Below are 221,031 nucleotides of genomic sequence, written 5' to 3'. Positions count from 1 at the left end.
GACCGATATTCTTCGCCGCGTTATAATCCGCGTGAACCTCGTAGCCGTACCTCAAACACTCGAACTCATCCTGTCCATTGTTGTGTGGCCGATTGTCTTCGTGGGAGAATCCACATTTTGAGCACCGCTGACTCGTGTACGCCGGGTTAATCTGCTCCACCACAAGCCCTTCTGACTCGGCTTTGTACGTGACGTACTCGAACAAGCGGTGAAACGCCCATTTGTGAACCGCTTTCGCGTGCGGCAGGCGCTCTCGGATGCCTTTCAATTGCTCGAACACGATGTGCGTACACTCGTTCTCAAGGGCCTCCTCAACCAGTTTATTCGACACCATGTGTAAGAGGGTACTGTCTAGTTAAGCGATTCTGGTGTAGAGTGGCGTTTCAACGTCTCTCCCGTGAGTGGTTAACGAATCCCTCTCGTCTCATTATGACGAGGTTTTCGGCGAAGCAATTGAATTCAGTCTTCTCACGGTGCAGCCGATCTCACCCTCAAAAATCAGTTACTACGAACAGTGCATAAAATCCCCTCCATCTTACCGCTGTCGCTTGGTTTTCCCTATCTAGACAGTGCCTGTAAGAGTTGCTCGAAGCGGCCAGTTTGCTTTCGACCGACTCGCTGGACGTTCTCGTGTGCCCAGCGAGTTCCGACTTGTTGCAGGTCGCCACGACGCTTTTCGTATTCTCGATGCCAGTGGTTGAGGTCGCCGCCACTCCAGAACGTGCCGGTTGAGGATGTTGCGATGTTTGCAATGCCGAGGTCAACACCAAGGACGGAGACGTGCTTGGCATTGCCTTGTCCGGCATCATCGTTCTCCACGACGGGCTTTGTCCGCACGTGAAGGTAGAAGCAGTCCTCAATCGTCTCGTAATGCAGCGTCGCCCCTTTCACCTCGTAGTCATCGTTGAACAGGTACGCCGAGTGCGGTGTGTCACGAGACGCATCTGGCAAGATGAATTCAGCGGTCACTCGTCCATCGATCGTGGCGAGTGTCACGTGGTCGTCGTTGACCGTGACGGTTCTCGCGTCGTAGCTGGCGAACCGTGCGGTGAACTCGGGCTTGGACGCTTTCTTCCCTTGTTTCCAGCGTTGGACGACACCATCGACGGCTTCTGCGGCGCGATTGCGTGCCGTTTGCACGAGGTTGGCTGGAAGCGGCGAGTTTTCGCGCACGGCGTAGTAGGTGCGGTCGTGGAGTTTGGCTTTGCTGGTGAGTTTCCACTCTGGTTCCCACGCGACGTCGACGACGTAGTTGGCAGCGTCGAGGAAGTGGTCGGTGGTCTGGTGGAGGAGGGCAGCGGCACGCTCGGCCAACTCGAGTTTGATGGGCACGGTGCGAGTGGTTGAATCCTCCACCATCTGTGTTTCATATATGAAAGGATGTATTTATTATAATTCTGGCTGACGTGGGGGAGTCAGCCTGCCAGCGAGGAGTGATAGTGCCAATCGTGTCGGCTTCCTCCCGCGCCTGAAGACGCGGGTTTCCGCCTTGCAGTCAGTGAATAATTCGACACGATCGCCTTTGATTACAGTTCGTTCTCCCTCCTGTTCGGATTTTTGATACCCTCGGAGTGATTGGGGCTGAAAGCTTCTACGAACCAGTGGTCTCGTGTGGGTGACGCTATGGGTTTTGGAAGAGATTGTCAGTGGAGTGTGGGCTGCAACCGGGCCAGAAATCGTCCAGCAAGCCAGCGACGGGGTTGGAGGAAACCTCCTCCGGATTCTCGTCGCTGGAGTCCTTTTTTACTATCTGTGGACTGTTGGGGCGGCCTACGTCGACGACGAACGAACTCGTCATCGACCGTTACCCACTAGTAACTCGTTTGGTGTTAAGTTCCCACCACGAATCAAGCAGTTCTTCCGCCAAGATGCTTATTGAGGAGAGGGGATCTACATGTGTCCTCCCACAACAGAGGGATCGTGGAGGACATGAGCCGCTTTACTCGCCCGTCAGAGTAGGTCTTCTCTCCCCAACCATCCGTGCACGAGAACAAGACCGACGAAGAGGAGTCCGGATGTCTCTGCGATTGGGAGCCACCACGGAACTGCTACTTTCTCCAGGAGTTGAACGCCTTGACCAGACTCAACGGTTTTCCAACCGGTTTAGCGTGTTCATCAGGGGCCATCTGGAGCCCATGGCGGCAGCTCAAGTGCTCGTTCGTAGGCAGCCCGGTCGTGTACCGGCTCTCCGTGCGAGATGATTACGTACTGGAATGGAAGGTCGAGCAGCGACCGAAGCGCGGGAAGCGCGCGCTCATCATGCCAGGGTGTCCACCAGACTCGCAACTCACCGTCTCGTTCGGTCAGCGCATCGGCAACAACCAGCGTGCGCCGTTCCGGCACCCAGAGTGGTGTTTCTTTCCGCCACCGACCGTCATACTGAGCGAGAAGCCCACCAGGGAGCTCACTGTTGGGATAGACCGGCTCGAGGTCAGTCTCCGGAATATTGTCGCGCCAGAAGAGCTCTGGACCGAACGCTCGAACATCATAGCGGCGCTTGAAGAGGTCGACATCGCGGACGTGATCCGGTTTGAGGACAGCGAGAAGAGTCGGTGGGTGGGCGTCGAGCCTGTCCCAAAAGGTGGTTGTATCGTCGGGCGGGGCGATTGGGTCAAGCAACGCAACCTCTCCTTGTGACTCCACGCACGTCGAAGTCACCACCGGCTCCCAATCACACTCAGAATTCCAATCAGGATGCTGGACTCGCCATATCCAGAGACCCTCAGTGACGTCTCGTATCTCTACAAGCTTGCCACGCGCGGGGCTCATAGCTCCTCTTCGGACGGGATTTTATTCATCTGTTGAAGATTATCCTCCGGAATGCTAATAATGACTGCTTCACACGGCTGATACTGCCAGAAAGCGGTAGGCCCATGATGACCGAGGTAGGCGATCTCACTGCCAGGATATGGGCACTTGCCTACACCCCCGACTATAAATTCTCGCTGTGCTGGCTGACGGCCAGCAATCTTCTTCTGTGTGCTGGGTTTTGCCATTCCAAGCATCTGTACGTACGGTATCCATATAGTTTGGTGCTTGTACTATTACAAACTGAATGGATAGAGACTTACACCGACAAGATGAACTCCCTCGTCAAACTTTCCTCTGTGCCCTGACAGTACAGCCAACGAGCAAAAGAACAATTGATTCAATAATGATCGGGGGACGACTTGATAGTTTCAGTGACAGATTAGTCTTCATTGGACAGCCTGTCTGACAGGTCTGTCACAGCTTGATTGTCAGCGATTTGCTCGTCGGGGAGTGTAACGTCTTGAGCAACCACGACTGCCCACGCTTCGGCGCGTCGAAGCCGATAGCGAAGCGTCGTCAGGGGCATCTCAAGCTCGGCAGCGATGTCTTCAAGTGACGCCTCACGGGGATACTCGTAATAACCAAGCCGCATGGCAGTTTCGAGCGGTTTGCGCTGCTTGCAGGGAATGTCGGTCTTGCAGGACTGATGACCGTACCGCCATTTTTCAGGTGCCCCGACGCGACGGACTGTGAAGGAAACATCGGCTGGGAGGTCGCTCTGGATTGTGTCCTGGAACGCTCCGAGATCTCGATTAGCAGGGACGAGGACGCGCCACTTGTAGTGCGGCCCATGCTGCGTTGCATGGAACACGAGCCCGTCACCGAGGATTGATACTGCGAGTGCGGAGACTGAGTAACAAAAACTCTCTTCAGCCGTTGACCGGTAGATGGTGCAAGCGGTCGGTTCACGTTCGAGTACTTCGTACTCGTGCTGAGCGTCACATGCCGGGTGAGGATAAATGCACTCGTTGCAGATGTCTGGGTCAAGATAAACGGTTTCGAGTGCATTGAGCGCGTCTTCAGGACCCGTTACGCGCTCAACTCGCCAACTGGTGTCAGGAGATACCGAAATGGCAAGGGAGGTCGCCACCAGATCTGGGTAGTCGATGAAGATATCTCTCAACGGATAGATACCTCGTTTATGGGTGAAGCGGACGACGTATTCGCGCATGCCTGTAACAACCTACCTTGTTTTCTCGTACGTCGCCGGTTCACGAAGGAACTCTTTGATGATCGCGCCTTCAGCCCGGTGGAGAATCCCACTTGCTGTTGCTTTGTTGACTCCGAATGCGTTCGCAAGGTCTGTGAGCGAACATCGTCGTGGGTTGTCGTAGTAACCCCGTTCGAGCGCTTCGGTCATGAACTCACGTTGCCGCTCCGTGAGCAGCTCGGTAGGATCATGTGATTGGGTTACTGACAGGAGTTCATAGTTGACGTCGGTGGCATCTAACTGTGCTCTGAACTGTGACAGGCGGTCATGTGTCGTGGTGGACTCGGCGTGTATCCATCCGTTCCGAAGAATCAACGGATAGGGGGGTGGATTTCCTGACTCTCTGCCAGCCTGGCCTGCTTCCGGTTCCGAGTCCTGTAAAAACTGAACTACTGACGTACGGTCATCGGTGTGGAGCACTTCGTAGGTGAGCACCTCTGGGTCGTTTGCAAGAAATTCGTCGACGGTTTCCGGATCAAGCTTCTCAACCTCCACGAGCGTCATGTGTCCTGCGTCCGTTGAAAGAGATGTTAGTATCCGGAATGTGACGTCCGGATGTTCCTTCGATAAGTCGGCGAAACTTCCGTCCGCTTCGACCTTCATTCGTACCTTGGGCATATAGGAGAGGAGGTCGGCAAACTATTCAGTGATGACGCAAACATGTTTGCGTCTTCGACGGACTCTTCATTTCGATCAGTCCCTATGGATTCGCTCAGACTTCCTTCCAGCGGCTCACTTCACCTGCAACGATGAACCCAATACCCCAGAGGATAGCCAGCCCTCCCCATAACAGTCCGGCACTCGATGGGAGCGTAGGGTACACTGCTGATGAGAGCCCAAGGACGACGGCGAGTCCAGCAGCGCTCCAGAGCGGCACCCGCCACCCAGTCGGTTGCAAACCGGCGAGCAGTCCTAACAACAGGATGAGGCCAGTGTACGTGACCATATCAGCGTAATGTCCAAGTTGGGCGTGGACATTTCCCGACGCTTGGAGCAGGTACTGATTCGCCGCATAGACCGCGAGCGGAATCCCAGCAAGGGCAACCATACCGACGAGGAGTGGACTTACCGATCCAGCGGTTCGGACGCGGAGAACATCTCGCCCTGCTGGGTGTAGCAGGACTGCAGTGACCAGCAAGCCACCCAGGAGTAGCGCAGGTGGGAAAAAGAACCCCGTGAGGACGTTGGCTCCGGTGATCACGATGTTGACGAGGAGGGCTTGCTGCATCGCTGCAACTCTCTTCTCGGGTTTGTAGATTTGCATCACTAATCCGATGAGAACCGACCAGAGCATCGTTACGAAAATAAGTTCGTGGAGGTGGTGGACGCCTGGATTGGTGTCGAACCAGCCGGTGAAGAAAAACACGAGTGTATCACCGAGGAATGCAGCCATTAGGCCAATAACCATCACCACGATCGCATAGAACGCGACGGTTCGAAGACCGCCAACCTGGCGTAACAGAGTCTTTGGGTTCGTCGATTCCGTATCGATTGACATCGTAACTACTCGCCCCCCGACTGCGATTCTGACGTCTCTTCGACCACAACCACACCAGTCATCGCTGCCTGCTCGTGTGGAATGCAAAAGTACGCGTACGTCCCGGACATCTCCAACGTGTGTTCGTACTCATCACCACCGTCGAGTATGCCGGCACCAGTTGAAGCGCCGTTTCGTGCGGCGGACTCGCTCGTGAAGCCACCGCTTGCAAAGTACGTCGAACCGGTGGGAAGCTTGTCTTCATATGCGGTCACCGTGTGAGGAGCATATCCCGTGTTCCGCCAGACCACGGTGTCGCCGACATGCACCGTCACAGTTTCCGGCTTGAAGCGGTTGGCGTCGGTCATCTTGACGAGCTCTCCATCACCGTCCTCGGGGTCAGTACCCGTTGTACCCTGTCCGACGCATCCAGCGACCGTGAGCCCGATGGCGATGGCGCCTCCGGCGCTCAGTTCTCGGAGAAATAGTCGCCGATTCATGATTCACTCCCCGAGAACGTGATGAGTTGGTTCCGTCTGAGACACTGTCGTGCAGAGCGTCGGTACTGTCGGTCAGCTGGTCGCTTATCTCGGACCATATGAGGGAAGAAGAGTACTTACGCCGTGGCCGTTCGCGCAAACATGTTTGCATCTCCTCGGCTCCTTCAACATGGGCGCTAGGTGCCGACCGCTCGGGATTTTCCGGGATAATTCGTCGTAGCAAGAGTTGAGACTCAGTCACTGATCTGAGTTGATATCTCGCTGTCTGGATAATCATATAAAGTAGTACAGCTCTACGACCGATTCCCCACCGAGAACAACCCCGTCAAACAGAGCCCAGTTGACGGAACAATGAGACTATTGGAGGGCAACATGTATGTGAGAATCACCATGTGACATGGCGCCTATGGAAGAACTGTAGATCCATGCCCGACGAAAATTCAGCTGAAACGGTTTTTAACCCCGCTGCCCATGAGGGGTCGAACGTTAATTGGACCAGGATAGAAGGGGTAGTGGGCGTCGGTGCCCTCCTCACCTCGTTCCTTTGGTTCCTCGGTATGCCCACTGGTATGGCCATCGGAATCGGATTTGGAACCATCCTCTTACTGGATTTTATTCGCCAACTACTATTCGGGTCGTCACGAGCAGAACACACCCACCTCAGTACGCCTGAAAGACCACGCACCTAGCGTTCTACGACGTATCGCGGTTGGTTTGTAACCCGAGCGAGAGCAGGATCAGCCCAAGACCGAGTGCGCCGAGCACCTTCGGCAGGGGCGAATCGTAGAGATACGGCAGTACTGGAACGCTCAGCAGAACGACCGTGAACGCGACGAGAACGACACCAACGTGCAAGACACCTCTCGGTTCGACCATCGTGAACGATAGTTCACGCAGAATGGATAGTGGTTGTTTCGCTCGTAGTGAATAGCGGTTTATATCGAGGGAATCCTGACGCCCACTACTTGGATGGTTTCCGGCAGGGGGCGCGTATCACTCGTCGGCCGAGTTCGACTCGTCACCCGATTCCTCGTCTGGAACGTCGAACAGTCCTCGGTAGACGAACGCCCACGCTTCCGCCCGTTTCGATCTGGGGTGTGGTATTGGCATAGTGTCTCTGCTCGTGTGGTCACGAGCTTTAGGCTAGCCTAAATCGTCCAGCAGCAAAAAGATTTGGTCGGCCACGAGACTTATCGATGCATCAGTTGACGTTCTACTGCTCACGAACGTCTATCTGGTGGATAGTTCGATCGGAGACAGTTCGTGGGGAAAGGGGGAACCCCGTCTTTACCGACAGATGGTTACAGATGTGTTGTTCGTCTCGGCGTCGATCATCTTCCTCGGAGCCGTCTCACGGCTACTCGCAGACCGGTACGGCGTCCCGAACGTCGTGTTTCTCCTCGGTTTCGGTATCCTGTTCGGCCCGGAAGGAGTCGGGGTGATCGACCCGGCTCTGTTCGACGACGCACTCGATACCATCGTCTCACTCGCGGTGGCGGTCATCGTCTTCGAAGGGGCGTTTCGACTCACCCTCGGCGAGATACGCTACGCTCCGCGGTCGGCACACCGGCTGGTGACGATCGGCTCTGCGATCACGCTCGTCGGACTGGGTGTCACGGCACACTATCTGCTCGACCTCCAGTGGAGTCTCTCGTTTCTCATCGCCGCGCTGCTGGTGGCGACCGGGCCGACGGTCGTCGAGCCGATACTGGAGCAGATCGAGGTCCGAGACCGTATCGAGACGACGCTTCAAACCGAAGGCATCGTCAACGACGTGGTCGCGTCGGTGCTGGGCGCAGTCATCTTCAGCGCGGCGGCACTGGGCCGAGAACCGGTTACGCGCGGCGGGCCAGTCGGACAAGAAGTCATCATCGAGTTCGTCATCCAGCTCGGTGTTGGCGTCCTCATCGGGATCGTTACGGCAGTCGCGGCGAGCTACGTGCTTCGGTATCTGAGCCGGACACCACAGGATTCGCGCATCACCGTGATCGCCATCGCGTTGCTCTCGTTCGCCATCGCCGATCTCTTCGCCTCCGAAGCGGGCGTCGTGACGGTCGCTGTCGCAGGGCTACTGCTGGGGAATGCGGAGATACCGTACAAGCGAGAGATCGCGGGCTTCAGCGGCGATATCACGGCCATCGTCCTGAGTGTCGTGTACGTCATCCTCGCGTCACTGCTCAGGTTCGAAGAACTCGTCGCGCTCGGCGTGGCTGGCATCGCGTTCGTGTTGGTTGTGATGCTGGTCGTTCGTCCGCTCGGCGTGTTGGTCTCGACCGTGAACTCCGCGTTCACGCGAAACGAACGGCTGTTCATCGCGGCTGTCGGCCCACGGGGAATCATCCCGGCATCGACCGCGACGCTGTTCTCACTGCAACTGGCGGCCGCTGGCGTCGCCAATGCACGAAGCGTCGTGAGCGTCGTCTTCCTCGTCATCCTCGTAACGGTCGTCCTCGAAGCGGGCGGCGCACCATTCATCGCACGAACACTCGACATCGTACCCATGACCATACTCGTGATCGGCGGCGGTCGAATCGGACGCACCCTCGCGAAGCGACTCGACGAGCGAGGTGAGCACCCTATCATCATCGAACGAGATCCCGAGGTCGTGACAGACCTCCGTGCGGAGGGCTACTCGGTCGTTCACGGCAACGGAACGAACGCTACCGTCCTCGAAGAGGCGGGTGCGAACGATGCGAAGATGGTCGTCGCCACGACCAGCGACGACGACCAGAACATCCTCGCGTGTCAGACCGCCCGCATCAAATTCGGTATCGAGGATCTCATCGCACAGGCGAACAGCGTCGAAAACGTGGCGGCGTTCGAAGACCTCGGTGTCCGGACCATCACGCCGACGCTGGCGACCGTCGACACGATGGACGATATGATCCTCCGACCGAGTCTCTTCGAGTGGCTCTCGGCGGTCGGCGACGAAAACGACATCTCCGAAGTCGTCGTCGGGTCGAACGAGGTTGCAGGGAGTACACTCGACACCATCTCGTTTCCGGACGGCAGTACGCCGATACTGGTCCAGCGAGACGGCGAGTACATCGTTCCACAGCCTGATGTCGTGGTTCAGAAGGGAGATCGAATCACGCTTCTCGGCACGACGGACGCCGTCGAGGCGGCGGTCGAATCGCTCCGGTGACGGTTCGGAGACGACGAGTCAGTTACCGTCATCGAACGCCGAGCGAAGCGTCCACGTCCCGCCGACGAAGAATGGAGACGCCGGAAACCCCGCGCCGCGCCAGAGCGCGTCGATAGGGTTGGCCAGTTCGGTTCGAACGTCGACATCGAAGTTCTGGAGGGAGACGGGAAACGGTGCAAGCACGGCGTCGCGTATCTCGCGGGGGTCGCCCGCCTCCGTGCCTGGGTCGAGGAGACAGCCCTCGGTTCCGTAGACGCTGACTGCGACGTGGATGGGTGCGGTCTGCTGGTGGTACGAGAGAACGCGAAGGTAACGACGGACACACTCGACCAGGCCGAGTTCGACCAGTCTACCATCGAGATGGGTCGGTTCGGTGTCCGATGTCGGTGCCACGAACGGCAGTGCCGAGACGGATTCGACGACCCCGTTCGAGAAGAGATGCGTGTAGCCGGTCGTACCGTCGTCTCGGTCGTCGGCCTCGACGTAGGCTCCGAACCCATCTGCCGTCCAGGTTCCCCGCACCTCACCACGCTCGCCGAGCACCGGCAGCTCCCGAGGTCGTGTCGGAGTCGCCTCCGGCAACACACCGTGTTCCGAGAGGTCGATGGCGTATCCATCGTCGTAGACGCCGGTCGGGACGACGTGCAGGACGATTCCTCGCGGCTCGTCGAAGTCGAACTCCCCCCGACCAGCCGCGATGGTTTCGAGGCGTCGTTCGTGGAGGGCCGTCGCCTGCTCGTTCGACCCGCCAGCGTACTTGGCCGCCTTGACCGCGTCTCGATAGCTCATCCGGTATGGAAACCAGTCTGTGAAAGCGGTTAAATGAACTGGTACGAAGCTGCCTCGCGATTTCGCTCAGCCTGTCGTCGAGTGCCTAAGCACCGAGCGCAGAAGCCAATTCACGAACGACGACGGTCTGATTCTGTCGTACCTCCACTTCGTACCCGGTGTACTCGAACGAGATGTACGGGAGGTCGTCGTCCCCTTGAAGTCGGCGCTCGCTCCAGAGGGCGTCGAGTGCATCCGGGTCGATCGCATCGTAGAGTGGTTGGAGATCCAACGGGTCGCGGGACGCAGCTTCGGCGACCGCCTCTACGACCGCATCGCTCACACGTTCGCTCGCTTCGATGTCGGTCTCGACCAGTACTGAACACGTCTCGATTGCTGAGTCTTCGTCCGTGATCATCGGTTGGGTGAAGTAATGGGCCAACAGTGAAATACTATTCGGCGCTGCGAGTCCCGAGGATGAACAGATGTGACCAGAATACACCACAGCTGTCGCAAGGTTGGGTGACTGGTTGACTGGTCGATTGAATGGTTGGCTGGCGACGATAGTAATCTAGGGGCGACGGTTCACTCGTCGTCCTCGGTCCCGACCCTGCCGACGGGGAGTCGTAGTCGGTAGCCGTGCCAGTAGGCTTCCGTGGTTCCCCATGCCGTGGTCGTACTCAAGATCACGACGAGCGCGAACACGTCATCCACGCCGACCCAGCCGGGAAGGACGTACAGTATCGCGTTGAGAACCATCGCTGGCATCGCTTCCTCGATGGCGTCGAAGGTTCGATCTACGCTGCCGAAGAGACTGACGCCATCCTTCTCGTCTGCTTTGGTGTCCTGGTCTTTCGCGGGGTCATCTCCGTCCGAGATCGGCTCACGGCCAGCGAGGTCTGCACGCTGGGCGCTCTCGCCACCGGCACTCTCGTCACCGGTGCCAAGCCGCTCGGCGTCGTAGGGGAAGTGGAGTTCGACGCTCCAGACCGTCTCGCCGTCTTCGTTTACCTCGACGACGCGGTTGCCATGCGTGTCCGTGATGAGGGTGTTCCCGTTCGGTAATCGGTCGGCGTCACGAGGCCACTGGAGGCGCGTGTCCTTCCAGACCCAGCTCTTTTTCCACTGGCCGTTCACTCGTTGAAACTCGACGATCCGGTCGTTGTGCGAGTCGGCGACGATGACGGCAGGGCCACCACGTTCCGGCGGGATGTAATCGGGGTTGTGCTGCCCGAACAGCCACCGATGGTTGCCTTCCGACCCAAGCGTCCACTCCTCGACCACGCCGGTCGTCCGGTTCAGGAAGATGACCTCGTCCTGATTGCGGATGCTGGCCATGATACGGCCATCGTCCAGTACTTCCACGTCGTTGATGTGCGTGAAGTCGTACGGATACGGGCCGCCGCTCTTGTAGGAGTAGTGCGAGAGCGCGTTCCACTCCCACGTGACGATGCCACTCGACGTGTTGACGACGAACACGCGGTCGCGTTCGATATCCGCGACCACGAAGTGCGTTCGGTTGATCTGGTCGACGTCGTGCCACCGGTTCGTGTACGGGAGTCGGGATCCCTTGTAGGTCGGGACGACACGACTGTAGAGGCGTGTCACGTGGTCGGTCGAGAGATTGAGGCGCTCGATGACGATTCGACGGCAGGCTGTCGCTCCGTCACACTGCTTCTTGCTCATATCCTCGACGCCGACGTAGGTGACCGTGTACCGGCCAGCGGGACTCGGATCGACATCCGAGTAGTAGTCAAGCGTGTCGTTGTAGTAGCGAACGACCCCGTCGGAGTCGAACGCGACGATCTTCGCGCCGACCGTCGGCGTCTTGTGGTCGGTGACGACCGTGAGTTCGTTCGGTGGAACGCTCTGGATGTCGCGTGGCCCGTCTTCCATCCCTGCTCGAATCTGGTTCGGCTCCGTCGCTCGAACGACGAATCCGGAGACGATGACGCCGGAGGAGATGACGAGGAGAATGGCGAAGAGAACGCGAACGTGGGTTCGGGCGACCATGCCCTAAGGATATGTTATACACTGTCATAAATGCAAGCCGTGAAAAGCCATCATCAGGGCGTATCGAGTAGTTAAATAGCATCCACGTCGGACGGAATTTGACTTCCACTCGTCGTCTGTTACGGAAGTGCAAGGAGAAAGCCCCGTGCTTTAGCGCGGGGATGAATCCGACACAACTCATCACGAACCATCATCAATAGCACGGCCTGATATTCCAATAGTTTCTTAAGATAGCGCACTCAATTACAACTGTAATGGTCACGGTGACTGTCACCGCGAAGTTCCATAACCCATCCCTCTCACGGCGGAAAGAGTGGCAACACGCCTCTCACCTCTACCGTGACACCAAACAATTCTGTATCGACGGATGGGAAAACGGAGACTTCGACAAGTCCGTGACCACGGCCAGCATTGACAACGACCTCTACTCGGCTATTCAGAATCAAGCCATTCGAGAGGCTAAATCCGACCACAGCAAGGACGGAGAGGTTCGCTACCGAGAGAGTCACCCGTTCGCCGTCAACAACCAGAACTGGGAACTCGACACGACTGAGAACGGCACGGTCGTCGTCGGCTTCCCGTGTGTCTCCCAATGGTGTACACGCCCCTCGAAGTGTACGACGACATTTCCGACCCCGTAGATCGACTAGTCGAGGGTAACGCCGACAAGACCCGTCTACAGGTCTACCGTCGCGGAGACGACTGGTATTGTACGTTCAACATCGAGTATGACACCGATACGTCGGGTGAGACGCCCATCGGTGTCGATATTGGTGAACGACACATCCTCGCCGTTTCCGCCTACGGTGAGGACGAGTCGATGCTGGTGTCGGGTGGTGAGGCGAAGTACGTTCGACGCAAATATCGTTCCCTCCGCGAGTCGCTTTCAGAAGCGGGTGCGCTTCGCGCACGTAACCGTGTGGGTGACAAAGAACAGCGTCGAATCAAAGACCTGAATCACAAACTCTCCCGTCGTCTCATCACGTTCGTGGAACAGTTCGAGAACCCCGTCATTCGGATGGAAAACCTCGAAGGTATCCGTGAAAACAGTTCGTGGTCGGGTGTCCACTCGTGGCACTTCCACCAACTCCAACAGTTCATCACGTACAAAGCCGAACGTGCTGGTATTCGCGTCGAGAAAGTTGACGCCTACCATACCAGCCAGCGATGTTCGGCGTGTGGTTCGATGGGAACTCGTGATGGCGACCACTTTTCGTGTTCGGAGTGTGGTCGTGGACGCTATGCCGACCTGAACGCTTCGGAGAATATTGCGCAACGGGAGGGTGAACCATGCACGGGCTAACGCTTCGGGCGAGTCGAACCGTGCTACCTCGCGGGCTGAAGAACCCGCCGTCGTTGACGCCTGTAGCTGACAGGGAGGAAGGCCCCATTGACAGGGCTGTACGCGCTGAAAAGCACGTCCTTGGTCACAACTGGACGGCGACCGTTGACGGCCCACGCGAAAGCGTACTTGAGGCCCGAGGAAATGCGCAACCTGAATATCCCCTTGGGGGAATCCTCGCCCTTTAGGGCGGGGAGGATGTCAACTACCTATCGAGGACGGTTGCTCTCCAAACTCGTCGATACGTGAATGCACGTATGCACACCACTCGTCCAGTGTGTGGTGCATCAGCTCTTTCGCCTCGTCCAGCGAGGTCGGTTCGTGGCGGTAGACGTGACCGCCACCGTCGAGAAGGTGTCGTCGCCTGCTGGCCAACCCCTTCTCACGGAGGGTCGAGAGCGACCGCGAGACGTTGGATCGGTCACGTCCTGTCGCCGTTGCCAGCTCCTCCGTCGTGCTGTTCGGACGTTCCAACAGTGCGAGATACGTCTTGCTCTCGTGTGGCTGGATGGAGAACACACACGTCAGGACGTTTTCGAACCCTGGCTCGTTGGCGAGCATCAGGTCCCGAAATCGCTGTGGGTCGGGGTCAGTCATGTGCGAACATTGGACATAGTGGACGATAAAAACCCCAGTTACCTGCGACTCACCGACGGTCGTGCGCGCCCATCGCACGTGCGTACGGGCCGCACACGCGCCAAATCTCCTTATCTTCATTCGCTGTACCGGCACATGCAATGGCGACAGAGACTACCACTGATCAAGTAACGGACGCTGAAACGACGAACGAAGGTGCGTGGCAGGCCGGTGTCCTCTCGGGCCTCGTCGCGGGAGCCGTGATGGGCGTCATGCTGACGATGCAGATGACCCCCGTCATCGAACACGCGATTCCGGCCCTGTGGGGCCTCGATGGAGGGTTCGCTGGATGGACGATCCACATGGTCAACTCCGCCATCTTCGGAGTGGTATTCGCCGCGATCGTGACGCTTTCGGTGCCCCGAGCCGCGAAATCCGTCGGGAAATCGACGGCGATCGGTGTCAGCTACGGCGTTCTTCTCTGGATCGTCGCCGCTGTCGTCGTGATGCCGATCTGGCTCCAGACGGTCGGCTTCCCTGCGGCACCCAGTGTGCCGAACATCAGCATGCAGAGCCTCGTCGGTCACGTCGTCTTCGGTCTGGTGCTGGGTGCGATCTACCCGGTGGTTCGAAATCGCTGACGTGCCATCCCACCCTCCTGCACTCTACAGACGAGAGCCGAACCTACTGACCGTACGTTCGTCGCAAGTAATCGAGTAGTTCGTCGACGGCGACCGGGTCGTACGTCCAGAAGCCGTAGAACTCACCCGGTTCCTGTTCTTCGGCCAACAGCGCACATTTTTGGAAGTCGTCGCCCCCTCCGTCGTAGACCAGAAACCAGATCGTCCCGATCTCGGTCGTCCGTTCGGCGTGGAGCGTCGTGTTCCGAAGTGCAGGTGGGTTCCAATCTGTACGACCGTAGATGTGGATGTCGAGACGCGTCTGGGTGGCGAGTCGTCGGTAGACCGGAAGCTGTCTGCGAAACGCCGAGAACGACTGAAATCCGACGTGTAGCTCACCGTGGCCGACGCGCCATGCCCGGTCTTCGATCTCGCGGCTCGTCCCAAGCATCTGTCGCTTGTCGAAGGACGCGAACAACAGTCGGTCGAAGAGGTCGAGCAGGTCGCGGAAGTTGGACGGGTCGTACTCGGAACTCCACGGCACCGAGATGGGCGGCGTGAAGAACTCTCGGAGGGACGCGAGCCCGATCGCACCTCGGAAGCCGTTGGAGTCACGGACGACGATGAAATCGTTCTCGCCGACGCTCCGGATGCGTTTGTACTGCACCGAGACGTTCTTCGTCCCGAACTGGTCTGCGATGTCGGTGTCCGGATCGCTGGAATAGACGACGAGCGTCTTCCGCTGCCGTTCTATCTCAGCGATCTTCTCCCGGAGGAACATCTACTCGGACACCTCCTGTCCCGCTCTCGTCGCTACTGTCGTGGTCATAAATCGAAAGTCGTCACTGGTCGGAGTTCGTTCGTGTCTGGTCTTCGTACTCGTTCGATTGCGCCCATTCGAGGAGCTGTACGACTGAGAGCGACAGGTCACCGAGGCGAAGTTCTCCCTGCCGTTCGTCGTAGACGACGAGTCCAGCCGTTTCCAACAGTGGAATGTGGGTTCGGTGGAGGTCTGTGACCAGTTGGTCACGATCGACTGGTGTCGTCATCCGATATTCGGTCGCGTAGAGCCATCCCGTCAGGATGTCGGCTAACTCGTCTACCGAAACTCGGTCCCACTCCAACAGGAGATACATCGTGTACCGGCGTGGAGTCTGTGCCAGCGCTCGGTACGTCAGATTATCGAGCGATGGATCTAACAGGATATCGTACAGATCTCCCCACGAATCCTCTGTCACCTCGATCCCCCAATTAGCCAACTACTCTTCGCGCGTGAGTAAAGCTTCCGCCCACCTGTCCCGTTTTCACCCACTCGTCCCGACGCTCGTTCTACAACCTGACCCGGCTTTCAGTCCAGTTTGACGGCCAGAATGCGACTCGTCACGAAGAGCACGATGCTTCCTACGAACGCAGCCAGCGCGACGGTCGCCACGCTCAGTCCGGTTCCAGAGGGGTCGAACGGGCCTTGTCGCCCTGTTTGCGAAAACTGCTGGACAGTCTCGACGCCAGCGTAGCCGAGCAGGAAGAACGAAAGCGTCACTGAGAGAAGCAAGGCACCGCCGACGAACCCGTAGAATGAAGCCATCTCCTCGACACTGAGGAGTTGGCGCATCTGGTGTTCGCTTAGCGCGGATTCGCCCCGGAGTCTTGCGACCGTGACCGCGATGTGTCCCGTCGCTGCCCCGAGTTCGAGGACGAGCACGAGCGCGCCCGGCATCAGGATGGTCGGCGATGCTGCCAGCGGTTCGCCTCCCGGAAAGAGCGCGACGACCGAGGCGGGATAGCCGAGTGTGAGTGGTGCGACGAGCGCCAGCGCCAGCAGGAGAAGACCCTGCCACGCCAGTTTCGTCGGTATCGATTGGTCGAAGTGGCTGTGCTGGCGGACGCGGAGTCGCTCGTATGTCGAACCGTTCAAGATCGCGTCCGCGATGTCGTCGTCGATGTGGTCAGTTTGTCCGGTCACGGGTGGCACCCTGCGAGTCCGTTTCGCCTCGATATTCACTAGGTGGATATACCGGTGTCGATGCCGTAATCTGCCATTATATGGATATATCAGGCACTGCAAATCGGAATTTTGCTTGAAATAATTAGCGTCCAATGAGCGGATAGAAACAGGCGAATCGGACGTCTCTTGGCGACAGAGAGCACCCGTTTCGGTGAACGTGTATTTTCAACCCGCGTATATGACCTCGCACACAGTTGTTTGAATAACTTCATCTGATAAAAGTCCATAATTTGGTTCTTGATGATTGAATGGTGCCCGCATAAACATCGCCAATCTTGTAAAATATAGATTATCCGTCCATTCCTCGAATTCAGGTGTTAAGACAGCGGAATCGGCAACTATATAAACTGGTAATGGCACATTGAAAACCGCATGGCACGCGATTCGAACACAGACGAAAGTGTTAATGAGTCATTACTCAACCGCCGAAGATGCCTGAAACTGATGGGCATGGCGGCTACCGCCGCGTCCACTGGCGCTGCAACCAGTGTCGCTGGTGCAAAAAGTTACGAAACGATCACGGTTCCAGCTGGCGAACAGGAAGTCATCCAGATCGGCAGCGGAGAAACGTTCGAAAACGTCCTCATAGATATCACCGCGGATGGCGCGGGATTGAGGATCCTCGCCCAGGGAGATGACTGGGTCATCCGCAACGTTGGTATCAAGGGCCAGCACGATGGGGAAGGTTTCATCATCGTTCCAGGTGTCACCAGTCCCGACGCACATGGACTCATCGAAAACGTCTATATGGGTGACGGACAGCCGGAAAGAGAGGGTGGCGGCGGTATCTGGGTGAACGCCAACCTTCCACACCAGGGAACGATAACCATCCGTCGGATGCACATGGCGCACATGATCAACAACGGTGCGTACGCGAGTGGTCCTGGTGCCCAGGGTGCCAACGGCGTCACCAACTTCGAAGACTCGTATTTCTACAGCAACAACATCTCGAACATTCGAACGAACAGTAAGGGAAGAACTTCGTACGTTCGCAACTGCACCGTGGAAGTCGACGGAAGTACTCCTCCTTGCGGCGAGAACTGTTCGAGCCCCGGTGCGGTCAACGACCGCGGCGTCTGGTCGTGGTACGGTACGACGAAGGTTATCGACTCCGATATCCAGGGTGGCCTACAAACAGCACACGGCGGCCAGATCTCGGAAGAGAACACTCGGACTGGGGAGAACGCCGATACGACGCCGCCAAAGGGCGTCCCGATGACGGCTGAGGAAGCCGCCAGTGGCACTGGAACAGGTGGTTCCACGAAATCGGGAAGCGAATCGGATACGAGCGATAGCGATTCGAGTACGAGTGGAAGCGATTCCGGAAACCAAACCACAGACGGCAGTTCGTCGAACAGTTCTGGTTCCGACAGCACGAAGAACGATTCGCCTGCAGGTGATAACTCGGTAGACGAACAGAGAATCCCCGCATCTGCTCCCAGTTCCACCGACCGCTACTGCGTCACCTATAACGGACGCGAGTACTGCTTCGACATCAGCAGTCTCCAGGCGATGCTCGGTCGATTCCTCTGAACGCTGTTCACGGGAGACCGACCTGTAGCACCCGCTGACCGCGTCGATTTTTCCTGACGATACCGAATAACCTATCCACCTGTTCAAGCCTTGTATCCGAGGTTACGAAGCCGATCCTCGACCTTCGACGCAGAAAGCCGCTCGTGTTTCGTTGGCATCTCGGATTCGATCGTTCGGCGTTCCTCGGCCGGAACGACGTGCCACGGCACCTCCACGAGTTCGGGTGCCGTTATCCCACTGGGATGACCATAGCCGCGTGTCGGGATGGGCCATAGTCGTTCGCCCACGAGATTGCCGTGGTCAGACGTGATGATAGATCTTCCTGGAATATCTGGTAGCAACTCGGATACGGTCGAGAGCACGAGATCCAGATTTTCGCGATACGCCTGCCAGACCGTCTCTTTGTCGATAAATCCATACATCAGCTTCCCCCAGATCATCAGGTCATCCACCGACTCGTCGTCCCTGTGCATCACGATCCCCCCCTGGTCGATACGACGCCCCGTCTCACCAATAAAGGGGAAATGTGGCTGCATGAAGTGGATTAGTAGACGTTTATTGGGGTACCGCTCATGTGTCTCACGCGCCGCTTGCGCCACATCCTCGGGTAAGACCGTCTTCAATTCCGAGTCCCAGTCTTCTTCCAGAAGATTCACGATTCGGTAAAAAACGTCGTCGTCGAGTTTATACGCGTGTGGATTCGCGGTGACGTAGACGGTGTCGTGGAACGACCCATCGACGAAGTTTCCTTGCATGAACTCCCAACTTTCGCTTCCGCGAGAGGTCCGACGCTGGAGGTTCCCTTCGATGGAAGTTCGGTCTTCGTAGAGGTCGTATCGACAACCATCCAGTATCAGCAAGTTATCCCAGTCTTCTTCCATCACTGCGACCCCGCGACCTCCCTTCAGTCGCCGATGGACGGCCCGGTTGATTCGGTTTCCGAAGTGGTTCATCTCGCCGAGAGCGGTTCGGGGGTTGTTCAGGAACGTGACGAAATTTTCTTCGTTATAACGTGTTGGCACAAATTTCATGGTTTGTGTACTGTTTCTATCTTCGGTCTCGTTCAAGCGAGCTCGGTTACGTAGTACCGGATGATCTCTTTGTCTCGTTGCTCGATTCCGAACGCGTACAGGATGGCGGCGTACGTGACGACGCCGATGGCCCCGCCAGCGACCAGCAGCGACACTCCCGACAGCACGAACTGACAGAGGTACATCACCGGTGCCGCAAGGGCGATCGCGGAGATCGGCTTCCAGATTTTGTTCGAATACGTGAAGATATCTTCGAGAATCCAGACTTCGAGCACGCGAGTGATGTTGACCAGCGCGAGCACATTGGCAGTGGCGAGTGCAGCACCGATCAGCCCGAACATCTGGATGAAATAATAGTTTAGTACGACGTTCGCGATGCCGAAGAGCCAGTGATTCAGTAACACGACGTACTGGTGGTCGGTCATCGTCAGGATGTCGTTGCTCGGGCCAGCAGCGGCGTTCACGAGCGTGCCCAGTACGAACAGCGACAGGATCGTCGCACCGGCGCTAAACTCCTTTCCGAACAAGACCAATATCTCGTACCGATACAGGAAGATCGGCACGGCGAGGATAAGCGAGATCGTGATCGACCACCGCGTTATTATCTGTGAGATGGATTGTAGTGCCTCGTAGTTGTCGTCGGCATAGAGTCGGGACGCGACGGATGGGAACAACTGGTTGAATCCGACCAGTGGGATGGCAATGATTCCCGACAACAGTGTGGCGATGTTGTAATACCCGACATCGGCGGAGGTCAGGAAAAATCCAATCATGAAGATGTCGATCTGATTGTAGAGGAGTGACCCCGTCCTGGAGATGGTCAACGGGATCGAGAAGTTGTAGAATTCGATGCTCTCGTCCCTATCGGTTGGCCACGACGGTCGCAAGTGGGTGCGTGTCCAGAGGAGTCCGAGAGAGAAGAAAAACAGCAACACACCTGCGATCATAAATCCCACTGTCACACCGAATAGCGAGTAGCCAACCAGGATGGCAACCGCGATTACCGATAGCTGTAGTACCGACCCCAGGATCTGGTTCAATGCCTGCAGTCGTGGCAGCTCCAGCCCTTTGAACGAACACGTCGCTATTTTCGTCATCGCCTTGAAAGGAATGACCAGGGCGAACACCTGAAGAACCTGTGTGAACAGCGGTTCGTCCAGTGTGGCGTTGTTGACGGACGGCGCGAAAACGAAGAGCAAGAGACCGACGACGATACTGCCGACGAACGTCGTCACGAAGGAGAGACCGAGCATCCGGTTTTGATATTCGTGATCGTCTTTATTCGCGGAGAGATACTTGATCGACGACACATCGGATCCCAGGTTGACGAACATAAGAAGTGCCGAAACTATCCGTTTGCCGTAGACGAACATCCCGTAGAAAGCGGGGCCGAGCCCACGAGTGAGTACGATATTCAAAACGAATCCGAGCAACGTCGTGGCGCCGTAACTGACGATATAGAACAGTGCGCCGTTAGTAACCGACCGGACAGAACCGAACAGGTTGTCATGATCGCTACTACTCTCTGGCAGAGCGTTTACTGATTCCTCAGCCATCGAAGTAAGGGGGAACGTGGTTGAAAGTAGTAATATGCTCCTTACTGGAAAACAGGCTATGTATAACTTTGCTCGTTGGTGGATGGATTGTTCACATGAGAAACGTTATATTAGTATGCCTCGATTCGGTTCGCAAAGATTTCTTCGACAGGTTTTCACCCCGTACACGCGCCCTTGCAGACGTCTCGTTCGAACAGTGTCGTGCCGCAAGTTCCTGGAGTGTCCCGAGTCACGCGAGTATGATGACTGGACAGCTCCCTCACGAGCATGGAATTCACGCTCATAGATACGACTTCTCACACCTGCAGCGGGAGGACACGTTCTTGTCGAACCTTGAGTCGTACGAGACGATCGGTGTGAGCGCGAATACGTTCGCCAGCCCGGAATTCGGATTCGACGGTCCTTTCGATCGATTTTCTTACGTCTCTCCCACGCGTCCCTACCCCGATGGTCTCGACCCGGTCGAGTTTACCTCGACCCGAGACGAAACCGGTGTCTCCCGATACGTCTCCTTTCTACGAGCGGCGTTCGAGCATGAACACTCGCTCGAGAGTATCGCGAATGGAATCCTGGGATACGCGAGTACCGTATCCACTACGGCATCCGTCCCGAAACTGCTCGATGATGGGTCGCGTGGAATCGTCCGAAAGTGTCGATCGGAGATTGCACGAACCGACGAACCATTCTTCTTGTTTACAAACTTCATGGAAGCGCACACCCCACTCCAGCACTCCATCCGGTACGACAGGAATCTTCACTCGGTCGAAAACAACTTTTCTACGACAGATCTGAGTGTGTGGGATCTAATAGGGTCGATCGGCCAGCACGAGGAGTACTTGGAAAAGCGTCGTGAGCTATACGGGGCTGCTATCGACTATCTGGATCGAACCATCGCCGAGTTTATCGAGTGGGTTCGGAGAAACACAGACCGAGAAACGACGGTGATCATCACAGCGGATCACGGGGAGAACCTCGGATACAGGGCAGACGAGTACCTCGTCCGTCACAAGAGCAGTCTCTCCGAGGGGTTGTTACACGTCCCGTTCTATATCGTCAACCCGCCTGAGGGATATCCCGCGACCGAGATGGAGTACGTTTCGCATCTTGAACTCGGAAAGCTAATCGCGGGACTGGCCGAGGATACTACTCCAGATATCACGACCGACCAGATTCCAGCTGAGCTCGTCGGGATGAGCGCGGGACCAGAACCGCCGTCTGACAGAGCATACTGGGATCGGATGATGCGGGCCGTTTACGAGAACGATCGAAAGTTCGTCTGGGATTCGACAGGAAATGAGTTCTGCTACGAATTGAATCACGAAAGACCGAACTGGCAGCACGAAGTCGAGGGAAGTTCTGAGATACCGTCGAGTGCACGACGATCGTTTGCTGAAGAGCTAGAGGAGTATAAGCGCCGGGCAGCAACGAGTGAACGTCAGGACAGTACTCACAGTGCATCCGTCCAACGTCGACTTGAAAATCTCGGCTACGCATAGGACGAACGCGGTAGGAATCCAATTCCCCAACGGCAGCCGTAGAGATCATCTCACGTTCATCTGTTACTGATTATTCGATGAAGATGGAAATACGACGTCGCGGTGATCGGCGCGAACGGGAACAGAAGGACTGTTTGCACTCGGTGTGCTGAAGAGGACGTTCCGTGTGTGAGATCCGGAGATCAGATAAATCTCAGTAATCTCGGGACGACGAACCTCGAGAAGAGCCCTACGAACACCGAACGGCGGGACGAACGGAACCGTAAGTCTCGCATACTGCCCTGGTACACCATCCTTGACGTGATCGCGTGAAACTCACGGACGACGTTTCGATGGACAGTGATCGATTGTGGCCTTGGTAATCGCGCATAACAAAGTACAATTAAACAGTTGAATACGAAAATGAGCAACGAACAGAGACTGAGGCAACGTGTAAACAATACTTCAAGAAGTCAGGGCGAGTTCGAAGAGCAAAGTGACGAACGCGCGGCGCAACTGTCCATCGGAATGTACTACCGAAAAGCCGGGACGAGGGATGCCGGTGGAATCGTGATGTACACCCAAGAGATGATAGATGCGGTCGCTGACCACCACCGGGCGTATCTTTACACCGAGGCAGGAGAGTTAACGCCGAAGATGCAACGGACAGACGCAGAGATCATCTCTATAAGCCCCGCCGCAACCGACGGTCTCAGTGGCGCGGTGGCCAAGCGCATCCCGCTTCCCGACTCCAGTGTTCTCTCCATGTTCCAGGAGCGGCTTCCCACGTTAGTCGGTGGGATTCGTGACGGGATGATACAGCACATGAACGAACACGTCGACGTCCTCTTGACACATAATTTCTTCGACGATATCGTGCTCTCGAACCTGCTCGATATCCCCGTGATCCGCATCTATCACGGATTCCAGCACGTCGGCATCGGTTCGAAAGCTCACGAACTGCTGTCGACAAGTCATTCGATCGTCAACTCCGTACAGACGGAGATGGAGTTCGTCGAGCAACTGGGATACGAACCCGATGGAATCGTCTATCCCGGCGTCGATATCGAACGATTCAGTCCGGACGCTCCACCCGCGTTCGACCGCGATGAGTGGACAATCCTGTTCGTCGGGCGATTCACCGAGGCAAAAGGCCTGTACGACCTCATAGACGCTGTCTCCCGATTACGTGATGACGTCCATCTCTATCTCGTCGGGCGTGGTGACCGTGCCGCGCTCACGGAGCAGATTGAATCCAGCGGTCTCGAATCGTCGGTTACCATCGAAGGACCCGTCCAACACGACGAATTGCCACGGTACTATGCCGCCGCCGACGTATTCTGTCTCCCATCACACTACGAGAGTTTCGGCATGGTCAATCTGGAAGCGATGGCCTGTGGGACGCCGGTCGTCACGACGGATCTGGCTGGAATCACGGAGTACGCCGTCGATCGTGAGTCGGCGATGGTCGTGCCACCGAAACGACCTGATGCGCTCGCCGAGGCGATTGAGACGGCACTATCATCGACCGAGATTCGGACCCGTCTCGTGGAACAGGGTCGGGCGACGGCGAAACGCTACTCGTGGGAGATGTCCTCGAAGAATCTCTTGAACACGTGTCTGGAGATCGATGGGGAAAACGGCTGGAAGACGACATCAGCTCGTTCCGTCGCTACCGCGGAACAGCCCGCGTCGCGGTCGCCTTGAACGACGCGACGACCTCGACCCCCTGCTCTAGGCCTAGCCGCTCGACGCTCGTAGTCGTGACCAGCGCGAGAAACGGGATGTCCGCCCCCACGTCGACGGTGACGCGAGCGATCTTCTCTCCGCGTTCGACGCCCTGTACCTCCCCGACGAACTGGTTTCTGGCACTCGTCTCGTCACCCTGTGGGGCCGAAGCCAGGCTGTAGAGGGTTATCACGTCCGAGCGAACGGTCACTTCGACGGTCTCGATATCGGGTGGGACGAGCGCTCGGACGACCCCTGCGTCGGTCTGCACGAGACCGAACTCGCCGTCTCGTTCGGTGACGCTCCCGACGAGCACCGTCTCGTCCGCCTCTGCGAGACCGGACGACGCCGCCGAGATTCGACGGAATCGCTGGAGGAGGTTGCGCGCGTTTTCGGTCAGGGTGCTTCCACCGCCGCTCGCGCCACCGCGCTCGCGGCGCACGAGCGGCCCGAAGCCGTCTTCTAGCTCCACGATCCGCCGCTGTGCGTGGGCGTAGGACCGGCCGAGCGAGGTCGCCGCCGCGTTGAGCGACCCGGTTTCGTCGATCGCGCGGAGTAGGCGGCCGTCGCGTCCGTCGAAGCGCACCTCTCCGGCGACGAGTTGTGCGTCGAACGTCGGCTGTGGACGGTTCTCGCCCGTCGATCCAGCATCCTCCAACGACCGTCCGGCGTCCTCCGTCGGTGCCTCCGTCTCGTTCGACGTCTCGGGTTCGTCGGTCATCGTCGTATGGTGGTGGTCGCGTCCATCAGTACATCAATTCTCCGGCGACGAACTTCCGGGTTCGGTCGTCTTCGGGCGTCTCGAACACCTGTTCGGGTGGGCCGGTCTCGATGATCGTTCCATCGAGCAGGACTGCGACGCGATCCGAGATTCGCTCCGCCTGGTGCATGTCGTGGGTCGCGACGACGACGCCGAGTCCTCGTTCTTTAGCGTCGGCGATGGCCTCCTCGATGAGTGCCGTGTTTCGAGGGTCGAGGTTCGATGACGGCTCGTCCAACAAGAGCACGTCGGGGGTCGTTGCGAGCGCCCGCGCGAACGCGACGCGCTGGGCTTCGCCGCCGGAGAGCGAGAGGGCGTTCTGGTCGCGTTTATCGCGGAGCCCGACGGTTTCGAGCGCGTCCGACACGTTCGCGTGGTTTCGGCGACCGACCAGCTGCGCCATCGCTGCTCGAAGACGCTCCGACCACGGTTTCCGCACGCGAACCCCGTAGGTCACGTTCTGTTCGACGGGGGCGTTGAACAACGACGGTTCCTGGAACACCATACTGACCCGGCGTCGAACCGACAGTCGGCAGTCTTCCGTCAGTTCCCACACGTCATCGCCGCGCCACCGGACGATGCCGGACTCGGGTCGGTGAAAGAGCGCGAGGAGGCGCAAGAGGGTCGTCTTCCCGGTTCCCGAGGGGCCGACGACCGTGACGACTTCGCCGGGCGATACCGAGAGTGACACGTCGGTAAAGACGCCATCACCGTCGAATCCGTGCGAGACGTTCGTCGCGGTGAGTGTCACGGTCGCACCTCCCCGTGTCCGCGACTTCGGCTGCGAACCCACGATCCGAGGACGTTCACGACGAGGACGAGGACGAGCAACATCGCGCCTAGCACCAGTCCCGCCTCGTAGCGGCCCTGTCGCGCCTCGACCGTGATGGCGGTCGTGAGCGTTCGCGTGTACGAGGTCTTCGCGCCTGTCCCGTCGGTCAGGACGATGTTCCCGCCGACGATGAGGATGGAACCGACCTCGCTGATGGCTCGCCCGTATCCGGCGAGGATGGCGGTGACGATGCCGTATCGGGCTTCTTTGACGACGAGAAGCCCGACATCGGTGTCGGTTCCGCCCAGGGTGAACGCCGCGTCACGCACGTCGTTGCCGACCGATTCGATGGCCGAGAGACTGATGCTCGTGACGACGGGGGTCGCAAGCACGAACTGCGAGGCAATCATCGCTGTCGGAGTGAAGACCAGTCCGAGGTCGCCAAGCGGCCCCTGATTCGAGAGGAGAAGGAGGACGAGGAGGCCGACCACGACGCTCGGGAACCCCATCCCGGTGTTGATGACCGCCGTCACGAGTCGCTTGCCGGGGAACTCCGTGAAGCCGACCGCGAGGGCGACCGGGAGGCTGACCAGCGTGCTCAGGGCCACGGCGGTCGTGCTCACGTACAGCGAGACGAGGGCGATGCTCACGAAGTACTGCCAGTTCGCACCGGAGACGAATTGTGAGAGCATGGTGGTTCGAGTCGTTTCGGCTGGTGGGTTGGACGCTGGTCGGTGGGATTCGCTGACTGCTCGTCGTCAGTAGTCCGCAGGCACCTCCTGTTCGACCCAGTAGAGGAACTGCTGGTCGTCACGCGACAGCGATTTCGCCTGCTTCGCGGAGTAGCCCTGTGGGACGTACTGACCGAAGTTTGGCTTCTTCGAGAGCGCGTTCGGGAAGAACAGTTGCGACCCGTTCGCAGTGTAGTTGTCGATGAGCTTCTGTCCTCTCGGACTGGTCAGGAATCCCGCGTAGGCCATCGCTGCCTGATAGTTGACGTTCTTGTGCTTCTTGGGATTGACCGGGATGACGCCGTAGGGGTTCTTCAGGATGACCGGGCCACCCTTGAGCGGCCCCTGGACATGGATCGTGAGGTCGATCTCGTTCTTCATCGAGAGGAAGGTGCCACGGTCGGCGAGAGTGTAGGCACTCGACTGGTTCGACTGCGTGAGTGTATCGCCCATCCCTTTGCCGATCTCGCGGTACCACTTCCCGCTCGGTTTCACGCCTGCTTCCTCCCAGATGATGCGTTCTTTCTTGTTCGTCCCCGAGTCGTCGCCGCGCGAGAGGAAGGTCGCCTTCTTCTGGGCGATGGTGGAGAACGCCTTCGTCGCGCTCTTCATGCCATCGATACCGGCGGGGTCATTCTTCGGGCCGACGACGACGAAGTCGTTGAACATCACGTCCCGGCGATTGACGCCGTGGCCTGCTTTGAGGAACTCGTCTTCTGCCCCGCGCGCGTGAACGAGGATAACGTCGGCATCGCCGTCTTCTGCGGTTCGGATGCTCGCACCCGTTCCTTTCGAGATGGTCTTGACGGTGGCGCCGAACGCCTGTTCGAATTTCGGGTTGAGTTCGTCCAACAACCCCGTGTCGTAGGTGCTCGTCGTCGTGGCGAGGACGAGTTCGCCGTCCCCGACCTTCCCACCGCCGGAGTCATCCTTCTGGGTAGATTGGTTCTGCGCACCGAGCGAACCGGTACAGCCAGCGAGACCGGCGAAGGCACCGACGCCCATCGCCTGGACGAATCGCCGTCGTTGTATCGACATGGGAACAACGTTGCGCGAGAATGTGATAAGGTTTACGTAACCGACGTAATCGAAAGTGGTTACGAATACGGAGATAGGAGGAGGGCCTCTCCCACAGTCCTCCGCAGAATCTGGCTACGTTCGAACGACTGTCAGCACTCGTTGATTCGTCGGAATGTTGCAGATTCGGTTACATCGGTAGCGTAAGATTTCTCGACGAAGGACAGAGCGAGACGCTTCCAACTGACGAAATAGCTTCGTGGATACTGACGGTGTCAGTCGTTCGCGGTCGGTTGTTGGCTGATGGTGATGGTGCCGTCTGATGCAACACTGACGTGGTATTCGTCGTAGACGAACCTGACGTGCCCATTCGTGTCGCGGGGGGTACCATCCATCAGAGGTCGAAACAGGGCGTCGAGCGAGTCGGGATTCACGTAGTCGGCGAGGATGGCCAGTTCCTGGGGTTCAGTGCCGTCGAGCGTTGCAACTGCTTCGACGATCTCCTCACTTATCGGATCGGTCACAGGGTCGATCTCTAGCTGGTGACTCTTATCGGCCAGGTCGTCGCCGGGTCGGTCGGATGCGTCGGCTGGATTGTTGTCGGTCATGCTATTATCGTGCAATGAGTGGACAGGTTTGTGGGATCGCCACCGGAGATTCGATGAACAGAGCTTCATTAGCTATTCTCCCCGATAACCATCGCCTGTACATCTCATGGTCTTTAAGTCACCCCAGCTATCTCGACCGCGGTCCGTGATGAGCACGACCGTCCCCGGATTCGACGTCTGCTATCAAGGATCGATCATCGCTCGCGTTGTCGGATGCCTCGCCCGTACAGCATCTCCTCCATGATGATCCTCGTCCCACGGCGAAGTCGCTCGGAGAGTGCATTGTCACTGATTCCGATGAGGTCTGCCAGTTCGCCCTGCGTGATCTCCCGTGGCACGTCCCAGTACCCGTTCTCGAACGCCGCCGTGAGAGCGTCGGTCTGTTCGGTCGAAAGCGGTCCCGATTCAGCTGGCATCACCGGGTTATACAGCCGCAGGAGATCGACCGAGATATCCTCGTCCTGGCAGTTTCGTCGGAAACGGTTCAACTGCTCTCGGTTATCGAACTGAAGGCGAAATTCCCAGAAATTGGACGTTCCTTCGGCGGACAGCACTTTGATGCCGAGGTCGATGATCGTTTGAACCAGTCCGTTGACCTCCGGATTCCAGTTGACCGAGTAGAGGATGCGATCCGGCGTCCGGGTGAGCTTGGTGACCTTTTCGACGAGTGGGTCGTCTCGAAGTGTCTCCTCAACGGCCTCTTCGCTCTCACTTCCCACCCAGAACAGGGGAAGGATCCTGTTTTCCATCGGCACGATGCGTTCGAGTTCGATCTCGACCTCAGGATACTGTCGCAGGATTCGCCCCAACGGAAACGACCCGGCAGGAACGCGGATGTCGGTGATGATAGTAACCATGGTTAGTCACCCCTTGAGGGTACCACGTTCGAGTGTCTCGGTCAGACATGTTGGCTGGTGATACACTGTTGGACGTACTCTTCCCGTCAGCGGGATGGCGTCCGCAGTGGTTCACTCGCCGCCCGAATCCGCTTCCCGGTCACGAATTCGACAGCGCCAAACTACTTGCTCTCGGGTACCGTATGGTATCTCATGTCACGTTCAGCCCGCACGTCTATCAGACTGGCGCTCAGCGCGATGGCCGCGCTCGGACTCGCGTGGGTGGGATGGGGGGTCTACGTGAGACGCACGACCGACCGAATCCCGTACACCACGGCACTGACACTGGACGGCGTCGAGATCAGACGCTATCCGGACGCGGTAGTGGCACGGACGACCGCAGACAGTCCCAGCGAGGCGTTCCGCCGACTGTTCGGCTACATCGAGGGCGCGAATCGGTCACAGGAGGAGATTCCGATGACTGCGCCGGTCACCACCAGCCCGGAGCGGATCTCCATGACCGCGCCAGTCGCGACCGAGCAGTCGAGCGATGGGGTGGAGATGGCTTTCTTCCTGCCGGGCAAGTACACCGCCGAGGGTGCGCCGGTACCCACGAACGACGAGGTCACCATCGAGCACCTCGGTGCGCGCACCCTCGCAGTACGGCCCTTCTCGTGGTACGCCACAGAAGACCGAGTAAAGACCAACCAGCGACGACTGTTCGACGCGCTCTCCGCCCACGACCTGACGCCGACTGGTGACCCGTTTTTGCTCCGGTACGACGACCCGTGGACGCCGCCGTTCATGCGCCAGAACGAGGTCGCCGTCGAGTTAGCCTGACGACATCCGAACGGGCGATTCGACTCCTCTTCATCCAGTACATTTCAGTATATTTCAGTACTTCACAGTAGTCTCAGTACATATCAGTACATGTCAGTGTATTTCAGTACAAATCTCTCATGCCGACTGGCTCTGAACTCGGGATTCGGGACTCAGGAATCGTCCGCGTCTGGCTATGTGAGAGCTGGTTAGAATGCTCGCCGAGATGGAGACCGAGGAGGATCACTGACCGTCCGGTTCTCGCAGCTATCAGCGCGATATCGTCACCGAAACTCCCGATGTACCGCCAGTCCCTCTGCTTCGAGGATACCACCGAGAACCTCGATATCACGGCCCTTGCACTCGAAGATCTCATCGCAGGGAACACCCGGCATCCCGCCGAACTCCTCGACGGCGCGCTCGCCCGAGACGCTGTAGACGACCGCGCCGAGTCCGCCGATGGCGATACCGCCAGCACACATCGGACACGGTTCGGTGCTGGTGTACATCACCGTCTCGGCACGCTCCTCGGGCGAGAGCTCGCGTGCGGCGCGGCGGGCGAGCGTGAGCTCCGGATGGAGCGCGATGTCGTCGTCGGTGGTCCCGCGGTTCGTCTCCTCCATGATGATCGCTCCATCACGAACGAGTATCGACCCGTAGTGGGCGTCACCGCGTTCGCCCGCTTCACGCGCGAGGTCGATCGCGCGTCGGGTGTGTCGCTCGTGATCGAGTGAATCGAGGTCGAGCATCGTGGAGGATTGGCTGCGCGAACGGAGATAGATTGCGGTGAAACCGCCCGAACGCGATATCGAATTCCGGAGTCGAATTCGAACTATCGAAAGACCCGTGACGCGACACGACTCGCCGTCACACTAAGGCCATTTAAGGAATCAAATGACACACCACCTCGACGATGGCTTGCGATTTCCCTGAACCTGCAATCCGATCCGTCAGTTCTGCGTTCTGAGACGACCTGTCTGAGCACAACGCTTAAATAGAAGTTCGGCGCTGGAATCGAGTACAATGTCTGGAAAAGACACCACCTCCGAGAGGGGGGGTCGAGTTCTTCGAGGGCACGTTAGCCCACACCGACGAGATCGATAACGTTCGAATTTTCGACACGACGCTGCGCGACGGTGAGCAGACGCCACGCACTTCGTTCTCACCGCAGGAGAAGCGCGAGATAGCGGCGATGCTGGACGAGATGGGAACCCACGTCATCGAGGCCGGATTCCCCGCCAACGGTGACGCCGAGTTCGAAGCCGTCAGCGACATCGCTGACTCCACGCAGGCGACCACCTGCGCGCTGGCCCGTGTCGTGGATGGCGACGTAGAGACCGCACTCGATACGGGTGCGGAGATGGTTCACATCTTCGCTTCGACCAGCGACGTGCAGATCGAAGATTCGATGCACGCCACGCGGGAGGAAGTGAAAGAACGGGCCGTGAAGGCGGTCGAACGAGTCGCGGCGGCGGGCGCGAGTCCGATGTTCTCGCCGATGGACGCGACGCGAACCGACCCGGACTACATGGCCGAGATCGTCGAAGCCGTCACCGACGCTGGCGTCGAGTGGATCAACATCCCCGACACCTGCGGGGTCGCAACGCCCGGACGCTTCGCCGACCTGGTCGCTCAGGTTCGGGAGCACACCGACACCCGCATCGACGTGCACACGCACGACGACTTCGGGATGGCCACCGCGAACGCGATGGCCGGACTCGAAGCGGGTGCCGAGCAGGTGCAGGTGAGCATCAACGGCATCGGCGAGCGCGCCGGAAACGCCGCCTTCGAGGAGGTCGTCATGGCCGCAGAAAGCGTCTACGGCGTCGATACCGGTATCGACACGCCACAGATCGCCACCGTCTCCGAGATGGTCGAACGATGCAGCGACGTGACCGTCCCGGTGAACAAACCCGTCGTCGGCGCGAACGCCTTCGCTCACGAGAGCGGCATCCACGCCGCTGGCGTCATCGAGAACAGCGACACGTTCGAGACGGGCGTGATGACGCCCGAGATGGTCGGGGCCAACCGCGAGTTCGTCCTCGGCAAACACACCGGAACCCACGCCGTTCGTAAGCATCTGCGACAGGCCGGGTTCGATCCCACCGATAACGAGGTACGGCAGATCACGCGACGGGTCAAAGACCGCGGGGCCGAGAAAGAGCGAGTCACAGTCAGTGACGTTCGACGGTTCGCCCGCGAACTGGGCGTCGATTCTCAGGAGGAGGCGACAGCCTGACCATGACCTCCTGCGTTCGCTTCATACCGTGTGAGCTACTGCCACAGGGCAAGAATTGCCCGCCACGAAAGGGCTATTTCCGTCGCGGTCAAAAGGGTGCAAACACGGATGCGACAGTCACACGCGACTCCCGGCCCGCAGGGATCGAGAGTCGTCGCTGTCGAGCGCGTGATTATTGTAGGGGCATAAACGCCCCACTACACTTTTCGACCCACGACCCTACAGAATCGCAACCGAACAGCACGGAGCACGCGCACAGACCGATGTCAGAGACACGACCGACAGCCAGCCAGTATCGACCCATGAACACCACACGAACGGACGCCACGCGACTGGACACGACTCGTACTGAGACACCACGAACGAACCCGACTCGAACCGAGACGACACGACCAGCACCACGAACCGAGGTGACTGCATCGTGAGCGAACACGCCGTTCAGCCGGTTTCGACCGACGCAGAGGATTCGGACGAAACCGGCCCGAGCGACGGATCGCAGACCGCAGACGACCACGAGACAGCCGACGAAGCGACCGATCAGGAACCGTCCGACGACGGATCGACCGAGAAAACGACACAGACCGGTGCGAGTGCGGTCGTCGCCGCACTCGAATCCGTCGGCGTCGAGACCCTCTTCGGCGTCCAGGGTGGGGCCATCATGCCGGTGTACGACGCACTCGGCTACTCCGACCTCCACCACGTCACGATGGCGCACGAGCAGGGGGCCGCCCACGCCGCGGACGCCTACGGCATCGTCGCCGGAACGCCGGGCGTCTGCCTGGCGACATCCGGTCCCGGTGCGACGAACCTCGTGACAGGCATCGCGGACGCCGACATGGACTCCGACCCGGTCGTTGCCCTGACGGGGCAGGTTCCGACCGACTTCGTGGGAAGCGACGCCTTCCAGGAGACGGACACCACGGGCGTCACCGCTCCCATCACGAAGGAGAACTACTTCGCGGGCGACACCGACACCGTCGGCGACACGGTGGGCGAAGCGTTCGCCCTCGCCAGCGCAGGTCGCCCCGGACCGACGCTCGTCGACCTGCCGAAAGACGTCACGCTGGCGGAGACCGAGACCCGCGAACCGACCGCCGAGACGCCGGAACACTACTCGCCACAGGAACAGCCGGACGAGGAGGCGGTCGAGGCCGCCGCCAAGACGCTGGAAGACGCAGAACGACCACTCATCCTCGCTGGCGGGGGCGTCATCAAAGGTGACGCCAGCGCCGAACTCCGGGCGTTCGCCACCGAACACGGGATTCCAGTAGCGACCTCGATGCCGTCCGTCGGGTCGTTCCCGGAAGACCACGACCTCTCGGTCGGGATGGTCGGGATGCACGGGACAGGAACCGCGAACATGGCGGTCACACACTGTGACACCCTGTTCGCCATCGGCTGTCGGTTCGACGACCGCCTGACCGGTGGGGTCGAGACCTTCGCCCCGGAAGCCGACGTCGTCCACGTCGACATCGACCCGGCAGAGATGTCGAAGAACGTCCACGCCGACGTGCCGGTCGTCGGTGATGCCGGAACCGCCATCACCGCGATCACCGACGAGATGGAGACGTCGCCGGACGCGAACGAGTGGCGCGAGCAAGTCGCCGACTGGAAGGACGAATATCCATTGACCTACCACCAGTCCGACGACGGGCCGGTCAAACCCCAGTTCGTCGTCGAAGCGTTCGACGAGGCGACCGAGGACGACACCATCGTCACGACAGGGGTCGGCCAACACCAGATGTGGGCGGTGCAGTTCTGGACGTTCACCGAACCCCGAACGTGGGTCTCCTCACACGGCCTCGGCGCGATGGGCTACGGCCTGCCCGCCGCCATCGGCGCGCGATTGGCGGCCGACGACGACCAACAGGTCGTCTGCTTCGATGGCGATGGCTCGTTCCTCATGACCGTTCAGGAACTGTCGGTTGCGGTGCGCGAGAACTTAGACATCACCGTGGCCGTCCTGAACAACGAGTACATCGGCATGGTTCGCCAGTGGCAGGACGCCTTCTTCGAGCGCAATCGAGTCGCCTCGGAGTACGACTGGTGTCCCGACTTCGGCACGCTCGCCGAGGCGTTCGGTGCGAAGGGATTCACCGTCGAACGGCCAGACGAGGTGGCCGACGCGGTCGAGGCCGCGCTGGCCTACGACGGCCCGTCGGTCATCGACTTCCACGTTGACCCGCGCGAGAACGTCTATCCGATGGTGCCGAGTGGCGGCGCCAACGGGAAGTTCGCCCTGTCGGAGGAGCAACTATGAGCGGGGAGAACTCGGCGGACGGACAGCCGACCGATCCCGCACCGGGGATGCCCGGAAGCACACCCGACGAGCGACCGCATCCCGAGGGTCGCCGGAACAAACAGGGTATCCGCATCGACTCGGAGGCGGAAGCCGAACCGCAGCATCGAACGGCGGTCGTCTCCGCGCTCGTCGAACACGAACCCGGCGTCCTGTCGAGCGTCTCAGGGCTGTTCTCCCGGCGGCAGTTCAACATCGAGAGCCTGACGGTCGGCCCGACGACGGTCGAAGGGCACGCCCGCATCACGCTCGTCGTCGAGGAGACCGACCCCGGTATCGACCAGGTGAAAAAGCAGTTGGCGAAGCTCACGCCCGTCATCCAGGTGGGCGAGCTAGACGACGCCGCCGTCAGGGCGGAGCTAGTTCTCCTGAAGGTTCGTGGCGACGAGCCTGACAAGGTTCACGCCATCACCCAGATGTACGAGGGCCAGACGCTCGATGCGGGACCACGAACCATCACGGTGCAGATCACGGGGGACCAGCAAAAGATCGACGACGCGGTCGACGCCTTCCGGCAGTTCGGCATCATCGAGATCGCCCGAACCGGTCAGACAGCACTCGCCCGTGGTGACACGCCGACCACGCCCGGTGAAGAGCCGGGACACTCCACCGCACCGGCCAGCGAACAGACCGACGAATCGTGAACCGACCGACACAGCACCAGACCACAGACCATGACCAACGAATCCACCGCGACGATCTACTACGACAGTGACGCGGACGACGAACAGCTTTCGAACGAGACCGTAGCCGTACTGGGTTACGGAAGCCAGGGCCACGCCCACGCACAGAACCTCGCCGACAGCGGGGTGGACGTGGTCGTCGGCCTGCGAGAGGGGTCTTCCTCACGCGATGCGGCCGAAGCCGACGGCCTCCGCGTCGCGACGCCGAAGGAGGCGGCCAGCGAAGCCAGCGTCGTCTCGGTGCTCGTGCCGGACACCGTCCAACCCGCGGTGTACGACGACATCGAATCCGAACTCGAATCGGGAGACACCCTCCAGTTCGCCCACGGCTTCAACATCCACTACGGTCAGATCGAACCGCCGGAAGACGTGGACGTGACGATGGTCGCACCGAAATCGCCGGGCCACCTCGTACGCCGTAACTACGAGGCCGACGAGGGTACACCGGGCCTGCTCGCGGTCTATCAGGACGCTAGCGGTGAGGCGAAAGCCGAGGCGCTGGCCTACGCGAAGGCCATCGGCTGCACCCGAGCAGGCGTGGTGGAAACGTCGTTCCGCGAGGAGACGGAGACCGACCTGTTCGGCGAACAGGCCGTGCTCTGTGGCGGTATCACCGAACTCATCAAGGCTGGCTACGAGACGCTCGTAGACGCGGGCTACTCGCCGGAGATGGCTTACTTCGAGTGTCTGAACGAGATGAAACTCATCGTCGACCTGATGTACGAAGGTGGGCTCGGCGAGATGTGGGATTCGGTCTCCGACACCGCCGAGTACGGTGGTCTCACTCGCGGCGAGGTCGTCGTGGACGACCACGCCCGCGAGAACATGGAGGAGGTGCTCGAAGCAGTCCAGAACGGCGAGTTCGCCCGCGAGTGGATCCTGGAGAATCAGGCTGGACGCCCGGCCTATCGCCAGAAGCGCAAGGCTGAGAAGAACCACGACATCGAAGACGTGGGCGAGAAACTCCGCGACCTGTTCGCGTGGGCCGACGATCCGGAACCCGAGGACGCAGAGCGGGAGGAGGTGCCTGCCGATGACTAGCGAGAATCCGACGAGATCTCGAACGAACAGCGAGCCGCCACGCGACTCGAAAACGCGGAGCGGAGAGCCGATGGGCGACATCAGCCACACCCACCCGTACGCCGACGAAGGAGCGATGACCCGCGTGTTCGACCGCGGGCCGGTCATCGCGGACGGCGGAAAAGTGGCCGGTTCCGGTGATCCACGGGAGGCCGCCGAAGGCGACGAAGACGCTGAAGCAAACGAAAACGCTGAGGTCGACGAAGACACCGAGGCCGGGTCTGAGACGATGGCCGACATCGAACACACACCGCCGGAAGGTGCCGGTGACGTGGACGGCGTCTTCGACCGAGGCCCGGAGGAGCAGGAACCGGACGCATGAGCGAGGGAACGCTGTACGACACGGTGTGGGAGAACCACAAAGTAACCGAACTCCCGACCGGGCAGACCCAGTTGTTCGTCGGTCTGCACCTCGTCCACGAGGTGACGAGTCCACAGGCGTTCGGCATGCTCCGAGAGCGCGATATGGAGGTCGCGTACCCCGACCGCACCCACGCCACGGTCGACCACATCGTCCCGACTGCCGACCAGTCGCGCCCCTACGACGACGATTCGGCTGAGGAGATGATGGCCGAACTGGAGGAGAACGTCCACGAATCGGGCATCGACTTCTCGCATCCCGACACGGGCGACCAGGGCATCGTCCACGTCATCGGGCCGGAGCAGGGGCTAACACAGCCCGGCATGACCGTTGTCTGTGGCGATAGCCACACCGCCACCCACGGCGCGTTCGGCGCGCTGGCGTTCGGTATCGGCACGAGCCAGATCCGGGACGTGCTGGCGACCGGCACCGTGGCGATGGAGAAACAGGACGTTCGCCAGATTCGCGTAACCGGTGAACTCGGCTCGGGCGTGACGGCGAAAGACGTCATCCTCCAAATCATCCGGCGACTCGGAACCGATGGCGGCGTCGGCTACGTCTACGAGTACGCGGGCGAGGCCATCGAACAACTGGACATGGACGGCCGGATGAGTATCTGCAACATGTCCATCGAGGGCGGTGCGCGTGCAGGCTACGTCAATCCCGACGAGACGACGTTCGAGTATCTGCGCGAGACGGATGCCTTCCAGGACGACCCCGAGACGTTCGAACGGCTGAAACCCTACTGGGAGTCGGTTCGGTCGGACGAGGACGCCACCTACGACGACGTGGTTGAGATCGACGGGTCGGCCCTCGAACCGATGGTGACGTGGGGGACGACGCCCGGACAGGGGGTCGGCATCACGGAACCGATTCCGGAACCGGACGCCCTCCCCGAGGAGAAGCGCGACACCGCGCGCCGAGCACAGGAGCACATGCGCGTCGAACCCGGCGAGACGATGGACGGCTACGACATCGACGTGGCGTTCCTCGGTTCCTGTACGAACGCTCGCCTCCCAGACCTGCGCCGGGCCGCCAGTGTCGTCGAAGGCCGCGAGGTTCACGACGACGTGCGGGCGATGGTCGTTCCCGGAAGTCAACGCGTGAAAGCCGCGGCAGAGCAGGAAGGGCTGGACGAGGTCTTCCGCCAGGCTGGCTTCGACTGGCGCGATGCTGGCTGTTCGATGTGTCTCGGCATGAACGCAGATCAGTTGGAGGGCGACGAAGCCTGTGCCTCGTCCTCGAACCGGAACTTCGTCGGACGGCAGGGCAGTCCGGACGGGCGAACCGTCCTGATGAGTCCCGAGATGGTCGCCGCCGCCGCGATTCGCGGCGAGGTGACCGACGTGCGCGAACTGCAGGAGGTGGCGACGGCATGAGCGACGCCAGCGATGGTGTGAAGCAGGTCGAGCAGGCTTCAGGAACCGGCGTCGCGGTCCGGGGTAACGATATCGACACCGACCAGATCATCCCGGCGCGGTTCATGAAGGTGGTCACCTTCGACGGACTGGGCCAGTTCGCGTTCTTCGACCAGCGATTCGACAGCGTTGCTCCGGAGGAGCAACGAGGCGAAGACGGCGAAACCGTCGTAGCGCACGACGAACCAAAATCGCACCCCTTCAACGACGAGGCTCACCAGCAGGCGTCCGTGCTGGTCGTCAACGCCAACTTCGGCTGTGGCTCCTCGCGCGAGCACGCACCACAGGCACTCGCGCGCTGGGGCATCGACGCCATCGTCGGCGAGAGCTTCGCGGAGATCTTCGCGGGCAACTGTCTCGCGCTCGGAATTCCGACCGTCACCGCCGACAGCGAGTCGATAGCCGACCTGCAGGAGTACGTCGAAGCAAACCCCGACGCCGAGATCGAGGTGGACGTGGCGAACGAGGTCGTGCACTACGACGACCACGAGATCGAAGCGAACGTGGACGACGCTCAGCGGAAGGCGCTCGTCGACGGTATCTGGGACACGACGGCACTCATGAAATCGAACGAACAGGCCATCGAGGAGACGGCCCGAAGTCTCCCCTACGTCGATTCATGACGGAGGAGATCGCGGTCATCCCCGGCGATGGAATCGGGCAGGAGGTCGTCCCCGCGGCCCGGCACGTCCTCGAAGCCGCTGGCCCGGAGTTCGAGTTCGTGACGGCCTACGCAGGCGACGCGGTGAAAGCCGAAACGGGAACCGCACTCCCCGACGCTACCCGTGACCTGGTCGCTGCTGCAGATGCGACCCTGTTCGGTGCGGCGGGCGAGACAGCAGCGGACGTCATCCTCCCGCTCCGCCGGGCGGTGGACTCGTTCGTCAACGTCCGGCCCGCGCGGGCCTACCCCGGAACCGACGCACTTCGGCCAGACACCGACCTCGTCTTCCTCCGCGAGAACACGGAGGGCGTCTACGCAGGTCACGAATCACGCATCAGCGACGACGTTTCGACCTTGACGCGCGTGGTCACTGAATCTGCCTCCGAGCGACTCGGCGAATTCGCCTGCGAGTACGTCGACGACCGCGACGAGGACGGATTCACCATCGCGCACAAGGCGAACGTGATGCGCGAGACGGACGGCCTCTTTCGGGAGACGGTGGCTCGCGTGGCCGACGAGCGCGGTGTTCCCCACGACGACGCCCTGATGGACGCGCTGGCGACTCACCTCTGTCTGCACCCCGAGCAGTACGAGGTGGTCGTCTGTCCGAACCTCGCTGGCGACGTGCTCTCCGACCTCGCCGCCGGACTCGTCGGCGGTCTGGGGCTGCTCCCCTCCGCGAACATCGGCCCGGAGCGCGCCCTGTTCGAACCCGTCCATGGAACCGCCCCGGACATCGCGGGCGAGGGCGTGGCGAATCCCTGTGCGACTATGCTCTCCGCTGCGATGTTGTTGGAGTATCTGGGCTACGACGGAGAGGGGAAAGCGGTTCGTGAGGCCGTGGAATCGGTGCTCGAAGACGGGCCGCGAACGCCCGACCTCGGGGGTGACGCGGGAACCACCGAGGTCACCGAGGCAGTTCTCGGGCGGTTGTAATTCGATCAGTCGAGCGGTTCACTTTCTCGGCTACGGTGCGAGCGCGCCGAAAATCGCGAAGAACATCCCGAGCACTGCCAGAAGGAGAAAACTGATCCGTGTGAACAGTACCTTCCACTCCGCCGGTTCGACATCACTCGCTGGCGTCTTGCTCCCGATGGCGTCGAGTTGTTCGCTGAACCACGAGAAGTGGTAGGCGTAGCGGTAGCCGATGAGACCGATGCCGATTCCGACGAGACCGACAGCGACTTTCACAACATCTGTCATCGTTTCCTCTATGAGCTATCGCAGGATATGTTTTCTGCTCGACTTTTTCATCGATCACCAGCGAACGAGTGTACTTATCGTCGCCTATCTCGACTGGTCACTATCGATGCACATCCGCCGTCTTTACCTCGAAGCCGCGAACCCCCACGAACTGGCCGACTTCTACAGCGATAGGTTCGGACTTCACATCTCCCGCGACGAAGAGGAGATCACCATCTCGGTCGGCGCGACCGACCTCGTCTTCTCTGAATCGAACGCCGACCCCTTCTACCATTTCGCTATCAACGTCCCCGAAAACCGGTTCGAGGCGGCCCGCGACTGGTTGGCTGACCAGGTGGGCTTGCTCACGGACGAAACGACCGGCGACACGGAGTTCTTCTTCGAGTTCATGAACGCCCACGCGACGTACTTCGAAGACCCTGCGGGGAACGTCGGCGAACTCATCGCCCGGCACGACCTCGACAACGCGACGGACGAGGCGTTCGGCCCCGCGCACCTGTTAGCGGTGAGCGAGATCGGTCTTCCCGTGCCGGACGTGCCGAGCGTGGTCGAAGCCCTCGAAACCGATGCTGGCGTGGCTGCCTGGGAAGGCGACAGCGAGACGTTCCGCGTCCTCGGCGACGACCACGGACTGTTCATCGTCGTCAGAGCAGGGCGTGACTGGTTCGTTGCGGACCGTCCCGCCGAAATCCATCCCACAGAAGTCGTCGTCGCTGATACGGAAACCATGTCTACGGAGGCCGATATCACCGAAACAGAGACGGTCTACGACGTTCCGAATCTCCCGTACCGCGTCACGGGACTCCGGTGAAAAATCGCATCGCAACAGATCGATGAAGCGTGAGACCGCTCAGGAAGTCGTGAACCACTCGCCCTGCCTGGCTTCAGTGTAGCCGCGCAGGTCGCTCGCCTGCCAGAACATGACGAAATCCTGGGCGCTCGGCAGGGCGGTTGCGAACCAGCCGATGGTCGCCAGTTTCAGCGGTAGGTCGTCTTGCGTCATCGGATCGGGAGCCATACCGAGCGCCACGAACGCGAAGGGCGTCAGCATGAGTATGGGACTCAACGCGGCGAGTTTGAGGCCGCGAACCGACGTCGTCGTGGATATCTCGGAAAGCGTCACGCGCGCCCACGCCCCACCGAGCAGACCGACACCGACACCACCGGCCGTCCGACTCGGGAGGAATTCTATCCGGCAGGCAACCCCGATAGCCCGAAGGAACACGGCGTGCAACGTCTCGTGGACACAGATGCCGACCGCAAGACTCCCGAGCAGCCACCCGAGTGCCCCGACGCTCTCGATCACGCTCATCGAAGACGACACGGACAGTCTCGCGTTCTCGATTCGGGGTTCGGTCGGGCGACTCGGCCTGTCGATGTGCGCTTACTATCTCGCCCAGACGCGCTGGGACACGTACCGAGACTCCGGACAGTATCCGTGGTGGCAACACCAGTGATGGCAACTCCAGTCACGGGAGGGTGACATGTGCGAGGATTCATAAATCCGCTCTCTGGGAATGTATAATAAATTTTGTGTTAGTGGTGATAGTTCGAGAAGGAAGGCAGGCAGTTGCGAAACAGCTATTCGCTGTCACAGCGCCGGAGCGGTATGGATGTTCTCGCTGGAATCTACGAGACGCACGTCGAAGTGGCCGATATAGACCGGGCGATGGCGTTCTACGGCGACACGCTCGGTCTCGAACTCGGTCGCTACGAGGAAGAGCGACGGATCGCCTTCTACTTCACCGGCAGTCCACGGTCGATGCTCGGCGTGTGGGAGGAAGACGACCCGACGCCGAGTCACTTCGCGTTCCGGGTTCCAGAGACACTGGTGGACGAAATGCTCCCCTTCCTCGCGGAGCGCGACATCGAACCCCGGGTCGCGTTCGGCGTCGAACCGGACGAACCTATCGTCCACCCGTGGATGCCAAGCGCGACGGTCTACTTCGACGACCCGGACGGGAACTCGCTGGAACTGCTGGCCGACCTCTCGGACGACCCAGATCCGGACGGCGAGCCGATGTCCCTGAGCGAATGGCGAGCAGAACAAGACTGAAATGAGTGGGTCAGAGCGAAACGGCGGTCGATAGCTGTGTTTGACGTGGTTTGCCCGGTTGTACTGAAATGTACTGAAACGTACTGGAGAATTGCGCGGCTCGCGACTGCAATCGCCGGTTCGATAAAAATGGCACCGTTGAAATGCTCAATAACTGATAGGATTTGCGTGCTGAATATAGAGGATGTCTCTCTCGCGCAAGCACTTGCTCGTCGCTCTAAAACGTGGTGAAACCGACTCTCGGTCGTCTCTCACCGATTGCCCACCACCCGAGACACGACCGCCTCGCCATCAGTGCGAGGCGGCTGCCTCCGAGAGGAGATACCCTTCGATGACTGTGGCTAAGCTCCGACGCAAGCGCTGGGAGAACGCCGAATCGCTGATACCCTCCTCGGCGGCGAGTTGTTTAATCGTCGTCTTGCGCGGCACCTCGAAGTACCCCTGTTGATATGCACGTTCGACCGTCGCTCGCTGTTGCTCTGGAACCGGAGTGATCTCTACTGGTGGGCCAGGATTGTACAGGCGGTTGAGCGTTATCGGGATGAGGTTCGCTGTCAGTTGCTCGGAGAACTCGACGAGTTCGTCACGATCCACGAATCGAAGGCGGAAATCCCACGTTTCGTCGGTGAACTCGCCCTCCAGCAGGTAGACAGAGTGCTGCCTGAGCGCGTCGAGGAACCCATCCATCTCGACCGACCACCGCACTTCGAACAGAACCTCGCCATTCATGTGGGTTAGTCGTCGTATCGCCCGCGTGCTCGGATGGTCGCCGACGTGGGTTTCGAAGTCGTCAGGGTCGCCCTCACGGAGCCACACTAATGGAATCATTGCTTCCTCGCCCAGTGGCACGAGGCGTTCGAGTTCGAGTTCGAAGTCGTTCGACAACACGCGTCCGAACTCGAATTAGCTCGCGTCGATGCTGATATCTGCAATCGTGGATTCTTCCGGGGCTTCAATTGCCATATCGGCGATTCGGGGTGAACGCACTTACACCCGCGTCTCACCTCGTCTCGCTTCGAGGTCGAAACGAAGTCAAGTGAAGAACCAAACCTACCGTTCGCATCATTCTTCCTTACTGACGTTCGAGGGTGAACAACGACGAGGGTATCCGTCGGTTCGACTGTCACGGTGGCGCTGCGATGATGTCTGGTTCGAGTGTGAAGCGTGAATGTATCAAACGCAGATTCCTATAGCTCCCAATGACGAGTGAGGAACCAAATGAGGACGTTCCACTCGATACCTTGCTTGAGGTCTTGGCGAACAAGTATCGACGCCGACTGCTCACTGCTCTGCTGGAGCACAATCCGCAGGATGACGACGATGCGCAACTCCCTGCGGACGTCACTATCGAGGACGAGGATTTGGCGAATCTCAAAGAGCATATGACCCACGTCCATCTTCCGAAACTGGTGGATGCAGGACTCATCGAGTGGGATCAGGAGGCGAACGTGTTGCAAACGGGACCACGATTCAACGAGATTCGGCCATTGCTACAGTTGATGTACGATCACGCCGACGAACTCCCCGACGACTGGATTTGACCCCTCGGATGATGCCCACACTCTTTGCTGACCTCCTTGGTGCCAACTGATAATCCGAAGAGATACGCGCCCTGTATCTTGCAGTGACTCACCGAATTGCCGAGCGTTTGTCACAAGCGCCGTACTGAATATTGATGATGTATCTACCACTTTGGCGGCAACCTGTACAATCAGGCCCTACTGGTACAAGAAGACGACAACCTGTTTCTTCGCGCCGCAAGCGGAGGTCTATGTAGAGCCGTAAAATCACGTAGCTGCCATCTATCTTTTGTGTAGCAACTATCACTTAGTGTCGGATCCTCAGTGTGGGAAATTCGCACTCCAAGGAGATCCGTATCATACTTCTTTGGACAGTCTATCGTCAGTGGTGTGTTGGATGTCTGATTGCTTCCTTCGAGTTTTCCGGTCACATTGAGTCGGTCTCCCTTTGAAACTACAAGACCTTTGATAGTAGTAAAAACAGGGTCGTAATTTGGCCTATCTGCTGGGACGATTAATTCCTGTTCCACAAGAACCTCATCCTTCTTCTCGATAGTGAGGTGTAATCTGTGCTGGTTCTCTGAACTGGTATACGCAATGATTCCTATCGGTCGAGAAGAACTCTGAGCGGAGCAGCCAGCGAGTCCAACGGTTGCGACAGTCGCTAAGAAGGAACGTCTAGAGGGCTTCTTCATAGTCAGAATTATAAATAAAATCATATCAATATTGTGGGGAGATTCAACTTCTAACGTTGCACCACGAACTCCACCACTAACGGATGTGGGATGAAAGATATGCGCTATGTATTTAGCAGAGTCGCCGAAACCGATCACCGAATGAGGGTTTCAACTGAGTCGAATGTCTCCGAAAGCTACTGACCAAATCGATTGAGCTGACTATGAGGTGCGCATCGATCTGGAGAAGGTTGATTGGTTTCCGTGCTTAAAAATTCACATGGACACGAAAGCGACTGTATTGACGATCCTCGGAGCCTTCGTGGAGTTACTCGGGTTGTTGTGGTTAGGTCAAGGTCTCGGGATCGTCCGTATACGTCCCATTCTAACCATCGCAAACAGCGAACAGATCTCTGGACGGTCAGTGCGGTGGACGGTCATCGGCGCATTTACCGTGTCCGTGGGAACCGTTATTTTCTGGACGGGGATGGAACGCATAAATTGATGATCGACCAGCCTAACGTGGAACTTCTTTCCACGCAGTCCGAGGGCGATCTCGCCGATTCACGGGGTCAAGCGACTGAATTCTCGCGTTTAAACAAGGCAGCTTCTGTATTTTGCATTAGCGTTAGAGTAGAATATGTAGATTGAAAGGTCAGCGAACTTGCGATACCGAAGTGGCTCGCGTTATTAACGGTGTCACAGTACTCTGGCGTGCAAGATACGCGCCCAGTATTCAGCACGGTCACTGAAACCTATCTCCGCTGGAGAGTTTTAACGAAGCCGATGGAATCGATCTGTTAGTCCATCAGCCCGTACCCACGTCGGAACAGGAAGGCGTCGAGGAGCATGAACGCCAGCGTCAGCCCCGACAGCACCGCGAGCGAGACGTTCGGGTTCACCTCTGAGACGCCGAGGAACCCGTATCGGATGCCGTTCACCATGTACACCATCGGGTTGAGCAGGGTGAGGTCGCGGAAGATGCCCGGTGGGAGACTCTCCAGCGTATAGAAGACGCCGCCGAAGAAGACGAGCGGGCGGACGAGGAACTGGTTCATCATCGTGAGGTTGTCCCAGTCGTCGGCCCAGAGACCGCCGACCACGCCGACGCTCGAAAAGAGGAGCGTGATCACCAGCGCGAACGCGACGAGGTAGAACGGTTGTTCGACCCCGACCGGCGTGAAGAACGCACCGATGATTGCGATGAGGATGCCGACGAGCAGGCCGCGCGTCGCTCCGGCGACGATGTAGGCCGCGACCATCCGCGAGTACGACATCGGCGAGGTGAGCGTCTCTTCGATGTAGCGGTTCCAGCGCCCGTGGAAGATGGAAAACGAAGAGTTCTCGAAGGCGTTCGAGATAGCCCCGAGGACGACCAGACCGGGGAGGATGAAGACGATGTACTCGACGGGTTCGCCCCGGATCTCCATGCCGCCGACGCGATTTCCGAGGACGACCCCGAACACGGAGAAGTATAGGACGTTCGTCACGAGGGGCGGGACGAAGGTGTTCCGTGGTCGACGCAGAAAGCGCAGTATCTCGCGCCGGGTGAGTGTGAGAAAGCCAGTGAGACTCGTCACGCCTGTTCACCTCCATCCGCGACCGCGGCCGTCTTCGCTTCTTCTTCTTCCTCGCTCCGCGTCATCGCCACGAACACCTCTTCGAGCGAGGTGCGCGAGATGTCGAAGTGGACGATCTCGAACCCTTTCCGGTCGAGTTCGCGCACCAGTTCCGGCGCGAGCAGTCCGGCTTCTCGTGCGGTGATGACGAGGTCGTCGCCCGACAGCTCCACCGACTCGATCTTGTCGCGCCCGGCGGAGAGATGCGGTGCGGACTCGGGTGGGTTCCGCAGTGTGACGGTGATCTTGTCAGGCCCGCGGCCCATCAACTCCTCGGGACTCGCCACTTCGACGATCTGCCCCGAATCGAGGATAGCGACCTCGTCGCAGAGGCGCTCTGCCTCTTCGATGTAGTGGGTCGTGAGCAGGATGGTCGTCCCGCTCTCGTTCAGGTCGGTAATCAGTTCCCAGAGGTCGTGACGGAGTTGCACGTCCACGCCCGCCGTCGGTTCGTCGAGGATGAGCAGGTCGGGGTCGGTGATGAGCGCCCGTGCCAGCATGAACCGACGTTTCATCCCGCCGGAGAGCCAGTCGAAGCGCGTGTCGCGCTTGTCGTAGATGCCGACCCGTTTCAGCACCTCGTCAGCCCGTTCTCGGGCATCGGCCTTCGGAATGTCGTGGTAGCCCGCCTTGTGCTCCAGAACTTCACGGATCGGGAAGAACCGGTCGACGTTGAACTCCTGCGGTGCGAGACCGATCCGATTCCGGGCTTCCCGGTAGTCGTCTTCCACGTCTGCGCCGAACACTTCCGCCGTCCCGCCCGATTTCTTCACGAGACCGACGAGGATGTTGATGAACGTCGTCTTCCCTGCACCGTTCGGGCCGAGTAAGCCGAAAAACGACCCCTGCGGAACGTCGAGTGAGATACCATCGAGCGCCCGTACCCCCTCATACTCCTTCTCGAGATCCCGAATCTGTATCGCAGGTTCCATTGGAAAGCCGTAACAACCGGGCAGGATTAAGCTTGCTGAACCGGGTCAGAGGTTCGCAAGCACAGCGTCGGCGGCGTCGAGATACGCCGCTAGGTGCTCGTCGCCATGCGCGAACGAGAGATGATGGCGCTTGTAGGGATTGGGCGTGAAGAAATGCCCCTGCTCGCGCATCCCCGCCGCGAAGTCGCGGAATTTCTCTTCGTCCAGTCCAAGCACGTCCTCGTAGGTTCGTGGCTCGCCGGTCACGCCGAACTGCAAGCTGAAGATGCTGCGATGACCGACGACCCGCCCCTCGAGAGCGTGGTCGGCGAGCAGGTCACGCAGGCCTGCCCGATATGCATCACCCAGTTCGGTGACGTGGCCCTGCACGTCCTCTTCGACGATGGTGTCGATGGTCTCGCGCGCCGCCGCCAGGCCGGGGAGATTGCCGGAGTAGGTGCCGCTGATGACGACGCCCGACTTGTTGTCGCCGCCCGCTTGCCCCAGCAGGTCTTCCCGGCCGCCGACCGCCGCGACCGGATACCCGTTCCCGAGGGCTTTGGCCACGCAGGTCAGGTCGGGCTCGACGCCGAACTCGCCCTGTGCACCGTGCGGGGAGTGGCGAAAGCCGGTGATGACCTCGTCGAAGATGAGCGGCACGTCGTGCTCTCTCGTCTGTTCGCGTAACGTTCGCAGGAACTCTTGTTGTGGGAGGAGACACCCCACGGAATGGGGCACGGGTTCGAGGATGACACCCGCGAGGTCGTCGCCGTGTTCGTGCAGTGCTTCCTCGACTGCCTCGCTGTCGTTGAACGGGACGACGAGCGTGTTCTCGACGGCTGCCGAGAGCATCCCGGCAGATTCGGGGTACTGTCCACCGAGGTGGTCTTCCGGTGGGTAGACGCTCACGTCGACGTAGTCGTGCCACCCGTGATAACAGCCCTCGAACTTCAGGATCTTCTCGTTGCCCGTGTGGGCGCGTGCGAGCCGGATGGCGTGATACGTGGCTTCGCTCCCGCTGTTGCAGAAGTTGACCTGGTCGACGCTCGGCAACAGGTTGACCAGGCGCTCGGCGACCTCGACTTCCAGTTCGGTCGTCCCCGCGCCGTAGAGCACGCCGCCGTCGATGGCGCGGCGGGCGGCGTCATCCACCGACTCGTGGGCGTGGCCGAGGATGATGGGACCGAAGCCCAGGTGGTAGTCGGTGTACGCCTCGTCGTCGACCGTCGTGAGCGTCGCGCCCTTCGCGTGGTCGAACGCGACAGCACCTGTCTCGTACGCCTGGGCGCGCAAGCCCGTCTGGGCGCCGCCCGGGATCACGTCGCGGGCACGCGAGACGAGTTCGTGGCTCTGCGTCTTCTGATGCTCGGTCTTGTCGTTTTGCGTCTCGTGACTCCGCGCTTTGTCACTGCTTGGTTCGTATTGCATGCTGTTTGAAAGAATGGTGTGTTCAGTCGTCGGTCGTTACACCGGTCGCAACGTCGCCGGAACCGACGCCTTCGTCAGCCCACACTCCGGTGGTGAAGTCGATAGCGTCGTTCCACTTCGCTACGAGTGTCGTGACCGCGAGGTCACCCGTGACGTTGTTCATGGTGCGCATCCGGTCGAGCAGGGGGTCGACACCAGCGACCATCGCGATGGCCGAAAGCGGCAGGCCGACCTGCGTGAACACGACGGACATCATGATGAGGCTCGCGCCGGGCACACCTGCCGTCCCGATACTGGCGAGCAGGGCCGTGAGCAGGACGCTCAACTGCTCGGCGAGCGTGAGCGACTTGCCGACCACGTTGGCGGTGAAGATGGCGGCGATACCGAGATACATCGCGGTTCCGTCCATGTTCACCGTCGCGCCGAGCGGCAGCGAGAAACTGTAGACTCCTTCGTCGATGCCGAGGTTCTCGTCCGCGTTGGACATCGTCACCGGAAGCGTCCCGCTGGACGACCGAATGCTCAGCGCGGTCATCATGGCGTCCTTCCCGCCGCGCAGGAAGTCGATGGGCGATTTGCCCACCAGTCCGAGCACGATGAGGAGCAAGTAAACGACGGAGATGTGGATACCGATGGCGATGGCCAACGACGCGACGAGCTTGAGCAGTGAGACGATCGCGCCGATACCGGTCTGGCCGAACAGGGCGGCCATCAGGGCGAACACGCCGATGACACCGTACTCCATCACACCCCAGACGATCTTGAACATCACTTCTGCACCCACCTCGACGGCGTCGAAGATGGCAGAGACACCCTCGTCGAGTTTCGAACCCGGCTTGGCCTCGTCTCGGACGACGGTCAGCCCGATACCGAAGACGAGCGAAAAGAAGATGACGCCGAGCATCTTCCCCTCGGCCATCGCGGAGATGGGATTCTCCGGGACGATTCCGAGGAGAACCTCTCCGAGCGGTGGTGCTTGCTCCGTGTTGACGTTCGCATTCTTCGCCAGTTCGATCCCGACACCAGGATCGATGAGGTTGCTGATGCCGAGTCCGATGGCGATAGCGACTATCGTCGTGAGAAGGTACAACGCGACGACCTCGACACCGATCTTTCCGAGATTCGTCGGTGAGAGGTTTCGTGCCGCCATGATGAGCGTGAAGACGACGATGGGAACGATGACCATCTTGAGGAGTCTGACGAACAGGTCACCGAGTGGTTGGAGGGCTGTTGCCGGTTTTCCAATGGCGATTCCGACGATGGAACCAAGGACGAATGCAACCGCGATACGATAGATGATCGGCACCGACCGATATCGTTGCCACAGTTGCTGTACACTGTGCGACATACACTAGCACCATCTTCAAAAACTATCCAAAAACCGTTTCGGTTCTTCGTAGAATATCACTGAAATCCGCAGTATTTTCGGTTAAATTTCCCAAATTATGTATTCAGACCGTACTATGTCTTACGTATGCTGGCAAGCGGTTCTGTCGCGTCCGTCCAGTCACAAAGGAGGATTACCGCACGTCGATACCAATCGTGTCTTGCGGTTTGCCACCATCGAGCATGGTACCCCACCACGCCTATCCATTTATAAAGACCGGGCAGGATTTCGTCGGCTTCGTCTCGGGCGCGCACCTGGCGACATCCCGTAAATTTACTGAAAAAGAACCGGTGACTGCTCAGTTCACCGCAGGTTCGCCGTCACTCTCGCTTCGCACCGGGATTCGTCACCGCACCGTTCGCGGCAGACCCGAACGCCGTTCCATACTTTGCGAGGACACCGGTCGTATACGGCGGTTCGTCGGGTTCCCAGTCGTCCATGCGCGTCGCGAGTTCGTCGTCCGAGAGCGCGACCGAAAGTTCCCGATTCGGGATGTCCACCGTCACCTCGTCGCCATCTTCCAGTACCGCGATAGGGCCGCCGTCACGGGCTTCAGGTGCGACGTGGCCGACCATCGGCCCGCGAGTCGCTCCCGAGAAGCGTCCGTCGGTGAGCAATGCAACGTCGTCTTCGTGTCCCTGTCCGACCACTGCGGCGGTGACGCCGAGCATCTCGCGCATGCCGGGACCACCACGCGGCCCTTCGTTGCGGATGACGAGCACGTCTCCCGAATCGATGTCGCCCTCCTGGACGTACTTCATAGCGTCTTCTTCGTTCTCGAAGACGCGGGCCGGGCCGGAATGGTGGAAGGCGTCGTCTTTCGTGACCTTCAACACCGCGCCATCGGGCGCGAGATTGCCCGTCAGGATCTTTATCGCGCCCTCGTCGCTGAAGGGGTCGTCCACTGGTCGGATGAACTCGGCGTCCAACGTGTCGTCTGCGGGGAGGTCGAGATGGTCGAGTTCCTCCGCTAGCGTGCGCCCGGTCACCGTCATCGCGTCGCCGTGAACCAGTCCGGCGTCGAGTAAGCGGCGGAGGACGACCGGTACCCCGCCTTCGTCGTGGAGGTCTTTCATCACCTTCGTCCCGCCGGGCTGGAGGTTTGCGATCTTCGGTGTCCGGCGCGAGATGTCGTCGAAATCCTCGATAGAGAGGTCGATATCCGCCTCTGCCGCGAGCGCGAGCAGGTGGAGAACCGCGTTCGTAGAGCCACCCATCGCCACCTGTATCGCGATGGCGTTCTCGAACGACTTGCGGGAGAGAATGTCCGATGGCGTGCGGTCGTTCTCAATCGCGTCGAGGACGAGTTCCCCGGCGCGTTCTGCGACCGCGTACCGTTCGTCGGATTCGGCAGTTGGGCTGGCGGAGCCGAGCGGCGCGAGTCCGAGGGCTTCGCTGATGGAGGCCATCGTGTTCGCGGTGAACATCCCGCCGCACGATCCTGCACCGGGGCAGGCGTCGTGTTCGAGCTCGACCAACTCCTCTTCGGTCATATCGCCGTGCGCCACCGCGCCGACGCCCTCGAAGACGTTCTGCACCGTGACTTCGCGTCCCTCGTGGTGGCCGGGGAGGATGGAACCCCCGTACAGAAAGACGGTTGGCAGATCGGTACGGATGGCCGCCATCATCATCCCGGGTAGGTTCTTGTCACACCCCGCGACCGTGACGAGGGCGTCCATGCGCTCGCCGAAGGCGACGAGTTCGACGCTGTCGGCGATGACCTCGCGCGAGATGAGGCTCGCTTTCATCCCCTCGGTGCCCATCGAGATGGCGTCCGAGATGGTAATGGTGCCGAACTCGATGGGCATCCCGCCCGCAGAGTCGACCCCTTCGATGGCCGCGTCGGCCACGTCGTCTAGATGGACGTTACAGGGCGTGATGTCGGCGGCGGGGTTGGCCACCCCGACCATCGGCGAGGAGAGGTCGTCGTCGTCGAACCCCATCGCCCGGAACATGGCACGATGCGGGGCGCGTTCCGGCCCCTCGGTCACTTCTCGGCTCCGCAACCCCTCGGCTTTCTCTGGCGCGTCTTCCATGACTACGGATAAGGGTGACGAGACGGGTTAAAGCCTCCCGAAGCGACAGACCTTGCTGTCGAATGGGTTGGAAAGAAACACACCTATCGACTACCGGGTGCGGTTAATTATCGATACAATTCAGAACTATGCTAATCATGATACTTTTGTGCACGGTTGACATCCTCTTCATTGATGTTGCACTTCTGCCCGACGTGCCGGAATACCGCCGTTGAGAAGCCTATCGTCGACGCTGACGATGGATACGCAACCGCAGAGTGTCCAGACTGTCATACCACGTTTCAATTCCCATATCTCCCCTTGCACACGTTGGAGGGAGCACCGGCTGTCGGGAAATCCACAACAGCGGGGCGACTCGACGGTGAGATCGACCTCTTCATCTATGAAGGTGATATGCACATCGATTTGACTAATGGCAAGCTATCATGGACATCGATCTGCGACTTTGATTTTCGCATCTGTATGACGTTGCATGCAGCTGACCAGCAGACGCTTTTCGTCGGTGGTGTCCACCCGCACGACATAGATGAGAGTCCAGAGATACGCTATTTCTCTCGTGTCGAACGGCGTGCGCTCGTCTGTGATGACGCTGATCTGGAAGCCCGATTACGTGACCGACCAAGTACAACCTCGGATGCTCTCGACTTCTTTCTTGACGTGAACCGTTGGTATCGAGAGCAGGGCGCAAAGGATGGGTTGAAGATCATCAATACAAGTGTCGCGACACCTGATGAAGTCGCCCACCGTGTTGGGGCATGGTTCCAGACTCAGATCGAAACCTAGGCGAAACGTTTCATAATATGACTTCTGCTTGAAATCAAGGGTGGGAGAGAAACCGGGTAGGTCAACATCCGTGGAGAAGTGTTCGTTTAATCAAACTACTATGAAAAATCACGATCTGAAGATGATTAGATAGAACCACCAGAAAGAGTTTGTCGGTCGAAGATGATGCATTGCTATGTCCTCCACGTCACGCAGAACCCTGCTCGCGGCTGTCAGCACGTTGGCCGGTTCTGCTGGCTGTCTCGGTCGGGCGTTTCTATCCAATCCAGTACCCCCGGAGGAGTACGAGAGGTCGGTCTCCCTGAAGAAAGTCGATTCAGTGCCCGACGAGTACGGTGCCGAGTTCGAGATCGAAGTCTCGCACGCCGATATCACCGCCGAGCAGTCGGCAGTGCTCCGAACTCGTGTCACGAACACCAACGAGGAAGAACGGCAGTTCTCGACGCCATACTACAAGGGAGCGAGTTCCTACGACGGGAAGAGAGGAATCATACTCTATTCGAAGATTGCCGCAGACAACCCCGCGAACCAGCCACGTGATCTGCAAAACTACGCGCCGCCCTGCGTCGGGACGGACGGGAAATCACGGGGCAAACTGGTCTGGTCGAATGAGGCACAACCGATGCCGACGCTCGCACCGGACGAAACGTGGACTGATGACCTGCTCGTTGCAGACGACCCGACTCATAGAGGCTGTCTGCCGGTGGGTGAGTACCGATTCGAGCGCAGAATCGAATCGATGTGGATGGACGAGGGGTTCGACTGGGGGTTCTCGCTCGAAGTGACCAGCTGAGAACCGGTTCGAGTCGGTCAGTCCAGTTCGGCCAAAATCTCGCTCGTCAACGTACGCGCTTGTTCGACGTGTTCGTCCGCCTCCGAATCGCCAGTTCCGTCGACGTTCGAGAGCAGGTCGTCGGCCTGCAAGACGCGCTTTTTTACGACCGATTCGGGGGCACGTTTCGCATCCGCGACGACTGCTTGCGCTTCGCCGAGCCACTGGTTCGCCCGCGTCTCCACCGGTCGCTGTTCGGTCGCTTCGAGGTGGGCGTACAGGTCGGCGACGAGTTCGTGGATGTCGGTGATGAGTGACGATTCGTGGTGGCGGAAAAAATGAGAGTCGCTACTTCTCTTTCTCGATGGGCGCTACTCGCCCTTCTCGATGGGTGCGCGCACGATGTTCCCCCACTCGGTCCACGACCCGTCGTAGTTGCGCACGTCGTCGAAACCGAGCAGTTCGTAGAGCGCGAACCACTCGATGGAAGAGCGCTCGCCGACGCGACAGTAGGTGATGACCGACTCGTCGCCGTCGACACCGTGCTCGGCGTAGAGGTCGCGCAGTTCGTCAGCCGATTTGAATCGCCCGTCCTCGGCGAGCACGTCTGCGACCGGGACGTTACTTGCGCCGGGGATGTGGCCCCCGCGCTGGGCCGTCTCTTTCAGTCCTTCGGGTGCGATGACTTCACCCGTGAACTCCTCGGGCGACCGAACGTCCACCATCGGAAGGCCCGACTCCATCGCTTTCTCGACGTCGTCTTTGTACGCTCGGATGCTCTCGAACGGCCCCCTCGCGTGGTACTCCTGTGCGGGGTGGTTGGGTTCGTCGTCGGTCATGGGATAGTCGTTTTCGACCCAGTAGTCTTTCCCGCCGTTCAGCACGCGAGCGTCCTCGTGGCCGTAGTATTTGAACTCCCAGTAGGCGAACAGCGCGAACCAGTTCGGTATCCAGCCGTCGCCGTAGAAGACGACGGTCGAGTCCTCGCTGATACCGTGGTCGCCGACGATCTGCTCGAAGTCCTCCTTTTTGAGGATGTCGCGCTCCGTCTCGTCCGAGAGATCTTCGTCCCACTGCAGGCCGATGGCTCCCGGAATGTGTCCCTGGTCGTAGCGCGACGGGAAGTCTTCGTCGGGCGATTCGGGGCTGTTCACCTCGACGAGGCGGTACTCGGGGTCGTCGCTCTCGAATTCGTCGATGTGGTCTTCGACCCAGTCCGCCGAAACCAGAACGTCGTTTTCGTACTCAGGCATCAGTTGAAGAATGGGTGCGAGATTCCAAAACGTTCGTGGCCGGCGGTTATCTCCGGGTGGCAACGACCTAGGGGGAGCAACGACCACCGGGCCAGCAACGCTAATCCTGTGGGTCGCGTCGGTCGGACTATGCCACTTCGGACGATTCGTGAGACTGGCGAGACGCTCCGTGAGTCTCGAGACGCGATTCGAGAGGGACGAGTCGCCATCGGTGAAGCTCGGGTGGAACTCGAGATTCGATACGCGAGACTCCAGCGACGAGTCGATGGCATCAAGCAGGCTGTCGAGCTGCTCCAAGCCGATGGCACGGACACCGACGTAGAACGCCTTCTTTCGAACCTCGATGGGCAGGACGACCGGGTCGACCCGGTCGCCCGTGTTAGTCCACCGCGCAGGCGGGCGAAAAAGACACGTTCGTGAAAACATATTTCTTCACCGGACAATATTTAGTCGGCTATAGGAAATACATCTAAGGAATAATAAAACAAAGAACCGTGTACGGGAAAGGGAAGGTATAAAATAGGAAATCTCATCGGTACGTTTATAAATTATACGACGCATCTCTTAGCTACCGGAGAGAGATCAATGTCAGAGGATACACCCAAACACAGTATGAGCGACCCCAGCTACGAGATGAAAAACGACGAGATTTCGGAGGTTAACCGACGATGAATGAACCGAATCACGACTGGTGGCCGAATGCGTTGGACGTGGATATCCTCGACCAGAACGTTCGCCAGGTCGATCCGATGGGCGAGGAGTTCGACTACGCCGAGGAGTTCAAGACGCTCGACCTCGACGCCGTCAAGGCGGACGTCGAAGAGGTAATGACGACATCGCAGGAGTGGTGGCCGGCTGACTACGGCCACTACGGGCCGCTCTTCATTCGGATGGCGTGGCACAGCGCCGGCACATACCGCACCAGCGATGGCCGCGGCGGCGCGTCCGGCGGCACACAACGCTTTGCGCCCCTCAACAGTTGGCCCGACAATGCGAACCTCGACAAGGCGCGCCGACTGCTCTGGCCGGTCAAGCAGAAGTACGGCCGCAAACTCTCGTGGGCCGACCTGATAGTCCTTGCCGGGAACGTTGCCCTGGAGTCGATGGGCTTCGAAACGTTCGGCTTCGCTGGCGGGCGCGAGGATGCCTACGAGCCCGACGAGTCCGTCTACTGGGGACCCGAAAACGAGATGGAAGCCTCCGAACGCTTCAGCGACGAGGGAGAACTCGAAAATCCGCTCGGCGCCACCGTGATGGGTCTCATCTACGTGAATCCGGAGGGGCCGGACGGCAATCCGGATCCGCTCGCGTCGGCGGAGAACATTCGAGAATCGTTCGGTCGGATGGCGATGAACGACGAGGAAACGGTCGCGCTCATCGCCGGCGGACACACCTTCGGAAAGGTCCACGGTGCTGACTCCACTACTAGCCTCGGTCCTGAACCCGAAGCGGCCCCTATCGACGAGCAGGGTCTCGGCTGGCAGAGCAGCCACGGCTCCGGCAAGGGGGGCGACACGATCACCAGTGGGATAGAGGGTCCGTGGACCGACGCGCCGATCCAGTGGGACATGGGCTACCTCGACAACCTGCTCGACTACGAATGGGAACCGGAGAAGGGTCCCGGCGGTGCGTGGCAGTGGACGCCGAAAGACGAGGCGTTGGAGGGCACCGTGCCGGACGCTCACGACCCATCGAAGAAGCAAACTCCCATGATGCTGACGACGGACATCGCTCTGAAGCGGGATCCGGACTATCGGGCGACCATCGAGCGCTTCCAGGAGAACCCGGACGAGTTCCAGGATGCCTTCGCCAAAGCATGGTACAAGCTGATCCACCGTGACATGGGCCCGCCGTCCCGGTTCCTCGGCCCGGAGGTTCCCGACGAGGAGATGCTGTGGCAAGACCCCATCCCCGACGTCGACCACGAACTGATCGGTGACGAAGAGATCGACGAACTCAAGGAGACGATCCTCGCTTCGGAACTGTCCATCTCCCAACTGGCAAAGACGGCCTGGGCGTCGGCATCGACGTACCGCGATAGCGACAAGCGCGGTGGAGCGAACGGGGCCCGCATTCGCCTCGAACCACAGAAGCACTGGGAAGTGAACGAGCCGGATCAGCTAGAGACGGTGCTGGGAACCCTCGAAGAGATTCAGGAGGAGTTCAACAGCTCGCGATCCGATGGGAAGCGAGTCTCGCTCGCCGACCTGATCGTTCTCGGCGGCTGTGCAGCCGTCGAGAAGGCTGCAGCTGACGCCGGGTACGACGTGGACGTTCCCTTCGAACCGGGCCGTACCGACGCCTCGCAGGAGCAAACCGACGTCGAGTCCTTCGAGGTGCTCGAACCGGAAGCCGACGGGTTCCGTAACTACCTCGGTGGCGAGACCGACCGCTCGGCGGAGGAGTTGCTGGTCGACAAGGCTGAGCTCCTGAATCTGACGGCTGACGAGATGACGGTTCTGGTCGGCGGCATGCGCGCGCTGAATGCGAACTACCAAGGGTCCGACCTCGGCGTCTTCACCGACCAGCCGGAGTCGTTGACCAACGACTTCTTCGTGAACCTGCTCGACATGGGCTACGAGTGGGAAGCGGCCTCGGAATCGCAGGACATCATGGAGTGGGAAGCGGCCTCGGACGCCCAGGAGATTTTCGAGTTGCGCGACCGTGAAACGGGCGAACTCGCGTGGACGGGAACCCGCGTGGATCTCATCTTCGGGTCGAACTCCCGGCTTCGAGCCATCGCGGACGTCTACGCATCCGACGACGCAGAGGAGAAATTCGTGCGTGACTTCGTGGATGCGTGGGACAAAGTGATGAGCCTCGACCGCTTCGACCTCGAGTAAGCTCAGCCGAGAACCTTCGGGTCGGTGGTTTACGCCCACATCGCCACCCTTGTGGAGTAGCTGAGGAGACCGACCGGTTCGAGTTCATTTTTCGACGACACCGACGATCGCCTGCGAATTTGCAGCCTCCGATTCAGTTCGTACGACTATCGACTCGTTTCTCACGACCGAAAAGATTGTCACGCTGACGTTTGTGGGTAGGACACGATGACGGAGGAATTCTCACTCGAAGCCCTCGCAAGCCTTCCCGAATTTCACCACCCCGCCGCCTCACCCGACGGAGAGCAAGTTGCAGTCTACTACGATGGTACGGGCCGCAACGAACTCCACGTCATCGACGTGGCGACCGGTGAGATGCGGCAGGTGAGCGACGGAGAGGTGCCGCGAAACGCGCGCTGGTGGTTTATGTGGGCACCGGACGGCGAGCACCTGTACTTCCACAACGACGACGCGGGCGACGAACAGAACGACATCTGGGAGCTCGACCTCGACGGTAACACGCGGCCCGTGGTCGAGGATTCGGGTCAGTGCATACTCACCGACGTGCGCGGTGACAGATTGCTCTACACCAGTAGTGCTGGCGGGCAGATGAACCTCTACTGCTACGACCGCGAGACGGAGACGAGCGACCAACTCACCGACTACGAGCTAGGGGTTCACTTCGCACTGTTCAGTCCCGACGGTGACCGAATCGCGTACGCAGCCAACGAATCGGACGACCTGAAGAACAACGACGTGTACGTGGCAGACGCCGATGGGTCGAACCCTCGAAATCTCGAAATCGGGATGGAGGGAAGCGAAACCTGGCTTTCGGACTGGTCTCCGGACGGCACCCGACTCCTCGTCTCGGACAACGCCGAGGACAAGACGCGCTGTGGCGTCTACGATCTCGAATCGGACGAGGACGAGTGGTTCGGTGCGGGCGAGTACGTCGAAAGTCCCGTCGCATTCCTCCCTGACAGGAGTGGCTTCCTCGCACTCCGAACACGAGATGCTGCCATCGTCCCGATCGTCTACGACCTCGACGGCGAGATGACCGACCTCGACCTCCCCACGGGCGTCGCGTCGTTCCCAAAAATCGGCGATTCGGCGCTACTCGACGACGGACGAGTGCTCGTCGAGCAGGCGACTCCCACGCAGCGCCCCGCGCTTCTCGTCTCCGATATCGACTCCGGCGAGACACGGACCCTCCTCGAACCGGAGTACGGCGATATCGACCCCGAATCGTTCACCGATGCCGAGTACATCACCTTCGAATCACACGACGGGTGGGATATCGGCGGCCTGCTGTACGATTCGGGCGAACGACCGTCTCCGGTGGTCGTGAAGATACACGGCGGCCCAGCGTCGCACGACCTTCGGGAGTTCGACCAGCGTGCGCAGTTCTTCACCAATCGAGGGTACAGCGTCCTCGAGATCAACTATCGAGGTTCGATCGGTCGCGGACGGGAGTTCAAGAACAGTCTCATCGAGGACTGGGGCGGTGCGGAACAGGATGACATCGCGGAGGGCGTCCGCTGGCTCCGCGAACAGGAGTGGATCGATGAGGAGCGAATCGTCGCCTACGGCGGCTCCTACGGTGGCTACAGCGCCTACTGGCAGATGGTACAGTATCCAGAGCTGTACGCCGCAGGCATCGCGTGGATCGGCGTCACCGACCTCCACGACATGTACGAGAACACGATGCCGCACTTCCAGACGGGACTCATGGAGAAGTACCTCGGTGACCCCGAGGAGAACTACGACCTCTATCGGGAGCGAAGCCCCATCGAGTACACCGAGAATCTCAGCAAGCCGCTGCTGATGGTTCACGGTGTCAACGACCGCCGGGTTCCCGTCTCGCAGGCCAGATTGTTCCGCGACCAGCTCGACGAAGACGGGTTCGAGGAAGGTGTCGACTACGAGTACGAAGAACTCGGTGCGGAAGGCCACGGCAGCACCGACATCGACCAGAAGATCCGCTCGTTCGAACTCGTCGGCGACTTCCTCGACCGGCGGATATCTGCCCAGTAGGGAACCGGTAGACAGTCGATCGACTTCGAAGTATCGCCGACCGGCCTACGGAACCACCGCTATTCCTCTTGCGGTCTGTTGCTCGAACCCAGTGGGCCACTCCAGGTCGAGTTGGTTCCACGTCGTTCCCGCATCCTCGGTTCGGTAGACTCCCTTGTTGTTTACGGCGTACAGTTCGCCATCCGATTCCCCGGCGGTGAACACCGCCCGAGTGACGCCCTCACCGGTCGGAAGGCCGTCGAGTCGTTCCCACGGTTCGCCGTCGCGCTTGCGGTAGACGTAGGATTCGGCAGCACTGGCGTTGTGGGCTGTTCGAGGGCCTGTCGCGCCGGAGAGCAAGACAGTGTCCGGGTCGTCCGGAGCGAGCGCGACACTCCAGCAGTAGCGGTGACGAAGTCCGTCCTGTGGGTACCGCCACGTCTCCCCACCATCTTCGGACTCTGCGTAGCCATCGCCTGCTGCAGACCAGACCCGTCCCGGTGCGTCGGGGTGGGTCGTCAGCGAGTGGTTGTCCCGCCGAGCGCCTGACACCCTGTCCTCCCACGTCTCGCCCGCGTCGTGCGTCTGCACGAGCGCACCGGCCTCGATGCCGACGTAGAGGTGTGCCGTATCGTGTGGGTCGGGTTCGATCCACCGGACGTGGTGGGTGTGGGGTCGCGGCGGAAACGACCACTGCGGTTCCGAGGGGAGGTCGGTCAGCCCTTCACGTCGTTCCCACGAATCGCCGCCATCCGTGCTTCGGAAGACGGCACTCGGTTCCGTCCCGACCCACACCGTCTCGGGGTCGTCCGGGTCGACCGCGAGCGACATCACCGATTCGTGTATCGTGTCGGTGCCGACCGAGTGGAACGTCTCGCCCGCGTCGTCGCTTCGGAAGAGGCCGGAATCGAACGTCCCACAGAAGACGTGCTCGGGCGTGGCGGCGACACACTCCAGGTCGTGGTCGACCAGCCGGATTCCCTTCGTCTCCGTCTCGTCGGCGACGAGAAGACCGCTCCGCATCGCGGCGTACAGGTGCATACGCGGAGCTACGTTCCCCAGATGCCTGAATCTATGGCCGAAATGACATTATTAGTACATAAAAGGATATCAGGAAACCATTTACTATCCGTCGTTCGAAGCCCGAGCAAATGTCTCGTCTGCCGACCGTCTACAAATATTACTGCTATCAGGCGACCATCTCGTTCGGATTCTTCTCGCCGATCTTCACCCTCTTTCTTCTCTACCGCAATCTCGACTACACGCAGATCGCCCTTCTCAGCGCGCTCTACTCGACGCTGACGGTGCTCGGCGAGATTCCAACAGGCTACATCGGCGACCGAATCGGCCGCCGAGACAGTCTCGTCGTCAGCTCCGTCTGTATGACCGCCTCGATCCTCGGATTCGTCGTCGCTCGCTCCTTTCTCGCACTCGCTGGACTGTACGTCCTGTGGACGCTCTCGCTCGTCTTTCGCTCCGGGAGTGGTGATGCGTGGCTCTACGAGATGCTTCGCACCGAACTCGAAACCGACCAGTTCGCTCGGGTTCGCGGCCGCGGAATGGCGGTCAATCGAGCGGTGACCGTCGTGACGGTACTCGCTGGTGGGTTGTTGTACGAACTCAACCCCAGACTGCCGTTTCTCGCCTCCGGCGTCCTGAACGGTGCTGGCGTGTTCGTGCTCTTGACGCTTCCACGGAATCGAGCAGTAACGGATACCGACCGCGACGTACTCTCGCCACTCGCTGCGGTTCGAGTCGTGCGCCGCCACCTCTCGGAACCGCCGCTTCGGTCGTTCGTGACGTACGTGGCGCTGTTTTTCGCCGCGACTGCCGCAGTCGAGCCGTACGTTCAGCCGATAGCAACCGTCACGCTGGAAATCCCGGTCGAACTCGTGGGACCACTGTACGCCGGATTCACGCTCGTCTCTGCCGGATTGAGCTATCACGCCGGAACCATCGAGGATATCGTAGGTCTTCGAACGACGACGGTGTTCGTTCCCCTGATTCTTTGCGTCGCGCTCGTCGTTCCGGTGTTCGCCCCCATCCTCGCGCTCCCGATGTTCTTCGTCCGCACCGGTTCGAAGACTGTGCTCCACCCACTGGTCAACCAGTACATCAACGACCACGCGGAGTCGGTCGGACGAGCCACGATACTCAGCGCCGCGTCGATGGTGTACGCGCTCGTCAGACTTCCCCTCAAACTCGCCGGGGGTGTCGTCGCTGATGCATACTCACCGCTGGTGGCGGTGGCAGTTCTCGGAGGGGTCGTGCTCGTCGGACTCGGAGTGCTCTACACGTTAGAAGCACCTGTCGGAACGAGACGGACGACTACCGACCCGTCATAGGTACTCTTCTTGCCTCCCACGTCCCTGTTTTCTCGTGATGTAGCCCGCGATTCGGTTACGAACGCTTTTCGACGAGACGTTCGTCAGCTTCTCCACACTCTGTTTGTTCTGGTCGAAATCGTCGGTGAACGCTTGCGGGTAGCGTTCCAGCAGGATGTTTCCCACCTTCTTCACGTAATCTGGTTGGACTGGCATCGGTACCAGTGCTAACCACGCCGGGCGGTAAAACGATTGACGACGTTTCGCACGTCATCACGACCGGTTCGCCGGTCGAACCGGTCGACTTCTGTATGGATCGATCCGATTCGGTGACAAGACGGCGTTGAGTGAGGGTTCGTCGTGTCTATCTCGATCAGCGGACGTTCTTGGCGAACTTCTCGCGCACCTTCCGAATCTTCGGCTTCGCGTTCACCGTACAGTAGGCGTCGTTGGGATTCTTCTCGTAGTAATCCTGGTGATACTCCGAGGCCTCGTAGAACGCCTCCAACGGTTCTACCTCGGTCACGATTTCGTTGTCGAACGTGTCCGCGGCTTCGAGTTCCTCGATGAACCGCTCTGCGGTTGCCTTCTGGTCGTCGTCGTGGTAGAAGATGGCAGATCGGTACTGCGACCCCACGTCAGGTCCCTGTCGGTTCAGCGTCGTCGGGTCGTGGATGGTGAAGAACACCTGCAGCAGTTCGTCGTAGCCGATCATCTGCGGGTCGTAGACGAGTTGGACGACTTCCGCGTGGCCCGTACTCCCGGAGCAGACTTCCTCGTAACTTGGGTACTCGACCGAACCGCCAGCGTAGCCGGAGGTGACCGACTCCACGCCCTCCAACTCCTCGAACGCGGCTTCGAGACACCAGAAACACCCGCCAGCGAGCGTTGCCTGTGCTGTCATAGTAACCAATAGGAATTCGATGCGTTAAGACCCTCCGATGGCGGCTGACTCTGTGAAAGTCCATCGATCGGCCCCGTTTGCGTCCGACGACGGACTCTGCGGGAGTTCGACGACGGACTCGGGTGGCGTCCGATAACCGAACTACAGTTCGAGCAGATCCGAGGCGGTGATGACCCGGACGTCCTGTTTTTCGACGTACTCGAGCAGTTTCTCGAATTCGCGTTCGCTGAGATCGCCGTCCTTTCCGATCTCGTGGAAGAGCGGGACGACGAGTTGCCCGTACTCGGCGGCGTAATCCACGTATCGTTTCACGACCTCTACGTCCTTGCCGTACACTCGTGAGACGATGGCGTCTTTCTGTTCGAACGGCATCGCGTTCGGACAGCCACCGAAGCTGAAGATGGTGTCGTAATACTTTCTGGCGAGGTCGAACGTCTCCGAGCCGACGAGGTTCTTCGGAACGAGCAGATGACGTGCGCCGTCGTCGAATCCCGCCGATTCGAGGTAGCCCTGTGCGTCCTTGAGAAGCTGTTTCTGTTCGCTCGGCTCGTACTTCGAGAAGTAATACGCTCCGACGTTGGGATGGGCTGAGATGTCCCATCCGCCCTTCGCCATCGTGGACAGGTGGTCTTCGTTCAGTCGGTCGTCGTTCCCGATACTCTCGGGGATGACCCCCTCGACACCAGCGAAATCGTACTCCTCCATCAATTCGAACGCGCGGTAGTGGCTGGCGTGGCTATCGTCGAACGTGAACATCACGTAACCGGTCTCCGAACTGGAGACCGTCCGAAGGTCGTCGACGAAGAAATCGACCGGCTTCTTTGCGTTCTGGTCGATGGGCCGGGCCAAGATACGGAGTTCGTGAACCTTCGAGAGGTCTGCTCCATCCTCGACACCGGTAACGCCGAAGTTGACGCGGATCCAGCGGTCCTTCGGTCCCACCACGGTTCGTTTGAGAGCGACCGTGTGCCCGCTGTCGGGGGCGTGGAGTTCGATGGCGACTTTCACCTGCTCGTGGTTCGTGAGCTTGACTGCCATCGAGAAGTTCGTCCCCCGGAGATCGGCACCGGACAACGAGCGGACGATGTGGCCCTCTTTCGTCTTCCCACTCCCTTCGACGTGTGCACAGCCTGAACCCTCGTAGGCGTCGGTCGATTTCGACAGCGATCCCTGCCGCGAGACGGCCTGCCAGTGACCGAGGTCTTCGAAATCGTCCGTGATTGCGACGTTCGGGCCGCCGGAACCGCTCGCCTTCCCAGCGTCGTCGCCTTTCGACAAATTCCCGGCTAACGACGAACATCCCGGTAGCGCCAAGAGACCGGTCGCTGCCAGAAACGCTCGTCGAGTTTGTTCCGTCATCTCTGCCAATCTGGAAGAACTCCCAGTATATTCTTATGAGCAATTTAATGTAGACAGAATCTGTCGCCAGAGAACAAAGATTCGCAATGTCGTTCTGATCCGATGATTAGCCTCTGCCAAAGAAGCATACATCTTGCGAAACATTTATATGTATTTCGCACTAACCTATAGTTAGTAAACTGGCCCCAGCACACGTTTTTCTCCCTTCTGGGTGCCAGTTCCTTCGACAATGACGAACACGAAGATTCGACAGACAGAACAGCAGCGAGTATCAAAAACCGAACGAGAACGCGACATCGAACGAGAAGATGACATCCAGCGGGAACGCGAGTTTTGTCCCGAGTGTAGCGGCCGCCTCGTCACCGACGCGGAACACGCCGAGACCGTCTGCACCGAGTGCGGACTCGTCGTCGAAGCGGATGCTATCGACCGCGGTCCGGAGTGGCGTGCGTTCGACGCCGCGGAACGCGACTCGAAATCGCGTGTCGGAGCACCGACGACGAAGATGCTCCACGACAAAGGGCTATCGAGCAGTATCGGCTGGCAAGACAGGGACGCCTACGGACGAACGCTGAGTCCCCGTCAACGCGAGACGATGCAGCGCCTCCGCACGTGGGACGAGCGGTTCCGTACGCGAAACAGCAAGGAACGCAACCTCAAACAGGCGCTCGGCGAGATCGACCGCATGGCGAGTGCCCTCGGACTGCCGGAATCCGTCCGGGAGACGGCCAGCGTCATCTACCGCCGTGCACTGGAAGAAGACCTGCTGCCCGGACGCTCCATCGAAGGCGTGGCGACTGCTGCCCTCTACGCAGCGGCCCGCCAGAGTGACGTGCCCCGCAGTCTCGACGAGGTGGCGAGCGTCAGCCGCATCGACGAGATGGAGTTCAAGCGCACCTACCGCTACATCGTGCGCGAACTCGGTCTCGAAGTGAAACCCGCCGACCCCGAACAGTATCTCAACCGATTCGAGAGCGAGGTCGAACTCGGTGCGGAGGCGAAACGCCGCGCTCACGACCTGCTCACGACCGCCCAGGAAGCGGGCATCACCAGCGGGAAATCGCCCATCGGACTCGCCGCCGCCGCACTGTACGCCGCCGCACTCCTCGAAGACGAGGAGTTGACGCAGGACGCAGTGAGCGAGGTCAGTGGTGTGAGCACCGTTACGATTCGGAATCGCTACCACGACTTGCTGGCCGCAGCGGACGAGACGCAGGCGCTTCCGGCGAACGTCTCGCTCGACGAAGCGACGGCGTGATCGAGTGAAAGCGTAATCTGCGTTTTTCGCGGTTCGCTACGACGACTGCCGAGTATCGCCCCCGGTTTTGGGCCGGATATCCCGCAGGTCGGAGACCGTCGGCGCGTTCACGATCGTCACGGTACGCCCATCGCGGACGATACGGAAGGCGTCGGCGAACCCACCGTCTTCGATGACCCACGTTCCGGGGGCGACACGCTTCGCGTTCTGGCCGCGGAGAAGGTCGCGGTACGCCCGCGTGAACTCCCTTGCGTCCTCGTTCGTGTCCCACTTCGTCCGCCAGACGTAGCCGCGCTTATCCTCCTTGTGGTACGGCCAGATGCGGTCGTTCGCCCATCCATCCGAGGGCTCGCTGGTGTAGTTGAACACGTCGAAGCTGCCAGCCTCGGGATCTTCGAACTCTTGCCACTGGATGATGGGATTGTCGTAGGCTCGGCCCTGGTACCAGAACATCGCGTAGATTCCGGTCTCACCGACCGTCTCCGACCCGTTCTCTCCCTTCTTCCCGTAGAGTTTCCATCCGTTTCGTGCCTGGTCACCGAGTCGGAGCGTCGCGGGCGGCGCGTTCTGTTCTTCGGGGTAGATGACCTGCTCGGACGCCTTCGGTGGGTTTCGGTACTCCCGTGCGATCGCTTGCCATCCTCCTGACTGGACGTTCGATGCGACGAATGCGGGGCCGTCGGAGTACGGTTGGATGATCGCCACCTGCATGGCGAGGTTGTACGACGGGAGCGGGCCACCACCGTAAGGCGTCTTCGGACGTGGCGGGCCGGGCGTTTCGACGCAGTCCCACTCCACACCACAGCGCCGCGTGTACCGTTTTTCGACGTACATCGCCTCACCTTCGGTCAACCCCTGCCGTCCCCGCTGGCCGTCCATCGTCTGCGCGTTGAACTGTGACGACCCGAGTCCGACGTGCTGGTCTTGGAGCGCGTGCGTGAGTTCGTGAATCAGCGTCGCGTTGTCGACGACGAGTTCTCCTTCGGAGATGATGAATATCTGGTCTACGGAGGGCAGATAGAATCCGGCCACTCGCTCCTGCCAGAGTCGCGTCTGTTGGCGGGCCGCATCAGCCGATTCGTTGGTGACGAACAGTGCCTCCCAGATCTGATTCTCCCACGCACGCTGGGCAGGCGTGTACTGCTGTCGGGCCTGCCGCCGAACGAGTTGGGTGTACTGCTCTCTCGGGAGCGGTTCCACCTCGACGGAGCGTTCGAACTCCTGTTTGCGGATGAACTCCACCCGCGCCATCGCCCGACCCACGTACGCCCGTAGTTCGGCGTCCGTCAACCCGTCACGTTGGTCGACCGCGATGCTCTCGTTGTGCCAGTAGCCGTTCTCCCAGCCCAGTACGTCGGAGTCCGGGTCCGGTGGCGCGCTCTGGCTCTCGTTCCCCCTGTCGCTCCCATCGCCGCTACTCCCGGCAACACCGACCACTGGTGCTGCACAGACGAGCAAGACGACGAAGAGTATCCCCACGCCTCGCATACAGGCGACACGGACGCGGGAAGCATAATCGTTAGCCGTTGGTTCCCACACCACATTGTTCGAATTTGTGACAGTCGAGCCGATGATTACCCGGTCGCCGCGAGGGAAAAACGTGACGCGACACCGATAGTTGGTCGAAATCGAATCGCGTCTCCGCCGTGCGAGATGGGAAGAGTTCTAGAAAGAAGACAGAAAACCTAAGTTTTCAATCCCGCTACTCCGTACCGTGGATAGAGATACCGCCCGTCCCATCGTCGTCGCACTCCTCTGTATCCTCGCTATCGCCCTCGCTGCCGCGACGTTGAACTCCGCCGTGACGAACGACGGTGGAAGCGGTACCGGTTTCGGTTCCGGCCCCGGTGGAACCGGATTCAGTGAGAACAATCGATCGTCGATGAGCGAAGACCAGGGAGCACCACTGGTGATTCCCATCGAGTTACCGTGCTTTCCCGTCTTGATGACGGGGCCTGCCATCGCCGCCATCCTGGCAGGATTCCTCTTGCTCGTCGGTCTCGCGTACCGGCGGATCGGCTTCCTGGGTGCCTTCGCCGTCATCGGGCCGGTCGGGGTACCGGTACTGCTCGTTCACGCCCTCCTGACCGCGTGTATGGTTTCCCCACCATCTCGCCCCAACAGCAGTATCATGCCCGGCAACCAGAGTAACTTCACGCTTCCGCCGGGCGGTTCTGGTGGCCCAGGCGAAGGCGCGACGTCCGTGCTGACGCCTTCGTTCGCGCTGTTCGTCGTCCTCGGCATCGCGCTCGTCGGGGCCGTCGTCCTGTTATTCAAGAGTTCCGGCGGAAGCGAAATCGAAACACCAGAGGACGAGGAAGCGTTCGGCGGCGAAGAGAACATCGCCGCCGTCGGACGAACGGCGGGTGACGCGGCAGACCGCATCGAATCCGAGGCCAGCGTCGAGAACGAGGTGTACCGTGCGTGGCGAGAGATGACCCACCATCTCGACGTGTCGGCACCCGAATCGAGCACGCCGGGCGAGTTCGCGGCGGCAGCGGTCGATGCTGGAATGAACCGCGATGACGTGAGCGAACTGACGAACGTCTTCGAAGAAGTTCGATACGGTGGCGAGGATGCGACCGGCGACCGCGAACGACGAGCGGTATCCGCACTCCGCCGGATCGAACGCCACTACGCGGAGGCCGATTCATGAAGAATCGGCCGATACTCACGGTTGTCGGCATCCTCGCCGTCGGCTGGGGGCTCGCGGTCGTGTTCGCTCCCGAACTCGCGGCGATGGTCACGACCGGGGCGATATTCGTGAAGCTCCTCGGCGTGCTCGCGTTCGTCCAGGGGCTTCGCGTCGTCCAGGGTCGTCGCCGACGGGACATCGTTGGGGCCGAGACGGGCGATCCCGAGACGAACCTGACACTCCCGACGCCGGGGGATGATTTCGACGAGCGACTCCGCGTCGTTCACTCGGGGACACGAACCGCTCGGTTCCAGTCGCGGAAAACACTCAGAGAGCTTCTCGAACGGTCGGTCGTCGAAGCCATCGTCGAGCGCGAAGGGTGTTCGGAGGACGATGCGCGGGCACGACTGGAGACCGGCGATTGGACCGACGACCCGTACGCCGCAGCGTTCCTCGGTGGGCCGACTGCCCCCCGTCGCTCCTGGCGCGAATGGATTCGACACAGCCTCAGCGGGGAGACGAGATTCCAGCGACGTGTTCGCCGAACCGCCGGTGCCGTCGTCCGGTACGTGGAGGACGACCGATGACCGTCCGTGAGACGAACCGGTGGTACGGCGTCAGTGCAGTTGCACTGCTCGCGGCAGCGGTCGGCGTCCTCGTCAGCAGTCCAGAGACGCTTCTCGTCGGCGTCGTCGGCGTCGCGTTCGCGGCGTACGCACGTACCGCCACATCCCCGACGACTGACCTCGAACTGACCCGGTCGGTAGACGATGCGAACCCGGAACCGGGGGACGAGATCAGAATCGAGGTGGCGGTCGAGAACGTCGGTGATGCGACCGTTCCCGACCTCCGAATCGTAGACGGTGTGCCCGAGACACTGGAAGTGACGTCGGGGTCGCCTCGTCTCGGGACAGCACTCCGCCCCGGCAAGCGAACGTCGTTTTCCTACAGCGTCGAAGCGGTTCGGGGGAACCACGAGTTCGACCCGGCGCAGGTACTGGCCCGCGACTTCAGCGGAGCCGTCGAACGTGAGTTCGAACTCACGGACGAGACGGCTATCTCGTGTACGCCACAGCTCGCATCGACCGCGGAAGACGTCCCGCTCAGAGAGCAGACGATCCGTCACACGGGGCGCGTTTCGACGCGCGAAGGTGGTGCTGGTGTCGAGTTCTTCGCCACCCGTGAGTACCGTCCGGGCGACCCGCTCTCGCGCATCGACTGGAACCGAAAGGCGCGAACCGGGGAACTCACGACGGTCGAGTTCCGAGAGGAGCGAACCGCGACCGTCGTCCTGCTCGTGGATACGCGGGCGAAAGCGTATCTCACGCCCGAGGAAGACGACCCCGGTGCCGTCGAGCACTCGGTTCGCGCGGCAGGTGATGCGTTCAGTGCCCTGCTCGACAACGGTGACCGAGTCGGGATCGCCGCACTCGGCCCCGAGGAAGCGTGGCTGTCGCCCGGAACGGGGACGTATCACCGCGCAGAGGCGCGAGAACTCCTCTCGCACGCGGAGGCATTCGCCCGCGAGCCACCAACGGGGACGTTCTACTCGACGCTGCAGATGCGGTGGCTCCGACGACGGCTCCCGGCGGATGCACAGGTGGTGTTCTTCTCACCGCTCTGTGACCGCTTCGCACCGGAGGTGGCACGCCGACTCGACGCCGGCGGACACGCCGTGACGGTCATCAGCCCCGACCCGACCGCGAACGGAACGACCGGGCATCGACTCGCGCGGGCGAAACGAAAACAGCGAATCCAGGCGCTTCGAGCAGCTGGCCTGCGAGTCGTCGATTGGGACACCGACGACCCGCTCGGCGTGACGTTGGCTCGCGCCAACCGGAGGTGGCTCCGGTGAACGAGATCGACCGCTCGCCGACGCGGGTGAGTCAACTGCTCGCCATCATCGCTGGCTCGGTCGCCCTCGCCACGAGCGCACTGGTGGGTGGAACCGGCATGCTCGCCGGTCTGCTCGGCCTCCTGTTCGTCGCGCTCGGTGTCGTCCGAGGCTCGCGCCGCGTGGTGACCATCGGGAGTTTCACCCTCCTGCTCGGCGTCCTCGCGGGGGGACTGGTCGCCGCACCACCAGAACTGCTCCTTCCCGGTGCGATGGCGACGGTGCTGGCGTGGGATTTCGGCGAGCAGGCCATCAACGTCGGCGAGCAACTGGGACGGGAGGCAGCCACGCAGACCCTCGAACTTACCCACGCCGCCGCGAGCACCGTGGTCGCGGTTTCGGCGGGCGGCGTCGGCTACGGGCTGTATCTGCTCGGAGCCGGTGGGCAACCGATGACCGCGCTCGTCTTCCTGTTGATCGCGGCGCTGGCGCTCACGTCGGCACTGCGGGCGTGAGAAATCGAACCCGAAACTGAAAATCCGACTTCGAATCTATTCCACCGTCGGGACGGGCACGCTATCCAGTACCGTCTCGATAATCTCGTCTTTTCGGACGTTGTTAACCTTGGCGTCCGGCGTGAGAACGACGCGGTGGGAGAGCACGGGGTAGGCCACGCGCTTTACGTCGTCGGGGGTGACGAACTCCCGGCCTTGCATGGCCGCGCGGGCGCGGGAGGCTTCGAAGAGGCGCTGCGTGCCGCGCGGCGAGACGCCCACCTCAACGCGCCGGTCGTCGCGCGTCTCGCGGGCGATGGAGGCCATGTATTCGAGCAGGTCTTCGTCGACGCGCACCGATTCGGGGACCGTCTGGAGGTCGGTGACCGACTGGTTGTCGAGAACGCTCTCGATGGTCGGACTCTGGCTGTGGCGGCCTGCACGCCTCCGCAGGAGTTCGATCTCGCCATCCAGGTCGGGGTAGCCGAGGCTCGTCTTCACGGCGAAGCGGTCGACCTGCGCTTCGGGGAGCGGGAAGGTACCTTCCTGTTCGACGGGGTTCTGCGTGGCGATGACGAAGAACGGGTCGGGGAGTTTGCGGGTGTCGCCGTCCACCGTCACCTGCTGTTCTTCCATCGCTTCGAGGAGGGCAGCCTGCGTCTTCGGCGGCGCACGGTTGATCTCGTCCGCGAGGACGACGTTGGCGAAGATGGGGCCTTCGTTGAACTCGAACTGGCGGTCTCGCTCGTTGAAGACGTAAGTGCCGGTCACGTCCGCCGGGAGCAGGTCGGGCGTGAACTGTACGCGACTAAACGACAGGCCGAGTGCTGAGGCGAAGCTGCGGGCGGTGAGGGTCTTTCCGGTACCGGGCACGTCTTCCAGCAGTACGTGGCCCTGGGCCATGACACCGAGGAGGACCGTTTCGAGGAATTCGCGGTCGGCGATGATGGCAGTACCGACCGCGTCGAGGACGGAATCACATTTCGCGTTCGCTTCTGTTACGTCCATGAAATCTTTCGCAACGGCCAACGGTTTTAATTTGATGGTCAGCCGAGTTGCCACTCTGCAAATCGAAACCCATAAAACGGACAGCGGGGTAGAGAAGAATGAGCCGAGATAGCCTAGCCCGGCCAAGGCGGCAGATTCGAAATCTGCTGTCCTCACGGACACGGGAGTTCAAATCTCCCTCTCGGCGTCATTCTCAGAGCGCAACCCGGTGAGAGACATGGATGTCTCTCGCCTTCGAGCGAGGAGATGACGGACAGAGGAGATTTCGAACGACGGAAGAGGCAGTCTCGCCGAAGGCGAGGAGGCGTCTTCAGGTAGTTCAAATCTCCCTCTCGGCGTATTTTTACGGCGCGAAATGACCAGTGGCGACTTCGTGGACGAAGTGAACGAGCGTTGAGTCACGTCTCCGCGTTGGGAACACACAGTGGAGATTCGAGCATGCAGCTCTGTTGGAATCTTCAACGACTGATGGAACTGGCGTACTGAACAGAGAGAATATATCCAGCGATTCTCGGATGGTATCGAAGCCCGTCGTATCTCAGTCGGATGTGTCAAAAACTTCTTTGTGTTATCCCAATAATTATCCTCGTTCTCCATGATATTGCAACACATGATTCATTCCCGTCGTGTGTTCCTCACCTCCACCGCAACGGTTCTCACCGTCGCGGTCGCCGGATGTACTAACTTGCCCGGTTCAACCGGGCAAGACAACAGTCCTCAACGGGATGCCGTGGATGATGGAAATCCGATTCCAGCTGCTCGGTTACAGATGACAGCGGTAGAGAACAGAGACATCGGTGAACGGCAGACGCTATCTACGAGGGAGAATTCGGAGAAAGGTCGACGCGTCATCAAGCGAGCCGTACAAAACGGGTCGACGATAGTCGACGACCAATCACCGCCGATCTGGGAAGGCAGTACACCATGGGTGTACGACGGCAGTGTGTATCGAGTCTCGTACGACGTACGAAACGAACGCCCGGCGACTCGCTACTTCTGGAATCTCACCCCTGTGCAACAGGCTAACAAAGATGACATCGTGCGTTTCGATGAGCTTCCGCGTCTCGATCGTGAGAAGTTTCGGTTAGTTGGCCTTGGAGACGTCGCTGTGGGAGACGACACGCCACTCGATATCGGGAAGACGTTCGTGTACGCGAATGCGGACCGAAATCAGTCGGCGCTCGTACCGACTCCTGATCGCTCGGTTATTGAATGGAAATCTGGCTCACGTGCGCGGTTCTCGATCACCGGCTCGAACTCCAAGGACGCGACGCTCAAAACGTACCGTTACACGGCTCATCAACTTGCATCGACCGTCGAAGCGTATGGTCAGCAGCTCCGCGACAAATACACGTTCGAACTCTCGGGGCTTGCTGATGCCGAGCGCAACCTCGTAAACCAAGCCATCGCAGAACACGGATACACCGTCGAACGAGGCGGATCGCCCCCCGATGCGTTCTGGTCACTGGTCGATACGTTCCAGCAACACGAAGCGGTCGCTGACAGAAAAGACGGTGTAACCGGAGACTATCTCACCACATTCGATGGGCAGGTCTATTGGACGGAATTGATAAACGGGAACGACTATGGAGTGGGAAAAACGACCACGACAGAGCAGTAGAACGCTCGGTTCACTTTGCTCCCAACGAGGGTATCGAATGGCATTTGATGACTGCAAAATCCGCACCACGAATGCAACAGCCAGTGAGTGTAAAGTGGAAGATACGCGCACTGTATCGTGCTAGCGCCTACTCACGCCCGCACTCGGTCGGCTCCCTCGCAGCCGCTCCGCGTCTGCGCGGTCGCTCTCTCGTTCGCCCGTTGTCACCAGAAGTCAAAAACCGGAACGCCGGGATTCAGAACAGCAACAGGAAGTTGTGAACGCCCAGGAATCCGTACCACGCGCCCGCGGCGAGATACGTGGTCGTCCGGAATGCGGCGGGGTAGCCATCCGGTGCCCACGAGTCGGGGAGCAGTCGTGTGACGAGGAGTCCACTCTCCGCGAGGATCGCTACGCCGACGACGGCGAAGACGAGGGTGATGAGCGACCCAGTGACCATTCCGAACTCCTGCATGAGCGTTCGGGTGAGCCATACCGACTCGAACACGTCGTCGCGGAGGTGGAGGACGGTGACCGTGCTCACGGCGTCGAGCGTCTTCCCGGCGATGAGCACGACCAACAGCAACGCTCGATTCGGTGCGAGCGTTGGCCATTCGACCCCCGTCTCGTACCCTCCCACGGAGCGATTCGACATAGACGTACCCATGAGCGAATCCGACTTTGTTATGGCACGGTTAAACACGGCGTAGGACGGAACTGACGCCGATGTCCCGGTTTAACCGACAATTAGGCCGGTTTGGAATAGGACGAGAAAAACCGAGACGGAACGGGAAACCTACTTGATACGCTCCGGCGAAGCTGTCACTGAATGAGCGATTTCGTCGTTCCGCCAGCACTCGAATCGGGAGACAAGGTCGCTATCGTCGCGCCGGGAACGAGCCACGCCGAACTGTTCCCTCACGTTTACGAGTTGGGACTCGAGCGGATTCGGGAGTTCGGACTGGAACCGGTCGAATTCCCGACCGCGACGAAGTCTCCGGAGTGGCTGTACGAACACCCCGAAGCGCGAGCGAAAGACGTGATGGACGCCTTCTCCGACTCCAGTATCCGCGGTATCGTCGCCGTCATCGGTGGGGCCGACCAAGTTAGAATCCTTCCCCATCTCGATACTGACGTACTCCGCGAGAATCCGACCCGGTTTTACGGGACGAGCGACAACACGAACCTCCACACCGTACTCTGGAACGAAGGCATGGTCTCCTTCTACGGTGGGAACCTCTTTACCGAGTTCGCTATGCAGGAATCGATGCACGACTACACCGTCGACCATCTCCGTCGGGCGATGTTCGAGGATTCGTTCGGCGAACTGCGCCCCGCCGAGCAGTTCACAGACGAGGACTTGGACTGGGCAGACCCGGAGAATCTCGACCGGCGGCGCGAGATGGACCCCAATCCGGGTTGGCAGTGGTGCGGCGGAACCGAACCGGTTACGGGACGGACGTGGGGCGGTAACCTGGAAGTCGTCGACCTCCAGGTGTCGGTCGACCGCTACCTTCCCGACGCCGACGAACTCGACGGAACGGTACTCCTCCTCGAAACCTCCGAAGAACTGCCGACCGAGTTCGACGTTCGCTGGACGCTCATGGGGATGGGCGAGCGGGGCCTCCTCTCGCGCTTCTCGGCGGTGCTCGTCGGGCGAGCGAAAGCGCGCTCACACGAGGTCGAGCGCCCGCCTGAAGAACGCGAGGCCTACCGCGAGCGCCAGCGCGACGCTATCGCCGACCTCGTTTCGGAGTACAACCCCGGCGCTCCGGTCGTCTTCGACCTCGACTTCGGCCACACTGCCCCCGTCGCCCCGATCCCGGTCGGTGGTGTCGTGACTATCGACCCCGAACGTGAACGGATCGAGTTCGAATACTGATAACAAGATTCTAATAAGGATTGCTGCCTGAGTTAATACATGACCGTCGTAAGCGTCTCGATGCCGGACGAACTCCTCGAACGAATCGACCAGTTCGCGGACGAACACGGCTACACCGGCCGGAGCGAGGTCGTCCGCGAGGCGAGTCGAAACCTCCTCGGCGAGTTCGAAGACCGTCGACTCGAAGACCGCAAGTTGATGGGAATCGTCACCGTCCTCTTCGATTACGAGACGACGAACGTCGAAGAGCGGATGATGCAACTCCGCCACGAACACGAGGGACTCGTCAAGTCGAACTTCCACAACCACGTCGGCGATCACTACTGCATGGAACTGTTCGTCATCGAAGGAACGCTCGACGAGATATCGGCCTTCGTCGGCAAGATCCGCGCGACGAGAGATACGCTCACCGTCGATTACTCCGTCACGCCCGTCGATGGGTTCAATCCGCTCGCCGATACGAACTGAAGTACCGACTTCTCGGCACCTGCCGAATTCACGGATCGCTGCGTTCACTCGACCAGTCGAACGGAATCCCCGATTTCGACATTCGTGGCACTTCCTGCTGGTAGTTCGAAGAGGGTGTCGGCCTCCGATTTCGCCATCCCTGTCCAGGCCGAGAGACGTTCGACGCGGTTGACTTCGCCTTCCTGTGTCCACACGGCGTCGAGCGGAAACGGAACGAACACCATGTGGACGTCGCGCGTGGCGACGTCGTCGAACCGAAACGCCAGCGCGTAATCGTCCGGAATCGACCGTCGAAACATCAGCCCACGAGCCTGCGAGAGAAACGAGTCCGCCGTCTCCACGTTCGTTGCCAGCGTCTGCGGCCTGCCATCGGATTCGTGTACGACACGCACGGCGCACACTCCTCACGGAGGAGACAAAACTTTTGTGCGAGAACGACGCTACGGACCGACAATGGAGAAGACCCCGTCGGGAACAGCAGTCGGCGTCGACGACCCCTACGAACACGCCGGACTCTGTGACCACCTGACCGACGAGGGGCGGTGTCGATACGCCTTCGAACATCCACAACACGACCCCGAATTCGCCCGCGAACGCCGCGAAGAGGAGTTCCGATGCCCAGTCGCCGACCCGGATGGCGACTGGAACTGGAGCGACTGCCCGCACTTCCGGTGTCGTAACCGCGACCGCCAATGCATCCGATGCGGTCTCGAAGAGCGCCGGATGGCCCACTCCGACGAGCGACCACTGCTCGAAGAACACCATCTTTCCTACGCGGGCGAAGGAGAGACGCTTTCACACGAGATAACGGTCTATCTCTGTCGCTGGTGTCACGCGAAGGTCCACAAGTCGTGGGCGCGCATCGACGACGACGTGAACCCCGACCCGGAAGCCATCGCCGAAGCCGAAGGCCGCCGGAGCAGAGAACAGGTCGAGACCGCGTTCGAGACCGCGGCTGAGCGATACGACGACTCGAACGAATAGTTGTTTCACTCGTCCGCTGGTGCCGGGGTATTCAGGTGCCGGTATCTGGCTTGGTCGTACCTGTCTCCGACTGCTCGCCCTTCTTCGCTTCGGTACGGTTGACCGCCCGTTTCAACAGCGAGGGTGTGAGGAGTACCGAGATGACGAACACGACCAGATAGGCGACGAAGATACGATTGCCGACGATACCCTGCGAGACACCGAGTGCGACGATGGCGATTCCCGACTCCGAGCGCGGAAGTAATGCGAAGCCGAAGATCAACGAATGTTCTCGCGGCCCGCCAGCAAGGAGGTTCCCGACGTATCCCGCGACGAAGTTAGAGAGGAGGCCGAGCACGGCGAACACGACGATGAACGAATTGAGCGTCAACTCACCGAGGTTCATCCGGGCACCGATGGCGACGAAGTAGAGTGGAATGAACACGCCGTAAGCGATCCCATAGACGTTCGATTGGAGGTTCTTCCCTTCGAGTCGCTTGTTCGTCGAGACGATCAATCCGATCGCGAGTGCGCCGATGAAGTACGAGAGGTTCACCGCGTCCGATGCATACCCAAACACGAAGAGTAGTCCGAGGATGGCGATGAAATCCGCCTCGTCGACTTCGAATTTCGCGAGCAGGTTCGATATCGGATCGAGAAGATACCGATAGAACACGCCCAATCCGACGAAAAAGAGGGCGGCCAATCCCAGTGCGGAAACGGTCGCTCCGGTTCCACCGCCGACGAAGAACAGCGGAAGGATCGAGATGCCGAGGAGACCGATAACGTCGTCCACTGCCGACGCCCCAAGAATCCAGCGACCGTACTGCGTGTCGAGTTTATCGAGCGAGAGGAGGGTTCGAACGACGATCGAAACGGAGGTCACGGAAAGGATGAGACCGAGATACAGACTCGCTTCGAGTCTGAAACCGAACCACGTTCCGATACCGTAGCCGACGACGAAGGGAAATATCACACCGGAGAGGCCGATTATCAGAACCGGTCGAAATGCCGCGAGCAACTGGTCTAAACTGATCTGCTGATAGCCCGCATCGAAGAACAACAGGAGTCCGCCGATGGTGGCGATGAGGATGAATGGACTGGTCCGGTTCGTGTTGCTGATGAGCATCGCTACCGACGGTCCAAGCACGATACCTGCGAGTATTTCACCGAGGAACCCCGGTTCGCCGAGTCGTTCGATCCCCTCACTCAGGACGAGCGCGAGCAACAGGCTCGTACCGATAATCAAGAAGAGTTCGAGCGAAGCCATCTACGGTGACCACCCCGCCATCGACGCCCTCCTGTCGTCTCCCATACCGCGCTCAGTAACGTCTCAGATCGGTATAAGTATACGGCGCATATGCTCGTCAACGAGCCGTTATCGACGGGAGAATAGAGGAACGGTCGCTTACCTTGCGAGTGCCGCCAGAGGCTACATGGGTCACGATGGCGTCCTATCGAACATGGAGAGTCTCAACCCCGCGACCGGCGAGGTACTGGAGACGATAGATGGAGACGACGAGGGGACGGTCGACGAGAAACTACAGCAGGCACACGAGACCTACGAGGAGTGGCACGAACGACCCATCGAGGAGCGTCAGCGTCTCATCTCGAATGCGGGTGACGTACTGCGCGATAACAAGCAGAAGTACGCCGAGTTGATGACGAAGGAGATGGGGAAACCCATCGACAGCGCGGTCGCCGAAGTAGAAAAGTGCGCGTGGGTCTGCGACTACTACGCCGAACACGCCGCCGAGCACCTACAGGACGAGCACATCGGCACCGAACCCGACGTGGAGAGCTACGTCTCCTACGAACCGCTCGGGGCGGTGCTGGCGGTGATGCCCTGGAACTTCCCCTTCTGGCAGGTGTTCCGGTTTGCCGCACCGAATCTCACCGCCGGAAACGTCGGGTTGCTCAAACACGCCTCGAACGTTCCCCAATGTGCCCTCGCCATCCAGGAGGTGTTCGAGAAGGCAGGGTATCCGGAGGGTGCGTTCACCACGCTGCTCGTCGGCTCGGATAAGATGGAGCACGTCATCGAGGACGACCGAATCGCTGCGGTGACGCTCACGGGAAGCGAGCCCGCCGGTCGCTCGGTCGCCGAAACCGCCGGGAAGAATCTCAAAAAGACCGTCCTCGAACTCGGCGGCAGCGACCCCTTCGTCGTGCTCTCCGAGGCCGACATCGAGGATGCAGCGAAAACCGGCGCGCAAGCCCGGTGTATCAACGCCGGGCAGTCCTGTATCGCCGCGAAGCGATTCGTCGTCGTAGACGACGTGTACGACGAGTTCATGGAGCGGTTCACCGAGGAGATGGAGTCGATGACCATCGGCGACCCGATGGACGAAGACACCGACATCGGCCCGCAGGCCCGTGAAGACCTGATGGAAGACCTCCACGAGCAGGTCGAAGAGAGCGTTGACGCGGGCGCAAATCTGAAACTCGGCGGAGAACCCCTCGACCGCGAGGGGCCGTATTACCCGCCGTCGATCCTGACCGACGTGCCCGACGGCAGTCCCGCCGCAGACGAAGAGTTGTTCGGCCCGGTCGCCGCAGTGTTCCGCGTCAGCGACACCGAGGAAGCCATCGAACGCGCCAACGACACGAAGTTCGGTCTCGGCGCGAGCATCTGGACGCAGGACAAAGCGCAAGCCAAACGCGTCGTCCCCGAGATCGACGCTGGGATGGTGTTCGTCAACGAACTCGTCAAATCCGACCCACGCGTGCCCTTCGGTGGCGTCAAAGATTCGGGCTACGGGCGAGAACTCTCACGACACGGGATTCGGGAGTTCGTGAACGAGAAGACGACGTGGATCGCGGAGATGTCAAGTGGCGACGGGGGCGTCGAGTAGTCAGTCGGCGTCTGCCGGGTCGATTACCTCCCCACTCTCCACGTCCACCCCGACCTGCTCGCAGAGATCGGACATCGGGCACGCCTCGGGGCCATCCAGACACGCGGGCTTGCGGGCAGAACAGTACTCCCGACCGAACTGGATGCTCGCGGTGTGCCCGAAGCCGCATTTCGCCGCCGGAACGTCGCGCTCTAACACCGCTCGTATCTCCTCGTGGTCGGCGTCCGCTGGCGCGATTCCGATCCGTCGGTAGATGCGGTGGACGTGTGTATCGACGGGAAAGACACCAGCCCGCCCGCCGGAAAAGAGGAGGACGCAATCTGCCGTCTTCGGACCGACGCCGTTCATGTCGAGGAGCGTGTCGCGCACCTGGCTCGGGTCGTGGTCGGTGACGAACTCGTCGAACGCCTCGGCACGGCCGTACTCCGCGAGGACGTGTTCGGCTGCTTCAATGAGCACCGTCGCTTTCTGGTTGTAGAGACCTGCCGAGCGGATCGTGTCCGCAAGTTCAGCGTGCTCCGCGTGTGCGAGATTTTCGGCGAGGTCGGCGTCGTCGAGGTCGTCTCCGGCGTACTTCTCGACGAGCGCGTCGTGGGCCGGTTGGCTGGCCACGTCGCTCGTGTTCTGGCTGAGGATGGTGCGGACGAGACAGGTAAAGGCGTCTTGCCCGCCGTAGGTCTTCTGCCAATACAGGTCGCCGAGTCGGTCGACGACCTCCTCGGCGCGCCTCTCGGCGTCGGTGGGGTCAAACCTGGCGGCGATACCGCCACCTTCCGTGCCACCACTGATGTTTTCGGTGGGCTCCGGGTCGTCCATGGTTCGACATTCGGGCTGCGACCGGATATATATGAGACCATGCTTGTTATTGACACACATACTTCTCAAAACTGTTATAGATATCAGAAATGTTATGGTTCGGCGGTCGAAAGTCTAGGAGGGGGAGAAATATGAGCGTAACGCTCCGGCAACTCGAACAGGCAGAACAACCGGAGATCGCCACGACGATCAGAAACGCGGGAATTTCGGGCGCAGGGGGTGCGGGCTTCCCGACGTACGCGAAGTGGGAGTACTTAGACGAGGTACCCTACCTCCTGGTGAACCATCAGGAGAGCGAACCGAACTACTACATCGACAAATGGATGGGAGTGAATCACGCCGAGGAGTTCGCGGCGTTTTTCGATGTACTCCTGGCGAAGACGTTCGACGTGATCGTCGTCAGCGCCAAGGCAACAGACCGGGACGGGTGGATGAACCAACTCGAATCGGTGACCGATGCGACGGTCTATAGTCCGGACGAACTTCCGATCGACCCGACCGAAGAATCGGGCGTCGTCTTCGCTTACACCGACGACAGATACGAGTACGGGATGGAGACAGTACTTCTTCGGTTGGTGGCGGATATCGTCATGCGCGACGAGTTGCCGATGGATCACGGCTGGATCGTCCAGAACACCGAGACGATGTACAACATCTACCGAACCCTGACTGAGGGCGAAGCGATGACGCGGAAGTACGTCCACGTCGACGGGAACGTACCGCACCATCGATTTCTCGACGTACCGGTGGGGACACCTGCTGCGACGGTGCTCGAAGCGGCTGGCAGACCGCCATCGGAACTCGGCGACCACGATATGTTGGCCGACGGTGGTCCGGGATGGTGTTTCGAGATCGAGGAATCGGCAGCCAAGTTCGGCGTGACGAAGCGAACCAACTGCGTACTGGCACTCGACCGGGACGTCGCCGTCGAAAACACCCTCGGTGAGGGCCGGATCAACGTGCTCAGTACGCGCGAGTGGGAGGACGGCCACGAGGTCGAACCGACGGTACTCGACCCCGACACCGTCCGAATTCCGCTCATCACCAATCCATCGTTCGAAGGCATCGTCGAGCGGAGTAGCCCACTCGTGAAAGAGGGAGACAGCGTCGAGGAGGGGGAGATGATCGCCACGCCAGGCGAAGAAGGAATCAGCAACACACAGCACGCATCGATCGATGGGACGGTCACCGCGGTGACCGATACACACATCGAGATTCGCCGCACGGTTGATACCGCGAGAAGCAGCCAGTTGGCCCACGATCGGTTGGTCTACTGGACGTGGTGTGACGTCTGTGGCGAGTACATCGCCCGACCCGAACAGGCGTTCCTCGGCGAAGGAACGCACTACGTCTGTCGGGACTGCCGATAGTCCACTACCTCGGGGAGGGACGACGTCCCGGTTACGGTGACAGCTGGCTCGTCACGTCAGCCCGGATCCACGCGTTCGTATTTTTCCGGTCGCAGATCACTGTGCTCTCACCGTCCTCGTAGCTAGCGTACCTGTCCAGATCGACGAGATCCGGCGCTTGCTGTTCTATCCGTTCGAGTGGTGGTCTGTTCTGCATCTCTCTCACCGATACGAGACACGAAGACGCGATTTCCGTCTCGGTTCGTGATACAGAGGAAATAGTTCGAACCGTAAAACGCCTCTGGTCGGATAAGATTAAGCCCACACGCCAATGGCATGTTTTGACATACCACGTCTTCGTCCCGTATCGGAGCAGTAACCCTACGCCTCGACCTGAAGGGTCACAGCGACTTCCACACCGTCTGCCAGTGCCGTGACCAGTTCCCGATCGAAGCCCTCCGCAGCGAACTCCGCACCGACCACGACGGTTTGCTCGTCCACGTAGTCGCTCGTTCGACCGACCATGCTTCGGTGGCTCCCGAAGGTAAGATCGGGGTGCCCCTGTCCGGTGACCGTCTCTTCGTGGCCGTTGCCCTCGATGGTGACGGTGATGGTCGCCTCGGGGTCTCTGCACGCCTCCACGAACTCGGGGTCGAAGTCGGCAGGTGCGCGATCGGCCTCGATAGCGAGGATGCAATCGCCAGCGGGCGTGAGGAAGTCGTCCGTCGTGACCTCGAACGTACTCGCGTGCTTGGCGCTGACGTTCTCGTGCCCGCGCGCGTGAATCGTCTCTTCCATGCTCGACTCGACCTCGCCCGTCTGCTCGTTCGTGCTCGACTGGTCGTCCATATCCGACTGTTCGTGGCAATCTACTTCAGGACGGCTACTTCGCGCGACTGTCGGTTCTGCTATCTCGTGACGGTGACGGTCACCGCGCCGCAGTCACACTCGTAGGCACGCCGGGTTCCACCGGCGGTTTCCATCACGAGCATCAGATTCGATTCTCCAAGCCGTTTCTCACACCCGGTGGCCTCACACGCACATCGGAGCGTCGCTATCGTCTCTTTCATACTTCCATGTCGGGACGCAACACACGTTAAAGCGACCCGTCCCCAGGGTGAAAGTGAAAGTAGAGCGTAGCACCGTTCACGACGGGGCCGTGTACGGACGCCGAAACTCGTCTCGGCGGAAGCGACCACCTGACTGTCCACGAATATTTATATACCCATAGTCCGACGTATGTCAACCGTTTCCACGGGTTACGAGGCGTGTGCTAACCGTTTCCATAGATTTAGAGGGCACAAACTTTAAATAGCTATGCCGAATATCTGGTAGTACCTGAACGCTTCCGGCGTCACGGTAGCACCGCGCGTCAACCAATGAAACGGGAATATTGTAACCGGCTGGTTGGTATTAGAAGAAGAGTAGCGACGCTAATGTGTGCCGGAGCGGAAGGAACCGAGGTATAACTAAGCATGGTAAGCGTAACAGAAGAGGAACTTCAGAACAAGTCGAAAGGTGAACTTATTAAACTCGCAGGACAGCTCCGAGACCGACGGAACGAGCTGAACCAGAAGGCGAGCAAACGCGCGTCCAACCGCGACGAACTCAACGCGAAGACGCGTGAGAAGGTGGACGAAGCGCAAGAGCACCGCGAGAAGCGCGACGAACTGAACGAACAGGTTCAGGAGCACAAGAAACAGCGTAACGAACTCAACGCCGAGGCCAACAAGCTGTTCGAGCGCGTCGAGGAGATGAAATCCGACCTCGAACTGGACGAGGGAAAGGATCTCGAACAGCTCAAGAAGGAGATCGAAGAGCTTGAGTTCAAACAGCAGACCGAAGTGCTCTCCACCGAGGACGAACGCGAACTCATCGAGAAGATCGAGGCCAAGCGCGACGAGTACCAGCAGCGCAAGGACAAGCTCGACCAGAGCGACGACCTCGAAGAACTCGTCGAAGAGGCCGAAGAGGTTCGTGCCGAAGCGAGCACGCACCACGAGAAGGTGACGGAACTCGCCGACAAGGCCCAGCAGCATCACAACCAGATGATCGAGGCCTACCGCGAAGCCGACGACATCCGTGACGAGGCCGACGAGATGCACGAGAGCTTCGTGGAAGCACAGGAAGCTGCAGACCAGCACCACGAGGACTTCGTGCGCGTCCAGAAGCGCCTGCGCGAACTCGACAAGAAAGAGGAAAAAGAGCGCAAGTCCGAGAAGGCCAAAGAGCGCGAAGAGGCCAAGCAGGAAGCCGAGGAGATCTACCAGCAATTCAAGGAAGGCGAAACCCTCGACACCGAAGACCTGATGAAACTGCAGAAGACCGGCCTTCTATAGACGCGAATCTGCGGTTCTCTCTATTTGTTAATATTTAACGCCACTGCCTACCCATTGGTGGGTATGGCAAACCGAGACACAACCGACAGCGGTAGCCAGACAGCACGCAGAACGCTCGTGCTCGTCGGGGTACTGCTCAGCCTCGCGCTCGCGTGGTGGCTGTTCATCGTCACACCCGATACGCTCGCGGAACTGTTCGGCGTCGTCCTCGTACTGATCGCAGGCGTGGTCGGCGCACGGTTCTTCGCCCGATTCGCGGCCAGCCGATATCCGGACTACGACGTTGCTGAGGTCGCCGTGGAGGGGCCGATCAGCAGAAGTGGTCGAGGGCCAGTTCCCTCGTCCGTCGGCACGCCAGCGGACGACATCGTCGAGCAGATCGAGAAAGCAGACGACGACTCAAACGCGAACGCACTACTCTTGCGGCTGAACACACCCGGCGGCGAAGTCGTCCCGAGTGACGACATCCGACTCGCAGCGCAGCGATTCGACGGGCCGACCGTCGCCTACGCGACCGACGTGTGTGCGAGTGGTGGCTACTGGATCGCCAGCGGCTGTGACGAACTGTTCGCGCGCGACGCGAGCCTCGTCGGGAGCATCGGTGTCATCGGGTCGCGGGTGAACGCCGCCGACCTGGCCGACAAACTCGGCCTCGCCTACGAACGCCTCGCGGCGGGTAAGTACAAGGACGCGGGCGTCTCCCTGAAGGAGATGAACGACGACGAACGCGAGTACCTGCAAGGACTCATCGACGGTTTCTACGAGGATTTCGTCGAGCGCGTGGCGACGGGTCGCGACCTCGATCCCGAGACGGTCCGCGAAACGGAGGCCCGCGTCTACCTCGGCGACGAAGCCCGCGATCTCGGACTGGTGGACGACATCGGTACGCGCGACGATGTGAAAGACCGTCTCGCCGAACGACTCGGCGTCGAGGAGGTGTCGGTACAGAAGTTCGAACCGCGCCGTTCCCTGCGCGAGCGACTGAACATGGGGGCACAGAGCGTGGCCTACTCGTTCGGCGCTGGCGTGGCGAACGTGTTGGGTAATGACGGAGACGGTGTCCGAGGATTCGAGTTCCGTGTTCGATAGCCGATTGAAGACCTGAAATCCGATTTGAACAGTTTCCTCACAGCTTTGTCGGTGGAGTGCATCCGTCGGGCTCCTTTCAAGTTGTTGGTCGTTCGAGAGGTTCTATCGGTCGTTCATCGCGTTTTTAGCCTCGTCGTCGTTTCTCAGCGGGTGAGAAAGAGAGATGATACTCTTCGTCCCATAGAACATAATTAATAATGAAGTACCATGGCAACTTCAGCATACACCACCGACCAGATGAAAGACAAAGAAGAACAGTTCGTGGCGGAGATCTGGAACGAGGGCAACTTCGAATCCATCGACGAACTGGTGTCCGACGAGTACGTCGGCCACTGGTTCGGCTTCGAAGACGAAGCCGTCGACTTCGATGGCCTCAAGAAGTTCATCCGCGCCGTTCGAACCGGTTTCCCGGACTTCGAGATGAACGTCGAGTTCATGTTCGCCGAGGAGGACATGATCACCGTCGGATTCACGGCCGTCGGCACCCACGAGGGAGAGTTCATGGGAGTCCCCCCGACTGGAAAGGAGGGCGAACCAGTTCCGGGCATCATGGTTCACCGATTCGAGGACGGGAAGGTCATCGAAGGATGGGCGGTCTGGGACTCGCTCGGACTCATGCAGCAACTGGGTGTTATCCCCGAGAAGTTCAGCCTCGCGAGCTTCCTCGAAACGACCCTCAACCTCACCAAACAGGACGTTCTCAAACGCACGGGGCGCAAAGCCTGACCCAATCGAGAACCCATTTTTCACCGAGATTGGTGCGATTTTCAGCTGGTCAGCTGGTCAGCTAATCAGCTAGTCAACGCCTCGATGATACCCAGTTCAGTATCACGTGCAGGCCCGAGTTCCTCGCCCGTGCGTCCCGATGCTTCGTGCTCTTCGGCGGTTCGGGAGAACGCGTCCGACAGCGGTGTCGATTCCCAGCCGAGACGGGCCAGTTTCTCGGTCGAGACGATGGCGGGCGAGGGCGTATAGAGCGGGAAGTCAGTCGATGTGAGGTCGTGGTGGGCCAGTTCGCGCTCGCTGGCATGGACGAGTTCGATTTCGGTGTCGAAGGCGGCCGCGGCGAGTTCGAGCGACTGGTCGAGCGACACCGTCTCTTGGTCGGCGACGTTGTACGCTTCACCGGGCGTCCCTCGCTCCGCGAGGATTCGGAGTGCTCGGCCGCCATCGACAGCGTACAACCGATGGAGCAGACTATCGCCATCTCCTGGAACGAGGACGCGGTCGAAGGTCGCCACGCGGTGGAGCCAGTAGTCGAATCGCTCGGTGTAATCGTGTGGCCCGTAGATGAGCATGGGACGGGCGACGAGTGCGTTCACCCCCTCCTCGGCGGCGGCGACGAAGCAGACGCGGTCGCACTCCGCTTTGCGTGGGCCGTAGGTCTCCATCGACTCGTCGTCGGCCTGTTCTGAGGTACAGTCGTGGAGGGGTGTCTCCTCGCGCATCGGGATCGGATCTTCGGCATACGCGCTCCCGCTGGAGACGTAGACGTAGGCGTCCACGTCGGCGAACACCTCCGTAGCGGCTTCGATCTGCCGCGGAAAAATCCCGCAGAAGTCGATGACGATGTCCGGTTCGACCTCGTCACGGGCGGCGACGAGTGCTTCGCGGTCGTTCCGGTCACCTCGGTAGTTCGAGACGCCGTCGCGGTCTGCAAACGGATCGCCGGATTCCCCACGAGTGAACGTCGTCACGTCGTACTCGTGTGCGAGGAGTTCCTCGACGGTCTGACGGCCCATGAAGCGCGTCCCACCGACGAGCAGTGCGGAGTTCATGATTCTCGTCGGACACGAGTCGCGATAAAGGTAGGCGAGTGGAGTCACAAAAGATAGGTGAAGCGAGTTACGGGCACGCATGGGATAGTTCAGAGATGTATCGAACTCCATGTGCTTATCCGAGCCCGTGGATTATCTCTGGGTATGGCTACTGAATCGGGGACCCACGCCTACCGCACGGAGTACGGCGACGAGTTCGCACGCACCTACTTCCGCCGACTCGGTGATGCCGCAGTGTCGAGTATCGGTCTTGGAACCTATCTTGGCGACCCGACCGAAGAGGTTGACGAGGCGTATCACGACGCGATCACGACCGCGCTAGAGGGGGGCATCAACGTCGTGGACACCGCCATCAACTATCGATGTCAGCGAAGCGAGCGCGTAGTCGGGCGAGCACTCGACGACGCCGACGTCGACCGCGATGCGGTGTTCGTCGCAACGAAAGGTGGATTCGTTCCCTTCGATGGCGAGCGCCCCGAGAATCCGGGTGCGTACGTCAAGCGCGAGTACGTCGATAGCGGTCTCGTCGATCCCGACGATCTCGCGCGGGGGAGCCACTGCATCGCCCCGAAGTACATCGACGACCAACTGGATCGGTCACTCGACAACCTGGGGCTCGACACCATCGACTGCTACTACGTCCACAATCCAGAAACGCAACTTGCGGAGAAATCGCGCGAAGAAGTCTACGACCAACTCGAAGCCACCTTCACTCGCCTCGAAGAGCGCGCCGACGAGGGTGACATCGAACATTACGGCGTGGCGACGTGGACTGCCTTCCGCGTACCGAGGGGACACGACGACTACCTCTCGCTTCGGGAAATCGTCTCGCGCGCACGAAGCGCAGCGAAGGCGGCGGAGAACACGGCGACCCACTTCCGCGTCGTGCAACTCCCGTTCAACGTGGTCATGGCCGACGCGTTCACGGTCGAAGCGCAGGATGGGCCGGAGGGCGACCAAAGCGTGCTCTGGTTCGCGCACGAAGCGGGGCTAAACGTGATGACTAGCGCGAGCATCGCGCAGGGTGACCTCGCCGAGGAACTGCCGGAGGACGTGGCGGAACGACTGAACGGCGAGACGACCGCCCAGCGAGCTATCAACTTCGCGCGCAGTGCGCCGGGTGTGACCTCCTCACTGGTCGGCGCGAGCGACGTCGCGCACATTCGGGAGAATGTAGACGCCGGACGCTTCGACCCGATGGGCGCGGATGCGTTCGACGCCGTCTTCGAGTGACTGGTCTACTACACTTTCCACTGGAAGTCACACTCTGGACACGAAGAACTGAGAACAGTTCGTCGGGATCGTTTCACGTCATTAGCGACTCTCGGCACTTTGAACACGACAATCGTCCATACATGTCTTTTTCTACCTCTCCCTTTCGTAGACTATTGGCGAAGCAGACATACTATGCAATCTCGTAAGGAGTAGATTTTTCACCACTCGTGGTTGATGATTAGTATGGACGATAGCCCTCCACGACGCACGTCTCGTCGCCGTTTTCTCCGTTTCGCTGGCGTCGGCACCACTGCGGTTCTCGCCGGGTGCTCCGACGATATCTCCAGTTCGACCACGACGACCACTGCCGGAACCACGGGAACGACTGGAACGGCAACCACCAAGACCACGACGGAAACGACTACCACGACCACCGAACCGATACCGTCGCTGAAGACGAAATACGGCAGCAGGGAGAAGTATGGTTCTCCCGGCGAGAGCTTCGACACCTTCGAAGACCCCTCCGTCTGGCAGGCGCTGGAGGGCGAGAAGACGACCGACACGAAGACGAAGTACGCTGGAACGCAGAGCCTTCGGTTGACGGGACGCGACGGCCATCACGTCATCCTCGAACGGAAACTGACCGAGACGATGGACTTCACTGACCGAGATATTTCCGCGATGATTCGGACGACGACGCCGGAGAAAATCGGTTTCTACATCTTTCTGGTTGATGCAAACGATAACTACGCCGCGCTCGACCTCCGCGATATCACCTATCGGAAACCGGACATCGGCTGGTTCCGCACGTGTCCCGGCGTCTTCGAAGTTAGCGACACAGCTCCCGACCTGACGAAGGTCGACCGAATCTGGTTGCAGGTGACGAATGGAACCAGCGACGACGTCGAGGCGTGGGTGGACGACCTTCGCCTCCACCCGAAACCCGACAAAGGATACGTCATCCTCAGTTGGGACGACGGCAAACGCAGTTACTACGAGAAGGCCGCGCCGGTTCACGACAAGTACGGGTTCCCCGCCGTGCTGACCCAACCACCGCACCCCGGGAACGCGGAGTCCGACCTGTTCATGTCCGTCGAAGAACTGCAAGAGCGCCAAGAGAAAGGCGACGAGATTGCTGCGCACGGGAGCGTTCCGTTTGCCAGGATCTCCGCCTCGAAGCTCGACGGCATCCTCCGTCGAAACAAACAGTGGCTCATCGACAACGAGTTCCGCGGAGCGAACTTCATCGTCTACCCCGGCAACAACTACGACCAAGCCGCACTCGACGTTATCGGCGACTATCACTACATGGGCGGGATGAACCAGTCGGGCAACGTCAACACGACCGGCGTTCACGGTTTCGACCCCCTCGTCCTCCCGCGTACCATCAGCGAAGATTTAGAAATCTCGAAGCGCGTCGTGGACAACGTCGCCGAATACCGAAACTGCGGCATTCTAAACTTCCACGACTTCGGGGGCAGCAACACGTTGTCCGTCCCCGAGTACAAAAAGCTCCTCTCACACATCGACGGCACGTCCGGCGTTGAGGTCATCACCTTCTCGGATCTCTGGCAGATGCGAACGAATACCACGAAGTGACGCCCTCTGTTTGCCCATTTCGGAAGCTTTGACTGTTCGCCCTCGAAACCTCTTCGCGTGTCCCGTGGACGCCTCTTCATGTCGCTCAGCTCGATGGTCTTCCTGGTCAACTTCGCCCGCGTGGTGTTCGCGCCCCTCCTCGAACCGCTCAAGGCCGCGTTCGGCGTCGGTGACGCCACTGTCGGTCTCGTCGCCACACTGGTCTGGCTCGGGAGCGCCCTCCCACGGATCCCGACAGGCTACCTGCTCACCCGCGTTCCGCGCCACCACGTCGTTTTCAGCACTGGCATCGTGTTGACCGGTGCCGCCGGATTCACCGCCCTCTCGGACTCGGTTCCCATGCTTGGTGCGGGCGCGTTCCTGATGGGCGTCGCCAGCGGCGCGTACTTCATCGCCGCGAACCCGCTGGTGAGCGAACTGTATCCGAACCGTGTCGGTCGAGCCATCGGTATCCACGGCACGGCCAGCCAACTCGCCGCTGTCGCCGCCCCGCTGTTCGTCGGCGCGGTGTTGGCGACGATGGGATGGCGAGGCGTTCTCGGAGCGCTAGCGATGGTGGCTGCCCTGACCACGGTCGTCTTCTTCGTCATCGCGTGGCGAACCGAACTCCCAGATGCCGGGTCGGCAGACCGCGACCTCTGGGCGGCCTTCCGTCGCCAATGGCCCATCATCCTCAGCGGGGTCGCTATCATCGGCGCGACGGGGTTCGTCTGGAACGGCCTGTTCAACTTCTACCCGACGTATCTTCGCGCGAAGGGGCTGGCTCCCGGAACGGCGAACCTCATGCTCACCGTCACCTTCGCTGCGGGCGTCCCGGCGTTCTGGTTCACCGGGCGACTCGCAGACCGACTGCCACACGTTCCGCTCATGCTCAGCATCCTCGGCGCGTTCGTGGCCTGTCTGCTCGCGGTGACTGCGGTGAACGGTGTCGTCGTCCTCACCATCGTATCGGTCGTGCTCGGCTACGTCATCCACAGCCTCTTTCCGGCGCTCGACACCTACCTACTGGATTCGCTCCCGGACGACAACCGGGCGAGCGCCTACGCACTCTACAGTGGTATCATGATGATCGTCCAGGCGTCGGGGAGTTCTGTCGTCGGTGCGCTGACCGACGCCGGGTTCGCTTTCGACGACGTCTTCCGAACCTTCGCGTTCGGCCTTTTGGGGGTTCTGGCGGTGCTTCTCGTCCTTCACCGAGCGAACCGACTTCCGTCCGAAGCGGCGACGAGTTGATGGCCGAGAGAGTGGGAGAGCGGGAGATCTGGGGGTGGAATCGGGACGAGAATCGACGGTTCGTTCTAACTACCACGTTCTCTGTATCAAGAACCAACGTTCGGTTACGCGAACGGGCGTTTGATTAGTCCTCCCTGCTTCTCTTTAGCATACTCGCGGAAAACCGCCCGAGGAAGAGAGTAATGCCACCTTCATATTCGGACGACAACGACGACGAAGACGAACACGGATCGACCGACTCGACCACAGACGACGATTCCGGACGTCACGGTTCGAGTATCCGGCTCGAAATTGGACTTCAATCAGTGACCGATCTGGTGAACGGACTCGTCGACGTTGACGTTTCGAATCCACCGCGTGAATCGGATGGGAGAGGGGACGACGAACAGCGCCGAGCGAACCGAAAGCCGAGGGCCCGGTGGTCGAAGCCGATCAGACCACGACCGGGCCGAGAGCAGACGGGATCCGACACGACGCAGGACATCTCTGACTCGTACCACGTTACCGCCCATCAGTCGGACGATACGATAACTATCGTCGCCGATCTGCCCGGCGTCGGGAAAGACGATCTCGCGGTCGGACTCGGCAAAGATCCGGACGCGTTCGTCATCGCAGTGGATGGAACGGTCGTCAGGCGAGTTCCGCTTCCCTGGAGCCACGCCGAGGTGAGCAAGGCACAATTGAACAACGCGATACTCGAAGTTGCTCTCCACCCCCTTGACGAGGAAGACGACTGAGCCCGAAGAGATCACCGACTGCGGATCCACTGTTCGTCGGTCGTACGCTTCTGCCGACTCCACGCCCTTTTTCACCCCGCTCACCTAAACACCGCCAATGGAGTACGTGCAGGAGCAGGTGACGACGCTCCACGACCTGACGGGCCGGATTCCTGACGCTCCGACCGGCCGCACCGCAGTCGTCGTGCCGATGACCGAACGAGAGTATCGGTCACGAACTGCCGGGCGCGTCCTCGCGGAACTCGAAGCAGTTGGGCCAGAACAGGTCGTCGTCCCACTTCGCGCCCCACCCGAGCGCGTCGGGAACGTCCATCGCTGGCTCTCGGAGTTCGACCTGCCGCTCACCCTGCTCTGGTGTAACAGTCCGAACATCTCTCGCCTGCTGGCAGCACACGGACTGAACGGTGACGCGGGCAAAGGCCGGGACGTGTGGCTCGCACTCGGCGTCGCGGCGGCGGAGTCTGAGTTCGTCGTCTGTCACGACGCCGACGCGAAGACCTACGATTCGGGAATCGTCCCACGACTGCTCGCACCGCTCGATTCGGGCTTCTCGTTCACCAAGGGGTACTACGCCCGCGTCGAGGACGAGCGACTGTACGGTCGTCTCTTCCGACTCTTCTTCGCGCCACTCGTTCGAGCGTTGCGAGACGAGCACGACGCACCGATTCTGGACTATCTGGGGGCGTTCCGCTACGCACTGGCGGGCGAGTTCGCCATGACTGCCGATCTCGCTGCATCTCTGCGAATCGAGCGCGACTGGGGACTGGAAGTCGGCACGCTCGGCAGTGCGTTCGAACACGCTGGATTCGACGGAACTGCACAGGTCGACCTCGGGCGATACGAACACGACCATCGGGGCGTCTCGGGACCAGACGGACTCTCGGCGATGAGCGACGGAGTCGGCCGAGCACTGTTCCGCGTGTGTGAAGCGCACGGCGTCGAACCAGCGTACGAGACGCTACCCGCACGCTACCGCTCGACTGCTCGGGAGTTCGTCCGGCAGTACGGTGCCGACGCCGCGTTCAACGGACTGCAGTACGACGCGATAGCAGAGCGCGAACAGGTCGAGCGATACGCCGAGGCGATCCGACCACCGAGTGCGGGACTGTCGGGCGACGACGCAGTGCTTCCGGCGTGGACTGATGCCTCACTCGACCCGGTTGCGGTTCGAGAGGCCGCCTCCCCGGCCATTCCCGAACGCCACCACTGATTCTGGACAACGTTCTTTCCGAACGCCACCACTTCCTCTGGCCAACGCTACTCCCGAACACTAACACTAATATCGGTGGCCCGACGCTTCCCGGTAATGAGTAAAACAAAAGACGAACTCGCCGGAGTGGTCGACCTGTTCGGGGCACTCACGCGCGACGAGCTGGCCCAGGCGCTCGCGGAACTGGCGTTCAAGCAGGGGAAGGAAGTAGACGAGTCGGCGTTCGAGGCGGTCATCGAGGACGCCGTCCGAGATTTCCACCTCGTCGAAGCCGACGCGGGGGACGAACAGGTGCTCGTCCCCGGACCGGTCGCGTTCCCCGCGATGCCCGAGAACGGCGAAGATTTGCCCCACATCATGGACGTTCCGGAGCGAACGGTCGATCAGGAGGGACTCGGCGAGACCGTCAGAGAGCGACTCGCGCGGGAGGCCGAGGCGACCGACGAATCCGACGACGAACGACTTCGCTATCTCATCGACGTAAGCTACGACCTCGAAGCGTGGGCACCGGTCGAGGCGGACGACGTGCGGTCGCGGTTGGACGACTCGCTCGACGACCGGGCAAATTAAGGGCGAAAGGAGCAATCCATGGACATGGACCTCGGGCGGGTGGCCGATCACGACGCGCGGTCGATCACGGATGAGCGACGCGACGCCGCCGTGCTCGTGCCGGTGGTCGTCCGCGATGGCGAACCCTCCCTCCTGTTCACCAAGCGCGCAGACCACCTCGGTGAACACGCTGGACAGATGAGTTTCCCCGGCGGCGGGTGGGAGCCGCACGACGACGACCTCTGGGAGACGGCACTCCGCGAAGGTAACGAGGAGATCGGCCTTCGATCCGACGAAGCCGAACTTGTCGGGCGACTGGACGATATCCGAACGATAACGAACTACGCGGTCACGCCCTTCGTCGTTCGAATCCCCGACCGGCAGTACGACCCTGACGAGCGCGAAGTTGCCGAGATCGCCGTGTTGCCCGTTGCAGGACTGACGGACATGGCGAACTACGAGAACGAACAGCGCGACCACCCCCACTACGGCGACATCGTCATCCACTTCTTCCACGTCGATGGCTACACCGTCTGGGGCGCGACCGCGCGAATCCTCGTGCAGTTCCTCGAATTGACCACCGAGTGGCGCGCCCCCGAGAAGATCGACCGATACATCGACACGGACCCCGATCTAAAATAGGCGACTGCCGGTTCGTCTGGTGTTCGATCGCTGGCGGTGTTGACTCGGCGATTCTTCGGTTCGTGGCTGTTGTACTATTTTGTACTGATTTGTACTGGCGGTGCGGCGGGGTTCGGACGGTCTCGGTGTTCGACGACTCAGTTCCATCCGATTGGACTGCCGCTATCGCAATTGCCACCGCCGAAACCGCAGACGTGCTGAAACCGCAGAAATGCTAGGATAAGCGACCACCACCGCTACCGCTGAGACCGCAGGAAAGCTAGGGGAAAGACCGCCACCGCAACCGCACCGCGACAGCCACAGCCACGATCCTCCCCAACCGACTGCATTCCTCACTGCGTTGCGGTACTCATCCCCCGCATGAAAGCCAGCCAACCCCTCGGACGTCGCGTCCTCGGGACTGCTGGCGCACGCGCCGGGGTGGGAGGTGTGGCTTCGAAAATGAGGGTTCGAGAAACGCGGTCGTTTCGAGAGATTCGCCGGTCGCTATCTGCCGGTCAGAGCGTCACTGGCTGGCGACAGTGAGATCGGCGACCCCAAGCCCTCCTGTTTCGCCTTCTCGTAGAGGAGATGGGCCGCAGCGACAGTTTCGATGCCCGTTCCGCCGCTGTCGAAGACGGTGATGTCGTCGTCTGACTCGCGGCCGGTGGCCTCACCTGCGACCACTTCGCCGAGTTCGGCGTGGACGTGGTCTTCCGTCACGACCCCGGCCTCCAGCGCGAACTGGAACGACCCGGCATCCTGTGTCACGCGCTCGCGGAGGTCGGGAACGTATGTCGCTCGCTCGATGGTCGTCGCGTCGAGTTCGCGCTTCTTGGGGTGGTACTGCCCCATCGCGGTGACGTGCGCACCGTCCTCCAGCAGGTCGCCGTCGAAGACCGGCTCGCTCGCGGTCGTCGCGGTGATGACGATGTCTGCGCTTTCGACTGCGGCGGCGCTACTGGCGACGGCGGCCACGGCTGCGTCGAGTTCTTCGTTCATCTCCGCGGCGAACGCTTCGCGGTTCTCTTTTGTCGGCGAGAAGACCCAGACCGTTTCGAGGTCGCGCACGGTCGCCGCCGCCTTCAACTGGCCCCGAGCCTGTGCGCCGCTTCCGATGATCGCCAGTGTCGTTGCATCGTCCCGCGCGAGCGCGTCCACGCCCACCGCGCCCGTTGCACCCGTCTTGAACGGATTCATACTCGCCCCGTCGATGAGTGCGAGGGGTTCGCCACTCTCGGCGTCGAACAGGGGTGTCACGAACCATGCATCACCCGCGCCGAATCCGGCGGAGTACATATAGCCACCCATCGTACCGGTTTCGGGCAGTATCGCAGAGTAGCCAGTCAACATCCCTTTCGGGTCGTCGTTCACCAGCGTCGTCCTGGGCTCGGCAGGGGCACCCAGCCCACGCTGTCGATATCCATCACGGACAGCATCGACGTACTCGTCGGGCGTCGCTAAACCGGAAACGTCGTCGCTCGTCAGAAACAGCGCATCTGTCATGGCTGGCAAAACGGAAGCCAGTGACAAAACCGTTGAGGGAGAAGAGAGTTAGTCCGCAGCGTTGACTGGGGTAGACGACTGGATCTGAGGCGACTCATCGACCGGTCCGTTGACGAACAGCGCATGTCCGATGAGCAGCACCGACACGGAAGCTCCGAGGGGAACTGCGGTCGTCAGTGCGAGTCCGACGGCGCTGAGGACTCCAGTTACGCCAACCAGTGCGATCGGAATCAGGCCCAGAATGAGGTCGTAGTATCCAGTCATAATCTATTCTATAGTATGCGGGCAGGGTATATAACTCTTCCCCATAGGCGAAGCAGTCGTTTTCTGTATCTATCCAGTATTCACTATCTGATTGACGCACGGGTTTTCCATAAGTTATGAGAATTAGTTCAGAATATCGGGGCTGTGTAGCGGTTTTTCGAGGGTCTCAGAGGTTCTGAATTCGGCGAAAACTCCACTTTCCTCTCATCGACCGCTGTAACTGTAATCGTGTGAGGAGATAGCACGAAATCGCCCACCGGAAATAACTCCGGGTAATCAGCCGTCGGATGGGGGACGAAGCAAGAGCGCGCCCGCGGACGCCACGAGCGCGAGCGCACCACCGACGATGAACGCGGTCGTCCAGCTCGTGACGGTGACGAGCCAGCCAGTCACGGCTCCACCGAACACGCCACCCCACATCTTCCCCGAGTAGAGCAGTGCGTAGTTCGCAGAGGAGTGTTTCCGCCCGTAGTAGTCGCCGACGACGCTCGGAAACAGCGTGTACTGGGGACTCCAGAAGAACGTCGCTACGACGACCGCGAGCACGAACCCGATGTCCGACCCCTCGCGCGCGAACCACACCACGGCGAACAGCCCCAGTCCACAGAGGAGGAAAGATGCGGCCATGGCTCGTTCTCGGTCGAGACGGTCGGAGGCGTCCCCGACGAGCAACCGACCGACGCCGCCGGAGACGGGCAAGACCGTCGCCGATATCGTGGCGATGGCCGCCGCGAGTCCCAGATTCTCCGCGAACGAGACGACCTTCGCCGTGAGCATCAACCCCGCCCCACTGGCGCAGACGAACATGACGTACATCAGCCAGAACTGCCACGTCCCGGCCATCTCGCGCCACGTGTACTGCCGACCCGAGAGGGATTTCGACTCGGTCGTTCCCCCGTCTGTCCGCTTCAGCCACCCGGTCGGCGGGTCGCGCAGAACGACCGCACCCACGAGGATGCCGATGCCGATGAGCACCCCCATATTTCTGAGGACGTTCGAGTAACTCGCCGCCGTCGCGTTCGCGCGCACGTACGGAACCACGAGTGCACTTCCGCCCGCGAACGCCATCGTCCCGAATCCGGTCGTCAGCCCACGCCGGTCGGGAAACCACTTCAACGCGGTGTTGACCGCGACGGTGTAGACGATGCCGACGCCGATCGCGCCGAGCGAGTAGAGGACGTAGAGTTGCCACACGCTCGTCGCATATGCCAGTCCGATATAGCCCCCGCCTGCGAGGAGTCCCGCGAGAAGCGTCAATGCACGCGGCCCGTGTCGGTCTCGCCACCAGCCGACGGGGAACTGTGACCCCGCCTGGAAGATGACGAACAGTGTGAACACCGCCCCGAGTGCCGCCGGGTCGATGTCGAGTGCCCCCGCCATCGGCGAGCGAATCGACGACCAGACGTACTGGTAGGGGCTGACCAGCCCCATCATCACCGCTGCGGCGACGACCTGCCACCACCGCGAGAAGCCGAGCGCGTCCTTCGCACGCGCGGCGTAGTCGATATCCCCCTCCGAAGTTGTCATGTCGAATCCGACCGACCGGGCGACAATCAGAGTTGCGTTTCAGGTAGCCCACGTAGGTTTATAACTCAAAACGCTAAACCATCACATATGAAGGGGCGAACCAAGTACCTCGTCGCACTCGCGCTCGTCGTCGTCGCGTTCGGAGTCAGCGCCTACTACTACCCGGAGCTGCCCGAGCAGATGGCGACCCACTGGAACGCGAGTGGTGAGGCCGACGGGACGATGTCGAGGCTCGCAGGGGCGTTCTTCCTCCCGGCGCTGACCCTCGGAATCCTCGTCCTGTTCGCGGTGATCCCCAAAATCGACCCGCTGCGGGAGAACATCACGGCGTTCCGCGAGTTCTACGACCTGTTCGTCGTCCTGTTCGTCGCGTTCATGCTGTACGTCCACCTGCTCGTCATTCTCTGGAATCTCGGCTACCGGTTCGATTTCACGACGGTACTCGCGCCAGCGATCGGTGTGCTCTATTACTTCATCGGCATGCTGATGACCCACGTCGAACGCAACTGGTTCGTCGGTTTCAGAACGCCGTGGACGATGACGAGCAACGAGGTCTGGGAGAGAACCCACTCTCGCGCCGGGCCACTGTTCAAACTCGCCGGTCTCATCGCAGTCCTCGGTGCGCTCGTTCCGGCGTTTGCGATACATCTCATCGTCTGGCCAGCCGTCGGTGTGGCGGTCTATCTGGCTATCTACTCGTACATCGAGTACCGGCGCGTTACCGCATAGCTGCCGTCGCTACTGCTCGCCACCCGACGAAGAAGACGAGTCCGAATCCCGTCACGACGGCGGCGAACGTCCACGGGGCGCTCCCGTGGAAGTACCGGGTCGAGCGAATCGCCAATCCGATTCCCGCTGCGACGATCCACGCGCCACCGGTGAGGAGCACCGCGTCACGAACCGACCGACGTGCTCGGGTACCGTAGGTGCCGAACACGAGCGAGGCGATGATCCATCCGATGAGGAAGGGTGTGAGTGTATCCGCGAATATCATCGGCATCTCTATCGGATTCACGTTGTGCCGGAGTTCGCCGATAGCGAGGAACGTTGCGAGAACCAGCAGGTCGCCGACGACGAGTCCGGCAGTGACTGGCGAGCGGTCGAGACGCCGGGCACCGAACACACTGCTCATATCACGTATTCGGAACGCAGGGGTTATGTCGTTCCCGATGTGCGCTTGATGCCCGCGACGGTGTAATCGAACCCTCGATTCCGGACACGCGGAACGAGATTCACGTCGGAGAGCTTCCGAACCAACTCATCGGGCGTGAAGAAGGCAGAGTTCATCCCGATGAGATGTTCGCTCCTGACGAGGAGTTTGCCGCGAATCGTCGCCGGGTTGAACTCCTGGACGATGAGGACACCACCGGAACGGAGCACCCGAGCAACTTCGGCGAGGGTGTTGTCCACATCTCCGATGTGATGCAAGGCGTCGGAGATGACGATGGCATCGACCGAATCCGACCGAAGTGGGAGTCGGGAGGCATCCCCGCGCACGCTGACGAGCCCGTTCGCGTGTGCTTGCGCGAGCATCCCTTCTGATGCATCGAGAACGATCCGTTCGTCGGCGTCGAGTGCTCTGACGGCGCGTCCGGTTCCTCCTGCCACGTCCACGACGCGCTCGATGGGGCGTTCTGCCTGTGCGAGTCCCTCTTCTAGGATCTCTCTATCGGCGTCCGGCGAGAGGGCATCGTAGAAGCGTGCGAAGCGGTCGAAATATGAGATATCTCCGGTGGCGGATGGCATGACAGTAGAGTGGCGGCCCATCGGGTAAAACCCAATGGATGGATGAAGCTCGCGTCCGAACTGCACGATATGGAGTACGCGGTACTGGGCTGGCCCGAGGACGGCCCGACCCTTCGACTCGACCACGAACGGTTCAGCTACGCGGGGAAGTTCGTGATGTCGAACACGGGGAAGGCGGTGGTGCGAGGGGAGGGAAACGACGACGAAAACGATGATGGCGAAATCATCGCGGCCATCGCCTTCAACGAAGACCGCACCGACGAGGAGACGATGTGGCTCCGATACGTGACCGTACGGAGAGATCGGCGCGGCGAAGGCATCGGTGCGCAGTTGGCCAGATTCACGACGGCACAGATCCGTGACCGTGGCTACCAGCGCGTGAATATCGCGGTGAACAATCCCTTCGCGTACCAGGCGCTCTACCGGGCTGGATTCGGTTTCGTGGGTGAGGAGACGGGGATCGCCGAACTCGTCCTGGAGTTTCCGGGAGAACGGTCACAGGAAGCGTATCAAGCAGGGTTGGATGTATTTCGGGAGCGCGACCTTTCGAAGGCAGAGGAGAAGTTCTTGGAGGAGAAGAACGGTGTAGAGCCACCAGCGACGAACCGCCGATGACCCGAGAATTTTTCATCTAGTAGGCAACATCACGAATCGTGACACGCCCTCTATGAGTTCGATACGAACGGTACTTTTCGATCCCGACACGTTCTTTTTCCGACGGAATACCTCACCGACGTTCGTTCTCCCTGCGCTCGTGGTGGCGATGCTCGGCATCGTCGGCATCGCAAAGTCACTGGTGACGGTGTGGATTCTCGATGGGCCGAACACACCGCCATCGTTCCCCATTCTCCTGGCGATTTCGCTCGTGATACCGTTCGTCATCTGGGCGTTCTACGGCGTCGTGTTCTACGCCATCTCGTCGCTGTTCGACGCGGATGGCTCACTGCGCGATACCGTGGTTCTCTCGGGATGGGGATTCCTTCCCACCGTCCTCTACAGCGTGGTGACGCTCGTGGTCGTCGCTGTCGCGCTCGACCCGTCTCCGGCTGCGCGGGCAGGTTCCCAGACCGCGATGGAGATGGTGGCGAGGGGAACGCTCGCCACGCTCGTCCTGCGTTCCGTCGACCTGCTGTTCACCCTCTGGAGTGCCTTCGTCTGGGTGGCGGCGGTTCGACACGCCCGGGACATCACTCGCCGACAGGCCATCGTCACGGTCGGGATTCCGGTCGGTATCTTCACGATTTTAGACATGGTCGGCCTCTCGATACCGGTATGAGCGGACGGGAGCTTTCAAGCCCACCCCACACTTAGTGCCCGTAAATGGGTAATTCTGCACTGCGGCAACTCGCCGTTCTCGAAGAAGTCGGCTTCGACGAACTGGATGGATCGCTGGTGGCGGTGGACGCCCACAACTGGCTCTATCGCTACCTCACGACGACGGTGAAGTGGACGCGCGACGAGGTGTACACCACCGCGGACGGTACCGAGGTGGCGAACCTCGTCGGCATCGTGCAGGGGCTTCCGAAGTTCTTCGAGCACGACTTGACGCCGGTATTCGTCTTCGACGGGCGCGTGACCGACCTCAAGAGCGACGAGATCGAGAGTCGGCGCGAACAGCGCGAGAAACTGGAAGACCAACTGGAAGATGCGCGCGAGGAGGGTGATACGATAGAGGTCGCCCGACTCGAAGCACACACCCAGCGACTCACCCCCGTCATCCAGGAGACGACGCGGGAACTGCTCGACCTGCTCGACGTACCGGTCATCGAAGCCCCTGCCGAGGGCGAAGCGCAAGCGGCGCACATGGCACGACGGGGTGCGGTCGATTACACCGGCACCGAGGACTACGACGCGCTGCTCTTCGGGTCGCCGCTCACGCTCCGCAAACTCACGAGCAAGGGCGACCCGGAGCTGATGGACTTCGACGCCACGCTCGAAGAACACGACATCACGTGGGAACAACTGGTTGACATCGCCATCCTCTGCGGAACGGACTTCAACGAGGGCATCTCCGGTGTCGGCCCGAAGACCGCGCTGAAATCGGTCAAAGAGCACGGCGACCTCTGGGCCGTTCTCGAAGACCGAGACGAGTACATCGAATACGCAGATCGTATCCGCGAACTGTTCCTCGACCCCGACGTGACCGACGAGTACGAATTCGACACCGAGATGAACCCCGATATCGAGGCAGCACGAGCGTACGTCACCGAGGAATGGGACGTTCACGCCGACGAGGTCGAACGTGGCTTCGAGCGGATCGAAGAGAGCGTGACCCAGACCGGTCTCGACCAATGGACGTAAACACCGATTCCAGCCGATGAACCGAAGGCCGTCACGTTGACGGAAAACGAGACGGGAATCGGTGTGATGAACGACGAACTAACGCCGGACGAACTCACGGAGGGGACGACCGTCCGACTCGAATGGTCGCCAAAGCGGAATCCAGGGGCCGGTGGAACCACCGAGGGAGAGGTGACGCGCATCTGGCGACCCGAGAACGATGTCCGGGAGTTCACCGTCCGAGCGACCGACGAGACCATCTGGAACGTCTACACCGAGTACCGCGATCCGCCGGTCGAGCGAGTCGAGGGCGGTGACGAAGCGGACGAGGAACCGGAGACCGAGACGGTCGGTCGACTGGAGCGAGTGGTTCGAACGGGTCGGTGATCGGTTTTCGGGTACGATATCTAGCACCGTCTTTAAACACCCACCAGTCAGCGAACCCACTGTACGACACCGTTCCCGCCGAAGCTGTCGAACCCAAAACCACAAAGAGGGATCACTTCTATGCTCAGGTCATGGAACAACGAACGCGGATTCTCTTCGCCTCCGGGTTGACTATCGCCATCTTCCTCGGGGTGCAACTCGGCGCGCTGGCGCTGGTCGAACCGTTCGAATCGGCTGGCTACCAGACGGTCGAAGACCCCTCCGACCCGGCGAACAGTCTCGTCTACGTCGCAGTCATCCTCGTCTTCACGGCAGGTATGCTGGCGATCATCAAACTCGGCGTCGAGTGGATTCTCCGGGCGGTCATCATCCTCACCAGCGGAATGCTCTCGCTGTACGTCTTCAGCGTCGTTATCCCGTCCGTGGTCGAGATCTCGGTCGGTGGCGCACCGATAAACGTCATCGCCTGGGTCGCTGCCGCGCTGGTGGCCGTGGCGCTCGCCGTCTACCCCGAATGGTACGTCATCGACGCCGCCGGGGTCGTCATGGGTGCGGGTGCGGCGGGCCTGTTCGGTATCAGTTTCGGCCTTCTCCCGGCCATCCTCCTGCTCGCCGTCCTCGCCATCTACGACGCCATCAGTGTCTACGGCACGGAGCACATGCTCACGCTCGCATCCGGCGTGATGGATCTGAAGATACCCGTTATCCTCGTGATTCCGCTGACGCTCTCCTACTCGTTTCTGGACGAGACCGCACAGGCCACCAACGAGGGTGCGATCGACGAGCACGTAGAACCCGGTGAGGGAGACCGAGACGCCTTCTTCATCGGTCTCGGTGACGCCGTGATGCCCACCGTCCTCGTCGCCAGTGCCGCGTTCTTCTCGGAGGCCGACCCACTGGTCTCCGGTATGGCGCTCAATCTGCCCGCACTGACCGCGATGATCGGTACGCTGGCCGGGCTGGTCGTCCTGCTCTGGATGGTGCTGAAAGGCCGCGCGCACGCCGGGCTCCCGCTCCTCAACGGCGGTGCGATCGGCGGCTACCTCCTCGGTGCGCTGGCGAGCGGTATCCCGCTGATGCAGGCGCTCGGACTCGGAAGCCTCACGCTCGCGTAATCGACGGCCATCGCATAGTCGGCGGCCAGAAGCCTCTCCCATCTCGCCCGAATAGACCGACCCATGCCAGACCCAGACGTTGGTACGGCGACTATCGTCTACGACGACCCCGGCGAGGGGACGATAGAACGCGATATCGAGAACGAGGATGTCGTCTACTTCGACGACCACTGGCTCATCAAGGTCGGTGAAAACGACGAGGGCGACGACGTAGTTCGGCGGATTCCCCGCGAACGAGTCCACTACGTCCAGCGGTCTATCGACGAACTGGAGAAGAAGCTGCAGGGTGCGATCGAACAGGCGAAAGAGCAGTTCGGCTGGTCGGACTAGGAAGGACAGATCAGTCTTTCATCGTCGGATTTCTCGTCTTTCGGATTCTGTCACTAGCTATTGGAGAATCAACGGTAACTGCCATCTATTTGAGAGTTTGTTTCTTTGCCACGTCGCTAGCTATCGCCGACTGTGACCATACCGCCACCGCACCGCGACAGCCACGAGCCTCCCCAGCCGATTGCGTTCCTCACTGCGTTCCGGTACTCATCCCTCGCACGGAGTCAGCACAGCCCCTCGGACGACCGCTGCCCTCGTGGCTGTGCCAGCGCGCGCGACACGGGAAATTTGGATTACTCGAATCTTCACGAATCATTCCGGCGCGCGATGGCGAACCTCTTATGGAGGTTCGCCCGCGCGAGGGACGACTGAATGATGTTCTCGTGAACGCAGTGAGCGAGAACCCGGCCGAGGGTCGCTCGTCCGGAGTAGGGGAGGAGGTTGGGGAGGACGAGGTGCGGTTGCGGTATTCAACGTCGGAGATAGCTAGCAACACAGAAACGAACGGTTTCAGAGAGAAGATAGTTTCCTGTGAATTGGCGATTGCTAGCAACACCGAGAGCCCTGTTCGTCGGAATTTTCTCGACCACGAATATTGAACCCACAACCCGCTCATGAACACCGACAGTGATACGAACCCCCACACCGCATTCGTAGGAAATGCCCGCAGCGAGAACGGTTCACCTTCCGGTCGCGGCACAGCCGAGCGTCGATACGTTGGTCGACCTCACACAGAAAGCGGAAGAATTGGGTTACGAGCGCGCGTGGCTCCCCGAGACGTGGGGGCGCGACGCGGTGACGAGTCTGACCGCGATGGCACTCGGAACCGACGAGATCGGGCTCGGCCCGTCCATCTTGAACGTCTACTCGCGGTCGCCCGCACTCATCGGCCAGACCGCGGCCACGCTCCAAGAAGTGTCCGACGGCCGACTCCGAGTCGGGATCGGGCCGAGCGGCCCGGCGGTCATCCAGGGGTGGCACGGCGAGTCGTTCGACCGTCCGCTCCGACGCACGCGCGAGACCATCGACATCGTCCGCAAGGCGTTGGCTGGCGAGACGGTGAACTACGACGGCGACTGTTTCACGCTCGGTGGCTTCCGACTGCGCTGTGAGCCACCCGAGACGCCGCCACCGATCGACGCCGCCGGGATGGGGCCGAAATCGGTGGAACTCGCCGGTCGATTCGCCGACGGCTGGCACGCGACCGTCTTCACCCCGGACGGGATACGCGACCGACTCGAAGACCTGCGGAGAGGCGTCGAACTCGGCGACCGTGACCGCGATGACGTTCGGGTGACGCTCTCGTTGACCTGCTGTGCGCTGGAGGACGGCGAGCGCGCCCGCCAGCTCGCACGCCAGCACGCCGCCTTCTACGTCGGTGGCATGGGAACCTACTACCGCGATTCGCTGGCCCGGCAGGGGTACGAAGACCTCGCCTTCGAGATCGCGTCGGCGTGGGGCAACGGCGACAAAGAGCGAGCCACCGAACTCGTCGGCGACGACCTGTTAGATGACCTCGGGGCCACAGGCACGCCAGAGCGCGCACGCGAAGAGTTCCAGAAGTTCGTCGATATCGACGGCGTCGATGCGGTGGCGGTCGGGTTCCCACGCGGTGCGACCGTCGAAGATGCTCGCAAGACGATGGCCGCATTGGCACCCTGACCAGTTAGGCAACGTCGGTATTTTTCTTCCACACCGTATCCAGACTGGGGCGAAATTGCCCCGAAAACAGCGTACCATCGTTGACGACCACTGCTGAACGACTGCCAGCCAAAGATGGCCCACCCGACGAAGTGCCTCGACAGGGCCATCTGCTGTTTTGCGGAAAGAACGAAGTCGTCCGAGAGCGATTACCACACCATGCCGACCGTCAGATTCCGTGACCGGGCAATCGAGTGTGAGGAAGGTGCAGTGCTGCGAAACGTGCTCCTCGACGCTGGTGAGACACCGCACAACGGCACGGCACACTACCTGAACTGCCGGGGAAATGCAGCCTGTGGTACCTGTGCCGTCGAAGTAGATGGGGAGGTGAGCGAGCCGAACACGAAAGAGGAGCGCCGACTCTCGAAAACACCACACGACCCAGAGTCGGGGCTTCGACTCGCGTGTCAGACGCGCGTTCTCGGTGACGTGGACGTCCAGAAACACGGGGGATTCTGGGGGCAGAAGATCACAGACGAAGGGTAGATGGGAGAGAATCGAATGACTGACTCGATAGATCGAATCGTCGCGGACGTATCGAATTGGGCGGGTATCGAGACGGGAGATCACCGATTCGGTGGCACCGAGTTCCGTCTCGGCCCCCGGAAGGTGGGCCACGTCCACGAGTGGGGTATCCTCGACATCGCCTTTCCGCGCCGGGTGCGCGACCAGTTGGTGGAGGAGGGCCGAACCGAACCACACCACATCTATCCCGAATCGGGGTGGACGACGTTCTATGTCAGGCAACAGAACGATGTAGATGGTGCGCTCTGGTTGCTACGGCTCTCGTATCTGAGTCACGCGAAGGCGCTACGGAGGTCTGACGCGGGCCGGGGAGTCCTCTCGGAACTCGACGTCGATTCCGAACTCACCGACCTCGACACGAGCGACGAACTACGGAGAGTCGAGGAGAAAGCCCCGCGCTAAAGCGCGGGGATGAATCCGACAATACACTACGCAACCACTATTATAGAATTGCAGTGCGAGAAAACCTACGACTTCAGTCGTGGGATGAATCGCCGTCATCGGTTTCAAACACTGAAATCAATAGATTTGAGTGCCCTCACAACGTATCTGGGTTTGTCGATTCGATGGTTTCCCATCGGATTCTGACAGTCCGAAAATTGGCAGTTGACTCGGTGTTTGCCGCATCAAAACGTGAGCCCTCGGACATGCAGACCGACACAAAACAAGCAGGTACCTCCGAGTCTTTCCCAGGATAGGAGTAACGGGGGCGTGGCACTCCCATCGGCGTGTCGGGTCGGAAACCCGAGGTTCCCAAACCAACGCAACCGGGCGTGGGAAGCCCACGACTTCAGTCGTGGGAGGATGTCACCAAGTAGCTCGGCATCGGACTCTTAGTTAAGCCAATCGCGTAAAGTATCAATTGGAAGACCCGGGGTCGCTTCCCGCCGACACGGACGGTTCTACGCCCACCACCTCGGTTCACAACGAGGTGGGGAGTCCGTGGTTAAAATTCGTTCGCCGTCCTCACAGAACCCGTAGCCCCGCTGGAATCGGGCGGTAACGCCCATGTACGGGAGGGGGTGACGGCACAACCAAACCACGCCCCGTTCGCGATTGCACTTCGCCACGACCATCGTGGCGGAGTCCGGTCGATGGCACGGCCCGTGTCGCCCCCGTCGAAACGATGGGGGCGAATTCCCGCGTTCGCACAGTCCGTTAGGGATTGGGCGCGGGAAGCGCCACAAGCAGGGCGACTCCCTCCGAGTCGGCGTCACCACGCGCTCACCGCCCTGACGTGGAACGCACGAACCCGGTACTCCCTCCGGCGGGAGGAAGTTGCCCGCGGGGACTTTGGAACCGACCCGATGCCCCACGCGGGAATCCTCGCCCTTCAGGGCGGGGAGGATGTCAAGGGCACTTCTCTAGTCTCGACGTTCGGCCCAGTCGGTCGCCTGCTCGACAGCGTCGGCTCTCGACTCGGTCTCGGTGATGGTGTCCCACTCGTCTTCCGACACGTCGTAGGAGTACACCGCGTACCCCTCGTCCCGGTAGGTCAGATTCTCGACGTACAGTTCTTCGCTCTCGTCCTCGCTGAGCCAGATTCGAATCTGCTTCCCTCCTTCCAGGTCTTCACGACGTCGCCATCCCGGAATCGGCATCACGACGACCCCCAATCCGTGATTCCGAGGCTGGTGTCATAGTCCAGACACGTCCAGACTTTCGGCGTACTGGCCGCGGCCCCGCGTTCGAGTCGTTGTGCCCAGTCGGTGATATCCGATTTGCAGTGCGAACAGATGGCCATAGCATCTGTGACGACGGAGTTTCACTTGTACGTTCGGGCGAAGGGGAGGGTCGAGGGTCATCTTTTTATCAGCTCTGTCTAGTTCGATAAACGACTGATGGCTGACGATCCGCGATCTCGCTATCCCCGCGAGGAACTGGTCGAAGATGCTCGAACACTGGCCGAAACGCTCGAAGACGCCCATCCAGACCCCTACACGAATCACGGCGGCAGAGTACAGTTCCATCGTCGCCTCGAAGAGTCGATTCGAGCGATTCCCGAGGACGGAGAATCTATTGAGGACTTTTACGAGCGAATCGCTCGATTCGTCGCCAGGATTCGGGACGGTCACACGAAGGTTCGTCCCCTCGACTCGATAGAAGACGAGGTCGAGGGAAGATCTCCCCTCGGATTTCGCGTCGTGGGAACCGAACTCTACGTCGATTCGGTCTACGACGACCAGCACGCAGACCTCCTCGGCGGGCGACTCGCCGCAGTCGATGGTGAATCGGTGGCTACCCTTCGAGAGCGTCTGTCATCGCTCACGAGTGCCGAAAATGTGTACGGCGACTCCACGAAATTAGCCAAGACACTCGAAGCGATGGATTCGCTCACCCACTTGCTCGGCACTCCAAAGACGGCGCTCCCCACACGAATCGAGATGCACGACGGAACGACCGTCGAACGGAATCTGAATCCAGTCGAAGCGGAAGATCCCGTATCGACGCTCGAAACGACGGTCGAGTATCCGAACACGAACGGTGAACCGGCGTATCGGTTTCTCGACGCCGACCGTTCGACTGCCTTACTGGCGCTACCGAACATGCTCGACCACCGTGAGACGCACGAACTGCTGGCGGCTCTCGAACACGAAAGCGCCGAACGGCAGGCCAGAAGAACCTACGAACGGGTGGTCAGCGAACCTGTTCCGAAAGATCACGAAGAGATGATAGCAGCGATTCCCTCGGCGGCGGCTGTCCTGTTCGAGTTGGCCGAGGAGATGGCGACTGCCGGGACGGAGACGCTTGTGGTCGACACCCGCGACAACGGCGGTGGAACCTCGTTGCTCACTATCTTGCTCGTCTACGTTCTCTATGGGGAAGACGGAATCGCGAAGGCGAACGAAGAACGGGTCAGCATCCCGAAAGATTCGGCGTTGTACAGACGCAACTTCGGTGAGGAAGGCCCGATCGGGGAAACCGAGAACCCGGCGGGTTTCGATTTCGACGAGTACTTCGAAAAACAAGCGTCCGACCACGACGAGGCACTTCCCGAGTTCATCGAACACATCCCGACACTGGCTTCCGAGTTCGATATCGGCGAGTACGAGGGCTACTATCGGCCAGAGACGGTCGTCGTGGTCACATCTGCGTCTACCTACTCTGCAGGTGCGGAACCAGCGTTCGTGTTATCCAGGCTCGGAGCGTCTGTCGTCGGTGTTCCACCCTCGCAAGCGCCGAACGTCCCACGTGATCTTCTGGAAGACGAACTTCCCAACACCGGGCTCGAGTTCACGGTCTCGTTCCGGCACGTCGAGTTTTGCCCCGACGAGGTCGGCGACGTGTTCACGCCGGACGTCGAACTCACGCCTTTCCAGTTCGAGGATTTCGACCGTGCTGGAGATGCGGGGATTCGACTCGCACTCGCGCACACAGACGACGACATTGCTCGGTGAAACGGAGCGGTCTCTTGGCCGATCAAACGAATCGGTTTTAGCGCCGATAGTAGACGTTGCCCGAGACGACCACGGTATCGGACGAGGCCGCTCCCGGAAGCGTCCGCGAAGGGCGGCGTACTGCCACGACCCCACGTTTCAGGGAGGCCCACTTCAGCAGGACGAACCCGGCGAGGATGACGAGGAATCCGAGTACCGTCTCGCGGCTGATGGGTTCGCCGAGGAGGAGCCATCCGAAGAGGGTTGCGACGACCGGAACGACGTAGTTCACGAGGTTGACCTCGCTCGCACCGAGGCGCTCCAAGAGGTCGAAGTAGATGAAGTATCCCGCGAGGCTGACGACGAACGCGAGATACGCGAGCGACGCCAGTGCGAGCGGCGACGGCGACACGGTCGGCCAACCGCGAATCGCGGCGCTCGTGATGTGGAGGAAGAGCGCACCGACGACCATCATCCACGCCTGCTGGGTGAGCGTCGGAAGTGACGTTCGAATCCGCTGTGTCAACACGGACGCGAGCGTGAAGACGATTGCGGCGGCGAACAACAGTCCGACACCGATGGCGGTGCCGTCGAGGGAGGTCGGGTTCGCCACCACGACGACGCCGACCAGCGCGAGCAAGACGCCGACGATTTCGAGAGCATCGAAGCGTTCGTTCGGCAGGAGGACGAGCGCGAAGATCGGCGTCACGACCGGTTTCAGGCTCAGGACGACCGCGGCGACACCGCTCGTGACGTACTGCTGGCCGGTGAAGACGAGCGCGAGGTAGAGGCCGAAGATGAAGATGCCGCCGATGGTGACGAGCGACCAGTCGGTTCGCGTCGCCGGTCGCCACTCGAACTCCTCCCGGCGATAGCCCAGTCCGACCACGACGGCCAACAGCACCACGCTGGCGACGTCGTACCGAAGTGCGGCGAACAGGACGGGCGGAAACGTCCGGAGACCGGTTTCGATAGCGACGAACGACGACCCCCAGATCGTTGCGAGCAGAGAGAACAACGCGACGTTACGGAATCGAGATGATTGCATCGTATTTTGAAACACTCCCTATCAGTTGGTATCGGGCTTATCAGCCGGAGAAACTTCAAAATTATCGGGGTCGAGTTAGCATTTCACAGAGTTTCAGGGAACAGATGCGAACGTCTCTCACCCTCCGGAAACGGTTTAGCCCTTCGCGTCCAGTCACCGCCATGGTAGATTCACGCACGGGGGCCGGCCTGTTCACCGATGCCCTCGAATCCTACGGCGTCGAGTACGTCTTCGGGAATCCCGGGACGACGGAACTGCCCGTTATGCGTGCGCTCGGGGAAAGCGAACTGGAATACGTCCTCGCACCTCACGAGGATATCGCGGTCGGGATGGCCGCGGGCTACGCCAGCACCCGCCAGTACGACGCCCAAGAGGGATGTCCGGTCGGTGTCGTCAACCTCCACGTCGCACCGGGGGTCGCACACGGCCTCGGGAACCTCTACGGAGCGTCCGTGACGGGTGCCCCACTCGTCGTGACGGCAGGGGCACACAGCCTCGATTTCCGCCACGAGGAACCCATCCTCTCCGGCGACCTGCTCGCCATGACCGACCAGTTCACGAAGTGGAGCGCAGAGGTGACCGACGTATCGGCGCTTCCGACGATGCTGCGACGAGCGTTCCGCGTGGCCCAAACCCCACCGACCGGCCCGGTCTTCCTCGCCCTTCCGCTCGATGTGATGATGGCCGATACGGACGCCGAACCGCAACGAGTCGGTCGAATCCAGAATCCCGGCGGGGGTGATCCCACCGGAATCGAACAGGCGGCAGAGTTACTCACGGAAGCAAACGACCCCGTTCTCGTCGTCGGTGACCACGTTCCCCGCCACGGAGCACAGTCCGAGACCGACCCGGTCGATGCGGCGGTTCGGCTCGCGGAGGAGACGGGTGCGCGAGTCCACGCCGAGATCCTGTCGTGTGAGGTATCGTACCCGACAGACCACGAGCAGTGGGTCTCTCACATCCCGCCGGACGAAGACCTCGCGGCGGCGACGATGAACAGCGACACCATCGTCTTCGCGGGCTGTTCGACCAACACGACCCTCACGCGCCACGACCGCGACCTCGTCTCCGAACACGCGACCGCCATCGACCTGAACGACGACCCGTGGCAGGTCGGAAAGACCACTCCGGCAGACGTTGCAGTCGTCGGCGACCTCGGTCTCGTCATGGACGCTATTGCCGAGCAGGTCGAGGTCGCGGACGACGAACTGGCAGGCCGACTGGAGCGCGTCCAGCAGTTCAAGAGCTTCGCACAACAGAAGATCGCGTCGATGGGCGAAGACGAATCCGACGACCCCCGAGCCTCGAAAGCCGAACTCGTGGATGCCCTGCGCTCCGTCGTCCCGGACGCCTACGTCGTGGACGAGGGAGTCACCTCGAAGTACGCCCTGCTCACACGCTGGAACTTCGAGCGCGAATCGTACATCTCGAACAAAGGCGGCGGACTCGGTTACGGGCTACCCGCCGCGGTCGGGGCCGCGATGGCCGAAGCTGGGCGCGACGACCCTAGACCGGTCGTCGGATTCATCGGCGATGGATCGTATCTCTACTACCCGCACACGCTCTACTCGGCGGCGCGGTACGACGTGGATCTGACAGTCGTGATTCCGGACAACCGCAACTATCGCATCCTCAAGGACAACACCATAAAGCTGTTCGGCGGGACGGACGACGACCACGAGTTCGTCGGGATGGATTTCGAGCCACCTGTCGAGATTCCCAAGAATGCGGAGAGCCACGGAGCGTCGGGGTATCTCGTGGAGTCACCCGAAGACATCGAATCGACGGTAGCGACCGCGCTCGAAGAAGACGGCCCGAGCGTCGTGGACGTGCTGGTTCACGACTGAGATCCCGAGAAGGAAGACGAGATTTCGGCTGCCAGTGCTATTCGGTTCGGAACACTCGAACCGTGTCTCGTTCGAGCTGTTCGGAATCGACCTCGACGAAGCCGCGTTGGGTGAAGACGTGCTTCCAGTTTCGAAAGTACAGCGGGAAGTCGTCGTCGATGTACTTCACCGCGACCTCTCCTGTCGCTCGGTCGTCGGCCTCACCTTCGTTTTCGACCGTGATGAGGTAGCCGTCCGTGATCCGGGCGAGTTCCTCGAAGATCCCCTCGTCGTCCGGGTGGAGGTGCTGGAGGGTCTCGACTGAGAAGATGGCATTGAACTGGCCGGTGTCGAACTCACCGACGACGTTTCCAATCGCATCGAGGTAGAACCTGCCACTCGCTTCGAGGTCGGGATACGTCGTCTCCATCACGTCGAACGCCTCGTCGTTGATGTCGATGCCGGACAGATTTTCGTAGCCGTTGTCGTGGAGGTGAGAGAGATGGCGACCCGAACTACAGCCGAGTTCCAAGATTGCCGCAGTCGAGTCGAGGACGGAATCGAGACGCTCGCGTATCAACTCGCTCGTCTCGTTCGGTCCGTAGTAGGCGTAGTAGTCCGGCGAATACTCCCCCGACCGTTCTGCCCATTCCTGACGGACTTCATTGGAGTCCATTCGAAACGGTATGTGGCCTGGCCGTAAAACCCCGGTGACCACCGACGAGATTCGAGACACCTATCGAACTCGCGAACTCGGCGGGTCGTTCCGCGAACTGTACTCGGAACCACGGGGATCGTGTCCTCCGCTACACAGTTCGCCATGCGCAGGCCGCCCTCACCGGGTCGAATCAGTAACGACGAGAACGGTCTCTTCATCGCCAGTGCTATCGTCCCGTCCTCTCACTGTACCCGCCCTCCATCCCGTGTCTCCGGGAATATCTTCCCCGGATTCAACGTGTCGTTCGGGTCGAGTGCGTGCTTGATCCGTCGCATCGCTTCGACGCTCTCCGTGCCGTGTTCGAGTTCCAGATACTCGCGCTTTCCGCGACCGATGCCGTGCTCGCCCGTGCAGGTGCCACCGACGTCGATGGCGTGCCGGACGATCTCGGTCTGCACCTTTTGGGCGCGTTCGACCTGCTCGTCGTCGGTCTCGTCCACCAGCACCGAGTAGTGGAGGTTGCCATCTCCTGCGTGACCGAAACAAGGGATCAGCAGGTCGTGGTCGTCCGCGAGTCGGCGCACGAGCCGAACCATCTCGGGATACTCGCTGATGGGCACCGTCACGTCGCCGGGATGGAGCGGCGAGAGTTCCGGGTCGTAGGTCTGCACCGCGTAGGCGAGTTCCCGCCGGGCCTGCCACAGTTCGTCCATCTCGTCACCCTCGGCGATCTCGAACCGTGACACGTCGTGTGCCTCGAACACCGAACGGCAGAATTCGATCTCTTCCTCGATGCCGTGATTCGCGTGGAACTCGACGAACACCATCGGGGAATCCGGGAGCGAAGCACCGGTGTAAGCGTTGGCCATGGTCGCGCTCGTCCCGTCCACGAGTTCGATGGTCGCCACGTCCACACCCGAGCACACAGCGTCGGAGACTGCTTCGACCGCGTCCGACAGGGTTTCGAAGATGGCACGACCGCCACGAATCTGCTCGGGGATTCCGGCGAGTTCGAGCGTCGCGCGCGTGACGACCGCGAGGGTTCCTTCGCTGCCGACGATGAGGTCTTTCAGGTTGTAGCCGCTGGAGGTTTTGACCGCCTTGCTCCCAGCCGTGATGACCGACCCGTCCGCCAGTACCGCTTCCAGTTCGAGCACCCAGTCGCTCACTTCGCCGTACTTCACGGTCTTCATCCCACTGGCGTCGTTCACGATCATCCCGCCGATGGTCGAGATGTCGCCCGACGACGGCAACGGTGGGAAGAAGAGACCGTCGCCGGCGACGGTCTCGTCCACGACCGAGCCGAAGACGCCCGGTTCAACGTCCACTTGAAAGTCATCGGGGCGTACGTCGAGCACCGAATTCATCCGACTCACGTCCATGCTGATACCGCCGCGAGCGGGGGTCGCGTTCCCTTCGAGACTCGTCCCCGCCGCGTAGGGCGTAACCGGTACGCCTCGCTCGTCCGCCGCCGCGAGCACGCTCGCCACGTCTGCCGTCGATTCGGGCCACACTACCGCGTCGGGTGTTACCTGTTCGTCTTCGGGGGTTCCCCAGTCCCCCGCGTGGCCGGAGCGATGGGAGTCACCGAACGAGAACTGGTCGTCGTCGAGCGGAAGATCGCCGAGAAAGGAGCAGTCGTGTGCCATATGCTGTCGGTGGACAAGAACGACGATAAAACTATGCCGTGCCGCCATGTCGAGGTGACGCTGAACCGCTCCTATACCGGTAACGCGCTCGTATCGATGTCGTCTCGGCGACCGTCCAACACGGAAAATCGTTCCTCCCGGCGACGTTCCAACCAGTAGAGCAGTCGCTCCGCCCACTGCAACTTCTTGCGTTTCATCTCGCTCACTGCCGGGTCGTCGAAGTCCCAGCCGAGGAAGACCAGTTCGGCTGCACCGAAGTGATCGGCGAGGAAGGCCGCTCGGTCACCGTCGGTGAATCCGCCGAAGTTGGAAACCGGGGCACGAGGTTCGGCCTGTGTCGTCGCCAGCACGTGCTTGGTGTCGAAGGTCGGGACGAACTCGCGGATGGCCGGGATGTTGTCACCATGGGCGTGCGCCGCGACCGGAATCCCGTTTTCGGTCAACTCATGGGCCGTCTCGGGGTTCTTGTCGAGGTCGGTGACCATGCAATCCACGTCGATACCTGCATCGAGGAGGATGTCTGTGGCGGTCGAGGCGGTGAAGACGAGTTCCGCTTCTTGCGCACGGTCGAGTTCGTCGTCGAGCGACGGCCCTGCTCCGGCGATGGCCACCGTCCTCCCGTCGATATCCTCGAATCGAGCGTGGTCGAAGGGGACGGCGAACTCCGCGAGTATGTCACGCGCACGTTCGTCGGCCTCACGAGCGAAGCCAAAATCGTCGAGAATGGCGGCGTAGACCGGTTTCCATTCGGAATACTTCATCCGTCGCTCCGAAAGTGTTGGGTGGCCGCACCAGAAGTGCGTCCAACGAGTACCCCTACCCATGGAAGCACTTCCGGCTTACTCCCCGTTGGTTGGTCGTTCGGCATAAGTCTTCCCGTCATTCTTCTCGTCCGAAGACGCGCCCGATCGTCGCCGCGTCGAGCGTTTCTGCGACATCGTGTGTTCGGATCACGTCGGCACCGCGTTCGACCGCCAGTGCCGTCGCCGCGAGGCTCGCCGGAAGTCGGTCGTCGGTTTCTCTGTCCACCACGTCACCGAGGAAGTTCTTCCGATTGATGGAGACGAGGAGAGGTCGTCCCAGTTCTCGAAACTCGCCGAGGCGATGGAACGTCTCTCGGTCGTCCGCAAGCGTCTTCTCCTCGCTCCAGCCGCCGAACGCCGGGTCGAGGATGGTCTTGTCAGTCAGGGGGTCACTGGCCAGCGCGTCGTAGATGTCATCCACGCGCTCGATCGCGCCCGGACGACGGAGGTCTGGCGGACTCGCCATCTTCACAACAGCGGCGTCGTGGCCCTCACAGATCACCGCCATCTCCGGGTCGGCGAACCCACAGATGTCGTTCACCATGTCGAACCCCCGCGAGAGCGCTTCGTCGGCGACTTCGGCGTAGCGCGTTTCGATGGAGAAGACCGCATCGCCGGAAACTCGTTCGATGGTTTCGACCGCTGCGTCCAACCGGTCGAGTTCCTCCTCGGCAGTGAGCACTTCGAACCGCTTGTTCGCCGATTCGAGACCCACGTCTACGATATCCGCACCTTCGGCGAGCAGTTCGGAATCGACGTACTCTGCGGCAGCAGCCGGATCGTCGTACACACTTGGGTCGTACGGCGACTCCTCGCTGACGTTCAACACGCCCATGATACGGGGCGGATACTCCGGGCCGATACCGAGTCCTGCGGCGGAGACGTTCTGCATACTCGAACGACAGCAGTCGAGGGATAAAAATCGGCCCTTTCAGTCGAGGTCGGCGGCGGTGACCTCGTCGCTCCAGTAGAGGTCGCCGTCGTATTCGACCGGAACTATATCCTGTTCGAGGTACGCGTCGAGTTCGTCCGCCGTCAGTTCGTACGATTCGGTGGGTCCGGATCCGAGAGACCGCTTCGTTGCACTCTCGATGTTCACTCCTACGAAACTGCCGATGCTGAATCGGTGGGTGTAGTACATCCTCGGTTTTACGCAAAATTTCTTCTCGTCGTTCCGACCGACATAGAGGTAGGGACATCCGCCAGACCGGGACTGACAGAGCGTCGTCCCCCCATCACCGATGGTGATGTACTGGTGGCCCGCGAGCGTCTGTCCCTGTGCGATGGACAGCGCACTACGGAACGTGTACCCAGTGTTGAGCAGTCGAGCGAGCGTTCGCCCGACTTTCGTGGCGGCCTGATTCGACACTTCCGAGAGGGTGACCACCCCGGTGTGACTGCCCTTCTCGACCAACGCCCCACCCTGGTCGTACGACCGACAGGCGTTGAGCAGGAACGCTCGCACGTTCACCGTATCGAGACTTCGAGTATCGAGAACACCGTCGGCACACTGAATTCCCCGATGATCGACGTGACCGATGTAGTGGAGGAAATCGATGGGTCGTGCGAAGAGTTCGCGGAGTTCGTCGGTCGTGAGGTCGTACGCGAGATCGACGTCGTAGTCGAGCAAATCACGAAACCCGTACAGTTCCTCGACTTTCCCTTCCTCGCGCATGCTCTCGTCGTTGCAGACGACCTGGATTCGGATGGCCGGGTCGTCCGAAAGCGAGGATTCGACTCTGCGCCGCCACGATTCGACGGACACCTTGTTACTCCCCATCGGATACCCGTCACCGATCCACACGTGTTCGGTACTCTCGACCGGTTCCGGTTCGACTATCGGTGGGTTCGTCTCGCTGTCGGTGGGATCCGCGACTGTGCTTCGACAGAATTCGGTCAGTGTCTGTGGTGCACTGACCGTGGCGTCTTTCACTCGGGACGGACAGCGAATCTTGGCGAGGTCGTTGGCGACGAATGGAAGGGCATCGACGTTGTCGTGCGTCGGCACGATGTCGGTGGTCAACTGCCACTCGGGCATGTGCGGTTCGAGCGTCTCGAACGGTATGCCGAGGTACGCCCTGAGACGCTCGGCGAGCGGCGCATCGTAGAGGGCGGCGAAGTCGAGATCGACCAGTGGCTCGATAGCGTCGCGTTCGTGGAGGTCGATCGGATATAATCCCTCGGTTCGAACCACGCAATCGAGGAACAGCACCTGTCGAAGGACGCGACCGACGGTCGATTCGTACCCGTTCGACCCCGCCAAAGAAAACTCGAATCCGTCTGCGACGAGCGTGGGTTCGGTGCCCGGCACGACCGTCGCCCCGAGATAGTACGCGAGTGATGCGGCCGGATACACGTACTCGCGTTCCGGCGGGAGTACCAGTTGGACGTTCGTGTTCGGCGCCTCGAGTCCGTCCGGTGCCGAAAACTCCTCACCGAGTTCGATAGCCGGTGGGTGGCCTCGGAGCGAAGGGAACGAGCGTTCGGGACTCGTCGTCTTCAGCGCCGACCCGAACAGGGAGATGGCTCGCATCACGTCTTCGATGGCGTCCGTCACCGTGATCGTCCCTGCCGGACGACTATGTAGCGACCGGACGCCGAGCCGCACCGACCGCTCGTCGTCGAATTCGACGATGGTGGCCTCGTCTCCGTGCTTGACGTGAACTGCGGATTCGAAGGCGATGTAGAGCTTGATCGGGGCCCCTGCGACCTGTAGGTAATACTCGCCTAGTTCCACAGATAGTTCGTCTGCGTTCAGTTCTAACTGCTCGACGACTGTTGGCTCTCCGTCCCAGAAATTGAGCGGGAGAGTATCTGGAATGACGACCCGTCGCGTCGAAAACGCGACCGCCGCATCCATCGGAAACGGGAAGTCATCCGTACTGGCCGGTTGCAACGTCACCGAATCGGACGTGTATAGTTCGACCCGCGCTTTCTCGATCGGGTCGAAGATCTCCACGCCCGGTGGGTTCGAAACTGGTTCGAATCTCGGAACGTCCAATTCACCGTCGTCGGTTGGAACGGGCGAATCGCTCATAATCGAACCCAGTTCGTCGTCTGGTCGTACTCCGGAACATGCCAGCGCTGTTTCGGAACCAGCCCGTCACCTTGCCTGACTTCGACTCGGGCGTCGAACAGTGGCGACAGTTCCTGTACTAGGTCGTCGTCATCGGGGAGTGGCAGGTGGTAGTGAGCCATGCCTGAGACGCCGCGGACGAGTGCGGTGACGATTCGGAGCGTCTGTTCGACTTCCTGTCGGTCGCACTGTTCGAGTGGCTTGATGAGCGAATCGAACGACAGTCGGAGTTCCGCCGGGTCGAGACCGTCAGCCCACTCGTCGAAGAAACTGATGGCGGTGACGATGTCCGACCGAAGTTCGCGGAGGCTATCTTCGGAGGACGTATCGGGTCGAGGGGGGGTCGGCGTCGGCACCGCACTGATGCCACGTTCGTCGTCGCCCCAGTCGATCACCCACACGTTGGCGTCGTCAGTGCTCATACTTGCAGGCAGTTTCGCGCCCGCGTACCGTGCGGTCGTGTCCGTGAGGACGAGGATACGCTTTCGATCTTCCGTGGCAGCACCGAGCAGTTGTATCGTCGTCCGATTGGTGGTCGTCTCAGAGACCCGTCCGGTGACGAGGATGTTACAGCCCCGCTGTTTGAATTCCGTGAGAACTTCGTGGAACTCGGGAGAGTCCCCCCCACCCCGGAACGAAATCTCTTCGGGACGCATTGTTACTTTACTGATGGAAGTGGCGCGTGATAAAAATTATGTTGGTGTCGGGTTTCGTTCGTATTCCGAACGGCCCTGCCGGGACGGTGGCCACTCAAGTTGCCGTGATCTCACGTCCGAACCGACATCAGGTCGCAGACACGCTCTTTTTGTTCTTCCGGTCGCTACGAAGACGTGATGGGAAAAGTGAGCATTGGACTTCGCGGTTGGCGATTCGACGAGGAGGAGGTGTTCACCGAAGAGGGGAACTACCGACCGATGGACGAGATGTCCTCGGATACACAGAAACGACTCGCGCGTTTATCCGCCCTCGTCGGGTCGCCGTGTGACGCCTGTTGGCTGATCCACGGCGACGAGAACCTCCAGAGCTGTAACGTCGTCGAAGTGGTGTACGGCGAACCGATGGCCGAAATCGCAGTCTGTCCGGAACACGAGACGGACTTCCTCTACTGGTATTTCGAAGACGGTGGCGAACAGTTCCGTGGTGAAGAAGCCCTTCAGGACGAGTTCCACGAGTGGTTCCTCGATGGTGGTCGTGCCCCGGAGGGATACGGAAGCATGGAACACGTCGATACTGACCCCGACGACCTGCCGGAACCGCCGGAACCAGACCTCGAAGCCTTGAACGTCGAACTGCCCGAGGAAGAACAGGAGAAGATCGATCTCCGCGACGTGGATCTCTCGCAAGAGTATCCGAAATGAAGCCCGCTGTCGCCATCGTCGAACCGAAGACGCCCGGCAACATCGGCACCATCGCGCGCGCGATGAAGAACTTCGGGATGCACGACCTGAAACTGGTGAACCCACCGGAGTTCGGGCGCGATAGCGAAGCCTACGGGTTCGCCGGACAGGCCCGAGAGGACGTGTTGCCGAACTACGACGAGGTGACGTTCGACGAACTGGTCGCGAACTACCACACGGTCGGGATGACCGCGACGACGAACGAGGACGCCAGTCGTCACGTCCGGTTTCCGTTCAGGACACCACGAGAACTCGCGACGAGTCTCGCCGCGGTGGAGACGGAGACCGTCCTCATCTTCGGGCGAGAGGCGAGCGGGTTGACGAACGAGGAGCTATCGCGCGTCGACGAAGTGTGTGCCATCCCTGCCAGCGCGGCCTACCCCTCGCTGAACCTCGGGCAGGCCGCTACCGTCACACTCTACGAACTGCGCGACCTGACGGTGGACGACTACCAACTTCCTGACGTCGAACGAGAGCGAGCCGACGAACAGGCGATCGAGGGATTCTACGAGACGTTCGCCGAACTCCTCGAAATTGTCGGCCATCCGGTGGAAAAACGTGACAAAGCGATGCGGATGATACGCAGGCTCGTCGGTCGCGCACATCCGACGGGGAGAGAGATCGCCACACTCCGTGGTATCGTTCGACGGGCGAACCAGCGCGCAGGAACGGCCACGTCGCGCTCCCAAACTCGGGACGATAGGTAACTACTTTATGTCCTGTCGTCTCAGTAATGAGTAGCTATGCTGTCCGCCCTCTACTTTCACTCCCTTCCACTTGGGACACAGTTCACCCTGCTCGTCGCAGTGCCGAGTGTTCTGTTATTGCTCGTCGGTAAGCAAGTTTTTCTCCCGGAGGAGCGCATCCAAACCCTGTTTCGGGATTTCCTCAAGACGGACTGGAAGTACCTCGGCGTCGCGTGGGTCGTCACGAACATCGTGAACACACTCGCGCTTCACTTCCACGTCGGGCGAACCTTCACCGAGTTCGTCTACGCCATCGAAGGGGCGACCGTCGCCACCTTTCAGGGGATCGCCTCCACACCCCTGACGCTCGTGTTTACCGCCGTGTATCTCGTCGGGTTTCCGTTCGTCGTACTGTTCACGTACTTCAAACTGAAGGCACACGACGAGGAGGAAGCCAAACGCTACGCACTGGCGTACGTCTTCCTCGTTCTGTTAGCTGTACCGTTCTTCCTGCTCTTCCCGGTGAAGGTATCGTCGCTGTATCTGACGACCGTCGAACCCCTGATGTACGAACTCAGCCCCGCTATCCAGTACGGCATCCACTCGACCGACACGCTGGTCAAAGCGTTCCCGAGCCTTCACACCGGCCTGTCGGTGCTCGCGGCGCTGTACGCCCGAAAAGCGGACACGGCGTACGCCTACACGACCGCCGTGCTCACGGTGGCGATCGTCTTCTCGACGATATATCTCGGCGTCCACTGGCTGACCGACGCCGTCTTCGCCGTAGTGCTCGTTGCCTGTGCGTATTACCTGTCACAGCGAGTCAGCGAACCGCGATGGTCGGTCGTCTCGCGCGAGGCGTTGGCGGTGGTTCGTCGAACTGCAGGTCGCTAACGAGCACACGCTGCATATTCAGCCACCAGCACTTTGAGTCGGCTTTCCGAACGTTTGTTCGTGCGGTTGATAGAACTGCTCGTCTCGGACGAGCGGCAGGACTCGACGCTCTCGGTTTTGGACGACCACGACATCGACTACGCGGTCATCGAAGAGACCGGTGACCGAACCGAGTCGACGCTCGTGCACTTCCCGATTCCGACGGAGGCGGTAGACGAACTGTTGGAGACGCTTCGAGAGGAGGTTGGAATCGACGAGAACTCCTATACGGTTATCACTGAAGCCGAAACTGCGACGACCGAGCACATCGACGAGTTGGAAGAGCGGTATGCCGAATCGGAAGAAAAGAGCGACGACACGCTTCCTGCGGAGGAACTCGTTACGAAAGCTCGGGCGATGAATCCGAACCAGCGGACGTACTTCGCCATGACGTTCTTCAGCACGATCATCGCCACTGCCGGATTGCTCCGGAGTTCGCCTGAAGCGGTCGTCGGTGCGATGGTCATCGCTCCATTCTTCGGAACCGCACTCTCGGTGGCGACCGGCGTCTGCTGTACCGACCACGAGATGTTCTTCGATGGGATGCGCTCGCAGTTTCTCGGCATCGTCGTCGCCGTCTTCGGTTCGGCGCTGTACGCGGTTGTCGCCCGTGAGATGGGGTTCGTCCCACACGGGATGGTGCTCACACAGAGTTCGCAGTACACCCTGTTCATGACACCGAGCTTTCTGTCCGCTGGTGTCGCAATCGCGGCGGGGGCCGCGGGCGGGTTCGCGCTCGCTACCTCACTGCCCGTCACGCTCGCGGGGGTCGCCATCGCGGCAGCGATCACACCCTCGGCTGCCGCGCTCGGCATCGCAATCGGCTGGGGGAAGCCGGTGCTCGGTGCGGGCGCGTTCGTCCTCCTCGCCGTGAACGTCGTTGCGGTCAATCTGATGGCGATCTCGGTGTTGACCTACCTCGGCTACCGACCGAAACTCTCCGTCAGCGTTCCATCGTCGTCGCCTCGCCGACTCGCTCGCGGTCTCGCCGTGGCGTGCATCGCCCTGTTCGTCGTCGGAACCGCGGCGGCGTCCTACCAGCAGATCGAGTTCAATCGAACGGTCAACGAGGAGGTTCACAGCACCATCGAAGAGGAGTATCCCTCTCTCGAAGTCGGCGGCGTAACGACAGAGTACAACGCGGGGCTGCTCCTCCCCCGGTCGAAGAACGTCAGCGTGACGGTCATCCGAACGTCCGACAGGGACTATCCGAAACTGGCACAGAAACTGGACGTTCGCATCAGCCAGAAAGCCGACGGCGGGGTGAACGTCCAGGTCAAGTTCATCACCTTCGAAGGAGGTGGCACGCGAAGTGGCAGTAGCCAGCAGAGCCGAAACGACGATACCGTCCGTTTCATCCCGAACGAAAAGAAACTCGAACCCACGCTCGAAATCGACGATGGACTCCATCTCTGATCCCAAGTTCCACGAGACGACTCGCGTCGCGTTCGTCGCCAGCATCCTCCTCGTCCTGCTCGGGGCATTGGCGTGGGCCAGCGGTCTTCCCTTCCTGTTCCCGAGTCTCGGCCCCTCTGCTTTCCTGCTCGCCTCGAAGGTCAGTGAACGGGTGAGCCAACCGCGACGAGTCATCGGCGGCCACGTCATCGGCGTCGTCGTCGGACTGCTCCTCTATCACCTCGTCGCGCCCGGCCTCTCCCTGACGAATCCGTCGCCACCGTTCTCGATGGCGGCACTTCGGCTCTCGCTGAGTGGCATCCTCTCGGTCGGTCTTACGACAGCCGGGATGGTCGTGACGGACCTGCGCCACCCGCCAGCGTGCGCGACGACGCTCATCGTCTCCCTCGGCTTGCTCCCGAAACCGATGGAGGGGGTCATCGTCATCGTCGCGGTCACGATCCTCGTCGCGGTTCAGCAAGGGTTGGCGTATCTCGAATCGGTGCCGCCAGCGCCAGACGTATTCTACCGAGAGGAAGGTGGCGACGAGACGGGAGTAAAGGGCGACTGACACGCTCTACCACTACCGGTCGTCGGAGAGGTGGTTCGGGATTCAGGCCCGCTGTTGGATCTCCTCGCGCAAAACTTGACTCACGAGGTCGCCGTCCGCCTTCCCGCGAAGTTGACCCATGCACTCGCCCATCAGTCCGGAAAATGCGGCCATACCCTCTTCTTCGACCTGTTCTTCGTTGCGTTCGACTACCTGGACGACCGCTTCGCGGACATCATCTTCACCGACGCCTGCGAGACCTGCTTTCTCGACGGCTTCCTCGGGCGATAGCTCTGGGTTCTCGGCGAGCAGTGTCAGCACGTCGTTGACGCCCTCCTTCGCCAACTCGCCATCCGTGACGAGGTCGATGACGCCGAGGAAGTGCTCGTCGTCCAGATTCTCGACCGGCACGTCGTCACGTCGGAGTTCCGTCACGGTGCTCTCGACCAATCCGGCGACGAACGTCGGGTCGGCACCCGTCTCGACCGCGCGCTCGAACAGGGGCATCCGGCGACCGTATGCGACCTGTTCGGCGAGTCCGGCGTCGAGCGAGAACTCGGACTGGTAGCGGTCGACCTTCTCGGTGAGCAGTTCGGGCGTCTCGACTTCGGTCGGGTCGAGATCGACGGGAGGCACGTCGGTTTCGGGGTACATCCGCGCTGCACCGGGGAGGGGTCGGAGGTAGCGCGAGGTGCCGTCCTCGTTCGCACCGCGCGTCTCCTCCGGCACGCCCTCGATAGCGACTCGGGCGCGGTCGGCGGCGGCTTCGATAGCGCCCTCGGCGACGTCGGGGCTGGCGGCCACGATAGCGACTGCGTCCTCGTCACCCGCATCGACGGCCTCACGGAGGGCTTCGACTTCGTCCTCGGTCACGCCGTAGGCCGGGAGTTCGTCGGTGTGGAAGATACCGCCCGCACCGTGACGCTTGGCGTGGTCGGAGAGTTCGGTACCGAGACGGCGATCCGGTTGGATCTCGCGTCCGACGAGTCCGTCGAAACCGAAGAGCGGAACCGCTGTAACCTTGCCACCGTCGTCGAGTGCTCCCCGGATAACACCCGAGTCGGTGTCCTCGAAGACACTCGTCACGTCCCGTGTTTCGCCGACTTCCGCGTCACGTTGACGGAGTTCGTCGCGGATTTCGAGTAGTTCGACCTGTCGACCGACCTCGAACCGAACGAGGTCGTCGATGTCGTCGAGGCTCTGGACGCCTTTCATCTCGACGCGTGCACCGTCCGCGATGGAGACGTTCACGTCCTGACGGATGGTTCCGAGACCGCGCTTCACGTGGCCGGTCGAGCGCAAGAGCATCCCGATTCGCTCGGCGGCCTCGCGGGCCTGTTCGGGCGAACTGATGTCGGGGGAGGTGCCGATCTCCACGAGAGGGATACCGAGCCTATCGAGGCTGTAGAGGACGCCGTCTTCGCGCTCTTCGATACGCTGTGCGCTCTCTTCTTCCAGCATCAGGTCTTCGACGCCGACCGGACCGTCGCTCGTCTGGATCTCGCCGTCGGTGGCGACGAGCGTCGACCGCTGGAATCCCGAGGTGTTCGACCCGTCCACGACGATCTTCCGCATGAGGTGGGCCTGATCGACCACGTCCATGTCGAGCAGTTGGGCGATCTCCAGGACGACCTGCTGTGCTTCCTCGTCCAACCTGTGTGGCGGCTCGTCGTCCTCTTCCACGAGGCAGGTCGAATCGTAGGCCAGATACTCGAACTCGCGGTCGATCTGGCTCTCTTCGAGGGCGGCCTCGTCTATTTCGCCGAGTTCGCTCCGCGTCGGATGGAGGTATCGGGTGAACGTTCGTGCCGCGTCGTCCGGCTCGCGCAGCTCGGTCGGACACTCGCAGAACAGCTTCGTCTCGGTGTCGAGTTGCTGGTGGATCTCGAGCCCCGCCACCAGACCGAGATCCTCGTAATCGTACTCGCTCATTGGTCGCATCTGAGACGCGGAGGGGTAAAAAACCGTTCAGTTCGGGCGAGTTCGTCCGACGGACTGACTGCTGAATGAACTATCGGAGACGAGCAAAATAATCGCTTTCAATACACGTATCGATTCGTACTGTTCTTGCATTTATTATGAATATGAGAATCATGGTTAAAAGAACGGTTCCGCCGCAGTCGCCCATATCGTAGATTTCCTATAGAGACTGGTCGTGGTCATTCGGATGGCCCGTAAATATAAACCGGAGGAAGAACGTAACACTCGTATGACGGATTTACTGGGGGCACGTGAACTCGGCAGTGAGCGGCCGATCCAGATCCTTCACGTGGACGACGACCCAGCACGCCTTCGGCTTTCTGCGAAGTTATTAGAGGAGTATATCTCGGATGTGGTCGTCCATACCGAAGACGACCCGACAGAGGCACTCGCCCGTCTCGACGACGACCTCTCGGTCGATTGTATCGTCAGCGACTTCGACATGGGAGTGATGACCGGGCTCGATTTCCTCGAGACCGTTCGTGACCGATTTCCGAACCTTCCGTTCATCCTCTTTACCGGCAAAGGGAGTGAGGAGATCGCAAGTGAGGCTATCTCAGCAGGCGTTACCGACTATCTGCAGAAAAGCGGTGGTGCAGATCAGTACACGGTGTTGGCGAACCGAATCGAGAACGTCGTCGGTCGCTACCGGGCGGGACGTGCTGCCACGGATTATCAAGAGCGGATACGTGAGGTCTACGAACGAGTGACGGATGCCTTCTTCGCACTCGATAAGCAGTGGCGATTTACCTACATCAACCAGCGAGCCGAACGCCTGCTGAACAGGACTGAAGAGGAACTACTCGGGGAAATCGTCTGGGAGGAGTTCCCGGAAGCCCTCAACACGGAGTTCGAAGAGGAGTATCGACGGGCGATGGAGAAACAAGAACCAACAGCGTTCGAAGCGCACTATTCCCCGTTGGAGATACAGTTCGAGGTTCACGCCTATCCATCGACTGAGGGGTTGTCGGTGTTCTTCCGAGACGTGACCGAAATGAATGAGATACGAGAAGAGCACCACCGCGAGAAGGTACTGCTAGAACAGGTGTTCGAGACGAGTCCGGTAGGCATCCTCGTGATGAACGACGAAGGGGGGATCGTCCGTGCGAACGAACGCGCAGTCGAACTACTCGAAGTCACCGAAGAGGAGATAACGAACCGCACCTACGACTCCTCGCAGTGGACGGCGACGGACGAAAAAGGGACCCCGTTTTCAGAGGGGGAACATCCACTTCTGCAAGTGTTCGAAGAGCGAACGACGATTCAAGACGCCTACGTCGGCTACGAGAGTCCAAGCGACGAGTGGCGTCTGCTCTCGATGAGCGCGGCACCGATAGAGTCGGAAGACGATGACCTGGAACGAGTCGTCATCACTCTCGACGACATGACCGAGCACCGGGAGCGCCAGCGGGAGCTAGAACAACAGAACGAACGGCTCGAGGAGTTCGCCAGTGTCGTCTCCCACGACCTGCGGAACCCACTCGACATCGCTCAAGTTCGGATCGACCTGGAACGCCGTGACCGTGATTCCGAGCACCTCGAAGAAGCATCGCTTGCACTCGACCGGATGAACACACTCATCACCGACCTTCTCACACTCGCTCGGCGGGGTGATACCGTCGGTGAGATGGACTCGCTCGACCTTCGGGACGTCGTCTACGATGCGTGGTCGACTGCGGGTACCGAGACGGCGACCCTTGATGTCGATGCCGGACTACCGACGATTCACGCCGACGAGAGCCGACTTCGCGAACTCCTCGAAAACCTCCTCGACAATGCGGTTTCCCACGCCGGGAGTGACCCACACGTCCGAGTCGAGGGGATACAGGATGGCTTCGCCATCGGTGACGACGGCCCCGGAATCTCGTCAGGACGATGCGAGAAGATCTTCGAGGACGGATTCTCGACCGAACACGAGGGTACCGGGTTCGGACTCACCATCGTGAAACAGATCGTCGACGCACACGACTGGACGATCACCGTGACCGACAGCGAACTCGGTGGTGCGCGGTTCGAGGTCAGCGATATGGAGACGGAGGAGTAGTCACTCGCTGCTGGACGGCGTGGTCTCCGAATTCGCCCGATGGTGGTGGGCCTTGCGCTGGCGAACCTGTCTCCCGAGTCGCCGAGCGACCAGTTCACGAAGGTCGCTCGCGATCTCCCTATCTACGTCCGCAGCACGAGCGTCCTGGCCTCCGAGACCGACCGAACTCGCGGTATCGACGACGACCGTCGCCAGCCGCCAGCGTCGTTGAAAGATCGTCTCGCGCTGGATAGCCGTCTGGATGCGGTAGTAGGGGACGACGTGCGTCGTCCGCTGCCAGAATCCGTTTCGGGTCAGCACGTGGTCGTCACCGACGAAATAGCCGCGATGTTTCCACTGGTAGTGTCCGGCGATGGGTGCGAACACGGCGAGCGCGAACACCGCATACCAGCGGTCGAGGAGCCCCGTGACCCAGTCGAACCCGTACGCCAGTCCCGTGAGACCGGCGACGACCAGCACGTATCGAACGACGTACCGGCGGCGGGTACGACTCGGCGGTCGTTCGAACGTCGGGTCGTCGAACGATTCGAGCGAGTGCGCCAGTTCGAAGACGCGTCTCCGAACCGCGATAGGAACTGCCGCCTCCGAACCGCCGGACGGTCCCTGTCCGGGTGCGTACCCTGCCGTCTCGACCGAGAGCGTCGCGTACCCCATGCGGCGCATGACGGGGTTTTCACGAAATGTGATCGTCTGGATCTTGTCGAGCGGGATGCTTCCATCGTATCGCTGGAGTAACCCGCGTTCGTACCGGAGTTCGTCGTCCACGCGCGTGAGTCGAAAATCGTAGTAGCGTGCGAACGTCACCATCGCGCTCGCCACCCAGAGCACCACCGCAGAGACGAGTATCTGTGCGAGGCCGACGAAGAACGACATTCCGCCCAGCGAGTCAGCAGCGTCGGTCAGGAACGGCACGATGAGAAAGACGAGACCGAAGACACGGGGTTCGAGCGAGATGGCGGAGAGCAACAACAACTCTTCCGAACTAATCTCGTACAGCAGATCGGGTTCCGGTTCCTGTCTGTCGGTTTCGTCGCTTTCGTCGGTCTCCACACCCGCAACCCCGTCACGCTTCCGGCGCTGTATCTCTCGCTGGAGTCGTTTCGCTTCCTCGGCGGAGACGAATCGAAGGTTCGCTTCCGTCTCACCGCCACCGGCTGTTTCGAGACTCACCGAGGCGATTCCCAGCGCGCGCTGGACGACGTTTCGCCGGATGTCTACGTTCTGCACCCGGCGGAGCGGAATCTCGCGGCGGCGGCGCGAGACGACACCGGAGTCGATATCGAGCGAGCTGTTCGTGAGTACGTACTCGAACCGCTGGTAGTAGGCGTACTCCCACCCGACCGTGGCCAACAGACCGATGACGACGAGCGCACCGACGACGACGATATCGAGTGACTCCACCGCTCCTGCGATCGCTATTCCGGCGAAAAGGAGGGTCGACGCGACGCTCGCGCCACGGGTGACCGCCCGGTATGGAAGCGAGAGCGGATGAAGTCTCATACAGCGTCCTCGTACTCGCTTTCGATGGCGAGGTTCCGGAGCCGACGCTGAAGGTCGCTCGCACGTTCGGGCGTAAGGCCCGGAATCGTTACGTCTGCACCCCGTGAACCGGCGGTGTACACCACGACGCTTCCGAGGCCGACGAGTCGCTCGAGAGGCCCACGTTGGGTGTCCACGTGTTGAACCCGCACGAACGGGACGACGGTGGTGACGCGGGTGAAGACGCCACGTTCGAGATAGAGATCGTCGTCACGGATCTCGAACCGCCACACGCGGTATTTGACGATGACGTAGCCGAGACCGAAAACGAGTGCAATGAGGGTGACACCCCCGACGAGCCACAGGGCGAAGTCCGCGATGAATCGTTGTACCCCGGTCAGCACGCCACCGACGAGTATGGCAGTGATGAGAACGCCCGCAAACCAGACGATGCGAACGCGGGGATCGAGTGTCTCCATACGTACACAACGGGACAGATGCCGTATAAAGGTAGGCGTAGCGTAGCCGTCATCGCTCCCGGATTATCGTCACCCTACCGCCACGAAAGACGACCCTACCGCTTCGTTCGGCTCACTCTGATTCGAATCAGACGGCGTGGAACAAAGACGACAGGAAACCGTATCAATCGTGGACAGCATGACCGAGAACTCGCCCACGATCAATCGTCGCCGGTTCATATCGGCGACTGTCGCCTCCACCGCAGTGCTTGGGGGTGTCTCGTCCGCAGGGGCACTCCAATCGGAGAGTAACACCCAGTTCGCCATCGAACAAGACGGTAAGTGCATCCCTATCGAACCGCTATCGATGTCGGGACTCCCCGTCGAACAGTTCTACGACTATCGAACGCCCGACACCGACCCCTCCTCGTACAAGTACGCCTCCTTCGGGACCGAGAGCCTCCAGCGCAAGGACACGAGCATCATGTTCCTCTACAAAGGACCGAAGGGACTGAGCCTCGTGATGGTTCACGACAAGCTGGACGCCGGGGACGGAGGTGCAGTCTCGTTCAACATCACGAACCTTCCCGTCAAAGGGAAGTTCGTCGTCAAGGACGACCAGTACGACGGGCCGACGAACCGCGACACGTTCGACTACTCGAAACACCGCGACTGGAACGGAAACGAGACGGCCACCGCAGTCATCCACTGGACGTGGCAGGGTGGTCGGGCGGACGGTGCCGTGTACCGAGGACTCGGTAACGAGTTCGAGTTCACCATCCATCCGAAGTTCAACAAGCAGGCGCTCCTGTCGAACGTGGAAGGAAACGAGGGGAAGGTCGAGAAGTGGCAGGTGCTCTCGGGTGACGTAAGCAACCCGACGCGCACGCAACTGAAGATGAACAAGCCGGTCAAGATAACGACCAAGGGGTGTTCCTCGCAGGCGACGACGACCAAGAAGAAAGAGACGACGAAGAGTGGAAACGACGACGAAGTAACGACGACGTCGACGACGCGGGCGACGACCACATCGAATCCCTCCGACCTGAACGGGAAGAACAGCAAATCGTTCTTCGATAAGATCTGGGACGGGTTCGCCTCCGCGATAAACTCGGTGGTGTCGTTCTTCACGAACCTCTTCTGACCGGTTTTTGGCCTTCGAATCCGAACTCTTTTCGCCGACAGCAGAAATCGAGAAAGAGCAGTGATCAGTGTCGACAGTCGTCTTTCTGCTTCGTTACTCGTCCTGACCGAGGATACCGCGATGGGTCATCGCTTCGGGGTCGATGATCTCGTCTGCCTCTTCCTCGCTCAAGTATCCCTTCTCGACGACGACTTCGCGCACCGTCTTCCCTTCCTTGAGTGCGGTTTTCGCGGCCTCAGCAGCCTTGTCGTAGCCGATGTGGGGGTTGAGTGCCGTGGCGAGCGCCATGCTCCCTTCGACCTGTGTCTCGCAGTGTTCGCGGTCGACGTCGAGCTTTCGGACGAACTTCTCGGCGAACACTTCGCTCGCATTCGAGATGAGTTCGGCCGACTGGAGGAAGTTGTGCGCGAGCACCGGCTTGTAGAGGTTGAGGTCGAGTTGGCCTTCTGCCGCACCGTACTCGACCGCGGTGTCGTTGCCGACGACCTGCTTGTGCACCTGATTGACAGCCTCGGCGACGACGGGGTTGATCTTGCCGGGCATGATGGAACTGCCGGGCTGGTTCTCGGGCTGGTCGATCTCACCGAGACCGTTTCGCGGCCCGGACGCCAGCAATCGAAGGTCGTTTGCAATCTTGTTGAGCGACCCGGCGACCGTTCTGAGCGCGCCGTGCGCTTCGGCCATCGCGTCGTGGGCTGCCTGCGCTTCGAAGTGGTCGTCCGCCTCACGGAACTCGACGCCGGTCTCCTCGCTGATGTATTCGGCGGCGAGTTCGGGGAAGTCGGGGTGGGTGTTCAGCCCGGTTCCGACCGCCGTTCCGCCGAGTGCGAGTTCGCTCAGGTGGTCGCGCACGTGGTCGACGCGGGCGAGGCCCTTCTCGACTTGCGTGCGGTAGCCGCCGAACTCCTGCCCGACGCGAACCGGGGTGGCGTCCTGGAGGTGGGTTCGTCCCGTCTTCACCACGTCTTCGTACTCCTCTTCTTTCGCTTCGAGCGCCTCGCGCAGGGTGTCGAGGGCTGGAAGCACGTCCTTCTCGACGGCTTCGAGCGCCGAGACGTGCATCGCGGTCGGAATCACGTCGTTGCTCGACTGACCGAAGTTGACGTGGTCGTTCGGGTGGATGTCGCGTGAACCCATCTCGCTCCCGTAAATCTCGGCTGCGCGGTTGGCGATGACCTCGTTCGCGTTCATGTTCGAGGACGTGCCGGAGCCGGTCTGGAACACGTCCACCGGGAACTGGTCGTCGTGTTCGCCCGCGATGACCTCGCCCGCGGCCTCGATGATGGCTTCTGCTTCGTCCTCTTCGATCATCCCGAGGTCGCGGTTGGCCTGCGCGGCGGCCTTCTTCACGACACCGAGCGCGCGGATGAACCGCCGCCCGAACGTGATGCCCGAGATGGGGAAGTTCTCCACCGCGCGCTGGGTCTGTGCGCCCCAGTAGGCGTCTTTGGGTACCCGCATCTCCCCGAGGCTGTCCTCCTCGATTCGGTAATCCTCGTCGCTCATGCGTTCGGAGAGAGGCAACGGCCAGGCGTAAAACCCACCGAAAAGGATTCGCCGAGTCCGGGCGACGCCAGACCCCTCGTTGAATCAGAGATGAACAGTTACGGAATTAGTCACTCGTAAACGGATTAGCCTCCGGATAATAATGAAGGGCTCCTTCTGATTGTAGGATACGCTACCGAGAGGCACAAATATGACTGATGAAACGAACGAGAAGCTGTCGCGTCGGGAGTACATTGAAGCAACTGGTCTCGCGGGCGTTGCTGGCACCGTCGGTCTCGCTGGCTGTCTCGGCGGTGACAGTAGCGGGAACGAGAATAGTGGCGGTAACAAAGTCGAAGTCCAACACTGGTGGACCGGTGGCGACGGCGGTGCGGCCATCAAGGCGCTGTTCGAAGGGTTCGAGAAGAAACACGACATCAAGATCAAACCGAATCCGGTCTCGGGTGGTGCAGGACAGAACCTGCACGCCGTCATCAAAAAACGCATCCTAAACGACAATCCACCGAGTTCGTGGCAGGCGTGGCCGGGGAAGAACCTGCAACCGTACGTCGAAGCGGACAAACTGGAAGATATCGGCGAGTCCATCTGGTCGAACGACAAGATGAAAGAGGCGTACCTCGATGGGCCGAAGAACGCCGCGAAACCGGGCGGGAAGTTCGTGACGGTACCGCTCAACATCCACCGTCTGAACAACCTCTTCTACAACGTCGAGGTCGTCGAGAAGGCGGGCGTCGACCCGAAGAGCATCAAGAAACCGAGCGACCTCGTCGACGCGATGAAACAGGTCGAGAGCAAGACGGACGCGGTCGGGATGGCTCACCAGACGAAATCCGGCTGGTCGACGCTCCAGTTGTGGGCAACGATACTCCTCGGCGAACACGGAAAACAGGCGTACACCGGTTTCACCGAAGGGAAGGTGAAGGAGAACCAGCAGGCGGTGAAGAACTCGCTCTCGCTCGTCAAAGAGTACAAGAAGCACTTCAACAGTGACGCCGGGTCGCTCGATTGGCAACAGGCGAACAAGAAGCTCATCAACGGGAAGGCGGCGTTCATCCATCAGGGCGACTGGGCCGCCGGGATGTACCGCGGTCAGGACGGCTTCGAGTTCGAAAAGCAGTGGGACATGGTGTCGTTCCCCGGAACGAAAGGGATGTACTCACTCGTCATGGACTCGTTCCCGTTCCCGAAGAACAACCCCACGAAGGACGCGACGAAGAAGTTCCTCCAGTACGTCGGCTCCGTCGATGCACAGGAGCGATTCAACCCGAAGAAAGGGTCGATCCCGCCGCGTACCGACGTGCCGAAAGAGAAGTTCGGTCCGTTCCTCTCGCGGCAGATGGACGAGTTCAAGAACTCCCAGTCTCAGCCACCATCCGTCACGCACGGACTGGCGACGAACCCCGGAACGCTGACGAAGCTCAAAGATGCAGCCACGTCCTTTAACTCGGGTTGGAACGTGGATAAGACGTACAACAAGTTCGTCAAGGCGTTCCAATCGAACTGAGATTCGACGCCTGATTTTCCATGCAAGGAATACGCGAATCTCTGAAACAAGTCCGACGTGCTGCGAACGGCGATGGTGAGCTTCGCTCTGATGGAGGGACGGTAACCGAAGAGCGCCGCGAAACCGGACAGTCGATACTCCAGAACGAATTCGTCCAGAGTCTCCCGTTCTGGCTCCCACCGTTTTTACTGATGGGCTTTTTCGTCTATGGCGCGATCGGGTGGAACCTCATCATCTCCTTCACCGACTTCGCCTCGCTTACGTTGCCGACCTACGACCCGGCGACGTTCGACTTGGAGATGTATCGCCGGGCGCTTTCCGACCCGAACTTCGTGACGGCGGCGCGGAACACGGTCGTCCTCCTCGTCGCGTTCACGACGCTCTGTCTGGTGGTCGGGTTGGCGCTCGCCATCCTCGTCGATCGGGAGATCCGGTTCGAGAACACGTTCCGAACCATCTATCTCCTGCCGATGAGTCTGTCGTTCGTCGTGACGGCGAAAGTGTGGGCGTGGATGTACAACTTCGAAAGCGGGATGATCAACATCACGCTCAGACAACTCGGGTTGGACGCGCTCGCCCACCACTGGATCAGCGATCCGACGACGAAGCTCGCGGCGGTCATCTTCGCGCTCATCTGGCAGTTCAGCGGCTACGCGATGGTCGTCTATCTCGCTGGCTTGCGAGCGATTCCAGACGCACATTACGAGGCCGCGCGGGTCGACGGTGCGAGTTCGTGGCGGATGTACCGGCGGGTCATCATCCCACAGTTGCGCTCTTCGACCATCGGCGCGGCGGTGGTGCTCATGGTGTTCGCGCTCAAGGCGTTCGACTTCCTGTACGTGATGTTCGGGAACAACCCCGGCCCGGCAGCGGACATCCTGGCGACGATGATGTTCCGGGAAGCGTTCGCGTCGAACAACTGGGCCTACGGGTCGGCCATCGCCATCGTCCTCTTCCTGATGGCGCTCGCCGTCGTCGGTCCGTACCTCTACAGCGAGTACAGACGAGGTGAATTATGAAGACGATAGCCGTCGAGAGATGGTCTCGAATGCGGGGAACAGAAGCGAGGTGGTCCCGATGAGTGGCCCACCCGCCACGCCGGAACCGGAGCAACAGACCCGCAGAGAGCGGGCAGTCGGCGCGCTCCGAAACGCAGGGCCGGGACGACTGGTGCTGTACGTGGGGCTGGTCGCGCTCGTCGGATTCTATCTGGCACCGCTGGAGTCGGCCATCATGACCGCGTTCAAGACGAGCAGTTCGTTCAACGAGACGCTCCCGTTCGCGCCGCCCGGCCCCGGCGGATTCACGCTGAAACCGTGGCGAGTGGCGATAACGAAACTCGCACACGGCATCACGAACAGCCTCATGCTCGCCATTCCGGCGACGCTGCTGTCGGCGACGCTCGGGAGTCTCGCAGCCTACGGCGTGACGAACGTCGAGTGGAAGTACCAGATGCCCATCATCGCGCTGTTCATCGCGGGCATCTTCATCCCGTATCAGGCGGTGTTGGTGCCACTGTCGCGGCTGTTCGCCATCGTCGATACGCAGTCGTTGCTCTCGCCGTTGTGGGGCCTGCCGCTGATGCACGCCCACTACGCGAACATCATCAACCTCATCATCGCCCACACTGCCTACGGGATTCCCATCACGTTCCTGCTGTTCCGGTCGTACTACCGGAACTTCTCGGATGAGATGCTGGAGGCGGCCCGTCTGGACGGGGCGAGCGTGTTCAGCATCTACCGCAACATCGTGCTGCCACTATCGAAACCGATGTTCGCGGTGACGCTCATCTACCAGTTCACGCAGGTGTGGAACGACCTGCTGTTCGCGCTGGTCATCCTACCCGGCGGTGCCGGAGCAGGCGAACCGGTGACGGTCGCACTGACGAACCTCAGCGGCGGTATCATCCAGTCGTTCGGCCTCCAGATGGCAGGCGCATTCGTCGCGGCGATACCGACGCTGATCGTGTACATCGCGTTCGGAGAACAGTTCGCAAAAGGAGTTGCAAGCTGATGATACGAATTCATTCGACGGAACGGCGGTATCGGATCACGACGAATCGAGGGTATCGGAACACGATAGACTGGAGGTCTCGGGACGATGGCTAGACTCACACTCGACAGCGTGACGAAGGTGTTCGACGACGATGGCGACCGGATCGTCGCCGTCGACGACGCGAACGTCGAGATCGAAGACGGGGAGTTTCTCGTCCTCGTCGGTCCCTCCGGCTGTGGGAAATCGACCACGCTCCGGATGATCGCCGGACTGGAGACCATCTCGCAGGGCGAGATTCGACTCGACGAGACGGTCATCAACGACCAACCGCCGACGACGCGGAACATCGCCATGGTGTTCCAGTCCTACGCGCTCTACCCGCACATGACCGTGCGGGAGAACATGAGCTTCGGGCTGGAGGAATCGACCGACCTCCCGGACGACGACATCGTTCGGCGCGTGGAGGAGACGGCCGAGATGATGGGTATCGCCGACCTGATCGACCGGAAACCCGGCGAACTCTCGGGCGGGCAACAGCAGCGCGTGGCGCTCGGGCGCGCCATCGTGCGCGACCCCGAGGTGTTCCTGATGGACGAACCGCTGTCCAACCTGGACGCGAAACTGCGCTCGCAGATGCGCACCGAACTCCAGCGGTTGCAGGAGGACCTCGGCGTGACGACGGTGTACGTCACCCACGACCAGACGGAAGCGATGACGATGGGCGACCGCATCGCCATCCTGAACGACGGGAAGTTACAGCAGGTGGCGACGCCGATCGAGGCGTATCACCGACCCGCGAATCGGTTCGTCGCCGGGTTCATCGGCGAACCGTCGATGAACTTCTTCGAGATGACGCTGGAAGACGATACGCTCATCGGCGAACACTTCGAGTATCCGCTCTCGAACGAGACGCACTCCGAACTGGGTGAGACGACGCGAGTCACCCTCGGTATCCGACCGGAGGACATCGAGATCTCCGCCATCGGGGACGGCGACCGCGGAAGTGGCAACCGTGGAAGCGACGACCACGATGTCCGCACCGTCGTCGACGTGGTCGAACCGATGGGCAACGAGAACAACGTCTACCTCCGATTCGCCGACACGGGCGACGGATCACCGACGATCGAAGGTCAACCGTCGATAGAGGGACAGCCAACCGAAGAACGACGAACCTTCGTCGTCACGCTCGGCGGGATGCGAACCGCAGAAGAAGGCGAGGAGGTCGTCGCCCACATCCCGGAAGCGGCCATCCACCTGTTCGACACCGACACCGGAGAGGCACTGCGAAATCGCGTGCTCGACATCTCCGAGGCGTCGATCCCCAACCGCTGAGCCGCGACGGTTCTTTCGGCTACCGGTTCTCGTACTCGTCGGGCGTGTAGGTCTTCACTTCGAGCGCGTGGATGTCGGTCGTCATGTGGTCGCCGAGCGCATCGTACACCATCTGGTGCTGTTCGACCAGCGTCTTTCCCTCGAACGCCGGGGAGATGACGAGCGCGGCGAGGTGGTCTTCGTCGTGGTCGCCACGCGTGTTCGTCACCGTCGCTTCGGCGTCTTCGATTCCAGATTCGATGAGTTCCGCGACATCGTCCGTGTTCATAGCGGGACGTTACCTGTCGAACACCAAAAAGACGGCTGGAATCGGTCGTGACATGGTCGTTCTTCGTCAGGCAGTACATTTCAGTACGTTTCAGTACATTCGGGCGTATACGGTGCGAAAAAATCGTCGTGAAAGTCCCGGTCGCTCGTCCCTCGCGCGGGAACTCTGGCGCTGCCGGTTTGGTCGCCCGTTGGCCTCGCCACCACGCCAGCACGCGCCGGGGCTGGTGATGCAATTCGAGGTACTCCGGACAGTCATTGCGGTGGCAGCCGAAGAGCGTGCGGGCGCGAGGCTGTCGTGAGTGAGCGTAAGAGAGAACCATGGAGACGTTACCCCAGGAAACATCGGCGAAACACGTTCACGGACACCACCCCCCTCGAACGAGAGTTTATATACCAAGCCGGAACCAACTCCGCTGGACGCCTCCGGTCGAAACTCCCCACGAACCACCTGCCGCGACCGACAGTCTGCCTAACCCGCAAGGGTGCGCCTCTCCTTCGGCGATAACGCATATCAGACGAGCGTTCGAGTCGAATTGCCTGCCGATCACTCGAAGTACGTCGCCAGTCGCTCCGCCGCCGCCTCGGCTCGCGGCGTCACGAGCGCGAACCGGAACCAATCGTCGCGTGACGAGCCGAAGGCTTCGCCCGGCATCCCTGCCACACCGGCCTCGTCGATGAGTCGTTCGACGTTCGAAAGCGTGCCGGGAAAGTCGGGGAATCGCGCCATGACGTAGAAAGCACCGTCCGGTTGGGAGTAATCAGCGCCCGCCTCGTCCAGCGCATCGGTGAACGTCTCGACCCGCGACTCGAGCAGTTTACGGTTCTCCTCGTAGTACTCGGCCCCCGTCTCTTGGAGCGCGTGGAGCACCGCGTACTGCGCCGGACGGCTCCCGGCCACGTTCGTCAGCATGTGGCGCGTCTTCGCCACGTCCACCAGTTCGGGCGGGAAGATAGCGTAGCCGACCCGGAAACCGGTGATCGCTAACGACTTCGAAAAGGAGTTCGTCACCACTCGGTGCTCGGAATCGAACGTCAGCGCGCTGGTGAACTCACCCGAGAAGTCGAAGTGGTCGTAGACTTCGTCGCTCACCAGGAGCGCGTCGTACTCCTCGGCGATGGCGACCAGTTCACGCATCGTCGCTTCGTCGTACACCGCACCGGTGGGATTGTTCGGCGTGTTGGCCATGATCGCCGCAGTGTCGTCACTCGCCTGCTCACGCACTGCTTCGGGGTCGAGTTGGCCATCGTTGTCGGTGGCGACGAACCGCGCCGTCGCGCCGAGCATCTTCGTCTTCCCCGGATAGTAGGGGTAGACGGGATCTGTCAGGATGAACTCGTCTCCAGCATCGCGTTCTAGCGCGCGAGCCATCGCCAGATAGTTCGCTTCGCCACCGCCACACGTCACGATCACTTGCGACCGATCGACGTTTCGTCGGGCGGCGATCTCCGCACGGAGTTCGAGAAGCCCTTCGCTCGGTGGGTACTGGAAATCCGCACCGCCGAGGTCGGCGTACTCGTGTAGTCCCTCCGCGATACCCGGTGGCGACCCCCAATCTGGATTGCCACTCACCATGTCGATCACGTCGCGGTCTGCATCCGTCGCGTACGCCATCACGTGAAAGAACAGTGGCGTCTCGTAGTCCATACCCGTGGGGTCGTAGTACTGGCAAGTCTTTCTTTCGACCCGAAACGATTAGCCTCCTGAAGCGTATCTTTTCGCTATGGTATCTTCGACAGACCGTGACGTCGTTCGGTCGTACTACGACGCCATCGATGCCGAAGCATACGAGGACGTGTTCGAACTGTTCGCCGAGGATATCGTCTACGAACGTCCCGGCCAGGAGAGCCTCCAGGGGATAGCCGAGTTCCGCGAGTTCTATCTCGAAGACCGGCCACTCGAAGACGGCGAGCACGAGATCGACAAACTGGTCGTCGGTGACGACACCGTCGCCGTTCGCGGGCGGTTCACGGGCGTTCAGGGGGGTGAGCGCGTCTCGTTCGGCTTCGCCGATTTCCACCGGTTCGACGAAGACGGCCAGATAACGAACCGTATCACCTACACCGACCGTGATACGGTCTGACCCCGTACTTTCTTTCTCACCACCCTCCTCTGTTCACCCATGAACACAGACAACACGTCGGTCGCGAAACGCCTGGGAGACACACTCCGCGCCGAGGGTGCGACGATCGCAACCGCGGAATCCTGTACGGGCGGACTGATCGGTTCGCTTCTGACCGACGTTGCGGGATCGAGCGACTACTTCGACCGAGGGTTCGTCACCTACTCGTACGACGCGAAGATGGAACACCTCGGTGTCAGCCGCGAGGTACTGGACGAACACGGCGCGGTGAGCGAACCCGTCGCCCGCCAGATGGCTCGTGGTGTCCGCGACGTGAGCGGCACGACGTGGGGCGTTGCAACGACGGGTATCGCAGGGCCGACCGGTGGATCGGCAGAGAAACCGGTCGGCACCGTCTTCATCGCGGTCGCGTACGCTGGCGAGTGGGAGTCCGGCGACACCTATGCGACGGTCGAACGATACGAGTTCGACGGAACCCGAACGGAGATCAAAGCACAGATCGCGCGACAGGCGCTCGATGACGTGCTCTCCGAACTGAACTGAACCGGGGTACCTGGACTTGGCGGAAAGGGAAAACCTTGATACGTCGCACTGCGACGTAAAATCGAATGAATCGGAAAGAGCACGTCCTGAATGCCGCACTCTTGAGCATCGGACTCGGGTACATCTTACACCCGTCTGGCGACACCATCACCTTCTACACCATCATCGAAGTCGGGGTTCCGGTCATCCTTGGCGCGCTCTTTCCGGACGTCGATACTGCCTTCGGAAAACACAGAAAGACCCTCCACAACCTGCCCGTACTGGCGTTGTTCGCCTACTTTCCGATCGTGTTCGACAATCTCCAGTTCGTCTGGATCGGTATCCTCACCCACTACGCACTGGATATGCTCGGAAGTAAGCGCGGGCTGGCGCTGTTCTACCCGTACGAGAAGGAGTTCGGCGCACCGTTCGGCGTCTCGGTGAGCAGTCGGCACGCGACGGTGGTGACGCTCGTGGTGACGGCGTTGGAACTTTTCATTGCGTCGGTACTCGTCCATCGACAGTTCGTCGTGGACGCTGGTCTCACTGCTGCTGGTCTTCAATAGACTCGTACGTCGTCGAATCGATCCTCGTACAACTCGTCGCTGGGATGGGTCGGTTCCGTCCCCGAGAGGATGAGGCGGTCGAATTTCCCCCACGTGTTCTCCCAGCCGAGATGCGCGAACTCGAATCTCCGTCGGAGTTCGTGGTGACGCCCGCTTCGGTGGACGACACGTTTGATTCCACCGGAACGGAGCTGTTCGACCAGTTCTGCTTCGGTTTCGATTCGACGTTTTAGCGAAGTCCACACCTCCCCGATGGAACGTCGAAGATGTGCGTACGACGAACCGAAGGCGGGTTTTTCAGTCGAATCGACGATTCGTTTCGCTCGGCGATTGTGTCGTTCGAGGTGCTTCGGATTGTACGTCTCGACTGCGTGGATGACGTCGCCGTGAACCCGAATGTCCGCCTCGGAGACGCCGACGTTCAGGAACTCCGGGTGTGGAATCAGAACGGCGGCTCCTTGCCTGTCGAACTCCCGCATGGCACCCGTGAGCGAAATGAAATCCGGAACGGGTTCGGTGAGTCCTACGGCGAGCACGTGTTTTCGATTGCGCCACGTGCCAGCGAACACCTCCCGTCCGGGGACGACGAGTAACTCGTCGTCAGAAAAGCGTTCTGCTCGCCGACGAATCTCTGGGAGACGAACGAAATGCGGCGCATACACCAGTGCGTCGAGGTCACGTTCTTTCGCTCGCCGAACGACCTGTTCATCGAGCACTTTGACGTGCATATCGACCCGGAACTCGTCGCGGTCGGTCACGATGGTTTGCTTCGTATGGTTGCACGATAGTGGTTCTGGTTTCACTACCTAGAAGTAAACCGACGCGAAAGTCGTGTTAGATGACTGCTATCTACTTCGACCTCGATGGAACGCTGGTTCATCCCTCCATCTCGTTCGGAGAGATGTTCGATCGTGCCCGCCGAAGTCTGGACGTTCCCGACCACGACGAACTCGGTGAGAGTTACAGTTCATGGTTCTTCGATCACTTCGCCGACTGCCACCCCGAACCCTACCGGACTGCGATGGCCGACCTCTGCGACGAGTTCGATCTGCCGACGGACGGGGACTCGTTTGCCGAAGCACTGATCGAAACCGAAGTGTCGAACATCGAGACCACTGCCGGTGTTCACGACCTCCTCTCCGAACTCGCGGGCGACCACGAGCTCGGTGTTCTGACGAATGGCGTTGGACACGTCCAGCGACAAAAGCTCGAAAGCGGCGGTATCGCGGAGTTTTTCGATGCCGTCGTGGTATCCTGTGAAGTCGGCGTGCAGAAGCCCGACTCGGAGATCTTCGAGATCGCCATGGACGAACTCTCCGCAGGCGAGTACATCTTCGTGGCCGACGATCTCGAACGGGACGTGCTTCCAGCACAGCAGGTCGGGTTCGAAGGTGTCTGGCTCTCGAAATCAGACGATTCACGGGCTACCGCCTCTATCGAGGAGCTTTCGGCGGTTCGGAACATCGTCTGACAGGCAAGAAAAGGTTTTATCATCGGGATTACAGAGTCAACATACGAATGCCCGCCTGGGAATGTGACATCGATGGCTGTGAGGAGCGCTTCGGGAGCGTCGAAGATGCCATCGTCCACCAGACGACGGAGCACGAGCGCCGAGAGTGCAAGGTGTGCGGGGCAGTCGTTCCGGACGGCTATTTCGCCATCCGCCACGCGTTCGACGAGCACTCACGCGCCGAGTACGTGCGCGCCTACGACGCCGATTCGAGCGACGTGCGGACGCGCGAGCGCATCCGAGACGAGATCGAGGACGTGGCGAACCTCCAGCAAGTCGTCGAGCGACTCGACGAACTCAAAGGGAGCGAACTACCCTGACACGGTGAAGTAAACTATTTTGAGGCGGGTATGCAACCGTTGACACATGGAGGGTACACCATGGATACGCTTGCGGACGTAGACGAGATCGTCCACGAACCCGACCGAGAGTTCGTCGAATCCACGAACGTGTGGCAGTTCATGCAGGAACACGACATCGCGGACTACGACGAACTCATCGACCGGACGTGTAATGACGTTGATTGGTTCTGGGACGAACTGGTCGACTATCTCGATATCGAGTTCTACGAGGACTACGACACCGTCCGGGACGACAGCGAGGGGCCGCAGTTCTCCGAGTGGTATCAGGGCGGAACGATCAACATCGCGCACAACGTGGTCGACCGCCACGCGCAGGTCGACAGTCCGAATCGGAATCGGGTCGCCTGCATCTGGGAAGGCGAACCCGGAGACGTGCGGGAGATCACGTTCCACGAACTGCACCGAGAGTCGAACAGAGTAGCGAACGCCCTCGAAGAGCGCGGTATCGAGACGGGCGATACCGTCGGCCTCTACATGCCGATGGTACCGGAGGTCATCTCGATCCTCTACGGAATCCTCAAAGTCGGTGCGATCGCCGTGCCCATCTTCTCCGGATTCGGGACGGACGCGACGGCGACGCGCATCGAGGACTCGGAGTGTTCGGTGTTGTTCACGGGCGATGGATTCTACCGCCGCGGTGGCGAGATCGTCCTGAAGGACACGGCGGACGAGGCCATCGAACAGGTCGGCCACGTCGAGCACACCATCGTCTACGACCGGTTGGGCGCGGATATCGCGTGGGACGACGAGCGCGACGAGCGATGGGACGAGGCCGTTCTCACACAGGACGACGAGTACGAGACGAAGGAACTCGACGCCAGCGACGAGGCGATGTTGCTGTACTCCTCGGGAACGACGGGCAAGCCGAAAGGCATCGTCCACACCCACGCCGGGCAGTTGATGCAGTGTGCGAAAGAGATCTACTTCGGCTTCGACCACAAGGATACAGACCGGTTCTTCTGGGTGTCCGACATCGGGTGGATGATGGGCCCATGGACGCTCATCGGGAACCACGCCTTCGGCGGCACCGTCTTCATGTACGAAGGCGCGCCCGACCACCCGGAACCGGATCGATTCTGGGAGATGATCGACCGACACGGCCTGACGATGTTCGGCATCTCGCCGACGGCGATCCGCGCACTCCGAAAGTACGGCGACGAATGGCTTTCCGACCACGATCTCTCGTCGCTTCGCCTGCTCGGTTCGACCGGCGAACCGTGGGACCCCGAATCGTGGGTCTGGTTCTACGAGAACGTCGGTGGGAGCGAAGCACCCATCATCAACATCTCCGGCGGTACCGAGATCTGTGGCTGTTTCCTCATGCCGATGCCCATCCAATCGCTCAAACCCTGCACGCTCGGTGGGCCGGGCCTCGGGATGAACATCGACATCGTCGACTCGCAGGGCGAGTCCATCGCAGACACGCACGAGCGCGGCTTCCTCGTCGCCCGAGACTCCTGTCCGTCGATGACCAAATCGCTCTGGTCGGGCGACGAACGCTACCTGAAGGAGTACTGGTCGACCTTCGAGGACATGTGGGATCACGGCGATTGGGCGCAGAAGGACGAAGACGGATTCTGGTTCCTCCACGGACGCGCCGACGACGCCATCAACGTCGCCGGACGAAAGGTCGGTCCCGCCGAAGTCGAAGGGGCGCTCATCGACCACGAGTCGGTGAACCAGGCGGCGGCGGTCGGCGTGCCGGACGATACAACTGGGCAAGCCGTCGTCGCCTACGCCATCCTCGAATCGGGCTACGAACCAACCGACGACCTTCGGGCGGATCTTCGCGAGCAGGTCGGCGACGAACTTGGGAAGCCGTTCCGTCCACGCGAGATCCTCTTCGTGGACGAGTTCCCGAAGACACAGAGTGGAAAGATCATCCGCCGGGCTATCGAGGCGACGTACACGGGTGAAGACCTCGGGGACATGAGCAGTATCGAAAATCCCGATTCGCTAGAAAAGCTCGAAGACGCGAACTAGATCGAAGAACCGAACGAAAGCGGAACGTCCGCGACCTGTACGACCGTTTTTTCTGGTGCATCCTCGATAGCGACAGCAAAATCGCCGACACGGTCGGTGTCGAGGACGATCTCGGCACCACCGATCAGCGGGGCGACGACTCCAGCGGCGACCGCCCGCGGGTTGGAGAGGGGCGCACGAAGGACGACCGAATCACCAGGGTCGAAGTGCCACTCTTCCGCAACCGATTTCCCTGCGTCGAGCAGTTCCGCGTGGGTGATCTCCCGTTCTCCTGTGAGTGCGGTCGTCTCGGGTGGAAGTGGTGTCTCGGGAAACACCGGGTTTTCGCTCCACACGTCTTCCTCGAAGTGCGAAACGCGGGGGTTGTCCACCGGCCTGCCGTAGGAGACGTACTGACCGCCGGGCGGAAGGTCGTACTCGCCGACAGCCTCTTCGGGCGCGAGGAGCACCCGCGCATCCACGTCATTCGGTGGATCGAACCAGACACCTGCACCGAGCAGGACGCTCCCGAGAAAACCGAGGAGTGGCTGTGCTGCTGACGAGGTGACGATACCGACCGTCACCCCTTCTCGCACCCCCAGATGACGAAGGAAGTTCCCCGTCTTCCACGCCGTCGTGAGAAACCGATGGTAATCGTACCCCCGCGTGTCCGGAACCGCCAGAACCGGGTCGTCGCTTCGTCGCTCGCGGGCGACGAGGTCGGCGAACGTGTCCATGCCGACTCTCGTCGTGGGGTGTGCAAAAGCCCGACGGTTGTATCACCAGCGATAGAGTGAGGAAAACTCGATAGCACGTCGTGTGTCGGTCGGCACGACGCACCGTGCTGTGGCGGTGGCCCTCCCCACGCTGTGTGGTAGTGATCGTGACCGCCACTCGTTTCACTCGTGTGGTCGCTACTCGTTTCGCCGGAGGAGATACGCGAGACTCGCCAGGCTCCCGAGTGCTGCCAGAACGCCGAACCCTCGCAGTCCGTCGTCGGTCGTCGTGGTTCCCGTCGGTTTCGTCGTGGCCGTCCCTGTTTGCGTCGCCGTCGATTCGGTTGCCGTGGGAGTCGTTGTCGTCGAAGTCGTCGAGGTAGCTGTGGTGGTCGTGGTGTTCGTGTTCGTAGTCGTGGTGGCACTCATCGTCGCGGTTCCGTTCGTGGTCGTCGGCTGGGACGTCACGATCTTCCCGCGCATCGTCTCCTCGTCGACCTGCGAAAAGTACGTCGACATGGCTGGTTTCGCGGTGAACTCGACCGTCTGTAGCGCCCCTTTCTCACTCACCACTTCGGTCTCTTTCAGGACGTTCCCCGACCCATCCCCGATGGCGAAGTTGTGCGGTTCGCCGTCGATGTTCTCCCACGCGACCACGTAGGTCTTGCCGACCTGCATCCGAAGTGTCGGATTCGTCTCGTCGGCGATCGCCTCCGGTGCCCGACCGATCCAACCGGACAGTTGCCCGCCGAGTTCGAACGTCGTCGCCTGTCCGCGAGCCAGACCGACCACTGCGCTCGTTCCAACGAGTGTCTGCACGAACCGCCGACGCGAGAATGTGAGCCGAGTCATTCGAGGGAGACGCTAACTAACAACGGGGCGCACGGTCTTAGCTCGTTCGGCCCGAAGGTGGAAATTAGAAGCTGTTCTTGATCCGTTCGAAGAAGCCCTGGCCGACGTCCACCTCTTCGCCACCGGCCTCGGCGAACGCTTCGAGGGCCTCCCGTTGCTCTTTGTTCAGCGATTCGGGCGTGACGACCTGGACCTTCACGTGGAGGTTGCCGTGCCCTCGTCGCCGGAGATACGGCATCCCTTTCCCGCGCAGTCGGAACGTCTCACCACTCTGCGTGCCTGCCGGAACGTCCATCTCGACCGAGCCGTCGAGCGTCGGAATTTCGACTTCGTCACCGAATACGGCTTGCGGGAACGAGATGGGCGTACGATAGAAGAGGTCTGCTCCGTCGCGTTCGAAATCCGGATGCTCGCGCACCCGGACTTCGATGAGCAGGTCACCGTTCGGCCCGCCGTTCTCGCCCGGCGCACCTTCGCCCTCCATCTGGAGGGTCTGCCCGTCTGCGATGCCTTCGGGGATGTCGACCTGAAGTTTCGCCTGCCGATGGACGACACCGTCGCCGCCACAGTCGTCGCACGTCTCGTCGTACAGTTCGCCTTCACCCTCACAACGCGGGCAGGTGCGCGACTGCTGGACGCGACCGAACGGCGTCTGTTGTACCTGCGTGACCTGTCCCTGTCCGCGACACTCGGGACAGGTCGAGACGTCGGTTCCCGGTGGGTGACCCTTCCCGTCGCAAGTGTCACAGCGTTCCGGTCGTCGAACAGTCACCTGCTTTTTCGCGCCTTCGTAGGCCTCTTCGAGGTCGATCTCCAGTCCAGTTCGGAGGTTCGATCCCTGTCTGGGTCGGTTCGGGTTACGACTCCCGCCACCGAAGAACTGGTCGAAGATGTCGCCCATGCCACCCATGCCGCCGCCACCGCCGAAGGGGCCACCGCCAGCAGCGCCCGCTCCGCCAGCGCCGTCGAAGCCGCCGTGCTTCTCGGCCTGTTCGAAGCGGTCGTGGCCCATCTGGTCGTAGGCCTGGCGCTTCTGGTCGTCGGTGAGTACTTCCTTCGCCTTCTTCACCTTCTTGAACTTCTCTTCTGCATCCGGTTCGTCGCTCACGTCCGGATGGTACTGGGCGGCTTTCTTGCGGTACGCCTGCTTGATCTCGTCCTCGTCAGCGTCCCGACCGACACCGAGCACGTCGTAGAAGTCCTCGCTCATCAGTTATTCCTCGATAAAGTATGATAGTACTTGAATCGTCCGTCTACTCTTCGTCGTCCACGTCACCAGAACGTGACGTTCTGATCGGCGAACGAGAACGTTATTCGTCGTTATCGTCCACGTCTTCGAAGTCGGCGTCGACATACTCGTCCGCGTTCTGGTCGCCAGCGCCTTCAGCACCGGCAGCACCAGCACCGGGACCTGCGCCGCCGCCCATACCGCCCATGCCACCGGGGCCTGCGGCACCGGCTTGCTGGGCCTGCTGCTGTTGCTCGTACATCTGCTTGCCGATCTCCTGAAGCGATTTGCTCAGGTTCTCGGTCGCCGCTTCGAGGTCGTCTTTGTCCGCGTCGTCGTCTTCGAGCGTCTCTTCGACCTCCTCCATCGCGTCACGGATGTCGGCTTCGAGGTCGTCGTCGATGTTCTCCTCGTTCTCTTCGAGGAGCGTCTCGGCGCGCTGGACTGCGCCTTCGGCGGCGTTCCGCGCTTCGATGAGTTCGCGGCGCTCTTCGTCCTCTTCGGCGTGCTTTTCGGCCTCTTCCTGCATACGATCGATCTCTTCGTCCGAGAGACCAGCGCCACCTTCGATGGTGATCTCTTCGCTGTTACCCGAGCCCTGGTCTTCGGCGGAGACGTTGACGATACCGTTCTCGTCGATGTTGAACGACACCTCGATCTGTGGCGTTCCGGCCGGAGCAGGTGGGATGCCTGCGAGGTGGAACTCTCCGAGGAGTTCGTTCTCGTTGGCGATCTCGCGCTCACCTTGGAAGACGCGCACCTGCACCGATGTCTGGTTGGCCGCTGCCGTCGTGAATATCTTCGACTCCTCGGTCGGGATGGTCGTGTTCTTGTCGATGAGTCGCTCGAACAGGCCACCTTTGACCTCGATGCCGAGCGAGAGCGGCGTCACGTCGAGCAGGACGATGTCGTCCACGTCGCCGGAGAGGACGCCACCCTGGATGGCCGCACCGAGCGCGACAGCTTCGTCGGGGTTGACGTTCTTTTTCGGCTCCTGGCCGGTCAGTTCTTCGACCTTCTCGGCGACCTGCGGCATGCGCGTGGAGCCACCGACGAGGATGACTTCGTCGATGTCGCTCTTTTCGTAGCCCGCGTCCGAGAGTGCCTGCTCGGTCGGTTCGACGGTTCGGTCGATGAGGTCGCTGGTCAGGGACTCGAACTTCGCGCGAGTGAGGCTATCTTCTAAGTGAACCGGGCCGTCGTCGGTCGCCGTGATGAACGGGAGGTTGATGTCTGTCTCCTTGCGCGAAGAGAGTTCGATCTTCGCCTCTTCGGCGGCGTCCTTGAGCCGCTGGAGAGCCTGTCGGTCTTCGCGGAGGTCGATGCCATGTTCGGACTCGAACTCTTCGGCGAGGTAGTCGATGATAGCTTCGTCCCAGTCGTCCCCACCGAGGTCGTTGTCACCGTTCGTGGCGACCACTTCGTAGACGCCTCCACCGAGGTCGAGGATAGAAACGTCGAACGTGCCACCACCGAGGTCGTAGACGAGAACGGTCTGGTCGGACTCGTCGTCCAGCCCGTACGCCATCGACGCCGCGGTCGGTTCGTTGACGATGCGTTCCACGTCGAAGCCCGCGATCTCGCCTGCGTCTTTCGTGGCCTGTCGCTGCTTGTCGTTGAAGTACGCAGGAACCGTGATGACGGCCTTCTCGACGTCGTCACCGAGGTACTCCTCGGCGTCACGTTTGGTCTTCTGGAGGATCATCGCCGAGATCTGCTCTGGGGTGTATTCTTCACCTTCGATCTCGACGGTGTAGTCGTCGTCGCCCATGTGGCGCTTGATGGACTGGATCGTCTTTTCGGGGTTCTGAACCGCCTGATTCTTGGCCGGTTTACCCACAAGTCGTTCGCCGTCATCGGAGAACGCGACGACCGAGGGGGTCGTTCGGTCGCCTTCACCGTTGACGATAATCTCCGGGTCGCCACCCTCCATCACCGCGAACGCGCTGTTCGTGGTACCAAGGTCGATACCCAGTATCTTGTTACTCGCCATTGTTGGGCCAACCTACCCGTTTGCGCCGGTTAAAGGTTACTAGATGTCACGACGTGCCGCTGAGAACAATCCCCGCGCTTGCTTGCGATTCGGTGTGCGTTACTCGCTCCCATCCGGGAGATTTATGATGAACCGGTACACCATCCGGCCACCGACCGCCCGCACAGATCTTTCAATCACGGACCCATCTTTCACACAGCCCCATCCCACTCCCTATGCGAACCTATTCTACACTATTCTCGTCGTCCTCGGCACCGTTTCCGTCGCTGACGGTGACCTGCGCGGATTGGAGGACTTTGTCGGCCATCTCGTATCCCGGCTGGTACACATCCGCGATGGTGTCTTCGGGATGGTCGCTCTCGATACGGAGCATCACCTCGTGTCGCTGAGGGTCGACTTCGTCGCCGGGGTCGGGAGCGATCTCGGTGACGTTCTCGTCTTCGAACACGCGGTCGAGTTCCTTCAGCGTGAGTTCGACGCCCTCGCGCAGGCTCTCGACGTTCTCGTGTTCCTCTTCGACGGCGCGTTTCAGGTTGTCTCGCACGTCGATGAGACGGTTGACGAGGTCTTCGGTCGCGCGCTTTTCGAGCTGTTCCTGGCGCTTTTTCGCCCGCTTCTTGTAGTTCTGGAAGTCAGCTTGTTTTCGTTTCAGTCGCGTTTCGAGGTCGTCCACCTCGTGTTCGAGTTCTTGTCGTTCCGATTCGATGGCGACGAGGCGTTCTTCTACGTCGGCGGCGAGGCTCTCGTCTGCGATGGCGACCCGCGCGACGAGGCTGGTCTCCTGTGGGCCGAGTACGTCTTCGTCCGGCGTCTCCTGTTCGGCTGGTTCCTCGTCTACCGTCTGGGCAGCCTCCTCCTCGGTCATACACGTCGAAAGTTCCTGCGTGCGTTTAAGGTTTCAGAATCGGGATGCGATTTCGTTCGGAGTGGGGGTGCGAGTTCGCTCAGAATCGGGATGCGAGTTCGATACGAGACAGAAAATCGACGAGCGTGGCTGCGGGAGACGTGTATCGTGGCCGTCCGACCAACCCACTGAGGGGGTCGAACTCGACCAATCCACGTCGAGAGAGCGTGGGCAAGCGGTTCCGGGTGAGGTCGGCAAGCACCGCTTCGAACTCCTCGTCCGACACGGAATCGACCGAGACGCCACGTTCCCACGCGGCCACCTCTCGCGCCAGCACCTCCAGTTCCATCGGGGCGGTTCCGACGTGCCGAGCGAGCGAGTAGAGCACGTAGCGGTTGCGGCGCTCAGACAGGCTGGCGAGCACCGAACCGACAGAACCATGTGGCATTTGGGTCCGTTGCACTATCGCTCCCGGCGAATTTTAACCCCGCTAACCGTTTCCATCGTTCACCGTCTGTAACGTGGGGTGAGTCGGGCGGCGACGAGTATCGGACTCGATTAGTCCGGAGAGATAGAGTTGGATGTGGTTGTTTATTCGGAGCGATTCGTCGGTAACGGCCAATTCTCACGACCTAGTGGCCGACTCGTCCCGGATAAGCTCCCGTTCGAAGGTGGTGTCAAGGAGAATCGTCTGCCTACTCGTGCCAGCATGGGACACAACCCTTTTCGGGCGTGCGGGAGAACCCAGAGGTATGCCAGACGAAGAACCAGACGAGAACGGCGACGAAGAGGAGAAATCGTTCCGAGAGCGCGTCGAGGAGATTCGAGAGAAACGAGCCGAAGAGGGCGACGAAGACCGCGAAGAGCGACTGAAAGAGGCGCTCGGCGGTGGCGAGGGCGGTCCGGGCGGCCCAGGCGGCATGGGCGGTAACCCGTTCGCCCAGATGATGGGCGGCATGATGGGTGGCGGCCCCGGTGCGATGGGTGGCGGCCCGGGCGGCCCTGGCAGTGAGTCCGGCGGCAACGAAGAGCTCACGCGCGAGGTTCGCCAACTCCGTGACGAGGTTCGTGACGTGACCCGACAGCTCCAGCGCATCGCTGACGCGCTCGAAGACGACTGAACTGTCATCGAACTTTCGGCAATCCCGCGACCCAAAGCAGAGATTCTTATAGCTCGTTCGTTTATTTCGATTCGTAACAGTGTCGGGAGAGACGAGTGGCGGTAGCTCACTCCGCCTGTTCAAAGACCGCGAGTTCATCGCACTGGCGAGCACCGCGTTCGCCCGGAGCCAGGCGTACTCGACCATCCTGATCGCGCTGGCGCTCTACGCCGATATGTTCCACACGACGAGCACCGTCGAGGGACTGTTCGGGACGGCGTTCGCGGTGGTACAACTCCTCATCGTCCTCCCGCTCGGGCGCTACATCGACACGCGCAACTCGAAGCAAATCTTGCTGGTCGGACTGCTGCTCAACGTCGGGGTGTTCGTCGGCTTCATGTTCGTCGAGAACGTCACGCACATCATCCTGATGCGCGTCCTCCAGGGGACGGCAGCGAGCATCCTCTGGCTCACCGGGATGACCGTCGTCGGCGAGATCAGCGACGATGGCGCGCGTGGGCTGTGGATCGGAACCTACAATCAGGTCGGTGCGCTCTCCAGCCTCGTCGGCGATATCTTCGGCGGACTCCTGCTCTACCTCTACGATTTCAGACTCACGTACATCGTGCTCTCGGTCATCACCATCGGGGCCTTTCTGTCCGTTCTCGTCTTCCTTCGGGACAATCCCGGTGGCCGTAAAGACCCCGAGGAGTCGAGCGGGCGCGAAACCATCCAGACGCTGCTCGGTCGCTCGGCCATCAAGGCACTCGTGTTCTTTCGGCTCTCGTTCAGCGTCGGGAAGATGGCGGTCATCATCTTTCTCCCCATCTACGCTCGCAAGGGGTTCGGCATCAACCCGTTCGTCATCGGCGGTATCATGGCTGGTGGGAAACTGACCAAATCGCTCACGCAGGGGAAGGTCGGCGACTGGACAGATAGAGTAGATGACACGTATAGATTCATTCTCGCGGGCGCGCTCGTGTACGCGCTCGGGACTGCCCTCATCCCCGTCGCGGGCGTGGCCCACCAGTACATCTCCGATACGACCGTCAGCGCGTTCGGCAGCGAGATGGTACTCCCCGGAGCCTTCTTCGTCCTCTTCGCGGCCTACGCCGTGCTCGGGATCGGTGACAGTCTCCGCCTCCCCGCCAGTATGTCGCTGTTCGTGGAAGAAGGCGAGCAGTTCGACGCGGTGGCGTCCAGCCTCTCGCTTCGCTCGATCGCGTGGAAGGTCGGGCAGGTCGGCGGCCCGGTGTTCATCGGGGCCATCTGGGACGCGACGAGCGTGTTCATCGCCTTCTGGTCGGCGGCGGCGTTCATCGTCGTCTCGGCCATCGTCTTCGTCGTGATGTACAGCACCGACCCCGCGCCGGAGGAGTCTGTCGAAGCGGTCACTGGGGATTAGCTGAATTACAGGCGCTAAGCCCCCTTCCTCAGGGAGCGCCGAATGGCGCGAGCAGGGAGGGGATACAGCGCCGTCATTGTCTTTCATACACTGTTCTACGACCGGCCCACAGGAACACGTAATCGGTAGGCTTTATGCAGTATCGTGTGTATCATACTTGTATGGCAACGCGTAAGAACATCACGATCCGCGACGACCAAGAGGAGTGGGTTCAGGACAATCACCTGAACCTCTCGCGGTTCGTTCAGGATAAGTTGGACGAACTCATCGAGGAGCGCGAATAGCGGATGTACTACGCCTACAAATATCGTCTCAAACCGTCCGACACTCACCGTGAGGTGTTGGACCGCCACCGCGATATCTGTAGGCAAGTCTACAACCACGCACTCTACCGCTTCAATCAAATCCCTGAGGCCGCAGGAACCCTCAACCAACGTGTTCGATCCATCCGTGACGAACTCCCCAGCCTCAAAGACTGGTGGGATGGCCTCACAGACGTGTATTCGACAGTTTTGCAAACTGCTGTCATGCGAATTGAGGACAACATCAAGTCGCTCGGGGGACTCAAGAAGAACGGCTACGGCGTTGGTCAACTCAAGTGGAAGCCCCCTCGGGAGTTTCGCAGTCTCACGTACAGTCAATCTGGCTTCAAGTTCGACAAGAAGGGCGGTCAGACCGTACTGTCACTCTCGAAACTCGCGGATATTCCGATACGACTCCACCGCGCAATCCCGGACGACGCCAAACTCAAGCAAGTCACGCTCAAGAAAGAGCCAACGGGCGAATGGTTTGCTACCTTTGGCGTCGAAGTAGACCGTAAAACTGCCGAGAAACCCGATGAACTCACCGACGTGGTGGGTATCGACGTGGGGATTCTCAAGTACGCTCACGACACCGACGGAACCGCCGTCGAATCGCTCGATCTGTCCGAGGAACGTAACAGGTTGGAACGCGAGCAACGAAAACTCTCGCGGAAGCAACACGGCTCTGCCAACTACGAGAAGCAACGCCGTCGCGTTGCAGAGTGTCACGCCGACCTCCGGCGGAAGCGCCGCGACTTCTTGCACAAGCTGTCGAACTACTACGCGAAAGAGTATGACCTTGTAGCAGTCGAAGACCTGAACGTCGCTGGAATGATGCAGTCCGATTCGAATTCACGCAACCGAGCATCCGCTGCATGGAAAACTTTTCTCCGGATGCTTGAATACAAGTGTGAACGCGAAGGCACGCACTACGTTCCAGTGAACCCACGAGGAACGACGAAAGAGTGTGCAGCGTGCGGTGTGTCGTCCGATAAGCCGTTGTGGGTCCGCGAACATTCAAGTCCATCGTGTGGATTCACGGCGGATAGGGACTGGAACGCGGCGTACAACATCCTCGTTCGTGGTCTGAAGAAAGTAGGAGCGGGATGCTCCGAATCAACGCCTGTGGAGACTGCGCTCCCTACGGGAACTGCTGTTGTTCCTGCAAAGCGCGTCCTCGAAGCAGGAAGCCCCGTCCTCAACGCGCGTAGCGCGTAGGGCGGGGTAGTTCACAAACGCCGTCTCGATGTGTCGCGTAGGTATCTCTGGAGGATCGGATTCGCGGACGGATCTTTGTGGCACTGTGGTGACTGCTGGTGCTCGAGCAAACATGGCTCGCCGAGCACATTCCGTAGCTGGCCCAACTCCTCGGAGTATCGTCTAGCGCCAGTACAGATCAGTACATTTCAGTACAAGTCGACCGACCCTTCTCCCACGCCGCCGCGAATATCGAACGACTGAAACCCCATCCATCCAAGACTCTCGCTATGGGTGACCCACTGGAAACGCGAGAGGAACAGTTGGACGAGATCGTGGACAGACTCTACGACGAATACCCGGATGCAACCATCTCGCTCAACTTCTCGGATCGGCTCGAACTGCTCATCGCGGTGATGCTCTCCGCACAGTGTACCGACGAGCGCGTGAACAAGGAGACAGAACACCTGTTCGAGAAGTACCAGTCGCCAGAAGACTACGCGAACGTTGACGTGGAGGAACTCGCGGACGACCTGAGTTCGATCACCTACTACAACAACAAGGCGAAATGGATACAGAGCGCCTGCCAGACCATCGTGGAAGAACACGACGGCGAGGTGCCGGACACCATGACCGAGTTAACCGACCTGACAGGTGTCGGGCGCAAGACGGCGAATGTGGTGCTTCAACACGGCCACGACACGGTAGAGGGCATCGTCGTGGATACGCACGTCCAGCGACTGTCGCGCCGACTGGGACTGACCGAGGAAGAACGCCCGGAAACCATCGAAACCGACCTCATGTCGTTCGTTCCCGATGAGGACTGGCAGTGGTTGACCCACCTGTTCATCAGCCACGGTCGCGCGACCTGCACCGCCCGGAGTCCCGACTGTGAAGACTGCATCCTCGAAGATATCTGCCCGTCTTCGCAACTCGACAATGGCGTCGACCTCGCCAGTGGCGAAGCGTGGAACTGACCGGACGCTGAAACTGAAACTGAGACTGAAACCGAGACTGGGTCGAAGGTTCAAAAGTAATCGGTGTAGAGGATGAGAAACCGTGCCATACCGAGCAGCCACGCGAGCAGCCAGAAGACGACGTAGCCAGCGACACCGACGCGCAGGCGCTTGCGCCACGAATCCATGTTCTCGTGGAGGTCGCTGATGTCAACCTCGTGATCCGGTTCGCCGTACAGGTCGTGGGCGCGCTTGACCTGGAAGATGCGGACGATACCGGTGAGCGCGAGCACCAGCATCGCGTAGGCCTGCAATCCGAGGAAGACGTGGACTGCCGCGAGGCCGCCCAACTGATCGAGAAGGCGCGGAGCCATCCACACGACGACGGGGATCGTCGTCAACAGCAGGCCGACGAGGATTATCTTCAGGTGGTACGTGAGAACGCCCCACGTCACCGTCTCGGCGTCGATGATGACCCACGCACCGTAGAGATAGAACGGAAAGCTCGCAGTCACGACTAGCGCGACCACAGTCGCAATCGCCGCCTCGCCTACCATAGTCGGAGGTTAGACCGGGGAGCGTTAAAGCGTCCGAAACGTCCGGCATGTCAGAAGATGTTTAGCCGTCGAAGCGTAACCTTCGGATAATGGCCGACTCCGACAGTGGGACGGCGGGCGCAGACGACGATGTGCCAGAGAGATCCCGCGAGGAACTCCGCCGCGAGGTCGACGAGAAGTACGATTTCGATAACTTCGGCCCCGAAGACATGGCGGAGATGACGCTCGAAGAATGGGAGGTCGCGTTCGACCCCGACTCGTGGGTCACGGGGCGCGAGTTACTCGACCGCGTCGAAGCCGACCTGAAACACCGGATCGCTATCCGAGAGGTGTTCGCCGTCGTCGAGCGGATCACCCGCGATGGCGAACCGCAACTACTCGCGTACTCCGACGAGGGCTACGCGATCGTCTACCCCGACGGGAGCGTCGAGGGGCACGGAACGGTGCTTCGTGACGTGAAACCGACGGTCGCGCTGGCCTCGATGGAAGAGTACGACGTGCCGGAGATGCCCGACAGTAACCAGTTGCCACAGCCGGACGAGGTTCCGGAGGGGAGCGGTGAACTGGGCAACAAGCTGATGCAGGCCATCGCAGCCATCCACGTCGTCGCCGGAATCGGGCTGCTCCTCACGTGGTTCCTCGTCGCGCTTCGTCTCCTCAGCGTTCCGGAACAGGTACAGGATGCGACCGCGCTCCTCGCCATCATCGGCGCCGGGTTCCTCGTCTTCGGACTGTTCGTCCTGGTCATCGTCGCAAATGCTCGTCTCTCTGATAGGTTCCGGTCGGAGGAGTATCGAAATCGGCTCCGGTCTGCAGGCGTCGAATCGGGCGAACGACCCGACTTTCTTCCCATCGACGAAAACGAGCAGGACGACTGAACGGACGAGAGGAGTTTCGAAAGTCCCGGTGACGGCAATCCAGCGGCATCGGTGGCTTTAAGCAAGTCCCATCCTGAGCAACACGTGTATGAAGAGGCGGGACTTTCTACTGGCGGCCAGCGGCGTTGCTGGCGGAACTGCCGCGGCGGCGGCACCCGCTGGTGCGCAGCAGACGACCACGTCAGGAGGTGGAAACCAGTCCGGCGGAAACGGGTCTGGTGGAACCACGACGACGTCTGGAGGCGGCAACCAGTCAAGTGGAAACGAGTCTAGCGGGAATCAATCGAAAGGCGGGGGCGGCGGCGGGGGCCCGACGAAAACGGTGAAAACCGGCCCCGGCGGCGAACTCGTCTTCGAACCAACCGAGTTGTCGATCTCACCGGGAACGACGGTGAAGTGGGTCTGGGAGTCGAACACTCACAACGTCATCCCCGAGAGCCAGCCGAGCGGGTCGAGTTGGAAAGGGACGCCGGGTGGCGAGAGCAAGACGTACGACTCCGGCTACACCTACTCGCACACGTTCGAGACGCCGGGTAAGTACGAGTACTACTGTGCGCCGCACAAGAGCGCCGGGATGACCGGGACGATCCAGGTCGGATCGTCTGGCGGCGGTGGCGGCGGTGCTGCCGAAGAAGCAGACCCGGAAGAGATGGGCGTGCCGTTCCAGGCACACTACGTCGGAATCGCGACGATTCTGATGATGATCGTTTCGCTCATCTACACGTTCTTCTTCCTGAAGTACGGCGAATCGGCAAACACCAGTGGAGGGAACAGATAAATGTCATCCTCAGGAAGCACGTACGGAGACATTCACCGATACGAACCGGCCCGTGAGAGTACGACTGCTGCGATCTCGATCGTCTTGTTGACGATTATCGAAGTCGTGTTCGTCGGCCTGTTCACCTACGGACTGCTCAACGGTTGGGGCCTTTCGGAGGTCGGGAACATGTACCTCGGGGGCGTCCTCGCGGTCATCTTCATCGACCTCGCGTTCGTGCTCATGCTGTACCGCAAGGAGTTCCTCCCCGACGTGATGATTGTCAAGAAGCGTCGTCGCAAGTGGGAAGACCTCTACGTCCGCGAAGAAGAGCAGTACGGAACCGAATCGTTCGGTGATGCGTGGGATCAGTTCAAACGAGCAGTGTACCCATACTACAAACGATAAACAATGGCAGGAGACGACAAATATCCGGAAAGCACAGGTCGCCGCCGTTTCGTCAAAGGCGTCGTCGGAAGTGCGACGCTCGCCGGGGTCGGCACCGCTGGGGCCGCCACACTCAAATCGGCGACGTCCCCGACCGGCGAAGGTGGCGGTATCACCCAGTTCATGGGGATGGAGAACACCGACGGTCCCGCGCCTCGCGCGATGCCACAGATTCCCATCGAGATCGACAGCAAGGGGTTCGTCAAAGGGATATTCCCCAAGCCAGAAACGAAAACCGTTCAAGGCCGAGAGGTCACGGTCGCCGAGACGAATATCGGCGGGATCACGTACTCGGCCGAATGGTTCCAGTACTGCGGTGTCCAGACGTACAAAGGCGTCGACCCTGAAGCCGACATGGACAACTACTTCCGGTACAAGGAAGGTGCCGGATACGATTGGCAAGCCAGCGAGGTGAAGGCTGGAGACAAGGTTCACGTCGACGACTTCACCGACTACAAGTCGTGGGGCAACGGCATCGGGAAGTCCGGTCTCGGAAAACCGGCGATGGTGACGTGGCGCTCGCAGGACGTTCCTTCGAGCCAGACGATGACCGTCCAGCTCATCCGTAGTACGAACGTTGAAGAGATGGCGAAGGGCAACGAGTGGCTGAAAGCGAGCACTGATAAAGGGTTCATCGCCAACCTGAACAAATGTACGCACTTCTGTTGTGTCCCCGCATTCAAGGGCATCGCAGGTGCCGCGAAGTTCGGCGCGGAAGACATGATCTACTGTCCGTGCCACCAGTCCATCTACGACCCCTACAGCATCGTCAAGAAATCGTTCGTGGCATTGCCACGTCCGGAGGACGAGTAAATGAGTATCGAACGCAAAGACGAATACGATCACGGCGAGTGGCTGCGTGAGAAAGATCTCACGCCCATCGAGACCACGTTCCTCACGACGCTCATCTGGATGGATCGTCGGTTCCGCATCGTGGACTATCTCGAGATCTTGGAGACGCTGTACTATCGCGTCAACCTCCAGATGCCGAAAAGCCACACGGAACAGTACGGCCTCGACAACAAGTTCTGGTACTGGTATCCGCTGTACGCGCTCGGTAGTTTCTCGACCATCGCGTACGTCGTTGCGGCGATCAGTGGCGCGCTGCTCGGGTTCTACTACTCGCCGTCGACAGCGGCCGCTCAGGGAGACCCATCGGCAGCGTACCAGCAGTTGACGCTGATCATGACCGACCTCAACTTCGGGTTCATGCTCCGGAGTATCCATCGCTGGTCGGCACAGGTGATGGTCGCCGCTGTGTTCCTTCACATGCTGCGTGTCTACTTCACGGGCGCGTACAAGGAACCCCGCGAGGTCAACTGGCTCATCGGCATCATCCTCATCAGCCTGACGATGGTGTTCGGATACACGGGCTACCTGCTTCCGTGGGACCAGCTCGCGTTCTGGGCCGGACAGATCGGCGTCGAGATGAGCCTCTCCGTCCCACTCATCGGTGAGTGGGTCGCCCAACTGCTGTTCGGCGGATTCAGCCTGAGTCAGGCGACGCTGCAACGGATGTATATCCTGCACGTGTTCCTGTTGCCGTTCGTCGTGACCACGCTCATCGCGATCCACATCGGCATCGTCTGGATGCAGGGCATCGCGGAACCACACTGATACCAATGACAGACGAAAACGAAACCCGAACTGACGGAAGCGGTACCGGCATCGTCCCGCCGGACGACGAGACCCCGTCGTGGCTCGAACGCAAACAGCGCACGCAGGGTCTCTCCCGGCTGACCTACGAATACTTCGAACGCGCACGCCGCGAGGACCAAGACCTCCGACAGGAATCCAGCTACGTCGAGCGCGACGTGCTGGCGTTCCCGACGTGGCCACACGAGATGATCCGGAATCTCTCGATAACGAGCTTCTTCGTCGGGATGATCCTGTTCCTCTCGGCGACGCTCCCGCCGCACCTCGGCCCACCAGCAGACCCGAGTTCCACCCCGGCGATCATCCTGCCCGACTGGTATCTCTACTGGTCGTTCGGCCTGCTGAAGCTGGGGCCGCTCAACCCCGAACTGGCCATCCTCGGCGGTGACAAGTTGATGGCAGACCGTACCTACGGTGTCGTGGCGAACGTCGTCGTCGTCGGCGCGATCGCTATCGTGCCGTTCCTGAACAAAGGGAGCGCACGGCGCCCCGTCGAACAGCCGTTCTGGGCGGCAGTCGGTATGTTCGGCGTCGTGTTCGCGATCACCATCAGCGCACTGTCCATCAAGAACCTGCTCCCCATCAACGCACACCTCACGTTCGACCTGGCGTTCCTCGTTCCCATCGTGGCTGGAACCATCACCTACGCAGTGTTGAAGTCGATGCGAGAGGGCTACATGTTCAGCCTCAACCGCCGGTACTATCGCCTGCGGCCACCGAAGTAGGCCCTCTTTTTTATGTCTGGCCGGGACGACGATTTCGAGACGAGTTATTCGACGCGTGACGACGAGAAGAGCGACCGCGACACGGAATCGTCAGGAATTCGTTCCCGCAACGTGGTCGTCCCGCTTCGAATGTACAAAGCGGTGACCGTCTTCTCGACACTCTTTGCGGTCGTCACGGTCGTCGGTGGGTTCATCGCACTGGACGTGGCGACCGACCGGGCGACCGCAGCGCTCCCGCAAGTAGATTTCCCGCTCGCCATCTTCGGCCTGATACTCATCGTAGCGGGAGCCGCGGTGTATGCGTTCTCCACACGATTCCGTGCCGAGGGAATGGGAAAGTCTAAAGATGGCTCCGACGAACCCTCAAACAATGGCTGACGAATTCGCAAAGGGACTCGGTATCGCCACGGCTGCGGGACTCGCCTGGATGGTTCTGTCGGGCTGGTACACGACCCCCGGTTTCGAAGATACGCAACTCATCGGTGAGATCCCGGGAACCTTGGATATGTACGGTAACCTCGCCATCATCCTCCGCGAGGCGTTCTTCTGGTTCGCCATCTTCGGCATGCTCTTCTTCTGGGTCATCGTGCCGGGGCTGCGCCAGCTTCGACGAGCACGGTCGTAACGTCGTAAAACAGCTTTTCTCTCTCGAACTGCGCTCGCCAGAGCGCACCGTCTCTTCAGTTTAGCCGTCGATGCGCGTTCCCGGCGTCTCGCCCGAGAGGAACGCCGCTACGTCGTCCGGGCCGAAGATCGACGCTGGCGCGCCGAGTTCGAGCAACGCCCGAACTTTTCCGGCCATGCCGCCGGTCACGTCCGTCGATTCGCTTTCGCCGAGGACGGCTTCGACCTGTTCGTAGGCGGTGATCTCGGCGATGACCGAGTCATCCTCGTCCAGGACACCGGGCACGGTCGAGCAGAATCCGACGCTGTCGGCGTCGAGTTGGTCGGCAACCGAAACGACGAGTTCGTCGCCGCTGACCACCGTCACGCCAGCATCTTCGTGCACGACGACATCGCCGTGCAGAACGGGGACGAACCCCTCGCCGAGCATGGTCTCGATATGCTGGACGGAGAGTGTCAATGTCGCCGTCGCATCGCGGGCCGCAACCGAGAACGGATGTACGGGCACGGCGGGGACGCCACGCTCGTGGAGGCGCGTGATGACGACTTCGTTCAACGTCTTCATCGCACTGTGGATATCGACTGTCGCCCCCGCATCGTGTGTTCCCTCCGTCTTCGAGACGCCGTGTTTGCTGGCGTGATGGTGGCCGAAGCTTCCGCCACCGTGGACGAGCGCGAGGTTTTCGACGCTTGCCTCGCTCACCGCGTCGGCGACGTGGTTCAGGGTCGCGTCGTCCAGCGTATCGGCTCGGTCTTTGTCGGTGATGACGCTCCCGCCGAGTTTGAGCACGGTGAGACTCATTCTGTCCGCACCCCTTCGGTATCGAGTTCCGCGCGGAAGGCGTCCTCGCAGCCCGGCGTGAACCGAAGTGCGGTCTTGGTCTCGTCCGTCGGGTCGAGCGCGACGATGCAGCCGCCACCGCCCGCGCCGGTCAGCTTCGCCCCGAGTGCGCCCGCGTCGCGGGCTGCCCAGACCATGTTGTCGAGCGAGCGCGAGGAGACGCCGAGTGCCTCCAGTAAGCCGTGATTGAAGTTCATCAATCGCCCGAGTTCGTCGATCTCACCCTCGGCCAGCACCTGCTCACCCTGGCGGACGATATCACCGATGTTCTCGACGGTGTCGGCGGCGAAGTCGTATTTCTCGCGGAGTGCGCGAACCCCAGCGACGAGCTTCCCCGTGTCGCCGGCACCACCGTCGAAACCGACGACGATGGGGAGCTCTGGGGCCTCGATCGCCCGGCAGTCGTCGCCCTCCACGCGGACTGCTCCACCGGTCGCCGAGCAGAACGTGTCCGCGCGCGAGGCTTCGCCCTCTTGTACCGTGAGTTCCGCGCGGTACGCCCGGTCTGCGATCTCCTCGGTCGGGAGCTTGACGCCCAACTCTCGGGTCGCAGCGTCGATGGCCGCCACCGTCACCGCCGCCGAGGAGCCGAGTCCGGCACCAAGCGGGATGTCGCTCTCGACGGTGATGTCGAAGCCAGCGTCCGGCGAGTCGGTCGCGTCGCGGGCCTGTTCGATCGCAGCGTCGATGTAGCCTACTCCGGCCCGGACGAGCGATTCGGAGGCGTCCACGTCCGGTGTGTCGTCGGTGCCACCGCTGTATTCGACCGTGAACCCTTCGAGGCTCAGATCTTTCAGATGGACTCGGAGTCGGTCGTCGTCGCGCGATTCCATGGTAACCGTCGCCCGGCGTTCGATGGCACAGGGCACTGCGGGTTCGCCGTAGACGACGGCGTGCTCCCCGAACAGGTACACCTTCCCCGGGGCGCTCGAAACTGTCATGTCGTACTCTCGGTGAGCCGGGGGTATCACTTTTTTCGAATGAACTCCCGTGTTGGAGACGATTTCTCCCCGATGCCCGAAACTGACTCGTTACCAGCGAGAGCACAGCTGCTCCAACTGGTATTTCCGGGACGCTAGTTGATGCCAACTCCAAAAGGAACCACGCGTAATCGGCTAAATTCGAGCTCACGACCGGGAACACTCCACGAATCAGCTACCACTCCACGCTAACACCGTCCAGGCGATCGGTAAAACAGCGCAAATCCGATTCGAAAATTCGGCGTTTAAATCTCGCTCTCGAAGTCGTCGAGCGAGTAGGCGGGTTCGGCACCGCGGCGGTCGAGCGTCTCGTTGGCCAGCAGCCAGTAGACGACCGACAGCGCCTTGCGACCTTTGTTGTTCGTCGGAACGACGAGGTCGACGTTGCTCGTGTTGTTGTTCGAGTCACACATGGCGATGACGGGGATGCCAACCGTGATGGCCTCCTTGACCGCCTGTGCGTCGCCGATCGGGTCAGTGACGACGACGACGTCGGGTTCGATGTAACCGTCGTACTTCGGATTGGTCAGCGTGCCGGGGATGAATCGACCCGTGCGGGCGCGTGCGCCCACGGCGTCGGCGAACTTCTCCGCTGGGAAGCGACCGTACTGGCGCGACGACGTGACCAGGATCTGCTCGGGGTTATAGTTGGCGAGGAAGTCCGCCGCCGTGCGGATCCGCTGGTCGGTCATGCTCACGTCGAGGACGTACAGCCCGTCCGTCCTAACGCGGTGGATGAACCGCTCCATGTCCTCGGTCTTCTGCTGCGTACCGATGTGGACACCAGCGCCGAGGTAGTCCTCGACGGGGATGAGGAGGTCTGCCTCCTCGTCGCCGAGCACGTCCTCGTCGAACTGCGGTTCTTCTTCTTCGGTCTCGTCCGCCTGTGCGGCGACGTCTTCATCGGGGTCGACGTCGGGTTCTGCACCGGACTCGCCGGTCGGCTCCGCGTCAATCTCCTCTTCCGCGGCGTCGAGACCGTCTGTTTCTTCTTCTACCTGTTCGGATTCGTTTTCGCTCATAGTCGTGATACGTTCTGCTCGATTCTGATGAGTTCGTTGAGTTTTGCTGTTCGCTCGCCACCGACCGTGCCCGTCTTGATGAACGGGGCGTCGGTCGCCACGGCGAGGTGTGCGATGGTCGTGTCCTCGGTTTCACCACTCCGGTGTGAGATGACGGGGTCGTAGCCGTTCTCGACCGCGAGTTCGACTGCGTCGAAGGCGTCCGAGAGCGTCCCGATCTGATTCGGCTTGATGAGGATGCTGTTCGCCGCACCCTGCTCGATGCCGTCGGAGAGACGTTCGACGTTCGTGACGAACAGATCGTCACCACAGATGAGCGTCTGGTCGCCCACCCGGTCGGTGAGTTCCGCGAACCCATCGTAGTCGTTCTCGTCCAGCGGATCTTCGACGTAGGCGAGGTCGTACTCGTCGACCAGCTCCGCGACGTAGTCGATCTGCTCGTCGGGCGAGCGCGTCCGGTCGCGGTAGTGGTACTCGCCGTCCTCGTACAACTCGGCAGCGGCCACATCGAGCCCGAATCGGATATCGAACCCGAACTCGTCGCTGACGTTCGAGACGGCTTCGTCCATCACCTCGAACGCTTCTGCGTCGTCGATGGCCGGTGCCCACGCACCTTCGTCGCCCTTCGCGGCGGCGATGCCGCGCTCGTCCAAGATCTCTGCGGCTTCCTGGTGGACTGCGGCGTTAGCGAACACCGCGTCCTGAACGCTCGGTGCGCCGACAGGCGCTGCGAGGAACTCCTGGATTGCCGTCGCATCCGCCGCGTGTTCGCCGCCGCCGATGACGTTGCCGAGTGGAATCGGGAAGTTCTCGCCACGGAACGCACCACCGAGGTGCTGATAGAGTGGTGCACCGAGCACGTCCGCCGCGGACTTCGCAGCAGCCATACTGATGGCGACGGCACTGTTCGCGCCGATCTCCGAGAAGTTCTCGCTTCCGTCTGCGACGCGAAGGGTGCGGTCGACGTCCCGCTGGTCGCCGACGTACACCGTTCCTTCGAGGCGCGGTACCGCGTGCTCGCGGGCCGCGGCGATCGCCTCGCCCGGTTCGAGTTCGATCGCTTCGTATTCGCCCGTACTCGCCCCGCTCGGTGCGGCAGCGCGACCGAATCCGCCACTCTCGGTCAGCACGTCGGCTTCGACGGTCGCGTTGCCACGCGAGTCGAGCACCTGTCGGAGTCTGACACGTTCGATACGCGTCATCGCTCTCCCTCACGTCGAACCGTGAACGGGAGGACACCAGCGTCGTACTCTTCTGCCGCGATGAGTATTGGCTGGGACTCCTCTGTGTCGATGAGAACCGGCGCTCCGTACGACACTTGCAGTGCTCGTGCGCCGAGGATTCGGGCTTTCTCGTATCGGGAGTAGTGTTGTTGTGCCATCACTGATAGGGTGCGACGATGTCCACGAGGTCTTTGTGTGAGACGATCATTCGTCGGCAGCAGTGACGCTCGATGCCAAGGTCGTCGAGAACCGCCGCTGGGTCTTCGTCGCCCATCTGGGTCTCGGCACGCGCCTTGTACTCCTGCCAGTGCTCACCGATGACGTTACCGCACGTGAAACACCGAACTGGGATCATCATGGGGTAATCACCTCAGCGGTAGGACTTCTGATAGCGGGCACGGGCTCCGGGGCCGCCCCACTTCTTGGGTTCGGACTGGCGAACGTCGTTGACCAGCAGGGAACGGTCGAACTCCATGAACGCATCACGGAGTTCGGCGTCACCCATGTACTGAACGATGCCGCGGGCGATAGCGGTGCGGACGGCGTCTGCCTGTCCGGTGATGCCACCGCCCGAAACGGTGACCTCTACGTCCACGCCCTCGCGCTCGTCGTCCGCGATGCGGAACGGTTCGAGCATCTTGAGGCGGGCCATCTCCGGTTCCACCAGTTCGACTGGTTTCGAGTTGATTCGCACGCGACCTTCGCCCTCCTTGACCGTGGCGCGGGCGATGGCCGTCTTCTTCTTGCCGCTCGTGTTCGTTACCATGTGACGTTAGCACCTAGGTGTCGGCTGACTTCGCCCAACTGGACGAAGCGGATGTTCGAGAGTCGATCCAGGGACGTGCCTTCGAGGACTTCGCCATCCTCGTCGTACGGGTTGCCGACGTAGACACGCACGTTCTCGAAGGCCGTGCGGCCACGCGGCTTCTTGTACGGAAGCATACCGCGGATCGAGCGCTTGGCGAGCATATCCGGCCGTTTCGGGTAGTACGGACCCTGGTCGGAGCTCAGGTTGAAGCGCGTCTCGAATTTCCCTTTGACGTCCTCTTCGCTACCGGTGATGATAGCTTGCTCGGCGTTGACAACGGCGACTCGCTCGCCGTCCAGCGCCTTCTGTGCGACCTGACTCGCCACACGACCGAGGATGCAATCTCGGGCGTCGACGATGGTGTCTGCGTCGAATTCAGCGATACTCATCGGATCACCCGGACGTTCGAGCCCTTGGGGTATTGTTCGATTGCCTGTTCGAGTTTGATCGATTCGCCGTTTGCCTGCTCTATCTTCGTCTCCGCAGTCGATGAGAAATCGACTGCAGCAACAGTGACGTTCTTCTGTAGGACACCGCTCCCGAGAACCTTGCCGGGCACGACGACGGTTTCGTCTTCCTGTGCGTACCGCTCGATGCGGCCCAGGTTGACCTCCGCGTGTGAGCTCCGTGGTTTCTCGAGGCGTGTCGCAACGTCGTTCCACACGTCGGCGTCCGAATCACGGGACACCGACTTGAGTTCGGCGATGAGACTACTGAGCCTCGGGTTAGTTTTACTCATGCTACTTCCTCCAAGTATTGAGAACTGAAGTGCAGGGAGCAGGATTTGAACCTGCGGACTCCTACGAGACAGCGCCCTGAACGCTGCGCCGTTGGCCAGACTTGGCTATCCCTGCACGCTGAGAACACGTGCGTACCCTCGTGGGCAACACAGTGTTGACTGCGGCCCTTAAAACCAGTTTCGGTCTGCCATTTCTGAGCGTTGGCACTCGGTGCCGAACGGGCAAACGCGCCAGGGTGGTTCGAAGGGCCTGTCATGATTATAGTTGAATTGCCTGTTCGAGTTCGTCTGCGCGCGCCGCCAGCGAATCGACGGCCTGCGTCACGAGTTCTTCGACGGTGAACGACCCGTCACTCTCGACGTGGAACACGAAGGCGTTCGGTACGTCGTGAACTTCGACCTCCTTTCCGGGGAACCGGTTGGTGAGGTCGTGGTCGAACGACTCCGTCGGAACGAGCTCGCCATCGTCTTCGATGACGCCACGGAGAATCTGGGGTTCTTCCTCTCCGAACTCGTCCCGGTCACCGACGACTTCGACGCGCTGTAGGTGACGGTAGCCGACCGCGACGCCACCTTGATGTTTGGCGTGTTCCTTCCCGGTACCGAGTACCGCGTCGGCTTCCAGTTCGAGGCGTTGACTGTCTTTCAAGTCGATGATCGGCACGTTATCGTCGGCGGGCTCTACCATCTCATCGGAGCTGATGAGGTCGCCCGAGAACGCAGTGCCCGGTCCCGACACGTCGAGACTGAGCGTCACGGTGTCGCCTTCTTCAAACTCGCCGGGTGGCGTCGTCAGTGGGACGAGACCAAGCCGCAGCGCGATCTGCTCGTCGAACATCACCGAGGAGTTCTCGATGACTCGAAGTTCGTCGATGGACAGCGTCGGCACGTCCGCGATCATGGCCCGACGGACGCCGTTGGCGAACGCCGGGGTGACGTTACGAACGAGGAACCGTGCCTCGCGTTCGGTGCGGTCGATGAACTCTACGTCGAAGTCTTCGGTCATGTGTTAGAATCCACTACCTTTCGGTGCGCGAGTGCCGTCGTGCGGGATCGGCGTCACGTCCTCGATACGACCAATCTCGATACCGGCACGGGCGAGCGCGCGAATCGTCGCCTGTGCACCGGGACCGGGATTCTGCTGCAGGTTGCCACCGGGGCCACGCACGCGGACGTGCAGGCCGTCGATGCCAGCCGCTTTGACCTCTTCGGCGACCGTCTCGGCCATCTGCATGGCTGCGTACGGCGAGGACTCGTCGCGGTTCTGTTTCACGACCGAGCCACCGGAGGACTTCGCGATCGTCTCCGCTCCGGTGAGATCGGTGATCGTGATGATGGTGTTGTTGAACGATGCGTGCACGTGGGCGATGCCCCACTTTTCGTCGTTGTCGCTCATTCGTTATCCCCCGCGCGTTCTGGGTGAAGTTCGTCTGCAATCGGGCTTCCCTCGTCGAAGTTGACGTAGTCTTCCTCGTCGACTTCGACCTTGTACGATGGGATCGACACACGGCGGTCGTTCACCGTGACGTGCCCGTGCGTGATGAACTGGCGAGCCTGCTTCGGCGTGTGTGCCAGTCCTTTCCGGTAAGCAACGGTCTGAAGACGGCGCTCCAGCACGTCCGTGATGTCGAGCAGCAGGACGTCACCGAGTTCGTCGCCCTCGTCGAGGACGCCGATGCGCTTCAGACGGGAGAGGAACTCGTCGCTCTCCTCTGCTTCGTCGCCCGTGATGCTGCCGAGCAGTCGGCGAGCTTCACGACGGAAGTTGCGAAGCTGACTCTGGGCGCGCCAGAGCTCTTCTTTGTTCTTCAGTCCGTACCGATCCATCAGACTGCGTTCCTCGGCGATTCGCTCGCCCTGGAACGGGTGGTTCGGCGTCTCGTAGAACTTCGTGTTTTCACCGGGAAGCGACATTATTCTTCATCACCCTCGGCGGCTGCTTCTTCTTTGATCTCCTCGACGTTCACGCCGACCGTACCCTCGGTACGGCCCGTGGACTTGGTTCGCTGACCGCGAACCTTCTGTCCACGCTTGTGGCGGAGGCCTTTGTAGGAGCTGATCATCTTCATCCGGTTGATGTCACGTCGCCGCGTCAGCGACATTTCGTTGCCAGTTTCGTGGGTAGTCTCACCGGAGAAGTATCCCTTGCGGTGGTTTGCGAGCCACTCGGGAGTTCGCTCGGTGTAACTCTCCACGACTTCGACGACACTTTCGATATCGTCCTCGTCGAGACGGCCAAACGTCGCCGTTCGGTCGACGTCCGCCTCCTCGGCGATGATTCGTGCCGTGCGACGACCGATCCCTTTCATCTCTGAAAGCGACCGCTCTACGGTCTTCGTCCCATCGAGGTCGGTTTGCCCGATGCGGACGAAGTACCGAAGGTCGTCGTCTTCGTCCTGTGGTTGTTCCGTACTCATGGTTGATAGTTTGGAGCGTCGAGGGAGGGATTCGAACCCTCGAGGCTTGACGCCACAGAGTTAGCAACCCTGCGCCGTGGGCCAGACTAGGCTACCTCGACACACTCTCTTACGTTCGCCCTTCCGGACTCGGGATGCGTGTCCCTACAGTTGTCTGCGTCCCACTCTACCGGTGGTTAGTATTTAAACGCAACGAATGTCTTCCGGAACAGCCGATATGCCGCCGCCAGCACCACGGAGACTCCATAAGCACCGACCAGAAACGGTGCCCAGAACACCCATAGTTCGAACGTCGGGAAGATGTAACTTCCGACCGAACTACCGAGTGTGAGCGCGAGATACCCCGGTAGAGCCAGCGGGGTCATGAGTCGGGTGTCCAGTGCGCCCAAGACGAGTGGGCCGACGAGCAGTAGATACGCACCCCAAACCGCCCGCCCAGCGAACAGTTTTCGCTCGTTCATCCTTCCACCCGCCGTTCGATCCCGTGTCGGGCGAGTAACTCTCTCGCTGCCCGTTTCGTCCACCGGACTCTCGTTCCTGGGTCGAGGAGGAACTTCGTCGTCTCGACGATGTAGCCCGGTCTATTGAGGTCGCCTGCCACTTTGTGGACCAACATCGGTCGCGACCCAGTGAGTTCGCCACCGCGACGGTAGTTGTGGAAGGGCATGTGCCACGGCACGACGGTCTCGTTCAACTGCTCGGCGGTCTGTTTCGCATGGTTGCCTGCGTTTCCTGCGTCCGTTGGCCAGATCATCTGCCCCACAGACGACTCGTGATACCCGTAGATGCCGAGAGAACGGTGCAAGTCGAGAACGACATCCGGATCGTGGCGGTTGACCACGTCCCAGATTGCTCGCGCGAGTTTCGATTTCGATGCCTCACCGGAGGGAAACAGCCGATTGAGATCGCCGTTCTCTCCCTCTCGTTGGTTCTTCCGGATCGCCACTCGGTTCGCTTTCGGAAGGACGACGAGCGTTCCGCTCTCGATCTGCCACTTCGCAACGTCCTCGGCTGCACGATATCCACTCGTTTCGTCACCGTGCATTCCGCCGACGACGAGTGCCGTCGGGCCGTCACCACGCTTCTGAACGAACACCTTCGTCGCGTGTTCCGTTTCCTCCAGAATCGTGTACGAAGAAGCATCGTTGTCTTGCTCTCTACTCCCGACGACCGGTGTCGTGACGACACCACCTGCCAACGCCGTGGCCTTCACGAGAAATGCCCGTCGTCGCATACGAGAGGGAGCGTAGCCTGCCCCTATCAACCTTATCGCCGACTCAGGCGTCGATGTACTGGTCGTTTATTTCCCACTCACCCTCGCCATTCCGAACCATGTACTCACCGTAGTACGGGACACGATTTGCGACCGTCTCCCGGAACGTCTCGCGAATCTCGGGTTTCGTCATCTCACCCATCGACCGGAGGTCGTCGTTGCGATTGAGACATCCTTTCAGGTATCCCTCGTGCGTCACGCGCACGCGATGACAATTCGAACAGAAGCTTGGATTCTCCACCGGGTCGACGATCTCGACCATACCGCCGTTCACCCAGTATCGCTTTCGCCCATGCATCTCCCGAACCTCGATCTCGTCCGCTTGCTCTTCGAGCCAGTCGTGGACGCGCTGGATATCGATCGCCCACTCCGGCTTGCCGGTCAACTCGGGCATATACTCGATGAGTTGTAGCTGCAGCCCGTCGTTCTCGGCGACGTGCTTGACCATCTTGGGGACGTAACCAGCAGTCGCTTCGAAGACGACCATGTTTAGTTTCACTGGGTCGAGTCCCGCGTCGAGTGCCGCTTCGACACCTTCGAGAACCTTGTCGTACGCGCCACTCTTCGTCACTTCCGCGAAATCCTTCGGGTCGAGTGCGTCCTGCGAGACGTTTACTCGCTCCAGTCCGGCCTCACGAAGTTCCTCGGCTCTCCCAGGGAGGAAGGTACCGTTCGTCGTCAACGACACCTCCATTCCGTCCGGCGTCCGTCGGATGATCTCCTCTAAATCCTGCCGAAGCATCGGCTCCCCACCCGTGAACTTTACCTTCCTAACGTCGAATTCGTGGGCCACCTCCAGAAACCGAACGACATCGTCCGCACTCATCTCGTCGTCCTGTGGCTCCATCGGCCCACGCGTATCACCAAGCCCCTCGTTGTGACAGTAGACACAGTCGAAATTACACCGGTCGGTAAGTGAGACGCGTACGCCCGTGACCTCACGCCCGAACGAATCTTCGAGCATCACCCATCACTTTCGGACGAGTATTCATAAACTCGTGGGAGACACCACCCGATACGTAACCGAAATTGGTTACTCCAGCTTGAGAGGGCAACCATCAACTGCTACGAATTCGTCCAGTTCACAAGTCTTATCGACAAGTCGAACCCTAGCCGTCATCATGGACGAAGCTGACGTTCGAGAACTCCTCCGCGCTGTTACAGACCCCGACCTCGACGAGGACATCGTCTCTCTCGGCCTCGTAAACGACATCACGGTCGAAGACGAGAGCGTACGGATCTCACTCGCCCTCGGTGCACCGTATGCCCCACACGAGAGCGAGATCGCAAATCGTGTCCGCGAAGTTCTCGCTGACCAAGGACTCGAATCCGAGCTCTCGGCACGAGTCGATAGCAATCTCGCTTCGGACGAACAGGTACTTCCAGGCGTCAAAAACGTCATCGCCGTCGCGTCAGGAAAAGGCGGTGTCGGAAAGAGTACTATCGCCGTCAATCTCGCTGCTGGATTAGCGAAACTCGGGGCTCGCGTCGGACTGTTCGATGCAGACGTCTACGGTCCTAACGTCCCACGGATGGTCGATGCAGACGAGCGCCCGCAAGCGACCGAGGAAGGGAAGCTTGTCCCACCGGAGAAGTTTGGTGTGAAGCTGATGAGTATGGCATTCCTCACCGGGCAAGACGACCCCGTCATCTGGCGAGGACCGATGGTTCATAAGGTGCTCACGCAGCTCTGGGAAGACGTCGAATGGGGGCAACTCGACTACATGGTCGTCGATCTTCCACCCGGAACCGGCGACACACAACTCACTCTTCTTCAAAGCGTGCCCGTCACGGGGGCGGTCATCGTCACCACGCCACAACGGGTCGCGCTCGACGACGCAGAGAAAGGACTTCGGATGTTCGGCAAACACGAGACGCCCGTCCTCGGCATCGCAGAGAACATGAGCACGTTCAAATGTCCCGATTGTGGGGGTGAACACGACATCTTCGGGCGCGGCGGCGGTGCGGCCTTCGCCGACGAATACGACATGCCGTTCCTCGGTGCCGTCCCACTCGACCCATCAGTGCGAACCGGTGGTGACGAGGGGACACCCATCGTCCTGGACGACGACGACGATACGGGTGATGCCTTCCGCCTCCTGACCGAGAACGTCGCCAACAACGTCGGCATCATCAATCGCCAGAAACAGCGAGAAGAATAATCTATGCAACCTGAAACGGAGTCGTTCGAACCGGACGAAGATCAGATGGAGACGCTCCGCGAGATCGCTGACGACATCCGCGGGGAAAGTAGCGAGAGCAAACTCCTCGCCGCGATCCTCTACCGGATCAGCGATCTGTTCGACCCCGCCGAGGAGACCACGCCGCGAGACATCTACATCAACATGCGGGAGATTATCCGGACGAAAGACGAAAAGAAAAGCCAGTAGGTGTCAGTGAGACGCTATCGTAGGCGCCGGAAGGCGACGACGACACCGAGTATGGCGAGTACCGGATATGCTGCGGGGACGCCAGCGATGTCGCGACCACCGCTGAGCTTTTCGCCGAAACTCTTGGAGTAGGTGCTGTTTTTGTACCGGTAGTGGTCGTCCATCCACGTCGATCGAACTGGTTGATACGACTCGTTCCACATCTTCGTTTGCTTTTCGGCTTTACCGACGAACTCCACTTGGTCAAGCGCACCATCGTGTTCGTTGAGCTTCCTAGCGGAGGAATGTACATTAGATATCGGGGAGTCATTAATAAACAAGACATTTCTCTCATCGATTCGCTCGAAATCAGTAGTTAGAACCCATCTATAACGATAGATGCTTGCTAATCTATGGCAAAGGCTTTACCATCTTGCGATGCAACTCTTAGCCACTAGGCCCGGAAGGCCAGGAGTTGTAATTATGACGGATCAAGAACTAATCTGGCGTATCGCAGGAGGTTCCGGGGACGGGATCGACTCGACGAGCCAGAACTTCGCAAAGGCCCTGATGCGCTCGGGGCTGAACGTATTCACGCATCGGCATTATCCGTCGCGCATTCGCGGCGGCCACACCTACGTGGAGATTCGCGCGGCGGATTACGAGGTGAAATCACGAGGAGACAACTATAATTTCCTCCTCGCACTCGGTGACAGCTTCGCGCGAAATCCACAGGAAGAAGCCTACTACGGCAACGAAGAGGTCAAACCGCTCTCGGAGAACCTGGACGAACTCCGAGAAGGTGGCGTCATCATCTACGACGCTGGACTGCTCGACACTGACGACATCCCGAACTTCGAAGAACGAGTCGAGGAGAACAACTGGCACGTCTTCGACCTCGATCTCCGCGAACTCGCCAAGAAACACGGGCGAGAAGTCATGCGAAACACCGCCGGTGTCGGTGCGACGTGCGCCATCATCGGTCTCGACCTCGACGTCGTCGAGGAACTGATGAGCGAGGCTATGCCAGAGAAGATCCTCGAACCCAATATCGAAATCCTTCGGGAGGCCTACGAGGACGTCAAAGAGAACTACGACACGGACGTCGGCGTGACCGTACCCGAGAGCGAGCACGACGAAGAGCAGGTGCTCATCTCCGGTAGCCACGGAATCGCGTACGGTTCCATCGACGAAGGTTGTCGGTTCATCGCGGGCTACCCGATGACGCCGTGGACAGACGTGTTTACCATCATGACCCAGCATCTCCCCGACCTCGGTGGCATCTCCGAGCAGGTGGAGGACGAGATCGCTGCCGCCGCACTCGCCATCGGTGCGAGCCACGCTGGCGCGAAGGCGATGAGTGGGTCGTCCGGCGGCGGATTCGCACTCATGTCCGAACCACTCGGTCTCGCCGAGATCACCGAGACACCCATCGTCCTCGTAGAGTCGATGCGAGCAGGACCTTCGACGGGGATGCCGACGAAACCCGAACAGGGTGACCTCGAACACGTCCTGTACACGAGTCAAGGTGACTCGAACCGCGTCGTCTTCGCACCGGGTGACGCACGCGAATCGTACATCCAGACGCGCAAGGCGTTCGAGATCGCATACAACTACCAGATTCCGTCCATCATCCTCTACGACCAGAAGCTCTCCGGTGGACACGAGACGGTTCCGGAGTCGGTGTTCGACCGGGACCCGAACCCGGACATCGGAAAGGTCGTGACCGAAGAGGATATCGAGGCAGGAGAACGTCTCGCAGGTCGATTCAAACGATATCGCTACGACGGCGAAGATGGTGTCAGCCCACGTTCCCTGCCGGGCCAGAAGGGAGGCAACTTCCTTGCGTCCGGGAACGAGCACAACGAGGCGGGTCACATCAGCGAGGACGCGGACAACCGCGTCACGCAGATGGACCGCCGGATGTCGAAACTCGAAGCCATCCGCGATGAACTCGACGCGATGGACGAGTCTCACCAGACCGTGTACGGCACAGATGACGCCGACTACGCGATCCTCAACTTCGGGAGCACGAAAGGTGCTGTCGAGGAAGCAGTCGACATGCTGAACGACGACGGGCACTCGGTCAAGGCGATGAACGTCAGCGACATGGTTCCATTCCCGAAAGACCAGGTCAACGAGTTCCTCGCAGACGTAGACGAGGCGCTGGTCGTCGAGATGAACGCCACAGCACAGTTCCGCAGGCATATCCAGGGCGAGACGGGGCAGCACGGTGAAAAGCTGTTCAGCCTGCTGAAATACGACGGCAACCCGTTCGAGCCGACCGATATCGTACGCGGCTTCGAATCGCAGCTCGACGGAAGTGCCGAGCTTGCGCACAACACGCGCATCGAATCAGCAACGGGTGACTGAAAATGAGTGTATTCAACGCGATCGGTGAAGAACGAGAGATCGATTCGAACGAGTTCACACCAAGCCTCGAACCGCAGGCAACGTGGTGTCCTGGCTGTGGTGACTTCGGCGTCCTCAAGGCGCTGAAACAGGCCATGCCCGAAGTCGGTCGGACGCCAGATGAGACGCTTCTCGTCACGGGTATCGGTTGTTCCGGGAAGCTGTCGTCGTACTTCCAGAGTTACGGCTTCCACTCGATCCACGGGCGCTCCCTGCCGGTGGCACGTGCGGCCAAGCTCGCCAACCCAGACCTCGAAGTGATCGCCGCTGGCGGTGACGGTGACGGCTACGGGATCGGCGGAAACCACTTCATGCACACCGCGCGCGAGAACCACGACATGACCTACATCGTCTTCGACAACGAGATCTTCGGACTGACGAAGGGCCAGACGTCGCCCACGTCGCCGAAGGGTCACAAGTCGAAGACCCAGCCACACGGCAGTGCAAAGAGTCCGATTCGACCCCTGTCGCTCGCGCTCACCTCGGGCGCAAGCTACGTCGCACGAACAGCGGCGGTCAACCCGAACCAGGCGAAGGAGATCCTCGCCGAAGCGATGGAACACGACGGGTTCGCACACGTGGACTTCCTCACGCAGTGTCCGACGTGGAACAAGGACGCGAAGCAGTACGTCCCGTACATCGACGTGCAGGACAGCGACGATTACGACTTCGACGTGAACGACCGACGCGAGGCATCCGAAATGATGCACGAAGCTGAAGATGCCCTCTATGAGGGGACGGTGCTCACCGGTCGGTTCTACATTGACGGCGAGCGCCCGTCTTACCAGCAGGAGAAGCAGGCCACGGGTGACATGCCCGAGACGCCGCTTGCAGAGCGGTACTTCGACGACGACTACGATTGGGAACGAAGCTACGACTTGCTCGACCGTCACAAGTAAACATCGTTTCGCTTCTCCCGGTCGTTCGTCCAACCTTTTCGTGCCCGACAATGTGTTTTCTACTTCGCAAGGTATTTTTTCCTGTGCGGGAAATAGTCGGGTGACATGAGTACTGAATCGACGGAAGACCGTATCCTCCGTGTTTTAGAACACGACGCACAGGCGTCATATTCGGAGATCGCCGACCGTGCGGGGGTTTCGAAGCCAACTGTAAGAAAGTACATAGATAAACTCGAAGACGAAGGCGTCATCGTCGGCTATTCGGCAGAAGTAGACCCGAAGAAGCTCTCCAGTCAGAGCATCGCGCTCGTCGGTATCGACGTAGAGAGCGAACGCTACGTGGAGGCGACACGGTCGCTCAAACAACTGGAGGACATCGAAACGCTGTACACGTGCAGCGGCGACCATATGCTGATGGCGGAGGTTCGCGCACCGAACGGTGACGCGGTCGGGGGCGTCATAAGCGACCAGATTCTCACTATCGATGGCGTTTCGGCGGCACATCCCTCGTTCCTGCAAGAGCGTCTCAAGTAACTCGCGTCTCACTGAACCAGTATCTCAAGTGACCTGTATCGACCGCAATCCTCGTTCTATCGCTGCGGTTCGTGTTTTCGTGTCTAACTCGGTCAGTGGTGATGGTGGGTCGGGATCAGGTGGTGTGTCGGAGTCGGCAGATGTCGCGGAGGTTCCTAGAGAAAATCTGAGCTGCCACCAGCCGACGTCGTGCCACGCTCCGTTTTTGTATCCGACGTTTCGATACACACCGACCTGCTCGAACCCCATCGATTCGTGAAGTCCGACACTGGCCGGATTGGGAAGCGCGATTCCGGCATAGGCGTTGTAAAACCCCTGTGGTCGAAGAAGCGCGAACAGCGATTCGTAGAGTCCGCGTCCGACACCCGAACGGCGATGGTCGGCGCGAACGTACACCGACACGTCGACCGACCACTGGTAGGCGTCTCGGCTCCGATGAGAACTCGCGTAGGCGTAACCCAGGGTCTCACCGTCGTGCTCACAGACGAGCCACGGATAGGTCGGGAGCGTCGCGGAGATTCGGTCTGCCATCTCCGTTTCGTCCGGCGGGTCGGTCTCGAACGAGATGACCGTCTCTCGGACGATGGGTTCGTAGATGGCCGCGATCTGTGGCGCGTCGCTTTCCGTCGCGAGACGAATGGTGACCATCCCATCGACGTGGGTGGCGAGGCCAAATAAATCGTCGTCTCACCGACTGCACACAAGACCCAATACGGCAGCGACGAAAATATCGACGATGGCAACCTACCAGCGTGCGGTCTGGGTGGACGCACCGTTCGAGGACGTGTGGCGCTTTCACTCGACGATAGACGGGCTGGAGGCTCTCACCCCCGAGTGGATGCATCTCCGAGTCGAAGGGATTCGCGGGCCGGACGGTAAACCGAATCCGGCGGTGCTGGAACGGGGAACCGAGATACGGATGTCCCTTCGTCCCTTCGACGTTGGCCCACGTCAGCGGTGGGTGTCCGAGATTACCCAGCGAGAAGAAGGCGACGGCTCGGCATCGTTTCGAGACGTGATGCGGGATGGCCCGTTTCCCGAGTGGCGGCACACCCACCTCTTCTACGCTGGTGACGGGCGAACGCTGGTTCGTGACCGGGTGGACTACCGATTCCCTGTCCTCGGTGCGGCGGGCAGTCCGCTGGCAAAGGTCGGTTTCGAACCGATGTTCCGGTATCGTCACCGAAAGACGAAGGAGTTGCTGGAGCGATGAGCTTTAAGCACGTTTCCATGGTACTTGCCACCGTATGTCAGACGTAGCCGTCATCGGCGGTGGTCCCGCCGGACTGAGTGCTGCACTGTTCACCGCGAAGAACGGCCTCGATACCGTCGTCTTCGATACGGACGAGACAGCGATGCACGCCGCTCACCTGTTCAACTATCTCGGCATCGAGAGCATCGGGGGCGACGAGTTCATGGAGATCGCCCGTGGGCAAGTAGACGACCACGGCGCGGAGCGAAAGCAAGGCGAGGAGGTAACCGCAGTCGAGGCGACGGACGACGGATTCTCCATCTCCACCGATTCAGGGGAGTACGATGCTCGTTACGTCGTCTTCACCACAGGTCGGTCACGCGAGATGGCCGACGCACTCGGCTGTGAACTGAACGACGACGACACCGTGAAAGTCGATATGGACAACACGACGACGGTCGAAAACGTCTACGCCGCCGGCTGGACTGCCCGCGCCGACAAGATCCAGGCTGCCATCTCGGTCGGTGGCGGTGCGGCCGCAGGGCTGGATATCTTGAGTGCGGAGAAAGGCCGCGCATTCCACGACTTCGATACGCCGGACGATGCGGCGTAGTTACTGCTCTAACTCGCCGTAGTCGCCGCCGAACTTCATGAAGAAGTACGCCAGTCCGAGCGTGAACACCAGCGTGGCAGAGGTGGCGACGCCGATCGACTTCGCACTCGACGGAATCGCTGGCTCGGACGAATGACCGCCACCGCCGCCTGAGCCGACCGAGATCGTCCCGGTCATCCCGGCGCTCTTGTGCGGTGAGCAGTAGTACTCGTACTCGCCTTCCGTGTCGAACGTGTGTGAGTAGGTATGTCCGGAATCGTACGTCTTGCTCTCGCCACCTTTCGAACCCTTCCAGCTCGACCCTTCGGGTTGGCTCTCGGGGACGACGTTGTGGGTGTTCGACTCCCAGACCCACTTCACCGTCGTTCCCGGTGAGATCGACAACTCGGCTGGTTCGAAGGTGAGATTGCCACCGGGGCCGACTTTCACTGTCTCCGTTCCGCCGCCTCCGCCGGAACCTCCCTCTCCGGTGGTCGTTCCTTCGGAACTTCCTTCTCCAGCGGCCGCTGCCGTTCCGGTTGCGCCGACCGCTGCGGCACCCGCAGAACCGAGGAGAAATCCACGTCGAGTGACTGATTCGTCCGCTTCCCCATCTGTCATGGGCGAGGCTTGGTACTGGTGGGTACTGAATACTTTGGTTTGACTACGACCTTCTATCCACGATCTATTACGACAGTCGAGGGTACTCGCGCGCGACGGCACACGATCGAGAACCGTCTCCCTGTAAAAAGTCGACCAGAAGCACTCGTTACTCCCGTTGGTCGCTCCTCGGCTCGGAAAATCTTCGATTTTCCGGTGGGTGTGCCGGCCTCTGGCGGCTGTGTCACCTGCTGATTCACAGCAGTTGTGTGGCTCGTCGACCTCTGGCGGTTGTATCACCGGCCTATCACTCGAACCGACTCGTTTTACTCGTCGATTCGTCGCTGTGCTCGCGGAGAGTACCAATACGCCTTCCGCAAGTGAGGGTGCAGCGCGACCGAACGAGCAGACTCGGCGGGGAATGAAAGGAGCACCGAGGTTTTGGTCCAGATTTTTCCAGGAAGATAGATCAGACGCAGAAAAAGGTGGATTAGAGCATGTAATCGTGCTCGCCGGACTCGGTTTCGAGAAACGCAGTGAGCAGATCGATGGTCGCCGTCACGTCATGGCCGTGGGCGCTCTCGGTCACGGTATGGAGGTAGCGCGTCGGGATCGAGATCGCGCCGACGGGCTTCGCGCCGTGGGTGTTCTGGAAGCCAGCGGTGTCGGTCGCACCGGACGGCAGAATCTCCAGTTGGTGCGCGATATCGCGCTCCTCTGCCAGCGACCGCATTCGACGGTGGACTTTCGGCGTCGTGACGACGCTCCCGTCCTTGAGTTTTATCGCCGTCCCTTCGCCGAGACGAGTGACGTAATCTTTCTCCTTTTTCACACTGGGGATGTCGTTCGCCACCGTCACGTCGAGCGCGACGGCGAGGTCAGGGTCGATGTCGACGCCCAGTGCGGGCGCGCCGCGAACGCCGAGTTCCTCTTGAACCGTCGCGCAGAAGTGAATGGTCACGTCGGGGTCGTCGATTCGTTTCGCCGCCGCCAACATAGCGAACAGACAGATTCGGTCGTCCAATGCCTTGCCGGTGACGTGGTCACCGATCTGCGTCGTCGTCTGCTCCATCGTGACGAGGTCGCCGACCGACACGCGCTCGTGGGCCTCCTCGGCAGGTAGTCCAAGGTCGATATACACGTCTTCGACATCCTGTTCGTCCTCGTCGTCGTCCAGCAGGTGTGGTGGCATCGACCCGATGACACCCGTCAGGTCGTCGTCCTCGGTGTGGACGGTGACGCGCTGGGCGCGAAGAACGCGGGGATCCCATCCTCCGAGGGAGTCGATGGCGAGGAACCCGTCCTCGTCGATGTGCCGCACCAGGAATCCTATCTCGTCCATGTGCGCCGCGACCGCGACCGCGTAGTCGCTCGAACCCTCTATCGTTCCGACGACGTTCCCCATCGCATCGGTGTGAAGTTGGTCTACCTCCCCATCGAGTTCTCTCCGGACGATCTCCCGAATCCTGTCTTCGTAACCCGGTGCACCGCTCGTCTCGGTCAGTTCACGCAGTAGTTCGAAATCGAAGTCGAACGCCATAGATGAACCACTTGCCCCCCGTCGCATAAACCCCACCAATCGAGTATAAACTCACAACTTGTTTATCGTGGTTCCACAACGTTTTTGCCCGATACACACACACGAAGTGATATGGCCGACAAGGAAGCAGAATTCCGACAGCAGTTCCACGATGCATTCGAAGGCGCAGACTTCCCAGTGACCAATCCGATGGATCTCGTTCCGGCACTCCCGAACGGGCCGGGGACTCGCTTCGAAGCAGGCGACACCAGTTTCACCGCGATGGAACTGGCGACGAAGATGAACGACGTTCAGGAGTTCCCCTACGACAACGTCGACGCACTCGTCGACGACCTCATCGAGGGCCTGAAACAGAAGGACATGCTGTAACTACTCTTCGTCCTCATCCTCTTCGGGAAGTGCGACGAGTAACACTTCCCACACGTCCTGTTGTTCGTTGAAGAAGCTATCGAGTACCCTATCGTTTTCACCGATCGGAATCGGCTGTTGTGGCCGCGAGACCTCGAGCCACGTCAGCGTCGGCTCGGTGATCTCCATCTCGGCGATATCGGCTATCTCTTCCGTTCCTGCACCGTACTCCCCCGTTCTGAGTTCGTGGCGTTCCATTTTCACACCCCGTGCCGGATACCACAGCCCTGCACATAACTGTGCTGGCGACTACCGTTCGACTTCTGGATTCTCGGGGACGGCAGCGCGCTGGCTGGCGTATCGGGGGTGTTCGTCCGCGTAGACGTGGTCGAAGATGGCGTCAGCGTCGTATCCCTCGTGTGCTTCGGCGGCTTCGACGGCCTCCGCGACGTGGTCTTTTGCCTCCGCCCTGAGTGCTTGCTCGTCTTCGACGGTCCAGCCGTACTCCGATTCGAGATACTCGCGGGTACGGTCGAGTGGGTCCTTCTTCGCCCACTCCTCGACCTCCGCTTCGTCCCGGTACTTCGTGGGGTCGTCAGTCGTCGTGTGTGCCCCCTGTCGGTACGTGACGGCTTCGATGAGCACCGGTTCACCCTCTTTCGCGCGTTCGAGGGCGTCACGAACCGTCCGATACACGGCGAACACGTCGTTGCCGTCCACGCGGATACCCTCGAAGCCGTACGCTTGTGCCTTCTGCGCGATGGTCTTCGAGGCGGTCTGGCGCTCACGCGGCACCGAGATGGCCCACTGGTTGTTCTGGCAGAAGAAGACCGTCGGCGTCTCGAACACGCCTGCGAAGTTCATCGCCTCGTGGAAATCGCCCTCGCTGGTCGCGCCGTCGCCGAAACTCGCCAGCACTGCGCTGTCGTCGTCCTTGTACTTCGCACCCATCCCGATGCCGACCGCGTGGGGCAGTTGCGTGGCGATCGGAATCGTCGGGGGGAACGTCCGAAGCCCCTCTGGGTCTTCCCGGTCGACGTAGTTCCCCGCTCCGGAGAGATGAAGCAGGATGTCCCGCATCGTGTGCCCGCGAGTGAGGTAGATCGCATGGTCGCGGTACGTCGGGAAGCAGTAGTCGTCCGGGGAGAGTGCGTAGGCCGCACCGACCTGGGCCGCCTCCTGTCCTTGCAGAGGCGCGTACGTTCCGATCCGGCCCTGCCGGTGAAGTGAGACTGCTTTCTGGTCGAACGTGCGCGCGAGTACCTGCAACCGATACATGTTCTCTACGTCGGTTGCCGAGAGGTTCACATCCCTTTCGACACTTCCGTCGAGTCCAACAACGCGCGCCATATCTGGTGCTTGTGAGGCCATATTTGGGTAACTCCGACTGTCTATCAGTGAAACGGTCTTATACATTATAAAACATCGCTACACAAAGAATATAGACAACAATTATTACTTGCTATATATACTCTGGTTACGAACAGACGAATTCAGGGTCTGTGACACGACGATAACCGACGAATCGTCGGGATGTTACGTTACGAAACACTTAGGCGGCCCCCACGAGACGTGTAGGCGTATGTCAGAGTGGATCGGCCAGACGTTCACGAGCGACACGGGATGGAATCTCCTCGAAACGATCGTCGATATCGGCGACCGGATGGCGGGAAGCGAGGGCGAGCGACTCGGCGCGGAGGCGACTCGCGACGCCCTCGAGTCGGTCGGCACGCGAAACGCCCGACTGGAGGAGTTCGACGTTCAGGGGTGGACACGAGGTGACAGTTCGATCCAGGCGGGCGATTCCACACAGGATTGTATCGCCCTGCCCCGCAGTCCGGCCGGTAGTGCGACGGGGGAATTCGTCGACCTCGGCTACGGTCTGCCATCGGATTTCGAAGACACCGACATCGAAGGGAAGGTCGTGATGGCCGCCTCGAACGTTCCGAATTACTACGACCGCTTCATCCATCGCCGGGAGAAGTACTACTACGCGGTAGAAGGTGGCGCGGCAGCCTTCGTCTTTCGCAACCACGTCGAAGGCTGTCTCCCACCGACCGGAAGCGTCGGCACCGAGAACGACCCTATCGGCGACATCCCTGCAGTCGGCGTGAGTAAAGAAGTCGGTTCACGTCTCGCTCGGCGCTGGGAAGGCGAGAACGTGACGGTCGACGTCGACGCCGAAATCTACGACGCGACCAGTCAGAACGTCCACGCAGAACTCGGGCCGGACACCGACGAGCAGGTGCTCGTCACCAGCCACGTCGACGCCCACGACATCGCAGAAGGAGCGATGGACAACGGCGCTGGAACTGCCATGGTCGTCGAGATGGCTCGTGCGCTCGCCGCGCGCGAAGACGAACTCGATACGCGCATCCACTTCGTCGCCTTCGGAGCCGAGGAGGTCGGACTCGACGGGTCGAGCTACATGGCGACCGTCACCGACCACGACAGCATCAAGGCCATCGTGAACAACGACGGCGTCGTTCGCGGGCGCACGCTGTCGTTTTTCACCCACGGCTTCGACGAATTGGACGAGGCCGTCAACGACATCGCGGAGAAGTTCGACCACCCCATCAAGACGATTCCCGAACAGGGACCACACAGCGACCACTGGCCCTTCGTCCAGTGGGGTGTTCCCGGCTATCACGTCATGAGCGAGACGGGCGACGAAGGCCGAGGCTGGGGGCACACCTTCGCCGACACGCTGGACAAGATTGAAGTCCGCGATCTCCGCGAACAGGCCATCTTGCTCACCGACCTCACGGTGTCCATCGCGAGCGACGAGTTCGAGGTCGCACACAAAGACCCAGAGGAGATCGCCGCCGCACTCGAAGCCGAAGATCAGGCAGCGGGCATGAAGATAATCGGCGATTGGCCATACGACGAGTAGCGCGGTACCCTTTTCAGGTCGGGGCGAGAGGATTTACGTGATGAGGAAATCGAACGACCGCCAGACGGGGGTGAGACGATGCGGATAGGGGTCGTGACGGGAGAGGAGACGGACCCGGGTCGAATAGACGGCGTACTCCGCGATATCGAACGGACCGTGGACGACGATCCGGAACCCGTCCTCGACGCGAACCCATCTCTCGTCGTCGCGATGGGGGAATCCGCCGTTACCGACCTCGTTCGGGCCGGTGTGTCGGTGCCGATCCTTCCAATCGATGCGGGGTCTGGACTGGAGAGCGTCCCCGAATCGGCCATCGAATCGGCCATCGACGAACTGCTCGCAGACGAGTGGACGACGACGGAACGACCGCTCCTCACGGCGTCGGTCGAGGGCGAACACGTCGCAGATGCACTGTTCGATACGACACTGGTGACGAACAAACCCGCGAGAATCTCCGAATACAGCGTTCACGCGGACGGTGAGTTCGTCGACCAGTTCCGAGCCGACGCAGTCGTCGTCGCAACACCCACCGGGAGCCGTGGCTACGCGCGCGACGCTGGCGGGCCAGTCGTCCAGTTGGGAACCGGCGTCGTCTCGGTCGTCCCCGTTGCACCGTTCGCCATCCACGTCGACGACTGGGCACTCAGCGGGCCCGTCACGCTCGCGGTGGAACGCGACGAGGATGCGGTAGTGCTCCTCGCCGACGACCGTGAAGTGTGTCCAGTCGATCCGTACGAATCGGTCGAGATCGCGTTCGACGGCGCGGTCGAGGTCGTCCAGGTCGAAGCGAGTTCGAGTTTCTTTGCGTAAGCGTCGCGCGAGCGAATTGGAAAGAATATAATACGCTGTCCTACTGAGTTTCAGGCATGCAACCCCTATCGCTACTCGGGCCACTCGACATGCTCGAGCCTGTCGTGGAGTTCGTCGTTCTCGCGCTCGTTCTGGTCAACATGGTGACGCGGCAGTTCGCGTTCAGAAATTACGTGAAACAGGCGTCGGACGACGACCGTGAAACGCTCGACCGCTGGGTTCCGCACGAACTGTCGAACGTCGCTCTCGTGCTCGCGGCGTTCTACTACCTGACCCTTCATCACCACGGGGGAATCGTCCTCTCGACGCTCGTGCTCGGACTGTTCATCACCGACTTCTTCGAAGTCGAAGCGCGCGCCGTGGAGATGCGGCGTGGTGTCCCACTGAACAAGCCGAAAGGTGCTGTCACGGCCTCGGTTGTCGTGTTCCTGTACGCGGCATACAACAGTATCTTCTTCCTCATCAAGCCGTTCTGGAGCGCCGTGGTCTAGAACCGGTTTACGTTCCTTCTTTCGTTCTCGCTGCTCGTGAGCTATGCGATTTTCCGTGTCTCGCGTCTCGAACTCCAATAGACGGGAGACGCAACGGTCAAACCACTGAAGCCCTAAGCGACGCGCATGGACGAACAACCGGGACTCTCAGACCAGTACCGAAAATCCAGTCCGTGGCCGCTGTTCGTCGCCTTCGGTCTCGCACTGTTCGAAGTCGGCATCGTGTTGGCAGAGTATCTTTTTCCCATCGCCGTCGGCGGGATGTTGATGTTCGTCGGAAGCGTCGTCGGAATCCTCCGCGAATCCGAATACATCCGCAGTCCGTGGAAGGGGCTCGTCGTCTCGGCTGGCGTCGCGTTTCTCATCGGTGGGGCGATATGGGTGATGACCACTGGGTCGGTTCAGCTTCGTGGGACAGCCATCCTCATCGGGGGTGCTGTCCTGCTCGTCGGTGGGGTCGCCGGGTCGCTGTGGCAACCCGAACCGGTCTGAGCCGAATCACTAACCTATTTGTCGCCCTGTTTGCTACGTTCTCGTACTATGGCAGAAAGTGTCTTCGACCGGGAAACGATCCTCGACCTGACGGTCAACATCATCCCACTCGGAATAATGGCGTTCTTCCTCGTCCTCTTCATCGTTCTGAGTCCGTGGACGGGAAGCCTGTTCATCGACGTGATCGGCTGGGGACTCATCGTCGTTCCCTTCGTCCTGCTCGCATTGTTGACCTACGTCGCGGCCAAGAAGATCGAGACCACGGACTGAGCCTGACCGTTTCTTCGCACCTCCTGTTCGACACAGATCCGAGAAAGATCGGAGTTCCGATGGCGACTCGGGTCTGGCGTGCTCGACAGTTACTCGTCGATGATTCCTACACTGACCGACACGCCCGTTTACACGGCTACGAATCCTACACACGCATCCCGCTCGTCGATACGTATGCCGGGCACATTTGCCACGTCGTCTGATAACACCTACCGTATGGCACCATTTCTGTTTCCCTCAAAGCCGTAACCTAACCTTTCTTTACCCTGTAGTCCAGACGCTCTCCCATGGCAGCTACTGGGCAAATAGCGCTCACCGTCATAATGGGGGTGTTTTTACTCGCGGTCGCCACGTTCATCGCCCGTATCGAGGACTGGCGGTCCTACACTCCTCTTACCGGAGGGGGCTACGGATACGGAGACAGAACCGGGCAGGCACATCACGAGAAGCCTGCTGGAATCATCCGCTGGTTGACGACTGTCGACCACAAGGACATCGGACTGCTGTACGGAACCTACGGCCTCATCGCCTTCGCATGGGGTGGTCTCGCGGTGCTTCTCATGCGAGCCGAACTCGCGGCACCTGAAGCCGACCTGTTCCAGGCCGGATTCTACAACGCACTGCTCACCACGCACGGCATCACGATGCTGTTCCTGTTCGGGACGCCTATCATCGCGGCGTTCTCGAACTACTTCATCCCGCTACTCATCGGCGCAGACGACATGGCGTTCCCGCGTATCAACGCCATCGCGTTCTGGCTCCTGCCGCCAGGAGCACTCCTCATCTGGGGGGGCTTTTTCATTCCCGGAATCGCTCCGTCGCAGACGAGCTGGACGATGTACACGCCACTGTCGTCCTGTGCAAGCGGGGCCGCCTGTCAGGCACAGGCGAGTGCGGGTGTCGATATGATGCTCCTCGGACTGCACCTGACGGGTGTGTCGGCGACGATGGGTGCGATAAACTTCATCGCCACCATCTTCACCGAGCGCAGTGAGGACGTCGGCTGGCCGGATCTCGACATCTTCTCGTGGACCGTCCTCACGCAGTCGGGCCTCATCCTGTTCGCGTTCCCGCTTCTCGGGAGTGCGCTCATCATGCTCCTGCTCGACCGGAACTTCGCCACCACGTTCTTCGCCGCCGAGGGAGGTGGCCCGATCCTGTGGCAACACCTGTTCTGGTTCTTCGGCCACCCCGAGGTGTACATCCTCGTCCTCCCGCCGATGGGACTGGTTAGCCTCATCCTCCCGCGGTTCTCGGGACGAAAGCTGTTCGGGTTCAAGTTCGTCGTCTACTCGACGCTCGCCATCGGCGTGCTCAGCTTCGGTGTCTGGGCACACCACATGTTCGCAACCGGTATCGATCCGCGTCTGCGAGCGAGCTTCATGGCAGTGTCACTGGCCATCGCCATCCCGAGTGCGGTGAAGGTGTTCAACTGGATCACGACGATGTGGAACGGGCGCCTGCGTCTCACCGCGCCGATGCTGTTCTGTATCGGCTTCGTCCAGAACTTCATCATCGGCGGTGTGACCGGCGTGTTCGTCGCGTCGATTCCGGTCGACCTCGTGCTCCACGACACCTACTACGTCGTCGGCCACTTCCACTTCATCGTGATGGGAGCAATCGCCGTGGCCGGCTTCGCGGGCATCTACTACTGGTTCCCGATCTTCACCGGTCGGATGTACCAGAAGTCGCTCGCCCACTGGCACTTCTGGCTGACCATGATCGGGTCGAACGTGACGTTCTTCGCCATGCTGTTCCTCGGATACGGCGGGATGCCACGACGGTATGCGACCTACCTCCCGCAGTTCGCCACGTGGCACCAGGTCGCCACCGCAGGCGCGTTCATCATGGCGTTCGGTCAGCTCATCTTCGTCTGGAACATCGTCCAGTCGTGGCTCGAAGGCCCGCATGTTGAGTCCGCCGACCCGTGGAAGCTCGGAGACGACGACATGCTCTCGAAAGAGTGGACCTGGTTCGAACAGAAGCGAGAGACCGCACTCACGGACGGGGGCGAGCAGGTCGAAGAAGAGCAATAATCAGACTACTTCGTTTTTCTCGTCTTCAGGTCGTTACGAGGATGATACCCATCGCAAACATGAGCACAGCGATGCCACCGAGGACGACCAGGAGTAGTTCTTTTTCGGACATACTCGACCTAGGCGTGTGGAGATGAAAAGGCTAATCCTTGCCCTGTCGCAAGGTCCATCTGTGCCATTTCGACTCGAAGGCCGGTCGCTCGTCGTCGGGCTGTACGTCCTGTTGGTCTCGTTTGCGGGATTCGTCGGCGTGCTCCTCGGCGCGTTCGGCCCGGACGACCTTCGTCCCGTCAAACTGCTCGGCGTTTTCGAGCTACAGCCGACGTCGCTCGGGCTGGCGACCTACGGCATGGTGACCATCGGCCTGATCCTCGGCGTGCTCCTCTTTCTCGTCATGTTCGTCGCCGAGCGCTACGATGACGCTCACCCCAAGGGCTAAGCCCAATCACATCAAGGTTCGACCATGTACCACGTGTTGGTCGCACTGGACGAAACCGAATCGCGCGCAGTCGCACAGGCAAATGCAGTCGCCGACCTTCCGGCGTCCGAGTCCGAAATCGAAGCCACGCTCCTCTACTCGTTCACCGACAATCCCAGCGGCGCATCCGCCATGCAGGTGGCGGGTGTCCGGCGAGCACAGGAGATACTGGAGGACGCAGGTATCGAGACCGACGTGAACGAGACGAGTGGTAGCCCGGCAGACACCATCCTGGACGTCGCGGAAGACCTCGACGTCGATTGCATCTGTGTCGGTGGCCGCAAGCGTTCACCTGCTGGAAAAGCACTGTTCGGGAGCGTCTCCCAGTCGGTCATCCTGAACGCACACCGCCCGGTGCTCGTCGCAGGCGAGGGGCAGCGATAGACGAACCGCTTCAGACACTCGTTTTCGGTCACCAGTTTCTACGCCAGACTCTCGACTCGATGTCCGCCACACCCGAGATTCGGCACTGAAAAACAGCGGAACGACGGGGTGGGAAACGGCGGAACGTCGGGGTGCGGAAGGGAGGAGTACGATTGGGTGAGGGTTACGAATAGACCGCCTGTAGCGTCTCGACCAGCGCGTCGATGCCGTCGGTTCCGGTCACGGTCTCCCGACGCTCACCGCCTCTGAAACAGAGGAACGACGGGGCCGAATCCACCGCGAACTCACGGCGAAACTCGACGACGTCGTCACCATCGAGACCAGCGAAGGACACCCCGTCTGGAATCGCTGCTCGAACTCGGGTCAGGTCGGCGGCGATCGACTCGCAGGGCGCACAATCGCGCTTCCAGACCGAGACGACGCAGTCGGGGTTGTCGGCGAGGAAGTCGGGATACGTCTCGTCGGTAAGTTCGTGGAGGTCGTCGGGAACTGGCGAGGACGGTCCGATGTTGGCGAGCATGTCGGCCATCACCCCGAGTTCTGCGCCCGTAAACTCGCCGTCCACGTGCGCTCGAAGCGCGAGATAGTAGCTGAACTCCGCACGAGTCAGGTCGCTGGCACGGGCCTCTTCGGTCGATATCTCGAACGTCTCGGCGACGGCGTCGTCGAACGCTTCCGTGGTGATACCCGCGTAGGTGTCGAAGTAGATCGACCAGCGATGCTCGAAATCCTCGGTGAGTGAGACGGTACCGTTCTCCGTGACCACGTCCTCTTCGACGAGTGCGTCGAACAGGGCATCCGGGTCGCTGACGTCAGACACCAAGGTACCGCTCCCTCGTCTCTTCGTCGTCTCTGAGTTGGTCTGCGGTTCCATCGAAGACGATCTCGCCCTGGTCGACGACGTAACATCGGTCGGCCAGTTTGATCGCGGCTGCCGCGTTCTGCTCGACGAGGAGGATGGTCGTCCCGGATTCGCTGATCTGTCGGATGGCGTCTTCGACGTTGGCGATTATCTGGGGCGCCAACCCCTCGTACGGTTCGTCCAGCATCAACAGGTCGGTGCTCTGTTTCAACGCTCTGGCGATGGCGAGCATCTGTTGTTCGCCTCCCGAGAGTGTCCCCGCCTTCTGGCTGCGCCGCTCTCGAAGTCGCTCGAACTCGTCGTACACGTCCTCGGTCGTCATGCCGACGTGTTCGACCTGTGGTATCGAGCGCCCGACCGTATTCGACCGATTGCGGACGACTTCCGCGAGATGAAGGTTCTCCTCGACGGTGAGATTGGGGAAGACGCGGCGCTCTTCGGGGACGAGCGAGATTCCGCGTGCGGAGATGTCTTCGGGATCCATCCCGGTGATGGTCTCGTCCTTGAACCGGATCGACCCATCACGCACGTTCGGTGGCTGTGCCCCGGCGATACTCCGCAGCGTCGTCGTCTTGCCCGCACCGTTTCGACCGAGGAGCGCACAGATCTCGCCTTCCTCGACGCGCATCGTCACGTCCCGCAGGATGTGACTCTCGCCGTAGTACGCGTCCACGTTTTCGAGGTCGAGGAGGCTCACGACGACCACCTCCGCGAACGCACTGACCACCGTGGATGCACCCGGGAGGTCACAGTTCGACACCTCCGAGATACGCTTCCTGCACCTGTGGGTCGCCCTGTACCTCGTCCGGCGTCCCTTCGGCGATGACGCTGCCTCGATTCAGGACGACGATGCGGTCGGAGACGTTGAACACGATCTCCATGTCGTGTTCGACGAGCAGGATGGTGAGACCGAGTTCCTCTTTGACTCGTTCGATGAGTTCGACCGTCGAGTGGGTCTCTTCGGGTGACATCCCTGCTGTGGGTTCGTCCATCAACAGCAGGTCGGGTTCACTGGCGAGCGCGATGCCGAGTTCGAGGCGGCGTTTGTCCCCGTACGGCAGGTCGGCAGCAGGAGACTCTCGCTGGCCGAGCAAGCCGACCGAATCGAGGGTGTCGCGCGTCAGCTTGTCCACCTCCGGATACTGTTTCTGGTGACGAAGGAAGTTGAACCGGAACGACCCGTGTTCGGCGGCGAGTGCAGCGATGCGAGCGTTCTCCTCGACGGTGAGATCCGGGAAGATGGATGCCGTCTGAAACGACTTGCTGACCCCAGACTGGACGACGTCGTGGGGTTCGAGACCGGTTATCGACTCGCCTTTGAACCGGATGTCGCCGTTCGTCGGTTCGAGCATCCGCGTGATGAGGTTGATGAGCGTCGATTTGCCAGCCCCGTTCGGGCCGATGACGCTGACACGCTCGTCTTCCTGAATATCGAGGTCGACGTTATCGACCGCGACGAGACCGCCGAACTCCTTGGTGAGGCCGCGAGTCTCCAACAGCGCCATCAGTTCTCACCTCCTTTCTGTTCGGGTTCGTTCGACGAACCGAAGACGGTGTCCCGAACCGATTCGATGACTCCCCAGATACCCTCCGGGAAGAGCACGATGACGGCGACGAAGATGAGACCGAGGATGAGATGCCAGTAGGGTTGGATCGCGGGATTCCCACTGAGGACGTTCTCGACGTAGAGGTAGATTCCCGCCCCGAGCATCGGGCCGACTATCGAGCCGATACCGCCGAGGACGGTCATCACGACGATCTCGCCACTGGTCGTCCAGTACAGGGACTCGACAGGAACGTACGAGCCGTGAACGACGAATAGGCTCCCGGCGATGCCCGCGAACGCGCCCGAGAGGATGAACGCCATCAGTTTGTAGCGCCAGACGTTCAGCCCGACGAACGATGCCCGCTGTTCGTTCTCCCGAATCGCCTTGAACACCAGTCCATACGGCGAGTGGAGGATTCGGGCGACGACGGCGATACAGAGTATCGTGGTGACGCCGACGAACACGTACAGCCAGTCGCCGAGGAACGGTATCGGCGTGTTGAGCGGGATGGATTCGAACGCCGCGAACGCATCGAGGAAGCCAAAGAGATTGCCGACCGCGACATCCGTGAACCCGTTCTCGCCGTTCGTCAGGCCCTGAAGTGGAGAGAGCGCGAGGTAGTATGCCATCTGGCCGAACGCGAGCGTCAGGATCGAGAAGTAGATACCGCCCCGGCGGAGCGAGATGAATCCGAGTATCCACGCCAGCACCACCGCGAACAGCGTCCCGAACAACACGACGAGGATCGGACTCCCGCTCACGCTGGCGCTGAAGATACCTGCGGCGTAGGCCGCACCACCCCAGAAGGCGGCGTGACCGAACGACAGCAGGCCGGTGTAGCCGAGCAGGAGGTTGAATCCGAGTGCGAAGATACCCCAGATGAGGATGAGCGACGCGAGCGACTGGTAGCCACGCAAGAGGTCGCTGACGACCGGGGCCTGCACGAACAACCACGGGAAGACGGCGACGACGAGGGTCGAAAGGACGATTATCGAGCGTTCACCGCTGACGAATCGCGTCCAGACCGGGAGGTCTCCCGCTTCGATGACCGTACCACCGTCCTCGGTCGGTTGGTCGGTAGTGCCGTCGGTCATGGCGTCACCTCCTCGTTGCCGAGCAAGCCCTGTGGTCGCGCCAGCAAGATGATCGCGGCGAGCACGTAGATGCCCACTTGTGACCACTGCGGAGCGACCGCGACCAGCGAGGAGAGAGTGAGTCCGATGAGGATACCGCCCACGACCGCACCCCTGATGCTTCCGACGCCGCCGATGACGACGACGAGGAAGGAGGGAACGAGCACCTCCATCCCGATGTTCGGATTCACGGCGTACAGCGTCCCACCGACGACGCCAGCGATTCCTGCGAGTGCCGCGCCGACCCCGAACACGACGAGGTACGGTCGAGTAATTTTCACACCGAGGAGCCGAACCATCTCGGCGTCACGAGTGCCCGCGCGCACGACGAGACCGAAGTCCGTGAATTCGATGAGCAGATAGACGAGAAAGATGAGGACGGCGGTGATAGCGATGACGTAGAGCCGCCACTTTCCGATGGTTCCGACCAGTGGCAGTGCGATGGGGCCGGACGCCCAGTTCGGTCGCGCGAAGTTGTAGCTCTGGCCACCGAACAGTATCTTGAACGCCTCTTGTACGACGATGGCGATACCGAACGTGAGCAGTATCTGATCGGTGTCGGGCCGGTCGTAGAACGGTCTAGCGACGAAGCGTTCCATCAGTAATCCGACCGCGAACACGACTATCGGTACGATGATGAGTGCGGGGAGGAATCCCCAGCCGAGACCGATCTCCGCGAACCCCCACTCGGCGAGTTTTCCGTCGCCGATCCGAATGTTGAGGGTGACGAGTAATCCGAGATACGTCCCGAGAAGATACAACGCTCCGTGGGCGAAGTTGACGAATTTCAGCGTCCCCAGGATGATCGAAAGGCCGATAGCGACCAGTACGTAGATGGCTCCCTGCTGGAGTCCGTTCAGCAAGACCGTCGCCAGTTGCGAAACTATACTCACGACTGCTCCTCCCTGCGATATCTATCTATCATGTGACTGTCTGTCCCATTGTCTATGTTAGTCATACTCTACCGAACATAAGCGTTGGTGTGCATCCCTTGATGGGATGGCGTTTACTTGTACGAACCGAGGTCACACTCCGCCGCAGGCCCTTCCCCGCACTCGTAGCCGAGTTTGTCGCGGGGCGTGACTTCGACGATCTCGAAGTATTTACCGGATTGCTGTTCGGACTTCGGCAGTCCCTTCACGACCGGCACCGCGCGCTGGGCCTGGTGGTCGCACTTTCGCATCAGTTCGCCCTCCATGCCGAGGTTGTTGTACTCGTGACCTTCGAGTTGCTTGATGACCTCCGGCGGGTAGAACGTCTCTGCACGTTCGACCGCCGCCGCGTACTGGAGCGTCTGGGCGTACGCGAGCTGTGCCGGGCCGGACGGAACCCGTCCGCTGTACTTTTTTCCGAAGAATTTCGTGAACGAGTTCGACGGTCCGTTGTCGATCTGGGAGTCCCAGGCGACGGTGCCAAAGATGCCGTCGATGGCACCACCTGCGGCCTGCGCCATCGGACGGTTGTACAGCGGCATCACGATCTTCATGTCCTCGTTCATCCCCGCCTGGATCGCCCCTTTCAGGGAGTTCGCACCGTCTAAGCCGTAGTGGTTCAAGAAGAGGGCATCCGCCCCGGAGTTCGCGGCTTCCGAGAGGTACGACGAGAAGTCTTTGGTGCCCAGTGGCGTCGCCACGCTCTTGACCTGTGACCAACCTGCTTCCTCGAAGAATTTCTTCATCGACGCCTGCTGGGTCTTCCCCCAACTGTAGTCGGCGTACAGTTGGTAGAATTTGAGGTCTTTGCCGTACTCTTTGGTCACCACGGGCGCGAGTGCCTGGCCGGTCATATAAGCGTTGAACATCTCACGGAAGCCGTACCGATTGCAGTCTTTCCCCGTCGTATCGTTGGAGTGGGTCAGACAGGCCATGAACATGACCTTCTCCTTCTGACAGAGTCCCTGCACCGCGATGGCGACCGCGCTGGACGATCCGCCGGAGACCATCATGACATTGTCTCGGCTGATCATCCGTGACGCCTGTTTGCGGGCCTGGTCGGAGTCGGTTCCCGTGTCACCGGTGACGTAATCGACCTTCTTGTCGAGGATGCCGTCGCCCGAGAGGTCGCTCCAGTCGTCTACCCAACCACCGCCGTTGTTCAGGTGTTCCACCGCGAGTTTGTACCCTCGAAGTTCGTCTTTGCCTTCCGAAGCGTATGGGCCGGACTGTGGAACGTTGAAGCCGAACGTAACTTTGTCTCCCTCAACGGGATAGTTGCCGAGCGCCGGGTAATCTTCGTTACCGTTGCCACCGCCCTCGCCACCACTACCGCTCAGACAGCCTGAGAGTCCAGCGACACCAGCCGTGCCAGCCACACCAGTCATCTTCACGACATCTCGACGAGTTAGGTCTTTGCCACCATGTGCCATACTATCAAGAGCATAGTTCACACTAATAATTGTTTCCATGTAATTTCATGCAAACATATAATTAAAATATCTATTTTCATCAGATATAGAGGTACCAATAGCTACTCTCTAGTAATACATTCCTATTCAGTTGTAATGTATGATTCCCACACTAATGCCGGTAAGTATCTATTTCGTTGTATTTAAACCGATTCGTCATCTCCCGTCCGGCATTTACTTGCTCTCGACCAACCGTCTGAGACGGGAAGTGATGCGGGTGAAAAGACCCCAGATGCCGTGTGGAAAGAGCACGACGACGAACACGAAGACGAGTCCCAGAACGAGATGCCAGTACTGGCCGTAGCCGGGGTAGCCACTAACGATGTTCTCGACGTAGAGATAGACCCCGGCACCGAGCATAGGACCGAACAGCGAGCCGACACCACCGAGGACGGCCATGATAACCACCTCACCGCTAGTCGTCCAGTACAGGGATTCGACGGGAACGTAGGCCCCGTGGATCGTAAAGAGGCTCCCGGCGATGCCCGCGAATGCGCCCGAGAGGATGAACGCCATCAGTTTGTAGCGCCAGACGTTCAGCCCGACGAATTCTGCTCGCTGTTCGTTCTCCCGGATAGCGCGGAAGACGATACCGTACGGCGACTGGAGGATGCGATACGCGACGACGATACTGAGAACGGTCAGCGTTCCGATGAAGATGTACATCCAGTTACCCAGCAGGGGTTCGAGCACCGGTGATGGCGAACTGAGTCGGAACGTTCCGAGGAGGTCGCCCGTCTCGACACCCGTGTAGCCGTTCTCTCCGCCCGTCAGTCCCGACAGCGGCGCGAGTGCGAGGTAGTAGGCCATCTGGGCGAACGCCAGCGTCAGGATGGCGAAGTAGATACCGCCCCGGCGGAGCGAGATGAATCCGAGTATCCACGCGAGCACGACGGCGGTGGCGGTTCCCGCGAGCACCATCAAGATGGGACTTCCGGAAACGGTCGAACTGAAGATGGCGGCGGCGTACGCCGCACTCCCCCAGAAGGCGGCGTGACCGAACGACAGCAGGCCGGTGTAGCCGAGCAGGAGGTTGAATCCCATGGCGAAGATACCCCAGATGAGGATGAGCGACGCCAGATCCTGGTAGCCGTCGAACAGTTCGCTGACGACCGGCGCGCGAACGAACAGCCACGGAAAGAGCGCGACGGCGACGGTTGCCCCGACGAAGACGGTGAGTTCACTCCCTTTCAGGCGGTCGATGAGTTCGAGTCGCCCACTCGACTCGACGACAGAACCATCCTCGACGTAGTCGCTGTCGCCGTTCATGCAGTCACCCTTCTGTGAGTATTCATCCGAGAGCGAGGACTCATGGATCTCTCCCCCCTCTCTTTCCAACCCCCACCATGTTCGTGGGGACTTCAGCATCCTACATAAATATCGGTGATAGTTGACTACTCGTATGGGCCGAGGTCACACTGGGCGGCAGGCCCGCTCCCACACTCGTAGCCGAGTTTGTCGCGGGGCGTGACTTGCACAAGTTCGAAGAACTTGCCCGCTTCCTGTTCGGATTTCGGGAGCCCCTGTACGACCGGCACCGCGCGCTGGGCCTGGTGGTCGCACTTTCGCATCAGCTCCTTGCCCATCCCGAGACTGTTGTACTGTCGCCCTTCCAACTGTTTGATGACCTCGGGAGGATAGAACGTCCCCGCGCGCTCCACCGCCGCCGCGTACTGGAGCGTCTGGGCGTACGCGAGCTGTGCCGGTCCCGACGGGATTCGCTCGTAGGCGTTGTTGAACGCCCGCGTGAACTTGTTGGACGGTGGGTTGTCGATCTGGGAGTCCCACGCGATGGTACCGAAGATGCCCCTGATCGCGTTGCCCGCGGCCTGTGCCATGGGGCGGTTGTACAGGGGCATGACGATGTCCATGTTCTGGTCGAGACCCATGTTACGTGCCTGCTTGAGCGAGTTCGCGCCGTCCAGGCCGTAGTGGTTCAGGAACAGCACGTCCGCCGGTGAATTGGCCGCCTTCGAGAGGTACGACGAGTAGTCCTTCGTCCCGAGCGGCGTCGCCACGCTGGCGACCTGTGACCATCCGGCTTCCTTGAAGAACTTGTTCATCGACGCCTGCTGGGTCTGCCCCCACGTGTAGTCGGCGTATAATTGGTAGAACTGCTTGTTTCCACCGTACTCGTTGGTCACCACGGGCGCGAGTGCCTGGCCGGTCATATAGGCGTTGAACATCTCACGGAAGCCGTACCGATTGCAGTCCTTGCCCGTCGTGTCGTTGGAGTGGGTGAGACAGGCCATGAACAGCACCTTCTCGCGCTGGCAGAGTCCCTGCATCGCGATGGCGGTCGCGCTGGACGACCCGCCGGTCACCATGATGACGTTGTCGCGGCTGATCATCCGCTGGGCCGACTGCCGGGCCTGATCCGCGTCGGTCGCGGTGTCGCCCGACACGAAGTCGATCTGCTTGTCAAGGACGCCGTTTCCGGACAAGTCGCTCCAGTCGTCCACCCAACCGCCGCCGTTGTTCAGGTGCTTCACCGCGAGTTTGTAGGCTCGAAGTTCGTCCTGCCCCTCGGAGGAGTACGGTCCCGATTGCGGGACGTTGAACCCGAACGTCGCTGTATCCCCCTGGATGGGATAGTTTCCAAGCGGTGGATAATCGTCCTGTGCGCTCGCCGTCCCCGCAATCCCTGTGATCCCCGTCGCACTCGCACCGCCAGCGATCTTCACCACGTCCCGACGTGTCAGGTCAGTGTTCTCCCGTGACATGCTCTGACACGCGAGAACCCCACTATTAATTGTAGTGGATTTTACAGATACTGGACAGCTTTGATATTCCAGGTGAGTGGCGTTATCGGAGCATCATCGACTGTTTCGGGTAATTTCAACCGACCGATAACACCGCTCGTTTCGACGTTCATTCATCGGAATCGAATCCCAATTTCCGATCGATAGATGCGTCGAATAAGTGATATATTCCGTACCGGATTCCGTATCCCGATCCTCGAAAATCTTCGGAGGCTCGGGTATGGATCACGTATCGTCGTGACAGGATCTTCACGTCCGTTGTACTGAAATGTACTGGAATGTACTGGCCACGGCACACGAACTGCCGTGGTCGACGAAATCCTCACCCGCAGACGGATTCACACCTCCGGCGTTTCCATGATGTCAGGAACCCCCGCCGCGGTGACCGTCTCGCCGACGATGAACGACGAGGCCGGACTGACGAGGAACTGCACCACGTCGGCGATCTCCTCGCTCACCCCGACTCGTCGTTCCACCTCGTCGCGGTCGATGTCCTCGGCGCTGATGCCCATCTGGGATTCGAGACCCGGCGTGGCGACGAACCCCGGTGCGACGCAGTTCACGCGGACGCCGGCGCCCGCCCACTCGAACGCGAGCGTGCGCGTGAGGTTGATGATTCCGGCTTTCGCCGCGCCGTAGTGGCTCATGTACGGCGACCCCTGTTGGCCTGCCACGCTGGCGACATTGACGACCGACCCACCGCCGTCTTTCAGGTACTTGCCCGCGACCTGCGTGCAGTGGTAGGTCCCGGTGAGATTGATCTCCACCACGCGATTCCACCCGTTCGGAGTGATGTCGTCGAACCCGGCCATGAAACTCGCTCCGGCGTTGTTCACCAGCACGTCCAGCCCACCGAATTCCTCGACGAGAGCCTCGACGAGAGCCTCGACCGCCTCGCGGTCGGTCACGTCGCACTCGACCGCGAGGGCGTTCTCGCCGATCTTCTCAGCCACGGGGTCGACGTTCTCCTGTTCGCGCGAGCAGACGACGACGTTCGCCTCGCCGTCCGCGAATCGCTCCGCGACGACCCGACCGATGCCGCTCGACGCCCCCGTCACGATAGCGGTCTTTCCATCGACGCCGAACTGCTCGTTCACGTTTCGCTTCCTCCTGTGTGAATCTCCAGCATACCCTTTGCTACTCCAACTCGGAGGTTAGTTCTTGCCGTGGTCATCCGAACCGGCTGACCGACGGTCGCCGCACGCGAGGTCGTGACCTGACGGGCGACCACCGAAGTAACCGAAATAGGTTTCGAAATCGCCCCTAGATCACCGAATATCGTTTATCAGTAAACCTATGGCGGTTGCGTCCTATCTCCCTTCGATGGCAGAGGTCACGGTCGAAAGCGGTCGGCGGTTCGAGCTCTCGGTCTCCGAAGTGACCGGTGCGGTCGGCGATTCGATAACCGTCCTTCCGGTCGTGGTCGCCGTCGCGGCCCTCACCAAACTGGAACTGCCGACACTGCTCTTCGGGTTCGCCGTCTTTCAGGTCGTATGGGGGCTCCGCTATGGCGTACCCATCTCGGTCGAGCCGATGAAGGCGCTCGCCGCGCTCGTCATCGCGGGGACGCTCACGACCGGCGAGTTCGTCACCGCCGGATTGCTCGCGGGCGGTGTCCTCCTCGTCCTCGGAACGACGGGGTCGCTCGGCCGACTCACGGCGTTCGTCGGCGAACCAGTCGTTCGGGGGATACAGGTGGCTGTCGCCCTCCTCCTCGCACGAACCGGCCTCGAACTCGGTGTCACGACGCCGACAACAGCACTCCTCGCGGTCGTCGTGACAGGTGTCGTCGTCTCGCTCGGCTACCGGCGCGCGAGCGCGCTCGCGGTGCTCGCGCTCGGGTTCCTCCTCGCGGGATTCGACGCTGGTGTTTCGCTCCCTCGGTACCCGACCCTCTCAGTCGACCTCGCGTTCACGTTCACGTCCGGGATGCTCTCGGCCACTGCCGGACAGTTGGCGATGACGGTCGGAAACGCCGCCGTCGCCACCTCGCTCCTCCTCGGTGACCTGCTCGACGCCGACGTGTCGCCGGACGAACTGGCGACCAGCATGGGCACGATGAACCTGCTCGCGCTACCGCTCGGCGCGATGCCGATGTGTCACGGCAGCGGCGGCGTGGCGGGAAAGTACGCCTTCGGTGCACGGACTGCCGGAGCAAATCTCGTCCTCGGCGTCTTCTACGCGCTGATTGCCGTATTCGCGGTGTCGCTCGTCACGGCGTTCCCCCTTTCCGTCCTCGGTGTCGTTCTCGTCCTCGTCGCGGTCGAACTCGGACGGGCGGGACTCGACACCGACGACCCATGGTTCGTGGTCGGGATGGGTGCGCTCGGCCTGCTCACGAACGTCGGTATCGCCTTCGTCGTCGGAGTTGGTGCGTGGTGGCTCCGGAACAAGATATAATTCGTGTGCGGTGTTCACCCGAACCATGGACGACCCCTCGAACGGCGATTCCTCTGAACCCTTCGGCCCGAACCGCCAGCGCGAAGTGTACGCATCCGGAATGCTCGCCGACCAGACGCCGGACCTCCCCACTTCGCCGGAAAAGCTCGCCGAACTCGCCCGCGAGGAACTCCCGCCCGAGGCGCACGCCTACGTCGCGGGGTCGGCGGGTGAAGAGAGCACCGAAGCCGAAAACCGCCGGGCGTTCGACCGCTGGCGAATCGTCCCCCGGATGCTCCGGGACGTGGCAGAACGCGACCTCTCGGTCGAACTCTTCGGACAGGAGCTTCCGGTTCCCTTACTGCTCGCACCCATCGGCGTCCAGTCCATCATCCACGAGGAGGGCGAACTCGCCACTGCACGCGCCGCCGCGAGCCTCGACGTGCCACTCGTCTTGAGTTCCGCCTCCTCGGAGACGATGGAAGACGTGGCTGACGAACTGGGTGACACACTCGGCTGGTTCCAACTCTACTGGAGTACCGACCGCGACGTGACCGCGAGCTTCCTCCACCGGGCGGAGGATGCGGGTTACGAAGCCATCGTCGTCACGCTCGACACGCCCATGATGGGCTGGCGAGAGCGCGACGTCGACCACGCCTACCTCCCGTTCCTCGATGGCGAAGGCGTGGCGAACTATCTGACCGACCCTGCGTTCCGCGACTCGCTCGACGCTCCGCCTGAGGAAGACGAACGTGGCGCACTCTGGCAGTTCACGGAGATCTTCGGCGACCCCTCGCTCACGTGGGACGACCTCGATTTCCTGCGCGAACACACCGACCTCCCCATCGTGCTGAAGGGAATCCTTCACCCGGACGACGCTCGTGAGGCCGTCGAACGCGGTGTCGACGGTCTCGTCGTCTCGAACCACGGCGGACGACAGGTGGACGGTGCGATCGGCGCACTCGACGCTCTCCCCGATATCGTGGACGCGGTCGGTGACGAAGTGCCGGTACTCTTCGACAGCGGAATCCGCCGTGGGTCGGACGTCTTCCGTGCGATGGCGCTCGGTGCGGACGCCGTCCTGCTCGGACGACCCTACGTCTACGGACTCGCGGTTGCTGGCGAAGACGGCGTCCGGGAGGTACTCCAGAACTTCCTCGCCGACCTCGACCTGACACTCGCGCTGTCGGGATACGACTCGTTCGCGGACGTAGACCGGTCGGTGCTGACCAACACGAACGGGACTCAGTAAGATTGGCAAGCGTCGGCTATTCCGTGTGAATAGGTTCATGAATCACCGCGAACTGTTTCGATACACTTCAGAACGATTCAGTACGTTTCAAAGGATTGGGTGGATTTATATACTAATCCGCGGTACTCGGGAGCAGAACTATGTGTGGAGAGGAAGTAAACGACAGCTCATCCAAGTTTGGTGTCACAGAGGTACACGAGTCGAATGCTTGGCGAAACGAACGAATGCTCGGCACGACGGTCGTCGAAACCGTTGCCGAGGTAGCTGAGGTGGCACCCGACGAGATAGAGACGCCCTTGTACGATGTCGTCGACCCGGACGCACTCGATGCCCTGTTCGCTCCGAAACAGGACGGGCGAGACCGAACCGATGGGACGGTCTCGTTCTCGCTTCACGGCCATTACGTAACGGTCTCCGCAAATGGCGTCGTGACAGTGGAGTCCGAACTCGCTCGGATAAAAAAGACGGGTGGGAATCTCCTGCTCACTGGCTTGGTACCCGACCACGTCGTCGATGCCGCTAGCGTTCAACTTCTGGGCCGACGCGCCCCAGACAAGACACGGGTCGTCGCTGTTCACGACCGAAGCGTGGCGACGGCGGATGCCAGACTTTCTCGCATCGGTGCGACTACAGACGAAAGCCACATTATAAGCCTTGATGCGGAGGCTCGGTCGGCCACAGCAACGACGTCAGCCACGACCGACCATCACGTAACGGATGACGTCGGAGATCTCTTCGAATTCCAACGAAAGATCGACCGAACGTTGCGGAAGATCGACTACGACCGTCGTGGATTGGAGCCTGCCGAGCTCCGGTTTTGTTTTGACTCTCTGCGGCCAGTCCTCGACGAACAGGGGGAAGACGACGTAACAGAGTTCCTGTACGGTTGTTTCGACGCCGTGAAAGACGTCTCCGGGATGGCTCACTACGTGCTTCCGACGAAACGAGACACCCCCCAGGTCGCCACCATCGAACCGCTATTCGACGCCACGGTCGAACTCCGCGTTACCGATACCGGCCCGGAACAACGCTGGCATCTCTCCGACACGGAATTCACGACCGACTGGTTCGATCTCCGGGTTTAGTATGTCTCAGTCGAATCGCCCACTTGCCGATACGTCGGCAAGTGGCTACCCAAAGGGAGTCGAACGAGGGGGAGGAGGGTGAAACCGACGTTCTCACAGACTGATGGCTCTCGACTTGCAGTTTTCGATCCCATCCACGACCGTCGGTTCGAACTCGAAACGTCCTCATCGATTCGTCCGAGACACATTTCCACCGATGAGTTTCACATCCCGGCCGACAGCGCCGTCGAAATCGATACCACCCACTTGATTCTCCCCTACTTCCTCGAGACCCACGTCCGATCGGGAGATGGTACCCTCATCTGCGAACTCGAACGAGATGTCCGAAACGAACTGCCGACGGCGGAGTACTCCATCGAACTGCACGCACCCATCAAGCTCACTCTCCGAGTCGAGAGTGAGGTGATGATAACGTCGTCGTTGGAACGTGTGAGGTTCGACTTCGACGACGAGACCACCGTCCAGGTCGGTGCCCGGTCGTATCACGAACTGCCCGCGGAGACGGTGACGACGACGCCCGACCCCGAGGACGTGATGGCGGCGATTTCGACGTTTGGATCGGCGTTGAAGACGACCAACCCCGAACGGTCGTTCTCCACGCTTCGCGGCCATCCACCAGCCATCGAACTGGGTGACGACCTCCACGTTCCGGACGAAATAGAACCACCTGACACGGGTATCCAGATCCAGATCCCGCCCGAACGCGAGCGAGCCTACGTCACTGCACCACTCGCATACTACCTCGGTGCGCAGGTCGTTCCGGGAGAACGATCACGTATCGTCACCGACCGCGGGTTCGAACATCCCTTGCCAACCGACCGCAGATTCGATGCCGAAGTCGAACGCATTCTCAAGCAGTCTTTGTTCTTCGACTGTCTGGTCAGAACGGAGGGACTGTATCCAGTCGAACTCCACGAACGTCGGGCTATCGATGGAAACGTCGAACTCCCGTTTGTAGATCTGTACGATGCGTCGCTCGCCGAACGAATAGCTGCCTATCTCTCGATACCATTCGACGAAATCCGAGACGAGATTCCAACGTGGAGACTCGCGGTATCTGTGTCTCCGGAAGCCAAAAACGTGACATCGCTTCCGTATCTCGTCGACGAACTAGCAGTGCTCAAGCGAGCGAAGACGGGGGCGACCCAACGAACGCCATCGACGATACCGTCATGCGTAGACGAGTTCGTTCGCTCGACCGGAAATGGTCGGTCGGTCGAACCCGATCGGTCGACAGGACTTCCTCGTGGTCGGGAAACAACAGACGAACCGTACGTCACGCCACCCGAGTTCGATGCGCTAGAGCAGGCGTGGCTCGGGACGGGGCGACCGTTCGGTGCGAACAAACTGCTCCGACGTGCGTTCGACAATCGCGGGGAGCGGATGATGACCGCCGACGAAATTGACATCGAGATCGTCTGCAACGACGACAGGATGCGAGCCGAATATGATCTCGACGGACGCGCACTGTATGGCCGGCGAGATGAACTTCCGTTCGATATCACCATCCATGAGAATCTCACGACCTCGGCACTAGAACGCCTGCTCGCGTCGGAGATCGATTTCCTCCACTATATCGGTCACATCGAGGACCAGGGATTCGTCTGCACGGACGGGACGTTAGACGCACACTCGCTTGAAGAAACCGGTGTCGAGACGTTCTTTCTGAACGGCTGTAACTCCTACCAGCAGGGTCTGGGTCTCGTCGAGAACGGAAGCGTGGGCGGAATCGTCACACACGGTGATGTCGGTAACGATGGCGCTATCGTCGTCGGTCGACAGGTAGCTCGGCTACTCAACGCAGGTTTCTCACTTCGTTCTGCACTGGCGGTCGTCGAAGAACAGCGCATCGTAGCGAAACAGTACACCGTCATCGGCGATGGCGGCGTCGAGGTAGCCCAGTGTGAAGCTGGAACACCGGTGGTGTATCATCTCCGTACCGACAATTTGACCGACGAATACCACATCCAGATCACGACGTACCCGACGGCGAGACCCGGTATCGGTTCACTCTACATCCCGTACATAGACCACGTCGATACCTACTTCTTGACAGGGGGGTCACTCCCCGAGTTCTCCGTTTCGGCCGCCGAACTCGTCTATCTCTTCCAATTGGAACACCTTCCCGTCTTCTACGACGGTGAACTCCACTGGTCGTCCGAACTTTCCTTCGAACTGCTCTCTTAAGGGCCGCCGATGGTTCCGCCATGCGCCGCGGCTGCATTGCCAGCTTCCAGCAGAAGGAGCATGATGGCGAAGGCGACGCCCATCATTCGTGGATTCTCTACAAAGTAGTCCTGTAATGTTTCGTTTTCGTTCGACATACAGGCTTACTCGTGCGCCAGTGGGGCATATATTTATCTTAAGTATTAATGACTGCAAGTAATTGAGGATTGCCACCTCCTTACGGAGATAATCGCAACCAGTTCGATTTCATGGTTAGGTTACTATTGAGTAATCGTACCGTTCCCTCTCGTCGTCTGGGAAATGGCTGGTTTCGTTTCGGAAACAGCCACTTTCACCGTTCGTACGACATGTTCCGAACATACGTCTTTGCCAATATATTTCAGATAATATTATCGTGTGGTTTTATCCATAGACCAACGAAGCGTCGGTGACCATGTCGAACGATGAGTTTGAGTTACTGATCCGGCAACACGGATCGGTAGAACCACTCGATGACGTTCTGGTCGATGCAGACATGTCTTTGAAGACGATCCTAGATCTCCTCGCCAATCGTCGTCGTCGATACATACTCTACCATCTCCGCGAACACGAGACGGCGGTCGTCGAGTCACTTATCGAGTACGTGAGAGCCAAAGAACGGGATGGAAGAGCAGTTACACCGTCCCCGACGAAGCAGAAGCGACTTCGCATCGAATTGCTTCACACCCATCTTCCGAAACTCGCCAACGCAGACGTCGTCCGGTTCGAACGACCCGACGAGTACGTCGAGTACGACGTGCAGTCAGAGGCGTTCGAACTGTTTCTGGAACTCGCAACGTCTCTCGAAGTAGAATAAATTCGACTCATATCGACGTCGGTCATGGCGACACGGAAAAACGATTTCATGGTGGCGCGTGTAGCAGGGACGATGCCTGGGGGGGAGGATTCGTACGATATCGAATCGTGGGAACCACGGACACTGACCGATCGATTCGCACTTCGACTATACCGACTTCTCGCGGAGGTGACTCGGGGGACGACACTGGTCGTCGCGCTGGTGTTCGTCATCGTCGAACTCGCACTGGTGGGTGCGACGGTCGCAGAGCGACCACTGCTGGGCGTGCTCTCGTTCTTCTCGGTCGTCCCAGCCCTCGCACTCGCGGCCTACATCTGGCGAATCGACCCGACCGAACGGGAACCACTCGTCACGCTCGTCGCAACGTTCCTCCTCGGCGTCGTCTTCGCGGCGTTCGCCGCGGTCATCAACACCGTTGGCTTCATCCTGCTGGCCGGAACCGGGGTGAGCGTCCTCGCCATCGTCCCCTTCTTCTTCCTCGTCGTCGGCCCTGTCGAGGAGTCGGTGAAGTGGCTCGCGGTTCGGTTTCACGCCTACCGCACGCCCCACTTTCGAACCGCGGTCGATGGCGCGGTGTACGGCGCGATGGCCGGGTTGGGCTTCGCTACCATCGAGAATCTGACCTACGTCGTCGGATCGGTACAGGGAGATAGCATGGGTACTGCCGTCACCGTCTCCGGCGTCGCGGTGACGCGGGCCATCGTCGGCCCGAACCACGTCCTCTGGGCGGCCATCTCGGGGTACTACCTCGGATTGGCGAAACTCGTCCCCGACGAGCGCGGGCCGATAATCGTCAAGGGGATCGCCATCCCCGCACTCCTACACGGTTTCTACAACTCGACTGCCGGGTTCGTGACCGACTGGCTGGCGTCCGTCATGGGTGGTGGGACGCTCCTCTGGCTGTTGGTCTACGTCCTCGTGTTCGCGGGAATCGTCGGGTCGTACCTTTTCCAGAAGATCCGGCGCGCACGAGAGTATTACGAGGGACAGATTCGTCTCGGCTGGTGATGCTCGACCGCGGCGGATGTCCGGGTGCAAAGACATCCCTTCGAGGTTGATGGCCCCTCTCGAAAGATCGGAGCGGTTCGAACGCCGCGACGACCGGAGTTCGTTCCGTTCGTCGAGTAGTTATTCTTTGTCAGTCTCGATACTCCGGCTTCGTATCGATCACGACTGTTCTATCAGTTCGAACTTCTGTACCTTTCCGGTCGTCGTCCGGGGCAATTCCTCCACGAACTCGACCTCTCGGGGGTGTTTGTACGCCGCGATGTTGTCCAGACAGTACTCCTGTAGTTCCTCGGGCGTCACATCGGAATCCGGAACCGGCACGACGAAGGCTTTCACCGTCTCGTTCCGTCGTTCGTCCGGAATACCGACGACGGCCACGTCCGCGACAGCCTCGTGTTCGAAGAGGAGTTCTTCGACTTCGCGCGGATAGACGTTGTAGCCCGCCGTGTTGATCATGTGTTTCTTTCGGTCGACCACGTAGAAGAAGCCGTCCTCGTCCCAGTAGCCGATGTCGCCCGTGTGGAACCAGCGTTTCCCGTCTCGCTCGGTGAACGCTGCTTCGGTGGCTTCCGGAAGCCCCGCGTAGCCGACCATCACGTTCGGCCCGGCGACGACGATCTCCCCCGTTACGTCGTCCAGTTCTGCATCGTCCTCGTCGAGTGGCCCTTCCGCGACCGGAGGGAGTTCCTCGAAGTCGTCGTCCACGACACGGGCATCGACACCCGGAATGGTCGTCCCAATGCTACCGACGCGCCGCCCGTTCTCGGGGGTGTTGAAGTGTGTCACCGGACTCGTCTCGGTCAGTCCGTAGCCTTCGTAGATCGTCGCATCGTACAGTTCCTCGAATCGCCGGAGCACTTCGATGGGGATTCCGCCCCCACCCACGCCCGCGAGTCGCAGGGAAGAGAGATCGAACTCGGCGGCGTTCGGCTGATTGATGATGTCGTTGTACATCGCCGGAACGCCGTGCATGATCGTCAGTTCCGCATCTTCCACGAGCGAGAGGGATTGCTGTGCATCCCACGTCGGCAGCGGATAGAACGACCCGCCGCGGAACAGCGTCCCGTTCATACAGACCGTCATGCCGTAGATGTGGAACAGCGGAAGGACACCTAGCATCGAGTCGTCCGGCCCGATTCCACCGGGGACGAGGCCTGCTGCGGCATCGGTGTTCGAGGCGAGGTTTCGATGTGTGAGTTTCACGCCTTTCGGAGTCCCGGTCGTTCCGCTGGTGTACGGCTGAACCGCGAGGTCGTCATCTGCCCGATCTGCGATCTCGGGGTCGCCGTCACCGAGGAACTCCCTGAATCCGCCATCGCCGACCGTGACGACGTGTTCGACGTCGGTTTCGTCGCGAACTTCCTCGACGAACGGGACGAGGTCGGGGAGGGTCACGACGACTCGTGCGCCACTGTCCGCGAGCAGGTGTCGAATCTCGCGTGCTCGATACTGCGGATTCATCGGGACGACGACGCCACCTGCCCTGAGCGTCCCGTGGAACGCGACGACGAACTCCGGGAGGTTCGGCAGATACACCGCGACTCGGTCGTCGACGCCGACATCTCGCTCCGTCAACCCTGCCGTGAATCCACCGATCTGCTCCCATAGGTCTCGATACGTCAGTGTTCTGTCATCCGCGACGATAGCCGGTTCGTCCGGGTGTTCGCGTACTGTCTCCCTGACGGCAGTGACGAGGTTCGCCATGATTTGTGATAACGATAACCGTGGCCTAAAGTGTTTGCCGAACTGCGGAAACTGACGGCCTGATTCGAACTCGGATGAACGCGACCTTTCGACGGTGAGACCGATCAGCGAGACGAGAGTCCATCGGGAAAAATTCCAATCTGGTGGGCAAATCCCAATCGGTTAGGTAGTATCTTTTGGACAGGTCGTGTCGTCACTCTCGATATGGACATCCACTGGCATCGCCGCGACCTCCGGGTCGAAGACAACCGCACACTCGCCACTGGGAACACCATCCTTCCCGTGTTCGTCTTCGACCGGGCCGTCCTCGACCACGCGAGCCCACCACGGGTATCGTTTCTCCTCGATACCCTCGAATCGCTTCGGGAAGCGTACCGCGAACGAGGCGGCGATCTGCTGGTCGTGTCCGGCGACCCACGCGAGGAACTGCCACGGATCGCAGAGGAACGCGGAGCAGAACGAGTCGTCTGGAACCGCGATTACTCCGGCCTCGCAAAAGAGCGGGACGCGGCAGTCGCTGACGCGTTGGCTGACGTGCGAATCGACCACCGAACCGTCCACGACGCACTGCTCCACGAACCGGGAACCATCACGACGAATCAGGGCGACCACTACTCGGTCTTCTCGTACTTCTGGAAGAAGTGGCGCGACAGGGCGAAAGACGCGCCGTTAGACGCACCGAGCGAGGTGGACACGCCCGGCGAGATGGCCGAGGGAGGGGGGACGATCCCAAGTCTCGCCGACCTCGACTTCGAGGAACCGGACGCGGACGTTCAACCAGCCGGAATCGACGCTGCTCGCGACGTGCTCTCCGGATTCTGCGAGGACGACATCTACTCTTACGATGATCACCGTGATTACCCGGCCCGCGAAGCCACATCGCGGCTCTCGCCGCACCTCAAGTTCGGTACAGTCGGGATTCGGGAGGTCTGGCAGGCGACCGAGGATGCGAAAGCTGATGCCTGGGACGAAGATGCCGCAGAATCCGTCGAGAGCTTCCAGCGCCAGCTCGCGTGGCGCGAGTTCTACGCGCACGTCCTGGACGCCCGGCCCGACGTGGTCGTGGCGAACTACAAGGACTATCAGTACGACATCGCGTGGCGCGACGACCGGGACGGACTGCAAGCGTGGCGCGCCGGCGAAACTGGGTATCCCATCGTGGACGCCGGGATGCGCCAACTGCGCGACGAGGGGTGGATGCACAACCGCACCCGGATGGTCGTCGCCTCCTTCCTGACGAAAGACCTGCTCGTGGACTGGCACGAGGGGTACGACTGGTTTCGGCGAAAACTCGTCGACCACGACACCGCCAACGATACTGGCGGGTGGCAGTGGGCCGCCTCGACCGGCACCGACGCCCAGCCCTACTTCCGCATCTTCAATCCGATGACGCAGGGGAAACGATTCGACCCGGATGCCGAGTACATCAGAAAGTACGTCCCCGAACTCGAAGGCGTCCCACCGAAGAAGATCCACAGTTGGCACGAACTGGACGACAGTGAACGTGAGGAACTCGCCCCCGACTACCACGCACCGATCGTCGAGCACGCAGACCGACGCGAGATGGCGATCTCGATGTTCGAAAACGCACGAGGATAGATTCGGACGATACCGGCGACCGACCACGCGACGAAATCGTCACGAACCACCTGTGACAGCATCGTCATCGTCCACACCTGACGGTATCGTCGCACACCACTCCCGACGACATCGTCGCTCACTCCCTGCGGGCCTGGTGGATGGAGGGCGAGGGAGGGAGTGCCGTGCGTGGTGAGCGAAGCGAACCACGAACGAGCGAGCGACTGAGGGCTCCGTCCTATCCTAATAGCAGCTAGTGCCTTCGAGGAACTCCGATGAGGGGAGGCGACAGAAAAAGGACGCAAGATCGTCGAATCCACCGGACTCACTTCGCTCGTCCGCCGTCCAGTTACGCGTTTTGCGTCTTCCGTATCGCCTTCTCGAACAGCGGATAGGGCTGTCCGCCGATAATTTTCCTCGATTCGTCCGACTTGCGGTTGTAGAAGATGAACCCGGGCGTCCCACGGATGTCACTCGTATCGGCGGCGGAGACGTCGGCGTTGATGCTGGATTTGATCTCCTTCGTCTGGTTCTGGAGACACGAGTCGACGGCGTCCGCATCCACACCCTTCACGCTCTGGGTGATTTCGAGCAGGTTCGCTTTCGACGCCCAGCCGGAGTTCTCCTTCCCCTGTTCGTCGAACACCGCTGCGTGCCAGCGTTTGAACGCGTCCGGATCCTCGTCGCGAACCCGTCGCCAGACGCATTTTGCCATCCGGGCTGCCGTCGTCGAATCGCTGCCGAGATACGGTAAGTCGAGGACGACGATGCGAACCGTTCCCGGTTGAACGTAGTCCTCGATGAGTTTCGGAAGCGTCTCCTGTTCGAACTTCTTGCAGAAAGGACACTGGTAGTCGCTCCAGTAGTAGATGTCCACTGGCGCGTCGGGCGACCCCATCACGGGGTTGCCCTGGAGGTCGATACCGTAGCCCGTCTTCTCGTCCGTCGCGTATAGCAACGACGACCTGTCGGTGGAGTTCCCGTCTTCGGAGTGCGTGGTTCCTGATTTCGTTTCCGTTCCGGTTTCCGCCTTCGTTTCTGTCTCCGTCGTCGTTTTGCGGGTCGAATCGTTCGTACTCGTCTGCCCACCTAACTGGTCGGTGATGCTCGTACACCCGGACAGCCCGAGGAGCGCCCCTACAGTCGTTCCGAGGAACGCCCGCCGGCCGGTTTTGTCGCTGTCGAACATGGTTACTCGTGTCGAGGGAGACAGGCGAGGAATAAAGCTTTCCTGCCCGACTCCAGTGCCGGAAATCGGTCGAGGATCACACGTCGACCCGGCACTCCCGTGGGTCGCCAGCCCGGACGAGAAATCCCACCAGAAGCACCAGACCGCCGATCCGGAGCAGGTCGCCATGGAACGGCATCGCCGCCAGCGCCCCGGCGAACCCCAAAAAACCGAGTAATCCCGCGCCGCAACTCGCACACCCTGAGGCGAGCAGTCCGGGGAGCACGCCGGTCAGATCCGAGAGGCTCGACACGCCGGTCACGCTCACTTGCGCTGCGGTGTTGGTGACGGCGATACCCGTCAGTAGTGCGTAAGAGACGATGAGCGCGAGACCAGCCCAGCCGTTGGTCGCCAGCACGTTCTCCATCAACAGGACGAGGGTTTCGTCCAGCCAGTGTAGCCCCGCGCCGAGCATCTGCATCGACATCTCCGGAAACGTCGAGAGGATGAGCAGGAGGTAGGTGAGGACAGCGACGACGAGGGTTCCGACGACTCTCGTCGTTGAACTCGTCGGATACATCAGCGCGTCTTTGAGATTCGTGCTCCATCGACGGAGTCGGGTTTGTCCGGTCATACGTCCTTGGTTTGCTGGATAGCGGCTTCGAATCGGGGATACGGCTGTGCACCCTTGATGGTCGTGGAAGTGTCCGACTCGGTGCCGTGGAAGATGAACGTCGGCGTCGCGCTCACACTGTTGTCGATACCAGCGTTCACATCCTCTGACACGGCTGACCTGGCATACTGGTCGTTCTTATGGAGGCACGACTCGACGGCACCAGCATCGACGCCGTCGACGCTACTGGTGATATCGAGTAGCTTCTCTTTGGTCGCCCAGCCGGAGTTCGGTTTCCCTTGTTCGTCGAACACCGTTGCGTGCCAGCGTTTGAACACTGTCGGGTTCTCGTCTCGAACCTGTCGCCAGACGCACTTGGCGATTCGGGCCGCGGTTCTGGATGCGTCTCCGATGTTTGGATATTCGAGAACGACGAACTGAACCGTACCGGGTCGAATGTGGTCGTCTACGAGCTTCGGGAACGTCTCCTGTTCGAACTTCTTGCAGAATGGACACTGGTAGTCGCTCCAGTAGTAGATGTCCACTGGCGCGTCGGGCGACCCCATCACGGGGTTGCCCTGGAGGTCGATACCGTAGCTCGTCGTGATGGTGCTCTCGTACACCAGCGTCTTCGGATCTTCCGGTGCCTTTCCTCCATCACTCGACGTTCCGGCGGAACTGGTCTTCGTGTCAGCGGTGGCAGACCGCGTTTCGGATGGGTTCGTCGTATTGGCAGTCCCTGCAGTACCGCTCTTTTTCGTCGTATCTTCTCGCAGGCCATCGATGGCACTCGTACATCCGGCCAACGTGGTCAGCGACGTCGCTGTCATCCCGAGAAACGCCCGCCGACTGCTCCCAGTATCGTCGAACATGATGATCGCTCGTTTCGAGGACGTCACTCGTGACACAAAGAACGCGACACTCGTTTTCAAGATCAGAAGTCACCCGGCACACTTTAAATGATGAAGTGTCCTTGTCGATGTGTGAGTGAGGAGCCGAGTCCAGCCGAGCTGTTTCGTCTGCTGGACGACGAGTACGCACGCGCTATCCTCACCAAAACGAGCGAACAACCGATGTCTGCACAGACCCTAAGCACCGAATGCGACGCCTCGCTTCCGACCATCTATCGGCGGCTGAACGACCTGGAAGCGTCTGAGCTGGTCGAAAAGTACACCCGCCCGGAGCCGGACGGTAACCACCGAGCCGTGTACGAGGCCGCCATCGGACACGTCGAGATCGACATCGAAGACGGCGTGCTCGACGTGCAAGTGTCAGAACGCGAGGACGCGGCAGACCGATTCACTCGCGTCTGGGAAGATATGCGGGGGGACTGACCATGCGCGTCGAACTCCTCGCCGGGAAACTGCTCGTCATGACGCTCGGCCTTCTCATCGCGTATCAAGGCTACCGTGGCTATCGACGCAATCACAGCGAGCCGATGTTCTTCGTCGCCACCGGCTTCATCTTCCTCACCGTCGGCGGGACGATGGGCTGTACGCTCATCGACACGCTCGACATCTCCGCGTTCACGCTCGGCATCGCCCAGACGCTTCTCGTCGCCGTCGGTATGGGTTTCGTCCTCTACTCGCTGTACGGGTGACCTCGGGGCGAGCAAGCACGGTGTGGGGGGTCATGTTCACGATTCTTACCAGACCTCAGTTGCGGTATCTTCCCGAACTACTCGTATCGGAATCGTCACCCGCGACTCGTGACAGCATCTCTACTTTCGACCTGCGGGCCTGGTGGATGGAGGGCGAAGGAACGTCGGACGAACGAAGTGAATCCGGCGTGACTGAGGGCTCCGTTTTGCCCTAGCATTAGCTAGCCACGTCGAACGATCTAGCTAGTGATAACGGCGAGAAAAGAGACGCAGAATCGCTAGGGCAAAACGGAGCCCTCAGTCGCTCGCTCGTTCGTGGTTCGCTTCGCTCACCACGCACGGCACTCCCTCCCTCGCCCTCCATCCACCAGGCCCGCAGGGAGTGAGCGACGATGTCGTCGGGAGTGGTGTGCGACGATACCGTCAGGGATGGGTCGTAAAAGATTTCACAGCAGAGCTGGTAGCTGGTCTGACTCGAAATCCAGTCGGTCGCCTTAACGCTTAACACGACCACCGTTGACCAGCACACGGGGGATTTCGAATGGCAACCTACGAACTACCAGACTTGCCGTACGACTACGACGCGCTGGAGCCGAGCATCGACGCGCGAATCATGGAACTGCACCACGACAAACACCATCAGGGGTACGTGAACGGTGCCAACGCGGCACTGGACAGGCTAAAGGAGATGCGACAGAACGACGAGTGGGGAGATATCAAGGCGGTCGAGCGCAACCTCGCGTTCAACCTCTCGGGTCACGTTAACCACTCCGTGTTCTGGGAGAACATGTCGCCCGACGGGGGCGGCGAACCTGGCGGCGAGCTCGCGGACGCGCTGGACGAGCAGTTCGGCTCGTTCGACTCGTTCAAGTCGCACTTCGCGGCAGCCGCGAAGGGTGTCGAAGGCTCCGGGTGGGGACTGTTGCTCTACGACCACATCGGCGACCAACCGATCGTGAGCATGGCCGAGAACCACCAGAATCAGACACCACAGGGGACGACGCCACTGCTCGTGCTGGACGTGTGGGAACACGCCTACTATCTCCAGTACGAGAACAACCGGGGCGAGTACGTGGACAACTTCTGGGACGTGGTGAACTGGGACGACGTGGCGGCGCGATACGACGCAGCCAAGGGCGCATAACGCCTGGAATCGGATTATTTTGCCGCAATATCGTGTAGTGTGTTAGCGAACTCCTCCTCAAGGTTTAACAGCGATTGGTGAGATGTGAAGGATGGAGGAAATACAATGCCAGAAAAATCCAACGCGGAACTGCCACCACTTCCGTACGATTACGACGCGCTAGAACCACACATCTCCGAACAGGTGCTTACGTGGCATCACGACACGCACCATCAGGGCTACGTCAACGGCCTGAACAGTGCCGAGGAGACGCTCGCGGAGAACCGCGAGTCCGGGGACTACTCCAGCACTGGAGGCGCACTCGGAAACGTAACCCACAATGGCTGTGGACACTACCTCCACACCCTCTTCTGGGACAACATGGATCCGAACGGCGGCGGCGAGCCAGCGGGCGAACTCGCAGACCGCATCGAGGAGGACTTCGGTTCCTACGAGGGCTGGAAGGGCGAGTTCAAGGCCGCCGCGAGCGCCGCAGGTGGCTGGGCACTGCTCGTTTACGATCCTGTCGCAAAACAGCTCCGTAACGTCAAGGTCGACAAGCACGACCAGGGCGCACTCTGGGGTAGCCACCCGATTCTCGCACTCGACGTGTGGGAACACTCCTACTACTACGACTACGGTCCGGATCGCGGTGACTTCATCGACAACTTCTTCGAAGTCGTCGATTGGGACGAAGTTGCTGACCAGTACGAGAACGTCGTGCCGCGGTTCGAATAAGGCCGAAACTACCGATATTTTTCTCAGACTGAACGAAGAGCGACTGCTGTCGATTCCGTATCTTCCGGTCGCCGTCAGTCCTCTGTGGGCGTCACCGTCGGAACGTCGTATCCCGACGCGATATCGGTCACGTGTCGATAGAGCGATTCGTAATCGTGTCCACCGGGCTGTTGGTCGAGACTAGCAAACACCCCGACGTTTCGCTCTTCGTCCGCGAAGAACATCCGAAACTGCTCGAAATCGTCGAATCCCCGCACCGTGTACTAGTAGGAAGCGTAGTACATTTGGTTGTACGTATCCCGTGTGATGAAGCCGAATCGTTCGTTGTCGACGAACTTCGATACGGTCACGTCCTCCAGTTTGGTTGCGACGTCGTCCCGTAGATACAACACTTCGAAGTCTGTCTGGTCGAACAGCCAGATGTCCCGAAGGTCGTCACCAGCGAATTCGGCGAATGCCGACACGAGGGCCTGTTTCGTCTCGCTACCCTGTTCCTCACGCATGTCATTGACATTCTAGAACCAATCATATAAATTCTCGGTTATGATTATCGATAGTTATATTAGGCGATGGGGTGATGGATATTTTTCCAGGAGACGGGTCGATTCGTGAAGTTTTACGCTCGTTCGTGCGTAGCCCCAGATATGCCCAAGTCGAAATCGGAGTTCGAAGAACTGCACCCCTGTGATTTCTACGAGCCCGAGGATCTGCTCGAATCGGATTCGATGTACAACGTCTACGAGATCGCTCGTCTCTTGCAGGGTCTCGACGTCGACGCCGAACTCGACGTGGAGACGGAAGAGATCTTGCTCGACTGGGCGATCCCGTGGATCATGACGAATGCTGACGACCTCGTGGTCGGGGAACCGCCGAGCGATGAGGAACCCGGCTATTACGGCCTGAAGACATGACGATTCTCGTCGCCGGAAGCGACCGAGTGGATGCGGGCAAGACCACGTTCACGGTCGGTCTCCTCTCACATCTCTCCGCCGTGGGGTTCAAACCACGCGCAGGCAACGACCTCTGGTTCGACCACGACGACGCCATCAACGCCATCTCCGAGGGGCGACTCTACGGCAAGGACGCGACTCGACTTGCGGACGCAAGCGCGGGCGAGTACGCCCCCGAGGACGTGAACCCGGTTCACCGACTCTGGTGGCCCGCACCGAGAAAGGGACAAGGTCTGCTGGGTCAGAAACACCGGGAGTTTCTCGTCGACCGTGTCGGTGAGACGTTCGTCGTGAACGGAACCGTCGAACAGCCCACGGTCGTGCGGGAGAATCTTCCGCTGGACGACGCCGTGGAAGTCGAGTCGCTTTCCGAACTGAACGACCAGACCGAACGCCGCTACCTGCCTCACTTCCGGGCACTGGCGGAACGAATCCGTGACGAAGACAGGGCGGTCGTGGAGTCCTACAGCGACATCGCCCGCCCCATACAGGGTGTCGAGTTCGAGACGGTGGCAGTCGTCGAACCCCGCCGAGTTCGAGTGTACGACGGCACTCGCTACGAGAAAGCCTGTGAAGTCGCCGACAGCAGTGCGCGCGACGGAACGCTCGAAAAGCGCGTCGAAGACGTGGTGAGTCTGCTCGATCCCGCCGAGACGCAGACGCTCGAACCGCTGACGAAAACCGAGCGAAACGACCCCGAGAAGATCGCGGCAGCGTACGAGTCAGCATACGACGCGCTTCGGTAGGAATTCGATTTGCTCTCAGTACATCCGCGCGGCCTGCGACGCGAGTTCGATGTCGTGGTAGGGGTTGGTGGTCACGCTCGGCCCGTGCCCGGTGTGCATCTCGTGCAGGTCGTCGTCCACCGCGTCGAGCACGCGGTCGATACTTCGCACGAGCGTCTCGCGGTCGCCTTCTTCGAGGTCGGTTCTGCCGAAGCTCCCGTTCTGGAAGACGAGGTCGCCAGCGAAGAGCACACCCGCCGATTCCGAGTAGAAACAGAGGTGGTCGTTCTTGTGTCCCGGCGTGTGGAGCGCGCGGTAGTCGTCGTCGCCGAGCGTGACCATCTCGTCGTCTTCAATCGCGATGTCGACACCGTGCTGATTCGTGTCGAACCCGAACGCCTCGACGCCGAATGCATCTTTGACCTTTTCGACGTTTCCGACGTGGTCTGGATGGGTGTGGGTGAGAACGATGGCGTCGAGGCTCCCGGCGACCTTTTCGACCTGACCCGCTGCGTCGAAGTTCGACCCGGTATCCACGAGAACGGTTCGGTCGCCGACTACGAGGAAGGCGTTGCTGGTGAACGACTGGACGCCCGCCGCGATATTACGAATCATGCTCAGGCGTAGGATGGGGTGGGGTTTCCGATTTTCGTTCCCACCGGAGAGACAGAACTATCCCCGCCACCTTCGAACGTCGACGTGTGAATCGTCGTCGGTTCCTTCGAGTCGGGATCGTCGGTGCGGTGGCGACGACTGCCGGGTGTACCACAGCAGTCTTCGGGACGAATCAGGGAGCCGTCGTGGGAAAGGCAGTTCGAGTGGGTGGTGAGAAACTGATCTCGGATGGTCCGGACGGTGTGACGACCCACGGCGATTATCCCGGAACCGCCAGTGCGGGAAACCTCACGATGAGCGACGAGCTTCTCGGAACACTCCGGAAGACCGCCGGAAATCCGACCTACGAGGTGACCATCGACCACTATCAGGTGGCGTGGCCGAACGACGCGACAGCAGGTACGAAGAAACGATACGCCACACACCGGTCGCTGTTCAACCGACTTCAGGTGGGAGACAGCGTGACGTTCCAACCGGAGCCGACGAACACCGATACCATCAGTTCCGTCTCCTGCATCGCACCGAATCGTGAATCGCTCTCCGTACGTTGTGCGACCGGAGGCGATGATGGAACACCGCTCTAGTCTTCGGCGAGTTCCTCGACCAGCGTTTCGAGGCTGTAGCTCTGGAGCACGCGGTGGGAGTCACGAAGCGTGGAGATGACGAACGTGGAGTTCGTCCGTTCTACTTCTTCTATCTTCTCGAAGTCGGTGATGAGTCGTTCGACCATCTCGCGCCCGGAGAGATGAGCGATGACGATGAAATCCGTCTCTCCCATCGTGAAATACACCTGCGTCACACCCTCGATATCGAGGATCTTCTCTCCGAAATCGCTATACGAACCTGTGTAGTTGGCGAACACCTCCACGACGACGGTAACCCCGAGTCCGAACGCTTCGAGGTCGATATCGTAGAGGTCGTTCTCGATGATGCCAGCATCGCGCAGGTTGTTGAGCCGGTAGTGGATAGTCGAAACCGGGATGTCGGTCTCCTCGTGTAGTCGTTCGGGACTTCCTGTCTCCAGATCGGAAATCGCCTTGAGCAGAGTGATGTCGCGTTGATCCATCTATTTCGAATTGGTGAGTCCGTGTACTTAACCTCTGGATTTTCGGTCAGGACAGTAGCGTGATACACTCCGAGTTATCTCCCCTCGAAACTGATTCTTCGAAGCCGAACTCTCACATTCCTCTGAGATACTGATAGTGATTCAGTGTCAGACGAATCTCTTGTAGAAGGATTTAACAAGGAGTCACCGATACAGTTGGATAGAAATACATGCTATTGACTAAATATAGTAGATTACTACCACAAAATGGCATATTATTCGTACTGTTAGCTAGCTTCTGGGGGGCTTCGTTCGTCTCCATCGACGTCGGACTCGACTACTTTCCGCCTCTGCTCTTCGCGGCCATCCGCTACGACGTGGCCGGACTGGTCATCCTCTGCTACGCCGTCGCCACGACCGACCGCTGGCAACCACGGAGTCGGACGGATGTGCTGGCCATCGTCACCATCGGCGTGTTCATCATCGCGGGCCACCACAGCCTGCTCTACCTCGGCCAACAGCACGTTCCGGGTGCACTCGCGGCAGTCGTCATCAGCCTCTCACCCGTGCTCACCGCCGTCTTCGCCAGCACGCTCCTCGCAGACGAACACGTCACGCCCGTCGGCGTCGTCGGATTCGTCTGTGGCGTCATCGGTGTCGCCATCGTCGCCGACCCGAACCCAGCAACCATCTTCTCCATGGACGTTCTCGGCATCGGACTCGTCTTCCTCGGTGCGGCGAGTTTCGCCCTCGGGTCGGTGCTCGTACGCCCACTCGACAGTGGACTCTCCATCCCCGCGCTCCAGGGCTGGGCGATGGTGTTCGGATCGGGACTTCTCCACGGCATCAGCATCCTCGACGGCGAATCCGTCACCGCGATCGACTGGTCGATGCCCGCGGTCGCTTCGCTGGCCTACCTGACGCTCGTCTCCGGTGTGATCGCGTTCCTGCTCTACTTCCAGCTGTTAGACCGGATCGGCCCGACGGAACTCAATCTCGTCGGCTACCTCGAACCCGTCGTCGCGACGCTCCTCAGTTGGCTCCTCCTCGGCGAACTGGTGGCCGAAACGACCGTCTTCGGCTTCGCCGCCATCTTCGTCGGCTTCGCGCTCTTGAAATGGGATGCCCTGTCCTCGGTCGTGCGGTCGGCGAAGCCGAGCGTGCGACGAATCTGACCCCACATCACTTTTCGCCTCGCTCCCCCTACGCCCCTGCATGGCTACAGGCGACGCGGGCGACGCGAGCGATGTGGGTGACGCGGACGACCCGGCCCGCGACGACCGGGCGGATTACGATTACCGTTCCGACGACGTGGCGCGTCCCGGACTCGTCGCCGACCTTCGAAGCCGGGTCGGCGGCGAGGTTCGTTTCGACGAGTACTCCCGCCAGCTGTACGCGACGGACGCCAGCGCCTACGAAGTGACTCCCATCGGCGTCGTCTTCCCGCGCTCGACCGAGGACGTGTCGGCGGTGATGGCCTACTGCGCCGAGCGCGAGATTCCCGTCCTGCCGCGCGGTGGGGGAACCAGTCTCGCCGGGCAGTCCATCAACGAGGCGGTCGTCCTCGATTTTACCCGGCACATGGATGCACTGCTCGACACCGACCCCGACGCCCGAACTGCATGCGCCCAACCCGGCATCGTCCTCGGTGATCTGAATCGCGCACTCGCAGACCACGACCTGAAGTTCGCACCCGACCCGGCGTGGGGCGACAAGAGTGCGCTCGGGGGTGCGATCGGCAACAACTCGACGGGGGCGCACTCCCTGAAATACGGCAAGACCGACGCCTACATCGACGAGGTCGAAGTCGTCCTCTCGGATGGTACGGTGACGACGTTCGGCGAGGTGACCATCGACGAACTTCGAGAGCGTGCCGACCCGGAGGGCGACCGCGAAGTACAGATCTACGCAGAAGTCCTTCGCATTCTCGACGAGGAAATCGAGGCGATACAGGAGGTGTTTCCGCAACTCAAGCGCAACGTCTCAGGATACAACCTCGACCGACTAGTGCAAGAGGCCGAAGATGGTTCGATCAACCTCGCGCGCCTTCTTGCCGGAAGTGAAGGGACGCTCGCCATCGTCACCGAGGCCACCGTCTCGCTCGAACCGGTTCCCGAAACGAAGGCGGTAGCGCTCTTTTCTTACGGGAGTCTGAACGCCGCGATGGAGGACGTAGCCCCCATCCTCGAACACGACCCCGCCGCGGTCGAAGTGCTGGACGACGTGCTCATCTCGCTCGCCCGCGACACCGAGGAGTTCCGCGACGTGGTCGAGATGTTGCCCGAGGGGACCGACTCCGTCCTGCTCGTGGAGTTCTACGCCGAAGACGACGAGGATGGCCGCGAGAAGGTCGCCCGGCTTCGTGACGACCGCGAGGGAGACAGAGCACTCGCCGCGATGGAAGCCCACGACGAAGCCGACCGTGCGCGGTTCTGGAAACTCCGCAAGTCCGGTCTCCCCATCCTGCTCTCGCGCACGACGGACTCGAAGCACATCTCGTTCATCGAGGATGCTGCGGTTCCCCCCGAAAACCTGCCCGAGTACGTCGCGGACTTCCAGCAGGTATTGGCGGACAACGACACCTTCGCCAGCTTCTACGCCCACGCCGGGCCGGGGTGTCTCCACATCCGCCCCCTCGTCGATACGAAGAGTCCGGCGGGCGTGAACCAGATGGAATCCATCGCGGATGCAGCGACCGACCTCGTCGTGGAGTACGGCGGGAGCGTTTCGGGGGAGCACGGTGACGGTCGCGCCCGTACCCAGTGGAATCGGAAACTGTACGGCGAACACGTCTGGGAGGTGTTCCGCGATCTCAAGTCCGCCTTCGACCCCGACTAGCTCCTGAATCCCGGACAGGTCTGCGGCGACGTTGATATGACCGAGAATCTTCGATTCTCGCCCGGTTACGAGTTCGATTCTGGGTTCGACCCCGTATTGAACTGGGAGAACGAGAACGGATTTCAGGGGATGGTCGAACTCTGTCACGGCTGCGGTGGCTGTCGCGGCGGGCAGGAAACGACGGGTGGTGTGATGTGCCCCACCTACCGCGCTGCGGACGAGGAGATAACGAGCACGCGCGGCCGAGCGAACATGCTTCGGCAGGCGATGAGTGGCGACCTGGGGGCGGCGAACGCCGCCAATTCGGAGTGGGCCTCTCCCGCGGAGGGAGGCGACGAGCAGTTCGACGTGGAGTTCATGCACGAGGTGATGGATCTCTGTATCGGCTGCAAGGGCTGTGCCCGCGACTGCCCGAGCGAGGTCGATATGGCGAAACTCAAGGCCGAGATCGAACACGAGTACCATCGACGGCATGGCGCGAACGTGCGCGACCACCTCTTTGCAAATATCGGCAAGCTTTCGGCGCTCGGGAGTACCCTCGCGCCGCTTTCGAACTGGGCGACGAAACTGCCGGGTGCTCGAACGCTGTTGGAACGAACGGTCGGTATCGCCACGGAACGCTCACTGCCGACGTTCCACCGCGAGAGCCTCGATGACTGGTTCGAAACGCGCGGAACGGGCGTCCCGGAATCGGACGCCACGCGGCGTGTACTCCTCTTTCCCGACACCTACACGAACTACAACCACCCCGATGCTGGAAAGGCGGCCGTCCGGGTGCTCGAAGCCGCAGGCGTCCACGTCCGGATTCCGGACGACGTGGCCGCGAGTGGTCGCCCCGCCCATTCGAAGGGCTTTCTCGACACTGCGCGCGAGCATGCCGAGACGAACGTCGCGGCGCTTGGGCCATTCGTCCGAGACGGCTGGGACGTAGTCGTGGTCGAACCCTCCGACGCCGTGATGTTCCAGTCGGATTACCTCGACTTGCTCCCGGCGAGCGAGGAGTCCGGTTCGTCGAGTGGTCAATACACCGAACCGCGCGCTGCCGACCCGGAAGCAGGGGGTGTCCGAACCGAAGCCGAACGACTGGCGGCGAACACCTACGGCATCTGCGAGTATCTCGACACATTCGACCTCGATCTCTCGTTCGAAGGAAGCGGGTCGCTGACCTACCACGGCCACTGCCACCAGAAAGCCACGAAGAAAGACCATCACGCCGTTGGCGTTCTCCGGCGGGCAGGCTACGAGGTCGACGTCCTCGATTCCGGCTGTTGTGGGATGGCGGGCAGTTTCGGCTACGAATCCGAACACTACTCGATGAGCATGGCGGTCGGGTCGATCCTGTTCGACCAGATCGAAGACAGCGACGGAGCCGAGGTCGTCGCACCCGGTGCGTCCTGCCGAACTCAGGTCGGTGATCGGCAGGATGAGGAGCCACCACACCCCATCGAGAAGGTGGCCGATGCGCTTCGATAAGAGTAGAGGCGTAGTCGTTGAAACGTGGCGAGAAGTGTTTTCCGACTCGCACCCCACACAGACTACCACGTCGGCTATGGAGGTTCCACAACAGCACTCTCAACACGAACGAGCAGAGGAGTTGCCACTGATGACCGATTCCGCCAAGATCACTCGTGTCGAGCATCTCGGGCACAACCGTACCGAGGAGGTGGTCGAACGAGTCGCCGAACTGCTCGAAACACACGGGCGCGAAGGGTGGATCGAACAGGTCGAACGCCCGAGGGCGAACGACATCGACTGGGACGAGTTGGCATCGCTACTGGAGTCGGAAGACCGCGGTCACGAACAACTCACCACCATGCTCTCGACGCTGAAGGCCCGTCACGAACGCGCGTTTCCGACCCTGCTTCGCGTTCACATCGACGATGACGAGTTCGATTTCGCTCCCGGTCAGTACGTCACGGTTCGATACGAGGACACGCCCCGCCCGTACTCCATCGCCAGCACGCCGAACGAAGAGACGATGGAGATCTGCGTTCGACGGGTGCCACACGGACGACTCACGTCGAAGCTGTTCGAAGACCTCGCTGAAGGCGACGAGGTGACGGTTCGCGGGCCGAACGGTGATTTCGTCCTCGAAGAACCGTCCCGACGCGACATGGCGTTTCTCGCCACCGGAACCGGTGTCGCACCACTCAGGAGCATGATTCGATACACGTTCGAGGAGGGACGAGACGAGCACGACGGCGACCGACGCGACGTGTGGCTTTTCCTCGGTGCGACGTGGAAAGACGATCTCCCGTACCGCGAGGAGTTCGAGGAACTGGCCGAGCAACACGACAACTTCCACTTCGTCCCGACCTGCTCGCGCGAGGAGTATCTCACCGATTGGGAGGGAGAGACGGACTACGTCCAGCAGACGCTCGTGAAGTATCTCGCCGAGGACGCAGACTGCCCGGACGAACTGGCGCAGTCCACGGGACCGACGGCCTATGACATCGACGCGCGGATCGACCCCGCCGACCTCGAAGTGTATGCCTGTGGCGTGAACGCGATGGTCTCCCGACTCACCGGAACCGCGCAACTGCTCGGCGTTCCCGACGAGCACGTCCAGTACGAAGGGTACGGGTGATTCCAGGAACCATCAGAAGTCGGTGAACTTATCGCGTCGATAGATGTCGAGTTCGCTGACCGTCGATCCCTCCTGCCGCGCCGCGAACGCGATCGCCTCTGCGACCTCCTCCGGTTCGGTGACGCTTCCGGGGTCGAATCGCTCGGCGAATGGTTCGCCGTACTCCGAGCCGAACTCGGTTCGAACCTCGGAGGGATTGACCACCGTGATACCGACGCCATCCCCACCGACCTGCCCTTCGAGACT

General features: G+C 60.5%; 233 protein-coding genes, 3 tRNA genes and 6 pseudogenes (2 of these 242 cut by a window edge). 122 read left to right on the top strand and 120 right to left on the bottom strand.

Features of this window, described 5'->3' with window-relative positions; translation table 11 throughout:
* From ACR3FE_RS08735 to ACR3FE_RS08700, 8 genes and pseudogenes are all read right to left on the bottom strand, one after another.
* A pseudogene (locus ACR3FE_RS08735) lies at positions 1-343 on the bottom strand (RNA-guided endonuclease InsQ/TnpB family protein) (its annotated part extends 119 nt beyond the left edge of the window); the annotation flags it as partial.
* Between the two features lie 239 nt (positions 344-582).
* Positions 583-1,359, bottom strand: a pseudogene (locus tag ACR3FE_RS08730) (nuclease/transposase family protein); the annotation flags it as partial.
* 756 nt (positions 1,360-2,115) lie between these two features.
* Positions 2,116-2,643 carry an MBL fold metallo-hydrolase gene (locus ACR3FE_RS08725; RefSeq protein ID WP_458206694.1) on the bottom strand — a complete coding sequence of 176 codons (528 nt, stop codon included), beginning with the start codon at positions 2,641-2,643 and terminating at the stop codon, positions 2,116-2,118.
* 547 nt (positions 2,644-3,190) lie between these two features.
* Positions 3,191-3,982: a helix-turn-helix domain-containing protein gene (locus tag ACR3FE_RS08720; protein WP_458206693.1), complete on the bottom strand. Its 792-nt coding sequence runs from the start codon at positions 3,980-3,982 to the stop codon at positions 3,191-3,193.
* A 12-nt stretch (positions 3,983-3,994) separates the two neighbouring features.
* Positions 3,995-4,639, bottom strand: a complete 645-nt coding sequence (locus tag ACR3FE_RS08715; RefSeq protein WP_458206692.1) for a helix-turn-helix domain-containing protein — start codon at positions 4,637-4,639, stop codon at positions 3,995-3,997.
* Positions 4,640-4,733: 94 nt separating this feature from the next.
* Positions 4,734-5,519: a hypothetical protein gene (locus ACR3FE_RS08710; protein WP_458206691.1), complete on the bottom strand. Its 786-nt coding sequence runs from the start codon at positions 5,517-5,519 to the stop codon at positions 4,734-4,736.
* 5 nt (positions 5,520-5,524) lie between these two features.
* Positions 5,525-5,998, bottom strand: coding sequence for a cupredoxin domain-containing protein (locus tag ACR3FE_RS08705; RefSeq protein ID WP_458206690.1), 474 nt, complete (start codon positions 5,996-5,998; stop codon positions 5,525-5,527).
* 693 nt (positions 5,999-6,691) lie between these two features.
* Positions 6,692-6,874: a hypothetical protein gene (locus tag ACR3FE_RS08700; RefSeq protein WP_458206689.1), complete on the bottom strand. Its 183-nt coding sequence runs from the start codon at positions 6,872-6,874 to the stop codon at positions 6,692-6,694.
* A 421-nt stretch (positions 6,875-7,295) separates the two neighbouring features.
* Here ACR3FE_RS08700 and ACR3FE_RS08695 point away from each other — a divergent pair, with 421 nt between their 5' ends.
* Positions 7,296-9,143: a cation:proton antiporter domain-containing protein gene (locus ACR3FE_RS08695; protein WP_458206743.1), complete on the top strand. Its 1,848-nt coding sequence runs from the start codon at positions 7,296-7,298 to the stop codon at positions 9,141-9,143.
* An 18-nt stretch (positions 9,144-9,161) separates the two neighbouring features.
* Here ACR3FE_RS08695 and ACR3FE_RS08690 read toward each other — a convergent pair whose 3' ends face one another.
* The 3 genes from ACR3FE_RS08690 to ACR3FE_RS08680 all read right to left on the bottom strand — a co-directional run bounded on the left by ACR3FE_RS08690 (position 9,162) and on the right by ACR3FE_RS08680 (position 11,924).
* Positions 9,162-9,932 (bottom strand): hypothetical protein, encoded by a 771-nt coding sequence (locus ACR3FE_RS08690; RefSeq protein WP_458206688.1) that lies wholly within the window; start codon positions 9,930-9,932, stop codon positions 9,162-9,164.
* A gap of 85 nt (positions 9,933-10,017) precedes the next feature.
* Complete coding sequence (locus ACR3FE_RS08685) at positions 10,018-10,329, bottom strand: HalOD1 output domain-containing protein (RefSeq protein WP_458206687.1); 312 nt, start codon at positions 10,327-10,329, stop codon at positions 10,018-10,020.
* 167 nt (positions 10,330-10,496) lie between these two features.
* On the bottom strand, positions 10,497-11,924 hold the full coding sequence (locus ACR3FE_RS08680) for an aryl-sulfate sulfotransferase (protein WP_458206686.1): 1,428 nt from the start codon (positions 11,922-11,924) through the stop codon (positions 10,497-10,499).
* Positions 11,925-12,178: 254 nt separating this feature from the next.
* Between ACR3FE_RS08680 and ACR3FE_RS08675 the strand changes: the two are divergent.
* Positions 12,179-13,227 (top strand): annotated as a pseudogene (locus ACR3FE_RS08675) (RNA-guided endonuclease InsQ/TnpB family protein).
* 240 nt (positions 13,228-13,467) lie between these two features.
* Here the strand turns inward: ACR3FE_RS08675 and ACR3FE_RS08670 are convergent.
* Complete coding sequence (locus tag ACR3FE_RS08670) at positions 13,468-13,863, bottom strand: helix-turn-helix domain-containing protein (RefSeq protein WP_458206685.1); 396 nt, start codon at positions 13,861-13,863, stop codon at positions 13,468-13,470.
* Positions 13,864-14,003: 140 nt separating this feature from the next.
* Here ACR3FE_RS08670 and ACR3FE_RS08665 point away from each other — a divergent pair, with 140 nt between their 5' ends.
* Complete coding sequence (locus ACR3FE_RS08665; RefSeq protein ID WP_458206684.1) at positions 14,004-14,483, top strand: histidine kinase; 480 nt, start codon at positions 14,004-14,006, stop codon at positions 14,481-14,483.
* A 43-nt stretch (positions 14,484-14,526) separates the two neighbouring features.
* Here ACR3FE_RS08665 and ACR3FE_RS08660 read toward each other — a convergent pair whose 3' ends face one another.
* The 3 genes from ACR3FE_RS08660 to ACR3FE_RS08650 form a co-directional block, all read right to left on the bottom strand.
* On the bottom strand, positions 14,527-15,243 hold the full coding sequence (locus tag ACR3FE_RS08660) for a DICT sensory domain-containing protein (RefSeq protein ID WP_458206683.1): 717 nt from the start codon (positions 15,241-15,243) through the stop codon (positions 14,527-14,529).
* A 61-nt stretch (positions 15,244-15,304) separates the two neighbouring features.
* Complete coding sequence (locus ACR3FE_RS08655; RefSeq protein ID WP_458206682.1) at positions 15,305-15,700, bottom strand: DUF7344 domain-containing protein; 396 nt, start codon at positions 15,698-15,700, stop codon at positions 15,305-15,307.
* A gap of 110 nt (positions 15,701-15,810) precedes the next feature.
* Positions 15,811-16,425: a hypothetical protein gene (locus ACR3FE_RS08650; protein WP_458206681.1), complete on the bottom strand. Its 615-nt coding sequence runs from the start codon at positions 16,423-16,425 to the stop codon at positions 15,811-15,813.
* A gap of 486 nt (positions 16,426-16,911) precedes the next feature.
* Here ACR3FE_RS08650 and ACR3FE_RS08645 point away from each other — a divergent pair, with 486 nt between their 5' ends.
* The gene (locus ACR3FE_RS08645) at positions 16,912-18,000 is read left to right on the top strand and encodes a hypothetical protein (RefSeq protein WP_458206680.1); all 1,089 of its coding nucleotides are present in this window, start codon (positions 16,912-16,914) and stop codon (positions 17,998-18,000) included.
* An 83-nt stretch (positions 18,001-18,083) separates the two neighbouring features.
* On the opposite strand, the gene ACR3FE_RS08640 is transcribed toward ACR3FE_RS08645, so the two are convergent.
* Positions 18,084-19,022 (bottom strand): hypothetical protein, encoded by a 939-nt coding sequence (locus ACR3FE_RS08640; RefSeq protein WP_458206679.1) that lies wholly within the window; start codon positions 19,020-19,022, stop codon positions 18,084-18,086.
* Positions 19,023-19,063: 41 nt separating this feature from the next.
* Complete coding sequence (locus ACR3FE_RS08635; RefSeq protein ID WP_458206678.1) at positions 19,064-20,587, bottom strand: flippase; 1,524 nt, start codon at positions 20,585-20,587, stop codon at positions 19,064-19,066.
* A gap of 95 nt (positions 20,588-20,682) precedes the next feature.
* Between ACR3FE_RS08635 and ACR3FE_RS08630 the strand changes: the two genes are divergently transcribed.
* Both ACR3FE_RS08630 and ACR3FE_RS08625 read left to right on the top strand, forming a co-directional pair.
* Positions 20,683-22,083 (top strand): sulfatase-like hydrolase/transferase, encoded by a 1,401-nt coding sequence (locus tag ACR3FE_RS08630; protein ID WP_458206677.1) that lies wholly within the window; start codon positions 20,683-20,685, stop codon positions 22,081-22,083.
* A gap of 402 nt (positions 22,084-22,485) precedes the next feature.
* Positions 22,486-23,769: a glycosyltransferase family 4 protein gene (locus ACR3FE_RS08625; protein WP_458206676.1), complete on the top strand. Its 1,284-nt coding sequence runs from the start codon at positions 22,486-22,488 to the stop codon at positions 23,767-23,769.
* Here ACR3FE_RS08625 and ACR3FE_RS08620 read toward each other — a convergent pair.
* From ACR3FE_RS08620 to ACR3FE_RS08595, 6 genes are all read right to left on the bottom strand, one after another.
* A complete protein-coding gene (locus ACR3FE_RS08620; protein ID WP_458206675.1) occupies positions 23,735-24,511 on the bottom strand; it encodes a TOBE domain-containing protein in 777 nt (258 codons plus the stop codon). The genes ACR3FE_RS08625 and ACR3FE_RS08620 overlap by 35 nt on opposite strands.
* A gap of 25 nt (positions 24,512-24,536) precedes the next feature.
* Entirely contained in the window at positions 24,537-25,301 is a 765-nt protein-coding gene (locus ACR3FE_RS08615; protein WP_458206674.1) for an amino acid ABC transporter ATP-binding protein, read from the bottom strand.
* Positions 25,298-26,014 (bottom strand): ABC transporter permease, encoded by a 717-nt coding sequence (locus ACR3FE_RS08610; RefSeq protein ID WP_458206673.1) that lies wholly within the window; start codon positions 26,012-26,014, stop codon positions 25,298-25,300. The genes ACR3FE_RS08615 and ACR3FE_RS08610 overlap by 4 nt, the downstream gene beginning before the upstream one ends.
* A gap of 66 nt (positions 26,015-26,080) precedes the next feature.
* Positions 26,081-27,091, bottom strand: a complete 1,011-nt coding sequence (locus tag ACR3FE_RS08605; protein ID WP_458206672.1) for an ABC transporter substrate-binding protein — start codon at positions 27,089-27,091, stop codon at positions 26,081-26,083.
* A gap of 254 nt (positions 27,092-27,345) precedes the next feature.
* Positions 27,346-27,678 carry a HalOD1 output domain-containing protein gene (locus ACR3FE_RS08600; RefSeq protein WP_458206671.1) on the bottom strand — a complete coding sequence of 111 codons (333 nt, stop codon included), beginning with the start codon at positions 27,676-27,678 and terminating at the stop codon, positions 27,346-27,348.
* Positions 27,679-27,872: 194 nt separating this feature from the next.
* Positions 27,873-28,535, bottom strand: coding sequence for a helix-turn-helix domain-containing protein (locus ACR3FE_RS08595; protein ID WP_458206670.1), 663 nt, complete (start codon positions 28,533-28,535; stop codon positions 27,873-27,875).
* A 192-nt stretch (positions 28,536-28,727) separates the two neighbouring features.
* Between ACR3FE_RS08595 and ACR3FE_RS08590 the strand changes: the two genes are divergently transcribed.
* On the top strand, positions 28,728-29,354 hold the full coding sequence (locus ACR3FE_RS08590; RefSeq protein WP_458206669.1) for an SOUL family heme-binding protein: 627 nt from the start codon (positions 28,728-28,730) through the stop codon (positions 29,352-29,354).
* Between the two features lie 263 nt (positions 29,355-29,617).
* On the opposite strand, the gene ACR3FE_RS08585 is transcribed toward ACR3FE_RS08590, so the two are convergent.
* Entirely contained in the window at positions 29,618-30,082 is a 465-nt protein-coding gene (locus ACR3FE_RS08585; RefSeq protein WP_458206668.1) for a nucleoside deaminase, read from the bottom strand.
* A gap of 278 nt (positions 30,083-30,360) precedes the next feature.
* Here ACR3FE_RS08585 and ACR3FE_RS08580 point away from each other — a divergent pair, with 278 nt between their 5' ends.
* From ACR3FE_RS08580 to ACR3FE_RS08545, 8 genes are all read left to right on the top strand, one after another.
* A complete protein-coding gene (locus tag ACR3FE_RS08580; RefSeq protein ID WP_458206742.1) occupies positions 30,361-31,572 on the top strand; it encodes a LeuA family protein in 1,212 nt (403 codons plus the stop codon).
* Between the two features lie 421 nt (positions 31,573-31,993).
* Positions 31,994-33,832, top strand: coding sequence for a biosynthetic-type acetolactate synthase large subunit (gene ilvB / locus ACR3FE_RS08575; protein WP_458206667.1), 1,839 nt, complete (start codon positions 31,994-31,996; stop codon positions 33,830-33,832).
* Positions 33,829-34,515 carry an acetolactate synthase small subunit gene (ilvN, locus tag ACR3FE_RS08570; RefSeq protein ID WP_458206666.1) on the top strand — a complete coding sequence of 229 codons (687 nt, stop codon included), beginning with the start codon at positions 33,829-33,831 and terminating at the stop codon, positions 34,513-34,515. The genes ilvB and ilvN overlap by 4 nt, the downstream gene beginning before the upstream one ends.
* 30 nt (positions 34,516-34,545) lie before the next feature.
* Positions 34,546-35,595, top strand: a complete 1,050-nt coding sequence (gene ilvC / locus ACR3FE_RS08565; protein ID WP_458206664.1) for a ketol-acid reductoisomerase — start codon at positions 34,546-34,548, stop codon at positions 35,593-35,595.
* On the top strand, positions 35,588-35,956 hold the full coding sequence (locus ACR3FE_RS08560; RefSeq protein ID WP_458206663.1) for a DUF7989 family protein: 369 nt from the start codon (positions 35,588-35,590) through the stop codon (positions 35,954-35,956). Before ilvC ends, ACR3FE_RS08560 begins: the two co-directional genes overlap by 8 nt.
* Positions 35,953-37,374 carry a 3-isopropylmalate dehydratase large subunit gene (leuC, locus tag ACR3FE_RS08555; protein ID WP_458206662.1) on the top strand — a complete coding sequence of 474 codons (1,422 nt, stop codon included), beginning with the start codon at positions 35,953-35,955 and terminating at the stop codon, positions 37,372-37,374. Before ACR3FE_RS08560 ends, leuC begins: the two co-directional genes overlap by 4 nt.
* The gene (gene leuD, locus ACR3FE_RS08550; RefSeq protein ID WP_458206661.1) at positions 37,371-38,036 is read left to right on the top strand and encodes a 3-isopropylmalate dehydratase small subunit; all 666 of its coding nucleotides are present in this window, start codon (positions 37,371-37,373) and stop codon (positions 38,034-38,036) included. Before leuC ends, leuD begins: the two co-directional genes overlap by 4 nt.
* Positions 38,033-39,013: an isocitrate/isopropylmalate dehydrogenase family protein gene (locus ACR3FE_RS08545; RefSeq protein ID WP_458206660.1), complete on the top strand. Its 981-nt coding sequence runs from the start codon at positions 38,033-38,035 to the stop codon at positions 39,011-39,013. Before leuD ends, ACR3FE_RS08545 begins: the two co-directional genes overlap by 4 nt.
* Before the next feature lie 30 nt (positions 39,014-39,043).
* Here ACR3FE_RS08545 and ACR3FE_RS08540 read toward each other — a convergent pair whose 3' ends face one another.
* Positions 39,044-39,280: a DUF6199 family natural product biosynthesis protein gene (locus tag ACR3FE_RS08540; RefSeq protein ID WP_458206659.1), complete on the bottom strand. Its 237-nt coding sequence runs from the start codon at positions 39,278-39,280 to the stop codon at positions 39,044-39,046.
* A 10-nt stretch (positions 39,281-39,290) separates the two neighbouring features.
* Here ACR3FE_RS08540 and ACR3FE_RS08535 point away from each other — a divergent pair, with 10 nt between their 5' ends.
* Entirely contained in the window at positions 39,291-40,091 is an 801-nt protein-coding gene (locus ACR3FE_RS08535; RefSeq protein ID WP_458206658.1) for a VOC family protein, read from the top strand.
* Positions 40,092-40,130: 39 nt separating this feature from the next.
* Here the strand turns inward: ACR3FE_RS08535 and ACR3FE_RS08530 are convergent, their stop codons facing one another.
* Entirely contained in the window at positions 40,131-40,592 is a 462-nt protein-coding gene (locus ACR3FE_RS08530) for a hypothetical protein (RefSeq protein ID WP_458206657.1), read from the bottom strand.
* Between the two features lie 297 nt (positions 40,593-40,889).
* Between ACR3FE_RS08530 and ACR3FE_RS08525 the strand changes: the two genes are divergently transcribed.
* Positions 40,890-41,336 (top strand): VOC family protein, encoded by a 447-nt coding sequence (locus ACR3FE_RS08525; RefSeq protein ID WP_458206656.1) that lies wholly within the window; start codon positions 40,890-40,892, stop codon positions 41,334-41,336.
* 291 nt (positions 41,337-41,627) lie between these two features.
* On the opposite strand, the gene ACR3FE_RS08520 is transcribed toward ACR3FE_RS08525, so the two are convergent.
* Entirely contained in the window at positions 41,628-42,224 is a 597-nt protein-coding gene (locus tag ACR3FE_RS08520) for a helix-turn-helix domain-containing protein (protein ID WP_458206655.1), read from the bottom strand.
* Between the two features lie 311 nt (positions 42,225-42,535).
* On the opposite strand from ACR3FE_RS08520, the gene ACR3FE_RS08515 reads away from it, so the two are divergent.
* Positions 42,536-42,877, top strand: coding sequence for a DUF7344 domain-containing protein (locus ACR3FE_RS08515; RefSeq protein WP_458206654.1), 342 nt, complete (start codon positions 42,536-42,538; stop codon positions 42,875-42,877).
* A gap of 1,453 nt (positions 42,878-44,330) precedes the next feature.
* Here ACR3FE_RS08515 and ACR3FE_RS08510 read toward each other — a convergent pair.
* The 5 genes from ACR3FE_RS08510 to ilvD form a co-directional block, all read right to left on the bottom strand.
* Positions 44,331-45,110 carry an ABC transporter permease gene (locus tag ACR3FE_RS08510; RefSeq protein WP_458206653.1) on the bottom strand — a complete coding sequence of 260 codons (780 nt, stop codon included), beginning with the start codon at positions 45,108-45,110 and terminating at the stop codon, positions 44,331-44,333.
* On the bottom strand, positions 45,107-46,081 hold the full coding sequence (locus ACR3FE_RS08505) for an ABC transporter ATP-binding protein (protein WP_458206652.1): 975 nt from the start codon (positions 46,079-46,081) through the stop codon (positions 45,107-45,109). The genes ACR3FE_RS08510 and ACR3FE_RS08505 overlap by 4 nt, the downstream gene beginning before the upstream one ends.
* 45 nt (positions 46,082-46,126) lie before the next feature.
* Positions 46,127-47,488, bottom strand: coding sequence for an aspartate aminotransferase family protein (locus tag ACR3FE_RS08500; protein ID WP_458206651.1), 1,362 nt, complete (start codon positions 47,486-47,488; stop codon positions 46,127-46,129).
* A gap of 22 nt (positions 47,489-47,510) precedes the next feature.
* A complete protein-coding gene (locus ACR3FE_RS08495) occupies positions 47,511-48,836 on the bottom strand; it encodes a dicarboxylate/amino acid:cation symporter (RefSeq protein ID WP_458206650.1) in 1,326 nt (441 codons plus the stop codon).
* A 359-nt stretch (positions 48,837-49,195) separates the two neighbouring features.
* The gene (ilvD, locus tag ACR3FE_RS08490; protein ID WP_458206648.1) at positions 49,196-50,911 is read right to left on the bottom strand and encodes a dihydroxy-acid dehydratase; all 1,716 of its coding nucleotides are present in this window, start codon (positions 50,909-50,911) and stop codon (positions 49,196-49,198) included.
* A 462-nt stretch (positions 50,912-51,373) separates the two neighbouring features.
* Between ilvD and ACR3FE_RS08485 the strand changes: the two genes are divergently transcribed.
* Both ACR3FE_RS08485 and ACR3FE_RS08480 read left to right on the top strand, forming a co-directional pair.
* Positions 51,374-51,694 (top strand): hypothetical protein, encoded by a 321-nt coding sequence (locus tag ACR3FE_RS08485; RefSeq protein WP_458206647.1) that lies wholly within the window; start codon positions 51,374-51,376, stop codon positions 51,692-51,694.
* A gap of 175 nt (positions 51,695-51,869) precedes the next feature.
* A complete protein-coding gene (locus ACR3FE_RS08480) occupies positions 51,870-52,487 on the top strand; it encodes a hypothetical protein (RefSeq protein WP_458206646.1) in 618 nt (205 codons plus the stop codon).
* A gap of 17 nt (positions 52,488-52,504) precedes the next feature.
* On the opposite strand, the gene ACR3FE_RS08475 is transcribed toward ACR3FE_RS08480, so the two are convergent.
* A complete protein-coding gene (locus ACR3FE_RS08475; RefSeq protein ID WP_472850185.1) occupies positions 52,505-52,747 on the bottom strand; it encodes a DUF8152 family protein in 243 nt (80 codons plus the stop codon).
* A gap of 90 nt (positions 52,748-52,837) precedes the next feature.
* Positions 52,838-53,719, bottom strand: a complete 882-nt coding sequence (locus ACR3FE_RS08470; protein ID WP_458206644.1) for a sulfurtransferase — start codon at positions 53,717-53,719, stop codon at positions 52,838-52,840.
* A gap of 129 nt (positions 53,720-53,848) precedes the next feature.
* On the opposite strand from ACR3FE_RS08470, the gene ACR3FE_RS08465 reads away from it, so the two are divergent.
* The 3 genes from ACR3FE_RS08465 (at position 53,849) to ACR3FE_RS08455 (ending at position 58,575) form a co-directional block, all read left to right on the top strand.
* A complete protein-coding gene (locus ACR3FE_RS08465) occupies positions 53,849-54,139 on the top strand; it encodes a hypothetical protein (RefSeq protein WP_458206643.1) in 291 nt (96 codons plus the stop codon).
* 248 nt (positions 54,140-54,387) lie between these two features.
* A complete protein-coding gene (gene katG, locus ACR3FE_RS08460; protein WP_458206642.1) occupies positions 54,388-56,562 on the top strand; it encodes a catalase/peroxidase HPI in 2,175 nt (724 codons plus the stop codon).
* Between the two features lie 207 nt (positions 56,563-56,769).
* Positions 56,770-58,575, top strand: coding sequence for a S9 family peptidase (locus ACR3FE_RS08455; protein ID WP_458206641.1), 1,806 nt, complete (start codon positions 56,770-56,772; stop codon positions 58,573-58,575).
* 45 nt (positions 58,576-58,620) lie between these two features.
* Here the strand turns inward: ACR3FE_RS08455 and ACR3FE_RS08450 are convergent, their stop codons facing one another.
* A complete protein-coding gene (locus tag ACR3FE_RS08450) occupies positions 58,621-59,595 on the bottom strand; it encodes a WD40/YVTN/BNR-like repeat-containing protein (protein ID WP_458206640.1) in 975 nt (324 codons plus the stop codon).
* 110 nt (positions 59,596-59,705) lie between these two features.
* Between ACR3FE_RS08450 and ACR3FE_RS08445 the strand changes: the two genes are divergently transcribed.
* Positions 59,706-60,899: an MFS transporter gene (locus ACR3FE_RS08445; RefSeq protein ID WP_458206639.1), complete on the top strand. Its 1,194-nt coding sequence runs from the start codon at positions 59,706-59,708 to the stop codon at positions 60,897-60,899.
* Here the strand turns inward: ACR3FE_RS08445 and ACR3FE_RS08440 are convergent.
* The 3 genes from ACR3FE_RS08440 to ACR3FE_RS08430 all read right to left on the bottom strand — a co-directional run bounded on the left by ACR3FE_RS08440 (position 60,894) and on the right by ACR3FE_RS08430 (position 63,141).
* A complete protein-coding gene (locus ACR3FE_RS08440; protein ID WP_458206638.1) occupies positions 60,894-61,094 on the bottom strand; it encodes a 30S ribosomal protein S17e in 201 nt (66 codons plus the stop codon). The two genes, ACR3FE_RS08445 and ACR3FE_RS08440, sit on opposite strands and share 6 nt — an antisense overlap.
* Positions 61,095-61,251: 157 nt before the next feature.
* Positions 61,252-61,782 carry a peptide-methionine (S)-S-oxide reductase MsrA gene (gene msrA, locus ACR3FE_RS08435; RefSeq protein ID WP_458206637.1) on the bottom strand — a complete coding sequence of 177 codons (531 nt, stop codon included), beginning with the start codon at positions 61,780-61,782 and terminating at the stop codon, positions 61,252-61,254.
* A 141-nt stretch (positions 61,783-61,923) separates the two neighbouring features.
* Positions 61,924-63,141, bottom strand: coding sequence for a polysaccharide deacetylase family protein (locus ACR3FE_RS08430; RefSeq protein WP_458206636.1), 1,218 nt, complete (start codon positions 63,139-63,141; stop codon positions 61,924-61,926).
* Positions 63,142-63,370: 229 nt separating this feature from the next.
* Between ACR3FE_RS08430 and ACR3FE_RS08425 the strand changes: the two genes are divergently transcribed.
* The gene (locus ACR3FE_RS08425) at positions 63,371-64,399 is read left to right on the top strand and encodes a transcription initiation factor IIB (protein ID WP_458206635.1); all 1,029 of its coding nucleotides are present in this window, start codon (positions 63,371-63,373) and stop codon (positions 64,397-64,399) included.
* Between the two features lie 36 nt (positions 64,400-64,435).
* Here the strand turns inward: ACR3FE_RS08425 and ACR3FE_RS08420 are convergent, their stop codons facing one another.
* Entirely contained in the window at positions 64,436-65,887 is a 1,452-nt protein-coding gene (locus ACR3FE_RS08420; protein WP_458206634.1) for an Hvo_1808 family surface protein, read from the bottom strand.
* Positions 65,888-66,113: 226 nt separating this feature from the next.
* Between ACR3FE_RS08420 and ACR3FE_RS08415 the strand changes: the two genes are divergently transcribed.
* The 4 genes from ACR3FE_RS08415 to ACR3FE_RS08400 are packed head-to-tail and all read left to right on the top strand — an operon-like array spanning position 66,114 to position 69,383.
* Positions 66,114-67,055, top strand: a complete 942-nt coding sequence (locus tag ACR3FE_RS08415) for a DUF4129 domain-containing protein (RefSeq protein ID WP_458206633.1) — start codon at positions 66,114-66,116, stop codon at positions 67,053-67,055.
* On the top strand, positions 67,052-67,621 hold the full coding sequence (locus tag ACR3FE_RS08410; RefSeq protein WP_458206632.1) for a DUF7269 family protein: 570 nt from the start codon (positions 67,052-67,054) through the stop codon (positions 67,619-67,621). Before ACR3FE_RS08415 ends, ACR3FE_RS08410 begins: the two co-directional genes overlap by 4 nt.
* Positions 67,618-68,889 (top strand): DUF58 domain-containing protein, encoded by a 1,272-nt coding sequence (locus ACR3FE_RS08405; RefSeq protein WP_458206631.1) that lies wholly within the window; start codon positions 67,618-67,620, stop codon positions 68,887-68,889. Before ACR3FE_RS08410 ends, ACR3FE_RS08405 begins: the two co-directional genes overlap by 4 nt.
* Complete coding sequence (locus ACR3FE_RS08400; RefSeq protein ID WP_458206630.1) at positions 68,886-69,383, top strand: DUF7519 family protein; 498 nt, start codon at positions 68,886-68,888, stop codon at positions 69,381-69,383. Before ACR3FE_RS08405 ends, ACR3FE_RS08400 begins: the two co-directional genes overlap by 4 nt.
* Before the next feature lie 36 nt (positions 69,384-69,419).
* Here the strand turns inward: ACR3FE_RS08400 and ACR3FE_RS08395 are convergent, their stop codons facing one another.
* A complete protein-coding gene (locus tag ACR3FE_RS08395) occupies positions 69,420-70,370 on the bottom strand; it encodes an AAA family ATPase (RefSeq protein WP_458206629.1) in 951 nt (316 codons plus the stop codon).
* Between the two features lie 102 nt (positions 70,371-70,472).
* Between ACR3FE_RS08395 and ACR3FE_RS08390 the strand changes: the two genes are divergently transcribed.
* Both ACR3FE_RS08390 and ACR3FE_RS08385 read left to right on the top strand, forming a co-directional pair.
* Positions 70,473-70,557 (top strand) — tRNA-Ser (locus tag ACR3FE_RS08390).
* A 423-nt stretch (positions 70,558-70,980) separates the two neighbouring features.
* Positions 70,981-71,991: a hypothetical protein gene (locus ACR3FE_RS08385; RefSeq protein ID WP_458206628.1), complete on the top strand. Its 1,011-nt coding sequence runs from the start codon at positions 70,981-70,983 to the stop codon at positions 71,989-71,991.
* 235 nt (positions 71,992-72,226) lie between these two features.
* Here ACR3FE_RS08385 and ACR3FE_RS08380 read toward each other — a convergent pair whose 3' ends face one another.
* Positions 72,227-72,625, bottom strand: a complete 399-nt coding sequence (locus ACR3FE_RS08380) for a hypothetical protein (RefSeq protein WP_458206627.1) — start codon at positions 72,623-72,625, stop codon at positions 72,227-72,229.
* Positions 72,626-72,799: 174 nt separating this feature from the next.
* Here ACR3FE_RS08380 and ACR3FE_RS08375 point away from each other — a divergent pair, with 174 nt between their 5' ends.
* Together ACR3FE_RS08375 and ACR3FE_RS08370 are read left to right on the top strand one after the other, a co-directional pair.
* Positions 72,800-73,852 carry a S66 family peptidase gene (locus tag ACR3FE_RS08375; RefSeq protein ID WP_458206626.1) on the top strand — a complete coding sequence of 351 codons (1,053 nt, stop codon included), beginning with the start codon at positions 72,800-72,802 and terminating at the stop codon, positions 73,850-73,852.
* Positions 73,853-73,891: 39 nt separating this feature from the next.
* Complete coding sequence (locus tag ACR3FE_RS08370) at positions 73,892-74,320, top strand: CopG family ribbon-helix-helix protein (protein WP_458206625.1); 429 nt, start codon at positions 73,892-73,894, stop codon at positions 74,318-74,320.
* A 44-nt stretch (positions 74,321-74,364) separates the two neighbouring features.
* Here ACR3FE_RS08370 and ACR3FE_RS08365 read toward each other — a convergent pair whose 3' ends face one another.
* Entirely contained in the window at positions 74,365-74,712 is a 348-nt protein-coding gene (locus tag ACR3FE_RS08365) for a DUF192 domain-containing protein (protein WP_458206624.1), read from the bottom strand.
* Between the two features lie 61 nt (positions 74,713-74,773).
* Here ACR3FE_RS08365 and ACR3FE_RS08360 point away from each other — a divergent pair, with 61 nt between their 5' ends.
* On the top strand, positions 74,774-75,304 hold the full coding sequence (locus ACR3FE_RS08360) for a DUF7097 family protein (protein WP_458206623.1): 531 nt from the start codon (positions 74,774-74,776) through the stop codon (positions 75,302-75,304).
* A gap of 31 nt (positions 75,305-75,335) precedes the next feature.
* Here the strand turns inward: ACR3FE_RS08360 and ACR3FE_RS08355 are convergent, their stop codons facing one another.
* On the bottom strand, positions 75,336-76,553 hold the full coding sequence (locus tag ACR3FE_RS08355) for a cation:proton antiporter (protein WP_458206622.1): 1,218 nt from the start codon (positions 76,551-76,553) through the stop codon (positions 75,336-75,338).
* 193 nt (positions 76,554-76,746) lie between these two features.
* Here ACR3FE_RS08355 and ACR3FE_RS08350 point away from each other — a divergent pair, with 193 nt between their 5' ends.
* On the top strand, positions 76,747-78,138 hold the full coding sequence (locus ACR3FE_RS08350) for an NAD-dependent succinate-semialdehyde dehydrogenase (protein ID WP_458206621.1): 1,392 nt from the start codon (positions 76,747-76,749) through the stop codon (positions 78,136-78,138).
* On the opposite strand, the gene ACR3FE_RS08345 is transcribed toward ACR3FE_RS08350, so the two are convergent.
* A complete protein-coding gene (locus ACR3FE_RS08345; protein WP_458206620.1) occupies positions 78,139-78,954 on the bottom strand; it encodes an endonuclease III domain-containing protein in 816 nt (271 codons plus the stop codon).
* Between the two features lie 131 nt (positions 78,955-79,085).
* On the opposite strand from ACR3FE_RS08345, the gene ACR3FE_RS08340 reads away from it, so the two are divergent.
* Complete coding sequence (locus tag ACR3FE_RS08340; protein WP_458206619.1) at positions 79,086-80,324, top strand: NADH dehydrogenase subunit; 1,239 nt, start codon at positions 79,086-79,088, stop codon at positions 80,322-80,324.
* A gap of 31 nt (positions 80,325-80,355) precedes the next feature.
* Here ACR3FE_RS08340 and ACR3FE_RS08335 read toward each other — a convergent pair whose 3' ends face one another.
* The 3 genes from ACR3FE_RS08335 to ACR3FE_RS08325 form a co-directional block, all read right to left on the bottom strand.
* Positions 80,356-80,520 carry a DUF7331 family protein gene (locus ACR3FE_RS08335; protein ID WP_458206618.1) on the bottom strand — a complete coding sequence of 55 codons (165 nt, stop codon included), beginning with the start codon at positions 80,518-80,520 and terminating at the stop codon, positions 80,356-80,358.
* A 164-nt stretch (positions 80,521-80,684) separates the two neighbouring features.
* Complete coding sequence (locus tag ACR3FE_RS08330) at positions 80,685-81,101, bottom strand: DUF371 domain-containing protein (protein ID WP_458206741.1); 417 nt, start codon at positions 81,099-81,101, stop codon at positions 80,685-80,687.
* A gap of 110 nt (positions 81,102-81,211) precedes the next feature.
* Positions 81,212-81,373: a hypothetical protein gene (locus tag ACR3FE_RS08325; protein ID WP_458206617.1), complete on the bottom strand. Its 162-nt coding sequence runs from the start codon at positions 81,371-81,373 to the stop codon at positions 81,212-81,214.
* Between the two features lie 405 nt (positions 81,374-81,778).
* Here ACR3FE_RS08325 and ACR3FE_RS08320 point away from each other — a divergent pair, with 405 nt between their 5' ends.
* From ACR3FE_RS08320 to ACR3FE_RS08310, 3 genes are all read left to right on the top strand, one after another.
* Positions 81,779-82,642, top strand: a complete 864-nt coding sequence (locus ACR3FE_RS08320; RefSeq protein WP_458206616.1) for a coiled-coil protein — start codon at positions 81,779-81,781, stop codon at positions 82,640-82,642.
* Between the two features lie 63 nt (positions 82,643-82,705).
* Positions 82,706-83,731, top strand: coding sequence for a signal peptide peptidase SppA (gene sppA / locus ACR3FE_RS08315; RefSeq protein WP_458206614.1), 1,026 nt, complete (start codon positions 82,706-82,708; stop codon positions 83,729-83,731).
* A gap of 207 nt (positions 83,732-83,938) precedes the next feature.
* Positions 83,939-84,457 (top strand): ester cyclase, encoded by a 519-nt coding sequence (locus ACR3FE_RS08310; RefSeq protein ID WP_458206613.1) that lies wholly within the window; start codon positions 83,939-83,941, stop codon positions 84,455-84,457.
* Positions 84,458-84,522: 65 nt separating this feature from the next.
* Here the strand turns inward: ACR3FE_RS08310 and ACR3FE_RS08305 are convergent, their stop codons facing one another.
* Positions 84,523-85,509: an NAD-dependent epimerase/dehydratase family protein gene (locus tag ACR3FE_RS08305; protein WP_458206612.1), complete on the bottom strand. Its 987-nt coding sequence runs from the start codon at positions 85,507-85,509 to the stop codon at positions 84,523-84,525.
* Between the two features lie 144 nt (positions 85,510-85,653).
* Here ACR3FE_RS08305 and ACR3FE_RS08300 point away from each other — a divergent pair, with 144 nt between their 5' ends.
* Complete coding sequence (locus ACR3FE_RS08300; RefSeq protein WP_458206611.1) at positions 85,654-86,742, top strand: aldo/keto reductase; 1,089 nt, start codon at positions 85,654-85,656, stop codon at positions 86,740-86,742.
* 73 nt (positions 86,743-86,815) lie between these two features.
* On the opposite strand, the pseudogene ACR3FE_RS08295 reads toward ACR3FE_RS08300, so the two are convergent.
* Positions 86,816-86,884: pseudogene (locus tag ACR3FE_RS08295) on the bottom strand (HVO_0758 family zinc finger protein); the annotation flags it as partial.
* A gap of 83 nt (positions 86,885-86,967) precedes the next feature.
* Here ACR3FE_RS08295 and ACR3FE_RS08290 point away from each other — a divergent pair.
* From ACR3FE_RS08290 to ACR3FE_RS08265, 6 genes are all read left to right on the top strand, one after another.
* A complete protein-coding gene (locus ACR3FE_RS08290) occupies positions 86,968-88,323 on the top strand; it encodes a polysaccharide deacetylase family protein (protein ID WP_458206610.1) in 1,356 nt (451 codons plus the stop codon).
* A 93-nt stretch (positions 88,324-88,416) separates the two neighbouring features.
* On the top strand, positions 88,417-89,556 hold the full coding sequence (locus ACR3FE_RS08285) for an MFS transporter (RefSeq protein WP_458206740.1): 1,140 nt from the start codon (positions 88,417-88,419) through the stop codon (positions 89,554-89,556).
* 182 nt (positions 89,557-89,738) lie between these two features.
* Complete coding sequence (gene gvpH, locus ACR3FE_RS08280; RefSeq protein ID WP_458206608.1) at positions 89,739-90,293, top strand: gas vesicle protein GvpH; 555 nt, start codon at positions 89,739-89,741, stop codon at positions 90,291-90,293.
* 97 nt (positions 90,294-90,390) lie between these two features.
* A complete protein-coding gene (locus tag ACR3FE_RS08275) occupies positions 90,391-91,503 on the top strand; it encodes a glycosyltransferase family protein (RefSeq protein WP_458206607.1) in 1,113 nt (370 codons plus the stop codon).
* A 96-nt stretch (positions 91,504-91,599) separates the two neighbouring features.
* Positions 91,600-92,073, top strand: coding sequence for a DUF7109 family protein (locus ACR3FE_RS08270; RefSeq protein WP_458206606.1), 474 nt, complete (start codon positions 91,600-91,602; stop codon positions 92,071-92,073).
* A 24-nt stretch (positions 92,074-92,097) separates the two neighbouring features.
* A complete protein-coding gene (locus ACR3FE_RS08265; RefSeq protein WP_458206738.1) occupies positions 92,098-92,694 on the top strand; it encodes an NUDIX hydrolase in 597 nt (198 codons plus the stop codon).
* Positions 92,695-93,180: 486 nt separating this feature from the next.
* Here ACR3FE_RS08265 and ACR3FE_RS08260 read toward each other — a convergent pair whose 3' ends face one another.
* The 3 genes from ACR3FE_RS08260 to ACR3FE_RS08250 form a co-directional block, all read right to left on the bottom strand.
* On the bottom strand, positions 93,181-94,179 hold the full coding sequence (locus ACR3FE_RS08260; protein WP_458206605.1) for an ornithine cyclodeaminase family protein: 999 nt from the start codon (positions 94,177-94,179) through the stop codon (positions 93,181-93,183).
* Between the two features lie 48 nt (positions 94,180-94,227).
* A complete protein-coding gene (locus ACR3FE_RS08255) occupies positions 94,228-94,443 on the bottom strand; it encodes a DUF8015 family protein (RefSeq protein ID WP_458206604.1) in 216 nt (71 codons plus the stop codon).
* 276 nt (positions 94,444-94,719) lie between these two features.
* Positions 94,720-95,970: an OFA family MFS transporter gene (locus ACR3FE_RS08250; RefSeq protein ID WP_458206603.1), complete on the bottom strand. Its 1,251-nt coding sequence runs from the start codon at positions 95,968-95,970 to the stop codon at positions 94,720-94,722.
* 87 nt (positions 95,971-96,057) lie between these two features.
* Here ACR3FE_RS08250 and ACR3FE_RS08245 point away from each other — a divergent pair, with 87 nt between their 5' ends.
* Positions 96,058-96,699: an SdpI family protein gene (locus tag ACR3FE_RS08245; protein WP_458206602.1), complete on the top strand. Its 642-nt coding sequence runs from the start codon at positions 96,058-96,060 to the stop codon at positions 96,697-96,699.
* On the opposite strand, the gene ACR3FE_RS08240 is transcribed toward ACR3FE_RS08245, so the two are convergent.
* Together ACR3FE_RS08240 and ACR3FE_RS08235 are read right to left on the bottom strand one after the other, a co-directional pair.
* Positions 96,689-97,102 (bottom strand): DUF3054 domain-containing protein, encoded by a 414-nt coding sequence (locus ACR3FE_RS08240; RefSeq protein ID WP_458206601.1) that lies wholly within the window; start codon positions 97,100-97,102, stop codon positions 96,689-96,691. The two genes, ACR3FE_RS08245 and ACR3FE_RS08240, sit on opposite strands and share 11 nt — an antisense overlap.
* A gap of 23 nt (positions 97,103-97,125) precedes the next feature.
* A complete protein-coding gene (locus ACR3FE_RS08235; protein ID WP_458206600.1) occupies positions 97,126-97,716 on the bottom strand; it encodes a class I SAM-dependent methyltransferase in 591 nt (196 codons plus the stop codon).
* 69 nt (positions 97,717-97,785) lie between these two features.
* On the opposite strand from ACR3FE_RS08235, the gene ACR3FE_RS08230 reads away from it, so the two are divergent.
* From ACR3FE_RS08230 to ACR3FE_RS08190, 9 genes are all read left to right on the top strand, one after another.
* A complete protein-coding gene (locus ACR3FE_RS08230; protein ID WP_458206737.1) occupies positions 97,786-98,331 on the top strand; it encodes a GNAT family N-acetyltransferase in 546 nt (181 codons plus the stop codon).
* Between the two features lie 52 nt (positions 98,332-98,383).
* Positions 98,384-98,992, top strand: a complete 609-nt coding sequence (locus ACR3FE_RS08225; RefSeq protein ID WP_458206599.1) for a YIP1 family protein — start codon at positions 98,384-98,386, stop codon at positions 98,990-98,992.
* Positions 98,993-99,036: 44 nt separating this feature from the next.
* Positions 99,037-100,017: a flap endonuclease-1 gene (fen, locus tag ACR3FE_RS08220; protein WP_458206598.1), complete on the top strand. Its 981-nt coding sequence runs from the start codon at positions 99,037-99,039 to the stop codon at positions 100,015-100,017.
* A 66-nt stretch (positions 100,018-100,083) separates the two neighbouring features.
* On the top strand, positions 100,084-100,383 hold the full coding sequence (locus ACR3FE_RS08215; protein WP_458206597.1) for a hypothetical protein: 300 nt from the start codon (positions 100,084-100,086) through the stop codon (positions 100,381-100,383).
* Positions 100,384-100,514: 131 nt separating this feature from the next.
* Positions 100,515-101,498, top strand: coding sequence for a presenilin family intramembrane aspartyl protease PSH (locus tag ACR3FE_RS08210; protein WP_458206596.1), 984 nt, complete (start codon positions 100,515-100,517; stop codon positions 101,496-101,498).
* Between the two features lie 63 nt (positions 101,499-101,561).
* The gene (locus tag ACR3FE_RS08205; RefSeq protein WP_458206595.1) at positions 101,562-101,828 is read left to right on the top strand and encodes a hypothetical protein; all 267 of its coding nucleotides are present in this window, start codon (positions 101,562-101,564) and stop codon (positions 101,826-101,828) included.
* A 660-nt stretch (positions 101,829-102,488) separates the two neighbouring features.
* Complete coding sequence (locus ACR3FE_RS08200; protein ID WP_458206594.1) at positions 102,489-103,490, top strand: TIGR04024 family LLM class F420-dependent oxidoreductase; 1,002 nt, start codon at positions 102,489-102,491, stop codon at positions 103,488-103,490.
* Between the two features lie 198 nt (positions 103,491-103,688).
* Entirely contained in the window at positions 103,689-104,015 is a 327-nt protein-coding gene (locus ACR3FE_RS08195; RefSeq protein ID WP_458206593.1) for a 2Fe-2S iron-sulfur cluster-binding protein, read from the top strand.
* A 15-nt stretch (positions 104,016-104,030) separates the two neighbouring features.
* The gene (locus ACR3FE_RS08190) at positions 104,031-104,456 is read left to right on the top strand and encodes a luciferase domain-containing protein (protein WP_458206591.1); all 426 of its coding nucleotides are present in this window, start codon (positions 104,031-104,033) and stop codon (positions 104,454-104,456) included.
* Positions 104,457-105,418: 962 nt separating this feature from the next.
* Here the strand turns inward: ACR3FE_RS08190 and ACR3FE_RS08185 are convergent.
* Together ACR3FE_RS08185 and ACR3FE_RS08180 are read right to left on the bottom strand one after the other, a co-directional pair.
* Entirely contained in the window at positions 105,419-105,655 is a 237-nt protein-coding gene (locus ACR3FE_RS08185) for a hypothetical protein (RefSeq protein WP_458206590.1), read from the bottom strand.
* Positions 105,655-105,798: a hypothetical protein gene (locus ACR3FE_RS08180; RefSeq protein ID WP_458206589.1), complete on the bottom strand. Its 144-nt coding sequence runs from the start codon at positions 105,796-105,798 to the stop codon at positions 105,655-105,657. The genes ACR3FE_RS08185 and ACR3FE_RS08180 overlap by 1 nt, the downstream gene beginning before the upstream one ends.
* A gap of 97 nt (positions 105,799-105,895) precedes the next feature.
* On the opposite strand from ACR3FE_RS08180, the gene ACR3FE_RS08175 reads away from it, so the two are divergent.
* Positions 105,896-107,452 carry a hypothetical protein gene (locus ACR3FE_RS08175; RefSeq protein ID WP_458206588.1) on the top strand — a complete coding sequence of 519 codons (1,557 nt, stop codon included), beginning with the start codon at positions 105,896-105,898 and terminating at the stop codon, positions 107,450-107,452.
* Between the two features lie 37 nt (positions 107,453-107,489).
* Here ACR3FE_RS08175 and ACR3FE_RS08170 read toward each other — a convergent pair whose 3' ends face one another.
* Entirely contained in the window at positions 107,490-108,479 is a 990-nt protein-coding gene (locus tag ACR3FE_RS08170; RefSeq protein ID WP_458206587.1) for a DMT family transporter, read from the bottom strand.
* Positions 108,480-108,640: 161 nt separating this feature from the next.
* Between ACR3FE_RS08170 and ACR3FE_RS08165 the strand changes: the two genes are divergently transcribed.
* Entirely contained in the window at positions 108,641-110,326 is a 1,686-nt protein-coding gene (locus ACR3FE_RS08165; RefSeq protein ID WP_458206586.1) for a thiamine pyrophosphate-binding protein, read from the top strand.
* Positions 110,327-110,363: 37 nt separating this feature from the next.
* Here the strand turns inward: ACR3FE_RS08165 and ACR3FE_RS08160 are convergent, their stop codons facing one another.
* The 6 genes and pseudogenes from ACR3FE_RS08160 to ACR3FE_RS08135 form a co-directional block, all read right to left on the bottom strand.
* Entirely contained in the window at positions 110,364-110,981 is a 618-nt protein-coding gene (locus ACR3FE_RS08160; protein ID WP_458206585.1) for a class I SAM-dependent methyltransferase, read from the bottom strand.
* Between the two features lie 224 nt (positions 110,982-111,205).
* On the bottom strand, positions 111,206-112,612 hold the full coding sequence (locus tag ACR3FE_RS08155; protein WP_458206584.1) for an FAD-binding oxidoreductase: 1,407 nt from the start codon (positions 112,610-112,612) through the stop codon (positions 111,206-111,208).
* 71 nt (positions 112,613-112,683) lie between these two features.
* Positions 112,684-113,373 (bottom strand): 6-hydroxymethylpterin diphosphokinase MptE-like protein, encoded by a 690-nt coding sequence (locus tag ACR3FE_RS08150; RefSeq protein WP_458206583.1) that lies wholly within the window; start codon positions 113,371-113,373, stop codon positions 112,684-112,686.
* Positions 113,374-113,506: 133 nt separating this feature from the next.
* Positions 113,507-114,307 (bottom strand): annotated as a pseudogene (folP, locus tag ACR3FE_RS08145) (dihydropteroate synthase); the annotation flags it as partial.
* Positions 114,308-114,346: 39 nt separating this feature from the next.
* Positions 114,347-116,452 carry a hypothetical protein gene (locus ACR3FE_RS08140; protein ID WP_458206582.1) on the bottom strand — a complete coding sequence of 702 codons (2,106 nt, stop codon included), beginning with the start codon at positions 116,450-116,452 and terminating at the stop codon, positions 114,347-114,349.
* Positions 116,449-117,147, bottom strand: coding sequence for a DUF7504 family protein (locus ACR3FE_RS08135; protein ID WP_458206581.1), 699 nt, complete (start codon positions 117,145-117,147; stop codon positions 116,449-116,451). Before ACR3FE_RS08135 ends, ACR3FE_RS08140 begins: the two co-directional genes overlap by 4 nt.
* Before the next feature lie 177 nt (positions 117,148-117,324).
* Between ACR3FE_RS08135 and ACR3FE_RS08130 the strand changes: the two genes are divergently transcribed.
* From ACR3FE_RS08130 to ACR3FE_RS08110, 5 genes are read left to right on the top strand one after another with little or no spacing between them, the layout of a single operon-like run.
* Entirely contained in the window at positions 117,325-117,849 is a 525-nt protein-coding gene (locus ACR3FE_RS08130; protein ID WP_458206580.1) for a DUF8114 family protein, read from the top strand.
* Entirely contained in the window at positions 117,846-118,595 is a 750-nt protein-coding gene (locus ACR3FE_RS08125; RefSeq protein WP_458206579.1) for an RNA methyltransferase, read from the top strand. The genes ACR3FE_RS08130 and ACR3FE_RS08125 overlap by 4 nt, the downstream gene beginning before the upstream one ends.
* 36 nt (positions 118,596-118,631) lie before the next feature.
* Entirely contained in the window at positions 118,632-119,468 is an 837-nt protein-coding gene (locus ACR3FE_RS08120; RefSeq protein ID WP_458206578.1) for a phosphatase PAP2 family protein, read from the top strand.
* Between the two features lie 60 nt (positions 119,469-119,528).
* Positions 119,529-120,923, top strand: a complete 1,395-nt coding sequence (locus tag ACR3FE_RS08115) for a TIGR00341 family protein (RefSeq protein ID WP_458206577.1) — start codon at positions 119,529-119,531, stop codon at positions 120,921-120,923.
* Complete coding sequence (locus ACR3FE_RS08110) at positions 120,907-121,473, top strand: HPP family protein (RefSeq protein ID WP_458206576.1); 567 nt, start codon at positions 120,907-120,909, stop codon at positions 121,471-121,473. The genes ACR3FE_RS08115 and ACR3FE_RS08110 overlap by 17 nt, the downstream gene beginning before the upstream one ends.
* 42 nt (positions 121,474-121,515) lie before the next feature.
* Here ACR3FE_RS08110 and gatE read toward each other — a convergent pair whose 3' ends face one another.
* On the bottom strand, positions 121,516-123,384 hold the full coding sequence (gene gatE, locus ACR3FE_RS08105; protein WP_458206575.1) for a Glu-tRNA(Gln) amidotransferase subunit GatE: 1,869 nt from the start codon (positions 123,382-123,384) through the stop codon (positions 121,516-121,518).
* Positions 123,385-123,661: 277 nt separating this feature from the next.
* On the opposite strand from gatE, the gene ACR3FE_RS08100 reads away from it, so the two are divergent.
* Positions 123,662-125,476, top strand: a complete 1,815-nt coding sequence (locus ACR3FE_RS08100; protein WP_458206574.1) for a PAS domain-containing protein — start codon at positions 123,662-123,664, stop codon at positions 125,474-125,476.
* Here ACR3FE_RS08100 and ACR3FE_RS08095 read toward each other — a convergent pair whose 3' ends face one another.
* Together ACR3FE_RS08095 and ACR3FE_RS08090 are read right to left on the bottom strand one after the other, a co-directional pair.
* The gene (locus tag ACR3FE_RS08095) at positions 125,477-126,976 is read right to left on the bottom strand and encodes a PH domain-containing protein (RefSeq protein ID WP_458206573.1); all 1,500 of its coding nucleotides are present in this window, start codon (positions 126,974-126,976) and stop codon (positions 125,477-125,479) included.
* Positions 126,973-127,434 (bottom strand): PH domain-containing protein, encoded by a 462-nt coding sequence (locus tag ACR3FE_RS08090; protein WP_458206572.1) that lies wholly within the window; start codon positions 127,432-127,434, stop codon positions 126,973-126,975. The genes ACR3FE_RS08095 and ACR3FE_RS08090 overlap by 4 nt, the downstream gene beginning before the upstream one ends.
* Before the next feature lie 178 nt (positions 127,435-127,612).
* Between ACR3FE_RS08090 and ACR3FE_RS08085 the strand changes: the two genes are divergently transcribed.
* Entirely contained in the window at positions 127,613-128,557 is a 945-nt protein-coding gene (locus ACR3FE_RS08085; RefSeq protein WP_458206571.1) for a hypothetical protein, read from the top strand.
* Between the two features lie 93 nt (positions 128,558-128,650).
* Here ACR3FE_RS08085 and ACR3FE_RS08080 read toward each other — a convergent pair whose 3' ends face one another.
* The gene (locus ACR3FE_RS08080; RefSeq protein WP_458206569.1) at positions 128,651-130,063 is read right to left on the bottom strand and encodes a class II fumarate hydratase; all 1,413 of its coding nucleotides are present in this window, start codon (positions 130,061-130,063) and stop codon (positions 128,651-128,653) included.
* A 190-nt stretch (positions 130,064-130,253) separates the two neighbouring features.
* Between ACR3FE_RS08080 and ACR3FE_RS08075 the strand changes: the two genes are divergently transcribed.
* The 4 genes from ACR3FE_RS08075 (at position 130,254) to ACR3FE_RS08060 (ending at position 134,894) form a co-directional block, all read left to right on the top strand.
* Complete coding sequence (locus ACR3FE_RS08075; protein WP_458206568.1) at positions 130,254-131,567, top strand: ABC transporter substrate-binding protein; 1,314 nt, start codon at positions 130,254-130,256, stop codon at positions 131,565-131,567.
* 20 nt (positions 131,568-131,587) lie between these two features.
* Positions 131,588-132,586: a carbohydrate ABC transporter permease gene (locus ACR3FE_RS08070; protein ID WP_458206567.1), complete on the top strand. Its 999-nt coding sequence runs from the start codon at positions 131,588-131,590 to the stop codon at positions 132,584-132,586.
* Positions 132,587-132,644: 58 nt separating this feature from the next.
* Positions 132,645-133,580 (top strand): carbohydrate ABC transporter permease, encoded by a 936-nt coding sequence (locus ACR3FE_RS08065; RefSeq protein ID WP_458206566.1) that lies wholly within the window; start codon positions 132,645-132,647, stop codon positions 133,578-133,580.
* An 87-nt stretch (positions 133,581-133,667) separates the two neighbouring features.
* Entirely contained in the window at positions 133,668-134,894 is a 1,227-nt protein-coding gene (locus ACR3FE_RS08060; RefSeq protein ID WP_458206565.1) for an ABC transporter ATP-binding protein, read from the top strand.
* Between the two features lie 19 nt (positions 134,895-134,913).
* On the opposite strand, the gene ACR3FE_RS08055 is transcribed toward ACR3FE_RS08060, so the two are convergent.
* Together ACR3FE_RS08055 and ACR3FE_RS08050 are read right to left on the bottom strand one after the other, a co-directional pair.
* Positions 134,914-135,162, bottom strand: coding sequence for a BolA family protein (locus ACR3FE_RS08055; protein WP_458206564.1), 249 nt, complete (start codon positions 135,160-135,162; stop codon positions 134,914-134,916).
* 546 nt (positions 135,163-135,708) lie between these two features.
* The gene (locus ACR3FE_RS08050; protein WP_458206563.1) at positions 135,709-136,809 is read right to left on the bottom strand and encodes a pyridoxal phosphate-dependent aminotransferase; all 1,101 of its coding nucleotides are present in this window, start codon (positions 136,807-136,809) and stop codon (positions 135,709-135,711) included.
* 76 nt (positions 136,810-136,885) lie between these two features.
* On the opposite strand from ACR3FE_RS08050, the gene ACR3FE_RS08045 reads away from it, so the two are divergent.
* From ACR3FE_RS08045 to ACR3FE_RS08035, 3 genes are all read left to right on the top strand, one after another.
* Positions 136,886-137,245 carry a nuclear transport factor 2 family protein gene (locus tag ACR3FE_RS08045; protein ID WP_458206562.1) on the top strand — a complete coding sequence of 120 codons (360 nt, stop codon included), beginning with the start codon at positions 136,886-136,888 and terminating at the stop codon, positions 137,243-137,245.
* 39 nt (positions 137,246-137,284) lie between these two features.
* Positions 137,285-137,788 carry a CinA family protein gene (locus tag ACR3FE_RS08040; protein WP_458206561.1) on the top strand — a complete coding sequence of 168 codons (504 nt, stop codon included), beginning with the start codon at positions 137,285-137,287 and terminating at the stop codon, positions 137,786-137,788.
* 65 nt (positions 137,789-137,853) lie between these two features.
* On the top strand, positions 137,854-138,333 hold the full coding sequence (locus ACR3FE_RS08035; RefSeq protein WP_458206560.1) for a metal-dependent hydrolase: 480 nt from the start codon (positions 137,854-137,856) through the stop codon (positions 138,331-138,333).
* Here the strand turns inward: ACR3FE_RS08035 and ACR3FE_RS08030 are convergent.
* Entirely contained in the window at positions 138,327-139,061 is a 735-nt protein-coding gene (locus ACR3FE_RS08030) for a PHP-associated domain-containing protein (protein WP_458206736.1), read from the bottom strand. The two genes, ACR3FE_RS08035 and ACR3FE_RS08030, sit on opposite strands and share 7 nt — an antisense overlap.
* Before the next feature lie 110 nt (positions 139,062-139,171).
* Here ACR3FE_RS08030 and ACR3FE_RS08025 point away from each other — a divergent pair, with 110 nt between their 5' ends.
* The 3 genes from ACR3FE_RS08025 to ACR3FE_RS08015 are packed head-to-tail and all read left to right on the top strand — an operon-like array spanning position 139,172 to position 142,188.
* The gene (locus ACR3FE_RS08025) at positions 139,172-139,804 is read left to right on the top strand and encodes an HAD family hydrolase (protein WP_458206559.1); all 633 of its coding nucleotides are present in this window, start codon (positions 139,172-139,174) and stop codon (positions 139,802-139,804) included.
* 47 nt (positions 139,805-139,851) lie between these two features.
* A complete protein-coding gene (locus ACR3FE_RS08020; RefSeq protein ID WP_458206558.1) occupies positions 139,852-140,163 on the top strand; it encodes a DUF7565 family protein in 312 nt (103 codons plus the stop codon).
* A gap of 60 nt (positions 140,164-140,223) precedes the next feature.
* Positions 140,224-142,188: an AMP-binding protein gene (locus ACR3FE_RS08015; protein WP_458206557.1), complete on the top strand. Its 1,965-nt coding sequence runs from the start codon at positions 140,224-140,226 to the stop codon at positions 142,186-142,188.
* Here the strand turns inward: ACR3FE_RS08015 and ACR3FE_RS08010 are convergent.
* The 6 genes from ACR3FE_RS08010 to ACR3FE_RS07985 all read right to left on the bottom strand — a co-directional run bounded on the left by ACR3FE_RS08010 (position 142,185) and on the right by ACR3FE_RS07985 (position 148,248).
* The gene (locus ACR3FE_RS08010) at positions 142,185-142,904 is read right to left on the bottom strand and encodes a hypothetical protein (protein WP_458206556.1); all 720 of its coding nucleotides are present in this window, start codon (positions 142,902-142,904) and stop codon (positions 142,185-142,187) included. The genes ACR3FE_RS08015 and ACR3FE_RS08010 overlap by 4 nt on opposite strands.
* 177 nt (positions 142,905-143,081) lie before the next feature.
* Positions 143,082-143,735: a cupredoxin domain-containing protein gene (locus ACR3FE_RS08005; RefSeq protein ID WP_458206554.1), complete on the bottom strand. Its 654-nt coding sequence runs from the start codon at positions 143,733-143,735 to the stop codon at positions 143,082-143,084.
* Positions 143,736-143,799: 64 nt separating this feature from the next.
* Positions 143,800-144,945 carry a molecular chaperone DnaJ gene (dnaJ, locus tag ACR3FE_RS08000; protein ID WP_458206553.1) on the bottom strand — a complete coding sequence of 382 codons (1,146 nt, stop codon included), beginning with the start codon at positions 144,943-144,945 and terminating at the stop codon, positions 143,800-143,802.
* A 100-nt stretch (positions 144,946-145,045) separates the two neighbouring features.
* Positions 145,046-146,956 (bottom strand): molecular chaperone DnaK, encoded by a 1,911-nt coding sequence (gene dnaK, locus ACR3FE_RS07995; protein ID WP_458206552.1) that lies wholly within the window; start codon positions 146,954-146,956, stop codon positions 145,046-145,048.
* Between the two features lie 223 nt (positions 146,957-147,179).
* Positions 147,180-147,821 (bottom strand): nucleotide exchange factor GrpE, encoded by a 642-nt coding sequence (locus tag ACR3FE_RS07990; protein WP_458206551.1) that lies wholly within the window; start codon positions 147,819-147,821, stop codon positions 147,180-147,182.
* A 79-nt stretch (positions 147,822-147,900) separates the two neighbouring features.
* The gene (locus tag ACR3FE_RS07985) at positions 147,901-148,248 is read right to left on the bottom strand and encodes a DUF7344 domain-containing protein (protein ID WP_458206550.1); all 348 of its coding nucleotides are present in this window, start codon (positions 148,246-148,248) and stop codon (positions 147,901-147,903) included.
* A 304-nt stretch (positions 148,249-148,552) separates the two neighbouring features.
* On the opposite strand from ACR3FE_RS07985, the gene ACR3FE_RS07980 reads away from it, so the two are divergent.
* The 5 genes from ACR3FE_RS07980 (at position 148,553) to nth (ending at position 152,781) form a co-directional block, all read left to right on the top strand.
* On the top strand, positions 148,553-148,921 hold the full coding sequence (locus ACR3FE_RS07980) for a hypothetical protein (protein ID WP_458206549.1): 369 nt from the start codon (positions 148,553-148,555) through the stop codon (positions 148,919-148,921).
* 79 nt (positions 148,922-149,000) lie between these two features.
* Positions 149,001-150,305: an MFS transporter gene (locus tag ACR3FE_RS07975; protein WP_458206548.1), complete on the top strand. Its 1,305-nt coding sequence runs from the start codon at positions 149,001-149,003 to the stop codon at positions 150,303-150,305.
* A 161-nt stretch (positions 150,306-150,466) separates the two neighbouring features.
* On the top strand, positions 150,467-150,589 hold the full coding sequence (locus tag ACR3FE_RS07970; RefSeq protein WP_458206547.1) for a hypothetical protein: 123 nt from the start codon (positions 150,467-150,469) through the stop codon (positions 150,587-150,589).
* 3 nt (positions 150,590-150,592) lie between these two features.
* Positions 150,593-151,825 (top strand): RNA-guided endonuclease InsQ/TnpB family protein, encoded by a 1,233-nt coding sequence (locus ACR3FE_RS07965; protein WP_458206546.1) that lies wholly within the window; start codon positions 150,593-150,595, stop codon positions 151,823-151,825.
* Positions 151,826-152,094: 269 nt separating this feature from the next.
* Positions 152,095-152,781 carry an endonuclease III gene (gene nth, locus ACR3FE_RS07960; RefSeq protein WP_458206545.1) on the top strand — a complete coding sequence of 229 codons (687 nt, stop codon included), beginning with the start codon at positions 152,095-152,097 and terminating at the stop codon, positions 152,779-152,781.
* A 50-nt stretch (positions 152,782-152,831) separates the two neighbouring features.
* On the opposite strand, the gene ACR3FE_RS07955 is transcribed toward nth, so the two are convergent.
* Positions 152,832-153,317, bottom strand: coding sequence for a DUF7321 family protein (locus ACR3FE_RS07955; protein WP_458206543.1), 486 nt, complete (start codon positions 153,315-153,317; stop codon positions 152,832-152,834).
* Positions 153,318-153,406: 89 nt separating this feature from the next.
* On the opposite strand from ACR3FE_RS07955, the gene ACR3FE_RS07950 reads away from it, so the two are divergent.
* The 8 genes from ACR3FE_RS07950 (at position 153,407) to ACR3FE_RS07915 (ending at position 158,405) form a co-directional block, all read left to right on the top strand.
* Positions 153,407-154,195: a DUF7319 domain-containing protein gene (locus ACR3FE_RS07950; protein ID WP_458206542.1), complete on the top strand. Its 789-nt coding sequence runs from the start codon at positions 153,407-153,409 to the stop codon at positions 154,193-154,195.
* An 88-nt stretch (positions 154,196-154,283) separates the two neighbouring features.
* Positions 154,284-154,973 carry a plastocyanin/azurin family copper-binding protein gene (locus ACR3FE_RS07945; protein ID WP_458206541.1) on the top strand — a complete coding sequence of 230 codons (690 nt, stop codon included), beginning with the start codon at positions 154,284-154,286 and terminating at the stop codon, positions 154,971-154,973.
* Complete coding sequence (locus tag ACR3FE_RS07940; protein WP_458206540.1) at positions 154,974-155,360, top strand: DUF7318 family protein; 387 nt, start codon at positions 154,974-154,976, stop codon at positions 155,358-155,360. It begins immediately after the preceding gene.
* A 3-nt stretch (positions 155,361-155,363) separates the two neighbouring features.
* Positions 155,364-156,212 (top strand): ubiquinol-cytochrome c reductase iron-sulfur subunit, encoded by an 849-nt coding sequence (locus tag ACR3FE_RS07935; RefSeq protein ID WP_458206539.1) that lies wholly within the window; start codon positions 155,364-155,366, stop codon positions 156,210-156,212.
* Positions 156,213-157,016, top strand: a complete 804-nt coding sequence (locus tag ACR3FE_RS07930) for a cytochrome b (RefSeq protein ID WP_458206538.1) — start codon at positions 156,213-156,215, stop codon at positions 157,014-157,016. It abuts the gene before it with no gap.
* A gap of 5 nt (positions 157,017-157,021) precedes the next feature.
* Positions 157,022-157,780 carry a cytochrome b family protein gene (locus tag ACR3FE_RS07925; protein WP_458206537.1) on the top strand — a complete coding sequence of 253 codons (759 nt, stop codon included), beginning with the start codon at positions 157,022-157,024 and terminating at the stop codon, positions 157,778-157,780.
* 12 nt (positions 157,781-157,792) lie between these two features.
* The gene (locus ACR3FE_RS07920) at positions 157,793-158,158 is read left to right on the top strand and encodes a DUF7315 family membrane protein (protein WP_458206536.1); all 366 of its coding nucleotides are present in this window, start codon (positions 157,793-157,795) and stop codon (positions 158,156-158,158) included.
* Positions 158,151-158,405: a DUF7314 family protein gene (locus ACR3FE_RS07915; protein WP_458206535.1), complete on the top strand. Its 255-nt coding sequence runs from the start codon at positions 158,151-158,153 to the stop codon at positions 158,403-158,405. The genes ACR3FE_RS07920 and ACR3FE_RS07915 overlap by 8 nt, the downstream gene beginning before the upstream one ends.
* 60 nt (positions 158,406-158,465) lie before the next feature.
* Here ACR3FE_RS07915 and ACR3FE_RS07910 read toward each other — a convergent pair whose 3' ends face one another.
* The 18 genes from ACR3FE_RS07910 to moaA all read right to left on the bottom strand — a co-directional run bounded on the left by ACR3FE_RS07910 (position 158,466) and on the right by moaA (position 168,671).
* Entirely contained in the window at positions 158,466-159,206 is a 741-nt protein-coding gene (locus tag ACR3FE_RS07910; protein WP_458206533.1) for an isopentenyl phosphate kinase, read from the bottom strand.
* Complete coding sequence (mvk, locus tag ACR3FE_RS07905) at positions 159,203-160,186, bottom strand: mevalonate kinase (protein ID WP_458206532.1); 984 nt, start codon at positions 160,184-160,186, stop codon at positions 159,203-159,205. The genes ACR3FE_RS07910 and mvk overlap by 4 nt, the downstream gene beginning before the upstream one ends.
* A 284-nt stretch (positions 160,187-160,470) precedes the next feature.
* Entirely contained in the window at positions 160,471-161,247 is a 777-nt protein-coding gene (gene rpsB / locus ACR3FE_RS07900) for a 30S ribosomal protein S2 (protein WP_458206531.1), read from the bottom strand.
* Positions 161,244-162,449, bottom strand: coding sequence for a phosphopyruvate hydratase (gene eno, locus ACR3FE_RS07895; protein ID WP_458206530.1), 1,206 nt, complete (start codon positions 162,447-162,449; stop codon positions 161,244-161,246). The genes rpsB and eno overlap by 4 nt, the downstream gene beginning before the upstream one ends.
* The gene (locus tag ACR3FE_RS07890) at positions 162,446-162,628 is read right to left on the bottom strand and encodes a DNA-directed RNA polymerase subunit K (protein WP_458206529.1); all 183 of its coding nucleotides are present in this window, start codon (positions 162,626-162,628) and stop codon (positions 162,446-162,448) included. Before ACR3FE_RS07890 ends, eno begins: the two co-directional genes overlap by 4 nt.
* Entirely contained in the window at positions 162,628-162,828 is a 201-nt protein-coding gene (locus ACR3FE_RS07885) for a DNA-directed RNA polymerase subunit N (protein ID WP_458206528.1), read from the bottom strand. Before ACR3FE_RS07885 ends, ACR3FE_RS07890 begins: the two co-directional genes overlap by 1 nt.
* 12 nt (positions 162,829-162,840) lie before the next feature.
* Positions 162,841-163,236, bottom strand: a complete 396-nt coding sequence (locus tag ACR3FE_RS07880) for a 30S ribosomal protein S9 (RefSeq protein WP_458206527.1) — start codon at positions 163,234-163,236, stop codon at positions 162,841-162,843.
* Entirely contained in the window at positions 163,230-163,667 is a 438-nt protein-coding gene (locus ACR3FE_RS07875; RefSeq protein WP_458206526.1) for a 50S ribosomal protein L13, read from the bottom strand. The genes ACR3FE_RS07880 and ACR3FE_RS07875 overlap by 7 nt, the downstream gene beginning before the upstream one ends.
* Positions 163,664-164,017, bottom strand: a complete 354-nt coding sequence (locus ACR3FE_RS07870; RefSeq protein WP_458206525.1) for a 50S ribosomal protein L18e — start codon at positions 164,015-164,017, stop codon at positions 163,664-163,666. The genes ACR3FE_RS07875 and ACR3FE_RS07870 overlap by 4 nt, the downstream gene beginning before the upstream one ends.
* Positions 164,018-164,047: 30 nt before the next feature.
* Positions 164,048-164,132, bottom strand: a tRNA-Leu gene (locus tag ACR3FE_RS07865).
* Between the two features lie 144 nt (positions 164,133-164,276).
* Positions 164,277-165,023: a DNA-directed RNA polymerase subunit D gene (locus ACR3FE_RS07860; RefSeq protein WP_458206524.1), complete on the bottom strand. Its 747-nt coding sequence runs from the start codon at positions 165,021-165,023 to the stop codon at positions 164,277-164,279.
* 3 nt (positions 165,024-165,026) lie between these two features.
* Complete coding sequence (locus ACR3FE_RS07855; protein ID WP_227354999.1) at positions 165,027-165,413, bottom strand: 30S ribosomal protein S11; 387 nt, start codon at positions 165,411-165,413, stop codon at positions 165,027-165,029.
* Positions 165,410-165,931, bottom strand: a complete 522-nt coding sequence (locus ACR3FE_RS07850; protein WP_458206523.1) for a 30S ribosomal protein S4 — start codon at positions 165,929-165,931, stop codon at positions 165,410-165,412. Before ACR3FE_RS07850 ends, ACR3FE_RS07855 begins: the two co-directional genes overlap by 4 nt.
* Positions 165,931-166,434 (bottom strand): 30S ribosomal protein S13, encoded by a 504-nt coding sequence (locus tag ACR3FE_RS07845; protein ID WP_458206522.1) that lies wholly within the window; start codon positions 166,432-166,434, stop codon positions 165,931-165,933. Before ACR3FE_RS07845 ends, ACR3FE_RS07850 begins: the two co-directional genes overlap by 1 nt.
* 16 nt (positions 166,435-166,450) lie before the next feature.
* Positions 166,451-166,535, bottom strand: a tRNA-Ser gene (locus ACR3FE_RS07840).
* A 75-nt stretch (positions 166,536-166,610) separates the two neighbouring features.
* Complete coding sequence (locus ACR3FE_RS07835) at positions 166,611-166,895, bottom strand: hypothetical protein (RefSeq protein ID WP_458206521.1); 285 nt, start codon at positions 166,893-166,895, stop codon at positions 166,611-166,613.
* On the bottom strand, positions 166,892-167,668 hold the full coding sequence (locus ACR3FE_RS07830) for a M99 family carboxypeptidase catalytic domain-containing protein (protein ID WP_458206520.1): 777 nt from the start codon (positions 167,666-167,668) through the stop codon (positions 166,892-166,894). Before ACR3FE_RS07830 ends, ACR3FE_RS07835 begins: the two co-directional genes overlap by 4 nt.
* Before the next feature lie 43 nt (positions 167,669-167,711).
* Positions 167,712-168,671, bottom strand: coding sequence for a GTP 3',8-cyclase MoaA (gene moaA, locus ACR3FE_RS07825; protein ID WP_458206519.1), 960 nt, complete (start codon positions 168,669-168,671; stop codon positions 167,712-167,714).
* A gap of 157 nt (positions 168,672-168,828) precedes the next feature.
* Here moaA and ACR3FE_RS07820 point away from each other — a divergent pair, with 157 nt between their 5' ends.
* Together ACR3FE_RS07820 and ACR3FE_RS07815 are read left to right on the top strand one after the other, a co-directional pair.
* Positions 168,829-169,869 (top strand): Mrp/NBP35 family ATP-binding protein, encoded by a 1,041-nt coding sequence (locus ACR3FE_RS07820; RefSeq protein ID WP_458206518.1) that lies wholly within the window; start codon positions 168,829-168,831, stop codon positions 169,867-169,869.
* A 3-nt stretch (positions 169,870-169,872) separates the two neighbouring features.
* Positions 169,873-170,097 (top strand): DUF7976 family protein, encoded by a 225-nt coding sequence (locus ACR3FE_RS07815; protein ID WP_458206517.1) that lies wholly within the window; start codon positions 169,873-169,875, stop codon positions 170,095-170,097.
* Between the two features lie 14 nt (positions 170,098-170,111).
* On the opposite strand, the gene ACR3FE_RS07810 is transcribed toward ACR3FE_RS07815, so the two are convergent.
* The gene (locus tag ACR3FE_RS07810; protein WP_458206516.1) at positions 170,112-170,336 is read right to left on the bottom strand and encodes a hypothetical protein; all 225 of its coding nucleotides are present in this window, start codon (positions 170,334-170,336) and stop codon (positions 170,112-170,114) included.
* A 223-nt stretch (positions 170,337-170,559) separates the two neighbouring features.
* Between ACR3FE_RS07810 and ACR3FE_RS07805 the strand changes: the two genes are divergently transcribed.
* From ACR3FE_RS07805 to lrpA1, 3 genes are all read left to right on the top strand, one after another.
* A complete protein-coding gene (locus ACR3FE_RS07805; RefSeq protein WP_458206515.1) occupies positions 170,560-172,449 on the top strand; it encodes a 2-oxoacid:acceptor oxidoreductase subunit alpha in 1,890 nt (629 codons plus the stop codon).
* Between the two features lie 2 nt (positions 172,450-172,451).
* A complete protein-coding gene (locus tag ACR3FE_RS07800) occupies positions 172,452-173,387 on the top strand; it encodes a thiamine pyrophosphate-dependent enzyme (RefSeq protein ID WP_458206514.1) in 936 nt (311 codons plus the stop codon).
* A 105-nt stretch (positions 173,388-173,492) separates the two neighbouring features.
* Complete coding sequence (gene lrpA1 / locus ACR3FE_RS07795; protein WP_458206513.1) at positions 173,493-173,921, top strand: HTH-type transcriptional regulator LrpA1; 429 nt, start codon at positions 173,493-173,495, stop codon at positions 173,919-173,921.
* Between the two features lie 24 nt (positions 173,922-173,945).
* On the opposite strand, the gene ACR3FE_RS07790 is transcribed toward lrpA1, so the two are convergent.
* Complete coding sequence (locus ACR3FE_RS07790; protein ID WP_458206512.1) at positions 173,946-174,569, bottom strand: arsinothricin resistance N-acetyltransferase ArsN1 family B; 624 nt, start codon at positions 174,567-174,569, stop codon at positions 173,946-173,948.
* Between the two features lie 88 nt (positions 174,570-174,657).
* On the opposite strand from ACR3FE_RS07790, the gene ACR3FE_RS07785 reads away from it, so the two are divergent.
* On the top strand, positions 174,658-175,134 hold the full coding sequence (locus ACR3FE_RS07785) for an SRPBCC family protein (protein ID WP_458206510.1): 477 nt from the start codon (positions 174,658-174,660) through the stop codon (positions 175,132-175,134).
* Positions 175,135-175,168: 34 nt separating this feature from the next.
* Positions 175,169-175,726, top strand: a complete 558-nt coding sequence (locus ACR3FE_RS07780) for an NAD(P)/FAD-dependent oxidoreductase (RefSeq protein WP_458206509.1) — start codon at positions 175,169-175,171, stop codon at positions 175,724-175,726.
* Here ACR3FE_RS07780 and ACR3FE_RS07775 read toward each other — a convergent pair whose 3' ends face one another.
* Together ACR3FE_RS07775 and ACR3FE_RS07770 are read right to left on the bottom strand one after the other, a co-directional pair.
* Positions 175,727-176,326, bottom strand: coding sequence for a plastocyanin/azurin family copper-binding protein (locus tag ACR3FE_RS07775; RefSeq protein WP_458206508.1), 600 nt, complete (start codon positions 176,324-176,326; stop codon positions 175,727-175,729). It abuts the gene before it with no gap.
* A 469-nt stretch (positions 176,327-176,795) separates the two neighbouring features.
* Complete coding sequence (locus ACR3FE_RS07770) at positions 176,796-177,845, bottom strand: M42 family metallopeptidase (RefSeq protein ID WP_458206507.1); 1,050 nt, start codon at positions 177,843-177,845, stop codon at positions 176,796-176,798.
* Between the two features lie 111 nt (positions 177,846-177,956).
* On the opposite strand from ACR3FE_RS07770, the gene ACR3FE_RS07765 reads away from it, so the two are divergent.
* Positions 177,957-178,214 (top strand): MTH865 family protein, encoded by a 258-nt coding sequence (locus ACR3FE_RS07765; protein WP_458206506.1) that lies wholly within the window; start codon positions 177,957-177,959, stop codon positions 178,212-178,214.
* Here ACR3FE_RS07765 and ACR3FE_RS07760 read toward each other — a convergent pair whose 3' ends face one another.
* Together ACR3FE_RS07760 and pdhA are read right to left on the bottom strand one after the other, a co-directional pair.
* Entirely contained in the window at positions 178,215-178,451 is a 237-nt protein-coding gene (locus ACR3FE_RS07760; RefSeq protein WP_458206505.1) for a hypothetical protein, read from the bottom strand.
* A 51-nt stretch (positions 178,452-178,502) separates the two neighbouring features.
* Positions 178,503-179,564, bottom strand: a complete 1,062-nt coding sequence (gene pdhA, locus ACR3FE_RS07755; protein ID WP_458206504.1) for a pyruvate dehydrogenase (acetyl-transferring) E1 component subunit alpha — start codon at positions 179,562-179,564, stop codon at positions 178,503-178,505.
* Positions 179,565-179,775: 211 nt separating this feature from the next.
* Here pdhA and ACR3FE_RS07750 point away from each other — a divergent pair, with 211 nt between their 5' ends.
* The 9 genes from ACR3FE_RS07750 to ACR3FE_RS07710 all read left to right on the top strand — a co-directional run bounded on the left by ACR3FE_RS07750 (position 179,776) and on the right by ACR3FE_RS07710 (position 186,047).
* Positions 179,776-181,086: a M20/M25/M40 family metallo-hydrolase gene (locus tag ACR3FE_RS07750; protein WP_458206502.1), complete on the top strand. Its 1,311-nt coding sequence runs from the start codon at positions 179,776-179,778 to the stop codon at positions 181,084-181,086.
* 78 nt (positions 181,087-181,164) lie between these two features.
* Complete coding sequence (locus ACR3FE_RS07745; RefSeq protein WP_458206501.1) at positions 181,165-181,896, top strand: NAD(+)/NADH kinase; 732 nt, start codon at positions 181,165-181,167, stop codon at positions 181,894-181,896.
* A gap of 56 nt (positions 181,897-181,952) precedes the next feature.
* Positions 181,953-182,387: a DUF7313 family protein gene (locus tag ACR3FE_RS07740; protein WP_458206499.1), complete on the top strand. Its 435-nt coding sequence runs from the start codon at positions 181,953-181,955 to the stop codon at positions 182,385-182,387.
* A 126-nt stretch (positions 182,388-182,513) separates the two neighbouring features.
* Positions 182,514-182,879 carry a DUF7541 family protein gene (locus tag ACR3FE_RS07735; protein WP_458206498.1) on the top strand — a complete coding sequence of 122 codons (366 nt, stop codon included), beginning with the start codon at positions 182,514-182,516 and terminating at the stop codon, positions 182,877-182,879.
* A gap of 48 nt (positions 182,880-182,927) precedes the next feature.
* Positions 182,928-183,149, top strand: coding sequence for a DUF6684 family protein (locus tag ACR3FE_RS07730; RefSeq protein WP_458206496.1), 222 nt, complete (start codon positions 182,928-182,930; stop codon positions 183,147-183,149).
* A 59-nt stretch (positions 183,150-183,208) separates the two neighbouring features.
* Positions 183,209-183,352 (top strand): hypothetical protein, encoded by a 144-nt coding sequence (locus ACR3FE_RS07725; protein WP_458206495.1) that lies wholly within the window; start codon positions 183,209-183,211, stop codon positions 183,350-183,352.
* 120 nt (positions 183,353-183,472) lie between these two features.
* Positions 183,473-185,185: a cytochrome c oxidase subunit I gene (ctaD, locus tag ACR3FE_RS07720; RefSeq protein ID WP_458206735.1), complete on the top strand. Its 1,713-nt coding sequence runs from the start codon at positions 183,473-183,475 to the stop codon at positions 185,183-185,185.
* Positions 185,186-185,357: 172 nt separating this feature from the next.
* Positions 185,358-185,624, top strand: a complete 267-nt coding sequence (locus ACR3FE_RS07715) for a DUF7520 family protein (protein ID WP_458206494.1) — start codon at positions 185,358-185,360, stop codon at positions 185,622-185,624.
* A 24-nt stretch (positions 185,625-185,648) separates the two neighbouring features.
* On the top strand, positions 185,649-186,047 hold the full coding sequence (locus tag ACR3FE_RS07710; protein WP_458206493.1) for a universal stress protein: 399 nt from the start codon (positions 185,649-185,651) through the stop codon (positions 186,045-186,047).
* Positions 186,048-186,210: 163 nt separating this feature from the next.
* Here ACR3FE_RS07710 and ACR3FE_RS07705 read toward each other — a convergent pair whose 3' ends face one another.
* The 9 genes from ACR3FE_RS07705 to ACR3FE_RS07665 form a co-directional block, all read right to left on the bottom strand.
* Entirely contained in the window at positions 186,211-186,867 is a 657-nt protein-coding gene (locus tag ACR3FE_RS07705) for a thioredoxin family protein (RefSeq protein WP_458206492.1), read from the bottom strand.
* A complete protein-coding gene (locus ACR3FE_RS07700; RefSeq protein ID WP_458206734.1) occupies positions 186,860-187,606 on the bottom strand; it encodes an ABC transporter ATP-binding protein in 747 nt (248 codons plus the stop codon). Before ACR3FE_RS07700 ends, ACR3FE_RS07705 begins: the two co-directional genes overlap by 8 nt.
* Before the next feature lie 49 nt (positions 187,607-187,655).
* Positions 187,656-188,414 (bottom strand): ABC transporter ATP-binding protein, encoded by a 759-nt coding sequence (locus ACR3FE_RS07695; protein ID WP_458206491.1) that lies wholly within the window; start codon positions 188,412-188,414, stop codon positions 187,656-187,658.
* Positions 188,414-189,550, bottom strand: a complete 1,137-nt coding sequence (locus ACR3FE_RS07690) for a branched-chain amino acid ABC transporter permease (RefSeq protein WP_458206490.1) — start codon at positions 189,548-189,550, stop codon at positions 188,414-188,416. Before ACR3FE_RS07690 ends, ACR3FE_RS07695 begins: the two co-directional genes overlap by 1 nt.
* On the bottom strand, positions 189,547-190,482 hold the full coding sequence (locus ACR3FE_RS07685) for a branched-chain amino acid ABC transporter permease (RefSeq protein ID WP_458206489.1): 936 nt from the start codon (positions 190,480-190,482) through the stop codon (positions 189,547-189,549). Before ACR3FE_RS07685 ends, ACR3FE_RS07690 begins: the two co-directional genes overlap by 4 nt.
* A gap of 113 nt (positions 190,483-190,595) precedes the next feature.
* Positions 190,596-191,954: a substrate-binding protein gene (locus ACR3FE_RS07680; RefSeq protein ID WP_458206488.1), complete on the bottom strand. Its 1,359-nt coding sequence runs from the start codon at positions 191,952-191,954 to the stop codon at positions 190,596-190,598.
* A gap of 213 nt (positions 191,955-192,167) precedes the next feature.
* Entirely contained in the window at positions 192,168-193,262 is a 1,095-nt protein-coding gene (locus ACR3FE_RS07675; RefSeq protein ID WP_458206487.1) for a branched-chain amino acid ABC transporter permease, read from the bottom strand.
* A gap of 125 nt (positions 193,263-193,387) precedes the next feature.
* On the bottom strand, positions 193,388-194,716 hold the full coding sequence (locus ACR3FE_RS07670; RefSeq protein WP_458206486.1) for a substrate-binding protein: 1,329 nt from the start codon (positions 194,714-194,716) through the stop codon (positions 193,388-193,390).
* 377 nt (positions 194,717-195,093) lie between these two features.
* Positions 195,094-195,852 carry an SDR family NAD(P)-dependent oxidoreductase gene (locus ACR3FE_RS07665; protein WP_458206485.1) on the bottom strand — a complete coding sequence of 253 codons (759 nt, stop codon included), beginning with the start codon at positions 195,850-195,852 and terminating at the stop codon, positions 195,094-195,096.
* 226 nt (positions 195,853-196,078) lie between these two features.
* Here ACR3FE_RS07665 and ACR3FE_RS07660 point away from each other — a divergent pair, with 226 nt between their 5' ends.
* From ACR3FE_RS07660 to ACR3FE_RS07645, 4 genes are all read left to right on the top strand, one after another.
* Positions 196,079-197,155: a putative sulfate/molybdate transporter gene (locus ACR3FE_RS07660; RefSeq protein WP_458206484.1), complete on the top strand. Its 1,077-nt coding sequence runs from the start codon at positions 196,079-196,081 to the stop codon at positions 197,153-197,155.
* A gap of 25 nt (positions 197,156-197,180) precedes the next feature.
* Positions 197,181-198,386, top strand: a complete 1,206-nt coding sequence (locus ACR3FE_RS07655; protein ID WP_458206483.1) for a lactate 2-monooxygenase — start codon at positions 197,181-197,183, stop codon at positions 198,384-198,386.
* A 224-nt stretch (positions 198,387-198,610) separates the two neighbouring features.
* On the top strand, positions 198,611-199,471 hold the full coding sequence (locus ACR3FE_RS07650) for a DUF7504 family protein (RefSeq protein ID WP_458206482.1): 861 nt from the start codon (positions 198,611-198,613) through the stop codon (positions 199,469-199,471).
* 78 nt (positions 199,472-199,549) lie between these two features.
* Positions 199,550-201,658 carry a hypothetical protein gene (locus ACR3FE_RS07645; protein ID WP_458206481.1) on the top strand — a complete coding sequence of 703 codons (2,109 nt, stop codon included), beginning with the start codon at positions 199,550-199,552 and terminating at the stop codon, positions 201,656-201,658.
* Here ACR3FE_RS07645 and ACR3FE_RS07640 read toward each other — a convergent pair.
* Complete coding sequence (locus ACR3FE_RS07640) at positions 201,655-201,795, bottom strand: DUF7503 family protein (protein ID WP_458206480.1); 141 nt, start codon at positions 201,793-201,795, stop codon at positions 201,655-201,657. The genes ACR3FE_RS07645 and ACR3FE_RS07640 overlap by 4 nt on opposite strands.
* Before the next feature lie 296 nt (positions 201,796-202,091).
* Here ACR3FE_RS07640 and ACR3FE_RS07635 point away from each other — a divergent pair, with 296 nt between their 5' ends.
* Positions 202,092-202,493, top strand: a complete 402-nt coding sequence (locus ACR3FE_RS07635; protein ID WP_458206479.1) for a DUF7344 domain-containing protein — start codon at positions 202,092-202,094, stop codon at positions 202,491-202,493.
* A gap of 24 nt (positions 202,494-202,517) precedes the next feature.
* A complete protein-coding gene (locus tag ACR3FE_RS07630) occupies positions 202,518-203,501 on the top strand; it encodes a PrsW family intramembrane metalloprotease (RefSeq protein WP_458206478.1) in 984 nt (327 codons plus the stop codon).
* A gap of 159 nt (positions 203,502-203,660) precedes the next feature.
* Here ACR3FE_RS07630 and ACR3FE_RS07625 read toward each other — a convergent pair whose 3' ends face one another.
* Entirely contained in the window at positions 203,661-205,205 is a 1,545-nt protein-coding gene (locus ACR3FE_RS07625; protein ID WP_458206477.1) for a long-chain-fatty-acid--CoA ligase, read from the bottom strand.
* Between the two features lie 204 nt (positions 205,206-205,409).
* Here ACR3FE_RS07625 and ACR3FE_RS07620 point away from each other — a divergent pair, with 204 nt between their 5' ends.
* A complete protein-coding gene (locus ACR3FE_RS07620; protein WP_458206476.1) occupies positions 205,410-206,804 on the top strand; it encodes a cryptochrome/photolyase family protein in 1,395 nt (464 codons plus the stop codon).
* 328 nt (positions 206,805-207,132) lie between these two features.
* On the opposite strand, the gene ACR3FE_RS07615 is transcribed toward ACR3FE_RS07620, so the two are convergent.
* The 3 genes from ACR3FE_RS07615 to ACR3FE_RS07605 all read right to left on the bottom strand — a co-directional run bounded on the left by ACR3FE_RS07615 (position 207,133) and on the right by ACR3FE_RS07605 (position 209,436).
* On the bottom strand, positions 207,133-207,972 hold the full coding sequence (locus ACR3FE_RS07615; protein ID WP_458206474.1) for a DsbA family protein: 840 nt from the start codon (positions 207,970-207,972) through the stop codon (positions 207,133-207,135).
* Between the two features lie 76 nt (positions 207,973-208,048).
* Positions 208,049-208,585: a hypothetical protein gene (locus ACR3FE_RS07610; RefSeq protein ID WP_458206473.1), complete on the bottom strand. Its 537-nt coding sequence runs from the start codon at positions 208,583-208,585 to the stop codon at positions 208,049-208,051.
* A complete protein-coding gene (locus tag ACR3FE_RS07605) occupies positions 208,582-209,436 on the bottom strand; it encodes a DsbA family protein (protein WP_458206472.1) in 855 nt (284 codons plus the stop codon). Before ACR3FE_RS07605 ends, ACR3FE_RS07610 begins: the two co-directional genes overlap by 4 nt.
* A 111-nt stretch (positions 209,437-209,547) precedes the next feature.
* Here ACR3FE_RS07605 and ACR3FE_RS07600 point away from each other — a divergent pair, with 111 nt between their 5' ends.
* From ACR3FE_RS07600 to sod, 4 genes are all read left to right on the top strand, one after another.
* Entirely contained in the window at positions 209,548-209,898 is a 351-nt protein-coding gene (locus tag ACR3FE_RS07600) for a helix-turn-helix domain-containing protein (RefSeq protein ID WP_458206471.1), read from the top strand.
* Between the two features lie 2 nt (positions 209,899-209,900).
* Entirely contained in the window at positions 209,901-210,164 is a 264-nt protein-coding gene (locus ACR3FE_RS07595; protein ID WP_458206470.1) for a DUF7521 family protein, read from the top strand.
* 541 nt (positions 210,165-210,705) lie between these two features.
* On the top strand, positions 210,706-211,308 hold the full coding sequence (locus tag ACR3FE_RS07590) for a superoxide dismutase (protein WP_458206469.1): 603 nt from the start codon (positions 210,706-210,708) through the stop codon (positions 211,306-211,308).
* A gap of 105 nt (positions 211,309-211,413) precedes the next feature.
* Positions 211,414-212,025, top strand: coding sequence for a superoxide dismutase (gene sod / locus ACR3FE_RS07585; RefSeq protein ID WP_458206468.1), 612 nt, complete (start codon positions 211,414-211,416; stop codon positions 212,023-212,025).
* A 74-nt stretch (positions 212,026-212,099) separates the two neighbouring features.
* On the opposite strand, the gene ACR3FE_RS07580 is transcribed toward sod, so the two are convergent.
* Both ACR3FE_RS07580 and ACR3FE_RS07575 read right to left on the bottom strand, forming a co-directional pair.
* Positions 212,100-212,282 (bottom strand): hypothetical protein, encoded by a 183-nt coding sequence (locus ACR3FE_RS07580; RefSeq protein WP_458206467.1) that lies wholly within the window; start codon positions 212,280-212,282, stop codon positions 212,100-212,102.
* Between the two features lie 6 nt (positions 212,283-212,288).
* Positions 212,289-212,528: a DUF7522 family protein gene (locus tag ACR3FE_RS07575; protein ID WP_458206466.1), complete on the bottom strand. Its 240-nt coding sequence runs from the start codon at positions 212,526-212,528 to the stop codon at positions 212,289-212,291.
* 141 nt (positions 212,529-212,669) lie between these two features.
* On the opposite strand from ACR3FE_RS07575, the gene ACR3FE_RS07570 reads away from it, so the two are divergent.
* Positions 212,670-212,936 (top strand): DUF5827 family protein, encoded by a 267-nt coding sequence (locus tag ACR3FE_RS07570; RefSeq protein WP_458206465.1) that lies wholly within the window; start codon positions 212,670-212,672, stop codon positions 212,934-212,936.
* Complete coding sequence (locus ACR3FE_RS07565) at positions 212,933-213,721, top strand: ATPase (RefSeq protein ID WP_458206464.1); 789 nt, start codon at positions 212,933-212,935, stop codon at positions 213,719-213,721. The genes ACR3FE_RS07570 and ACR3FE_RS07565 overlap by 4 nt, the downstream gene beginning before the upstream one ends.
* A gap of 15 nt (positions 213,722-213,736) precedes the next feature.
* On the opposite strand, the gene ACR3FE_RS07560 is transcribed toward ACR3FE_RS07565, so the two are convergent.
* Positions 213,737-214,315, bottom strand: a complete 579-nt coding sequence (locus tag ACR3FE_RS07560) for an MBL fold metallo-hydrolase (RefSeq protein WP_458206463.1) — start codon at positions 214,313-214,315, stop codon at positions 213,737-213,739.
* Positions 214,316-214,401: 86 nt separating this feature from the next.
* Here ACR3FE_RS07560 and ACR3FE_RS07555 point away from each other — a divergent pair, with 86 nt between their 5' ends.
* On the top strand, positions 214,402-214,899 hold the full coding sequence (locus ACR3FE_RS07555) for a hypothetical protein (protein ID WP_458206462.1): 498 nt from the start codon (positions 214,402-214,404) through the stop codon (positions 214,897-214,899).
* On the opposite strand, the gene ACR3FE_RS07550 is transcribed toward ACR3FE_RS07555, so the two are convergent.
* The gene (locus ACR3FE_RS07550) at positions 214,896-215,381 is read right to left on the bottom strand and encodes an Lrp/AsnC family transcriptional regulator (protein WP_458206461.1); all 486 of its coding nucleotides are present in this window, start codon (positions 215,379-215,381) and stop codon (positions 214,896-214,898) included. The two genes, ACR3FE_RS07555 and ACR3FE_RS07550, sit on opposite strands and share 4 nt — an antisense overlap.
* Before the next feature lie 209 nt (positions 215,382-215,590).
* Here ACR3FE_RS07550 and ACR3FE_RS07545 point away from each other — a divergent pair, with 209 nt between their 5' ends.
* From ACR3FE_RS07545 to ACR3FE_RS07535, 3 genes and pseudogenes are all read left to right on the top strand, one after another.
* Positions 215,591-216,535, top strand: coding sequence for a DMT family transporter (locus ACR3FE_RS07545; protein ID WP_458206460.1), 945 nt, complete (start codon positions 215,591-215,593; stop codon positions 216,533-216,535).
* Positions 216,536-216,575: 40 nt separating this feature from the next.
* Positions 216,576-219,671: pseudogene (locus tag ACR3FE_RS07540) on the top strand (FAD-binding and (Fe-S)-binding domain-containing protein).
* Between the two features lie 130 nt (positions 219,672-219,801).
* A complete protein-coding gene (locus tag ACR3FE_RS07535; RefSeq protein WP_458206459.1) occupies positions 219,802-220,785 on the top strand; it encodes a ferredoxin--NADP reductase in 984 nt (327 codons plus the stop codon).
* 12 nt (positions 220,786-220,797) lie between these two features.
* Here the strand turns inward: ACR3FE_RS07535 and ACR3FE_RS07530 are convergent, their stop codons facing one another.
* Positions 220,798-221,031: the 3' portion of an SDR family oxidoreductase gene (locus ACR3FE_RS07530; RefSeq protein ID WP_458206458.1), read on the bottom strand. 507 nt of this gene lie beyond the right edge of the window; the window shows 234 of its 741 coding nt (coding positions 508-741); its start codon lies beyond the right edge, outside the window — the gene reads right to left on this strand; the stop codon is at positions 220,798-220,800.

This window comes from Haladaptatus rarus, assembly GCF_054177585.1.
Note: the sequence above shows the minus strand (reverse complement) of the source record. Positions and strands in the feature narration are given on the sequence as shown.

What these genes read in the sequence shown, in the direction of transcription:
- ACR3FE_RS08720 (WP_458206693.1), bottom strand. Translation starts at nt 3,982, where the DNA reads ATGCGCGAATACGTCGTCCGCTTCACCCATAAACGAGGTATCTATCCG.
- ACR3FE_RS08715 (WP_458206692.1), bottom strand. Translation starts at nt 4,639, where the DNA reads ATGCCCAAGGTACGAATGAAGGTCGAAGCGGACGGAAGTTTCGCCGAC.
- ACR3FE_RS08710 (WP_458206691.1), bottom strand. Translation starts at nt 5,519, where the DNA reads ATGTCAATCGATACGGAATCGACGAACCCAAAGACTCTGTTACGCCAG.
- ACR3FE_RS08705 (WP_458206690.1), bottom strand. Translation starts at nt 5,998, where the DNA reads ATGAATCGGCGACTATTTCTCCGAGAACTGAGCGCCGGAGGCGCCATC.
- ACR3FE_RS08700 (WP_458206689.1), bottom strand. Translation starts at nt 6,874, where the DNA reads ATGGTCGAACCGAGAGGTGTCTTGCACGTTGGTGTCGTTCTCGTCGCG.
- ACR3FE_RS08695 (WP_458206743.1), top strand. Translation starts at nt 7,296, where the DNA reads ATGGTTACAGATGTGTTGTTCGTCTCGGCGTCGATCATCTTCCTCGGA.
- ACR3FE_RS08690 (WP_458206688.1), bottom strand. Translation starts at nt 9,932, where the DNA reads ATGAGCTATCGAGACGCGGTCAAGGCGGCCAAGTACGCTGGCGGGTCG.
- ACR3FE_RS08685 (WP_458206687.1), bottom strand. Translation starts at nt 10,329, where the DNA reads ATGATCACGGACGAAGACTCAGCAATCGAGACGTGTTCAGTACTGGTC.
- ACR3FE_RS08680 (WP_458206686.1), bottom strand. Translation starts at nt 11,924, where the DNA reads ATGGTCGCCCGAACCCACGTTCGCGTTCTCTTCGCCATTCTCCTCGTC.
- ACR3FE_RS08670 (WP_458206685.1), bottom strand. Translation starts at nt 13,863, where the DNA reads ATGACTGACCCCGACCCACAGCGATTTCGGGACCTGATGCTCGCCAAC.
- ACR3FE_RS08665 (WP_458206684.1), top strand. Translation starts at nt 14,004, where the DNA reads ATGGCGACAGAGACTACCACTGATCAAGTAACGGACGCTGAAACGACG.
- ACR3FE_RS08660 (WP_458206683.1), bottom strand. Translation starts at nt 15,243, where the DNA reads ATGTTCCTCCGGGAGAAGATCGCTGAGATAGAACGGCAGCGGAAGACG.
- ACR3FE_RS08645 (WP_458206680.1), top strand. Translation starts at nt 16,912, where the DNA reads ATGGGCATGGCGGCTACCGCCGCGTCCACTGGCGCTGCAACCAGTGTC.
- ACR3FE_RS08635 (WP_458206678.1), bottom strand. Translation starts at nt 20,587, where the DNA reads ATGGCTGAGGAATCAGTAAACGCTCTGCCAGAGAGTAGTAGCGATCAT.
- ACR3FE_RS08630 (WP_458206677.1), top strand. Translation starts at nt 20,683, where the DNA reads ATGAGAAACGTTATATTAGTATGCCTCGATTCGGTTCGCAAAGATTTC.
- ACR3FE_RS08625 (WP_458206676.1), top strand. Translation starts at nt 22,486, where the DNA reads ATGAGCAACGAACAGAGACTGAGGCAACGTGTAAACAATACTTCAAGA.
- ACR3FE_RS08620 (WP_458206675.1), bottom strand. Translation starts at nt 24,511, where the DNA reads ATGACCGACGAACCCGAGACGTCGAACGAGACGGAGGCACCGACGGAG.
- ACR3FE_RS08610 (WP_458206673.1), bottom strand. Translation starts at nt 26,014, where the DNA reads ATGCTCTCACAATTCGTCTCCGGTGCGAACTGGCAGTACTTCGTGAGC.
- ACR3FE_RS08605 (WP_458206672.1), bottom strand. Translation starts at nt 27,091, where the DNA reads ATGTCGATACAACGACGGCGATTCGTCCAGGCGATGGGCGTCGGTGCC.
- ACR3FE_RS08600 (WP_458206671.1), bottom strand. Translation starts at nt 27,678, where the DNA reads ATGACCGACAACAATCCAGCCGACGCATCCGACCGACCCGGCGACGAC.
- ACR3FE_RS08595 (WP_458206670.1), bottom strand. Translation starts at nt 28,535, where the DNA reads ATGGTTACTATCATCACCGACATCCGCGTTCCTGCCGGGTCGTTTCCG.
- ACR3FE_RS08590 (WP_458206669.1), top strand. Translation starts at nt 28,728, where the DNA reads ATGTCACGTTCAGCCCGCACGTCTATCAGACTGGCGCTCAGCGCGATG.
- ACR3FE_RS08585 (WP_458206668.1), bottom strand. Translation starts at nt 30,082, where the DNA reads ATGCTCGACCTCGATTCACTCGATCACGAGCGACACACCCGACGCGCG.
- ilvN (WP_458206666.1), top strand. Translation starts at nt 33,829, where the DNA reads ATGAGCGGGGAGAACTCGGCGGACGGACAGCCGACCGATCCCGCACCG.
- ilvC (WP_458206664.1), top strand. Translation starts at nt 34,546, where the DNA reads ATGACCAACGAATCCACCGCGACGATCTACTACGACAGTGACGCGGAC.
- ACR3FE_RS08560 (WP_458206663.1), top strand. Translation starts at nt 35,588, where the DNA reads ATGACTAGCGAGAATCCGACGAGATCTCGAACGAACAGCGAGCCGCCA.
- leuC (WP_458206662.1), top strand. Translation starts at nt 35,953, where the DNA reads ATGAGCGAGGGAACGCTGTACGACACGGTGTGGGAGAACCACAAAGTA.
- leuD (WP_458206661.1), top strand. Translation starts at nt 37,371, where the DNA reads ATGAGCGACGCCAGCGATGGTGTGAAGCAGGTCGAGCAGGCTTCAGGA.
- ACR3FE_RS08545 (WP_458206660.1), top strand. Translation starts at nt 38,033, where the DNA reads ATGACGGAGGAGATCGCGGTCATCCCCGGCGATGGAATCGGGCAGGAG.
- ACR3FE_RS08540 (WP_458206659.1), bottom strand. Translation starts at nt 39,280, where the DNA reads ATGACAGATGTTGTGAAAGTCGCTGTCGGTCTCGTCGGAATCGGCATC.
- ACR3FE_RS08535 (WP_458206658.1), top strand. Translation starts at nt 39,291, where the DNA reads ATGAGCTATCGCAGGATATGTTTTCTGCTCGACTTTTTCATCGATCAC.
- ACR3FE_RS08530 (WP_458206657.1), bottom strand. Translation starts at nt 40,592, where the DNA reads ATGAGCGTGATCGAGAGCGTCGGGGCACTCGGGTGGCTGCTCGGGAGT.
- ACR3FE_RS08525 (WP_458206656.1), top strand. Translation starts at nt 40,890, where the DNA reads ATGGATGTTCTCGCTGGAATCTACGAGACGCACGTCGAAGTGGCCGAT.
- ACR3FE_RS08515 (WP_458206654.1), top strand. Translation starts at nt 42,536, where the DNA reads ATGACGAGTGAGGAACCAAATGAGGACGTTCCACTCGATACCTTGCTT.
- ACR3FE_RS08505 (WP_458206652.1), bottom strand. Translation starts at nt 46,081, where the DNA reads ATGGAACCTGCGATACAGATTCGGGATCTCGAGAAGGAGTATGAGGGG.
- ACR3FE_RS08500 (WP_458206651.1), bottom strand. Translation starts at nt 47,488, where the DNA reads ATGCAATACGAACCAAGCAGTGACAAAGCGCGGAGTCACGAGACGCAA.
- ACR3FE_RS08495 (WP_458206650.1), bottom strand. Translation starts at nt 48,836, where the DNA reads ATGTCGCACAGTGTACAGCAACTGTGGCAACGATATCGGTCGGTGCCG.
- ilvD (WP_458206648.1), bottom strand. Translation starts at nt 50,911, where the DNA reads ATGGAAGACGCGCCAGAGAAAGCCGAGGGGTTGCGGAGCCGAGAAGTG.
- ACR3FE_RS08485 (WP_458206647.1), top strand. Translation starts at nt 51,374, where the DNA reads ATGACGTTGCATGCAGCTGACCAGCAGACGCTTTTCGTCGGTGGTGTC.
- ACR3FE_RS08480 (WP_458206646.1), top strand. Translation starts at nt 51,870, where the DNA reads ATGTCCTCCACGTCACGCAGAACCCTGCTCGCGGCTGTCAGCACGTTG.
- ACR3FE_RS08470 (WP_458206644.1), bottom strand. Translation starts at nt 53,719, where the DNA reads ATGCCTGAGTACGAAAACGACGTTCTGGTTTCGGCGGACTGGGTCGAA.
- ACR3FE_RS08465 (WP_458206643.1), top strand. Translation starts at nt 53,849, where the DNA reads ATGCCACTTCGGACGATTCGTGAGACTGGCGAGACGCTCCGTGAGTCT.
- katG (WP_458206642.1), top strand. Translation starts at nt 54,388, where the DNA reads ATGAATGAACCGAATCACGACTGGTGGCCGAATGCGTTGGACGTGGAT.
- ACR3FE_RS08455 (WP_458206641.1), top strand. Translation starts at nt 56,770, where the DNA reads ATGACGGAGGAATTCTCACTCGAAGCCCTCGCAAGCCTTCCCGAATTT.
- ACR3FE_RS08450 (WP_458206640.1), bottom strand. Translation starts at nt 59,595, where the DNA reads ATGCACCTGTACGCCGCGATGCGGAGCGGTCTTCTCGTCGCCGACGAG.
- ACR3FE_RS08445 (WP_458206639.1), top strand. Translation starts at nt 59,706, where the DNA reads ATGTCTCGTCTGCCGACCGTCTACAAATATTACTGCTATCAGGCGACC.
- ACR3FE_RS08440 (WP_458206638.1), bottom strand. Translation starts at nt 61,094, where the DNA reads ATGCCAGTCCAACCAGATTACGTGAAGAAGGTGGGAAACATCCTGCTG.
- msrA (WP_458206637.1), bottom strand. Translation starts at nt 61,782, where the DNA reads ATGACAGCACAGGCAACGCTCGCTGGCGGGTGTTTCTGGTGTCTCGAA.
- ACR3FE_RS08430 (WP_458206636.1), bottom strand. Translation starts at nt 63,141, where the DNA reads ATGACGGAACAAACTCGACGAGCGTTTCTGGCAGCGACCGGTCTCTTG.
- ACR3FE_RS08425 (WP_458206635.1), top strand. Translation starts at nt 63,371, where the DNA reads ATGACGAACACGAAGATTCGACAGACAGAACAGCAGCGAGTATCAAAA.
- ACR3FE_RS08420 (WP_458206634.1), bottom strand. Translation starts at nt 65,887, where the DNA reads ATGCGAGGCGTGGGGATACTCTTCGTCGTCTTGCTCGTCTGTGCAGCA.
- ACR3FE_RS08410 (WP_458206632.1), top strand. Translation starts at nt 67,052, where the DNA reads ATGAAGAATCGGCCGATACTCACGGTTGTCGGCATCCTCGCCGTCGGC.
- ACR3FE_RS08405 (WP_458206631.1), top strand. Translation starts at nt 67,618, where the DNA reads ATGACCGTCCGTGAGACGAACCGGTGGTACGGCGTCAGTGCAGTTGCA.
- ACR3FE_RS08395 (WP_458206629.1), bottom strand. Translation starts at nt 70,370, where the DNA reads ATGGACGTAACAGAAGCGAACGCGAAATGTGATTCCGTCCTCGACGCG.
- ACR3FE_RS08385 (WP_458206628.1), top strand. Translation starts at nt 70,981, where the DNA reads ATGATTCATTCCCGTCGTGTGTTCCTCACCTCCACCGCAACGGTTCTC.
- ACR3FE_RS08380 (WP_458206627.1), bottom strand. Translation starts at nt 72,625, where the DNA reads ATGTCGAATCGCTCCGTGGGAGGGTACGAGACGGGGGTCGAATGGCCA.
- ACR3FE_RS08375 (WP_458206626.1), top strand. Translation starts at nt 72,800, where the DNA reads ATGAGCGATTTCGTCGTTCCGCCAGCACTCGAATCGGGAGACAAGGTC.
- ACR3FE_RS08370 (WP_458206625.1), top strand. Translation starts at nt 73,892, where the DNA reads ATGACCGTCGTAAGCGTCTCGATGCCGGACGAACTCCTCGAACGAATC.
- ACR3FE_RS08360 (WP_458206623.1), top strand. Translation starts at nt 74,774, where the DNA reads ATGGAGAAGACCCCGTCGGGAACAGCAGTCGGCGTCGACGACCCCTAC.
- ACR3FE_RS08355 (WP_458206622.1), bottom strand. Translation starts at nt 76,553, where the DNA reads ATGGCTTCGCTCGAACTCTTCTTGATTATCGGTACGAGCCTGTTGCTC.
- ACR3FE_RS08350 (WP_458206621.1), top strand. Translation starts at nt 76,747, where the DNA reads ATGGAGAGTCTCAACCCCGCGACCGGCGAGGTACTGGAGACGATAGAT.
- ACR3FE_RS08345 (WP_458206620.1), bottom strand. Translation starts at nt 78,954, where the DNA reads ATGGACGACCCGGAGCCCACCGAAAACATCAGTGGTGGCACGGAAGGT.
- ACR3FE_RS08340 (WP_458206619.1), top strand. Translation starts at nt 79,086, where the DNA reads ATGAGCGTAACGCTCCGGCAACTCGAACAGGCAGAACAACCGGAGATC.
- ACR3FE_RS08335 (WP_458206618.1), bottom strand. Translation starts at nt 80,520, where the DNA reads ATGCAGAACAGACCACCACTCGAACGGATAGAACAGCAAGCGCCGGAT.
- ACR3FE_RS08330 (WP_458206741.1), bottom strand. Translation starts at nt 81,101, where the DNA reads ATGGAAGAGACGATTCACGCGCGCGGGCACGAGAACGTCAGCGCCAAG.
- ACR3FE_RS08325 (WP_458206617.1), bottom strand. Translation starts at nt 81,373, where the DNA reads ATGAAAGAGACGATAGCGACGCTCCGATGTGCGTGTGAGGCCACCGGG.
- ACR3FE_RS08320 (WP_458206616.1), top strand. Translation starts at nt 81,779, where the DNA reads ATGGTAAGCGTAACAGAAGAGGAACTTCAGAACAAGTCGAAAGGTGAA.
- sppA (WP_458206614.1), top strand. Translation starts at nt 82,706, where the DNA reads ATGGCAAACCGAGACACAACCGACAGCGGTAGCCAGACAGCACGCAGA.
- ACR3FE_RS08310 (WP_458206613.1), top strand. Translation starts at nt 83,939, where the DNA reads ATGGCAACTTCAGCATACACCACCGACCAGATGAAAGACAAAGAAGAA.
- ACR3FE_RS08305 (WP_458206612.1), bottom strand. Translation starts at nt 85,509, where the DNA reads ATGAACTCCGCACTGCTCGTCGGTGGGACGCGCTTCATGGGCCGTCAG.
- ACR3FE_RS08300 (WP_458206611.1), top strand. Translation starts at nt 85,654, where the DNA reads ATGGCTACTGAATCGGGGACCCACGCCTACCGCACGGAGTACGGCGAC.
- ACR3FE_RS08290 (WP_458206610.1), top strand. Translation starts at nt 86,968, where the DNA reads ATGGACGATAGCCCTCCACGACGCACGTCTCGTCGCCGTTTTCTCCGT.
- ACR3FE_RS08285 (WP_458206740.1), top strand. Translation starts at nt 88,417, where the DNA reads ATGGTCTTCCTGGTCAACTTCGCCCGCGTGGTGTTCGCGCCCCTCCTC.
- gvpH (WP_458206608.1), top strand. Translation starts at nt 89,739, where the DNA reads ATGCCACCTTCATATTCGGACGACAACGACGACGAAGACGAACACGGA.
- ACR3FE_RS08275 (WP_458206607.1), top strand. Translation starts at nt 90,391, where the DNA reads ATGGAGTACGTGCAGGAGCAGGTGACGACGCTCCACGACCTGACGGGC.
- ACR3FE_RS08270 (WP_458206606.1), top strand. Translation starts at nt 91,600, where the DNA reads ATGAGTAAAACAAAAGACGAACTCGCCGGAGTGGTCGACCTGTTCGGG.
- ACR3FE_RS08265 (WP_458206738.1), top strand. Translation starts at nt 92,098, where the DNA reads ATGGACCTCGGGCGGGTGGCCGATCACGACGCGCGGTCGATCACGGAT.
- ACR3FE_RS08260 (WP_458206605.1), bottom strand. Translation starts at nt 94,179, where the DNA reads ATGACAGATGCGCTGTTTCTGACGAGCGACGACGTTTCCGGTTTAGCG.
- ACR3FE_RS08255 (WP_458206604.1), bottom strand. Translation starts at nt 94,443, where the DNA reads ATGACTGGATACTACGACCTCATTCTGGGCCTGATTCCGATCGCACTG.
- ACR3FE_RS08250 (WP_458206603.1), bottom strand. Translation starts at nt 95,970, where the DNA reads ATGACAACTTCGGAGGGGGATATCGACTACGCCGCGCGTGCGAAGGAC.
- ACR3FE_RS08245 (WP_458206602.1), top strand. Translation starts at nt 96,058, where the DNA reads ATGAAGGGGCGAACCAAGTACCTCGTCGCACTCGCGCTCGTCGTCGTC.
- ACR3FE_RS08240 (WP_458206601.1), bottom strand. Translation starts at nt 97,102, where the DNA reads ATGAGCAGTGTGTTCGGTGCCCGGCGTCTCGACCGCTCGCCAGTCACT.
- ACR3FE_RS08235 (WP_458206600.1), bottom strand. Translation starts at nt 97,716, where the DNA reads ATGCCATCCGCCACCGGAGATATCTCATATTTCGACCGCTTCGCACGC.
- ACR3FE_RS08230 (WP_458206737.1), top strand. Translation starts at nt 97,786, where the DNA reads ATGGAGTACGCGGTACTGGGCTGGCCCGAGGACGGCCCGACCCTTCGA.
- ACR3FE_RS08225 (WP_458206599.1), top strand. Translation starts at nt 98,384, where the DNA reads ATGAGTTCGATACGAACGGTACTTTTCGATCCCGACACGTTCTTTTTC.
- fen (WP_458206598.1), top strand. Translation starts at nt 99,037, where the DNA reads ATGGGTAATTCTGCACTGCGGCAACTCGCCGTTCTCGAAGAAGTCGGC.
- ACR3FE_RS08215 (WP_458206597.1), top strand. Translation starts at nt 100,084, where the DNA reads ATGAACGACGAACTAACGCCGGACGAACTCACGGAGGGGACGACCGTC.
- ACR3FE_RS08210 (WP_458206596.1), top strand. Translation starts at nt 100,515, where the DNA reads ATGGAACAACGAACGCGGATTCTCTTCGCCTCCGGGTTGACTATCGCC.
- ACR3FE_RS08205 (WP_458206595.1), top strand. Translation starts at nt 101,562, where the DNA reads ATGCCAGACCCAGACGTTGGTACGGCGACTATCGTCTACGACGACCCC.
- ACR3FE_RS08200 (WP_458206594.1), top strand. Translation starts at nt 102,489, where the DNA reads ATGCCCGCAGCGAGAACGGTTCACCTTCCGGTCGCGGCACAGCCGAGC.
- ACR3FE_RS08195 (WP_458206593.1), top strand. Translation starts at nt 103,689, where the DNA reads ATGCCGACCGTCAGATTCCGTGACCGGGCAATCGAGTGTGAGGAAGGT.
- ACR3FE_RS08190 (WP_458206591.1), top strand. Translation starts at nt 104,031, where the DNA reads ATGACTGACTCGATAGATCGAATCGTCGCGGACGTATCGAATTGGGCG.
- ACR3FE_RS08185 (WP_458206590.1), bottom strand. Translation starts at nt 105,655, where the DNA reads ATGCCGATTCCGGGATGGCGACGTCGTGAAGACCTGGAAGGAGGGAAG.
- ACR3FE_RS08180 (WP_458206589.1), bottom strand. Translation starts at nt 105,798, where the DNA reads ATGGCCATCTGTTCGCACTGCAAATCGGATATCACCGACTGGGCACAA.
- ACR3FE_RS08175 (WP_458206588.1), top strand. Translation starts at nt 105,896, where the DNA reads ATGGCTGACGATCCGCGATCTCGCTATCCCCGCGAGGAACTGGTCGAA.
- ACR3FE_RS08170 (WP_458206587.1), bottom strand. Translation starts at nt 108,479, where the DNA reads ATGCAATCATCTCGATTCCGTAACGTCGCGTTGTTCTCTCTGCTCGCA.
- ACR3FE_RS08165 (WP_458206586.1), top strand. Translation starts at nt 108,641, where the DNA reads ATGGTAGATTCACGCACGGGGGCCGGCCTGTTCACCGATGCCCTCGAA.
- ACR3FE_RS08160 (WP_458206585.1), bottom strand. Translation starts at nt 110,981, where the DNA reads ATGGACTCCAATGAAGTCCGTCAGGAATGGGCAGAACGGTCGGGGGAG.
- ACR3FE_RS08155 (WP_458206584.1), bottom strand. Translation starts at nt 112,612, where the DNA reads ATGGCACACGACTGCTCCTTTCTCGGCGATCTTCCGCTCGACGACGAC.
- ACR3FE_RS08150 (WP_458206583.1), bottom strand. Translation starts at nt 113,373, where the DNA reads ATGAAGTATTCCGAATGGAAACCGGTCTACGCCGCCATTCTCGACGAT.
- ACR3FE_RS08140 (WP_458206582.1), bottom strand. Translation starts at nt 116,452, where the DNA reads ATGAGCGATTCGCCCGTTCCAACCGACGACGGTGAATTGGACGTTCCG.
- ACR3FE_RS08135 (WP_458206581.1), bottom strand. Translation starts at nt 117,147, where the DNA reads ATGCGTCCCGAAGAGATTTCGTTCCGGGGTGGGGGGGACTCTCCCGAG.
- ACR3FE_RS08130 (WP_458206580.1), top strand. Translation starts at nt 117,325, where the DNA reads ATGGGAAAAGTGAGCATTGGACTTCGCGGTTGGCGATTCGACGAGGAG.
- ACR3FE_RS08125 (WP_458206579.1), top strand. Translation starts at nt 117,846, where the DNA reads ATGAAGCCCGCTGTCGCCATCGTCGAACCGAAGACGCCCGGCAACATC.
- ACR3FE_RS08120 (WP_458206578.1), top strand. Translation starts at nt 118,632, where the DNA reads ATGCTGTCCGCCCTCTACTTTCACTCCCTTCCACTTGGGACACAGTTC.
- ACR3FE_RS08110 (WP_458206576.1), top strand. Translation starts at nt 120,907, where the DNA reads ATGGACTCCATCTCTGATCCCAAGTTCCACGAGACGACTCGCGTCGCG.
- gatE (WP_458206575.1), bottom strand. Translation starts at nt 123,384, where the DNA reads ATGAGCGAGTACGATTACGAGGATCTCGGTCTGGTGGCGGGGCTCGAG.
- ACR3FE_RS08100 (WP_458206574.1), top strand. Translation starts at nt 123,662, where the DNA reads ATGACGGATTTACTGGGGGCACGTGAACTCGGCAGTGAGCGGCCGATC.
- ACR3FE_RS08095 (WP_458206573.1), bottom strand. Translation starts at nt 126,976, where the DNA reads ATGAGACTTCATCCGCTCTCGCTTCCATACCGGGCGGTCACCCGTGGC.
- ACR3FE_RS08090 (WP_458206572.1), bottom strand. Translation starts at nt 127,434, where the DNA reads ATGGAGACACTCGATCCCCGCGTTCGCATCGTCTGGTTTGCGGGCGTT.
- ACR3FE_RS08085 (WP_458206571.1), top strand. Translation starts at nt 127,613, where the DNA reads ATGACCGAGAACTCGCCCACGATCAATCGTCGCCGGTTCATATCGGCG.
- ACR3FE_RS08080 (WP_458206569.1), bottom strand. Translation starts at nt 130,063, where the DNA reads ATGAGCGACGAGGATTACCGAATCGAGGAGGACAGCCTCGGGGAGATG.
- ACR3FE_RS08075 (WP_458206568.1), top strand. Translation starts at nt 130,254, where the DNA reads ATGACTGATGAAACGAACGAGAAGCTGTCGCGTCGGGAGTACATTGAA.
- ACR3FE_RS08070 (WP_458206567.1), top strand. Translation starts at nt 131,588, where the DNA reads ATGCAAGGAATACGCGAATCTCTGAAACAAGTCCGACGTGCTGCGAAC.
- ACR3FE_RS08065 (WP_458206566.1), top strand. Translation starts at nt 132,645, where the DNA reads ATGAGTGGCCCACCCGCCACGCCGGAACCGGAGCAACAGACCCGCAGA.
- ACR3FE_RS08060 (WP_458206565.1), top strand. Translation starts at nt 133,668, where the DNA reads ATGGCTAGACTCACACTCGACAGCGTGACGAAGGTGTTCGACGACGAT.
- ACR3FE_RS08055 (WP_458206564.1), bottom strand. Translation starts at nt 135,162, where the DNA reads ATGAACACGGACGATGTCGCGGAACTCATCGAATCTGGAATCGAAGAC.
- ACR3FE_RS08050 (WP_458206563.1), bottom strand. Translation starts at nt 136,809, where the DNA reads ATGGACTACGAGACGCCACTGTTCTTTCACGTGATGGCGTACGCGACG.
- ACR3FE_RS08045 (WP_458206562.1), top strand. Translation starts at nt 136,886, where the DNA reads ATGGTATCTTCGACAGACCGTGACGTCGTTCGGTCGTACTACGACGCC.
- ACR3FE_RS08040 (WP_458206561.1), top strand. Translation starts at nt 137,285, where the DNA reads ATGAACACAGACAACACGTCGGTCGCGAAACGCCTGGGAGACACACTC.
- ACR3FE_RS08035 (WP_458206560.1), top strand. Translation starts at nt 137,854, where the DNA reads ATGAATCGGAAAGAGCACGTCCTGAATGCCGCACTCTTGAGCATCGGA.
- ACR3FE_RS08030 (WP_458206736.1), bottom strand. Translation starts at nt 139,061, where the DNA reads ATGCACGTCAAAGTGCTCGATGAACAGGTCGTTCGGCGAGCGAAAGAA.
- ACR3FE_RS08025 (WP_458206559.1), top strand. Translation starts at nt 139,172, where the DNA reads ATGACTGCTATCTACTTCGACCTCGATGGAACGCTGGTTCATCCCTCC.
- ACR3FE_RS08020 (WP_458206558.1), top strand. Translation starts at nt 139,852, where the DNA reads ATGCCCGCCTGGGAATGTGACATCGATGGCTGTGAGGAGCGCTTCGGG.
- ACR3FE_RS08015 (WP_458206557.1), top strand. Translation starts at nt 140,224, where the DNA reads ATGGATACGCTTGCGGACGTAGACGAGATCGTCCACGAACCCGACCGA.
- ACR3FE_RS08010 (WP_458206556.1), bottom strand. Translation starts at nt 142,904, where the DNA reads ATGGACACGTTCGCCGACCTCGTCGCCCGCGAGCGACGAAGCGACGAC.
- ACR3FE_RS08005 (WP_458206554.1), bottom strand. Translation starts at nt 143,735, where the DNA reads ATGACTCGGCTCACATTCTCGCGTCGGCGGTTCGTGCAGACACTCGTT.
- dnaJ (WP_458206553.1), bottom strand. Translation starts at nt 144,945, where the DNA reads ATGAGCGAGGACTTCTACGACGTGCTCGGTGTCGGTCGGGACGCTGAC.
- dnaK (WP_458206552.1), bottom strand. Translation starts at nt 146,956, where the DNA reads ATGGCGAGTAACAAGATACTGGGTATCGACCTTGGTACCACGAACAGC.
- ACR3FE_RS07990 (WP_458206551.1), bottom strand. Translation starts at nt 147,821, where the DNA reads ATGACCGAGGAGGAGGCTGCCCAGACGGTAGACGAGGAACCAGCCGAA.
- ACR3FE_RS07985 (WP_458206550.1), bottom strand. Translation starts at nt 148,248, where the DNA reads ATGCCACATGGTTCTGTCGGTTCGGTGCTCGCCAGCCTGTCTGAGCGC.
- ACR3FE_RS07980 (WP_458206549.1), top strand. Translation starts at nt 148,553, where the DNA reads ATGCCAGACGAAGAACCAGACGAGAACGGCGACGAAGAGGAGAAATCG.
- ACR3FE_RS07970 (WP_458206547.1), top strand. Translation starts at nt 150,467, where the DNA reads ATGGCAACGCGTAAGAACATCACGATCCGCGACGACCAAGAGGAGTGG.
- ACR3FE_RS07965 (WP_458206546.1), top strand. Translation starts at nt 150,593, where the DNA reads ATGTACTACGCCTACAAATATCGTCTCAAACCGTCCGACACTCACCGT.
- nth (WP_458206545.1), top strand. Translation starts at nt 152,095, where the DNA reads ATGGGTGACCCACTGGAAACGCGAGAGGAACAGTTGGACGAGATCGTG.
- ACR3FE_RS07955 (WP_458206543.1), bottom strand. Translation starts at nt 153,317, where the DNA reads ATGGTAGGCGAGGCGGCGATTGCGACTGTGGTCGCGCTAGTCGTGACT.
- ACR3FE_RS07950 (WP_458206542.1), top strand. Translation starts at nt 153,407, where the DNA reads ATGGCCGACTCCGACAGTGGGACGGCGGGCGCAGACGACGATGTGCCA.
- ACR3FE_RS07945 (WP_458206541.1), top strand. Translation starts at nt 154,284, where the DNA reads ATGAAGAGGCGGGACTTTCTACTGGCGGCCAGCGGCGTTGCTGGCGGA.
- ACR3FE_RS07940 (WP_458206540.1), top strand. Translation starts at nt 154,974, where the DNA reads ATGTCATCCTCAGGAAGCACGTACGGAGACATTCACCGATACGAACCG.
- ACR3FE_RS07935 (WP_458206539.1), top strand. Translation starts at nt 155,364, where the DNA reads ATGGCAGGAGACGACAAATATCCGGAAAGCACAGGTCGCCGCCGTTTC.
- ACR3FE_RS07930 (WP_458206538.1), top strand. Translation starts at nt 156,213, where the DNA reads ATGAGTATCGAACGCAAAGACGAATACGATCACGGCGAGTGGCTGCGT.
- ACR3FE_RS07925 (WP_458206537.1), top strand. Translation starts at nt 157,022, where the DNA reads ATGACAGACGAAAACGAAACCCGAACTGACGGAAGCGGTACCGGCATC.
- ACR3FE_RS07920 (WP_458206536.1), top strand. Translation starts at nt 157,793, where the DNA reads ATGTCTGGCCGGGACGACGATTTCGAGACGAGTTATTCGACGCGTGAC.
- ACR3FE_RS07915 (WP_458206535.1), top strand. Translation starts at nt 158,151, where the DNA reads ATGGCTGACGAATTCGCAAAGGGACTCGGTATCGCCACGGCTGCGGGA.
- ACR3FE_RS07910 (WP_458206533.1), bottom strand. Translation starts at nt 159,206, where the DNA reads ATGAGTCTCACCGTGCTCAAACTCGGCGGGAGCGTCATCACCGACAAA.
- mvk (WP_458206532.1), bottom strand. Translation starts at nt 160,186, where the DNA reads ATGACAGTTTCGAGCGCCCCGGGGAAGGTGTACCTGTTCGGGGAGCAC.
- rpsB (WP_458206531.1), bottom strand. Translation starts at nt 161,247, where the DNA reads ATGAGCGAAAACGAATCCGAACAGGTAGAAGAAGAAACAGACGGTCTC.
- eno (WP_458206530.1), bottom strand. Translation starts at nt 162,449, where the DNA reads ATGACGCGTATCGAACGTGTCAGACTCCGACAGGTGCTCGACTCGCGT.
- ACR3FE_RS07890 (WP_458206529.1), bottom strand. Translation starts at nt 162,628, where the DNA reads ATGGCACAACAACACTACTCCCGATACGAGAAAGCCCGAATCCTCGGC.
- ACR3FE_RS07885 (WP_458206528.1), bottom strand. Translation starts at nt 162,828, where the DNA reads ATGATGATCCCAGTTCGGTGTTTCACGTGCGGTAACGTCATCGGTGAG.
- ACR3FE_RS07880 (WP_458206527.1), bottom strand. Translation starts at nt 163,236, where the DNA reads ATGGTAACGAACACGAGCGGCAAGAAGAAGACGGCCATCGCCCGCGCC.
- ACR3FE_RS07875 (WP_458206526.1), bottom strand. Translation starts at nt 163,667, where the DNA reads ATGAGTATCGCTGAATTCGACGCAGACACCATCGTCGACGCCCGAGAT.
- ACR3FE_RS07870 (WP_458206525.1), bottom strand. Translation starts at nt 164,017, where the DNA reads ATGAGTAAAACTAACCCGAGGCTCAGTAGTCTCATCGCCGAACTCAAG.
- ACR3FE_RS07860 (WP_458206524.1), bottom strand. Translation starts at nt 165,023, where the DNA reads ATGACCGAAGACTTCGACGTAGAGTTCATCGACCGCACCGAACGCGAG.
- ACR3FE_RS07855 (WP_227354999.1), bottom strand. Translation starts at nt 165,413, where the DNA reads ATGAGCGACAACGACGAAAAGTGGGGCATCGCCCACGTGCACGCATCG.
- ACR3FE_RS07850 (WP_458206523.1), bottom strand. Translation starts at nt 165,931, where the DNA reads ATGTCGCTTCCCGGTGAAAACACGAAGTTCTACGAGACGCCGAACCAC.
- ACR3FE_RS07845 (WP_458206522.1), bottom strand. Translation starts at nt 166,434, where the DNA reads ATGAGTACGGAACAACCACAGGACGAAGACGACGACCTTCGGTACTTC.
- ACR3FE_RS07835 (WP_458206521.1), bottom strand. Translation starts at nt 166,895, where the DNA reads ATGAACGAGCGAAAACTGTTCGCTGGGCGGGCGGTTTGGGGTGCGTAT.
- ACR3FE_RS07830 (WP_458206520.1), bottom strand. Translation starts at nt 167,668, where the DNA reads ATGCGACGACGGGCATTTCTCGTGAAGGCCACGGCGTTGGCAGGTGGT.
- moaA (WP_458206519.1), bottom strand. Translation starts at nt 168,671, where the DNA reads ATGCTCGAAGATTCGTTCGGGCGTGAGGTCACGGGCGTACGCGTCTCA.
- ACR3FE_RS07820 (WP_458206518.1), top strand. Translation starts at nt 168,829, where the DNA reads ATGGACGAAGCTGACGTTCGAGAACTCCTCCGCGCTGTTACAGACCCC.
- ACR3FE_RS07815 (WP_458206517.1), top strand. Translation starts at nt 169,873, where the DNA reads ATGCAACCTGAAACGGAGTCGTTCGAACCGGACGAAGATCAGATGGAG.
- ACR3FE_RS07805 (WP_458206515.1), top strand. Translation starts at nt 170,560, where the DNA reads ATGACGGATCAAGAACTAATCTGGCGTATCGCAGGAGGTTCCGGGGAC.
- ACR3FE_RS07800 (WP_458206514.1), top strand. Translation starts at nt 172,452, where the DNA reads ATGAGTGTATTCAACGCGATCGGTGAAGAACGAGAGATCGATTCGAAC.
- lrpA1 (WP_458206513.1), top strand. Translation starts at nt 173,493, where the DNA reads ATGAGTACTGAATCGACGGAAGACCGTATCCTCCGTGTTTTAGAACAC.
- ACR3FE_RS07790 (WP_458206512.1), bottom strand. Translation starts at nt 174,569, where the DNA reads ATGGTCACCATTCGTCTCGCGACGGAAAGCGACGCGCCACAGATCGCG.
- ACR3FE_RS07785 (WP_458206510.1), top strand. Translation starts at nt 174,658, where the DNA reads ATGGCAACCTACCAGCGTGCGGTCTGGGTGGACGCACCGTTCGAGGAC.
- ACR3FE_RS07780 (WP_458206509.1), top strand. Translation starts at nt 175,169, where the DNA reads ATGTCAGACGTAGCCGTCATCGGCGGTGGTCCCGCCGGACTGAGTGCT.
- ACR3FE_RS07775 (WP_458206508.1), bottom strand. Translation starts at nt 176,326, where the DNA reads ATGACAGATGGGGAAGCGGACGAATCAGTCACTCGACGTGGATTTCTC.
- ACR3FE_RS07770 (WP_458206507.1), bottom strand. Translation starts at nt 177,845, where the DNA reads ATGGCGTTCGACTTCGATTTCGAACTACTGCGTGAACTGACCGAGACG.
- ACR3FE_RS07765 (WP_458206506.1), top strand. Translation starts at nt 177,957, where the DNA reads ATGGCCGACAAGGAAGCAGAATTCCGACAGCAGTTCCACGATGCATTC.
- ACR3FE_RS07760 (WP_458206505.1), bottom strand. Translation starts at nt 178,451, where the DNA reads ATGGAACGCCACGAACTCAGAACGGGGGAGTACGGTGCAGGAACGGAA.
- pdhA (WP_458206504.1), bottom strand. Translation starts at nt 179,564, where the DNA reads ATGGCCTCACAAGCACCAGATATGGCGCGCGTTGTTGGACTCGACGGA.
- ACR3FE_RS07750 (WP_458206502.1), top strand. Translation starts at nt 179,776, where the DNA reads ATGTCAGAGTGGATCGGCCAGACGTTCACGAGCGACACGGGATGGAAT.
- ACR3FE_RS07745 (WP_458206501.1), top strand. Translation starts at nt 181,165, where the DNA reads ATGCGGATAGGGGTCGTGACGGGAGAGGAGACGGACCCGGGTCGAATA.
- ACR3FE_RS07740 (WP_458206499.1), top strand. Translation starts at nt 181,953, where the DNA reads ATGCAACCCCTATCGCTACTCGGGCCACTCGACATGCTCGAGCCTGTC.
- ACR3FE_RS07735 (WP_458206498.1), top strand. Translation starts at nt 182,514, where the DNA reads ATGGACGAACAACCGGGACTCTCAGACCAGTACCGAAAATCCAGTCCG.
- ACR3FE_RS07730 (WP_458206496.1), top strand. Translation starts at nt 182,928, where the DNA reads ATGGCAGAAAGTGTCTTCGACCGGGAAACGATCCTCGACCTGACGGTC.
- ACR3FE_RS07725 (WP_458206495.1), top strand. Translation starts at nt 183,209, where the DNA reads ATGGCGACTCGGGTCTGGCGTGCTCGACAGTTACTCGTCGATGATTCC.
- ctaD (WP_458206735.1), top strand. Translation starts at nt 183,473, where the DNA reads ATGGGGGTGTTTTTACTCGCGGTCGCCACGTTCATCGCCCGTATCGAG.
- ACR3FE_RS07710 (WP_458206493.1), top strand. Translation starts at nt 185,649, where the DNA reads ATGTACCACGTGTTGGTCGCACTGGACGAAACCGAATCGCGCGCAGTC.
- ACR3FE_RS07695 (WP_458206491.1), bottom strand. Translation starts at nt 188,414, where the DNA reads ATGGCGCTGTTGGAGACTCGCGGCCTCACCAAGGAGTTCGGCGGTCTC.
- ACR3FE_RS07690 (WP_458206490.1), bottom strand. Translation starts at nt 189,550, where the DNA reads ATGACCGACGGCACTACCGACCAACCGACCGAGGACGGTGGTACGGTC.
- ACR3FE_RS07680 (WP_458206488.1), bottom strand. Translation starts at nt 191,954, where the DNA reads ATGGCACATGGTGGCAAAGACCTAACTCGTCGAGATGTCGTGAAGATG.
- ACR3FE_RS07675 (WP_458206487.1), bottom strand. Translation starts at nt 193,262, where the DNA reads ATGAACGGCGACAGCGACTACGTCGAGGATGGTTCTGTCGTCGAGTCG.
- ACR3FE_RS07670 (WP_458206486.1), bottom strand. Translation starts at nt 194,716, where the DNA reads ATGTCACGGGAGAACACTGACCTGACACGTCGGGACGTGGTGAAGATC.
- ACR3FE_RS07660 (WP_458206484.1), top strand. Translation starts at nt 196,079, where the DNA reads ATGGCAGAGGTCACGGTCGAAAGCGGTCGGCGGTTCGAGCTCTCGGTC.
- ACR3FE_RS07655 (WP_458206483.1), top strand. Translation starts at nt 197,181, where the DNA reads ATGGACGACCCCTCGAACGGCGATTCCTCTGAACCCTTCGGCCCGAAC.
- ACR3FE_RS07650 (WP_458206482.1), top strand. Translation starts at nt 198,611, where the DNA reads ATGCTCGGCACGACGGTCGTCGAAACCGTTGCCGAGGTAGCTGAGGTG.
- ACR3FE_RS07640 (WP_458206480.1), bottom strand. Translation starts at nt 201,795, where the DNA reads ATGTCGAACGAAAACGAAACATTACAGGACTACTTTGTAGAGAATCCA.
- ACR3FE_RS07635 (WP_458206479.1), top strand. Translation starts at nt 202,092, where the DNA reads ATGTCGAACGATGAGTTTGAGTTACTGATCCGGCAACACGGATCGGTA.
- ACR3FE_RS07630 (WP_458206478.1), top strand. Translation starts at nt 202,518, where the DNA reads ATGGCGACACGGAAAAACGATTTCATGGTGGCGCGTGTAGCAGGGACG.
- ACR3FE_RS07625 (WP_458206477.1), bottom strand. Translation starts at nt 205,205, where the DNA reads ATGGCGAACCTCGTCACTGCCGTCAGGGAGACAGTACGCGAACACCCG.
- ACR3FE_RS07620 (WP_458206476.1), top strand. Translation starts at nt 205,410, where the DNA reads ATGGACATCCACTGGCATCGCCGCGACCTCCGGGTCGAAGACAACCGC.
- ACR3FE_RS07615 (WP_458206474.1), bottom strand. Translation starts at nt 207,972, where the DNA reads ATGTTCGACAGCGACAAAACCGGCCGGCGGGCGTTCCTCGGAACGACT.
- ACR3FE_RS07610 (WP_458206473.1), bottom strand. Translation starts at nt 208,585, where the DNA reads ATGACCGGACAAACCCGACTCCGTCGATGGAGCACGAATCTCAAAGAC.
- ACR3FE_RS07605 (WP_458206472.1), bottom strand. Translation starts at nt 209,436, where the DNA reads ATGTTCGACGATACTGGGAGCAGTCGGCGGGCGTTTCTCGGGATGACA.
- ACR3FE_RS07595 (WP_458206470.1), top strand. Translation starts at nt 209,901, where the DNA reads ATGCGCGTCGAACTCCTCGCCGGGAAACTGCTCGTCATGACGCTCGGC.
- ACR3FE_RS07590 (WP_458206469.1), top strand. Translation starts at nt 210,706, where the DNA reads ATGGCAACCTACGAACTACCAGACTTGCCGTACGACTACGACGCGCTG.
- sod (WP_458206468.1), top strand. Translation starts at nt 211,414, where the DNA reads ATGCCAGAAAAATCCAACGCGGAACTGCCACCACTTCCGTACGATTAC.
- ACR3FE_RS07575 (WP_458206466.1), bottom strand. Translation starts at nt 212,528, where the DNA reads ATGCGTGAGGAACAGGGTAGCGAGACGAAACAGGCCCTCGTGTCGGCA.
- ACR3FE_RS07570 (WP_458206465.1), top strand. Translation starts at nt 212,670, where the DNA reads ATGCCCAAGTCGAAATCGGAGTTCGAAGAACTGCACCCCTGTGATTTC.
- ACR3FE_RS07565 (WP_458206464.1), top strand. Translation starts at nt 212,933, where the DNA reads ATGACGATTCTCGTCGCCGGAAGCGACCGAGTGGATGCGGGCAAGACC.
- ACR3FE_RS07560 (WP_458206463.1), bottom strand. Translation starts at nt 214,315, where the DNA reads ATGATTCGTAATATCGCGGCGGGCGTCCAGTCGTTCACCAGCAACGCC.
- ACR3FE_RS07550 (WP_458206461.1), bottom strand. Translation starts at nt 215,381, where the DNA reads ATGGATCAACGCGACATCACTCTGCTCAAGGCGATTTCCGATCTGGAG.
- ACR3FE_RS07545 (WP_458206460.1), top strand. Translation starts at nt 215,591, where the DNA reads ATGCTATTGACTAAATATAGTAGATTACTACCACAAAATGGCATATTA.
- ACR3FE_RS07535 (WP_458206459.1), top strand. Translation starts at nt 219,802, where the DNA reads ATGACCGATTCCGCCAAGATCACTCGTGTCGAGCATCTCGGGCACAAC.